This window comes from Zunongwangia profunda SM-A87 (assembly GCF_000023465.1).
Taxonomy (GTDB): Bacteria; Bacteroidota; Bacteroidia; order Flavobacteriales; family Flavobacteriaceae; genus Zunongwangia; species Zunongwangia profunda.
In genome coordinates, this window is record NC_014041.1 from 576,715 (window position 1) to 762,500 (window position 185,786).

Sequence of the window (185,786 nt, forward strand, 5' to 3'; positions counted from 1 at the left end):
TAAACGATTTACATCTGTAATTATGGCTTCATTAAAATATTTATGGCAAAATAGAGCAGTGTTTCCCTTTTTTTCAAAGGATAATGCAAAAGCTTGGGCAAAACGAATCCATAGTTATCCCGTTTTAAGACGTAGAAATAGGGAACGGAAGTCATTGATAAGACAGGGTGGATTGATTGCTGAAACGGCCGAGTTGGGTAACGTTGATATTAATGGAGATAAAAAGAACTTAACTATAGGTGAGTTCTCTTTTTTAGGTCGTGTGGAAATTGCTTTACATGACCGTGTAACCATACAGGATTATGTATGTATTAATGATGGAGTGATTTTGTTATCAGCGTCTCACGACCTTATGGATCCCTTGTGGCAACATAAAAAGGCCCCCATAGTAATAGAGTCCTACGCATGGGTAGCTACCGGAGCCATCATCTTGCCTGGAGTAACCATAGGAAGAGGAGCAGTAGTAGGAGCTGGTGCTGTTGTGAGCAAAGATGTACCTCCTTATGGGATTGCAGCAGGTAATCCGGCTGTTTTACTTCATAAAAAAAGAACAGAAGAACTAAGATACAATCCGTGTGAATTTTTAGCAGCGAATCGTGCATGGTTGTTTGGATAAAATATGAAGTACATGAAAAATAGAAAAGTTATATTATCCCATCCATTAGGAAATCAAAATGTAAGAGCTGTCTTACGTGGTATGGAGCAGGCTGGAGTTTTAGGCGGGTTTGTGACTTCGGTGGCAACTTTTCCAGACTCATCTCTTGATAAAATAAGTCGTCGTATTTCATTTTTAGGAGAATTTCAAAAAAGAAGTTTTGATCCCTCTTTACGAAATTACACAAACACATATTTTTATAGAGAATTAGGACGCATAATTTGTGCTAAATTGAAATTGAAGTTTCTAACTACCCATGAATCAGGACAGTTTAGTATTGATAAAGTGTGTCACTATATTGATCATAAAACGGCACAGTTGCTTTCCAAAGAATCCGGTATCAAAGGAATGTATGCTTATGAAGATATAGCCCTTGAAAGCTTTCAGGTAGCCAAGTCACTTGGTATTTCCTGTCTGTACGATTTACCCATTGGGTATTGGCTTGCTGCCCGACGGTTAATGCAGCAAGAAGTGGAGGCGCGTCCGGAATGGGCGCCAACCATGGTGGGTTTTCGAGATTCAGCAGCGAAACTGGCTCGAAAAGATAAAGAATTGGCATTGGCCGATCATATTTTTGTAGCCAGCAGTTTTACCAAAGAAACCTTACAGGACTATCCGGGTACATTAGCGCCTATTTCCGTAGTGCCTTACGGTTTTCCTCCGGTAGCAATCAATAGAACCTATAACAACCCTCATGGAAAGTTGAAGCTCTTGTTTGTAGGAGGCTTGTCGCAACGCAAAGGACTCGCAAACTTGTTTGAAGCGGTGGATCTGATAGGGAAACAGCATATCGAATTGACTATTGTAGGGAGAAAGTCCGGCGGAGCTTGTGTTCCCTTAGAAAAGGCATTGCAAGAACATACTTATATACCGGGATTACCGCATGCTCAAATATTAGAATTGATGCAAACCCAGGATGTGTTTGTATTTCCATCCTTATTTGAAGGATTTGGTTTGGTGATCACAGAAGCCATGTCACAAGGACTGCCTGTGATCACTACCGAGCGCACCATAGGACCAGACATCATTACACATGCTGAAAATGGATGGTTGACCGAAGCGGGAAATACTGATAGTTTGGTAGCTGCCTTGGAACATATGTTGCAGCAGCGATCACATATACCACAGCTAGGGGAAGCGGCTATGCAAAAGGCGCAATCAAGGCCTTGGAATGTATACAGCCAGGAAACGGCAACTCAAGTTCAAAAATTGATAGATAACTAACTATGGCAGTAAGAAACGAAAGTGTAGCCTTGATGAACCAACAAAATGAGCAGATAGCAAAGCGTATCAAGCAAATGATATGGCTATATTTCTTTTTGTTGATTTTTGAAGGGGCTTTGCGAAAATGGTTTTTACCCTTTTTAGCGACTCCTTTATTAGTGGTACGAGAACCGGTTGCGATCTATGCGGTGTTTTTAGCTATTAAATATCGATTGTTTCCGGTAAGCCCTAGCCTTCTTTTATTTGTGCTTACAGGAATTGTCACTACTTTTTTAGCACTGTTTTTAGGGCATCAAAATTTATTTGTGGCTTTATTTGGAGCGCGGATCTTCTTTTTTCATGTTCCTTTTGTGTATTTAATAGCAAGCTTTTGGACATATAACGATTTTTTACAATTGGGAAAGATTTTTCTATGGTTGACTTTGTTGATGACCATAATCATTTTCTTTCAATTTTATTCCCCTCAATCTGCTTTGATCAACCGTGGAGTGGGTGGGGATACTTCTGGGGCAGGTTTTAGCGGAGCTAAAGGGTTTTTCAGGCCTCCCGGTACTTTTTCTTTCATTAATGGAACTACCTCCTTTTATGCCTTGGCAATCTGTTTTATTACTTACTTTTGGTTAAGTAGAAATAAGGTGAATAAAATATTATTGATAGGTGCTACCCTAGGGGCTATTATTGCTATCCCTTTAAGTATTAGCCGTACCTATTTCTTCAATGTAGTGTTACTCTTGTTGTTTGTAGGAGGTATTCAATTACGAAATCCTAGACAATTACCCAAAACGCTGATTGCAATAGTGGTGTTGGTATTGGTAGGAGTTGTTCTTGTGCAAGTTCCGGAAGTTTCAACCGCTTTAGAAGCATTCACTTCGAGATTCGATGCAGCTAATGAAAATGAAGGTGGTTTAGAAGGTGTATTACTTGTCCGTTTTTTAGGAGGAATGTATGAGTATTTATTTCAAGCTGGAGACATTCCTTTTTGGGGTGCCGGACTTGGGATGGGCTCCAACGTGGGAGCTATGTTATTATCGGGAGAAGCTGTTTTTTTGTTGCCGGAGGTGGAATGGGGGCGTATTCTTGGCGAAATAGGAGTGGTCTTTGGATTGTTAGTGATTATTTTACGTGTTCAAATAGGATTCGGTTCATTATGGAAGGCATTTAAAAAAATCGGTAAAGGAGAGTATTTGTCTTGGTTGTTGTTAAGTACGGGATTTGTAGTAATTATTCAAGGACAGTGGGGACAACCCACCAACTTGGGTTTTTTTGTAATCACGACAGGTTTGGTATTGGCGAGTTTAGAAGTTGAAAATAGTTTAGATGAATAAAAAAATTGTATTTATTGGTAATTATCCTTTAGACCACCAAGAAAGTATGGAACGCTTTGCTCAGATGCTTGTTATGGGATTTCAGGGTGACTGTACTGTTGAGATATTTCGTCCGAAGGTATGGTTTGCCAAACCGTTTAAGAACTCCTTGTCAGGTGTAGGGAAATGGTTAGGGTATATGGATAAATGGTTGTTATTTCCTTTGTTACTGAGATTAAAAGTAAAAAAAGAGACAACATACACATATTTTCATGTATGCGACCATTCCAATGCCTACTATATGCGTAGTTTGCCTGTAAACCGGAGCAGTATTACCTGTCATGATGTTTTGGCAATCCGAGGTGCTTTGGGGTATAAGGATGCTTATTGCCCCGCATCACGTTTTGGAGTGCTTTTGCAAAAATGGATCTTGCGGCATTTAACAATGAGCGATAAAATAGCCTGTGTTTCACAATTTACATTGGGTCAATTGGTCGATTTACATGGGAAGCAGACGAAACCGGGATGGACAGTGATTCATAATGGATTCAATGCCCCGTTTCAGCAACTATCAAATGAAGTAAAACTTCAGCGATTACAATCGGGAGGTTTACAGGGCTTGCTAAAGAATGACTATATATTGCATTTAGGGTCTAATTTGGCGCGTAAAAATAAGAAGCTACTGCTGCATATGTTGTCATATCTTCCGGACTGGGATGGGAAGATATGTTTTGCAGGGAAGCCTCTAACTTCGGAATTCAAAGAAATGATCCAGGAATTAGAGCTGTCAGATCGGGTGGTAGAGGTAATCAAACCGGAATTTACACTTTTAGAAGCGTTGATCAATCAAGCAAAAGTATTTATATTCCCTTCTTTTTCAGAAGGCTTTGGTTGGCCAGTAACCGAGGCACAGGCGTGTGGGACTCCGGTGGTAGCCAGTTTTTTGGCTCCCATGCCCGAAGTAGGTGGTACAGGAGCGCTCTATGCTGATCCGTACCAACCAGAGGCATTTGCCCAGCAAGTAGATCTTATTTTGAAGGATAGAAATCTGGAAACAACACTAAAAGCCGCAGGTTTTGAAAATATTAAACGATTTGAAACCACGTTGATGATACAACGGTATAAAGATTTTTTTCAATATGGGTAAACTTTTAAAACTATTTATCTGTATAGCACCAATGCCATTGAAGCGTTGGTTATTACAAAGATATTATGGGTATTGTATTCATCCTACAGCACGTATTGGATGGTCTTGGGTTTTTCCAGGTTATCTGGAAATGGAAGCGCATTCTAAGATTGGACATTTCAATACCGCAGTACATTTGGATGCCATACATTTGGAGAGCACGTATCTATAGGAAGAGGAAATTGGATTACGGGTTTTAGCTCGAAGGGTTCGTCAAAGCATTTCCAGCATCAAACCGATCGTAAGTCGATGTTTGCCGTAGGAGCACATAGTGCCATTACAAAGAATCATCATATTGATTGTACCAGCCCAATTTTTATTGGGAAGTTTGTGACTATAGCAGGCTATCAATCTCAGCTATTAACTCATTCGATCAATGTATATGACAACAGGCAGGATAGTCAATCTATTTATATTGGGGATTATACCTTTATAGGGACCAATGTGGTGATTTTAGGAGGTTCTAAATTACCGGCTAAATCTGTATTAGGAGCCAAAGCCTTGCTTAATAAATCGTATGAAGAGGAATGGATGTTATACGGAGGAAATCCAGCTAAACCTATTGTTCCTATTCAAAAAGATGCTAAATATTTTTCTAGAACTAAAGGATATGTTATTTAACTAATGAAAGTACTTAGAGTTATAACTTCTATGAATCCAAAGGCAGGAGGGCCATGTCAGGGTATAAGGAATAGTGTTCCAGCTTTGAGAAATTGTGGTATTGAAACAGAAGTAGTTTGTTTTGATGATCCAAGTACAGAGTATAAAGATTCATTTACGATCAATTCAATTGGACCAGCAAAAAAGCCATATTTGTATTGCAAGAGACTTGCTCCATGGCTAAACAAGAATATGTTACGTTTTGATGTGGTGATCATTCATGGATTGTGGATGTACAATAGTTATGGTACTTATAGAGTCTGGGAAAAATTGAAAAGAAAAATTTCCAAGGTGCCTAGACTTTATATAATGCCGCATGGAATGCTCGATCCTTATTTTCAAAAGGCTAAGGAAAGAAAATTGAAGGCTGTTAGAAATTTATTTTTCTGGCATTTAATTGAGTCAAAAGTAGTCAACGGTGTTGATGGGGTTTTATTTACATGTGAGCAAGAATTATTACTTGCTCGGACAACATTTAGTCATTATTTACCGAAAAGAGAAATCAACATAGGTTATGGTGTTATTGAACCACCTATCAAAAAAATGGAAATGAAGGGTGCTTTGATTAGCCATATTCCTGAATGGAATGAAAAACCTTTTTGGCTTTTTATGAGTAGAATTCATTCTAAGAAAGGTGTTGATTTATTAATAAATTCCTATTTGAAATTGGAGAGGGTCAAGGGGGGCTTACCACAATTAATTATTGCTGGTCCAGCACTGGATGCAGATTATGGAAGAGAGATGGAAGAACTAGCAAGCCCATCTAAAAATATAATTTTTCCGGGTATGTTAACTAAAAATGCAAAATGGGCAGCTTTTTATGAAGCTGAAGCCTTTATCTTGCCAAGTCATCAGGAAAATTTTGGGATAGCAGTGGTAGAAGCATTAGCCTGTGGAACACCAGTTCTAATTTCCGACAAGATTAATATTTATCGAGAAGTAATCGATTCAGGAGCGGGGTTACTATTTTCAGATACTCAAGATAGTTGCGATCAAATATTGGATGAATGGAATAATTTTAAAGATATTAAAAAAGAACAGTATGGTTTGAGAGCATTCGAGTGTTATAAGAAATATTATGATATTTACGAGGTCGCCAAGAAGTTTAAAACAAAAATACATGATTAGTATATGTCTGGAATACTTTTTATTATAGGTACCTATCCTAGTTATGGCGGAACTGAGCAGGTAACAACATACTTGGCAAATCAATTTGTTGCAAAGGGCTATAGGGTCGCCATAGCATCGTTTGAGCAGCCAGCTCCCGAATTACAAAAGGATTGTCATGATTCTATAAGATTAGTGGCACTTAATTATCCCGTAATGAGTAAAGATAACGTGCTTAAATTAAGCAATACTGCTACAGAGATGAATCTGAATTTAATCATCAATCAATGGGTATTACCTTTTCAGACTAATCGCCTTTGTAGGAGGGTGCGTAATAATAATTCTAAGTGTAAAATTATTTCGGTTTATCATAATGCGCCAAACAGGAATGCAAGAGTCACAGATGTGGATATCATTCTAAAGAATAATCCTAATATTGGTCTACTTAAAAAGAGTATGTTGCTTAGTAAGCGATTTATTATGGATTCGGTGATTCGTGCAAGCATGCATTATGTATACAAAAAAAGTGATCAATATGTAATATTATCTGAGAGTTTTAGAGATATTTTTAAAGCATATGCTAGGGTAGCTAATGATTATAAGTTATCTATTATTAGTAACCCTCTTACAATTCCAGATGAAGTCTTTGATATCTCAAAGAAAGAGAAGATTTTTCTCTATGTAGGAAGAATAGATTACAATCAAAAAAGGGTTCAAAGGATTATTGACGTGTGGGAGATTGTTTCAAATAAATTACCAGAATGGAGATTGGAAATTGTCGGAGATGGCCCTGATAAGGAGAAGTTAATGTCTAGAGTAAAAGAGAAAGGTATAAAGAGGATTAGTTTTGAAGGATTTCAAAATCCATTGGACTATTATAAAAAATCTTCTCTATTGTTACTTACATCAGAATATGAGGGATTTGGTTTAGTAATTATTGAAGGAATGCGCTATGGTGTTGTGCCAATTGTATATGGAAGTTATGAAGCTGTATATGATATTATTCAGAATGGAGAGACGGGGTTAATTACAAATCCTCCATATCAACAATCTGATATAGAAAAAGCCATGTTAAAATTAGCAAGTGATGACATTCAACGTCAACGTATGCTGCATAATTGCATGCAAAAATCTGAACATTTTACGATTGATGAAGTAGTCAAAAATTGGCAGGAATTATTTAACAAATTAATAAATGAAAATAGGACAACTAACCCTACCTTTTAATTGGAATTATGGAGGGATCTTACAGGGATATGCGCTAAAAACAACTCTTGAACAACTAGGCCATGAACCAGTTATAATTAGTAGAAGAAAAAATAGAGATAGTATAGTTATACGTTCAATTGTTTTGTTAAAATGGAAAACCATGCGCGCTTTGAGCTATCTACCTATATTTAGAGTTTTACCTTTGGTGAGTGTAGAAACCTTTAAAAGAAAATATATAAAAGATTTTACTAAAGATATTTATACAGATCAAGCTCTGAAAAATGTTATTGATCGGGAAAGATTTCGAGGTTATGTGGTGGGAAGTGATCAAATTTGGAATTATACTGCAGCTCCTCAAATCACCGATGCCTTCTTAAGTTTTGTTACAGATAAAAGTGACATTAAAAGAGTGTCTTATGCCGCTTCATTTGGAAGAGAACAATGGAAATACCCAGAAACTGAAACAAAAGAGTGCAAGAATCTAGTTCAGCAATTCGATGGAGTTTCGGTAAGGGAAAAGTCTGGTGTTACCTTATGTAAGGATTTTTTGGGTGTGGATGCAAACCATCATTTAGATCCTACAATGCTATTGTCTAAAGAAGATTACATAGATATTATTGAGTCTTCAAAGGTAGCTCCTTCAAATGGAAAGTTACTCTTATATATTCTTGATGCGACTGAAGAACGACAAAAAATTGTAAATGCAGTACAGAAAGAGCTGAACCTTGAACCTTATGGGATTCGACAATTTAAGAAAATTAAAATATTGAAGAATGCCTTGAAGGGAATTTACCCTTCGGTTCAGCAGTGGTTAAAAAGTTTTTATGATGCAGAATTTGTTGTAACCGATTCATTTCACGGAACTATATTTTCAATTATTTTTAATAAACCATTTATTTCATTAGGAAATAAGGAGCGGGGCATGGCGCGTTTTGAATCATTATTGTCAGATTTGGGGTTGCTTAGTAGATTAGTAACAGTATCAGATCAGGTAACTGTTGAGATGATTCGTCAAGAAATTGATTGGGATTTGGTAGATGCAAAAATAGCCAAAGCTAAAGATGTAGGAATAGATTATTTAAATGAAAAATTGAAATAAAAAGATACTGTTGTTATGAATAAGGTCCCAAAGGTAATCACTCATGTAGTTAATAATGATTTATGTACAGGGTGTGGTCTATGTACTAGCTTTTGTGATTCCAAAGCGCTTAAAATGGATTGGAATGAGTTTGGATTTTTGGTCCCACACGAAATCAATGATTGTACAGATGAATCTGATTGTCTTTCTGTTTGTCCTTTTAACCCTTTTCCGGAAGAAACTGTCAAAACTGAAACCGAAATTGCAAATCTATTTTTTCCAGATGACACTACTACTAAAAAATTAGAGAAGCTAGGAAAATATAAGAATACATATGTAGGGTATAGCAATGAGTTCAGGGCTACTTCTTCCTCTGGAGGAATTGCTAGTTACGTGACAAAACAATTATTTGAACGTAATATTATTGAATATGTTGTAAATGTGCAACAGGTGGGAGAGAAGTTTGAGTATTCAATAAATAAAAAAGGAAATCCTGTTGTAAAATCCTCTAAAACAAGGTATTATCCAGTTACAATGGATAAGGTTTTTCAAAAAATAGAAGAGCTTGATGGCAATGTGGCCATTGTTAGTATTCCATGTTTTTTGAAAGGGGTCAGGTTAGCCCAATATCAGCGCCCAGCACTTAAAGAGAAAATTAATTTTACAATTGGAATTATTTGCGGAGGTGTAAAAAGTAAATTTTTTACAGAATATTTGACGCAGAAAGCTGGTGCGTTCAATGATGATGTTGAAAAAGTAGAATATAGAGTTAAGAATTTAGATAGTACAGCGGGGGATTATTCTTTTGGGGTGAAGGTAGCAGGAAAAGAGGATTTGAAAACTGTAAAAATGAGAAGTCTTGGAGATATGTGGGGTACTGGTCTTTTCAAGTGTAATGCCTGTGATTTTTGTGATGATGTATCAGGTGAATTAGCAGATATCGCTCTCGGAGATGCATGGATTCGTCCTTATGTGAATGATGGAGGAGGAACGAATGTTATGATTACTAGGTCTAACTTAGCAGATACAATAATCAAACAAGGAATGTCTAATGGCGATTTGCATGCAGATGATTTACCGGAAAGTGAATTTATTCGTTCTCAAAAGGGAAGTTTTACCCATCGACAAGATTGTTTACCCTATCGCGCAGATAAATTGAGTAATATAGAGAATATTCCGCCTAAAAGACCCAGAAAGAAGCGATTATCTCCGGAGGTGAAATTAATTCAGAAAAAAAGAAGAGAGACTAGAAAGCAAAGTCTTTTAATATGGAAAGATAATCCCAATGTGGACTTTTTTGATCTGAAAATGAAACCATATTTAAAGTCACTTCGAAGTATTACAAAGTTTAATCACTACAAAAGAGGAATTATTGATAGAATGAAAAGGATGTTTTGATGGAAGAGGTAAAATTGAACGAGTATACAGAAAAGAAGCCCAAATTTTTTTTAAGGATTATTTGGAGTGTCATCAATAGAACTATTTTCAGATTATTGATTGGGAAACGCCTTTTCTTTGCAAGAAATTTTTTACTAAGGCTATTTGGGGCGAAATTGCACTCAAGAGTTTTAATTTATTCAAGTTGTGATATTTTTGAGCCATGGAATTTAGAAGTGGATAAATTTTCTTGTCTGGGTCCTAATACTGAAATTTACAATAAAGCAAAAATCAAAATAGGGGCCAATGCAGTGATATCTCAAGGTTCTTATTTATGTTCTGCATCTCATGATATTTCTGAAAAATTACTACCATTAACCTTCAAGGATATAACTATAGGTGATCAATCTTGGATTGCAGCAGATGTTTTTATAGGCCCAGGAGTAACTATTGGAGAAGGGGCTGTTGTTGGAGCTAGGGCAGCCGTATTTAAAGATGTGGATCCATGGACAGTGGTTGGTGGTAATCCTGCCAAATTTTTAAAAAAGAGAGTGTTATCTCAGAAAGATTAAAGTATGTTTTTAATATGAAAAAGATACCTGTTACAGTTGTCATTCCTGTAAAGAACGAAGCTAAAAATATGGATCGCTGTATGCAGTTGGTAAGCGATTTTGATCAAATATTGGTCATTGATTCCCAAAGTACCGACGCTACTTGTAGTATTGCAGAATCGTATGGAGCCGAAGTGCATCAGTTTCATTGGGATGGTCAGTTTCCTAAAAAGCGAAACTGGGTATTGCGCAATTTGGAGTTACGCAACGAATGGATCTTATTTTTGGATGCCGATGAATACTTGACTCCTGAGTTTAGAACCGAATTACAAGAGGTGATCCAATCCCAAGAGTACAATGGCTATTGGATTCGTTTTATCAATTACTTTATGGGGCAGCAATTAAAGCATGGAGACCCTTTTCAAAAATTACCATTGATCCGAAAAGGAACCGGCGAATACGAGCGGATCAAAGAAGATTCCTGGAGTCACCTAGACATGGAAGTGCACGAGCATCCAGTGCTAGAGGGGAAAGTGGGCGTGATGAAAGCCCCCATCATTCACAATGATTTTAAGGGACTGGAACATTATATAGCCAAACACAATGCCTATTCTTCCTGGGAAGCACAGCGATTTTTAACCCTTAAAAAAGAAGGCTTTGTCGGCTTGAATAAAAGACAGCGCTTCAAGTACCAATTAATGGAACGTGGATGGCTACCCATGGTATATTTTTTAGGAGCTTATATAGGGAAATTAGGATTTTTAGATGGTAAAGTTGGCTACTATTTTTCTAAATACAAGGCACATTATTTTCTGCAGATTCAAACAAAAATAAAAGAACTACAATCATGAAAAAACGCATTTTAATTACCGGTGGAGCCGGGTTTATTGGATCTCATCTCTGTAAAAGAATGCTAGATGAAGGTAACGAAGTTATCTGTCTTGACAACTACTTTACGGGTTCTAAAAAAAATATAGTTACGTTAATGGAGAATCCCTATTTCGAAATGGTTCGTCATGACATAACCGAATCTTACTATGCTGAGGTCGATGAAATATATAATCTTGCCTGTCCCGCAAGTCCCGTTCATTATCAATATAATCCTATTAAAACGATGAAAACTTCGGTAATGGGAACTATAAATACATTGGGCCTAGCTAAACGTGTAAATGCTAAAATTCTCCAAGCAAGTACTAGTGAGGTTTACGGGGATCCAGATGTTCATCCTCAACCAGAAACGTACTGGGGGAATGTAAATACCATTGGTCCGCGTTCGTGCTATGATGAAGGTAAGAGATGCGCAGAAACTTTATGTATGGATTATCATTTACAGAATGGCGTAGATGTTAAGATCATTAGAATATTTAATACCTACGGTCCTAACATGAATCCAGAAGACGGAAGGGTTGTTTCTAATTTCATAGTACAGGCTTTAAAAGGTGAAGACATCACTATTTTCGGAGACGGAACTCAAACTAGATCATTTCAATATGTAGACGATTTGGTAGAAGGTATGGTGCGCCTTATGGGGACGCCAAATGGTTTTTGGAAACCAGTTAATATAGGGAACCAAAATGAATTTACGATGTTAGAACTTGCTGAGAATGTATTGAATATTACTGGTTCTAAAAGTAAATTAGTTTTTAAGGATTTACCGAAGGACGACCCTAAACAACGCCAGCCTGATATTTCTAGAGCAGATAAATATCTGAATGGTTGGAAACCTAAAATTCAATTAGAGGAAGGTTTGAAAAAAACAATTGCCTATTTCGATTCTGTTCTTTAAAAACTTCTATATTTATCTTTTAAAATCTGCACCGTGAAAATTTCTATAATCACTATTGTATTCAATAACGTTAATACTATTGCTTCGTGTATTGAGTCTGTTCAGGCTCAAAATTATAATAATATAGAGCATATAGTAATTGATGGTGAGTCTACAGATGGGACTATCGATGTTATTAAGGGATTTGAAAATAATATTGATGTATTTATTTCAGAAGAGGATAATGGTCTTTATGATGCATTAAATAAAGGGATTAAAAAAGCTACTGGCGATGTGATTGGAATTTTACATTCAGATGATATGTTCTATTCACCTCATACTATTAGCAACGTAGTGAAATGTATGCAAAAAAGCGGTGCAGATTTGCTTTACGGTAATGGTGTGTATGTAGAGCGAAATAATACTTCTAATGTTAAAAGAGTTTATTCTTCGAAATCATTTAAGAGAAGTTACTTGAAGTATGGCTGGATTCCACTCCATACTACTATCTATGTGAGATCTAATATTTTCGATAAATATGGTGATTATGATGAGCGATACTCTATAGCCAGTGATTATGATATTTCTTTAAGGTGGTTTTTAAATGAAAATATAAAAAAAATATTTCTAGATGAATTTCTTGTAAAAATGAGGTTGGGTGGTAAAAGCACAACGCTTAAATTGCAAAAAAGAAAATCATCTCAGGATATTCGAATTATCAAGGAGCATGGTCTTCCTGGATATTTAACTCTGGCGTGTAAAATTGGTAGAAAAATTCCTCAATACTTAAAAAGGGGATAGATAAATGAGAAAATCTTCTTTAATCATACCAATTTCTGTAGTTGCACATTTATTTATAATAAATGCAACGCTCTTTTTTCTAACGGAAGATACGTATTTGTCATTGCCGGCCATCGTATTTTATAATCTATCGTGGTTGTTAATTGCATTTGCGTTAAATTTTTATCCAACTAAAAGGACAGAACGTTTTTTTACGAATTTCGATAAGCTTATATACCTTTATATAATATATACGTTATCCTATTTTTCTAATCTGGCTTTTAGAGATATAGGATTTTCGCCTCTTTATCAATTGCGTATTATTCTGGTCTTGCTTGGAAGCATTACGGTGTATCGCTGGATATTTTATTATTTGCGGAATATTTATAGAACTGAAGGTGGGAATTTGGCAAATGTTATCGTTATAGGAAGGGATCGTAAATTAAAAAAAATAAGACAGGTTTTCGATATGCCTGAGTTAGGATATCGGTATCTGGGTTACTTCGATAATGAAAGTTCAAAAAGTATTACTTATTTAGGGCAAATAGAAGACTGTATTCCGTATTTAAGAAATACGCATGTCGAAGAAATATACTGTATGGCTTCCCGTTTAAGCTCGGAAGAATTGGGGAGTCTAATCAATTATGCTGATAATAATCTAAAGCGTATAAAAATCATACCGGATAATAAAGAAATTTATACCAGAGCGATGAATGTAGAGCTTTTTGGGAGTGTGCCGGTATTGAATTTAAGAAAACTTCCGCTTGAAACTGATATCGCAAAATATACTAAACGGACTTTTGATATTATTTTCTCCTTTTTAGTTTGTATCTTTCTTTTATCCTGGTTAGTTCCGATAATTGCAATACTGATAAAATCTGAAAGTAAGGGGCCTATTTTTTTTAGGCAGAAAAGGCATGGCGTAGGTAAAAAAGAATTTTGGTGCTATAAATTCAGATCGATGGCTGTAAATAAGGATTCCGATACCAGAATGATGACGAAAAATGATACCAGAGTGACTAAAATAGGTGCCTTTATGCGAAAAACCAGTATCGACGAATTACCGCAATTTTTTAATGTATTAAAAGGAGATATGAGTGTGGTCGGGCCACGCCCGCATATGGAGGCACATACCAATCAATACCAGAAATCAGTAGATAAATATCTGGTTCGTCATTTTGCAAAGCCCGGAATAACAGGCTTAGCACAGATAAAAGGATATCGAGGAGAAATTATTGAAGCATCAGATATAATTAATAGAACAAGACTAGATATATTTTATGTGGAAAAATGGTCATTATATTTAGATATTAAAATAATTCTTTCTACAGTGATTAATGCTGTAAGAGGGGAAGAAAAAGCTTATTAGATGAAGATAAAATTTTATAGTTTAATTGTTTTAGTCCTAGCTATTATAAGTTTGTCAGGATGTGTTTCTAGAAAACAGGTGCAATTTTATCAGGGTATTGATAATTTAACAGAATCACAAATATATGATAATGACAAAGTAAGGATTAAACCAGACGATCGATTGAGTATCAAAGTTTTTTCCAACAATCAGGAGGCCGCCTCCCCTTTTAACCCAATGATTGTGTCTCGATCTGGAGCTATGTCAGGTGGCGGAGATCAATCTTCAATAGAATATTTAGTTTCTCGTGAGGGTAAAATAAATTTTCCTGTGTTGGGCGAGATCAAAGTCGTAGATTATACTATTAATGAGTTAGCTGACATCTTACAAACTCAAATTGAGCCTTACTTATCAGAGCCCGTTATAATGGTGCGCATAAAGAATTTTCGAATAAATATTATAGGAGCAATTAATGGAATTATTGAAGTTGATGATGATCAGATTAACCTTGCGCAAGCCTTAAGTCAGGTAGATGGAATTTCTAATCAAGGAGAACTAAATAATATATTGGTTATTCGGGAGAAAGATGGATTAAGGACATCACATCGTTTGGATCTTACAGATTCAGAAGTTCTAAATTCACCATATTATTATTTAGAACAGAATGATATAATCTACATAGAGCCAACTGCTCCAGCTAGACAACAACGAGGATATTTAGGTACGGTTTCAAGCTATATAGGAATAGTGTCGAGCGTACTTTCCTTAATAGTAATTTTTACAAGGTAAAATGATGAATAGTAATAGTAATCTAAATAATGGATCATCGAATCAACCAATCGATTTTAGAGAGGAAGCTGCAAAATATTTAAAATACTGGTATTGGTTTTTGTTGTCTATAATTATTTGTTTAGCGATTGCTTTTATATATTTAAGATACACTCCGAGTATCTATTCCGCAAAGTCTAAAATTTTAATAAAGGATAGCGAAAACCCATCAGCGGAGACAGCTGTACTTTCAGAAATGGGAATTCTCTCAAATTCTAACGAAACGAGTATACAAAATGAGCTCGCTATTCTAAAAAGTCGTAGAATAATGTTACGAGTTGTAGAAAACCTTAATCTAAATGTTAATTATTTTGTGGAGGGTCAAGTTGTTGATGTTGAAATATATAATGAAAGTCCAATTATTGCATCACCGGAACAAAAAAACGCTTCACCTAATGTATATAAAGTCCAGTTTTCGAATGGTAAATTTCATATTACCTGTTTAGAAACTGGTAAAGTATATCGTAGTCTTCCAGGAAAAAAAATCGATTTGGGTTTTGATATTGTTTCCTTTAATTTATCATCTAATAGTATACCCGAAAATGCAATTTTAATAAGATTTCAAGATCCGGTTTTAGTAGCTAATTCTTATGCTAGTAAATTTTCGGCCACTTTGGCTCAAGATAAAGGCTCTATTGTGGATTTATCAATTAATGATAGGGTTCTTAATAGAGCGCGTGATGTCTTGAGCCAAATTGTTATAGAATATAATCAGGATGCTATAAGAGATAATCAAGTCATTGCGATGAATACTTCTGAATTTATAAATGAAAGATTAGACAGTTTAAATGTTGAATTAGATTCGGTAGAAAGGAATATTGAAAATTTCAAAGAAATAAATGGGCTCATTGATATTGAAACGGAATCGGAAAATATGGTCCAAAACATAAATCAATATCAAGAAAAAAGTCAAGAAATTGAAATTGAATTGAATATAGCTAGATCTTTGCAAAGTTTTTTAAAACAAAAAGGGGATCAGTTGTTACCGTCAAATTTGGGGACGCAAGAAAGCGGGGTAAACTCGTTAATAGCGCAATACAATGCTCTCATTGTTAAAAGGAATAATTTGTTATCGGGTTCCTCATCAAAGAATCCGCTAGTCAAAGAATTGAATAATCAAATTTCGAATTTGAGAGAAAATCTTTTTGAGAGTTTGGATAGATTAGTTCGAAATCTTGAAATGTCTTCCAAGAGTGTCGGGAGTCAACTTGCACAACTAAGAGCACAAGTGGCTAGCGTTCCTTCTAAAGAAAGAGAGTTTCGAGGAGTTTCCAGACCTCAAAATATTAAAGAACAATTATATCTTTTTTTATTGCAAAAAAGAGAAGAAAATTCCATATCATATGGAGTTGAAAATATAAAGGCTAAGATTGTAGATGAAGCGAGTTCTAATGGAGTTGTTTCTCCAAAACCAAATATCATATTATTAGCTTCATTTGTTCTAGGATTATTTATTCCTTTCGGAATCATTTTTGGAACAAACTTTTTGGATAACAAGTTAAGGTCTAAGCAAGATTTAGAGACTTTTACTAATGAAATAGCTATTCTGGGTCAAATTCCTAGCGTTAGTAAAGAAGAGTCAGACCTAATCCAAAAACATGACCGATCTATTTTAGCGGAAGCTTTTAGAATTCTAACTACCAGTATGCAATACGTGTTGGCTGGAATTCAAGATCGTGATAAAAATAATACGACTATTTATGTGACTTCCACGGTAAAAGGAGAAGGTAAGACTTTTACTGCTTTTAATTTAGCATTAACACTTTGCGAAGGTAATAATCGAGTACTTATTGTGGGTGCAGATCTTAGAAATCCTCAATTGCAACGTTATGAAGAAGGGGCGAAAGTTCTGAAAGGGGTTAGTGATTTTATCGTAAGTGATGATGAGAGTATTAAAGCTTATATCAATCAATCTAAATTACATCCCAATCTTTCTATAGTCACCTCTGGAAGTATCCCTCCAAATCCTTCCGAGTTATTGAGGAATGTAAAGATAGATAGCATGTTTAAAGAGCTTAAAGGATTGTATGATTATGTTATTGTAGATACAGCACCGGCAATGTTGGTGGCTGATACTTTCTTAATCAATCGGTTTGCTGATTTGACATTGTATGTAGCTAGAGCTGGGTATACCGAGAAAAATTTAATAAATTTTGCGATCGAAGCTAAAGAGAGTGGTAAGCTTTCTAATGTGAGTTTTGTGCTGAACGACGTAAAAATGTCGAACTTCGGGTATTATGGAAATAAATACGGGTATACCTACGCCGCAGAGGATAATGATAAGAGAAAAGGATTGATGAGTAGATTTAAAAAATAATGAATAAGTTATCTGTCATAATATCAACATTATTAATCCATCTTAGTGCTTTTGCTCAAGATGGATTTTTTTTGAATGCAAAGTTGGGTGGCGCTTATTCTAATACAGAAGAGTTGCCATTTTATTTCTATAAGAATACTAAAGGAAGATTATCAGATCAGAGCGAATTCTATGGAACATTGATGTTAGATTATAGCTTCGATATTAGTAGAAATTTTAATATGATTTTAGGAGGTGCTGCTTCTTACGATAACTCTCCAATTGCTGGGAATCATATATGGATGGATGAACTGTATTCTAAGATTGTTTATAAAAATCAAATAAGTCTTACTTTAGGTAGAAAGCACCAAGAAGAAAATTTGAGTGGGCTTAGTGCTTCCAATGCAAATTTTGCATGGTCGCTTAATACTCGAGCCATGCCTGGATTGCAATTAACATTAGATCCATTTTATTTTGATCGGTTTGATACCTTCGGCGTTTCTGCCTCCTTTGAGCAGTATCTTTTAGAAAAAGACCGCAGTGTGTCGAGAGCTCAAATCCATCATAAAAATTTCTATTTATTATATAATAGAAAGTCTTGGGCTATTAAAGCCGGAATTGAACACTACGCTATGTATGGGGGAACTTCAGAATTTTATGGTGAAGCGCCATCTGGTTTACAAAATTATTTAAAAGTTTTTTTTGGTAGAGAAGGTGGATCGGAGGCTATTGGAGGTGAGCGGCAAAATGTCATTGGGAATCATCTAGGCACTTACGTTTTTGATATTTCATACACTACTAATGTGAAATATAATTTTGTTTATAATCATTTTTTTGAAGACGGCTCTAGTTCTAAATTTAGTAATTTCCCAGATGGTAGTTACGCGTTATATATCGAAGATGTAGATAATCGGAATCTCTGGAAGGCTTTCATATTTGAAATATATTATACTAAGAACAGAAGTAAAAATTATAATGGACCAGAGAATGTTGAGCAGTACTTTAATAATTTTCTTTTCTATAAATCTGGTTGGAGTTATCAGCAAAGAATTTTAGGTGTACCATTCTTTGATTTTGATTCAAGCGCACCTAGAGGTAGTATTGTAAATGATGAGTTTATAGCATACCATCTAGGGATGAACGCAGAGTTAGCTAAGTATAGCCGAAGAAATACATTTCCGTTGAGGTTATTACTAACCCATGTGAATTATAGTAATTCAAGACCATCAGTTTTATCTAAGTCGAATGTGTTTTACTCGTATTTAGATATAGGATTAATTCAAAATAATCCTTTTAATTTGAATATTTCTTTTGGGACAGAATTTTCTGAAGGAGATAAACCAATATTTGCAGCCGGTCTTTCAGTTTCAAAATCTTTCTTTTAGAGATCTATAGTGCTAATGGCGTTAATAAGCCTCATTTTATTATCCATCACTGCAGAATTTACAAATAATGTAGGCCCTATGTTTTTCTTCCCGAAGTCATCGTGAACATGGCCAAAAAGATGTAAAGTAGGTTTTATATCCACTATTTGTTTTAATAGTTCTTCGCAACCAATATTTTTATAGGTTTGGCTTTCATCTAAAATCCCATAGGGAGGGGTGTGGGTTACGAGAATATCTATATTTTGCGGAATAAGATTCCATCTTTTTCGAATTGCTCTTCCTCTTTCCAGGTTAAATGCCCAATGGCCATTGCCCGGGGTGTATGGGCTCCCCCAAATCTTTATGTTTTCAAGAGTGATTCCTTTATCGTTTAAATAATGAATATTATTAGGAATATATTCTTCTAAATTGTGCTGATATTTCTCTAAAAAGAAATCATGATTGCCACCAATTAAAATTTTATGTTTATGGGGCTGTTTTGAAAACCATTCTAGAAAATCCAAAGTTTCAGATCTGGATCCGCCTTCAGTAAAGTCGCCACAATGAATAAGAAAGTCTCCTTTAGGGATATCTAAATCTTTATGCTTGTTATGAGTGTCGGAAATTGAAATGAGACGCATAGGCAGTTTTATTCGCCATCTACAACACCGTCTTCCTGCTCCTGGGAAATATAGTCTTTATCTACCGGTAAAAATTTGTTGGTAATTTTGGTAAGTGCAAACGCAATAATTACAGCAGTAAAGGCAAAGAAAATAAACTTTACCAATAAACTATCGCTCATAGCAAAACTGTAAAAAGCCAGAAAGATCTCGGCGATAACAAACAGTATTTTTATGGATAGCTTAAGGATCATTGGTTATTTAGTTATTGGCACCACCAAAGGATTTGATACCCTGGGCTTGCCACAAAATTTTAAAAATCTTTATTGATATCTTCGGCCTTGGCCAAGATTCTTGATTGCAAATATATATTCTAAATCCGTTTTTTGGTAATCAATCATCAGCTTTGACGTAATTTTAACGCGCTTATTTTATGAGAGGTAAAGCTTTTTAGTTAAATATTCTTAATCTTATATTCAGCTGGGCGTAAGTGTCGTAAATTTCAATTAAAAGCCTCTATTTTGAATAAGAAAACTAAAGTATTTATCCCAATATTAGTTGTGTTGACCATACTTCTTGTCGTTGGATTATTTCTGAATTCCTTCGTCGAGAAAAAAGCGATAAGCTTACTCGAGAGGCAGTTGCCAGAACTCAAATTTGATCAACTGAAAGTTCAGGTTTTTAAAAATGCTGCCCAATTATCCAATATTCGCTTAAAGCGAGGTGAAGTAGAAATTAACTCTGAAAAATTGGAAGTTAGTGGACTTAATTATTGGAAATTTCTTTTTGAAAAAAATATCGATCTAAATACGATCAGCATTAGTCATCCTGAAATCATATATCAGACCGCAGCAAATAAGTCGAGTGAGAAAGATTCAGTTGCGACAAAAGGGAATTCAAAGGAAAAAGGGCTGAATAAGCAGATTTTAGTTGAAAAGCTTATTCTTAATCGAGGTAAATTTGTTTTAACAGATAGTGTTTCTGAAAATAAAATCAAGGTAAAAACTTTCGATTTTCAGCTAAATCAACTACAGGTCGATAGTAGCAGCATCCAGAATAAAATTCCTTTTGAATTTAAAAGTTTTAGCCTTGATGCAGATTCCATATTTTTAAAAGTGGATGAAAGACATACTATTAATGTAGCTGATATTCGAGTCGAGGAAAATAAAAGTATGTTGCAAGGACTTTTGCTTACATCGATATATTCCAAGCAGGAATTTCAGAACCATACACCTATAGAGAAAGATCGTTATAATTTAAGTGTAGATAGTATTGCTATCAACCATCATGATTTTGGCTTTAAAAATGACAGTTTAAAGTATGTGGCTTCACGCTTTTCGATTCATAATGCAGATTTTGAAATTTACAGAGACAAAACACAACCTGATGATAATACTGTTAAGCCTATGTATAGCGAAATGCTTAGAAAATTACCATTTTTGCTTAAAATCGATACTTTAAATGTTGACAATGCCAGGATTGTCTATGAAGAACGAATAAAAGCAGGGAGGTCACCAGGTAAAGTGATATTTGCAAAAGTGCAGGGTGAAATATCAAACCTGACTAATTTTAGTGATTCAATCGAGTTTCCTACTACCAGGATTATTGCGGAAGCTGATTTTATGGATCAGGCTGCTTTGCAATTAAACTGGGCTTTTAAAGTGAATAATCGTAGTGATTGGTTTTCAGTTTCTGGTAATATGGGGACTCTTTCCGCGCAAAATATGAATACTTTTTTAACACCCGGAATGAATGTCAAGGCAAAAGGGGATATTACAAGTATGATTTTTAATTTTTCCGGGAATAGGAATGTAGCTACCGGTGGTTTAAATATTGCTTATAAAGATTTTAAAATTGAAGTCTTAAAAAATGACGGTACTGAAAAAAGCGGATTCTTAACCACTATCGCCAATATTTTTGTAAAACATAATGGCGAAAGTGGTGAAAATGTAAATAAAGGATTGGAGATAGAGCGGGATAAAACCAAATCATTTTGGAATTATCTCTGGTCTTGTATAAAAAAAGGGGCACTTAAAACCTTTACTTAGATCTTAAAAGTAATTACCGGTCGCCTGGCATGATTAACCAGATCCTCACTAATGCTGCCGTTAAAGAAATGAGCCAGACCTTTGCGACCATGCGTGCTAATGCCTATAAGGTCTGCTTTAATTTTCTCTGAAAAATTTAAAATTCCCTTTTCTACACTAATGTCATTGTAAATATGTTTTTTGATGCTGTTTAGGTTCATTTCTTGTAAAAACTCCTCTAAATCTGCGTAAGCTTGCTTCGTGGTTGTGAAATTATTTGGGGTATTCACAAATAAAAGATGTAATTCGGCTTCAAAAAGCTTGGAAAATTCGATAGCTTTTAATAGCGTTTTTTTATTGTCAATTTCGGTATCGGTAGCCAAAATGAACTTTTCAATTTTAAAATCTTTCGCTTCCTCTTTGATGACCAAAACAGGGATTTCAGATTGGCGAACCACTTTTTCGGTATTCGATCCTGCAAACATTTCCTGGAAACCACTGCTGCCGTGAGACCCCATAATGATAAGATCGCAATTATTATTTTTAGCGAATTCAGTGATCCCTTTAAAAGCATGATTAAATTGAACAGCTTCTGTAACTGAGAGGTCTTTTAGGTAATCGCTTTCTTTTATTTTGCTGAAATGCATATGTGCGAGCTTCATAAAATATAATGCTTCCGGTACATTCTGACTGTTTCCCTGTACGGGGTCAATAAGGTTTAAAGGCAGGTCTAGCATATGAAGTAAGTAAATTTCTGCATCGAATTTTTTAGCAATTATAGCGGCTGTTTTCAAAGCATTTTCGGCTTCTTTTGAAAAATCTGTTGGGACAAGAATCTTTTGCATTTCGGGAAAAATTAGTATTTTTTGTTTCTATATTAAATTTACGAAGATTTTTGCCTAAATGCCTGGTTTTCTTTCTCGGGAATTATTATTATATTTGCAGCGTTGAAACTAAAAAAGTACAGCGAGGGGACATAAAGTCCCCTCTTTTTATAACCGGTATGAAGTTGAAGGAGAACGTAGAAAAGTTGCTACAGCAAGCATTTGAAGAGAATAATTCCTTATTTTTGATTGATCTTATGATAACATCAGATAATCAGATAAGAGTGATTATCGATGGCGATAAAGGAGTTTCTGTCGAAGATTGTATGTATGTAAGCCGTAAGGTAGAGCATAATTTAGACAGGGAAGAAGAGGATTTTTCTTTAGAAGTGACATCGGCCGGAGTATCTGAGCCGCTACAAATTCCCAGACAGTATAAAAAAAATATTGGAAGAAAGTTGCAGGTTAAAACTGAAAATGAAAAATTTGAAGGAAATTTAATCGATGCTACCGAGTCTGATATTAAACTTCAGTGGAAAGCACGTGAACCTAAACCTGTAGGAAAAGGAAAGGTGACGGTAGAGAAAGAAGCTGTATTAGCATATTCAGCAATTGTTGAAGCAAAAGTTATGATAACATTTTAATTGTTTTAGTATGGAAAATCTCGCCTTAATAGATTCATTTTCAGAGTTTAAGGATGATAAGTTGATAGATCGTGTTACCTTGATGGCGATCTTGGAAGATGTGTTTAGAAATGCTTTAAAAAAGAAGTATGGTGAGGATGATAACTTTGATATCATTGTAAACCCTGATAAGGGAGATTTGGAGATCTGGAGAAACCGTGTGGTAGTGGCCGATGGTGAAGTTGAGGATCCAAATCAGGAAATTTCACTTGCAGAAGCACGTAAAATTGAACCGGATTTTGAAGTTGGTGAAGATGTTTCTGAGGAAGTTAAATTAAAGGATCTTGGGCGTAGAGCGATTTTAGCATTAAGGCAAAATCTTATTTCTAAGATTCATGAACATGATAACACAAATATCTATAAGCAGTTTAAAGATCTTGAAGGAGAGATTTATACAGCAGAAGTTCATCATATAAGACATCGTGCAATAATTCTTTTAGATGATGAGGGGAACGAAATTGTACTGCCAAAAGACCGGCAAATTCCCTCGGATTTCTTTAGAAAAGGAGAAAATGTACGTGGGGTTATAGAAAGTGTTGAATTAAAAGGAAATAAGCCTAGCATCATTTTATCTAGAACAGCGCCAGCATTTCTGGAGAAATTGTTTGAGCAGGAGATTCCTGAAGTTTTTGATGGTTTAATTACGATCAAAAAGGTAGTTCGTGTACCGGGCGAAAAAGCAAAAGTGGCAGTAGATTCGTATGATGATAGAATTGATCCTGTTGGCGCTTGTGTGGGTATGAAAGGATCTAGAATCCATAGTATTGTACGCGAACTTGGTAATGAGAATATCGATGTGATTAATTATACCAATAATGATCAGTTATTTATAACAAGGGCTTTGAGTCCGGCGAAAATTACATCGATAAAAATAGATGAAGAAAACAAAAGGGCTGAGGTAATGCTTAAGCCTGAGGAGGTTTCGAAAGCAATTGGTCGTGGAGGGCATAATATTAGACTTGCCGGCCAGCTAACGGGTTATGAAATAGATGTATTTAGAGAAGGAGTGGAAGAAGATGTGGAACTATCTGAATTCTCTGATGAAATCGAAGATTGGGTAATTAAGGAATTTGCAAAAATTGGTTTGGATACGGCAAAAAGTATTTTAGAGCAGGATGTAAATGACCTTATAAAGCGTACCGACCTGGAGGAAGAAACCGTTCGTGAAGTGCTGAAGGTACTTCGCGAAGAATTCGAAGAATAATTTATTGTAGTAATAAACAAAAGAGGTTAATTTAGAGGGCAATTTATGGCTGAAGCAAAAACAATGCGATTAAACAAAGTATTACGTGAATTCAATATTTCGCTAGATCGGGCTGTAGAGTTTTTAAATTCTAAGGGGCATGATATTGAAGCACGTCCTACTGCTAAAATCTCTCAGGAGACTTATCAGGTTCTTTTTAATGAGTTCCAGACAGATAAAAGCAAAAAAGTAGCTTCTAAAGAAGTAGGGGAAGAGAGAAAGAAGGAGAAGGAAGAGCTGCGTTTAGCCCGCGAACGCGAGCAGGAAGAAAAAAGAAAAGAGCAGGAGAAAAAGGAACAGGAAAAGCTCAGGGAAGAGCAAGAGCGTAAAAAGCAGGAGCAGGAAACCCTAAGTACCCGTACAAAACTCTCTGGTCCTAAGACTGTTGGTAAAATAGACTTGGATAAGCCTCAGGTGGAGAAGAAAAAAGAGGAGCCTAAGAAGGAAGAAAAGCCAGAGCAAGCCAAACAGGAAGAGCCAGCCCCGAAACCTGTGGAAGAAAAGCCTAAGCCAAAACCTGATGTGGTTAAAAATCAGGATGATGCCCCTAAAAAAGAACAACCTAAGCAAGAGCCTAAGAAGGATAAAGAACAAACTGAGGTAAAACCTGAGGCTTCTGAACAAAGTGAGGAATCTAACCGTATAAAAACCAATTATACAAAATTGGACGGTCCTAACTTTACGGGAGAAAAGATCGATCTTTCCAAATTTAAAAAGCCTGTTAAAAAGAAAGACGATAAAAAAACTGCCGCTTCCAACGATGATAAAAAAGGGAATCGCAAGAAACGTCGTAGAAGAATTAGTAAGGATGTAAAAGGCGGTCCTAATCAGGGAGGTGGAAATAACAATAATAACAACCGTAAAGGGCGTAATAATAAACAACGCAGCAGGCCTATCACTAAAGAAGAGCCTAGCGAAGAAGAAGTACAAAAGCAGGTTAGGGAAACTCTGGAAAAACTTCAGGGGAAATCCAGTAAAGGTAAAGGTGCTAAATATCGAAGAGATAAGAGGGATCAACACCGTCAACGATCAGAAGAAGATCTTGCAAAGCAGGAATCGGATTCTAAAGTGCTTAAAGTGACAGAATTTGTTACCGTAAGTGAAGTGGCGACCATGATGGATGTTCCGGTAACCAAAGTGATTTCAGCCTGTATGTCTCTTGGTATGATGGTGACCATGAACCAGAGACTGGATGCCGAAACGCTTTCTATTGTTGCCGATGAGTTTGGTTATGAAGTGGATTTTGTAACGGCAGATGTAGAAGAGACCGTAGAGGTGCAGGAAGATGCTCCAGAAGATTTACAGGAAAGAGCGCCAATTGTTACGGTTATGGGACACGTAGATCATGGTAAAACATCGCTTCTGGATTACATTCGTAAAGAGAATGTAATTGCAGGAGAGAGTGGTGGTATTACCCAGCATATCGGTGCCTATGGGGTGGAATTAGACGGTGGTCAAAAAATTGCCTTCCTGGATACTCCGGGTCACGAAGCCTTTACAGCAATGCGTGCTCGTGGAGCACAGGTAACAGATATCGCTATTATAGTGATTGCTGCTGATGATGATGTGATGCCGCAGACTAAAGAAGCGATTTCACATGCGCAGGCCGCAGGAGTGCCTATAATTTTTGCCATTAATAAATCAGATTTGCCAACGGCTAATCCGGAAAAGATCAAAGAGAAGTTAGCTTCTATGAATTTACTGGTTGAAGATTGGGGGGGTAAAGTACAATCTCATGATATTTCTGCTAAGACCGGAATGGGTGTGAAAGAGTTACTGGAAAAAGTGCTTCTTGAGGCTGAGATTCTTGAATTGAAAGCGAATCCTAATAAAATTGCCAATGGTACGGTAGTAGAAGCATTCCTTGACCGTGGTCGTGGATATGTAGCCACAATACTGGTACAGGCGGGTACGCTTAAAATTGGTGATTATGTACTGGCAGGTCGTCATAGTGGTAAGATTAAAGCTATGCACGATGAACGAGGTCACGAAATTAAGGAAGCCGGGCCATCAACTCCGGTTTCTATCTTAGGTCTTGATGGTGCGCCACAGGCCGGTGATAAGTTTAAAGTGATGCTAGATGAGCGTGAAGCTAAAGATATAGCTGCCAAGCGTACACAGTTACAACGAGAACAAAATGTTAGAACGCAGCGTCATATTACCTTGGATGAGATTGGACGCCGTATCGCATTAGGCGAATTTAAAGAGCTTAATATTATCCTGAAAGGGGACGTTGATGGTTCTGTAGAAGCATTAACAGATAGTTTCCAGAAACTTTCTACTGAGGAAATTCAGGTGAATATCATCCATAAGGGGGTTGGAGCTATTACTGAAAGTGATGTGCTCTTGGCTTCGGCATCAGATGCGATTATAATCGGCTTTAATGTTCGTCCTGCCGGTAATGCAAGACAGGTTGCTGATAAGGAAGAGATCGATATCAGAACCTACTCTATTATTTATGATGCGATAAATGATCTTAAAGATGCCATGGAGGGAATGCTTTCTCCAGAGGTTAAAGAAGAGATTACTGGTACTGCTGAAATCAGGGAAACGTTCAAAATCTCTAAGATCGGTACCATTGCCGGTTGTATGGTAACTTCTGGTAAGATTTACAGGACTGCTGGAGTGCGCTTAATTAGAGATGGTGTTGTGATCTACACAGGTGAATTAGCTTCGTTAAAACGCTTTAAAGATGATGTTAAAGAGGTATCCAAAGGTTATGACTGTGGTATGCAGGTTAAAAACTATAATGATATCAGGGAAGGAGATGTTATCGAAGCATTTAGAGAAGTAGAAGTGAAGAAAACACTTAAATAGATAGTGGTATAGCTATAGAAATGATAATACCAAAAAAGGCTGCAATTTGCAGCCTTTTTTTATGAACTTATTTTAAAAATCCCATCTAAAAATCAGCTGGGCATTGTATGTATTTGTTCCTTTTTTACCTTATCGTCGCAAGTCTTACTATGTAAGGGAACGGATAGTTTAGATTACTTTCTTTCTGGTTTTGGAATAAAGGCAGATGGGTAGGTCTCTTTGATAACCAAAAGCGCTCTGTCGGCTTCTAATCGATTTCTGAAATTGCCTATCCAAACTTTGTAATTTGGCGCTTCGTATTTAATTCGTGCCGGATATTCATATAGTGCCTCATAATCCTTTATTTTATTGCTGGCATCCCCATTAGGCCCGCTAAATAGTTGTATTACATAGCGATCCCCTATATTATGTGACTTTTGTAATTTTGTTTTGGTTAAGGATAATTCATTAATCATATCGCTCTGGGAAATGTTAATTTTTTGGGTCTCCTCTTGACCAAAAGCAACACAGGATAAGCAAAGAGAGGTGCCGAATAATAGGTTTTTAAAGCTTAAAATATTCATAGTTATGATTTTATAGACAAAAGTAAAATTAAATAACTCATATTCTATAGAAATTATTATTTAGAACTAATATAAATTACCCATTAACGCTTCTCTAACATAAACAAAATCCAACTTAAGTATTACTTTTGTGCCTGAATTTAATGGTGCGTTTCTAAAGTTTTTACGTACAGATTTTAATCTTAAAAAACCGTACCAAAGTTTAGACGTTAATTCAACTTATAATATGAAAAAGGTGAAATACCGCCACTCAACTTCGCGACTGCTCTTAATTGTAGCACTTTTTCTTTCGTTTACTGTAACGGGTTTTGCTCAGGATTCTACTGCTGTGGAAGCTGGGACTCCAGAGACCGCAGCTGATAAAGCAGATGCTTCGGCCTCTGCGGAATTAGGTGATCCCGCTGCCGGTAAAAGTTTGTTTAATTCCTTATGTGCGGCTTGTCATAAGCCGTATTCAGCTAGTATTGGTCCGGCTTTAAACGGGGTAACTTTAAGGCATGATAAAGAATGGCTTTATTCATGGATTAAAAACAATGCTGAGCTAAGAGCTTCAGGGGATGCAGATGCAGAAGCAATTTATCAGGAATATAATGGTACTGCGATGCCAGCTTTTCCTCAATTGTCTAATGAAGATATCGATAATATCCTTGCTTATGTAGAGCAACCTAAACCTGAGCCCACTGCCGCTGCAACAGCAGGAGCTGGTACAGATGGTCAAGGTGCATCTGGAGGGGGTGTATCTGTTAATATCATTCTTGGGATTCTTATTTTCGTGTTAGTAATGTTGCTGGTTGTTTTGTTTTTAGTAAACAAAACACTTAAAAACTTTGCAACGGCTAGTGGAGTAAAATTACCTGAGAAGCCTTCAAGAAAACCAATCTGGCAGGCGTTCGTTGAAAACCAGTTTTTAGTATTGGTGTTTTCTATAGTGGTGCTGCTTGGCGTAGGGTATTTTGCATATGGATTTTTGATGCAAGTAGGAGTAGACCAGGGATATCAGCCTATACAGCCAATTCATTACTCTCACAGAATTCATGCTGGGGATAATGGAATTGAGTGTAAGTACTGTCACTCTTCTGCAAGGGTATCTAAGACCTCTGGAATTCCATCTTTGAATGTATGTATGAACTGTCATAAAGCTATTTCAGAAGTAGCTCCGGAGACTGCGACTGCAGACCATTCAAAAGAATTTTACGATGGCGAGATTGCTAAACTATACGATGCGGTTGGTTGGGATCCTTCAACCAGAACCTATTCAGGAGATCAGAAGCCAGTAAAATGGGTTAGAATTCATAATCTTCCAGACTTTGTTTACTTTAATCACTCACAACACGTTTCTGTAGCAGGAGTTCAGTGTCAACATTGTCATGGTCCTATTCAGGAAATGGAAGTTGTGCATCAGGAAGCTCCGCTTACTATGGGATGGTGTATTAACTGTCACCGGGAAACTGGTGTTCAGATGGAAGGTAATGAGTATTACGAAAAGATTCACGAAGAACTTTCTAAGAAATACGGTGTAGAAGAACTTACCATTGCAGAAATGGGAGGTCTTGAATGTGGAAAATGCCACTATTAATATAATAACTGCGATTGCAGATATAAATTAAGAAGTTAATATCTAGATATATATGTCATCAAACAAAAAATACTGGACAAGTGTTGAAGAGCTAAAAGGTAGTTCTATTGTTGAGACGCTAAAACAAAAAGAGTTTGCTGAAGAAATTCCTGTGGATGAATTTCTTGGGGATAAAGAGTCCTTAAGTAATTCAAAAACGTCTAGAAGGGATTTTCTGAAGTATGTTGGATTTAGTACAGCGGCAGCTTCTTTAGCTGCTTGTGAGGGACCGGTTGTAAAATCTATACCTTATGTAGTACAGCCAGATAGAATCATTCCTGGTGTGGCTAACTATTACGCTTCTACTATTGCCAATGGTTTTGATTTTCAAAGTGTATTGGTTAAAACTCGTGAAGGGAGACCTATAAAGATTGAAAATAATGATCTTGCTAAGGTAAAAGCTGGTGGGGGTGCCCGTGTTCATGCTTCAGTGCTTTCTTTGTATGATAAAAAGAGGGTGAAGCGCCCGATGATCGATGGGAAAAATGTTTCCTGGGAAGAATTTGACCGTCAGGTGGGTTCAGCACTTAATGGTGTTTCGGGAGATATTGTGTTGTTAACACAAACATTTGCCAGCCCTAGTACGACTAAATTAATTCAGGATTTTAGCGCTAAATATCCAAATGTAAAGCATGTGGCTTATGATGCGGTTTCTGAAGATGCAGCGCTTTCAGCTTTTGAATCTAGATATGGAAGAAGAGCATTGCCAAATTATGATTTTACCGAAGCTGAAACTATAGTTTCTATAGGGGCAGATTTTCTTGGTGACTGGCAAGGCGGAGGATATGATAATAGTTATGCACAAAGCCGTATCCCAAAAAATGGAAAAATGTCAAGGCACGTGCAATTCGAATCAAACCTGTCTTTGGCAGGTGCGAAGGCCGATAAGCGTGTTCCTGTAAAACCGTCTCAGCAAAAGGCAATTCTTGCTTCTTTGTATGGGTATATTGTAGGAGGAGGTTCTACAAGCGAACTTCCCTCTAAAATTGATGATGCTGTAGTGAAAGCAGCAAGTCAGTTAAGAAAAGCTGGTAGTAAAGGAGTTGTGGTTTCTGGTATTCCAGATGCAGATGCTCAATCACTGGTTCTGGCTATAAATGAAGCATTAGGTAGTTCAATTATGGATACCGATAATGCACGAATGACGCGCCAGGGTAATAGTGCTCAGGTAGTCGAGTTAGTTAAAGACATGAACGCTGGTAGTGTAGGCGCACTTATGGTGGTTGGAGTGAATCCGGCTTATAGTTTGCCTAATGCATCTGAGTTTATTGAAGGATTGAAAAATGTAGAAGTGTCGGTTTCATTTACAATGAAAGAGGATGAAACTGCTAAACTTTGTAAATATATTGCGGCTACTCCTCATTATTTGGAAAGCTGGGGAGATGTTCAGTTTACTGATAACCAGTTTAGCCTAATGCAACCAACAATTAGACCATTATTTGATACCCGTCAATTTCAGGACTGTTTATTAAAGTGGTCAGGAAATAGCCAGTCTTATCATGATTATATCAAAGAAACATGGTCTGGTAATTTAACAGGTGGATGGAATCAGGCACTTCATGATGGAGTATTTGAGGGTACTAGTCCTGTAGGGACAACAGTGCTTGAAGGTTTTGCTTCCTCAGCGAATGAAGCTTCTTCTTTAAGAAAGATGAATGCTTCTGCTCAGGAAGAAAGTGAGTTTGAACTTACACTTTATACCAAAGTTTCAATGGGTGATGGGAATCAGGCTAATAACCCTTGGTTACAAGAACTTCCAGACCCTATTACCAGAACAACTTGGGATAATTATCTAATGATTTCGCAAGCAGATGCTGATAAGCTGGAGCTTGAAAACGAAATTGTTTCCAATGGAGCTTTAAATGGTAGTTATGTGAATATTAGTGTTGGTGATACTACTGTAAAAAATGTTCCTGTTATTGTTCAGCCAGGTCAGGCTAAAGGCTCTGTAGCCTTAGCTTTGGGGTATGGTAAGAAAGAAGGAATGCAGAAGGAAATGCAAGTAGGTGTAAATGCTTACCCTTTGTATAAGAACTTTAGTGCATTTCAAAATGTTAGTATAGAAAAAGCTGCAGGTGTACATGAATTTGCAAGTGTGCAAATGCAAAGTACCTTAGCGGGGCGTGATGATATTCTTAAAGAGACGACTCTTTCTGTTTTAACATCAAATAGCAAGCATGAATGGAACGCTGTTCCTGAGGTAGACTATAATCATCAGGAAATTCCTGTTAGTGATCAAAAAGCTGATATCTGGAGATCTTTTGACCGTAGTATTGGCCATCACTTTAATCTGTCTATCGATCTTAATGCGTGTACAGGTTGTGGAGCATGTGTTATTGCTTGTCATTCTGAAAATAACGTTCCAGTTGTTGGAAAGGATGAAGTTAGAAAGTTCAGGGATATGCACTGGTTACGAATCGACAGATATTATTCTGCCGGGGATACTTTTGTAGAAGAGCAGGAGAAACTGAATAATCTAGGAGCATTCGAGACTTATGATGTCATTGAAAATCCTTCGTATGATAATCCTCAGGTTGCTTTTCAGCCAGTAATGTGCCAACACTGTAACCACGCTCCTTGTGAAACAGTTTGTCCGGTTGCGGCAACGTCTCATGGTCGCCAGGGTCAAAATCAAATGATTTACAACAGATGTGTGGGTACAAGATATTGTGCAAACAACTGTCCTTATAAAGTAAGAAGGTTTAACTGGTTTAATTACGCTCAAAACGAAGAATTTGACTATCACATGAATAACGACTTAGGTCGTATGGTGTTAAACCCTGATGTTGTAGTTCGTTCACGTGGAGTTATGGAAAAATGTTCTATGTGTATTCAAATGACACAAAAAACGATTCTTGATGCCAAGCGTGAAGGTAGACCAGTGAAAGATGGAGAATTCCGTACAGCTTGTTCAGCGGCTTGTGATACCGGAGCAATTGTGTTTGGAGACATTAATGACGAAGAGTCTAAAGTTTCTAAATTACAAGAGGATGATAGAACTTACCGTATGATGGAAAGTTTAGGTACAAGGCCAAACGTAATGTATCAGGCTAAAATTACCAATACTGCTGAAGCATAATAATTAAGTAATAAGAATCAATTTTAAAGAAATATGTCGTCACATTACGAAGCACCTATAAGAGAACCTCTTGTTACCGGAGAGAAAACTTATCATGATATAAGTGTTGAAGTAGGAGCGCCTGTACTTGGGAGAGCAAATAAATCCTGGTACATTGTATTTACTATTGCCTTAATTGCATTTTTGTGGGGATTAGGTTGTATCATTTACACCGTTTCTACAGGAATCGGAGTTTGGGGATTGAACAAAACCATTGGATGGGCATGGGATATTACCAACTTCGTTTGGTGGGTAGGTATTGGTCACGCCGGAACATTGATATCTGCAGTATTATTGTTATTCCGCCAGAAATGGAGAATGGCAGTAAACCGTTCTGCAGAAGCCATGACAATTTTCGCTGTAGTTCAGGCTGGTTTGTTCCCTATTATTCACATGGGACGTCCCTGGTTAGCATATTGGGTTTTACCTATTCCTAACCAGTTTGGTTCTTTATGGGTAAACTTTAACTCACCGTTGTTATGGGACGTTTTTGCAATTTCAACGTATTTATCGGTGTCACTTGTTTTCTGGTGGACTGGTTTACTTCCTGATTTTGCAATGCTTCGTGATAGAACAACAAATGAATTTCAAAAGAAAATATACGGTATACTTAGTTTTGGATGGAGTGGACGTGTAAAAGACTGGCAACGTTTTGAAGAAGTATCTTTAGTACTTGCCGGTTTAGCAACACCTTTGGTACTTTCGGTACACACGATTGTATCTTTTGACTTTGCTACATCAGTAGTTCCTGGTTGGCACAGTACGATTTTCCCTCCGTATTTCGTTGCCGGTGCGATTTTCTCAGGATTTGCAATGGTGCAAACCTTGCTTATTATTATGAGAAAAGTGGTTAATCTTCAGGATTATATTACGTTACTGCACATCGAATATATGAACAAGGTAATATTGTTGACCGGGGGAATCGTATCCGTAGCTTATATTACTGAATTCTTTATAGGATGGTATTCCGGTACCAGTTATGAGAATTATACTTATCTTTCTTTTGGTGCTGCAACAGGACCTTATGCATGGGCATTTTGGGCCTTAATAGTATGTAACTTTGTAGTGCCGTTAACATTGTGGGTTAAGAAATTGAGAAGAAATATTCTTTGGACTTTTATAGTGGCTCTTGTAATAAATATTGGGATGTGGTTTGAGCGTTTTGATATTATTGTGATCGACCTAAGTAAAGGCAGAACTCCTTCTTCTTGGGCAATGTTCTCTCCTACGTTTGTTGATATTGGTGTTTTTATCGGTACGATAGGTTTCTTTTTTGTATTGTTTCTTCTTTATGCAAGAACTTTCCCTGTGATCGCACAGGCCGAAGTAAAGACAATATTGAAATCTTCAGGTGAATATTATAAGAATTTAAGAGCTAAGCATGGTGATGATGTAGCGCACCATGTGGATAACGATCCAACAGCAAAAGAACCTTCTGCCAATATTGATGATAAAAAGGACTTTTTTGGAGATACGTCAACAGAGAAAGAACCTGGTTCAGGTCATGAATCTACTGTTAATGCGGATGCTCTGGGAGTTACTGAAGCTCAGGAAGATCGATTGGATGCTATGCTAGCCAGAATAGGTACATATAATCCTAAAGTAGAAAGTGCAGATGAGCTACAAAAGCTAAACGGTGTAGGTCCGCTTTTAGAGCAGCATTTACATCAGGTAGGTATTTATAAATACGACCAGGTAGCTAATTTAACCAAGGATGATTACAAATTGCTTGATGAAGTTATTGAAAACTTCCCTATTATCGAGAACAGAGGTGATTGGAATGCTCAGGCAACTGAATTAAAAAATAAATAATCAAGATGGCATCAAAAACAATACACGCTATTTATAACGATGATGATCTGCTTTTACATGCGGTAAAGCAGGTTCGTGAAGCGCGCTATCATATTGGTGAGGTTTATACGCCTTTTCCCGTACACGGCCTTGATAAAGCAGTAGGAGAAGCACCAACACGATTAGCTATAACTTCATTTTTGTACGGTATAACTGGATTATCAGTTGCTGTTTTGATGATGAATTTTATGATGGTTCAGGATTGGCCTCAGGATATCGGTGGAAAGCCAAGTTTTTCATTCTTGACGAATATGCCTTCTTTTATTCCGATCATGTTTGAGCTTACCGTGTTTTTTGCAGCTCACTTAATGGTTATTACTTTTTATATGAGAAGTAGACTGGCGCCTTTTAAAAAAGCTGAAAATCCAGATCCTAGAACTACAGATGATATGTTCTTAATGGAGATAGACGCAACGAATCATAATGTAGAAGACCTGACGAAATTTTTATACGATACAGGTGCTGCAGAAATTAAATTAATTGACAATAAATAGACCAGATGAGAAGTTTATTTCATAAATCTTTAGTCTTTGTTATAATCGCAGGTTTCTTAAATTCTTGTGCGGGTGACAGGGATCGTAATTATCAATATTTCCCAGATATGTACCGTCCGGTACCTTACGAACCTTATGGCGCTTATGATATTTTTGCCAATCAACAGGAAGCTAAATTACCTGTTGATGGAACAATACCAAGAGGATGGATGCCTTATGATTATGAAGATACTCCTGAGGGAAGAGCCGATGCTAAAGCAAACCTTAAAAATCCACTTCCTTACACCGAAGAGAACTTAACAAAAGGTAAAGCTTTGTATACCGTTTATTGTGCGGTTTGTCATGGAGATAAAGGTGATGGCCAGGGTACTTTAGTAGAAAGAGAGAAAATTCTTGGTGTGCCTTCTTATGATGATCCAGGACGTAGTATTACAGAGGGTAGTGTTTATCATGCCATGTATTATGGTCTTAATAATATGGGGTCTTATGCGGTACAAACAAGTATTAAAGAGCGTTGGCAGATCGATCATTATGTAATGAGTTTAAAAGATAAACTGGAAGGTAATCCCGAAAGATCTTTTCAAACAAATACTGTAACTCAGGAGAATTCAGATAATCTTAATCCTGCAGAACCTGCTGAAGATCTTAGTGAAAAAGACCAAACGCAATCTGAAGAATAATTAAATAGGAATATAGCTTTTAGATCTAGTAATATGTATACGCTTTCTAGTAAATTAAAATTAACTGCAATTATTCTAGTAATTGTTGGTGCCATAGGTTTGGTTTATGGATTTATTTCTACACCATCGAACGAAGAAGAATTGAAGGAATTATTGGCGGCAGATGCTCACGGAGAACATGGTGCTGAACACGATGAGGCTTCAGTAACAACAGAGGAGCATGGTATGGCCATAGATGAAGGTCATGCAAAAGCCTCTGAAGGACATGGGGAAAGTGCTCATGCAGAAGGAGAGCATGGTGACTCTCATATGGAGCACTTGTTACACCAGTTTCAAACAAAACCTTGGTCGGCAATGTTTGTTTCAGCTTTCTTTTTCTTTATGATTGCATTAGGAGCTCTAGTGTTTTACGCCATTCAGTACGTTGCCCAGGCAGGTTGGTCTCCGGTATTATTTCGAGTGATAGAAGGTGTTACAAATTACTTGTTGCCAGGATCTATTATCGTGGTATTAATCGTTATTTTTGCAGGAACTCATTTTTATCCCTGGCAGAATCACGAATTGGTTGAAGAAGATGTTATTCTTCAAGGAAAATCGGGATATCTTAATTTTCCATTCTTCGTGATAAGAGCGATTATATACTTAATCGGTTGGAATTTATATCGATTTGTAGCCAGAAGAAACTCTTTGGCGCAGGCTACTGCAACTACACTTACTCCTTATAAAAAGAATTTTAAAGCTTCAGTATTTTTCTTGTTGTTCTTTGTAATAACTGAAACTACAATGGCATGGGACTGGTTTATGAGTATGACGCCTCACTGGTACAGTACGCTTTTTGCTTGGTATGTTTTTGCAAGTATGTTTGTATCAGCAATTACTGTTATAGCTTTAGTTACCATGTTCCTTAAGAAAATTGGTCATCTTAAATTTGTAAATGATAGTCATTTACATGATTTGGCTAAATTTATGTTTGCCTTTAGTGTATTCTGGACGTACCTTTGGTTTGGTCAGTTCCTGTTAATATGGTATGCAAATATTCCGGAAGAAGTAACTTATTTTATTATCAGAATCGAAGAATACAATCTGCTTTTCTTTGGAATGTTGGTGCTGAACTTCATATTCCCAATCCTGATGTTAATCAACAGTGATTACAAACGTATTCCTTGGTTTGTGATTATGGCAGGAGTGGTAATTCTTGTGGGGCATTATATCGATATTTTCTTATTGATCATGCCTTCTACTGTTGGTCCCCATTGGTCTTTCGGTATCACTGAAATTGCTGGAATATTATTTTTCCTTGGATTGTTTATATTCTGTGTTGGGACTGGCCTGGCGAAAGAATCCTTATATCCAAAAGGTAATCCTTTCCTTAAGGAAAGTGAAAATTACCATTACTAATTAAAGATTGATTGTTTAAAGAAGACTTTATAAAATGACCGTATTTTTAGTAATCATAGTATTAGCACTTCTTGCTGTAACGGGATGGCAGATTTCAAAAATATTTGAATTGTCAAAATCGCCTGATGCAGATACCTCTCAGGTAGCTAACAACAAGGATAACGAGAACCAGGGTAAATTAATGATGGGGTTTGCCGTTTTCCTATATCTTTTAATGTTTTACTGTTTTTGGACTTTTACGAATGTAACTCTTCCGGATGCAGCTTCAGAGCATGGAGGGAAATATGACAATCTAATGTTGATCTCAATGTTATTGATCATGTTTGTTCAGATTGTTACTCAGGCTTTATTGCATTATTTTGCTTATAAGTATAGAGGCGCTAAAGGTAAAAGAGCATTGTTCTATGCAGATAATGATAAGTTGGAATTTATCTGGACCATTATTCCTGTAATTGTTTTAGCAGGTTTAATTATCTATGGTTTATTTACATGGAATGATATAATGAGTGTTAATGAAGATGAGGACCCATTGGTTATCGAGCTTTATGCACAGCAGTTTAGCTGGACGGCAAGATATGCCGGAGAGGATAATACATTGGGTAAAGCAAATGTTAGATTCATTGAAGGAATAAATGCTTTGGGTGTGGATAAAGAAGATTCTTATGGGCAGGACGATAAGATAGTGAGAGAGTTACACTTACCGGTAAATAGACCAGTGTTGTTTAAATTAAGATCACAGGACGTTTTACACTCCGCGTATTTTCCACATTTTAGAGCGCAAATGAATGTTGTTCCTGGGATGATTACTCAGTTTGGATTTACACCAACGGTAACTACAGAAGAAATGAGGAATAGTGATGATATGGTTGATAAGGTAGAACGTATCAATGATATCAGAAAGGATAACGGAGATGATTCTTACGAGTTTGATTATTTCTTGCTATGTAACAAAATTTGTGGACAGGCGCATTACAATATGCAGATGAAGGTAATAGTAGAGTCTGAAGCCGATTATGAAGCATGGTTAGCCGAACAATCTACTTTTGGGGAATCAATGTCTGAGGAATAAAAATATTAAAGAATTTAAAGTATTATAATAAAGATATGTCAGCAGTAGTAAACGCACCAGCTCACGATCACCACGAGGATCACGGACATCATCATAAGCAAACGTTTATATCAAAGTATATTTTTAGCTTTGATCATAAAATGGTTGCTAAGCAGTTCCTTATTACAGGTTTATTGATGGGAATTGTAGGAATTGGAATGTCTATCTTGTTTAGAATTCAATTAGCTTGGCCAGAGCAGTCTTTCGCTATATTTGAAGCTTTACTGGGTAAATGGGCGCCAGACGGTGTGATGACACCCAATATTTATCTAGCATTGGTAACTATTCACGGTACCATCATGGTATTCTTTGTGCTTACTGCAGGATTAAGTGGTACGTTTAGTAACCTCCTTATTCCACTGCAAATCGGTGCGCGCGATATGGCTTCAGGATTTATGAACATGTTATCCTACTGGTTGTTTTTCATAGCTTGTGTGATAATGCTTTGTTCACTATTTGTAGAAGCAGGACCGGCCTCTTCAGGTTGGACTATTTATCCACCATTAAGTGCCCTTCCACAGGCCATTGGAGGTTCTGGAATGGGGATGACGCTTTGGTTAGTTTCTATGGCACTGTTTATCGCTTCTCAGTTACTGGGTGGTATTAACTATATTGTTACTGTTATTAACCTTAGGACTAAAGGAATGTCTATGACCAGACTGCCGTTAACTATTTGGGCCTTCTTTGTAACTGCTATCTTAGGTTTGGTTTCGTTCCCGGTATTATTATCTGCGGCCTTATTACTTATTATGGATAGAAGTTTTGGTACTTCGTTCTTTTTAAGTGATATTTTCTTAGATGGGGAAGTGCTTAGTCACCACGGTGGTTCACCAGTTCTTTTTGAGCATTTATTCTGGTTCCTGGGTCACCCAGAGGTATACATTGTAATCCTTCCAGCACTTGGTATTACTTCAGAGGTTGTGGCTACCAACTCTCGTAAACCAATCTTTGGATACCGTGCAATGATCGCTTCGATATTGGCGATTGGTTTCCTTTCAACCATAGTATGGGGGCACCATATGTTCGTGTCTGGTATGAACCCATTCTTAGGATCGGTATTTACATTTACTACATTATTGATTGCCATCCCTTCTGCGGTAAAAGCTTTCAACTATATTACAACGTTATGGAAGGGTAACCTCCAAATGAACCCTGGTATGCTATTCTCTATAGGATTAGTATCAACATTTATTACTGGTGGTTTAACAGGTATTATTCTTGGGGATTCAACATTAGATATTAACGTTCATGATACGTACTTTGTGGTGGCTCACTTCCACTTGGTAATGGGTATATCTGCATTGTATGGTCTTTTTGCCGGCGTTTATCACTGGTTCCCAAAGATGTTTGGTCGTATGATGAATAAAAATCTTGGGTATATCCACTTTTGGGTGACAGCGGTAGGAGCTTACGGAGTTTTCTTCCCTATGCATTTCCTTGGTATGGCCGGTCTTCCAAGACGTTATTATACAAATACCTATTTCCCATATTTTGATGATCTTGCAGATATCAACGTGATCGTAACAGTATGTGCTATCGTAACTGCACTGGTGCAAATAGTGTTTATTTATAATTTCTTTAGTTCCATGTTCTACGGTAAGAAAGCTACAATGAACCCTTGGAAATCGAATACACTGGAATGGACAACTCCGGTAGAGCATATCCATGGTAACTGGCCAGGAGAACTTCCTGTGGTTTATCGTTGGGCTTACGATTACAGTAAGACGAATGCGGATGGAGAGTACGTGATAAAAGGGCAGGATTACGTGCCACAAACGGTGCCGATGCAGGAAAATGAAGAAGATTTACATCATTAATAAAAAGAATATTAAAATACACCAAAGCCTTTTCTTAATTGAAGAGGCTTTTTTATTTTATCTTTGTTTTGCCTATACTTAGGCGAAAATTAATTGATCTGTTATGAATGAAAACCTGGATGCCACTGGTGAAAATTTTTCTCCGGAAGAATTTGATATAGAAAGAGCGCTAAGACCCCTTAGTTTTGATGATTTTGCCGGTCAGGAACAGGTTTTGGATAATCTGAAGGTTTTTGTGGCGGCGGCGAATTTAAGAAGTGAGGCTTTAGATCACACCCTTTTGCATGGCCCACCCGGCCTGGGGAAGACAACACTGGCGCATATTCTAGCTAATGAGCTTGGTGTGGGGTTAAAAATTACCTCCGGTCCCGTTTTGGATAAGCCCGGAGATTTAGCAGGGCTGTTAACGAATCTGGATGAACGCGACATTCTTTTTATAGATGAGATCCACAGATTAAGTCCGATTGTAGAGGAGTACCTGTATTCAGCGATGGAAGATTATCGTATCGATATTATGATTGAATCTGGTCCAAATGCACGTAGTGTACAGCTTAATCTGAGTCCGTTTACCCTGATAGGCGCTACCACCAGGTCAGGATTGCTTACAGCACCAATGCGTGCTCGATTTGGTATTTCCAGCCGATTGCAATATTATTCTACTGAATTGCTTTCTGATATTGTACAGCGTAGTGCGCAGATTTTAAAAGTCCCTATCACTATGGAAGCAGCCATAGAGATTGCTGGGCGTAGTCGCGGTACCCCACGTATTGCCAATGCGCTTTTAAGAAGGGTGCGCGATTTTGCACAAATCAAAGGTGATGGAAAAATAGATATCGGTATTGCCAAATATGGTCTTAAGGCGTTAAATGTGGATGCCCATGGTTTGGACGAAATGGATAATAGGATCTTAGAAACAATTATCGATAAATTTAAAGGTGGTCCTGTAGGGATCACTACGCTGGCTACGGCGGTTAGTGAGAGTGCAGAGACTATCGAGGAAGTTTATGAGCCTTTTTTAATACAGCAGGGCTTTATTTATCGTACACCAAGAGGGAGAGAAGTAACCGAGGCTGCTTATAAACATTTAGGGAAATCTCGAGGTCCTAGTCAGGGAGGTTTGTTTTAAGTGAGGAAGAAATGCGGTTTTAATTTTGATGATTTTGATTATGAAGAGAGAAATTCCAGAGGTTTCCACATTAACATTTTTAAAAAACGCAGCCAGGATTGTAAAAAATCCGCTACCCTTTCATCATGAGAATTTCCAAAAACATGGTGATATTTTCAGGTTAAATATCGGCCCTAAAAAATCTGTTATTTTTTGTAGGGATGCCGAATTTGCGCAATATGTGCTCCAGAAAAATCAAAAAAACTACATCAAATCTGAAATTCAAACCAAAGATCTGGTAAAATATGTTGGGAATGGCCTTTTGACCTCTAACGGGGAACACTGGCAGAAACAGCGAAAACTTATTCAACCTGCATTTCATAAAAAGCATATTGCAAATTTACTTGATACGGTTTTAGAGGCTATTCGGGTAGAATATGTAAAGATTCGGGCGGGGAAAACAATTGATATCTTTCCAGTTTTTAATGATCTGGCTTTTCAAACTGTCGTGAAGTCCCTCTTTAGTAGCGCTGCAAGTCAGGAGGAAATCAATCGACTTCAGTATGTGACCGAAGAGAATCAGAAAATGCTGGTGAAAGAATTGCGGCAGCCCTATAAACGTCTATGGTTTAGTTTAAGTGGAAAACTAAAATATCATCTTAAGCTTAGTGAGGAATCCAGACTAATTTTAAGGAATATTGTCCATAAAAGAAAGCAAAATCCTAAGCGTTATGATGATCTTTTGGATATGCTACTGGATGCAAGGTATGAAGATGGGCAGCCTATGCGTGAAGAGCAGTTAATCGACGAAATTCTTATACTTTTTGTAGCAGGGCATGAAACGACTTCAAATTCACTGAGTTTTACCACACAACTTCTGGCTCAAAATCCACAAATTCAGGATAAAATTTACAGTGAAGTAAAGGTCGCTTCAGAAGCTACAACTAGTTTAATGGAGTTTGTTCAAGGCTGCCCCTACACGCAAAATGTGATTTTAGAGAGTATGCGCTTGTACCCGCCAGCTTATTTTATGGATAGGGTGAATTTGGAAGAAGATGAATTTAATGGAATAAAACTTGATAAAGGTTCAGATCTTTTATTTTCATTTTATGAGATTCATCGCAGTGAGAAACACTGGGAGCAGCCCTTAGAATTTAATCCAGATCGTTTTACTTCAGAAAAGAACCCAATGGCCTATTTTCCTTTTGGAGCAGGCCCAAGAAAATGTATTGGTAGCAATTTTGCGATGTACGAGATGATTTTGGCGGTTTCAGAATTAATTTTAAACTTTAAAATTTTATCGGTAAAAGAAGATATCGAAATCTTGCCTCTAATCACCCTGAAACCCAAAAATGCTTACGTAGAATTTGAGAAAAGAGCTTGATGATCGTAGGAAATAAATCAAAATATACAAATCTTATTAAAAAGGAAGCAATACGACTGGGGTTTATGTCCTGTGGAATTAGTAAGGCTGGTTTTTTAGAAGAAGAAGCGCCAAGACTTGAAGAGTGGCTGAATAAAAATCGAAATGGAAAAATGTCCTATATGGAAAACCATTTTGATAAACGACTTGATCCTACAAAGCTGGTAGATGGCTCTAAAAGTGTCATCTCTTTATTGTTGAATTATTATCCAGATAAAGTTCAGAATCCCGAATCCTATAAAATCAGTAAATACGCCTATGGTAAAGATTATCATTTTGTCATTAAAGATAAACTGAAATCTTTGCTTCAATTTATACAAAGTGAAATAGGGGAAGTAGCAGGACGTGCTTTTGTAGATTCGGCACCGGTTTTAGATAAAGCCTGGGCGGCAAAAAGTGGTTTAGGATGGATTGGTAAAAACTCGAATTTATTATCTAAAAAAGCAGGATCCTTTTTCTTTATAGCAGAGTTAATTGTTGATTTAGAATTAGAGGAGGATACTCCGGTTACCGATCATTGCGGTACCTGTACTGCGTGTATAGATGCCTGTCCTACCAATGCGATTGTAGAACCGTATAAAGTAGATGGTAGTAAGTGCATTTCCTATTTTACGATAGAGTTAAAGGACGAGTTGCCCAACAGTTTTAAAAACACTTTCGAAGACTGGATGTTTGGTTGCGATATTTGCCAGGATGTGTGCCCCTGGAATCGATTTTCAAAACCGCATAATGAGCCACTTTTTGATCCTCATCCGGATTTGTTGAAATTCGATAAAAAAGACTGGCAGGAAATTACCAGGGAAACTTTTAATGAAATCTTTCGAAAATCTGCAGTTAAAAGAACTAAATTCGAGGGTTTAAAGCGTAATATTAAGTTTTTGGATTCCTAAGTGATTCGATTTTTAATTTATGCTCTAAAAAATCGTAACCTTAAACGTCATATTTGACTAAAACAGGTTAAAATCTTACCATTATTTTAAAATTTTTAAGTAGTTAATGTCATCTACCTTGCTAACTTTGTAATAGCTAAAACCAAAAGTTATGAGCAACAACTCAAGAAAAAGACGGGAAGCCTTGGTGTACCATGCGAAGCCGAAGCCCGGTAAAATCCAGATCGTTCCAACAAAAAAATATGCTTCACAACGAGATCTTTCTTTAGCGTACTCTCCTGGTGTAGCAGAACCTTGTTTAGAAATCGAAAAAGATAAAGAAAACGCTTATAAATATACAACGAAAGGAAATTTAGTGGCCGTAATTAGTAATGGTACGGCTGTTCTGGGACTTGGTGATATAGGTCCTGAAGCTTCTAAACCGGTAATGGAAGGTAAAGGTCTTCTTTTTAAAATTTTTGCAGATATAGATGTTTTTGATATCGAAGTAGATACCAAAAATGTAGATGCATTTGTGGAAACTGTAAAAAATATCGCTCCTACTTTTGGTGGGATTAATCTGGAAGATATCAAAGCTCCGGAAGCTTTTGAAATTGAACGAAGGTTAAAAGAAGAATTGGATATCCCGGTAATGCACGATGATCAGCACGGGACTGCTATTATTTCTGCTGCAGCACTTTTAAACGCTGTGGAGCTGGCAAAAAAGAAAATGAGTAAGGTTAAGATTGTAGTGAGTGGTGCCGGTGCGGCAGCTGTTTCCTGTACTAAACTTTACAAAGCTTTTGGCGCAAAGGCTGAAAATATTGTGATGCTGGATAGTAAAGGGGTGATACGAAAAGATCGTCCTAATCTTTCAGAGGAAAAACTGGAATTTGCAACCGATAGGGATTTAAATACCCTGGATGATGCTATGAAAGATGCTGATGTTTTTATCGGTCTTTCCATAGCAGATATCGTTTCTCCAGCGATGCTTAAGAGTATGGCAAAGCGACCTATTGTTTTTGCTATGGCCAATCCTAATCCAGAGATCGATTATCAATTGGCGATGGATACCCGTAAAGATGTTATTATGGCTACAGGGCGTAGCGATCATCCTAATCAGGTAAATAATGTACTTGGATTTCCTTTTATCTTTCGTGGGGCCTTAGACGTTAGGGCAACCAAGATTAATGAGGATATGAAAATGGCCGCTGTAAAGGCGCTGGCCGAACTGGCTAAAGAACCTGTGCCAGAACAAGTGAATATTGCTTACGGAGAAACCAGACTTAATTTTGGCTCAGATTATATCATCCCTAAGCCATTCGATCCAAGACTTATTGCTAAAGTTCCACCTGCGGTTGCCAAAGCGGCAATGGAAAGTGGTGTGGCCAGAACCGAAATTACCGACTGGCAGAAGTATGAAGATGAGCTTTTAGAACGAATGGGCAGTGACAATAAAATTACCCGTTTGCTAATGCAACGCGCTAAAAACAATCCAAAGCGTGTGATCTTTGCTGAAGCAGATCATCTGGATGTATTAAAAGCAGCACAGATTGTTTACGATGAAGGTATTGGTACTCCTATTCTTTTGGGACGCAGAGAAGTGATTAAAGAACTGATGGGGGAAATCGATTTTGATGCCGATGTAGAAATTATCGATCCGAAATCTGATGAAGAGCGGGGTAAACTTCAAAAATACGCTGAAGCTTACTTTGATTCTCGTAATAGAAAAGGGGTAACCCTGTACGATGCAGAACGTTTAATGCGTGAGCGTAATTATTTTGCAGCCATGATGGTAAATGAAGGGGACGCCGATGCTTTACTTTCAGGTTATTCCCGTGCCTATCCTACTGTTGTTAAACCAATGCTACAGCTTATAGGTATGGCAAAAGGGATTTCGAGAGTGGCGGCAACTAATGTTATGAATACCAGTCGGGGGCCAATTTTTATTAGTGATACCTCTATAAATATAGATCCTTCTGCAAAAGATTTGGCAAAAATAGCGCAGTTAACTGCTGGTGTGGTGAGGCTTTTTGGTTTAGAACCGGTAATGGCTATGTTGTCGTACGCCAATTTTGGATCTTCTGATCATCCGCAGGCTAGAAAAGTTAAAGATGCCGTTTCTTATTTACATCGTTACCATCCCAATTTATTAGTGGATGGAGAACTTCAGTCTGATTTTGCTTTAAATAAAGAAATGCTTCAGAAGAAGTTCCCTTTTTCAAAATTAGCAGGAAAAAAAGTAAATACTTTAATTTATCCAAATCTGGATTCAGCAAACAGTGCGTATAAACTTATAAAAGAGCTTAATGATACCGATTCTATTGGCCCAATTATGATGGGGATGAACAAGCCTGTTCATATTCTTCAGTTAGGAGCAAGTGTTGAAGAAATGGTAAATATGGCAGCCGTAGCAGTTGTAGATGCGCAAGAAAAGGAAAAAGCTAAAAAGGCTAAAAAATAAATTTAACGCTTACTTGATTTTAAGGGGGAGAACTAGTGTTTTCCCCCTTATTTTATTTTAGTACATTTGAGCCTTAACTTTTGGTTAACGTATGATTCATCACTTAAAGGGCAAACTGGTAGAGAAGAATCCTACCTATGTTGTTGTAGATTGTAATGGCGTGGGTTATTTTGTCCATATTTCGCTTAATACTTTTTCAAAGATAAAGGACGAAGAGCAGATTGCTATATTCACCCATTTGCAGGTGAAGGAAGATTCTCATACCCTTTTTGGATTTCAGGAAAAATCTGAAAGGGAAATCTTTAGGCTTCTTATTTCCGTAAGTGGTATAGGGGCCAGTACCGCCAGAACAATGCTTTCATCTTTAGATCCTACTCAAATTAGGGACGCTATTGCATCTGGAGACGTGGCAACCATACAAAGCATAAAAGGGATAGGAGCAAAAACGGCACAGCGCGTTATTTTAGACTTAAAAGATAAGATTGTTAAAATCTTTGGTATAGACGAGGTTTTTGTAGAACAGAGCAATACAATTAAAGAAGAAGCGTTATCTGCATTAGAGACGTTGGGCTACGCCCGTAAACAGGCAGATAAAGTTCTAAATAAGCTAATAAAAGAGATAGAAGATCCTACTGTAGAGACTCTCATTAAATTGGCGCTAAAAAATTTGTAGTTACATTGAGAAACAATTACCTGAGGTTGTTAACATCGATGCGTTTTCCTTCATCATTAGTGCTGTTGCTGTTAATTTCTTTTAATTTATCTGCACAGGAGGAAGAGGAAGAAGAAACGCAGCAGGAGCAGGATACGACCCAAACCTTTTCGTTTGGTAGGATTTCTATGCCCGATCCTGGTTCCATACAGTCTAAATATGAATATGATCCTGTCTTAGATTTATATTTCTATAAAAAGAGTCTGGGTGAGACCAATATTGGTCTTCCTTTAGTTCTTTCTCCAAAAGAGTATGAAGAGCTGGTTGTTAAAGAAGAAATGCAACGCTATTTCTTATTAAAAAATCAGGCGCTTACCGGTAGATCCGATGATGCAGATGCTTTGCAACAGGATTTACTCCCGGATTTTTATGTGAATTCAGATTTCTTTCAAAGTATTTTTGGCGGAACCAATATCGATATTGCTCCGCAAGGTTCAGTAGCTATGGATCTTGGTATTTTATATACCAAGCAGGATAACCCGGCTTATTCCCCAAGAAACCGTTCTAATTTCACTTTTGATTTTGATCAGAGAATTCAGTTGTCTTTATTGGGGCAGGTAGGAACACGCCTGGGAATTACCGCCAATTATGATACCGAATCTACTTTTGATTTTCAAAATCAGTTAAAATTAGAATATACCCCCAGCGAAGACGACATTATTCAGAAAATAGAAGTGGGTAATGTAAATATGCCGCTGAATAATACTTTAATTCAGGGTGCACAAAGCCTATTTGGATTTAAAACACAGCTTCAGTTTGGTAAAACAAGAATTACAGGAGTTTTCTCAGAACAAAATTCAGAGCGTAGAACGGTAAATGTAGAAGGAGGTGCTGCGGTAGAAGATTATGAAAAATTTGCACTGGATTATGATCAGGATCGTCACTTTTTCTTAGCTCATTATTTTAGGGATAATTATAACGAATTTATAGCCGATTACCCTTTTGTAAGAAGCGGTATACAGATTAAACGTATACAGGTTTGGATTACTAACAGGACCAATAATGTTCAAAATCTAACCGATACCAGAAATATTGTCGCGATTCAGGATATTGGGGAAAGTCCGGTAGAAGGAAATATTGGGTTGGATAATGTGCCACCTGGATTTTTTAATCAGCCTGCAGGAGCCTACCCAGATAACGAAAATAATGATTTTAACCCGGTAGGGATAACAGGAAATGAACAATCTATTTTAACTCCCGCTATTCGAGATATCTCAACTGTAGAAAGTGGATTTGGGAATGTGCGCGTTTCAGAGGGTATTGATTATGTAAAGCTGGAAAATGCACGCCAGCTTAGTCCAAATGAGTACAGACTCAACCAGGATCTGGGATATATTACTCTTAACCAACGGTTGAGCAATGATGAGGTACTGGCTGTAGCATTTCAGTACACGGTAAATGGGCAGGTGTATCAGGTTGGTGAATTTGCAAACGATGGTGTTAATGCTACCGGAGATGAATTTCAGCAGCAACAGGGACAGACTGATGCAAGGGTAAGTCAGAATCTGGTGGTTAAAATGCTTAAAAGTACTGTTACTAATGTAAATGAGCCGGTGTGGGATTTAATGATGAAAAATATCTATAGTTTAGGAGCTTACGATTTAGACCCTAATGATTTTAGATTGAACATTCTTTATACAGATCCCCAACCGCTTAATTATATTCGTCCCGCTGAAAATTCTTCCTTGCCCCTACCCGCAGATGTTGCGGAAACTCCGCTTTTGCGTGTTTTTAACCTGGATAACCTGAATAATAATAATGATCCTATTAATGGAGGCGACGGATTCTTCGATTTTGTACCTGGTTTTACAATCGATGTACAAAACGGACTGGTTATCTTTACTTCAGTTGAGCCTTTTGGAGAATATTTGTTTGAAAAATTAGATAATACACCTAATAACAATCAGGAGATTTATTCTGAACCTTCAACCTGGAACGACAACCAGGAGAAATATGTGTTTCGATCCTTATATCGAACCACTAAAACTCAGGCAGAGCAAGAAGATGCTGATAAAAATAAGTTTCAACTAAAAGGACGCTACAAATCATCCAATTTTGAAGGGATTCCTATCGGTTTTAATGTTCCGCAGGGATCGGTTACAGTAACGGCCGGAGGAAGAACACTTCAGGAAGGGGTAGATTATGTGGTGAATTATGATTTAGGTAGGGTGCAGATCCTGGATGAAGCTCTTTTAGCTTCTGATACCCCTATTCAGGTAAATACGGAAAGCAATGCATTATTTGGGCAGCAATCTAAACGTTTTACAGGGATTAATGTAGAGCATCAGTTTAATGAAGATCTAATTGTAGCCGGTACTTTTCTAAATCTAAGAGAGCGCCCTCTTACCCAAAAAGCAAATTATAGTTATGAACCTATAAATAATACCATTTTAGGTTTTAATTTTAATTATACAAAAGAGGTGCCTTTTTTAACCAGACTGGTTAATAAATTGCCTAATGTGGATACCGATGTAAAATCAAATGTTTCGGTAAGGGGGGAATTTGCGTATTTGATTCCCGGGGCACCCGCAGTAAATGATTTTGATGGAAAGGCAACTTCTTATATCGATGATTTTGAATCTGCGCAAACTTCGATAGATATTAGTACTCCGCTTAGTTGGGAGCTTTCCAGTGTGCCTATTGGCTTTGGAGGAGAACTGGCAAACGGCGATTTAAGCGTTGGGGATAGAAGGGCTAAGCTGGCCTGGTATACTATCGACCCTGTTTTTTACAGTAATAGCCGTCCCGATGGGATAACAGATTCAGATCTTAGCAGTTATGCCGCAAGAAGAGTGACTGTAGACGAAATTTTTCCAAATGTAGATGTGATCCAGGGGCAGGCGCAGGTAATTTACACCATGGATGTAGCTTATTACCCTGGGGAGCGAGGGCCTTATAATTACAATTCTGCCGCAGCGGGCGGTAATACTTTACCTAATCCTGCCGGTAATTTTGGAGGGATGATGCGTGGAATAAATACTACAAATTTTGAACAGTCTAACGTAGAGTATATTCAGTTTTGGGTGATGGATCCGTTTATTTATCAGGATGATCCTAATAATGTGAATAATGATGGAAAGATTGTTTTTAACTTAGGGAATATTAGCGAAGATGTACTCAAAGATGGTAGAAAGCAATATGAAAACGGACTCCCGGAGGATGGATCTGATCTTAATACTACCGAGACTGCTTTTGGTAAAGTACCCACAGACCAATCATTGGTATATGCTTTTAGTTCAGAAGGCCAGGCCAGGCTTAATCAAGATGTGGGTTACGATGGGCTAAACGATGCTGAGGAGGCGCAGAAATTTCCGCAATTTGGGAATTTACCTGATCCTTCTGCAGATAATTATGAGTATTTTCTAAATGCCGAGGGAGGGATTAAAGAGCGTTATAGAAATTATAACGGAGTAGAGGGGAACTCCCCGGATAATTCGGGAAACAATAACCGTGGAAACACAACGCTGCCTACCACAGAGGATGTGAACCGGGATAATACCATGAATACGATTAATAGCTATTTTCAGTATGAAGTTCCGTTTTTTGAAGGGATGAATAGCGAAAATAACGAGTACGTTTCAGATACAAAAGAGTTAAATGTAACCCTTAAAAATGGGCAAACACAGCGGGTACGTTGGGTGCAGTTTAAAGTACCTATTTTTGAACCTACTGATGCTATTGGTGGAATTGCGGATTATCGTTCGATTCGTTTTATGAGGATGTTTTTAACCGACTTCCAGAATCCTACCTTGTTGAGGTTTGGAACGATGGAATTGGTTAGGGGAGATTATCGTCGCTATAATGGTAATTTGGATGAAGAAAGTAATTTGCCGGAAAGCTCTGATGTACTCTTTGAAGTTACTGCGGTAAATATCGAAGAAAACGAAAACAGGGAGCCTATTCCTTACGTACTTCCACCGGGAGTGATTAGGGAAGAATTATATCAAAACAACACCAATATCAGGCAAAACGAGCAATCTCTGGCGATGCGTGTTTGCGGTTTGGAGCCGCAGGATGCGCGAGCAGTGTATAAAAATTTTCAGGTAGATATGCGGCAGTATAAAAATCTAGAAATGTTTCTGCATGCTGAAGGGTTTCAGGGACAGGCCGATCCTGATGATGGCGATATGGTTGCTTTTATAAGAATAGGGACCGATTTCACTGATAACTTTTATCAGATTGAAATTCCGCTTTCTATCACCGCTGCCGGTAGTGTGAATCCCTCGGATATCTGGCCAGAGCTTAACCGTTTAAATTTGCCACTAGAGTTGCTTCAGCGGGTGAAAACAACGGTTTTAGGAGATCCGTCCTATAATACAACTCGTTTAAATTTCTTTGACGAAAATTTGGAGCCGCGTAACCCTCAAGATGCCTATGAGCCTGGAAGATTAAGGATTGGTGTAAAGGGGAATCCAAGTTTTGGAAATGTTAGACTGATTATGCTAGGGGTTAAAAACGGAACGCCCAGAGCTGGTTTGCAGGAAGTTTGTGGGGAAGTTTGGTTTAATGAGCTTCGACTTTCAGATCTTGATAACGAGGGAGGATGGGCAGGCGTCCTAAACATAGATACCAATTTAGCCGATTTTGCAACTTTTTCTGCAACAGGGAGAAAAAGTACTGTAGGATTCGGTACTTTGGATCAGGGACCAAATCAGCGTAGCAGGGAAGATGCAGAACAGTATGATTTTGTAACCAATATTAATATGGGGCAATTGCTTCCACAAAAATGGGGGCTTAAAATTCCTGTGAATTATAGTCGTGGCGAAGAAGTAATTACCCCAAAATACGATCAGGAATTTTTAGATATCGAATTAGATACGCGTTTAGCCGGTATTACCGATCCACAAGAGAGAGACCGGGTTAAAAAGCAATCACAAACCTATACGAAACGAGAAAGTATAAATCTTATAGGGTTAAGGAAAGAAAGAACTGGCGAAGCAAAACCACAGCCTTATGATATTGAAAACTTTGCTTTTTCAGGTTCTTATAATCAGGTGGATTATCGTGATTTTGAAATCGAGGAATCCTTAGATCAAAATGTAAGAACAGGGGCAACGTATGAATTTAATTTCGCGCCTAAAAAATTAGAGCCGTTTAAAAATACAGCTGCTCTGGATAGTAGTCAGTATTTCTCAATTATTAAAGATTTCAACCTTAATTTATTGCCTTCCAATATCAATGCCAGTGCAAATTATTTCAGGCAGTTTACTCAGCAACAATTCAGGTCCTTAGAATTGAGCGATAATGATATAGGAATTCCTACTTTGTATCAAAGAAATTTCCTTTTTGATTGGGAGTATGGAATAAACTATAATCTTACCAGTGCTTTGAATTTTAGTTTTAATGCTTCAAATAATCGAATTGTAAGAAATTATATCGATGAAGATGGAAACGCGAATAATGCTATTGGCGTTTTTGATGACTATTTTAATGTAGGCGAGCCCAATAATCATTATCAAAGTATCCAGGTAAATTATGAATTACCATTAAATAAGTTGCCGGTTTTTGAATTTTTAAAAGCTTCTTATTCATATACCGGGGATTTCCAGTGGCAACGAGGTTCAAGAATTTATCAAAATCTTGAAGGTATCCCAAATATTGGAAATTCTGTTCAGAATTCGAATACCCATCAAATTACAGCCAATATGGATTTGCAAAAGCTGTATACTTATGTAGGAATTAGAAAAAAAGATAATCAGAGAGCAACTTCGATAGCAGAGCGTAGTATGGGAGTGCCAACACTACAGCCCTCAGGAGAAGAAACACAGGCTAAGCCAGTACGTAATAGAAATACCGCTTCCGGCAATAAAGCGGTAAATACACTTATTGATGTGGTGACCGCTGTAAAAAGGCTTCAGGTAAACTATAGAAATACCCAGGGAACCTTTTTACCAGGTTATACTCGTAGTATAGGCTTTATGGGAACCTTAAAACCTTCTGCAGGATTTACTTTTGGAATGCAGGATGAAATTAGATATGAGGCTGCAAGGAGAGGATGGTTAACTTTATATCAAAATTTTAATCAGCAATTTACCACCAATAAAAATGAAGAATTAAATGCTCAGGCTTCTGTAGATTTGCTTCCTGATCTGACGATTGATATTATTGGAAGGAAATTATATTCTGAAACTTATTCTGAAAACTTTAAGGTAGATCCTCAAAACCTGCAATATCAAGCTTTAACACCTTACACTTTTGGGAATTATAATATTTCTACGGTTCTGATTAAAACCGCTTTTAGTCAAAGTAACGAGCAGTCTTCGGCAACCTTTGAACAGTTTCGGGCAAATCGAATAGAAATAGCGAGAAGGTTAGCAGTAGAACGTGGTTTAGATCCGGATAATGTAGATGAAAGCGGATATCCTGTAGGATTGGGCAGAACCAATCAGGCAGTATTATTGCCGGCTTTCCTTGCTGCATACACGGGAACTTCTGTAGATAATGTTAAGTTAGGAGCATTTAGAAGTATTCCTTTGCCAAACTGGAATATAAAATATACCGGATTGATGAGATTGGCGTTTTTTAAACGTAATTTTAGGAGGGTTTCACTGTCTCATGGTTATCAGTCTAATTACACGATTAACCAATTTCAAACCAATTTGGATTATGATGCAGAAAAACCTTTTGAAACCAACCAGGCTGGAGATTACAAAAATCCAACATTATTCTCGAATATCGTGTTGTCTGAATTGTTTACACCTTTGCTGCAGGTAGATTTAGAGACCACAAATAATATTCAGTTTTTAGGAAGATTGGAGAAAGACAGGCAGCTTTCCCTTAGTTTCGATAATAATATCCTTACTGAAATTAGTGGAAATCAGTACACCTTAGGGATGGGCTATCGTTTAAAAGATATGAAGATTATTACCGCTTTAGGTGGGCGTCGCAGGGTATTAAGTAGTGATCTTAACTTTAAAGCTGATGTTTCTTACCGTAAAAATAAAACCATCGTAAGGTATCTGGATTTATCAAATAATCAGGTTATTGCCGGTCAGGATATCTGGTCGATTAATTTTGTGACCGATTATGCCATTACTAAGAACCTAACTGCATTGTTCTATTATGAGCATACCTTCTCTGAATATGCGGTTTCCACAGCGTTTCCGCAAACCACAATAAGGTCGGGAATTACTTTGAGATATAATTTTGGAAATTAATGCCGCCCTATTTGAACAATTAACCGAAAAAATTAACTTTGTTGCTATATAAAACATAACTATGAATATTCCAGAGGATTTAAAGTACACCAGAGACCACGAATGGGTTAAAATCGATGGCGACATTGCAACTGTAGGGATTACAGATTTTGCACAGGGTGAATTAGGAGATATTGTTTACGTAGAGGTAGAGTCTGTAGATGAGTCCCTAAACCGAGAAGATGTTTTTGGTACGGTAGAAGCCGTTAAAACAGTTTCAGACCTTTATTTGCCATTAACTGGCGAGATTGTTGAGTTTAACGATAGTCTAGAGGATGAGCCGGAAAAAGTAAATAATGCACCTTATACTGATGGGTGGATGATTAAGATTAAATATGCTGAAATTGCCGAGTTAGAGGATCTGCTTACCGCGCAAGAATATAAAGAAATCATCGGTGGTTAAACTTGCCTTCTCTCTGGCAGGTCTATATACGGCTACGCTCATTTTTTTCTCCCTATATAAAATAACCCCTGAAATTACAATGGGCGATTTGAGTGTAGGAGATAAACTTTTGCATGCTTCAGCTTATTTTGTTTTATTTTTAGTTTGGAAATTTTCTTTTTTTCTTAAGGCTAAGAATAACTATACATATAAAGCTACAATTTTAAAAATAAGTGTTTTATGTATTGCTTTTGGTATGTTAATTGAGGTTTTACAGGGTACACTTACCAGTTACAGACAGCCCGATTGGTTAGATGTGATTGCGAATTCAACAGGTGTTTTAATAGCATCAATTCTTTTTTTAACTTTGGAGAGGCCACTTAAAAAGGTTAAAAACTGATATTTATTTAATTTTTTGGAAAAAATATTTATTTTAGCAAACCTTATTAATCATTAACCATTATGGAACCTAAGAAAAATCCTAAAGCTGATTTATCGAAAAGAAGCGTATTGTTTCTTCAATTAGGTCTTATATTGGTTCTTTTTGTTACCTGGCAGGCTATTGAATGGAAGACTTATGAGAAGTCTGATATTGATACTGGAATGGTGCAGATGGATCAATTAGAAGACGAAGAAATTCCAATTACAGAAATGCAAAACACGCCACCACCACCTCCACCACCACCACCGGCACCAGAGGTTATCGAAGTTGTGGAGGATGAGGAAGAAGTAGAAGAAGATGAAATCGAATCTACTGAAACCAGTCTTGAAGACATCGTTGAAGTGGAAGAAGTGGTAGAAGCACCAGTAGAAGAAGAGGTAGCTGATGTTCCTTTTGCAGTTATCGAGGACGTGCCAATTTTCCCAGGATGTGAAAATCTTAAAGACAATGAAGAGCGTAAAGCTTGTATGAGTGAAAAAGTGATGAAATTTGTACAAAAAGAATTTGATACAGATTTAGGATCTGAACTTGGATTATCAGGTATTACTCGTGTAATTGTACAGTTTAAGATCGATAAACAAGGAAAGATTACAGATGTTAGAGCTCGTGCTCCACACCCAAGGTTAGAGCAGGAAGCTGCCAGAGTAGTAAATAAATTACCTAAAATGCAACCAGGTAAGCAAAGAGGTAAGCCGGTAGGTGTTGTTTATTCGTTACCGATTACTTTCCAAATTCAAGATTAAGGAAAAATATTACTTATATTATTTATGGAAATCCCGGTTTTTACCGGGATTTCTTTATTTTAGGATATATTTTAAAAGTGTATCTTTTTAGCCGAATATCTATAATTCTAATATGAAGTTTTTTTTACTTCCCGTTATTTTATTAGCTTCTTTTCTAGTACAGGCACAAAATGCAGAGGTTTATCCTGTTTTTCCTGATTGTGAATCTGTAAAATACAATTCTTTAGAAGATTGTTTTAAGAATGCCCTGGTTACGTTTATCACAGATCATTTTGAAACCCCTCCAAAGGTAATTAGTAATAATTATACGGGAGAAATCACCGTTGTTTTTGAAGTGAGTAAAGAAGGTGTTTTTAGACTGATGTATATTAATGCGGCTTATGATGAGTTAAAGGGGGAAATTTCCAGAATATTCAGTTTGCTTCCCGTAATAGAACCAGCAAAATATAATGCGCAGCCTACTTCTATGCAATTTAGGTTACCTATAAAAATTCCTTTAAAAAGAAACGACATTCAGGAGTTGGAGTCTTTACCTGAGGATATAGACGAAGCTCCTAAGGAAAAGAAATCTGATAATTTTCAGACTAACGAGTTGGTTAGGGCGAATAATGAATATGATGCTGTTCGCTCTGATCTTTTTACCAATCCTCGTTATGAAAGCAATATAAATATACCTTTGTCACATGAATATTATTCCAGGTTTGATGCCGCGTTAAATCAAATAGGAACTAATAACCATACAGCTTCAAAACCATTTCTTTTTAAAGATGTTTCGAAATATTACGACCTAAAATCTGATGCTGAAAAGCTTTATCAGGATCGAAAAACTCTGGTTGGACGAAAAATCTGGAATGAGCATATGTTTAGATTCCAAAATGAAGATTATTGGTTTACTTTCGATTTTGCCTTAGATCTTCAACTGGGAAAAGACTTTAATGATAATTCCGCAGATTATACTTATAATAATACCAGAGCAGCAATATTTCAGGGCGGATTAGGTAAACACCTTAATTTTTATACCGTGGTCTATGAGAACCAGGGAAGATTTGCTGGATATTTCAATAATTGGGCAGCATCTATAAGGCCAGATGGTGGAGACCCAGCTATTATTCCAGGACGAGGTATAGCCAAGCCATTTGGAGACGATGCCTACGATTACCCTGTGGCCGAGGGATATCTATCTTATAGTCCTTCAAAATATTTTAATGTTCAGTTTGGACATGGAAAGAACTTTATAGGGGATGGCTATCGTTCCTTATTGGTGAGTGATGTGACCTCACCATATCCCTATTTTAAGCTAAATACTACCTTTTGGAAATTAAAATATACCAATACCTGGATGTCTATGCGTGATGTGAGGCCTGCCGTTACACAAGATGGTAGTTATCGTACAAAGTATATGGCAAATCATTATTTAAGTTTAAATGTGACTAAACGACTTAATATAGGTCTTTTTGAATCTGTAATCTGGGAGAATGATAATAACAGAGGTTTTGATATTAATTATTTAAATCCGGTAATTTTTTACCGGGCCATCGAATTTTCAACGGGTGCACGTGGGGGAAATGCTCTAATTGGACTAAGTGGTAAGTATAAGTTGAGTAATTATTTAAACGCTTATACTCAGGTTATTATTGATGAGTTTTCATCGAGCGATATTTTTGGGGGTGAAAAAAGTTGGAAAAACAAATTAGGTTATCAATTAGGTTTAAAATATTTTGATGCTTTTAAAGTTCCCAATCTTTTCCTTCAGTTAGAATATAATCAGGTGCGTCCCTATACCTATTCTCATAATACAGAAGTGTTGAATTATGGGCATAATAACCAGTCCCTGGCACATTTATGGGGAGCAAATTTTAGAGAACTAATTGCTATTGCCAGATATAAAAAAGATCGCTGGTATGGGATGGCTAAAGTTATTTACGGAAAACGAGGTTTTGATTATGACAATGACTTCTATTCTTATGGAGGAGATATTTATCGTAATTATGAAGACCGACCGTTTGATAACGGCGTGAAAATAGGGCAGGGCAATACTGGAATCTCTTTCTTTGGGCAGTTAGAAACAGGTTATATTATAAATCCGGAAACTAATCTTAAGCTCTATGGTAGTTTTATTTATCGTAACATGAATACCGATATAAATACTAGGAATAATTTTGATATTTCCACCTCCTGGTTAAACTTTGGTATTCGTACAGATATTTTTAATTGGTACTACGATTACTAAGCATATACATAGATTTAAAATTAACAATTGTGCGGCCTTGCCAAAACCTAATTAAGGAGTATCTTTGCGCCAATTATAAAAAATAATTTTGAGTAGCGCGCGCGTACATAGTTCTTCACCTTCGTTATTATCAGATTTTAAGGAAATAACCAAGATGCGATTGGCCATAAGTGTGGTTTTTTCGTCTGTTGCAGGTTACTTTTTGGGAGCAGAAACCGTAGATTTTGTGGTTGTGCTTCTTTTGGCAATTGGAGGATATTTTATGGTAGGAGCGTCTAATGCCTACAATCAAATTATCGAAAAAGACTTGGATGCGCTGATGGATAGAACCAAAAACCGTCCCGTTCCATCAGGTAGAATGTCGGTCACCACAGCTTTTATTATTGCAAGTGTATTTACGATTTTAGGGTTAGTGGTGCTTTATATTATTAATCCCAAAACAGCAATGTTTGGGGCGATTAGTATTTTTCTTTACGTGAGTATCTATACTCCGTTAAAAACAAAAACTCCGTTATCTGTATTTGTAGGGGCTTTTCCAGGAGCTATTCCTTTTATGTTGGGGTGGGTAGCAGCATCAGGAGAATTTAGTATTGAGCCGGGAACCTTGTTTATGATCCAGTTCTTTTGGCAATTCCCTCATTTTTGGGCTATTGGTTGGTGGTTGTATGATGATTATAAGAAAGGAGGCTTTTTTATGTTGCCTACAGGGAAGAGAGATAAAGGAACAGCCATACAAATTGTATTATATGTGGTCTGGACAATATTAGTTTCTTTAATACCTGTATTTGGGGTTACGGGAAGATTGTTTTTAACTCCGGTTTCAGGAATCATTATCCTACTATTGGGCTTGGGAATGCTTTACTATGCGATCCGTCTTTTTAAGCTAAAAACAGCAGATGCAGCGAAAAAATTGATGTTAGCCAGTGTGTCATATATTACTTTATTACAAATAGTTTACGTATTGGATAAATTTATTAGAGAATGGATTTAACAAAAGGAAGCGAGCAGGAAAGAAGAAATCGAGCTAAAAAAATGATGCTCTGGTTTGCGATTATTAGTATGGGGATGATGTTTGCCGGTCTAACCAGTGCTTATGTGGTAAGTAAAACACGGCCCGACTGGCTTACTGAATTTGAATTACCACAATCATTTATGTGGAGTACTATAGTGATTTTTTGTAGTAGTATTACGATGTTCTTTGCAAAAAAGAATATTATATCTGGTAATAGAAAAAATGGTACTGCCTTTTTATTGGGGACTTTAATACTGGCACTTTTGTTTGTGCTTTTTCAATTTCAGGGATTTGCAGCTATTGTAAATGAGGGTTATTATTTTACAGGAAGTGAAAGTACAATTACTACAAGTTTCATTTATGTACTGGTTTTAACTCACTTAGCCCACCTGGCGGCGGGTTTGATAGTACTTTTAGTATTAATTTATAATCATTTTAAACAACGTTACTATAAGGGGCAAACACTTGGATTAGAGCTTGGTGCGACTTTTTGGCACTTCCTTGATGTACTGTGGGTTTACCTGTTTTTCTTTTTATATTTCTTTAGATAATAAAATTGCGTATTTTTGCGCTGCACTTTAAATTAAATGACTTCTTCTATGGACGCTACTGTTGTTAGAACAGGCACCGAAGGTAAAACTTGGGGCGGTGGTAACCAGCCACTTGGAGCCAGCTATGGTAAGTTGATGATGTGGTTTTTCATCCTTTCCGATGCACTTACATTTACAGGATTTTTATCAGCTTATGGATTTTCAAGGTTCAAATTTATGGATTCTTGGCCAATCGCTGATGAAGTTTTTAATCACTTTCCATTTCTTCATGGGGTAGACGCACCAATGTATTATGTAGCATTGATGACGTTTATTCTTATTTTCTCTTCCGTTACAATGGTATTGGCTGTTGATGCCGGTCACCAGATGAAGCAGGGGAAAGTAACTACTTATATGTTTTTAACGATTATTGGTGGTTTGATTTTCTTAGGTTCTCAGGCCTGGGAGTGGAGTAACTTTATCTCTGGGGAGTACGGTGCATTAAAAACAAAAGGAGGAAACATTCTTCAGTTTGTAGATGGTGAGGGTCATCGGGTAGCCCTAAAAGATATCGCTATTACAGAGGGGACTGAACGTACTACGCATACAGAAAACACAGGTATTTGGTTTGAAAGCGGCTCGACAGTCTCAGAATATACCTTAGAAGGTATTAAACAAGGATTTGCGGCAAACGATGATCTTTTTATAAGAACATTAGATTTTGATGAAGTAGGAGCTAAAAAAATACTTTCCAGAGAGGAATCACAAAAATGGTTGGACAATAATGCTATTGGCGTAGTAGAAGGAGCAAACCTTACTGAGAATGAATATGGGCCACCACTATTTGCAGATTTCTTTTTCTTTATTACCGGTTTCCACGGTTTCCACGTTTTTTCGGGAATTCTAATTAATATTATTATTTTCTTCAACGTTATTTTAGGAACCTATGAGAGAAGAGGAAGCTATGAAATGGTTGAAAAAGTTGGTTTATACTGGCACTTTGTAGATTTAGTTTGGGTATTTGTATTTACCTTCTTTTACCTTGTTTAAATTTTGAATCGAAGAAATTATGGCACACGATAGTACAGCACATCACCACGAATCAAATACAAAAAGAATCTGGCAGGTTTTTGCAATTCTTTCTGTAGTTACCATTGTAGAAGTAGTTTTAGGAATTATAAGACCTACTTTTCTTACAAATACTTCTTTGGTAGGAATGCATCTGTTAAACTGGATATTTATAATTCTTACCTTATATAAAGCATATTATATTGCATGGGCATTTATGCACATGGAGCAGGAAACAAAAGGACTTCGAAGAGCAGTCGTATGGTCTGGAGTTTTTCTTGCAATTTATCTAATCTTCATCTTACTAACAGAAGGAGATTATATTTATGAGGTTTATAAAAATGGCTATATCGCCTGGGATTTTTAAATCTTACAAAAGTTAAAACATTAAGAAAAGGCGGTTTTGTTAAACCGTCTTTTTATTTTTGTACTCCTTTTCTGAAACGGTGTTATGAAGAAATTTTTTGTGCTCACAGTACTATTTGCATTGCCGATCGTTGCTTACCTTTTTTTTGCATCGGGGAAAAATAATTTCGCCAGGCTACCAATTTTAACAGAAGATGTTTCTGAAATTTCTGGTCTTACCACTTATAAAGACGAACCTGTATTTCTTGAGGATCATATTAGTGTAGTCGCTTTTTTTGGAGAAAAAATAGAAGATTTAAAGGGAAATACTTTTAATCTCGATAAAAAAATTCTTGAAAAATATTATGCATTTGATGATTTTCAGTTTGTGATTATTCTTCCTGAAAATGCCAAAGCGAGCGCTGCTGATTTTATAAAAGAGTTTGAAGGGATTACCAATGCTCAAGAATGGAAATTCGTATTTGGCTCTCCAGAACAAATTCAAGAGGTATTTAATAGTTTTAGTAGTCCCTATCAGCTTTCAGAAGATAGTTACTCTCCGTATGTTTTTATAGTGGATAAGTCCCGAAACCTTCGAGGTAGGGATGATGACGATGAAGGTAGTCTTTATGGGTATGATTCCAGAGATATAGCAGAATTGACCAATAAGATGAACGATGACGTAAAAGTTATATTGGCTGAATATCGCCTGGCTTTGAAAAAGAATAATGCTGAAAGAAAAAATAATTGATTAGAAATTCACATAATAATGAAGAAGAAATATTCATATATAGGTCTAGCTATTATCATCCTTATTTTTGGAATTATTGTAATTCCGAAAATTGTAGATAAAATGAATAATGGAGAAATAGTAGAAGGAGATCGTCTAAATAAAGAAGGCACAAAGCGTCCTACTAAGGAATCTCCGGAAGTTGGTTATCTTGAATTTAATGGTGAAAAAAGAAAAGCACCAAGTTTCGAATTTATAGATCAACATGGGGATACTATTAGTAATGAAGATTATCTGGGTAAGGTGTATGTGGTAGAATTCTTTTTCACTACTTGTCCGACAATTTGCCCTGTAATGAGTGAAAACTTGGTTGAAGTTCAGGACGAATTAAAGGATTACGAAAATGAATTTGGCGTGGCTTCTTTTTCTATTGATCCAGAGCACGATACTCCACAGGTGCTTTCAGAATATGCCGACCAATACGGCATAACAAATCCTAACTGGCATTTGCTAACCGGAGAAAAGGAAAAAATTTATCAATTGGCAAATGCAGGATTTCAAACGTACGCAGGAGAAGACCCTGATGTGAAGGGCGGTTTTGTTCATTCTGGTATGTTTGCTTTAATTGATAAGGAGGGATATATTCGTTCACGAAAGGATAATTTCGGAAATCCATTGATTTACTATAGAGGCTTTGTAAAAAGAAATGCATCGATAGCTGAGGGAGAAGAGGAGCCGCAAATTGATATGTTGATTGAGGATATTAAAACATTGTTGTGAAAAAAACATTGACAAAAACAGACAAAATCGCCATTCCGGTGATTATAGCGCTTTCGGTATTAGTACCGATTGTAGTTTTAATTTTAATGAATTTACCAGAACGCTACAATCTATTAGGAGCAGAAGCGGGTACTTTTCCTTTATTCCATGCTGTGCTTAATGGTTCTACAGCGGTGTTGCTTTTAATGGGATTTTTCTTTATGAGAATAAAGGAATATAAATTACATAGAAATGTAATGATTACGGCTTTTGTGCTTTCTTCAATATTTTTAGTAAGCTATGTAATTTCAAAAATAAGTAATGAGCCAGTACATTATGAAGGTATAGGATTGCTTAAATATGTTTACTTTTTTATTTTAATCTCACATATCGCCCTTTCAGCAATCATCATTCCATTAGTCTTATTTACGATGTATCGTGGGTTAACTGGTGAGTATGCGAAACATGCTAAAGTGGCCAGATGGACTTTTCCAATATGGTTGTACGTGGCGATAACTGGGGTTTTGGTGTATATTTTTATGTATCCTTATTATTAAAATTGAATAAAATGAAGAGGATTTTTAATGCAAAAACCATATTGGTTATTTTGGTATTTTTTTTTATACCCTTGTTTGCAGACGCTCAATGTGCCATGTGTAGAGCCGTTTTAGAAAGTGAATCTTCGCAAAACGCTGCTGAAGGTATTAATGATGGAATTCTTTATTTAATGATTTTTCCCTACCTGCTTGTAGGAGGTCTTGGATATTATATTTACCGTTCTTACCGTAAAAAGAAATACGAGGCTTAGAATTTTTTAAGTATTTTTTAATTTTTTTGTAACATTTTAAGTTTTTGGAAGTCTTATGGATATGAGCACATTGTTTGCTTTTAACCATCAGTCAAAATGTTATGATTACAATTAAAGATTTACACAAATCTTACAAAACAGGGAATAATTCACTTCATGTTTTAAAAGGAATAAACTTTAATGTTGCTGAAGGTGAACTTGTCTCCATAATGGGATCTTCAGGTTCAGGTAAATCTACGCTTCTTAACATTTTAGGGATGTTGGACGAAGCTGATACGGGCTCTTATACCCTGGATGGCGTAGCAATAAAGAATCTTAATGAAAAAATAGCTGCCCGTTACCGCAACAAATTTCTTGGCTTCATATTTCAATCTTTTAATCTTATTAATTATAAAACGGCACTCGATAATGTAGCCCTGCCTTTATATTATCAGGGGATGAAACGCAGCGAACGTATGGATAGGGCTCAGGCTTATCTAGAAAAAGTAGGTCTTGCGCAGTGGATGGATCATTTACCAAACCAGCTTTCAGGAGGGCAAAAACAGCGGGTAGCCATAGCCAGGGCTTTAGCTTCCGACCCAAAAGTATTACTTGCCGATGAACCCACCGGGGCATTAGATACTAAAACCTCATACGAAGTAATGGATTTAATTCAACAAATTAACGATGAGGGTAGGACCATACTCATTGTTACGCATGAGCATGATATTGCACAAATGACCAAGCGAATAGTAAACCTTAAAGACGGTTTAATTATCGACGATACTCAAGTTAATCAGGTAAGAGCACTACAACATGTTTGATCTTGAACGTTGGCAGGAAATTTTTGAGACCATTAGCAAAAATAAACTGCGTACTTTTTTAACAGGACTTTCAGTGGCATCCGGCATCTTTATCCTCGTCATTCTTCTTGGAATAGGTGAAGGTATGAAACATGGGATTGAAAGAGAATTTCAGGGAGATGCAGCAAATATCATTTATGTTTTTCCCGGAGTAACTTCGAAAGAATACAAAGGTTTAAATCCAGGCCGAATGATTCAGATGAAAAATGAAGATTATCAATTTACCACTTTAGAAAATAAAGAGGATCTAGAATATAAATCTTCGGTATATAGAATTTGGGGCGGTATGGTAAGCTTCGGGAAGGAATCTGGCTCCTATAGGGTAGAAGGTGTGTATCCAGATTATCAATTTCTTGAAAATAGCAGCATGCTTTTAGGTCGTTTTATAAATTATAATGATGTAGAAGCGTCTGGAAAAGTCGTAATTATAGGAAATCGCGTAAAAAATGATCTATTTAAAGACCAAGAAAACATTTTAGGAGAGTACGTAGAAATTTCGGGAATTAAATTTAAGGTAGTTGGAGTATATACAGATCCCGGAGGAGAACGTGAGGAAACTAGGGTTTTTGTCCCTATTACTACGGCTCAAAAAGTTTTTGGTGGAGGTAATGATATTAACTACATGTCTTACACATTACAACCCGAAGATACTTATGAAGAAGCTTTGGCATCAGCTAACGCTTTTACTAATAAAGTAGAAACCTATTTAAAAGGGAAGCACACTATTGCTCCAGATGATAATAGCGCAATTAGGGTGAACAATATGCTGGAGAACACCAAGCGATTTTACGATCTAATGGCCATGATAAAGATGTTTTTTTGGGGAGTTGGGATTTGTACTATTATAGCAGGTGTTGTTGGGGTTAGTAATATTATGCTAATTATAGTAAAAGAACGAACCAGAGAAATTGGAGTACGTAAAGCCCTTGGTGCAGAGCCGCTTTCCATTATTGGGATGGTGCTTCACGAGTCAATTTTTGTGACTTCGTTTGCTGGATTTACAGGTTTGATTTCTGGGTTGATTTTGCTGGATGTAGTTGCCCCTATGATACAGACTGATTTTATATATAACCCTACAGTAAATTTTAATGTGGCTTTGTCTACTGTATTTATACTGATAATAGCAGGAGCGGTCGCTGGATTTTTTCCGGCTTACCGGGCGGCAAAGATAAAACCAATCGTAGCATTAAGGGACGAGTAAAAATTTTAAATCATGTTTAGTAGAGATCGCTGGGACGAAATTATAGAAGCGCTAACCGCAAACTGGTTTAGAACGCTCTTAACTGCTTTTGGAGTGTTGTGGGGAATATTTATACTGGTTATCCTTTTGGCTGCCGGTAAAGGATTAGAGAACGGTGTTAAGCAAGGATTTAGTGGGATGGCTACAAATTCTATGTTTATGTGGTCCCAAACGGTGTCTAAACCCTATAAAGGTTTGCCCAAAGGTCGAAATTATAATTTTAAATTAGGTGATGTTCAAGCTATAAAACAAACGGTAACCGGTTTAGAGATTGTCTCTCCCCGTAATCAATTAGGAGGCTTTGGTGGAGCTAACAATGTTGTGCGTGGTTTAAATAGTGGGGCTTATAACGTATATGGCGATTATCCTGAAATTATAAGACAGCAGCCTATGGATATTACTTCCGGCCGATTTATAAATTATTCGGATATTAAAGATAACCGAAAAGTTGCGGTAATTGGTGAAGGGGTAAGGGCTGGTTTGTATGATATTAACGAAGAAGCTTTGGGAACCTATATTAAAATTAACGGTGTTAGTTTTATGGTGATAGGAACTTATAAGAAAAAAGGTAGCGGTGGTGGAAATGTAGAAGAAATGCAAAAAGAGATTTTTGTGCCTTTTACAGCATTTTCGCAAGCTTTTAATATGGGAAATGTGGTAGGCTGGATGGCGATCACGGCAGATGATGATCATTCGATAACCAATCTTAAAAATAGTGTGTTTGATGTTATCAAGTCCCGTCACAGTATAGCTCCAGATGATGATCGGGCCGTAGGAAATTTTGACTTGTATGAAGAATACAGTCGTATTAACGGTTTATTTATTGCACTGCGCCTGGTGGCTTATTTTGTAGGGACACTTGTTTTGTTATCAGGAATTATAGGGATAAGTAATATTATGCTTATCGTGGTGAAAGAGCGTACGAACGAAATAGGAATTAGGCGTGCTTTGGGAGCAAGTCCCTGGAACATTAGAGGGCAAATACTTTTAGAGTCGATATTTCTTACCATCATTTCAGGCATGGCAGGAATCATTCTCTCTACCTTCGTCATCTTTATAATTAATATGATTTTAGATGGAATGGATACCTCAGAAATGATGTTTATTAATCCATCTGTTAATATTGGGGTTGTTTTAATCGCACTGGCGATCCTGGTGATATCAGGACTACTGGCAGGGTTAATTCCTGCACAAAATGCGATAAAGATCAAGCCTGTAGATGCGTTAAGAACAGAATAACAATTTTAGAAAATAGAATAAACACAATCAAAAATGAAAAGAACAGTTACCATCGTTATTTTAGCCGTAATCTTTATTGGCTTTTTGGGTTCGCTGTATTATTACTTTCAAAAGGGACAGCAAGATCCGGTGGTTTATCAAACTGAACAGGCTTCTGTGCAAACCATCACTAAAAATACAGTAGCAACCGGGAATATTGTTCCATTAGAAGAGATTCTAATTAAACCTAATATTAGTGGAATTATAGATGAAATTTATGTGGAAGCCGGTGAGTCTGTAGCGGCAGGAGATCTAATCGCAAGGATTCGGGTGATTCCCAATGTTAACTCGCTTCAGAGTGCGAAAGATGCTGTGGCTACGGCTAAAATTAATCTTGATAATCAAAAGAAAATATTTGAGCGTCAAAAATCTTTATTCGATAAGGGAGTTATTTCTGCTAATGATTATGATAATGCTGAAGTAGCTTATCAAAGAGCAGAACAGAATTATAAATCGGCCGAGCAAAATTTTGAGATCGTAAAAACCGGAACAACCAGAGGAATTGGTAGCGCAGCAAATACATTAATTAGAAGTACCGTTACCGGAATGGTGCTAGATGTACCTGTAAAAACCGGTAATCAGGTGATCGAATCCAATAACTTTAACGACGGAACTACCCTGGCTACGCTTGCCGATGTGAATAAGATGATTTTTGAAGGTAAAGTAGACGAAAGCGAAGTAGGCAAGATTAAAGAAGGTTTGCCACTAGAAGTCACTGTGGGTGCTATAGAAAATAAAACTTTCGATGCGGTTTTGGATTATATCGCACCAAAGGGAGTGGAAGAAAACGGAGCGATTCAATTTGAAATTAAAGGAACTTTAGATAAAGCAGATACCACTTTTATTAGAGCTGGGTTAAGTGCGAATGCTTCTATAATCTTAGCAAAAGCTGAGGATGTCCTGGCCATTAAAGAAGCATTGGTTCAATTTGATAATGATACGCAACAGCCTTTTGTAGAAATTGAAACCGGAAATCAACAATTTGAGCGTAAAGACGTGGAGCTTGGGGTGAGTGATGGTATTAATGTGGAAATTAAAAGCGGAGTCGGTAAAGACGATAAAATTAAAGTGTGGAACCAACTAAAACCAGCTCAAAATTTTGCTGCAAATTAATTTTATGCATTTTTTGTAACAACTCAACTTTTTGTTAGACCTATCTTTTACAATATACATTATGAAGAAATTTAGACTTTTTACCATTTTACTTTTCATTGGGTTCATCGCCAATGCGCAGGAGAAAAAATGGACCTTGCAGGAATGTGTGGAGTATGCTTTAGAGCATAACATCTCTGTAAAACAATCTGAACTTGATGTAGAAGCAGCTGAAATCGATAAACTTGATGCCATAGGTAATTTATTGCCTGGTTTAAATGGTAATGCCAGCAATTCCTGGAATACAGGTTTAACCCAAAATGTAACTACCGGGGTGCTACAAAATCAAACTACCAGAAACTTTTCTGCAGGAGTAACGGCTAGTATTACGTTATTCGACGGTCTGAGGAATTACAAGCAGCTACAAAGAGCCAAGATGTCTAAACTTGCTGCACAGTATTCTCTAGATAAGATGGAAGATGATATTACATTATCGGTAGCGAACTCTTATTTGCAAGTATTGTTTGCTAAGCAGGATCTTGAAGTTTTAAAATCTCAAAACGAAGTAACTCTAGAGCAGTTAGATCGTACCAAACAACTGGTAGATGCCGGTTCTTTGCCAAGGGGAGATCTCTTGGAAATACAGGCTACAAATGCCGATGAAAAACAACGAATTATAATCGCTCAAAACAATATCAGGATTTCATTGATTAGTCTGGCCCAGACTTTACTGATCAAGGATTATGAAAATTTTGATATCGTAGAGGATGACTATGATATCTTTGGTACCGAAATTTTAGATAATTCAGTATATGATATTATCGAGCGAGCTAAAGAAGAACGTTCAGAAATTAGAATTGCGGAAGCCAACAAGGAAATCGCTGAGCAAAATGTTGAAATAGCCCGTGGGGCCTATTTACCTACATTAGGTGCTTTTGTTAACTATAATACCAGGGAGACCGGTGCAAACAGGATAGATTATATTAATCCACCGGGCACTACAATTACTGAAATTGGTTATGTAGAGTCCACAGGGGAAACAGTAGTGACCGAATCTCAGAACCCTGCCGTTCCCATTTCGTTACCTCCTAGGCCATTTATAGACCAGTTATGGTTAAATGATGGTATTTCTTATGGGTTTCAACTAAGCGTTCCGATTTTTAACGGTTTTGCGACCAGGAATCAAGTTAAAAGAAGCAAAGTAAACGTACGTAGGGCTGAATATCAGTTAGAACAGGCAGAATTGGATCTTGAGGCAAATGTTTATCAGGCTTATGTAGATGCAACCGGGGCTTTTGAAGCTTATGAGGCCGCTTTGGTGGCAGAAGAATCTCAGCAACAGGCTTACGAATACGCGACAGAGCGTTTTGATGTTGGGTTAACTAATGCTTTTGATTTTAGTCAGTCTAAAGTGCGTTACGAAAATGCGCAGCGAGAAGTGATTCGTACCAAGTACGATTACATCTTTAAACTAAAAGTGCTGGAATTATATTTTGGGGTTCCGGTGGCTAATTTAAGATTCTAAATTTCTTGTAAATGCTGATTAATGTTCTGGTTTTTATCAAAACAGGATATTTAAAATATAGCTTTTAAAAATTTTATAAATGAAGAAGAAAACTCTTTTTATCATTCTGGGAATTGTTGTGGTTTTAGCCATATTACTCGTTGTGGGTAAAAAGTCTGGAATGTTTGGTAAAAGCGGTAATTTTAAACAAGTAGAAATTACTGAAATTAAACCATTGGATATCGTTGAAACCGTATCGGCAACCGGAAAAATTCAACCTGAAGTAGAAGTGAAGTTATCTTCCGAGGTTTCTGGAGAGATTATCGAACTTCCGATCATTGAAGGGCAGCAGGTAGAAAAAGGAGACTTATTAGTGAGGATTAACCCCGATATTTATCAGTCTAGTGTACAACGTTCAAAGGCCAGTATGGAGAATGCCCGTGCCAATTATACGCAATCTCAGGCTAGTTTAAAACAAGCGAAGGCAAATTATGAACGTAATAAAACACTTTTTGAGAAAGGAGTGATTTCTAAAGCAGAATGGGATGGTATCGTTTCTAATTACGAAGTTGCTGAAGCTAATAAAGAATCGGCTTATTATAGCATGCAAAGTGCGGCTGCAACGGTAACTGAAGCTCAGGATAATCTTGGAAGAACAAATATTTATGCTCCTATGAGCGGTACCATTTCTAAACTGGATGCTGAATTAGGGGAGCGAGTAGTGGGAACGCAACAAATGGCGGGGACCGAAATTTTACGGGTCGCTAATCTCTCTAATATGGAAGTAGAAGTAGATGTAAATGAAAATGATATTGTAAAAGTTGAGGTTGGAGATTCTACTGTTGTTGAGGTCGATGCTTATCTAAGAAAAGAATTTAAAGGTGTTGTGACTGAAATATCTAACTCTGCCGACAGTGAATTAACTACAGATCAGGTTACCAATTTTAAAGTGAAAGTTCGCATTTTAGAGGATTCTTATAAAGATCTTTTAGAAGGGAAACCAGAAAATTACTCACCGTTTAGACCGGGAATGACGGCTACCGTAGATATCATTACTAATAAAAAGACGGCAGTTATTGGTGTGCCTATTAGTGCGATCGTTGTAAAATCTGATACTACTACGGTAGCGATGGGAACTGCACCTGCCGTGAATGTAGAGACCGATCCTTCTAAACTTTTTGAATGTGTCTTTGTTAAGAACGGGGAAGAAGCTAAATTGCGCGTTGTAAAAACTGGAATACAGGATGATTCTAATATTCAGATTACAGAAGGTCTGAAGGAAGGGGAGACTGTAATTATCGGTCCTTATAATGTAGTAACAAAAACTCTAAAATCCGGAGATAAAGTTGAGGTAGCCGGGAGTACCAACAGCGAAGGATAGAGTCTAAAATTATATAAATTGGCAGTAATTCTTTGTTTGGAAACAGCAACCACCAATTGCTCGGTTGCTTTGAGTAAAGATGGTGATGTAATCGCATTGAAAGAAGATAATAGTAAAGGTTATTCTCATGCTGAAAAGTTGCATGTTTTTATCGATGAAATTTTAAAAGAAAACAATTTTGAAATCGATGACCTTGATGCTATTGCGATTAGCAAGGGACCGGGTTCTTATACCGGTCTTAGGATAGGTGTTTCTGCCGCAAAAGGATTATGTTTTGCTAAGGATATTCCGCTTATTTCAGTACCAACATTAACCGCTTTAGCAAAGCAAGTAACTCCTAATAAAGGAGATCAAATTATCCCTATGCTCGATGCCAGAAGGATGGAAGTTTATTCCGCAGTATTTGATTCAGCATTTAATCAAATAAGAGAAACTAAAGCTCAAGTACTTTCCGAAGATTCTTTTCAGGAGGAATTGGCAAAAGGAAAGGTTTATTTTATTGGGAATGGAGTAGCAAAGTTTAGAGAAATTTGCTCGCAGCAAAATGCCGAGTTTATAGAAGAACGATTGCCATCAGCAAAAGAAATGGGACAAATCGCTTATGATAAATACAAAATAAGCGACATAGAGGATGTCGCTTATTTTGAACCTTATTATTTAAAGGATTTTGTAGCAGGTTAATCTATCTGCTATTTTATTCAGTTTTATCTGTACTGTCTTTCTCTTTTTTAGACTCCTTTAAAACCGTACCACTCATTTTAGTTTGATCATAAAGATAAACATCACGTTGAGGGTAAGGAATCGTCATTCCAGCTTCTTCTAGTCTTATTTTTCCTTCTTCCAGCATAAACCAGTGGATATCCCAAAAAACTGGATTTTTTGCAAAGTATCTTACGTAAAAGTTAACCGAGTTGTCACCTAATTCACCAACTAGTACTTGTGGCGCTGGTTCAGCTTCAATACCTTCCTGCTCTTTTATAAGATTCATAAGCACCTCTTTTGCTTTCTTAATATCATCATCATAAGAAATTCCAAAGGTCATATTTTCACGACGTACCCCGTTTACAGTATAGTTTATAATATTATCGTTAGCTAAACTTCCGTTAGGAATAACGGCTTCCTGATTTCCAAAGGTATCTAGTTTAGTATAAAATAAGCTTACACTTTTCACACTACCAGAAACACCCTGTGCTTCAATCCAGTCACCAACTTTAAATGGTTTTAAAACAATAATTAAAACGCCACCGGCAAAATTGGCCAGAGATCCCTGTAATGCCAAACCTATGGCTAAACCTGCCGCACCTAGAATAGCAACTAAAGATGTGGTTTCTATCCCCACCTGGGAGATGGCAACAATAATTACTAATATTTTTAAGGCCCAACTTACCAGTGTGGTTAAAAAGCCTTTTAATGCAACATCGTAATCTCTTTTGTCTAGAGCCTTTTGCATAAATTTTACCGCGCGTTTTGCGATCCAAAAGCCTATGATTAGAATTAAAATTGCCGCAATTAAGTCCGGTAAAAAGTCAATAAGTTTTTTAGCATATTCCTGTGCTAACTCAGAAAAGTCGTTGAATTTATCCATAGTTTCAAGTAGTTTTTCACAAAGAGAATAATTTTTTGTACTAAATGCGAGAAATTCTCGTTTAAGTTTTGTTAAACAAGAGCGATATTGTTTAAAACATGCGTTAATTCTTCTTTAGGAAGTTGGCATTTTCCCTGTTCACACAAATAGTAGCGTGTTTTTCCTTTTACAAAACGACCTTTAAGAATGGATAATTCACTTTCGGTATTACTACCGGAAATAATAAGATTTGGGAGGTATTTTTTCTGAATTTCTTTTTGTTCTCTATCTATCTGTTCTCCAAGGATTGCCAATTCGTAAAAAGGATTACTGATGTTGAGGTACAAATGAAGCCAATTGGAATGTCCCATGGGATAAGAACCTATTTTTCCTGAAATTACCTGAAGCATTTTCTCTGACACTTCTAAATATCTAGATGTTCCCGTTAAACGACCTAACCTGAATAAATTATTGGCCATTACCGAGTTGGAGGCGGGGATCACATTATCGGTAAGCTCAATGGGAGTACTAATTAAAGCATCGTCTTTTTTAGAGGTAAAATTAAAAAGTGTATTTTCCTGGTTATAAAAATTCTCAAAACAATACTTCGTAAGATGAGAGGAAATATCAATCCATTTTTTATCAAAGGTCACCTCGTATAATTTTAGAAAAGCTTCGATCGTGAAGGCGTAATCTTCAAGATAAGCATTGATTTTACTTTGTTTGTTTTTATAAGAATGGAAAAGGCTGTAATCGGGGTTTAGCTGATTTTGAATAATAAATTCTGCATTTTTAAGGGCAATATTCAGGTAATGATTTTTTCCTGTGGCCGTATAAGCTTCAGCAAAACCGTTAAGGCTAAGGGCGTTCCATGAAGTAAGTGTTTTATCATCCAAACCTGGTTTTTTTCTTTTTTTTCTCGCTTCACTAAGAATTTTAGTCCAATTTGATTTTTTTTGATAAAGTTCTTCTAAAGAGATATTATGCTTTTTAGTAAAATCATCGTCTTTTTCAGTTTTATAAAGGATATAGTTTCCATTTTCCCAATACCCCCTGGCGTTGATATTAAAATAGGCTGAAAAAAGATCAAATTCTGATGCCAATAGTTCCTCAAGTTCTTCTTTTTTCCAGGTATAAAAAGCACCTTCTTCCTGATTGCCTTTTGCATTCTCAGAATCTGCATCCAATGCAGAATAAAAAGCACCAGTGCTATCGGTAAGTTCAGTTTCGATAAAACGGGCTGTTTTTTTAATAACTTCTTTATACCAGTGGTCCTGAGTGAGTTTATAAGCTTTACTATATAAACTTAAAAGTTGGGCGTTGTCATAAAGCATTTTCTCAAAGTGTGGTACGTGCCAACGATCATCTACAGAGTATCTTGCAAATCCGCCACCAATATGGTCAAAAGTTCCGCCAAAAGATATTTTATCTAAACTATGGAGTACGTATTCCTGTAACTTTTTGTCTTTAAACTGATAAGCGTAACGTAATAAGAAATCCAGATTGGTTGGCATCATAAATTTAGGAGCATTTTTAGTTCCTCCCAGCTTCATATCTAAATAGGGTTTCCAGATTTCTATAAACTCACCAAGTCTTTTTTGTGAAAATTCGTATGAATTATTGCCAATGTCGATTAGATTAAGTTGTTGTAAGCCTTCTTTTAGCTTATTAGCATAGTTGGTAAGTTGTGTAGATTCTTTTTTATAAATCTGCTGGATTTGTAATAAAGCGCTTTTCCATTGTTCCTTTCTAAAATAAGTCCCTCCCCAGACCGGGCGGCCATCAGGTAAAGCTACGATATTCATAGGCCAGCCGCCACTACCGGTCATTAGTTGTACAGCCTGCATATACACCTGGTCAATATCGGGGCGTTCTTCACGATCTACTTTTATAGAAATATAATGGGCATTCATTATATCGGCCACTTCCGGATCTTCAAAACTCTCATGTTCCATTACATGGCACCAGTGACAAGCCGAATATCCTACACTAATCAATAATAATTTATTAGTTTTTTTTGCGTCTTCTAAAACAGTTTTATGCCATGCTTTCCAATCTACCGGGTTGTGAGCATGCTGTAAAAGGTAAGGGCTGGTTTCATAAATAAGATCGTTGGTAGCGCTTTTCATAAAAATCTATGGTTTGGGATAAGTTGATCATACTTTTTTACTCGACAATCGATATTAAATGCCTTGAAATAAAAATAATTTTCTAACTACTACCTCATGGTTTTGTTGAGGTAATTTAATCAAAAGTAATTATAGGGTTTAATAACCTAATTATAATAGAAGGTAGGAAAATTTAAAACTTTTACAACAATGATATGTAGATTACTTTATCTTCTGATAGATGGTGCAAACTTAAGATTAGTATATTTGTGTCTCAAAATCAGCATGAAGACAGTGATTTAAAAGCTAAATAACTTAAAGTTTTCATAACCTTAGACCGCTTTAATTTTCAAAAAAAAGAAAGACTTTTGCTGGTTGAAAATATTGGATTTATGGAAGATGTTTACATTGTAATGCTTGTCGCCCTTTTGGCACTTGCGATTACAGATTTGGTGGTAGGAGTAAGTAATGATGCCATCAATTTTTTAAATTCGGCTATAGGGTCTAAGGCGGTCTCGATGCGAACCATCTTAATTGTAGCGAGTATTGGTGTGGCTATTGGTGCGATTTTTTCCAGTGGTTTGATGGAAGTGGCCCGAAAAGGAATTTTTCTTCCGCAGCAATTCTATTTTGAAGAGATCATGATCATTTTTATGGCTGTCATGATTACAGATGTTTTACTTCTGGATTTCTTCAATTCTATTGGTTTGCCCACCTCTACTACGGTATCTATAGTTTTTGAATTACTGGGAGCTGCAGTAAGTATTGCAGTTATTAAAATTTATAAAGACGGAAATGATTTAAGTCTTTTGGCCAGTTATATTAATACCAGTAAAGCTACAGAGATTATTATAGGTATTCTTATGGCAGTGGTCATTGCTTTTATTGTAGGATTAGTGGTGCAATATATCTCCAGATTAATTTTTTCCTTTCAGTTTGAAAGGAAAATGAAATATGTTGGAAGTATTTTTGGAGGAGCTTCACTAACCGCAATCCTTTATTTTATTTTGATAAAAGGTCTTAAAAGTGTTCCTTATCTTTCTGAAGATACCCTAACGTATATTAACGAAAATACCCTTATTATTATTCTTATTGGCTTTGTTTTCTTTTCTATCATAAGCCAGTTACTAATGAGTATGTTTAAATTAAACATTTTAAGAGTAATTATCGTTATAGGAACCTTTGCCCTGGCATTAGCCTTTGCCGGGAATGATCTGGTAAACTTTATAGGTGTGCCTATTGCTGCCTGGCAATCATATAATTTATGGGAAACTGCTTATCAATCATCTGGGACTTTACCTTCTGAAATGTTAATGAGTGGATTAAGCGGAAGTGTACCTACGCCAGAATTCTTATTGATTATTGCCGGTGGTGTAATGGTAGTAACACTTTGGTTTAGTAGTAAAGCTAAGGCTGTGGTAGAAACCGGGGTGAATCTGGCCAGGCAGGGTGATGGTGTAGAACGTTTTGAACCCAATTGGCTTTCCAGAAGCATTGTGCGTTATTCTGTAATGTTTAGTGGTGCAGTTTCTACAGTTATGCCAAAAGCTATAAAAAATAAGATTGATAAGAAGTTTGAAAAACCAGAGCATCATACTCGTAGTAAACGCCTGGACGCTCCTGCCTTCGATATGGTTAGGGCTTCTGTAAATCTTGTTGTGGCCAGTATTTTAATATCTATTGGTACGAACTTAAAATTACCATTATCAACCACGTATGTTACTTTTATGGTAGCTATGGGTTCTTCGTTAGCAGATAGGGCTTGGGACCGTGAAAGTGCGGTATATCGTGTGGCTGGCGTATTAAATGTAATTGGTGGTTGGTTTGTAACTGCTTTGGTTGCTTTTACGGCCGCTGCAATTTTTGCCTGTATCATTTATTACGGCGGGACTATTGCTTTGGCAATACTTATTATTCTGGCTGTAGTTTTAGTGGTGCGTAGCGGTATTATACATAGTAGAAAGTCCAAAGAAGAAAAGAAAAATAAGCGTTATAATCGTACAGATATCATTACGATTAATGAGATAACGACGGAAACTTCAGAAAATATTTCAAGTGTAATTCATGGAATTAATCGAATGTATACCAAGACTGTCGATAATCTTGGTTACCATGATCTTGGTAAATTGAAGAAGAATAATAAAGCGATAGGGAAACTTGAAGAAGAGGTTGATGAACTTAAGGGGAACATCTTCTATTTTATTAAATCCCTGGATGATGATTCGGTTGAAGCGAGTAAATTTTATATTTTGATTCTTGATTACCTTCAGGATATGACGCAGTCTATCGCATTTATTACACGTAATAGCTATAATCACGTACACAATAACCATAAGAATCTTAAGTTTAATCAGATTCGTGATTTAAAAAAGGTAGATGAAAGAATGCAGGTGCTTTTTGATGATATTGAATATGCTTTTAATAACCATGAATTTGCAAAAATAGACCAGATATTAAAAGACAAGCAGGAATTACTAGATTACGTTTCAGATTTAATTCAGAAACAAATTAACCGTATTCGAACTTCAGAAACGAGTCCGCGTAACACCAAGCTTTACTTTGGATTGCTTTTGGAAACAAGGGATTTGATCACCTCTACCATGAGTTTACTGCAGTTATTCCAGGAATTTTACAGAGAAGCAAAAAGTACTTTTTAAGCTGAGTGAAATAAAAATTAGATAGGAAATAAAAAGCCGCTTTAAATAAGCGGCTTTTTAATTTTGTAATTTATCCGTTAACGGCTTCTACGTAATCTACTTTTCCTTTTAGCATATCACGAAGCATGGTTTCGATACCGCTTTTTAAAGTCATGGTAGAAGAGGGACAGCCACTGCAAGCGCCCTGTAAGATCACTTTTACCGTCCTGCTTTCTTCATTGTAAGAATCGAATAAAATATTACCTCCATCACTGGCTACGGCAGGCTTAATATATTCTTCTAAAATGGCTACCACCTGTTGTGAAGTATCATCTAGTTCATCAATATTAATTTGTGGTTTAGGTGCAGTTTTAGAAGTTTCAGATCCATTTTTCCCTTCTGGTGCTCCGGTAATGGCATCATTATTTAATACTGAATTTCCTTCCTGAATAAAATTACGGATAAATTCACGTAATTCCATAGTGATCTCATCCCAGGAAGCAACGTCGTATTTATTGATGCTTACATAATTCTCGTCAATAAAGACTTCCTTTACAAAAGGAAAATGAAATAACTTTTGAGCTAGCGGTGATTCTGCCGCGTCATCAATATTTTTAAATTCCGCAGCATGAAGTACCAGTTTTCGGTTTGCCACAAACTTCATAACCTTTGGGTTAGGCGTACTTTCGGCATAAACGGTAACAGGAATATTTTTTTGCTGCTCATCGGTTTTGATAACAATCCCACCCTTATTCAAATAATTTTGAATTTGCTCAGCAACTTCATTTTCCACTTCTGGCCAGGCTACGATATCATATTTTTCGATAGCTATAAAATTCTGGGAAATGTAAACTGTTTTTACAAATGGAAGGTAGAATAGTTGTTGTGCGATGGGAGATTTCGCAGCCTCATCGATATTTTTGAATTCAAAATTCTCGTGTTTGGTCAAGAATTTATTCGCTTCAAATTTAACAATCTCAGGCTGTGTAGTGTGTTGTATATTAATGGTATAATTTTCCATTTCTTAAAATTTTGAGCAAAAATACTAAACAAAAGTTAGCTTATGTATATATTTACCCCACTTATATTAATTAGTATTCTGTAATTTGATAAAATTTTACTTCGATTTTATGTGCCCTGACCGTTTTCAACAAATCCTGGTTTTGATAATTTTTTGCCCCCTTCTTTTATTTTCAACTAGTAGGGTAGCGGCACAGGAGGTGATCCCAACATACTCTGATTATTTAATGGATAACTTATATTTACTATATCCATCAATGGCAGGGGCCTCAAACTATAATCAAATTCGGCTTACGGCCAGGCAGCAATGGTTTGACGTAGACGATGCTCCTAACTTACAAACTTTAAGTGTGAATGGTAGATTAGGTGACAAAATTGGTGTAGGAACGATATTTTTTAGAGATGAAAATGGTTATTTCTCTAAGTTAGGCGCTTATGGAACCTTTGCCTACCATCTTATGTTTTCCAGGGATAATGTGAATCTTAATCAATTATCATTTGGACTTAGTGGTGGTATTATCCAACATCGGCTGGATCAATCTGAATTTAATGTTTATGATCCTATTATTGGAAATAATGATACTACTGCAGATTTCTTTGCCAATATGGATGTTGGGATGTCGTATTATTATATGGATTTTTATGCGCATGTTGCTGTAAAGAATATTATTTCTATAGAACGTGACTTATTTTATTCCGACGCAGTTCCTAATAATCAGCGTAAATATCTGGCTTCGGCAGGATATGTTTTTGATTTTGTTCCTAATGATTGGGGATTGGAGCCTTCATTTTTATTTCAGTTAAGAGAACTGAATTCTCAGGCTAGCATAGATGTTAATATAAAAGCCTATAAAGATTTTGATTTTGGCCAGGGCTGGATAGGGGTGTCCTATCGGCAGGCTTTTGACGGAGTAGAATATAACAGGACCGGTGAAGAAATACAGCGACAAAACTTACGATATATCACTCCATTTTTAGGTTTGGAGTATAAGCGATTTATGTTTGGTTATACCTTCAGTTATCAGATGAATACGATAGTTTTAAGTAATAATGGTTTTCATCAACTTACTTTAGGATATAATTTTGGAGAAAGCAGGAAGCGTTACGATTGCCGGTGCCCTGCCATTAATTAAAAGTCCAGGCGTTTCACTTGAAAATCTTCATTGTCGCGTTTGATGATATTTTTAAGTATGTAGGGGTCGTAGTTTGTGTAAAAGGTGCATGTCCCTTTTTGCTGAAAATCGGTATTTAATAAGTTTTCTTTTTCAAGAATGGCTTTAGTTTGTCTTGCTACGGCTTCTCCCGAGTCGATAATGCTTAATGCCGGATGGAATTTTTCTTTTAATCTAGGGATTAAATAGGGATAATGGCTGCAGCCTAAAACCAAATAATCAATAGGTTGGGATATTAAGGGAGCGAGAAGTTGATCCAATAACAGATCCATTTCTGTAGAATAGATTTTTCCGGCTTCAATAAGTTCTACAAGACCATTTCCTTCAACTTCAATCACTTTTAATCCCTGAGTATATAAATCTGAAGTTTTTGTAAATAAACTGCTGCTAAGCGTTCCTTTCGTTGCGAGGATCCCAATGTTTTTAGTTCGGGACTGCAATGCGGCTGGCTTAATGGCCGGCTCAATGCCGATAAAAGAAACATCGAATTCGTTCCTTAATTCGTTTATTGCATTGGTGGTGGCTGTATTGCAGGCTACGACTATTATTTTAGCACCAAGTTCTAAAAGTTTAATAGTGTTCTTTCTACTAAGTTCAATGATTTCCTCTCTGGTCTTAATACCATAAGGTGCATTAAAGCTATCGGCTAGATAAACGGTATCTTCAAAAGGTAAAAGTTCATGAATTTCTCTCCATATGGAAGTTCCGCCAATACCAGAATCGAATATGCCGATACTATTTTTGTTCATAGGTTCAAAAATAAAAACTGCGCAGATATCTGCGCAGTTTTTATCATAAATTATAGGATAGAATCTTTATTAGATTCCTAATTTAGTTTTTACGTCTGGCATTAAATCATATCCATCTGCCATGATTACACCAGCTCCAGTTGTAGAATCTAAAACGTAATCAAATCCTTTAGCTCTTGCTACTTCCTGGATGGCATTACGTGCTTTTTCTAAAATTGGTCGTACAAGATCTTGTTGTTTCTTTTGAAGATCCTGAGAAGCTTTTTGGCTACGCTCACGGATTCGTTGCTCAGCACTTTGTAATTCCATAGAACGTTTTTGGTTTTCTTCCTCAGTTACTGTTTCTGCTTCAGCTTCATAGCGTTGTAGGGTCTTTTGTGCTTCACTCATCATATCCTTAATTTCTGCATCATAAGTGTTTCTCAACTTATCAAGCTGAGTCATGGCATCCTTATAAGCAGGCATAGACTCTATAAGCTCTTGGGTTGCGATGTGTGCAACTTTAGAGTTCTGAGCATTTACAAATGTCGTAGCTCCCAGGGTTAATGCTAAGGCTATAAAAAATGTTCTAAATTGTTTCATTTTAATTATTATTAAGTGTTAAAGTAATTATTTGTTAATTGATTGTATCCTTTGTTTGTTTTGCAGCTTCCCGCGCAGCTTGTATACTGTCTTGAGCTGCTTTACGCTCTTTTAATATTCTTTCTCTTCTTGCTTCAAATTCAGCTTTTTTTGCTGCCCTAAGCGAATCACGTTCTCTTCGGCGCTGTTCAATATAAAGCTCTCTTTCGGTTTTAGCATTTTCAGAAGCCTGAGCTCTGGCCTGAACAACAGAATCCTGTGCTACAGTTCTGTTTTCTGCCTGTCGTAATTCTCTACGATCCTGACGCGTTTCGATTTGTTCGCGATTAGCCGCTCTGGTAATAATTCTTAAAACCTGATCACTCATATCATAATTGGACTTGGCATAAATCATACCAATTTCTGAAGTGCGGTCAAAAATAAAATCAAAATTTCTTCGATCTGCAATCTCCTGTACAGCGGTAAATACCTGATCTTGTATAGGTTTGATTAGTTGTTTCTTCTGAAGAATAAAATCACCGCCAGGGCCAAATCTTTTTTGTTGATACTCTGTTAACTGATCTTGTAAATATTTGATATCTTCTTCTCGTTCTTCTAATAGCTCTTTAGTTAGTAGTGCTCTTTCATTTTCAAGCTGGGTCTGGATTTCAGAAATTTCACGTCTCTTGGCATCAATTTCATTTTTCCATTCTTGTACCCGATTGTCAAGTTGGGATGAGGCCTCCTGGTATTCGGGGATATTTTGTAAAATATAGTCCATGTCAATATACCCAATATTAAGACCGCGCTGAGCAAATGTTGCCAGAGGTACAAGTATCGTAATGATGAGTAGACTTAATTTTTTCATACGCCCGAAGATAGAAAATATCATGCCATTTTAAAATTGTTGACCTATGATAAAGTGTGTTTCCCATCCATTGGCTCCAGATTGTCCTGGTATTGGATCGAACCCGTAACCAAAATCAATTCCTAGTAATCCAAATGCAGGCATAAAGATTCTAAGACCGGCACCGGCAGATCTGTTTAACTGGAAGGGATTAAAATCCCTAAAGTTATCGTAAGAGGCACCACCTTCCAGGAAGGTTAATGCATATATCGAAGCCGATGGTTTTAACGTAATAGGGAAGCGAAGCTCTAATGAGTATTTATTGTATATCGTGGCGCCATCTTCATTGGAAGCCTGGCTTAAAGAAGTTCTATCTAATGGAATTAAAGATTGGTTAGGATACCCTCTTAAACGAATGGTTTCACGACCATCAAGGCTGTAGGATCCTAAACCGTCACCTCCAAGGTAAAAACGTTCGAAAGGAGGAATACCACGATCCTGGTTATAAGCTCCTAAGAAACCATATTCAACATTAGTTCTTAACACTAAATTTTTGTTCTCACCAAAGTTGGCTAAAGTAGTGTACCAGTCTCCCTTAAACTTCACTTTGTAAAATTCTAACCATTTGTATTTTTCCTGGTCGATTTTAGATTGATCTCCTACAGCGTTTTCAGGCAATACGCGATTCCCGCTGTTATCAATAAAGTTACCATCATCATCTTTTAGCTGAAATTCACTTTGGTTCTGAAGGTCATTGTAATCTACGCCATTCCAAAGTGAATAAGGAGGGGTAAATTTAGCGGTTATGCTAAAAACAGATCCCCCAATAGGAAAGATAGGATTGTATCTTGTATTGTCCCTGGTAATTCCCAAAGTATAGGTTAAGTTGTTAGAGAAACCATCCCCATAGGTGAATAATCCGGTATTATAGTTATTAAGATCATAACGCTGGAAACCTACAGCATGCGAGATCTGTAAATATGGGTCGGGCTCAGTAAGACGTTTACCAAATCCTACGCTAACACCCAGGATGTCAAAACTTTTTGTTCTATCTGGTTTTCTTGAACGATAGTCATATAAAAACTGTCTTGTGTAAGAAAAGGAAGTAGAAAGCTGTACCGGTTTTCTGCCTCCTAGCCATGGCTCTATAAAAGATAGGCTATAGGTTTGGTAGAAGGTACTTGCCTGTGCTCTTAAAGAAAGGCTTTGCCCATCTCCCATTGGTACCGGCTTGTAAGCATCTTTATCAAATATCCCTGCAATAGAGAAGTTATTGAAGGAAAGGCCTAAAGTACCTATAAAACCGCCACCGCCGTAACCACCTTGTAGTTCGATTTGGCTGGCCCCGGCTTCAACAACATTGTATTCCAGTGATAATGTTCCTGTTTGTGGATCGGGATCTATAAATTCAGGGCTAAGTTGCTCTGCATCAAAAAATCCTAAAGAACCTAATTCCCTTACGGTAGATACCACATCCTGTTGATTATATTTTTGGCCTGGTTTTGTTAATAGGTTTCTGTAAATAACGTGATCTTTGGTTCTGTTGTTACCCACCACCCGGATTTCGTCAAAATAAGCTTCTTTTCCTTCAGTGATTCGTAATTCGAAATCTATAGTATCATTATATACGTTTGTTTCTACTAAGTTAAAACTGGAGAATAGATAACCATTATTTCTGTAGATAGTAGAGATATTGGTGGCATTGGGATCTTCAGGATCTTCAATCCTTTCGTTCATAAGAACACCATTGTAAGTATCTCCTTTTTTAATTCCTAGAGCACGGTGCAAGAAATCATCAGTATAAACCGTATTACCCACAAAATCAATATTCCCAATATAATATTTATTACCTTCTTCAACTTTTATGTCTAAAGCAATATTATTTTCATCAACAGTGATAAGACTATCTGAGATAATTCGGGCATCTCTAAAGCCATTTTCTTTCAGTTTGTTTACAAGATTTTGCTTATCTTTTTGGTAATCTTCCCTGTTAAATTTTGAGCGCTTCCAAAAACGATAAAATCGTTTTTGTTTCGTGTTTTTCATGGCTCTTTTTAATTTAGCATCAGAGATTTGCTTATTCCCGATAATATCGATATTGGAAATTTTTACCTTATCTCCTGTATCGATATTAACAACCATGTTCACCATGTTATTATTGGTAGTATCTTTAACTTCAACAGTGTTGATGGCTACTTTAGCGTTAAAATATCCATCTTTTTTATACTTGTTTTCGATGTAATTTTTAGTATTAGTAATGAGGTTTTCAGTAACATTTACACCGGTTCTTAGTTTATTTTCCTCAATAAGTTCTTCTTTATCTTTCTTCTTTTTAATCCCCTGTATTCTAACTTCAGAAAGTTTTGGAATATCGGTGATAACCAACTCAAGATCTGCAACCCCATCCTTTACATTAGTAATGTAAAATTCAATGTCGCTAAACATATCAAGGTCCCATAATTTCTTGATTACATTACTTAGGCGTTGACCAGGGATATAGATTTCTTCGCCTTTTTTAAGTCGTGTAAACGAGACTACTGTGCTTTCGTTATATCTTGTAGAGCCGGTAACTTTTATTTCGCCTAAAGTGTATTTTTTACCGTTCCCTATAGGGAGATCCTGCGCATTTGCAGCGATGCTAAAAGTAAAACAAACTAATACGAATGCTAATATTCTTTTCGTCATAAATACACTAACTAAGTTGCTCACTTGTTTTTCCAAATCTTCGTTCTCTGTTTTGATAATTGTAAATGGCTTCATAAAGATTATCTTTTCTAAAGTCTGGCCATAAAATACTTGTAAAATACAACTCGGCATAAGCCATTTGCCAAAGCAAAAAGTTGCTGATCCTTTGCTCGCCACTTGTTCTAATCATCAAGTCGACGTCGGGAATATCTTTGGTATATAGACTTTCAGATATTAAAGAATCATTTATTTTATCTGGTTCTAACGTTCCTTCTTTTACTTTATTGGCTAAAGCTTTGACTGCAGAGGTTATTTCTTCTCTGGAACCATAGCTTAAAGCCAAAATTAAAGTCATTTTAGCGTTATGTTTTGTCTTTTCAATAACGTCTAAAAGTTCCCTTTTTGCTTTTTTAGGCAGATTATCAATATTGCCTATTGCGGTTAGTTTAATGTTGTTGTCCTGAAGCGTCTTGATTTCCTTCTTCAAGGAAGACACCAAAATCTTCATTAATGTATCAACTTCCAGTTTGGGGCGATTCCAATTTTCAGTAGAAAAAGCATATAAGGTTAAAAATTTTATTCCAATCTGGGCGCCACCTTCTACAATATCTCTTACAGATTTTACTCCTTCATTATGGCCAACAGCTCTTAAAAAGCCTTGTTTTTTTGCCCAACGGCCGTTGCCGTCCATTATAACGGCAATATGCGAGGGTAATTTTGTTAAGTTGAGATTTTCTTTAAAATTCATTTCCTAAAAGCTCGAATAACATGGTTTTCTACCAAATGTTACGGTGAATGTAATTCCGGTAAAAACATACCAGTCGTTAGTATTTTGATTACCAAAAGTAAGTATAGGATCCGGTTCCCCAAGTAATTCTTCAGGATTACTTCCATCCAAATTATCAGTGAAGGTATACCGCGCACCAATTTCTATGGCACCAACCAAATGCTGGCTAAGTGTTGTTTTGTAACCAACAACCATAGGAATGGCAAATTCCCAGTTAGTACTTTCATTAACTAAAGGAGCTCCGCGAGAGCCATCCAATATTACATGGTCTGCACTAAAATAGGTGAGCCCGGTGTAAAGATAAGGTGCGCTTTGCGATGTTCCTTTATGTAAATCAAAATCCCAAAAATTAAATTCTAAACCCAAAGAAGCTTCAGTTATGGTATTACTAAACGAATATCCTCTTTGCTGTCTGCGAGTATCATTGCTTTCTGCATCATCTGCTTCTATATTTCCCATGATTAGGGAAAATCTAAACGAATGACGCGGGCTTCTATTCCATTTTAGGATGCCGCCAGCTGCAAGACCACTAGGATTAACGTAAAATGTGTTTCCTACATCTCCAATATAATTTGCGCCTCCCAAAAAGGCACCCACCTCATAGGTTTGAGATTGCAAATTAACTGAAGTGATCAACATAAAAACAAAAGCTATTAGATACCGCATAGGTTCTTAAAAGTTTGCAAATATAACAATTATGTTTGCTCTGCAATAATTTGAGCTCATTAGTATTACATTAACAGTTTTTGAAAAAAAATATTGTTTAGTTGCGTTTATCTTCTCCCCATAATAGCTTTTTTCGTAAAGTTTGAAGAAAGCTATCATCATTTAGCTCTACCAAATTAATGGCATATGGAGCTTTTTGAATAATGATTTCGGTATCATTTTCAAGACTCGCCAATCGGGAATCCATAGATAGTAAGTGAGAATCTTCCCTGCCACTAACTTTTAAAGTGATTTTGGTGTCATCTTTAATAATTAGTGGTCTGGCGTTTAAATTATGCGGAGCAATTGGAGTAATGACTATAGAATCTGCATCTGGAGTGATTACCGGGCCACCACAACTAAGCGAATATCCGGTAGAACCCGTTGGTGTGGCAATAATTAAACCATCAGCCCAGTAAGAGGTAAGGTACTGGTTGTTTAACCAGGTGTCTACCGTAATCATAGAAGTGGTGTTTTTTCGGCTAACCGCTATTTCATTTAGTGCTACATTATTAAACACTTCATCATCAGATTTGGGATTGGTTTCAATTTGTAATACGGCTCTTGGGGAAATGCTAAAATCTTTTTTTAAAATGGTGTGAATCGTTTCTCCTATCTGTTCTTTCTGGATCGTGGATAAAAATCCAAGTCGGCCCGTATTGATGCCAACAATAGGAATATCCAGATTTTTGATATAGTTAATAGATTTAAGGATGGTACCGTCACCGCCAATGGTAAAGAAAAGGTCGTAGCTGGCATCCAGAATATCGAAGGTTTTATAATCGCTATATTCGCCGGTAACGCTTTTGTTCTTATTGATAAGATCCAAAAAGTTACGTTCAATAATCACTTCAACTTTTTCTTCCTGAAGAAGTTCTAAAAGCTGATTAATATAAGTGCCGGCGTTTTCATGGTAAAACTGGCCGTAAATGCCTATTTTCATTTATGTAAAATTTTTTCGATAATCAGGATTTTTGTAATCAAGCTTAGAAACATCCTAATTAAATTTTAAAACTACCTGCTCTGTTATTTTGAATATTTTTTCAAGCATTTTTTACGCTGCTAAGAAATATTGCTCATTGTTTTTTAATGACCCAGCCAAAGGGTATAACATTTTAAGACCTGTCTCTAAATTTAAAAATGGTTTTTGTCATGCCTTATGGCTTTGCTCAAGAGGTTCTTTAAATGAACAAAAATTGTTCTTCTTTACTTATATGTTTAGGTATTTATCCAGGTATTTAGATCGATCGCGCAAATTTTTATCAAACGCATCTTCCTGATGTTGTGAAATAATATTATAACCATAACGTCGTAAAGATTGTATCACTTCATTAATTCCGCTAGGATTAATTTTTATGGTGATTTGCGCCAGGTCATTCTCGATCTTAGAAACAAATAAGCCCAGTAAGTGAACATTACTGGATTCTATAATCTGGCTAATTTCACTTAACGAATAATCTTTAAAACCTTTTTCAACTACAATAATATTTCCGGCTTCATTTAAAAAGGGCGTTTCGTTAAAAATACCCATAATTTCATTTAACTCTACATATCCTAAATATTCATTATCACTATCCAGTACTGGTAAAATATTGGAATTGTTTTGTGCAAAAGATTCTAAAATGTCGAGCCAGTAATCGGTACTTCGAACAAAAAATCCTTCCAGGGCATACTGGTAATCTTCGATCGATTTTTCAGCTTCAAAACATCGAATGTCATTTTCAGAAATACACCCCATATAAATACCATTATTCTCAACAGGTAAATGAGAGTAGGTAAGTTGGTTAAAATCATTCTGTAAATCACCAATCTTATCTGAAAAATGACGAATGGCAACATCATTTAATATATATTCTTCAATATCCATAATCCTAGCGTCGTTTAACGCAAATTAATTAAAATAATATTCATTAAGCCATCCTCAACTTTGTATTTTTGTTAAAACAGAAAGTTTTAGGATAAGCTTTAGAAGTTCTCAGGACGATCTGCTTTATTATTGTGGCAGGTCGTTTTAATTTATATCAAATTTGAAACCAGATTCAAAAGGCAAAGCCAGAAATATGACAAAATTAAGCGTAAATATCAATAAGATTGCCACCTTAAGAAATGCGAGAGGGGGGAATATCCCTAATGTGGTACAATGTGCATTAGATATCGAAAAATTTGGAGCGGAAGGTATTACCGTCCATCCAAGACCAGATGAAAGACATATCAGATATCAGGATACACGAGATTTAAAACCTGTTTTAAAAACCGAATTTAATATTGAAGGAAATCCGGTAACTAAATTCATTAATCTGGTTTTAGAAGTAAAACCGGCACAGGTAACTTTGGTGCCAGATGCAGAAGATGCTATTACCAGTAATGCTGGTTGGAATACTGTAAAAAATAAAGAATATCTTATCGAGGTTATTTCTGAATTTAAAAAACATGGCATCAGGACGTCTATTTTTGTGGATGCAGATGAAAAAATGATTGAAGGTGCTGCTGCTACGGGGACAGATCGTATCGAATTATATACAGAAAGTTTTGCCGAAAAATTTGCCGATGGAGATAAAAAAGAAGCTGTAAAACCTTATGCTAAATGTGCAGAACTGGCCCATCAATTGGGATTGGGAGTTAATGCGGGGCACGATTTATCGTTAGATAATATAGAATTTTTTAAAAATGAGGTGCCTTTTGTAGATGAGGTATCCATAGGCCATGCTTTAATCGCTGAAGCGCTTTATCTTGGTTTGGAAGAAACGATCTCACGATATTTAAAAAAATTACAGTAAACTTAAAATGATCATTTTTGGTTATTTTTTTAAAAAATTGCAATGAAGTTACACACTAACATTATAGGAGAAGGGAAGCCTTTTATTATTTTACATGGATTTCTAGGAATGGGTGATAATTGGAAGACATTAGGGAAGATGTTTTCTGAAAAAGGATATGAAGTTCACCTGGTGGATCAGCGAAATCATGGTAAAAGTCCACATAGCGATGATTTTTCCTATGAAATATTAGCAGAGGATTTAAAGGAGTATATTGAAGAGCATCATTTGGAGGAAATAGTGCTGATGGGGCATTCTATGGGTGGTAAAACGGCTATGTTCTTTGCAGCAACTTATCCAGATTTGCTAGAAAAACTTATTATAGTGGATATTGCCCCTAAATATTATAAGCCACATCATCAGGATATTTTAGCTGGATTAACCCTGTTGGACAAGTCTGATGTATCCTCCCGTCAGGAAGCAGCTAAAATAATTTCTGAATACGTTCCTGATAAACCTACCCAACTTTTTCTTTTAAAAAATTTAGACCGTGAAGGTAAAGATAAGTATGTTTTAAAAGTTAACCTGAAAACTCTAAAGGCTAAAATTGAAAATATCGGGGCTGCCTTAGAAGAAGGAAAGATTTATGAAGGGAAAACCTTGTTTATAAAAGGAGAAAAATCTCGTTATATCAAATTGCCTGAAGATGAAGATTTGCTTCATAATCATTTTCCAAATGCTGAAATTGAAGTAATTAGCGATGCAGGTCATTGGGTGCATGCTGAAAATCAAGAAGATTTTTATAGTACTGTAATTAGATTTCTTTAAAAAACCCCTCTAAATATTATGCATACATAATATTTTTGCCTATTTTGTTGTGGTATTTGTATTTTGTGCTAAATTCATTACACGATTTACAAATGGAGACAAACTTAATTCTACTAATATTATGAAGAAACTTTTATTCCTGACCCTTTTTGGGTTGGCGACTGCAATGACTTATGCCGGGGGATACAGGGTAGGGCTTCAGGGACAGCGCAGGCTGGCCATGGGGCATACTGGTGTGGCTGTAGTTGATAATGCAGAATTGGCTTTTTTTAACCCGGCAGGGTTAGTGTATTTAGAGGACCGCATAAATGTAGCCGTTGGGGCCAGTGCGGTATTCTCTGACGTGGTATGGCAAAATGATGAATATGGGCAAATGGCAAGAACAGATAGTCCTGTGGGGACGCCTTTTTATGCCTATGTTTCTTATAGAGCTTCAGATTGGTTAACCTTAGGGCTTGCAGCTTATACGCCTTACGGTAGTTCTGTAGAATGGCCCACAGATTGGTCTGGGTCTCATTTGGTAAATAATATAGATCTTCAGGCTATATATATTCAGGCTTTAGCTTCTGTGAAAATTTCAGATAGACTTAGTGTTGGTGGAGGGCCTATATATGTAAACGGATCGGTAAACTTCAATAGAAATTTAAACAGGACCCTTAGCGATATCGATGGAAACAGAGCAAATGTAACTGTAGATGCTTCTGGAGTACATGCCTGGGGTTGGTCTTTAGGAGCTATGTATAACCCTACTGATAAACTTAGGATAGGGGCTAATTATCGTTCAGAAATTATTGTTGAAGCAGAAAATGGTGATGCAGATTTTAATAATATTCCTAATTCGCCTCTTACGCCGTTTAAAGATACCAGGTTTGATGCCTCGTTACCGTTGCCGGCAGAGCTTTCGATTGGAGCTTCTTATGAGATTTCAGAAAAATGGTTGATTGCTTTTGATTATAACCGGGCTTTTTGGGACGTATATAAATCTTTAGATATCGATTTTCAGGATCCGGCAATTCCAGATTCCAAAAATCCTAGAAATTATAAGGATGCTAATACCTACAGATTTGGGGCACAATACATCGCAAACGAAATGTTTACCCTAAGAGCCGGATACTATTTTGATGAATCTCCTGTACAATCAGGCTACTTCGCACCAGAAACCCCAAGAAATGATGCGCATGGTTTCACGGCCGGATTGTCTGTAAATATTACAGATAATCTATCGATAGATGCCTCTTTCCTTTATAACCGATTTAAAGAAGTAGAGGAATCCTATGATTATTATATGGAAAATGGCCAAAATGTACCTTTTGAAGGTTCGTACAAAACAGTGGCATTTGTGCCTGGGCTTGGGGTGACATTCAAAATTTAAACTTACAGGAAAAGATGAAAAACTATAGATTTTTAGCAGTAGGCTTATTGGCTTTGGGAATAGTTTCTTGTGAGCCAGATTTAGACAATCCAATAGATGAAGAAGGAAATGTATATAGCAATGGGGATGCGAATTTTACGCATTATGTTGCTTTAGGAAATTCATTAACGGCAGGTTATGCAGATAATGCACTTTATATTACCGGGCAAACCAATTCGTATCCTAATATTTTGGCAGGACAGTTTGCTTTAACGCAGGAAACAGATGAGTTTACTATTCCTTATATGAATGATAATGCGGGTGGACTTTTATTATCTGGACAACAATTGCCAGGTTTTAATAACCGTTTAGTGTTAGCTTCAGACGGGGAAGGAAATAATAGTCCTTCAGTTTATACCGGGATGGCTGCAACTACAGATATCACCAATGTCTTAGAGGGGCCTTTTAGTAATATGGGAGTGCCGGGAGCTAAATCTTATCATTTAGGAGTAGAAGGTTATGGTAATGTAGCAGGAGTACAGGCTGGTCTTTCAAATCCTTATTTTGTAAGATTTGCGTCTTCCCCTCAGACGAGTGTGATAGCTGATGCATTGGCTCAAAATCCTACATTCTTTTCTTTATGGATAGGTAATAATGATGTATTAGGTTATGCTACTTCAGGAGGTACGGGGGTTAATCAAACAGGGAATTTAAATCCAGCTACCTATGGATCTAATGATATTACAGATCCACAGGTATTTGCTCAGGTGTATTCAGGTTTGGTTGAAAGTTTAACTGCCAGTGGCGCCGGCGGAGTGTTAATTAATATTCCAGATGTGACTTCAATAGCATTTTTCAATACGGTGCCTAATAATGCTTTGCAACTAGATGCCCAGACAGCCGCAAGTTTAACCTCTTATTTTGGAGCGGTTTCTCAGGTTTTTGCAGGAGGTTTAATGGCGCAGGGAGTTCCGCAGGAACAGGCAATGGCTTTAGCTGCTCAATATGCAATAACTTTTAATGAAGGGCCAAATAGATTTATAATCGATGTGCCAGTTACTCAAGCTAATCCCCTTGGGTTTAGACAGATGACGGCAGATGAGTTAATTCAATTGCAGGTAGATCAATCGGCTTTGGCTAGTGGGTACGGTTCTGTTAATTTAACGGCAGAAGTGCAACAGGTTCTAGGGCTACTAATGTCTGGGGGTACACCAACTGCAGCACAAGCGAATATCCTATTTGGTGGTGTGAATGGCTTGGATGATGCTGATGTTTTAGATAGCACAGAAATTTCAGAAATCCAGACGGCTACGACGGCATTTAATCAAACCATAGCCGCAGTGGCAAATGCAAAAGGGCTGGCCATGGTAGATGCTAATGCATTATTAAACGATGTGGCTAATGGCGGCGTGGCTTATGATGCTGGTACTGTAACCGCAACCTATGCAACAGGTGGAGCTTTTTCTTTAGACGGGGTGCATTTAACACCACGAGGATACGCTATTGTGGCTAACGAGATTATCGAGCAGATTAACGCCACTTATGGGGCTACGGTTCCAAAAGTAAATATTGGACAATACGGTACCATTACCCTTAGTAATGATGTGCAGTAATGATAAACTTATATTAAAATATGAGGAAGTCGGCAGATAGCCGACTTTTTTTTTCGCAATTTTGAACTATCAATCAAACCCTTATAATAAAATGAGACTTTTATTAAAACTCCTTTTGTCTGCGCTAGTAGTGGTAGGTCTAGCCAAGGTTTTACCTGGTGTTACCGTAAATAGCTATTTTACGGCATTTATTGTAGCCATAGTTTTAGCATTGCTCAATATTATTGTTAAACCTGTTTTGGTAATATTAACTTTACCGGTAACCATATTAACACTGGGCTTGTTTTTACTGATCATTAATGCCATAATCATCTTTTTAGCAGACGGTTTTGTGCCTGGTTTTAGTGTAGATGGCTGGTTTATGGCGATAATATTTAGTTTGCTTTTCTCGTTATTTCAGTCCATATTATATTCTCTTCTTGATAAGGATTAGAAGCTTGCTGAAATTCAATAATTTGAAACTTTGCAGGCTAGTGAAAAAAGCTTAATTTTGCACACCAATTTTTTATAATAAGTCAAGATGAATATTACCAGAGAGAATATTGATGAATTGAATGCGGTAGTAAAAGTAGATATCGCAAAAGACGACTATGCTCCTAAAGTAGAGAAAATCCTTAAGGATTACCGTAAAAATGCCAATGTTCCTGGCTTTAGAAAAGGTCACGTTCCTATGGGGATGGTAAAAAAGCAATACGGGCAGGCTGTATTGGTAGATGAAGTAAATAAATTACTACAGGAAAACCTTAATAAATATCTTACTGAAGAAAAATTAGACGTTCTTGGAAATCCAATTCCTAAAGAGCAGGAAAATTTTGACTGGAATAAAGATAACTACACTTTTGAGTTTGAGGTTGGTCTTGCTCCAGAATTTGAAGTAAGTCTTGATTTAGAAAAACCTGTAACAAAATATAATATCGTTGCTGATGATACGATGATCGATAAACAAATCGAAAACATCCAAAAACAGTACGGTAAATTAGTTTCTAAAGATGAGGTTGAAGAAGGAGATATCGTTGCCGGAACTTTCAAAAATGAAGAAGAAGGTATCGAAAATGAAACTTCAATCGAACTGGAGAAAATCAAAGGAAAAAGAAACCTTAATAAGTTTGTAGGAGCTAAAGTTGGTGATACGATTGCTTTAAAGACGAAAAGTCTTTTTGAGGACGATCACGATTTAATCCAACATTTAAAGATTGAGCATGATAAAGCTCACGATCTTGATATCGAAGTAGAATTCACTATTTCGGAAATCAATAAAAGAGAACTTGCTGATTTAGACCAGGAATTATTTGATAAGCTTTTTGGTGAAGGTAAAGTGACTACTGTTACTGAGCTTAAAGAGAAAATCAAAGAGGATGCTGAAAAGCAATTTGTTCAGCAAAGCGATCAGCAGTTAATGAATGATGTTACTGAAGCGTTGATCGAAAAGACTGAATTTGATCTTCCTAAAGAGTTTCTTCAAAAATGGATCAGAACAGTAGGTGAAAAGCCATTAACTGAAGAAGAAGCAAAAGAAGAATATCAGAACAGCGAAAAAGGGCTTCGTTACCAGTTAATCGAAGGGAAAATCGTTAAAGAGAACGATATTCAGGTAGATTTTGAAGCTTTAAAAGCCTTTGCTAAAGATAAAATTAAAGAGCAAATGGCTCAGTTTGGCCAGATGGATCCTTCAGATAAAGAATTAGATGATATCGCAGCAAGAATCTTATCTAATCAGGACGAAGTTAAGCGTTTATCTGAGCAATTAGTTAACGAAAAATTGTTAAATTTCTATAAAGACAATATGAAATTTGACGAAAAGGAAGTTACTTACGATGAGTTTGTAAAAGAAATTTATGAGTAAAAAAACTGTTGGTAATTCGGCAGATAAATTTTACTTCAGGGTAAAACCCTAAAAATCAAATCTCGATTATCGGGTAAGCCTTTTTTATAATTTATACCTATCTTTAAGGCGTTAACCATAACGGTATAACGCCTTTTTTGGCTTTATAGATTACTTGTGTAATTAAATAAAAAAATTGATGGACTACGGAAAAGAATTCGAGAAGTACGCAACTAAACACCACGGGATAAACAGCAATTATTATGATAAAATAGTAAGTAGTATGACTCCGGTGGGCATGACTCCTAATATTATCGAAGAGCGCCAGATGAATGCTGTTGCTATGGATGTATTTTCACGATTAATGATGGACAGGATTATCTTTATGGGTACTGGTATTAATGATCAGGTAGCTAATATTATCCAGGCACAATTATTGTTTTTAGAAAGTACAGATTCTTCTAAAGATATTCAGATTTATATCAACTCTCCTGGCGGTAGCGTTTATGCCGGTTTAGGAATCTACGATACCATGCAGTTTATTAAACCAGATGTTGCAACAATTTGTACAGGGATGGCAGCTTCTATGGGGGCGGTATTGCTTTGTGCAGGAGCAGAAGGAAAGCGAAGCGGTTTACCACATTCCAGGGTAATGATTCATCAGCCACTTGGTGGAGCACAGGGACAGGCTAGTGATATCGAGATCACGGCCAGAGAAATCATTACATTGAAAGAAGAATTGTATAAAATCATTTCTAAACATTCAGGGCAGAGTTACGAGAAAGTGTATGAAGATAGTGACCGTGATTACTGGATGAAAGCCGATAGAGCTAAGGAATATGGAATGATAGACGAAATCCTGACCAGAGATTAGGATCAACATTAGATAAATTATAAGAGATTTTCAGGATACTTTATTCTGAAATTGAACAGGAAATATAACAAGATGGCGAAAGAGGAATTAGAATGCTCCTTCTGCGGAAGAAAAAAACCTGAAACAAATTTATTGATTGCAGGTTTAGATGCCCATATTTGTGACCGATGTATCGAGCAGGCGCATGGGATTGTTCTCGAAGAATCTAAGCAAGGAGAAGCAAACGAGTTATCTTCAGAATTAATGCTGAGTAAGCCCAAATCGATAAAGGCATTCTTAGATGAGTATATTATTGGGCAGGAAGCCACAAAAAAAGTGATGTCTGTTGCCGTTTATAATCATTATAAACGATTATTACAACCTGATAGCGATGATGATATCGAGATTCAAAAAAGTAATATCGTAATGGTTGGAGAAACCGGTACCGGTAAAACTTTAATGGCCAAAACGATTGCTAAGATGCTCAATGTGCCTTTAGCAATTGTGGATGCTACGGTATTAACTGAAGCTGGTTATGTGGGTGAAGATGTAGAAGGAATCCTAACACGATTGCTTCAGGCGGCAGATTATAATGTAGATAAAGCACAGCGAGGTATTGTTTTTATTGATGAGATCGATAAAATTGCGCGTAAAAGCGATAATCCTTCAATTACCAGGGATGTTTCCGGGGAAGGCGTTCAGCAGGCACTATTAAAACTTCTGGAAGGAACTACAGTAAATGTTCCGCCAAAAGGAGGAAGAAAGCACCCCGATCAAAAATTTATCGAGGTAGATACAGAGAATATTCTTTTTATTGCCGGCGGGGCTTTTGATGGGATCGAGAAAAATATCAGCAAGCGTTTAAACATGCAGGCCGTTGGATTTAGCGCTTCCAAAAGTGATGATAATATTGAAAGAACCAATCTTTTAAAATATATCATCCCGAAGGATTTAAAAGATTTTGGACTGATACCTGAGATTATCGGGCGTTTGCCTGCTTTAACATACATGAATCCGCTAGATCAAGAAACCCTTCGGTCTATTTTAACCGAGCCTAAAAACGCCATAATAAAGCAGTACACAAAACTGTTTGAGATGGACGAGATCGAATTTACTGCTACAGATGAGGCTTTAGATTTTATTGTAGAAAAGGCGGTAGAATATAAATTGGGGGCTCGTGGATTACGTTCGCTATGTGAAGCGATTTTAACCGATGCGATGTTTGATCTTCCTGAAAGCGATGTAACTGAATTTACGCTTACTCGTGAATATGCCGAAGAGAAATTAAATAAATCGACCATGAATGCGCTAAAAGCAGCTTCATAGTTTAAAAATTGATATTAGATAAAAAGCCTCATTAATTATTGAAATTATTGAGGCTTTTTTAGTTTCCGAAATTCGATGCTTTTCTAATATGATTTTTTCGTCTTAAAATTTAGTAAATTTTGCTTTCCGATTTTTGAAAGATTTAGCATAGGACTATAATCTTGTGTTAATCATTTGAAGTCGGTTTTATTAATTGGTAATTTCAAGGAGAGAGACCACTCTATTACCAACTAATAAATCTCAAAAGATGGCAGAGGAAAAAGAAGCAGCAGCCGAAATTGAAAACCAGGAATGGCTGGATTCCCTTAGGTGGGTTTTGCAAAACGAGTCTAAAGAACGAGTAGAAGAAATTCTGAAATTATTACGAGCAGAAGCTCAAAAGCACGGTGTAAAATCAGACTTACCTTTAACGACACCTTACATTAATACCATTAGTCCCGAGGATGAAGAACAATATCCCGGAGATATTGAAATCGAAGAAAAAATACTGGCTTACATTCGCTGGAATGCCATGGCAATGGTGGTAAGAGCCAATAATAAAAGTAAAGGAATTGGTGGGCACATTTCTACGTATTCTTCAATCGCTCACTTATGGGAAGTTGGTTTTAACCACTTTTTTAAAATGGATCGAAGTGCGGGGTCAGACTTAGTATATTTTCAGGGGCACGCTTCCCCGGGAGTTTATTCCAGGGGATTTCTAGAAGGTCGGTTTACAGAAGAGCATTTAGAAAACTTCCGTAGAGAAGTAAAGTCAGATAAAGGATTAACCTCGTATCCGCATCCGCACCTAATGCCCGATTTTTGGAATTTCCCAACAGTTTCTATGGGATTAGGTCCTATAAGTGCAATCTATCAGGCACGTTTTAATAAGTATCTTGAAAAACGAGGAATTATAGAAAAGAACGATCAGCAAATTTGGGCGTATTTAGGAGATGGAGAGATGGATGAACCTGAAGCCCGTGGAGCCATTAGTGTTGCTGCCAGAGATAAACTGGATAACTTAACCTTTGTTGTCGATTGTAACTTGCAACGATTAGATGGTCCTGTTCGTGGTAGTGGTAAGATCATCCAGGAGTTGGAGGGATTATTTCAGGGGGCAGGATGGAATGTTATCAAACTGATCTGGGGAAAAGATTGGGATCCTATTTTTGAAAAAGATACCGATGGTAAATTAGTAAACCTGTTGAACGAAATCCCCGATGGGCAACTTCAGAAATATGCATTTTCTGAAGGAGCGTTTATTCGTGAAGATCTCTTTGGGAAAGATAAGAACCTTGCCAAAATCGTAAAAAATCTATCTGATGATGAATTAAAACGTCTAAAACGAGGCGGGCATGATTATCAAAAGATATACAACGCTTACAAGCAGGCCACCGAGCATAAAGGTCAGCCTACAATTATTCTTGCACAAACCATCAAAGGTTATGGACAGGGAAAAGCTGGTGAAGCCAGTAATGTATCGCATAAAACCAAAAGCTTTAAAGAAGAAGAGTTGAAGGCATTTAGAGATTTTTTCAGTCTTCCGATTTCAGATAAAGAGCTAAAAGATATTCCGTTTTTAAAGCCTGAAGAAGATAGTGAAGAGCTTAAATATCTACACGAAAAGCGGGAAAAATTAGGTGGTTTTCTTCCGCAGCGAAAAGACAATAGCGAAGCGCTAAAAGAGCCCGATAAAAAAGTTTTTAAAAGTTTTCTGGAAGGCTCTGGAGATGATGAGGCTGCGACGACCATGGTGATGATCCAAACCTTGAGCAGGTTGTTTAAAGATAAAGAACTGGGGAAATATATTGTGCCCATAATTCCTGACGAAAGCAGGACTTTTGGGATGGAGTCCTTATTTAGACAAGTTGGGATTTATGCCCCTGGGGGACAGTTATACGAGCCGGTAGATAAAGAAAGTCTGTTGTTCTATAAAGAATCTGAAAATGGGGCCATCATGGAAGAAGGAATAACTGAATCGGGTTGTATGGCCGAGTTTATAGCTGCAGGTACTGCTTATCTTAATCAGGCAAAACCAATGATCCCATTTTATTTTTTCTACTCGATGTTTGGTTTTCAACGAACGGGTGATTTAATGTGGGCCGCAGCCGATGCCGGCGCCAAAGGCTTTTTGATTGGAGGTATTTCAGGGAGAACAAGTTTGCCAGGTGAAGGATTGCAGCATCAGGACGGGAACAGTCATTTATATGCTTTGGCTTTTCCTACTTTAAAAGCTTACGATCCTGCTTTTGCCTATGAACTGGCAACGATAGTAGAAGCTGGGATTAAAGAAATGTATATCGATAAAAAGCATTATTTCTACTATATCACTTTAGGGAATGCAACTTATAAAATGCCTAAAATGCCAAAAGATAGTGAAGAGGGTATTTTAAAAGGATTGTATAAATTTCAGAAAAGCAGAAAACGCAAAACTGATAAAAAAGCACATCTTTTTGGTAGCGGTTCTATTATGGCCGAAGTATTGGAGGCTGCCAATATTTTAGAAAAAGAATATGATGTCGCCGTAGATATTTGGAGTATTACCAGTTATAAAGCGCTTTATGACGATGCCATAGATACCGAGCGTAACAATCGTTTAAAAACGCAATTAAATAAAGATAAAAATTATATCCAGGAATGTCTGGAAGACGAAAAAGGGATTTTTGTAGCAGCTTCAGATTATGTGAAAGCATTGCCTGAGTCGATTGCAAAATGGTTTCCGACTAATCTTGCTGTTTTGGGTACCGATGGTTTTGGGCGTAGTGACGCGAGACCAGAATTACGCGAATTTTTTGAAGTAAACGCAGCGCATATTGTTTTTGCTGCGCTTTATGAATTAGCAAATGAAGGGAAGATTAAAGCAAAGCAGCTTAAAGAAGCGGCGAAGAAATTTGATATCGACGCTAAAAAACCAAATCCAAGAACGTCTTAACCAATAAAAGAAAAGAAAATGGCTAAAGAAATTAAAGTTCCGCAAATAGGTGACGGAGTAGAATCTGCAACAGTTTCTGAGGTATTAGTTGCTGAAGGTGATAAAATCGAAAAAGATCAGAGTGTTATTGCTGTAGAAAGTGATAAAGCTTCAGTAGAAGTTCCAAGTTCGGCCGCGGGGACTATAAAAGAAATAAAGATCAGTGAAGGTGATGAGGTTGAAGTTGGTCAAGTCATTATTCTTTTGGAAGAATCTGATGATGATGATGATGATGAAACTGAGGAAGATAACGGGGAAGCTTCAGAAGAAGAGAAGGAAAAAGAAAATACTTCCGAAGAAGAAAATGAAAATGAAGATGAAGATTCTGGAGAAAAACAGTCTGGAAAGAAAAAGAAAAAAATAAAAGAGGAAAATCCGGAAGATAACGACGAAGAGCCTGAGGAAGATGATGCGGATGAAAATAAGGATGAGAAAAAATCATCTAAAAAGGATGAATCTGAGGCTGACAAAACTTCTGAAGAAAAAGAAAATAAGAAGTCTGGAGAATCTTCAGGAGAGTCATCTACCGGAGCCGGAATTCAGGCTTCGCCAGGTACTCGTCGCTTAGCAAGAGAACTCGGTGTAGATCTTACTGAACTGGCAGAAGAGATTTCGGGGAGAGTTTCAGAAAAAGACGTCAAAGAATTTGCTAAAAAAGATAGTCAGAAATCAACAAGATCAGCCAGTATTTCTTTACCTGATTTTGAAAAATGGGGCAGTGTGGAGCGTAAGCCATTAAATAATATTCGAAAAGCGACGGCGAAAAATGTGACTGCTTCCTGGCAATCGGTTCCGCATGTTTTCCAGTTTGATGAAGCCGATATTACTGATATTCAGCAATATTTAGAGGTGAATCAGGATAAAGCCGAAAAAGCCGGTGGGAAATTAACGATTACCGCATTATTGACTAAAATCGTTGCGAGTGCATTAGTTCGATTTCCAAAGTTTAACGCCAGTATAGATATGGAAAACGAAGAGATGATTCTGAAGAATTATGTAAATATCGGGATTGCAGTAGCTACAGAAAAAGGACTTTTAGTGCCAGTTATTAAAGATGCCGATAAGAAAAGTATTATAGAAATTGCTACGGAATTAACTAATATCGCTGAAAAAGCCAGGGATGGAAAATTAAGCAAGGAAGATATGGAAGGGGCTAATTTCTCTATTTCTAATCTTGGCGGAATTGGAGGTACTAATTTTACACCGATCGTTCCTGCATTCCAAGTGGCTATTTTGGGAATTTCACGTTCGGCTAAAAAACCGGTGTATATCGACGATGAATTTAAGCCAAGAGAAATCTTACCATTAAGCTTATCCTACGATCATCGTTTAATCGATGGCGCCGATGGCGCCGCGTTTATAAATTGGATCACACAGGCGCTGGAAGATCCTTACAAAGCTTTGCTTGGGGCGTAATTAGCGCTCCTATGAGCTAAGCTTAACAGTTTAGAAGAGTAATTTTATTTTCTAAATAACCTTTGCAATATTTAAATCTCGATTATCGAGTAAAAAGAAATTATGGCAAATAGCAAGAAAGAGAAAAAAGAACTGGTTATAATCGGTGCAGGTCCGGGCGGTTATGCAGCGGCTTTTAGAGCAGCCGATTTGGGAATCAAAACCACTTTAATCGATCCGGAAGCTAATCCTGGTGGTGTTTGTTTATATCGCGGTTGTATTCCTTCTAAAGCCTTGTTACATGTGGCGAAGGTGAAAAAGGAAGCATTAGAATTAGCGAATTTTGGAGTACGTTTTGGCGAACCTGAAATCGATGTCAAGAAAATTGGTGAATGGAAAGATGAGGTTGTAAAAAAACTAACCAGCGGTTTAGGGCAGCTTAGTAAAGCCAGAAAAGTGGAGTTTATCCAGGGGAAAGCTTTTTTTAAAGATGAACAAACGTTGGAGATTAAAGAGAATTCAGGAGATTCATACGAACTGGAGTTCGAAAATGTGATTATTGCTACCGGATCCACGCCAACCGAGTTGCCAAATATCGAGGTAGATCATCAATTGATCTGGAATTCTAAAGATGCACTGGATATTAAAGAAATCCCTAAAAAGTTACTGGTGATTGGTGGTGGCTATATTGGTTTGGAACTTGGTAGTGTGTATGCTAATTTAGGGAGTGAAGTTTCTGTTGCTGAAATGACCTCTGGATTTTTGCCAGGTGCTGATCGTGATCTGGTAAAGGTTTTTGAAAAAGAACACCCGTTTAAAAACCTGTATTTTGATACTAAAGTCGAAAAAGTAAACGCTAAAAAGAAGAAAGTAGAAGTAGTATTGAAGTCGGGCGACAAAGAGCAGAAAAAGAAATTCGATAAAGTATTGGTGGCTATCGGGCGAAAACCAAATGTTAAAGCTAGTAAACCACAAAATGCCGGAGTAGAAATCGGGCAAGACGGTTTTATAAAAGTCTTTAGCAATCGTAAAACTTCAGCAAATAATATCTACGCTATTGGTGATATAACGGGACAGCCCATGCTTGCGCATAAAGCCTCGCATGAAGGTCGAGTTGCAGCAGAAGTGATTAAAGGAGAGAAAGGATCTGCTTACGACGCAAAAGTAATTCCTGCCATTGTATTTACCGATCCAGAAATTGCCTGGTGTGGCCTTACAGAAGAAGAACTAAAGTCATCTAATATCGATGCGAAAGTGGTAAAATTTCCATGGTCGGCGTCAGGAAGAGCTAAGGCGTTGGGTACCGATAATGGGCTTACAAAATTAATTGTAGATAAAGAATCTGAAATTATTCTGGGAGGTGGTGTTGCCGGTAAAAATGCCGGAAGTTTGATTCCTGAAATTGCCTTAGCAATAGAAATGGGGACCACGGCAAGGGATTTGTCGCTTACCATACATCCACATCCAACGCTTTCTGAAACTATTATGGAAAGTGCCGAATTATTTTACGGTAGTCCAACCCATATTGTTGATAAATAAATTTAATCGAAAAGGTCGCTATTCATCGACACTTATAGAAAATGAATGATCTAAAGCGGGATTTTAACGTTCTCGCTTTATTTATTTTTATAGTTTTGGAATAAATCCATTAAATAGGATTAAATCCAAAAATATATGATTTTGAAGTCAGTGTTACATCTTGATTTGGATTCTTTTTTTGTTTCGGTAGAACGAAAGCATCATTCAGAATTAAAGAATAAACCGGTGATTGTTGGGGGGATGGGGGATCGTGGCGTGGTAGCTTCGTGTAGTTATGAAACCCGAAAATTTGGTGTTCGATCGGGAATGCCAATGAAAATTGCCAGAAGGCTTTGTCCGCATGCAGTTTATATAAAAGGGAATGCCAGTATTTATACCAAAGAATCACACCTGGTAACCGAGATTATTAAAAATCAGGTGCCGTTATTTGAGAAAGCTAGCGTGGACGAGTTTTATGCTGATCTTACCGGAATGGATCGTTTTTTTGGGATCGAGCGATTTGCTAAAGAGCTTAGGGAAGGTATCATCAAAGAGAGTGGTTTACCAATTTCTGTAGGGTTATCGCAAAATAAAGTAGTTTCTAAAATCGCCACGGGCGAAGTGAAACCCGATGCGATGAGTGTTATTAGGCTTGGAGAAGAAAAACAATTTTTGGCGCCACTTGATGTGAATAAAATCCCTATGATCGGGGATAAAACCTTTCAATTACTTATGGGGCTTGGGGTGTATAAGGTGAAAACACTACAGGAAATGCCGGTAGAAGTTTTAGAAGGAGTATTGGGTAAAAACGGACGTACCATTTGGAAACGGGCTCAGGGTATTGATCATACTCCTATTATTCCGTTTCATGATCGTAAATCGATTTCAAATGAACGCACTTTTCATCGGGATACTACAGATGTTACCCGCTTGCATGCCACTTTGGTGGCAATGACCGAGAGTTTAGCGTTTCAGTTACGAAGAGGGAATAAGCTCACCTCGAATATCAGTGTGAAAATAAGATACTCAGATTTTCAAACCAGTACCCTTCAGGTAAAAATTCCTTATACCAGTGCCGATCATATTTTAATACCAAAGGCAGAAGAACTTTTTAAAAAGCTATATAATCGACGGGTTTTGATTCGGCTTATCGGAGTGAAGCTAAGCGGACTTGTAGGTGGGCATTACCAAATTAATTTGTTTGATGATAGTGAAAAGATGCTGAGCTTATATCATTCTTTAGACCGAATTAAAGACAAATATGGCGAGCGTAGTGTAGTAAGGGCAGTAAGTATGGGTGCAAAAACTATTGGAAGAATGCGTAATCCTTTTGATGGAGAGCCTCCAATCGTCCTGGCACATCGAAATCAATAAATAGCTCCCAGCGGTGGAGTTTATATCGAAAATTGAAAATAACTGCAATAAGCTTTGATATAGATATCAATAATGAATTCGAGAAGTATTCCTTCAACTAGAGAATAGAGTTTAGTTGAAGAGGGAGTTATTCGAAAAACTAAAAAGGTATTATTAGCTCAATCTTTAATCAAAGCAAGTTGAAAGTGGTTAGCTAAAAGCTAAAAAAATAAACTGGAATATAGAAAGGAAGATTATGTATTTAAATTGTCATTCTTATTTTTCGCTGAGGTATGGCACTTTTTCTGAAAACGAGTTGCTGAAATTAGCAGAGTCGAATAAAGCTACCTATGTCGCTCTTACCGATATTAATAATACTTCGGCTTGTTTAAGTTTTTTAAAACAGGCAAAGAATTTCTCCATAAAACCGTTGGTGGGCATAGATTTTCGTAATGGTGTAGAGCAGCAGTATGTGGTGATTGCTAAAAACAGAAACGGATTTAGGGAGATGAATCAGCATCTCTCTAGTCATTTACATGCTAAAATGAATTTTGATAAAAATGCACCAATATTAGAAGGTTGCTATATAATTTATCCTTTTATAAAAGTGCTGGAAACTAACAAAACTGAATTCATGGAAAATGAATTTATAGGAGTTTCAGTGCGAGATTTAAATAAACTGAAATTTTCAGGCTACAAAAATTATACTTCAAAATTAGTGGTTCTACAATCGGTTTCTTTCCGAAGTAAAAGAGACTTTAACGCACATAGATTATTGCGGGCCATTGATAATAATACATTGCTGAGTAAACTTGCGGTAGAAGAACAAGGGAATCCTGAAGATAAAATGCTTTCTAAAGAAGAGGTAAACGAAGTTTTTAAAGAATTTCCTGAAATTTTATCGAACACTAAAGCGCTTGCTGAAGGTTGTGAAGTAGAATTCACTTTTAGTAAAAAACAAAACAACAATTTATCGAGCATCGATGAGGCGAAAGCAGATGAGCTTAAGTTGCGAAAAATGTGTTATGATAATATTGAAAATCGATATCCGGAAGCCGATGAAGAAGTGTATGCCAGATTAAATAAAGAGCTTACAGCTATTATAAAACTGGGCTTTGTTTCTTACTTTCTGATTAATCATGAAATTGTACAATATGCCCGTAGTAAAGATTATCCTGTTATTGGGCGTGGTAGTGGTGCGAATTCTATTGTAGCTTATATCATTGGGATTACTAATGTGGATCCTATAGAGTTGGATCTTTATTTTGAACGTTTTATTAATGAAAATAGAAGTTCTCCGCCAGATTTTGATATCGATTTTTCCTGGAGAGATCGTGAAGATGTAACTCGTTTTATTTTTAATCGCTTTGATCATGTAGCCTTAATGGGGACCTATGTGACTTTTAAACGTCGTGCCGTAATTAGGGAATTAGGGAAGGTTTTTGGACTTCCTAAGGCTGAAATTGATAAACTTTCATTAGGGCGATTCGAACGCTCGAGCTTAGATAAAATGGAACTTTTAGTACTAAATTATGGGAATTTAATTGCGGGATTTCCTAACTATTTAAGTGTACACTCAGGGGGTATTTTGATCCTTAATGATGATATTTTTAATTACGGTGCTACTTTTTTACCACCTAAAAACTTTCAGACGATCCAAATCGACATGAATATTGCAGAAGAAGTTGGGATTCATAAATTCGATATTCTGGCGCAGCGGGGACTATCTAAAATAACAGATACTTTAGAGTTGATTCGGCAAAATCAACCTGATGCTTTTATTGAAGATATCGATAACATTTCAAAATTTAAAAAAGATCCGGCAATCAACAATCTGCTTAAAATGGGTGATTGTATGGGGGTTTTTTATGTAGAGTCGCCGGCAATGCGTGGTTTACTTACCAAGTTGCAGACAGATAATTATATGAATCTTGTAGCTGCGAGCTCCATTATAAGGCCCGGGATTTCCAGCGGTGGGATGAAAGAGGAATATATTAAGCGACATCGGGATCCTAAACGACGAGATCAGGGACACCCGGTAATGTTGGAAATTATGGGCGATACCTATGGGATTATGGTATATCAGGAAGATGTGATGAAGGTAGCACATCATTTTGCCGGACTTAGTTTTGATGATGCCGATGTATTGCGAAGGGGGATGAGTGGAAAGAAAACTTCAAAAGGGCAGATGGAAAAAATTGAAGCACAATTTCGTAGTAATTGTAAAGAAAGACGGTATACTCAACAAATCACCGATGAGGTTTGGGAACAAATCTCATCGTTTGCCGGCTATGCATTTCCAAAAGGGCATTCGGCCTCTTATGCCGTAGAAAGTTACCAGAGTTTATATCTTAAAAAATACTTTCCTTTAGAGTTTATGGTAGCAGTGCTTAATAACGGGGGCGGATTTTATTCGGTTGAAACTTATATTCAGGAAATAAAAAAATGTGGTGGTAATGTGCTGGCACCCTGTATTAATCATAGCGATCATCCTAATACGATACTAGGGAAAAATATCTACCTGGGTTTTGGATACATCAAAGAGCTAGAAGCAAAAACCATACAGCAGATTTTAGAAAATCGCCAGTTTTTTGGATACTATAAAAGCCTGGACGATTTTATTGATAGGGTGGAAATTTCTATAGAGCAACTTCGAATATTACTAAAGGTGGGGGCGTTTCGATTTACTGGAAAAGATAAACATCAGTTATTATGGGAAGCTTATTTCAGAAAAATAAAATCAAAGAAAAACAGCAATCAGCCGGGACTGTTTAAGATTCAGCACAAAGAATATGTATTGCCAGAATTTCAATATTCAGCTTTGATAGACGCTTACGATCAGATAGAGCTTTTAGGCTTTCCTCTTTGCAATTATTTTGAGTTGTTGCAGGATCCTGTATATGATTATACAAGAGTAGATGAGCTTAAGAATTTCGTAGGGAAAAAAGTAAGCATCTACGGGAAGTTAATTTGTACAAAAAAAACAACAACTTCTGGAGGTAAAGAAATGTGTTTTGCTACATTTTATGATATAGACTACAATATTTTTGATACGGTTCAATTCCCAGACAAGGTAGCTAAATATCCATTGTATAATAAGGGGATTTATCGATGTGTAGGGAAAGTTATTAATGAATTCAATTATATTTCTATTGAAGCTGAAGCAATAGAGTTTCAAAAAATTAAGGTGGATCCCAGGTTTATAACAACCCCATTTAAGGTATAAAAGGGATCAATCTCAAAAGTTGTATGTGAATTGAAAAATTAGTTTGATTTTTTAAAAAGAAAAAGCCCACTAAAATTAGCGGGCTTTTTAAAGGTGGTGCCTCCAGGAATCGAACCAGGGACACAAGGATTTTCAGTCCTTTGCTCTACCAACTGAGCTAAGGCACCAGTTGCTTTTCGAAAGCGGTTGCAAATATAAATTCAATTTTAGGAACTCACAAGCCTTTTTTTAAAAAAATGCTTTTGTAACTTCGCATTTTATAAAATCAGGCTATGAATCTTGTTATTGATCTTGGGAATACTTTTGCGAAAATTGCTGTTTTTCAAAATCATAGGGTTTTGGAAAGCTTTAAGTTTCTGAAGTCGGAAAAAAATAAAAAAATTGAAAAAATTTTTCAAAAATATCCCCAGATTGAATTTTCGATACTTTCCAGTGTGTTGAAAGATGATGATTCATTAAAAAAAATACTTCAAAAGCATTCTGTTTTATATTATTTAGATCATCAAATAAAACTGCCTTTTGAAAATAAATACAGTTCTCCCGAGACATTGGGTAAAGATCGTATAGCCCTTGCAGCGGCAGCAGTATATGCCTATCCAAAGCAAAATTGCCTAGTGATCGACGCAGGAACCTGTGTGACTTATGATGTTGTTAATAGTGAATCTGAATATTTAGGAGGAGGGATTTCTCCTGGTTTGCAAATGAGATTTCAGGCCGTACATAAGTTTACCGAAAAATTACCGTTAATACAATCAGATAGTAACCATCTAAAATTGATAGGGAACTCTACAAAAGAAAGTTTAAGAAGTGGTATTTATTTTGGTTTTGCCGCAGAAATTGATGGAATGATTAGCCGTTATTATTCAGAATTTAAAGATTTAACAGTTATTTTGACGGGTGGTGATCTTCTATTTTTGTCAAAGCGACTAAAAAATAGCATATTTGCGAACTCAAATTTTCTTTTAGAGGGTTTAAACTACATTTTAGAATATAATAAAACTCAATGATTAAACGATTTATAGTAATCGTAGCTTTATTTTCTGCGTTTTGGGCGAAAGCTCAGGAAAACACTTCTTCGCCGTATTCTTATTACGGCGTAGGGATCACCAATTTTAAAGGAACTGTGGAAAACAGGGCCATGGGAGGTCTTAGTACATTTTCGGATAGTATTCATATGAACCTTACAAATCCTGCAGGATATGGTAAGCTGGCCAGGACCACTTATGTCGTAGGGGCAAGTGTAGAGTCTACAAAGCAAGAAACTCAGGGAGCAGAAGATCGAACCAAAAATGTTTCTTTAGATTATTTAGGATTAGGTGTTCCTGTTGGGCGTTTTGGTTTTGGTGTGGGATTAATCCCATATTCTTCAGTTGGATATCGAATTTATGATATTGAAGAAAATGGAGCCAGCAGGTTAAGAGGCCGTGGAGGAATGAATAAAGTATTTCTTTCTGCCGCATACGCCATAAGCAGGGATTTAAGTATTGGAGTAAATGCAGATTACAATTTTGGAAATATTCAGCATAGAAGAACGGTTGTAAGAGAAGGTATACAATATGGTACCCGGGATATAGATCGCTCTGATATATCAGGTTTCAATTTTAATTTTGGATTAGACTATCAAACAAAATTGAAAAATGGATTAAAATTACATGCTTCTGCTGTTTATACACCTGAGGCTGATATAACATCAGAGAGTTATAGAGAGATTGGGAATGTACTATTTACCGCAAATGGGGAAAACATATTTAATGTGAAGACTTTTGATATGGAGTCTCAAGATATAACATTACCATCAAAAGCAACATTTGGTTTAGGGATTGGTAGACCAAATAAATGGTTTTTAGGAGGAGAATATTCCGCATTTGGAAGTATACCGGAAATCTCGGTTTTTAATACTCCGGTGAATGACGTAGAATATAATGATGGTAACGCATATCGATTGGGAGGTTATATTGTACCAGAATATAGCTCACTTACAAGTTATTTTAAACGTGTTGTTTATCGCTTTGGAGGACGTTTCGAAGAAACTGGGTTGCAGCTTAATGGAGAGTCTATTGATGAGTTTGGCATATCTTTTGGATTAGGATTACCGATTGGAGGAGATTTCTCTAATCTTAATCTGGGTCTGGAGTATGGACAGCGCGGTACAACTAACTCAGGTTTAATACAAGAGAATTTTTTTAAATTATCAATTGGTTTATCTTTGAATGACCAATGGTTTGTAAAGAGAAAGTTTAATTAACCATAATAAACAACAAGATGAAAGCGAGATTTATAGTTTTATTATCGGCGGTAATGCTAGGTTCTGGAGCATTTGCACAGGATTGTACGACTACTGCTGCTTTAGCTTATGACGATGCTAAGGCGAAGAATTATGATGCGGCATACGAGCCGTTAATGAAAGTAAAAGAAGAATGCCCAGATTATAGTTTGGCTACCTTCCAGTATTTAGCTATGGTGCTTAATTATAAAATAGACAAAGCTACTGGAGATGAAAAAGCAAAATATATCGATGAGTTAATCGATGTGTATATGGGAAGATTAGAGCACTACCCAGAAAAAACTAAGAAGGGTGACATTTATAGTGATATAGCATTATTAAAGTTTGACAATAAAGTTGGAACTACAGAAGATAGATTCAACGCATTTGATAAGGCTTACACTGAAGATAAAGATAATTTTACCAGCCCTAAAGGTCTTTATGCATACTTCGACTTAATGGTGAATATGCAGGATGCCGGGGATCGTGAGTTACAGGATGTTTTCGATATCTATGATCGAGTAATGGCGAAAATAGAAGAAGAAGAAATTAACGAAGCAGATCGTCTTCAGCCACTTATTGAAAAACAGGATGCTGGTGAAGATTTAACTTCTAAAGAAGCAAAAACTGCAAAAATTGCTGAGCAAAGATTAACCAATTTTAATGCGGTGAAAAATGCATTAAATGCGAAATTAGGTGCCCGTGCAGATTGTGATAATCTTGTGCCACTTTATGAAAAAGACTTTGAAGCTAAAAAAGGAGATGTTTCATGGTTAAGAAATGCGAATGCGCGTCTATCTGCTAAAGATTGTGAAGATCCATTATTCTTTAAAATTTCTGAAGCGCTTCACCAATTAGAGCCTTCAGCAGCTTCTGCCTATTCTTTGGGACAGTTAGCTGAAGCTGATGGGGATAGATCTAAAGCTTTAGAGTATTATAATGAGGCTGCAGAACTTGAAGAAGATCCTGCAGATAAAGCTAAGATCTATTATAGAATTGCTCAGAACTATAAATCTTCAGGAAGTTTTTCTCAGGCAAGAAGTTTCTACAAAAAAGCAATTCAGGCTAAGCCATCTTACGGTAGAGCGTATTTGAATATTGCAGATATGTATGCTGATAGTGCTAATAACTGTGGAGAAACTGCTTTCGATAAAAGAGCGGTGTACTGGTTAGCTGCAGAGTATGTAGCAAAAGCGGGTAGAGTTGACCCATCTCTTTCTAATCATGCTAATGCAACAGTTGCGGCTTATAATGGTCGTGCCCCACAAAAAGCTGATGTATTCCAGGAAGGGAAAAAAGCAGGAGATGCTATCCAAATTGGTTGTTGGATAGGCGAAACTGTGCGTATCCCTCAATTATAATATGAAAATCACATATCGTGAAATAATACAAGGCATTGTCACGCTTATTGGCGTGACAATGCTTTTTTCATGTGAGGGTAATTTAAATGAAGTAAGGGCCCTTCAAAATCCTGCAGATGCACCGGCAGGAATTGCTAACGGTATCCTTTTAAAATATACAGATTCTGGTCGTGTAGTGGCGACCCTGCAAAGTGAGAAAATGTTTGATTTTACAAATAAAGATTTTCCTTTTCGAGAATTTCCAGAAGGGGTATATATCGAGTTCTTTGATGAAGATGATCAAAAGAGTACGGTCACAGCAGATTACGGGATTGTATATGATGGTACCGGTTTAGTAGATCTGCGTGGTAACGTAGTGATCTTTACTGCAGATAGTACCCGGTTAGAAGGCGATCAGCTTTATTGGGATCAAAATCAAAGTTGGGTGTTTACCGATCGTGAAAATCAAATTAAGTTTCCCGATGGTTCTTTTAATGAAGGAATGGGTTTTGATTCCAATCAAAATTTCGATAAATTCAACTTTAGAACCAATAGTGGGATTCAAAACATAGAAGAGTCCGAAAAATGACAAAATATTTCAGGTATTTCGAGTATGCATATTTAATCATGGGAGGTTTCTTTATTTTTGAAACTTTTGCCATTTGGGATACCGAGCGCAATAGAGCGTATATTTTTATATTCCTGGCCGCAATGGCCATTTTTATGTTTTTCTTCAAAAGAAATTTTAGGAGAAAGCTTGAAAAGAGACAAAAAAATAAGAAATAATGAGTGCAGAGGCCATCATCATTATTTTTTCATTACTACTTTCCGCATTTTTTTCGGGTATGGAGATTGCCTATGTCTCTTCGAATAAAATCTATATTGAAATAGAGAAGCTTCAGAATGATTTTTTGGCTAAAGTTTTAAAGCGCCTTACCAAAAAGCCTTCTAAGTTTATCGCTGCCATGCTTGTAGGAAATAATATCGCCCTTGTGGTGTATGGTTTTTATATGGGCGATTTAATTATGGCCTGGCTTAATGAAATTCAGCCTTTACATAACGCCATTTTAAATTATCTGGTAACCGATTTAAGTTTGTTTACCCAAACCGTCTTGTCGACACTGCTTATTTTAGTTACGGCAGAATTTCTACCGAAGGTCTTTTTTCAGATTTATGCCAATACCATGTTGAAGTTTTTTGCAGTACCGGCATATCTTTTTTATCTGTTGTTCAGCTTTATTTCTTCATTTGTGATCTGGATATCAGATATGATCTTAAAACGTTTCTTTAAAACCGATGGAGATGAAGTCCAACTTGCATTTAGCAAAATAGAACTGGGGAATTTTATTAGTGAACAGATGGAAACGGTAGAAGAGGAGGATGAAGTGGATTCTGAAATTCAGATTTTTCAAAATGCATTGCAGTTTTCGGATATTAAGGCCCGTGAGGTTATGATTCCCCGAACCGAAATCATTGCGGTAAATCAGGATCAGGAACCGGGAGATTTGGTAAAAACCTTTACGGAAACCGGTCTTTCAAAAATTTTAATCTATAACGATACCATTGATGATATTATAGGTTATGTGCATTCTTTTGAGCTGTTTAAAAAACCGGCATCTGTAAATTCAATCCTGTTACCTGTAATTTTTGTTCCAGAAACGATGTGGGTAAAGGATGTGCTTAATGTTTTAATTAAAAAACGTAAAAGTATTGCAGTGGTTATTGATGAATATGGAGGTACCAGTGGTATGATGACCATTGAAGATATCGTGGAAGAACTTTTTGGCGAAATAGAAGATGAGCACGATTCACCCATTTTGGTGGATGAGAAGATAAGTGACGAACATTTTAAATTTTCGGCACGTGTTGAAGTAGATTATATCAATGAAACCTATCGTTTAAATATTCCTACCGGCGAAAACTATGAAACTTTGGGAGGTTTTATCGTGAATCATACCGAGGAAATTCCCCATCAAAACGAAGTGGTTCGTATAGATCAATTCGAGTTTACTATCCTGGATGTTTCTAATACAAAAATCGATCTTGTAGAGCTTAAAATCAAGTCTGAAGATTAAAGCGTTAAAAAGTTAATATTTTGCTAATCATAAGTTTTATTATTAGCCTAAAAACACTATTTTCGCCCACTATATTTTGATAAATTATATCCAAAAATGGCAGTATTAAATAAAATCAGACAACGTTCTGTTTTCTTAATTTTAATTATTGCATTGGCATTATTTTCATTTGTTCTTGCCGATGTGATTAGAAGTGGTGGTTTTAGTGGTAAAGATAACTCTATAGCTACCGTGAATGGAGAGGAAATTAGTAGGGAAGAATTTGCCCGTCAGGTAGAAGCATATCAACAAAATATGCGTGGCAACATATCTACCACACAGGCTGTAAATCGTGTTTGGGATCAGGAATTAAACCAAATTATTGTTGAAGAGCAGGTAGAAAAGCTTGGGATAAGAGCCGAGCAGGCTCAGGTTAGACAAATGATGAGAGCCCAAATGTCTCAAAATCCCCAATTTACTAATGAAGCCGGGATGTTCGATGAAAATCGAGTAAAAGAATATGTGGCGAGTTTAAAACAAACTTCACCGCAGATGTATCAGCAATGGTTAAGCTACGAAGAAGGACTTGCAGAATCTGCTGCCCAGAATATTTATGCCAATATGATTCGTACTGGTGTTGGGGCAACGTTAACCGAAGGTAAACAAGCATACCAATTGCAAAATAATACCATGGATCTTCGTTATGTACAGATTCCTTTTTCTTCAATTCCAGATGACGAAGTTGAAGTTTCTAAGTCTGAAATTAAAGAGTACGTAGATAATCATAAAGCTAAATTCGAAACTGAGGCAGCTCGTAATATTCAATATGTTATTTTTAATGAAGAGCCTTCAGTAGAAGATAAAGAAGAATCTAAAAATTCTTTGAGTGCTCTTTTGGAAGATAGAGTAGAGTATAACTCGGTTTCTAAAACGAATGATACTATTGCAGGATTTAATACGACTTCAGACGATCAGGAGTTTGTAAACTCTAATTCAGATTTACAACAACCGGTAACCTTCAAATTTAAAAATCAACTGCCAAAAGAATTTGCCGATGATTTATTTAATCTTGAAAAAGGTGAAGTTTATGGCCCATACGAAGAAAACGGATACTGGAAGTTAAGTAAGTTGGTAGAGACGAAAGAGATTCCAGATTCTATAAAGGCAAGCCATATTTTGTTAGGATTTCAGGGAGCTCAGGCTGGTGGTACCCGAACAGAATCTGCGGCGAAGCAATTAGCAGATAGTTTAGCCGGAGTGATAAAAGCAGACAAATCGAAAATGGCCGCATTGGCAACAGAATTTTCTGATGATCCTTCTGCTGCGCAAAATTCTGGCGATCTTGGTTATTTTAGACCGGGAATGATGGTGCCTACTTTTGATGATTTTGTTTTAAATAACAATGAAGGAACGGTAGGGGTCGTAGAAACCGATTTTGGTTACCACGTAATTTATATCGAAGAACAAACCGATAGAGAGAAAGCAGTTAAAATCGCTACGGTAGCCAGAGAGATTGACGCTACTGAAGGAACAAGAAATAAACTTTTTAACGAGGTTACTAAATTTGAAATAGCTGCAGGTGAAGGTGATTTTACCGAAGAGGCTAAAGCTGCAGATTATAGAATCCGTACCGTACGTGATGTGAAAGCTCTAGACGAAAATATTCCCGGGGTAGGTCAGCAACGTAGAGTGGTACAGTGGGCTTTTGAGGATGATGCGAAAGTAGGAGATGTAAAACGTTTTGAAACTCCAACAGGATATATTGTAGCGCAAATAACTGCTAAGAAGAATAAAGGGCTGATGAGTCCTGAAGATGCTTCAGCTGAAGTTATTCCAATTCTTACAAAGCAGAAAAAAGCTGAAATTATTAAAGAAAAGATATCTGGAACTACCGTAGATCAGGTTGCAGAAAATCAAAATAAGATTGTTCAAACTGCAAACGCAGTAAACTTAAGTTCTCCAACACTTGCCGGAGCCGGTAGCGAACCAGAAGTTGTAGGAGCTGTTTACGCATTGGGAGTTGGTGAAACAAGTAAACCAATCGTAGGTGATAAAGGGGTTTATGTGGTGGAATTAGTAAGTAAGAGTGAAGCTCCAGAGTTGGATTCTTATAAGCCATTTGCACAGCAGGAAACTAGCAGTCGTCGCCAAATGGCAAATAGCAGAGCTTTTGAGGCTTTAAAAGCTAAAGCCGAAATTGAAGATAAAAGAGCTAAATTCTACTAGGATTTAGTATAGTCATAAAAAAAGCCACTCAAACGAGTGGCTTTTTTTATGACTATACTTTCTAGATAATCGCGATTAAATTTTCTGGTGGCTATAGTGATTGTGATACTTCGAAATGAAAAATTATTTTTAAAAAAAATGAAGTAAGCTAACCTGATTACAAAATCATTTCCCGGTAAGGGATCACCACTTCAAATCCTTTTTCTTTAAAATAAGGAGTGGGGTCTTTTTTACCGGTTACCATTATAAAATCACCGCCCCATGCACCAAGACTTTTAATGCTTCCATTATAATCAGGAAAAGTTTTGGTTTTTACTTTAGGTAGGTTTAATGCTTTCGAGATTACGTTTTCGTGGATGTTTATCAATAATTCAAATTCAGCTAATTGATCACATTTAATGAGCTGTTGAGTTATATTGGATACTTTTTCAATTAAAATTTGTCGGTCATCCACGGCATTCGTTCTGTAGTGCGCTATACCTTCTCTACTGTTTTGTTTCTGGTTTAGATAAACAAAGTAAATATGATCTGAAAAAACCGGATCAAAACCTGCTTTTAAAGATACTTGAGTATCGTTTTTACGTTCGTAGGTTATAGGACTATGGGCTTGGGCACAAGCAATATCGTAACCACTTCCTCCAAAAGTTTTATTCAATAAAATATAAGGATTAATTTTTAGCCACTGTGAGATGTTATTGATTAAAGTGGAAGAAGTGCCTAATCCCCATTTCCGCTTAAATTCTAAGGCTGTTTGGATATTAAAACCCTTAGCAAAGAGGTCCTGTCCTGATAATTGTTCAGCAGCATTTAAAATTTGAATACAGCGTTTTGATATTGCAGCATCGTCAGCTGAATTTTTATGATGGAAAGTCGACTTTATTCCTGTAGAATCTTTCTTAAATTGATCCTGAAACCAGACTTCACCATGTTCATCTTTACTGATCCAGTTGATGATTCCCAGATTATTTTCTTCAACATTCAAACACTGCCCTTTTTTTGTGGGAAGACATAAGGCCTGTGCGCCATCTAAAACAGCATATTCTGCTGTAATTAAAAGTTTGCCGGGACTGTAAAATCTCATTGTCTAAGTTTTTCAAGTTGCACAGCAACATCGCTATGCGACACAATATTGGTTTTATAATATTCGATTAATTTTTCTTTTTCATCCAAAGTTGCATGATGCTGATTAAGAATATTCATTAAATGCATTTTCATATGCCCTTTTTGGATACCGGTGGTGATCAGTGATTTTATGGCTGCGAAATTTTGAGCTAATCCGGCAACGGCCACAATTTCCATTAATTTTCTGGCATTAGGATGGCCAAGCACTTCTATGGCCAGTTTTACTAATGGATGAAGGCTGGTTAGGCCGCCAACAGTACCCAGAGCTAAAGGAACTTCTATCCAAAATTTAAAAATTCCGTTCTCAACTCTGGCGTGCGTTAAGCTGGAGTATTGTCCATCTTTCGCCGCATAGGCATGCACGCCCGCCTCTATGGCTCTAAAATCATTTCCTGTAGCAAGCACGACAGCGTCTATTCCATTCATGATTCCCTTATTATGGGTAACAGCTCTAAAAGGTTCGGTTTCGGCAATTTTAACCGCTCTTAAAAATTTTTGAGCGAATTGTTCGCCGCTTAAATTGGGTTCATCAGAGAGATCATCAAGCGGGCAGCAAACTTCAGCTCTAACCACACACTCAGGAACATAATTAGATAGAATACTCATAACAACTTCTATATGACGCTCTTTCTCATTAAAGCCTTCCCAAACCGCAACTTCCTTTTCAAGAACTTCGGCAAACTTTTCAAGGCAACTATTTATAAAATTAGCACCCATGCTATCTACGGTCTCGAAACTACAATGTAATTGATAGTAATTGTCTATTTCAGTAGTACGGTCCCTCAGTTCGATACTTTTAATTCCGCCGCCACGCTTTTCCATATTTTTGGTAATAGGTATAGCCGCGGCTCTAAGTTTAGGTTCTAAATGATTAAAAAACAGTTCTAATTTTTCTTCGCTTCCCTCGTAAATAAAATGTACCTGTCCAACTTTTACGGTGTCGATAACCTCAGTCTTAAATCCACCTCGGCTTCTCCAAAATTTAGCCGCTTTGCTGGCTGCGGCGATAACAGAGCTTTCTTCAATAGCCATTGGAATCGCAAAAAGCTCGTCGTTGATTAAAAAATTAGGTGCTATACCAAAAGGTAAATAGTAATTAGATATCGTATTTTCGGTAAATTCCTCGTGTAATTGTTGTAGCTTTTCGTTTTTGTTCCAATACTGTTTTAAAATATCTACAGCTTTAGGATCGTCATTCAGATAGGTTTTTGTTAACCAGTTAATCTTTTCTTCCTTTGTTAGCTTTGAAAAGCCAGAAATTGGTTCCTTCATGAAATTTTATAAATAGTTTCAATGCAAAGATACGATTGTTATTGAGTTGCGCTAAGACATTAAATTTAAAGACAAGTTTGGTTTGTTTGAAAACATCATTAACAAATTGTTAGTATTTAACACGGCTTGGGCCTGCTTTTTCATCAAAATTTAGTAAACTTGGCCTGCAATAAAATTTTTAAAAATTTAATGAGGTTCTCAAAAATTTTAGTTCTGCTTATGATGATGGCAGCTTCTGTTGCGACTTCCCAGAAAAAGAATATCACGCTTGAAGAAATATGGAGCGGAAAATTTAGTCAGCAACACTTACAATCCCTACAATCCCTTAATAATGGTGTTGAATATGTGGTGTTAGATCACGATCCGGATTCCGGTAATTCCAGTGTCGATGTTTATAGTTATAAAACAGGTAAGAAAACCAGAACCTTGGTAGATACTAAAAACCTGGAAGGATTAAAGAGTTTCCAGAATTTTAGTTTAAGCCAGGATGAGAGCAAAATGCTATTGGCTACGGATCCACAACCTATTTATCGAAGATCTTCGAAGTCGATCTTCTACATTTTCGATATAAATTCTAAAAAACTTACAAAACTTAGTGATAAGAAAATTCAGGAGCCCACATTTTCTCCGGATAATTCTAAGATTGCTTACGTTTTTAATAACAATATCTATGTTTATGATGTTGTAGAGAATAGTGAGAAGCAAATTACCAAAGATGGTAAAATCAATAGTATTATTAATGGCGTAACCGATTGGGTTTATGAAGAAGAACTTGGTTTTGTAAAAGCATTTGAGTGGAATAATAAAGGAGATAGAATCGCTTTTTTAAGGTTTGATGAATCTAAAGTTCCAGAGTTTTCTATGGATATCTTTGGAAGTGACTTATATCCAGACCAACAGGTTTTTAAATATCCAAAGGCCGGTGAAGCAAACTCTGATGTTTCCCTGCATATGTATGATGTAGCAACTGAAGCCACGCAGGAAATTGATCTTGGTGATTATTCCGATTTTTATATTCCAAGAATTAAATGGACCAATAAAGATTACATCTTGAGTGCCCAGGTGCTAAACAGGCACCAGGATCAATTAGATTTGATTTTTGTAAATGCGGAGGATCATAGTACTAAAGTTGTGCTTACTGAAAAAGACGAGGCTTATGTAGATGTGACTGATAATCTAACCTTTTTGGAGGACAACAGTTTTATCTGGACAAGCGAACGTGACGGTTATAATCATATCTATTTATATGCTGAAAACGGAAAACTTAAAAATCAGGTAACCAAGGGAAATTGGGAAGTCACTAATTACTATGGTTATGATAAAGAAAGCAATCGCTTATTCTACCAGAGCACAGAAAACGGAAGTGTAAACCGTGATGTTTATTCGATAAAAACAAATGGAAAAGGCAAGAAACGACTGACCGAAAAAACGGGAACAAATAATGCCGATTTCAGTACGGATTTTACTTATTTTATAAATGCGTTTACCAATGTAGAAACTCCTATGGAGTATACGCTTCATCTTGCCAAAAACGGAAAACTGGTACGGGAGATTAAAAACAATGATGAGCTATTGGAAGTTGAAAAACCTTATCATTTCTCGCCTAAAGAATTATCTACACTTCCGGTAAATGGCAACGAGTTGAATATGTGGATCATCAAGCCTTCAGATTTTGATGAATCTAAAAAATATCCGCTATTGATGTTTCAATATTCCGGCCCGGGATCACAATCGGTTTCTAATTCTTATTTCAATACAAATGATTATTGGTATCAATTACTAGCCAATCAGGGATACATTATTGCTTGCGTCGACGGTAGAGGAACTGGTTTTAAAGGAGCCGAATTTAAAAAAGTAACTCAAAATGAACTTGGTAAATATGAGTTAGAAGATCAAATAGCGGCAGCAAAAAAACTTGGCGAACTTGATTATATAGACGCTGACCGAATCGGGATTTGGGGGTGGAGCTTTGGAGGTTTTATGGCCTCTAATGCAATTTTAAAAGGTAATGACATTTTTACTATGGCCATTGCCGTAGCCCCGGTAACAAGTTGGAGGTTCTATGATACGATATATACCGAGCGTTTTATGACCACACCACAGGAGAATGCTTCTGGTTATGATGAAAACTCGCCAATTAATCATGTAGATAAATTAAAAGGTGATTTTTTAATTGTACATGGCGGAGGGGATGATAATGTGCACCTGCAAAATACCATGCGAATGGTAGAGGCCCTTATCCAGGCTAATAAACAATTTGATTGGGCAATTTATCCCGATAAAAATCATGGTATCTTTGGCGGAAATACTAGATTACACCTGTATACCAAAATGACAAACTTTATTAAAGAACATCTTTAAAAATCTATCAACAAACTTAAAATTATGGCAAATACCGCACCTCCAGTTAATCAAAAAGAGATTTTTGGACATCCTGCAGGATTATACATTCTTTTTTTTACAGAATTATGGGAGCGCTTCTCTTACTACGGCATGCGTGCCTTGTTTACGCTATACCTTGTTGCTGAAACAACCTCAGATAATCCCGGTTTTGGGTGGACCAACACAGAGGCTTTAGAGCTTTACGGATGGTATACCATGCTTGTTTACGTTTCTTCTATTCCAGGTGGATGGGTGGCTGATAAACTTTTAGGGCAAAAGAAAACTGTTTTGATTGGCGGTATACTCCTATGTATTGGTCACGGAATATTATCATTTGAATCTGAAACTTCTTTCTATATTGGTTGTTTATTTATCATCCTTGGAGTAGGCGGTTTAAAACCAAATATCTCTTCTATGGTAGGTGGATTGTATAAGCAAGGTGATGAACGTAGAGATCTTGGATTCTATATTTTTTATATGGGAATTAATATTGGTGGATTTTTAGCGCCAATTGCCTGTGGGTTTTTAGCTGAATACTATGGATGGCACTGGGGATTTGGCCTTGCAGCGATAGGGATGTTATTAGGACAAGTTGTGTATATGTTAGGGCAAAAGCACCTATCACATGTTGGAAACCTGATTTCCAGAAAAAATGAGACTGATCGTGCAATTTTGGATAAACCTTTAACCTCTATAGAAAAAGACAGGGTAAAGGTATTATTAATTTCGTTTTTATTAATCATTCTATTTTGGGCCGCTTTTGAACAAGCCGGAGGATTAATGAACCTTTATGCATCAGAGAAAGTAGATAGAAATCTTCTGGGGATTGAAATTCCGGCTTCGGTATTTCAATCGGTAAATTCATTTTTCATTATCACATTAGCGACTTTAGTTGGAAGTTTTTGGTATAAATGGAAGAAAAAGGGAAAAGAATCTTCGTCTATATTTAAAATGGCTATAGGTTTAATCATTATGGCATTAGGTTTTGGTTTTATGAGTGCTGCTTCTATACAGTATCAAGAAACAGGGTCTTCAGGAATGTACTGGCTTATTTTAGCTTATTTGTTTCATACTATTGGAGAACTTTGTGCCTCACCGGTATCTCTTTCTTTTATTACCAAATTAGCACCGCTAAAATATGCTTCAATTATTATGGGGATGTACTGGGCAGCAACAGGTTTAGGAAATAAAGTAGCCGGACTTATTGGTCAGTTTGCGCAAGACCTTGGAGAATTTGAAATATTTACCGGGATACTGGTTATTTGGACGATAATTGGCCTACTCGTTATTGCAATGCTGAAACCTTTAAAACGCCTAACTCACGGGGCAGAAGATGCTAAAATGGAAGAAGGCATCCCACAGGAAACAACAATAGAATAATAACGATTTTAATATTAGCGTAAAAACGTTCTGTAAAAGGAACGTTTTTTGTTATTTACAGTAAATAAAGAATACTATGAGAACATTACTTTTTATAGCGTTGATGATAGTTGGTGCTGGCGTACAGGCGCAGGAAGCCGAAAGTAAGATCAACTGGATGACGATGAACGAGGCCCTGGAAGCACAAAAAGAAACGCCAAAGAATATTATAATGGATGCCTATACCGATTGGTGCGGGCCTTGCAAAATGCTTGATAAAAACACTTTTGGTCATCCAAAGGTGGCCGAATTTATTAATGAAAATTATTATCCGGTAAAATTTAATGCAGAAGGGCAGGAAGAAATTAAATACAAAGATGAAGTTTTTGCTAATCCGCAATATAAAGCTGAACTAAAAGGAAAAAGAAACAGTCCGCATGAATTTGCCCGGGCTTTACAAATTTCAGGATATCCAAGTATTGTATTTTTCGATGAAAAAGGCGAATTGATTGCACCATTAACCGGTTATAGAACTCCGGCGCAGATCGAAATTTTCCTGAAAATATTCGCAAAAGATGAGTATAAAAAATTAACTACTGAAAAAGCATGGAATGAATACAATGAAAACTTCGAACCTACGTTTAGTAAGTAAGTGTTAGTTGTATCATAAACAATAGTTTGTGGTTAGTAGTTAAAAGCTCCCTTTTTACCCGTTTGGTAGAAAGGGACTTTTTTATGTATACAGGTTTGTTTCCATAATTTAATAAAATTATGGTAGTTACTGGCGTCAGCGATAATAATACCTGGCTTTAAAATCTTAATTGCGCGCTCTAAATTTATTTTTGGAGAATTAGAAAGTAATACTATATCAGGCTTGAATTCAGGAAAATTAAAAAGCCCGGCACTGTCGATTACCAAAATTCTTTTGTGCTTTAACTCATAGAAATTATCAAGTTCTTTAAACCTGATATTCGATATTTTTTCGGCAATTTTAAAATCATCGATGTAACTCCAGCTGCTATCTTTTAGATGATTGCTATAAAGATTTAATCTTTTGCCTTTCTTTTCAGCAATGATACTGTTTCTCGATTTATTCAGAATAAAAATTTCATGGGAAGTATGTTGATATTGGTCAGTTAACAGACTTATCTGGAATACGATTATTGCCGTTAACACTAAAAACACATGTTTTTTCTGTTTTTGTCGAAGTAAAAAGAACAAGCTAATAATGACCCCGAATAAAAATAAGACTGAAAAAGCACTAAGATGGATGTCATTAATAATAAAGTTTTCCTGGCTGGCTACCCACTTAATGAATTCATTAAGCTTTTCAACCAAAAAAGAGTAGAAGTCGATCAGGATTTCAGGGCGTATACCCAAAATACCTAAAATTAGAATTGAAATGCCTGAAACAAGCAAAACCCCGAGTACCGGAAGTATCACGATGTTGGTTAGTAAAAATAGGCCCGGGAATTGATGAAAATAGAATAAACTTAAGGGTAAAACCCCTATCTGCGCACAGAGACTTACCGTAATTATTTGATAAAAAAATCGTACAATCCTTTGTTTAGGATACCAAAGTTTATGGAATCTGGGGAGAAATAATGCAATACTAAATACGGCTGCAAAACTTAGTTGAAATCCTACCTGAAATATGTATAACGGATTAATTATTATGAGAATAAAAAAGGCAGAAAACACAGTATTGAGTAAATTGATTTTACGGTTGATCTGAAGCCCAAAAGCTACAAAGCTAAACATTAATGATGCGCGAACTACCGAAGCCGAAAAACCAGTTAGCACGGCGAAACTCCAAATTCCGATTACAGTAATTGTGAGTTTTAACCATTTAGATTGTTGCAGTGGTTTTAGAAGAAAATTAATGAGTAATAAAATGATACCAACATGTAATCCTGAAACGGCCAAAATATGAATGGCCCCAGCGGCAGCATAGCTTTGATATAATTCATCTGAAATATCATTGCGCTCTCCTAAAATTAAAGCTTTAATTACGGCAAGTTCATCTTTTTTGAAACCGGTATCCTGCAAAGCTTGGAGCAGTGATACTCTTAATTTAGTACGTAGAGGTGGGGCAGGGTTTTGATGGATTAAAATTTGGTGCTCTGAAAGCTGAATTTGATAGAATACCCCTTGAAATTTCATGTATTCTGCATAGTTGAATTGATGCGGATTTAATGCTGGACTGATGTTTGTTATTTGTGCCGGAACCGTAATTTTCTGCCCAACTTCTAAATTGGATTTTAAAGGAATGCCCACTAAAATTTTGCCAGAAGTAGGCATTGATTTTGTCGAATCTTGCGAAAGGGTAACTCGATGTACTTCGGCAATAAAACGTTTTTGAAAATTAGGTTTTAGTACTTCCGTTAGTTTCAGTTGTAAAAAATCTTCATTAGACTGAACCAGATTTGAAAAATATTGAGAGCGATTTTCAGGTGATTTAAGCTCGTAGGAAATGCTTCCTAACAAAAATAGAATGAGATAACAGGAAATACCAAAATAAGCTTGTTGATAGAGCTGAATATGGGCTCTAAAGAAGAAGAATATGAAAATGGGAAAGATGATTCCGCTAGAAATAAAGATAAGCACTAACGGAATTTCAAAAAAATGCACCGCTAAGATTCCGCATAAAAATGCAATAGAAAATTTAAGAATTTTAGTATTTATAAACCCCATATTCTTGTTGCCAGTTATAAAGTAGGGTCAGTTTAAAATTAATAATTTTCACTCAATATTTCAGGGCTCAAATGGCATTAAGAACTTTACGATTTTCTAACTAAAGACTAATAAATTTTAAAAGGAGTAATGATCGTTGGATAATACTACTGAAATCGTAGGCTTTCATTTTCCGATTTCAATACTATATGAATTTTATGGACAATCAATTTGAAGGATGCCATCTATCGTCTATTGAAGAATGATTTTTTATGGCTTCTATATTCCGGAACTGTATTAGATTATCCTCCTTGCCATCACGAAGGTGTTGTTCCAGTAATTTTCAGAAAGTTTGCTAATTATTACGCCCTGTGAGGTGGTAGAGTGTATAAAAAGAATATCACCCTGCGAAATATCGACCACGAGCCCAACGTGATTAATTACTTTTCGGTTTTTATCAGTTTCAAAAAACAAAAGGTCACCAACCGTGACGTCTTTTAAATAAAGGCGTTCGCCCTGTAAAGACATCGCACGGGACGTCCTGGGTAAGGCAATATCGTTCTCCTGAAATGAAATATACATTAGGCCAGAACAGTCCATGCCACGTTTTGTAGTGCCGCCGTATTTGTATTTAGTGCCCTCAAAACTTATCGCATAATTTACAATATCGTAAACACGATCATCTTTAGGTTTTATGATCTCCTTATTTTTGGTGATTTTAGGATCATAATGTTTTGTTTTTTGGTAGTTTTTTCGGTTTTGGTGGTAATTATCTTAGGTTTAGAAGCGCCGCAAGAACTTAAAAATATAGCGGTTAAAATCATTATGCCCAGTCTTAGGCTCTGCTTCATTATCATACTTCTTTCTATATTCTTCATCTCGCTTAAGATCGATATTGTACTATTTTTGGGTATTTATTTTATAGAATTATAAATAAGTTTAGCCGTTTCCAAACTGGCGCCGGTTCCTCCCAGCTTTTGTTCTAACTCATAATAATCTTTAAAAATTCGCTCTCTATTTTTCGGTTCCAGGATCTTATTTAATTCGATTTTAAGGGAATCTGAATTAAATTCTCCCTGAATCAATTCTTTTACCACTTCACGATCCATGATTAGGTTGACCAGCGAGATATAGTCTAAATTAATAATTCTTTTTGCAATATGGTATGAAATATAGCTGCCTTTGTAGCAAACAACCTCTGGAACCTTAAAAAGAGCTGTTTCTAAAGTTGCAGTGCCAGAGGTGACCAGAGCGGCATGCGCACAACTTAAAATATCGTAAGTTTTATTCATTACCAGGTTAATATTGTTTTTTTTAAGGTAAGGTGAATAAAACTCCTTTTCCTGGCTTGGTGCCCCGGCGATAACAAACTGATAATCCTTATAGTCCTGTGTGATGCTTAGCATTACTTCCAGCATTTTAGAGATTTCTTGTTTACGGCTGCCGGGCAATAAAGCAATTATTGGTCGTTCGTCCAGGTTGTTTTCAGCTTTAAATTTTGCTATATCCGTATTTTTGCGGTTAGAAATAGCATCAATCAAAGGGTGGCCAACAAAATTTACCGGATAATGATGCTTGTTTTCATAAAAATCCTTTTCGAAGGGGAGGATCACATACATATGATCGATATCGCGTTTTATGGCTTTAATCCTGTTTTCTTTCCATGCCCAGATCTGTGGTGAAATATAAAAGTGGGTGTCGTAGCCTTCTGCTTTTGCCCATTTGGCGATACGTAAATTAAAACCTGGATAGTCTATAAAGATTAATGCATCTGGTTTGTAAGCAGTGATATCTTTTTTACAAAATGAAATATTCCCTAAGATGGTTCGCAGATTCATAAGCACTTCAGCAAACCCCATAAAAGCAAGTTCCCGGTAATTTTTCACCATAGTTCCACCCTGCGCCTGCATAAGATCACCGCCCCAAAACCGAAATTCGGCAGTTGGATCTATTTTCTTTAGAGACCTCATAAGATTGGAAGCATGTAGATCGCCCGAGGCTTCTCCTGCAATGATATAATATTTCACACGGATATTTTTAGGTTAAACATAGTATTTTAAAATTTCAAAACCTTAAAAAGAAACTGCCTGTTTTTAGAACTTCGAGTATATCCTTTACTTATCGATATAAACATCTAGTTTGCTGCTTTAACGTTCTTAGTAAGACATGGATGCAATATGTTTTAATTTTGAATAACTAAAAGTTTCGAATTTTTACCACAGCAATGGCAATCGCAACCACCAGGCATGCCAGCAAAATTCCGCGAGCATGATAAATTTGTTTCTTTCGCATAAAAACGAAAAAGGGTAAAAAATTGAGTATAGCGCCAATGGCTATTAATTTTCCGAAGTAATCGTTGTGGATAGAATCACGAAGGCTTACTTCAAAACTATAGTCAGAGAAAAATATAGTAAACAAAAAAACTCCGCCTATAGTGGTAGAAATACCAATTAAAAAACCTATAGCAATATTGCTTTTACTCATCCAGTTTCCAATCGTTTAATTGGTTGATAAAATGGTGGGCTGTAAGATCAAACTGTACAGGAACTAAAGAAACATATCCGTTTTGCAGGGCCCATTCATCGGTATCCTGGCCTTCATCGTTATTTACAAACTTTCCGCTTAGCCAGTAATAATCGCGGCCTTGAGGATTGGTTCTTTTATCAAATTCTTCCTCCCAATGCGCATTGGCCTGGCGACAAACTTTAATGCCTTTAATTTTCTCTGCAGGTAATTTGGGGAAATTCACGTTTAACACAACCCCTTTGGGGAGTCCGTTTTTAAGAACGTTTTTAGTAATGGCTTTTACATATTTTTTACAAGGTTCAAAATCGGCATTAAGGGAATAATCCAGTAGCGAGAACCCAATAGCAGGAATTCCTTCTACGCCAGCCTCTACAGCAGCACTCATGGTTCCGGAATAAATAACATTTATCGAAGAATTAGAGCCGTGGTTAATCCCACTTACACAAAGATCTGGCTTACGATGTAGGATTTCCTGCGTAGCAATTTTCACACAATCGGCAGGTGTGCCAGAGCAACTATATTCTTTATGATTATAATTTTCCTTTAGTGTAACCGAATCACAAAATAGGGTATCACTAATAGTTATGGCGTGTCCCATACCACTTTGCGGGCTATCGGGAGCCACAACTACTACATCGCCAATCTCTTTCATTACCTGTAAAAGGCTCCTGATTCCGGGAGCTGTAATCCCATCATCATTAGTGACCAGAATTAGCGGTTTTTCTTTACTCATAGCTTAAATTTTATAGTTGCTAAATTAGTAATTTCCTACGGAAAGACTATTTTAGTAGTTTAACAAATTATTAGACGCTGTTCTTATGAATGGCACAGTTTTTAATGTATTTTGTACAGAATTTAATGACGAAATCTATGCGATATATGAAAAGGAATTTAAAAATCCTGATTTTAGCTGTTTTGATGGCAGCTACTTCATGCAGCTTCACCACAAAAAAGTTTGATGACCCTAACAAAGACAAGCTTTTAATCGACCTTATTACTTATGTTCTTAGCCAGGGACATTATGATGCTAAAGAGATAAATGATGATTTTTCTGAAAAAGTTTACAAGCATTATATAGCGAGTTTAGATCCTTCCAAGCGCTTTTTTTATAAAGAAGATATTGAGGAATTTGAAAAATATAAGCTGCTAATTGATGACGAAATCAACAATAAGGAACTTAATTTTTTCGATTTAACCTATTCTAAGTTAGAAAAGCGTAACGAAGAGGCAAAACGCTTGTATACTGAAATCCTGGCTGAACCTTTTGATTTTTCTAAAGAAGAAGATTTTGTAGCTGATGGGGATGACCTGGATTATGTAACTTCTAAATCCGAATTGAAGGAACGTTGGAGAAAGCAACTTAAATTTTCTACCCTTATTAACTATTATGATCTTAAGGAAGACGAGAAAAATAAAAAAGAAAACGATCCTGATTACACTATGAAATCTGATGAGGAGCTGGAGAAAAAAGCTCGCGAAACTACCAGGAATAGTTTATCTGAATATTTTGATTTAACCGATGATCTGGAAAGAAAGGATTATTTCTCTGTTTTTATCAATGCAGTAGTAGAGGAGTTTGATCCTCATACTTATTATTTTGCACCACGTGATAAAGATCGCTTTGATATCCAAATGTCTGGTAAAATAGAAGGGATAGGCGCAAGATTGCAAAAAAAGAATGATGATATTACCATTATGGATGTAATATCTGGCGGGCCTGCCTGGAAAAGCGAAGAGTTGGATGCAGGCGATGTAATTCTTAAAGTGAAGCAAGAAAATGAAAATGAGCCTGTAAATATCTCAGGTATGCGTCTGGATGATGCGGTAGATTTAATTAAAGGACCAAAAGGATCTAAAGTTACCTTAACCGTTCGTAAAAAGTTGCTTGGTAATATAGAGCAGGTTACTCTAACCAGAGATCTTGTTGAGTTGGAAGAGACCTATGCAAAGACGGCTATGGTAGATAAAGATGGAAAACATTACGGGATAATTAACCTTCCAAAATTCTATTTTGATATGGAGGATTATAATAGTCGTAATGCAGCTTCAGATATGCGTAAGGATATTATAGAACTCAAGGAGCAAGGCATGGATGGGCTTGTTGTAGATCTTAGAAATAATGGTGGTGGTTCTTTAAAAACTGTAGTGGATATCGCAGGACTGTTTATTGAAAAAGGACCTATTGTACAGGTGAAATCTAACGGAGAACGTAAAGAAGTGCTAAATGATGAAGATTCTGAGATTGTTTGGGATGGTCCTCTTGTAATTCTGGTAAATGAACTTTCAGCTTCTGCATCAGAGATTTTGGCAGCAGCTATGCAAGATTATAAAAGAGCCGTTATTATTGGAAGCAAGCAAACCTATGGAAAAGGAACCGTACAAAATGTGGTAGACCTTAATCGTTGGTTAAGAAATAATGATTATGGTGATATGGGAGCATTAAAAATTACGACCCAGAAATTTTATAGAGTAAACGGGGGCTCTACCCAGTTAGAAGGAGTGAAGAGTGATGTGGTTGTTCCAGATCGCTACAGTTACGTAGATATAGGAGAGAAAGATCAGGAAAATCCATTGCCATGGGATAAAATAGATCCGGCAGACTATAACATTTGGGATGGTTATGTGGGTTATGAAGAAGCTATTGAGAAAAGTAAGCAACGTATGGCAAAAAGTGAGCAAATTAAGCTTATCGAGCAAAATGCACAGTGGATTAAAGAACAAAGTGAGGATGATACCTATTCTTTAAATTTTGATCGTTATGCCGCAGATGCTGAAAAAAATAGAGAAGTGGCGAAGCAGTATGATGCTCTAAAAGATTATAAAACCAATCTTTCTTTTACTTCTTTACCTTACGAAAAACAGCTATTTAAAGCAGATTCTACCTTACAGGAAAAAAGAGAAAGATGGCACAAGGATTTAAGTCGTGATGTTTATGTTGAAGAGGCTATTAATGTGCTTTCTGATATTAAAAGAAATAACATAAAACATAAAGTAGCAGATTCAGATAAGTTAAAAGACTAATTTCTTTGCTGAACTAATAATTTTAAAACGCCCAAAGTTTTTAACTTTGGGCGTTTTAAATTGGTAAATAAATGTAATGAAACGAAAAATCGTTTATCCTTTGTTAATTCTAATCGTTGCGGCCGCTCTTTTAATAGTGGATCGTTGTTCGATGTAATTATTCTTTTGCTGAATGAGTAATATGTCTTACCACTTTCAGCATATCGCATTAAAATTTGCTTCTTTTCTTCTTTGTTGAAAGGGAATTTTTAGATCTCTTAAGAGATAAAATTAACATTCAACCTAAAATCCTAATTTAGATTTGTAAATAGCATATCGGTAATACTTGTTTCTTAGGTAATAACCTTAAAATGCAGTTAGTGTTTGAAGTGTTTTAAAATAAATTTGTATTTGATAGACAGGCTAAATTCAAGGATTTTATAGATGGATTTTTGAGTAACCCAGTAATGTAGGGTTGAAATGTAAAGACTGATAATTTTCCCTGAAATAGATTTTTTAGTTAGTTTTTTCTTTGTAAATAATATATGTATACTTCTGGAAAGCTAAAAAGACTAACCTAGATTCAGTATTAACTTCTGTAGTGATTTTAGGGTTTGCACAAATAGCTATAATAGCACAAGACTACTGTACTATAGTAAATATGTTTTTAGGTTTAAATTATACTTGGGGGATTGCCCAGAGTTATGGAATTTTGATATTAGAAAGAAAGCCTGTCAGAATCTAGTCTTATAAAGATGAACAATAAAATGGTAAATCCCCATAAACCAGAACCGCCATAACTAAAAAACGGTAAGGGGATACCCACTGTTGGGAAAATTCCTATTACCATTCCGATATTTACCATAAAGTGAAGAAAGATAATTCCAACTACACTATAGCCATAAATACGGTTAAATTGTGATTTCTGCCGTTCTGCCAGAAATATAAGCCTTAGTAATAAACCTATAAATAACAATACGACTAAACCGCTCCCTACAAAGCCCCATTCTTCGCCAACGGTACTAAAAATATAATCGGTGTGTTGCTCTGGTACAAAGTGACCTTTGGTTTGTGTACCTTCTGTCCAGCCTTTACCTGTCCATCCGCCACTACCAATAGCAATTTCACTTTGGTTAGTGTTATAACCTATTCCACGGCTATCTACCTCTTTACCAAGAACGATATTAAAGCGATCCCGATGCCGTTGTTCAAAAATATTATTGAAAATATAGTTTACCGAGAAGGATAAGCCTATACAGGTGGCTACAATAAATAGTAATAAGGGTATCCCCGGTCGCTTTTTCTTCTTTAGTAAGAAGCTTAGTGATGCCAAGGTAATTACAGCCGCTGTAACCCAAATAGGGCCTATTAACAAAGTTCCTACGAATATAAGGACTCCAGATAAGGCAAGTACCAGATAAAGAGCGGAAATGCCTTCTCTGTACAATGGAAAAAAGAATGCGGCATATACCATAGCACTCCCTGGATCTGGTTGAGGTACGATTAGTAACGCGGGTAAAGCAATAATGATAAAAGCTTTAAACTGGTGCGAAAAAAGCTTGATATTGGTTTGAATATCGCTTACGTATTTAGCCAGTGCAAGTGCGGTAGCAATTTTAGCAAATTCTGAAGGTTGTAATCTAAAAGAACCTATGGCATACCAGGATGTAGCACCTGAAATTGTTTTACCAAAAACAAAAAGACCTGCCAGCAGGACGAGAGCGGTAATATAAATCACACTGGAAAAACGCTGATAGAATTTAACCTCGATAGCCAGGATTATAACGATCAGAAAAATACTAAGACCAATCCATAGGGCTTGTTTTCCGTATACCTCATCAAGATCGAAGTAGCTTCCAGCAGGGCCAGAGCCCAGTGAGGCTGAATAAATATTAGCCCAACCAAAACATACCAGTAAAAAATAAATTAAAATCGTTAGCCAATCAAAGCCAGCCGTTTTTCTTGCCATCATTGATTAAGAAAGGTTCTCCACTATAGGGTTTTTCGTATTCGTCTTCTAAACTATTCTTAGGATCCATTATAAAATCTTCCAGATCTGTACGGGTGATTTTTCCTTTTAAATATTTTTCGATCATTAAGCTAGCAATTTTACCGCCGTAACGTCCGCCCCAGTATCCGTTTTCTACAAAAACTGCAATGGCAATTTTAGGGTTATCGACTGGCGCAAAGGCTACGAAAATGGAGTGATCGGTAAGTTGCATTCTTTTACCGTTAACTCGAACAAAATTCTCTGCCGTTCCAGTTTTTCCGGCAATTTCAATGCCTTCAATCTGTAAAGAGCTCGCAGTACCGTTTTTATAAACCTGATGCATGCCTTCTACCACTGGTTCAAAATTTTCAGGATCAATAGTGGTATGATGTTTTTTAATAAATCTTTTGTCTTTTATGGGCTTGCCATCGATTTCTTTAATCATATGCGGAGTATAGTACCAGCCTCTATTCGCAATTGTAGCCGTCATGTTAGCAAGCTGAATAGGGGTTAATAATACTTCACCCTGGCCTATAGCATTAGATAATGTAGCGGTGGCATACCATCGGTAGGTTGGATAATCGTAAATTTTATTATAATATTCTGCAGTTGGAATTTTACCAGGTCGGCCTGTACTCAAATCGTTACCTAAATAATCGCCTAATCCAAAACTGCTTACATGTTTATTCCAGGCGTCCATGCCTTCTTGTGGAGTTGGATATTTCTCAATAATCTTTCGATATACCTGGGCAAAATAGGAATTGCAAGATTGGGCAATTCCCTGAGTCATGGCAAGCGGACTTGCATGAGAGTGGCAACCCATTTTGCGACCACGACCATAGCTATATCCATTATGACAGGAAAAAGTATCATCGGTATCCACAACGCCTTCCTGCAAGGCAATTAATGCATTCATGGTTTTAAATGGTGATCCTGGTGGATATTGGGCAAGGATACTACGATCGTAAAGAGGTCTGGCCGTAGAATCTAACCACATTTTACTAAAATTTGGCGATCTCTTTCTACCTACTAAATCCGCAGGATCGTAAGTAGGAGCGGTAACCATCGATAGGATTTCGCCTGATGAAGGTTCTATGGCGATAATACCGCCACGCTTGTTGGTCATCAGATATTCACCGTATGCCTGTAAATCTGAATCAACTGAAATAGTGATATCCTTACCGCGTTCTGGAAGGGTATCATAAATTCCGTCTTTGTAAGGTCCAATATCACGATTCAGTTTATCTTTCTGGATATATTTTACTCCTTTTATTCCACGTAGGGTATCTTCATAAACGCTTTCCACTCCTTTTCTGCCAATAAGGTCACCACTGGTATAGTAAGGATTGTTTTTAATTGTGGCAGGGCTAACTTCAGCAATAAAACCTAAAACATTGGCGCTATGATCTACATGATAATCTCTTAAAGATCGTTTTTGAATATAAAAACCTTCGTAATTACGCATTTTTTCCTGTAAAAACGCATATTCACTTTTGGTAAGCTGGGGAACAATTACTGAAGGTAAAAATGGAGAGTAAATTTTTGCCTTATCCAATCTGCGCTCTAATTCTTTACGCTCTATACTTACAATTTCACAAAGTTCTGTAGTGTCGAATGGTTTGAGATTACGGGGAATAACCATAACATCATAAGAGGGTTGGTTAGAAACCATAAGTTCACCATCACGATCGTAAATATATCCCCGCTGTGGATAATCATAAATAACCTTTACCGCATTATCATTTGATCTAACGGCAAAACTATCGTCTACAATTTGTAGGTAAAAAAGCCTGCCCAAAAAAATGAACCCGGTGGTAAGGATAATAATGTATAACAGAATTCTTCTCATCTATATTTTTTGCTGAAAAGTGCGATGCTTAATAAAATAACAATTACCGTAAATATACCTGAAAATAACGTCTTCTTAAGCACTAGTATTATATGACTAAAGCTAAACATTTCCAAAGAAAATAACACCAAATGATGAATGGCCACCATCAGCACTACATAACTAATCCTCGCACCCAGAGGTGTAGCGGCTAAACGTAAGGTTTGATGGTCGTAACTTATTCCAAAAGAGAATCGAAGCAAATTGGGGCGTACAAAGGCGGCAACTAAGCAGGCAGCAGCATGAATTCCCCCGCTATCTTCAAAAATATCTACAGATAAGCCTAACAGAAAAGCCAATAATAAAAATAAGCTCTGGTTAGTGTTAAAGGGATAGAGCAGTAAAAATAAAATATAAAGATAGGGGTTTACATACCCCATAAAGTTGATGTTATTGAGTACCAGTACCTGAATCAATATCAGGCCTATAAAACGCAGAATATTAGATATAAGATTGCTATTCATCTTCCTCCTCTTTTTCTAAAGAAAGAATTTCTTCCTTATTTTTATTTTCAATAACATATACATAACCAATATTGGTCATGTCATTGAATAGCTTTACGTTAATTGTGAAATAACTCTCTGTATTATCCAGTTTAAAATCCTGTATTGTACCTATTAGTAATCCTTTTGGGAAAATTAAACTCTTACCACCGGTAATGATAGTGTCGCCTTTCGCAACGGGTGCCTGCTTAGGAACATCGGTAAGTTGCATAAGATTAGGATCTTTGCCATTCCAGGTTAAACTACCAAAATGATTCGACTTTTTAAGCTGCGCATTGATTTTGGACTGTGAATTTAAAATTGATATTGCCCGCGAGTAATTTGTATTCGTCCTGTCGATAATCCCAATAATACCTTTACTGGTAACAACGCCATTTTCAGCCGCGATACCTTCGTTCTCCCCTTTATCCAAAGTGATGTAGTTATCTCTTTTAGAGAAATTATTATTAATGACATCAGCACTTCTAAATGTATAATCAGAAGTGAATGTAGTATCGGTATAATTCGGGATCGTATCTTTTCCGCTTAATTGCCTTATGATATTGCGAAGATTTTTATTTTCTTCTACCAAACGCTGGTTGTATTCATCTAAATAAAAGTAATCCTGAATGTTATTATTCCAGGAATAAATCCCCCCGGTTACCCAATTGGCCGAGCTTATAAATTTACTTTTATGAAATGAATGAGTTTGTATCGTAAGGAAAATAGAAAACGCAAGCAATGCCAAGAACAGAATATTATTCTTGTTCCGAATCAGAAAATTGAATATTTGCTGCATAAGCTATTGCGTCTCCTACTTTATCAATATTCCTTTGTATCTATTTAGCGTTTTTAAAGTAATCCCCGTTCCTCTTACTACCGCTCTTAAAGGATCTTCAGCAATATAAACAGGAAGGTCTGTTTTAGTGGATAATCGTTTATCTAAACCTCTTAACATCGATCCTCCACCGGCTAGATAAATACCGGTATTATAAATATCGGCTGCCAGTTCTGGAGGGGTTTGTGATAAAGTTTCCATTACCGCATCTTCAATTCGAAGAATAGATTTATCTAGAGCTTTTGCAATTTCACGATAGGAAATATTTACCTGCTTTGGCTTCCCTGTTAAAAGGTCACGCCCCTGTACGCTCATTTCGTCTGGTGGGACTTCTAAATCTTCAGTAGCCGCACCAATCTGAATTTTGATTTTTTCTGCTGTACGTTCTCCAACATACAGGTTATGTTGTGTACGCATATAATACACGATGTCGTTGGTAAACACATCTCCAGCGATTTTAATCGATTTGTCACAAACAATTCCGCCAAGAGCGATTACCGCAATCTCGGTAGTACCACCACCTATATCTACAATCATGTTCCCTTTAGGCTGCATGATGTCTACACCAATACCAATAGCAGCAGCCATAGGCTCGTGAATAAGGTATACTTCTTTACCGTTAACACGCTCGGCACTTTCTTTTACCGCTCGCATTTCTACTTCTGTAATTCCAGAAGGGATGCAAATTACCATTCTTAAGGCCGGCGTAAACATTTTACGTTTAAGCGCGGGAATTTCTTTAATAAACATGGTAAGCATCTTTTCACTGGCATCAAAATCGGCAATTACACCGTCTTTTAAAGGCCGAATGGTTTTGATATTCTCATGTGTCTTTCCCTGCATCATTGCCGCTTCTTTTCCTACAGCCGTAATCTTACCAGAGGTACGATCGCGGGCTACAATCGAAGGGCTATCTACCACCACCTTATCATTATGAATAATAAGGGTGTTGGCAGTTCCTAAATCTATCGCTATTTCTTCAATGAGAAAATCAAAAAATCCCATAGGTTATTTTATGTATTGGTATATTGGTAAAGTATTCTATTAATGTTTAAAATGGCGGGTTCCTGTCATTACCATTGCAATATCATGATCATTACAATAATCGATACTTAACTGATCTTTTATAGAACCACCTGGCTGGATTACTGCCGTTATTCCTGCATTTCCTGCAATCTCTACGCAATCTGGAAATGGAAAAAAGGCATCACTTGCCATTACTGCTCCTTTAAGATCGAATTTAAAAGAACCTGCTTTTTCAATGCTCTGTCTTAAAGCGTCTACACGGGAGGTTTGTCCCGTTCCGCTAGAACAAAGTTGTTTGTTTTTTGCCAGAACAATAGTATTGGATTTTGTATGCTTACAAATTTTTGAAGCAAATAAAAGATCTTCAATTTCCTGTTCTGTAGGTTTATTAGTTGTTGCGTAAGATAAATCGTCTAAAACATCTGTTTTATTGTCTTTACCCTGAACTAAAACTCCATTTAGGCAGGTGCGAACCTGATTTTCCGGAAGTTCCGTTTCCTTTTGGATTAAAATGATCCGGTTTTTCTTTCCCTTTAGAATTTCTAAAGCTTCATCAGAAAAAGAAGGAGCGATTACTACTTCACAAAATAAAGAATGAATTTCCTCCGCAGTAGCTTTATCAATCTCTGTGTTGGCAATTAAAATTCCGCCGAAAGCTGAAACAGGATCTCCTGCCAAAGCATCTACATATGCCTGTTTTATGGTCTCACGCTGTGCAAGTCCGCAGGCATTATTATGCTTTAAAATCGCAAAAGTAGGAGCTTCTCCTTTAAATTCATTCATTAGGTTAACCGCGGCATCAACATCTAAAAGGTTGTTGTAAGATAACTCTTTTCCGTGGAGCTTATCAAACATGGCGTCAAAATCTCCAAAAAATGTTCCTTTTTGATGCGGATTCTCACCATATCGTAAAGTTTTGCCTTCCTGAATGCTTTGTTTGAATGCAGGAATCTCCTCTGAAGTATTAAAATAATTGAAAATCGCAGTATCGTAGTGCGAAGAGATATTAAATGATTTTGCTGCGAAATTTTTACGTTGCGCTAAGCTTGTTTCTCCATTTCCTTCGTTTAGGATATTTAAGAACTCGGCATAATCGTTTACAGAAGATACACAAAGTACATCTTTAAAATTTTTTGCGGCGGCCCTTATTAGAGAAATGCCGCCAATATCGATCTTTTCAATAATATCCTGCTCTGATGCGCCAGAGGCGACTGTTTTTTCAAAAGGATATAAATCTACGATAACAATGTCAATTTGCGGGATTTCATATTGAGCAATTTCTTGAACGTCACTATCGTTATCCTGGCGATTTAAAATTCCGCCAAAAACTTTTGGATGTAATGTTTTTACACGACCACCTAAAATAGAAGGATAAGAAGTTACGTCTTCTACAGGAACAACATCGATTCCCAGATCTTTAATAAATTGTTCTGTTCCTCCGGTAGAATAAATTGTGATTCCCAGTTCGTTAAGCTTTTTAACGATGGGCGCCAAACCATCTTTACTGAATACTGAAATTAAGGCAGATTTGGCTTGTTTTAAATTGCTCATTATGTTGTGTTTGTTAAGGAAGCAAAAGTAAGTATTTAAGGGAAAAACTTAAAAGTGTTTTTGCTTATTTATAAATAAAATTTGTAACGAAATTTTAAGCTGTGCGTCATATAAACAATTCTGTGTAAAAAAGCAGCTGTTTTATTATGCTTATATTTCTAAGAGTCCTTGGTGAGAGCTTTAATTTTGCGATTAATGCACTAAAAAATAATCTTTTACGTACTTTTTTATCCCTGCTAGGGGTAACTATAGGTATTTTCTCTATAATAGGGGTACTGGCGGCTGTAGATTCATTAAAGAATGAAATCTCTGGTTCTTTAAGTAGTCTGGATAATAGTACCACTATCGTAATGCGCTTTAATTTTGGGCCAACAGATATTCCACGGTGGAAATGGCAACAGTTTCCAGATGTTACTTACGACGAATATCAATTTTTAAAACGTAATCTACCAGATGCCAAAGCAGTTACTTTTACTCAAAATGTACCTGCGGAAACTATAAAATATCAAGATGCCAGTAGTCTTGGTGTTAGTGTGCAAGCTGTTGGAAGCGAATATTATGATATCGAAGCTATCAATATTGAAGAGGGACGTTTTTTTAACGAATCTGAAGCTGCCAGCGGTTCACCTGTGATCGTAATGGGAAGCGAGATCGCCGAAAATCTTTTTGGAAGCATAGATCCGTTGGGCAAACAAGTGCGAATGTACGGTAGCAAATTTACCGTTATAGGATTACTTAAAAAAGAAGGTTCTTCTATGTTTGGCCCCAGTAAAGACGGTCAGGTTTTTATTCCGGTGAATGTCACCAGACGTATTTATGGTGAAAATAACAGAAATATTTTTCCTCAAATCTTATTAAAACCAGAAGCTGACGTTGATAATGCCGAATTTCTAGCGGTGTTAGAGCAGCGGTTAAGAAGTTTTCGCGGAATAAAACCGGGCGAAGTAAGCACCTTTTTTGTCAATCAGCTTAAAGGATTCACAGATATGATCGATAATATTACAGGCACCCTAAATATGATCGGACTTGTAATTAGTGGGTTTTCTTTGCTAGTGGGTGGATTTGGGATTGCTAACATTATGTTTGTGAGTGTAAAAGAACGGACAAATCTTATCGGAATTCAAAAATCATTGGGTGCCAAGAATAAATTTATTCTCTTTCAATTTCTATTCGAAGCCATTATTCTGGCCATAATTGGTGGAGCCGCAGGTTTATTTTTTGTATGGATAGCTACCATTATTGCGTCAAACTTTACCGGTGATTTTGATTTTATTCTTTCTTTCGGAAATATCATTTTAGGTACAACGGTCTCTGCATTGATCGGATTGATCTCTGGGATAATTCCAGCAATTTCAGCTTCACGCCTGGATCCTGTTGAAGCGATAAGAACAGGGATGTAAAAACTGTAGAAATTTAAAAGTTTTTAAAGTTTAGAAAGTAAAGTTTCGGTAGGATGCTTTGTTTTTAGAGACAAGAGACAAGAGACAAGAGACAAGAGACAAGAGAAATAAGACTGTTCTAGTTTGTTATTTTATTTTGTTGCAATTATAAAAAAAACTCATAATCCAGATAATGATATCGGATTATGAGGTTTTTTTATTCATGTATTTTACTGCCTACTGCCTACTGCGACTGCCAACTGCGCACTGCCAACTGGACTTACTCCAGTATTTCAGCAACTTTTTCATTTACAAATTCAAGAAAACGCTCGTCTTCTTTAGAGAAAGGATCTGGTGTATGAGAGTCAATATCAATCTGACCAATATTTTCACCATTTACAAATAGTGGGACTACAATTTCAGCTTTTACATGGATGCTACAGGCAATATAATTGTTCTGTGCTTTCACATCGGGAACTACAAAATTCTCATTAGAAATGGCTACCTGTCCGCAAATTCCTTTTCCAAAAGGAATAATGTCATGATCGGTAGGTTCACCGGCAAAAGAACGAAGTTTTAATTCCTCTTTATCGCCATTTTTAAAATAAAATCCAACCCAATCGTAGTAAGGGATTGTTTCCATTAATAATTCGCAAACCTGTGTTAATCGATGATCTACCGATAATTCTTTGGTATTTAGAATGTCTTCAACCTGTGGTCTTAATTTATCAAATGGCATAACATATAATTTTTGGGCAAAAGTATTTAAAATCTAAGTGCTGTTACAGGCTTTTGTCTAAATTTGTTGAAACTCTTTACAATTGTTTCAGCTTTTTAAAAAATATAGCGTTGTTATTCGGTTTGTTGCCGTATTTCTGGGGAGCTATTTTTTGCTTTCTGTGCTTTATAATGCCTATTTAATTTTTTCTGAGACACGAACTAAATTTTATCCCGATTTTTTTACCAATATCGTGAGTAGGCAAAGTGCTGCAATAATGGAATTTTTAGGATATTCTATAAAATTGCAAGCTCATCAAACCCAAAATGCCGTACAGGTTTTTATTGAAGACACCTTATTGGTTCGAGTGGTTGAAGGCTGTAACAGTATTAGTGTGATTATTCTTTTTACTTCTTTTATACTGTCTTTTTTCGCAAAGAAGCGAACCACTTTTTTTTATATTTTGGCAGGAAGCGTATTTATTTATGCGATGAACTTAATTCGTATAGCCTTGCTTACCATTGCGATATATAAATATCCTGAATATACCTCTTTAATGCATGATATTGTTTTTCCACTAATAATTTATGGGACGGTAATAATATTATGGGTTTTTTGGGTTCGAGTGTATGCAAATTTAGAAAAGAATGAAAGCCAGGTATAGAATTGTATTCATTGGGATGCTCGTGATCGTGCTAGCAGTTATTCGGTTTTATGAAAGCAGTCTTTTTTACGATCCTCTCATCAATTTTTTTAAATCTTCAGATTATCTAAATGATAAAATCCCAGCCTTTAAAGCTGGATTATTGATCCTGAATACCATTTTTAGATATATATTAAATAGTATAATTTCAATTGGCATCATAGCCATAGCTTTTATAGATCGTAATATTGTAAAGTTTTCAGCAGTATTATTTTTTATCCTATTAATTCTTGCTGGCAGCGTTTTTACTTATCTTATTTTTACTATAGAAAATGAACATTTTCTTGCCCTGTTTTATGTAAGACGCTTTTTAATTCATCCTATATTTATTTTGGTGCTTTTACCGGCCTTTTATTATTACCGAATAAACAATCAAAATATAAAAAATAGAAATTGAAAGATTTTCCCTGAATTTTGAAATTCTATTTCTCTATTTCCTGTTATTTTTGATCGATAATCGAGTCTAAATATTCTAGTGCGGTCCTGATAGCGGTTAGAATATCTGTATGTTCGAATTAAAACAAGTGGTTATTGCGCTTGTGCTAAGGTAGTTTACTTATTATATTGTTGTTAATTATATATTATCAACTATTTTTGTAATTCATGAAAAAGGTTTTTTGTAAAATAGTTGCTTCCATTTTAGCCGTTTTGGTGCTTTTTTCTACCTTATCTTTTACGGTAGATCAGCATTTCTGCGGAAGTTTTCTTGTAGATAGCGCTGTTTTTACAAAAGCAAAAACCTGCGGAATGGAGATGAGCTCTGCGGATTCTACTGAAGCTTCCATTACCAAAGAATCTTGTTGTACCAATAAAAAACTGGAAGTAAAAGGTCAGGATGAACTGAAGCAGAACTTCAATACTCTCGATTTTCAGCAGCAAGTATTTATTACTGGTTTGGTATATGCTTACCTAAAGTTATTTGAGGTTTCAGAACCAGATTTTATTCCTTTTAAAGATTACTCTCCGCCAAAGCTTGTCTGTAATATTCAGTTACAGGATCAGGTTTTCCTTATTTGATCAAAACATATTTTCAATTTAGAAGCATTCGCCCGTTATGGTGGTTTTGCTATGCCTTTTTTAGGCTAAGATGATGTGTTTTTTTAAGATCAAATAAATCTTTTTATGCTGAACAAGAGCATTAAATTTTTAATAGAAAATAAGCTGGTTGCCGTTATCCTACTTTTGGTTTTAGTGGGATGGGGTGTGGTTAATGCACCATTTAACTGGGAGAAGGCTCGAATAGCTAGAGGAATACCAAGAAATCCGGTAGCGGTAGATGCTATTCCCGATATTGGTGAAAATCAACAGATTGTTTTTACAAAATGGGAAGGTCGTTCCCCACAGGATATTGAGGATCAGATCACCTATCCTTTAACGACTTCTTTGTTGGGTATTCCCGGAGTAAAAACGATTCGAAGTGCTTCGATGTTTGGCTTTTCAAGCATCTATATCATTTTTGAAGAAGAGGTAGAATTCTACTGGAGCCGAAGCCGGATACTGGAAAAATTGAACTCTCTTCCGGCTGGACTATTACCCGAAGGAGTAAACCCTTCTTTAGGACCCGATGCGACCGCTTTAGGGCAAATTTACTGGTATACTTTAGAAGGTCGTGATAAAGAAGGTAATGTTACGGGTGGCTGGGATCTTCAGGAATTACGAAGTATTCAGGATTTTTATGTGAAATATGCACTGTCTAGTGCTGGAGGTGTTTCAGAAGTGGCTTCTATTGGCGGTTATGTTCAGGAGTATCAAATTGATGTAAACCCTGAAAAAATGCGTCAATATAAGGTGAGCCTTCAGGATGTGGTTAAAGGGGTTAAAGAAAGTAATCGTGAGATTGGTGCACAGACTTTAGAAATCAATCAGGCTGAATATTTAGTTCGTGGCCTGGGTTATGTGAAGTCTATTGATGATATCGAAAATGCAGTGGTTGCTTCTAAGGATTTTTCAGCATTAAAAGTCAGTGATGTCGCTAATGTTTCAATAGGTCCTGCAGCACGACGCGGAATTTTAGATAAAGAGGGCGCAGAGGTTGTTGGAGGAGTTGTGGTGGCTCGTAATGGAGCCAATCCTATGGAGGTTATTCAAAATGTAAAAGATAAAATCGCTTCAATTAGTGGAGGTTTGCCTTCTAAGGAACTGACCGATGGCACCACTTCGCAACTTACGATTGTACCTTTCTACGATCGATCTGAACTAATCCAGGAAACTTTAGGGACTTTAAACGAAGCACTGAGTTTGGAGATTTTAATCACCATTTTTGTGATCGTGATTATGGTGTTTAACCTTCGAGCTTCTATTCTTATTTCAGGTTTACTTCCGGTAGCGGTATTGATGGTATTCATCGCGATGAAAATTTTTAATGTTGATGCCAATATCGTAGCGCTCTCAGGAATTGCAATTGCCATAGGGACGATGGTCGATGTTGGTGTAATCCTTTCAGAAAATATTATTCGGCATTTAGAAGAAAACGAAGCAGAACTACCAACAAACACCGTGGTTTATAATGCCACTACTGAAGTTTCTGGCGCGATCATCACTGCGGTTTTAACCACCATTATTAGTTTTATTCCGGTATTTACGATGGTAGGGGCTGAAGGAAAATTATTCCGCCCACTTGCCTTTACCAAAACTATGGCACTTACCGCTTCGATTATAGTAGCACTATTCTTAATTCCGCCGTTTGCAGCCAGTATATTCAAAAAAAGAGAAACACGAAAAAACTTCAATTTAGCCATTCAGGCACTATTGATATTGGCCGGAATTGTAATGATTTTTTATGGATTTTGGATAGGCCTAATTCTAATTGGTTTAGGGATAGCCGGGATTCTAAAAGCGCAAAACATCACCTCAGAAAAGCAACATAACTGGTTGGTTGTAGGTGTTATCGCGACCGCTATTGTATTTATGCTGGCTGTATTTTGGCGCCCACTTGGATTAGATACTTCGATATTTTGGAATGTGATCATGGTGGCGATCATTTGTTTTGGTTTATTGTTTGTCTTCAATCTTTTTAAAAACAGTTACACCCGCATCTTACACTGGGCATTAGCCAATAAAATATTATTTCTTGTTTTTCCATTGGCGATCATCATTGCCGGATTTACAATAATGCGAAACACGGGAGAAGAATTTATGCCTTCACTTAATGAAGGTTCGTTTTTACTGATGCCAACCTCGATGCCACATGCCGGAGTTGCCGAAAATAAACGGATTTTACAACAATTAGATATGGCCGTAGCCAGCATTCCTGAAGTGAAAACCGTGGTTGGAAAAGCAGGTAGGACCGAGTCGGCATTAGATCCCGCACCACTGAACATGTATGAAAATATTATTCAGTATAAACCGGAATACGCATTAAATGCGAACGGAGAGAAACAACGTTTTAAAGTTAACGAAGATGGATATTTTGTATTAAAGGATGGAAGTGTATGTGCAAATTCAAACCTAAAAACCGAACAGACTTCAAAGGTCTCCAAAACCTGTAAGGTTTCCCAGTTAATCCCAGATGAAAATGGGGAATACTATAGAAATTGGCGACCGCATATAAAATCCCCTAATGACATCTGGAACGAAATTTCAGCAGCGACAAAATTACCGGGAATTACCTCAGCACCTAAATTACAACCTATCGAAACCCGACTGGTAATGTTGCAAACCGGGATGCGCGCACCTATGGGAATTAAAGTGCGGGGTCAGGATTTAAGGCAAATTGAAGCTTTCGGGATGAAGCTCGAAGAAATCCTAAAAGAAGCTGAAGGCGTTAAAGATGAGGCTGTTTTTGCAGATCGTATTGTTGGGAAGCCATATTTATTGATGGATATTAAGCGCGATAGATTAGCGCGTTATGGAATTTCAGTTAGTGACGTTCAGGATGTTTTGGAAGTGGCTGTTGGTGGAAAAATGTTAAGTCAGACGGTTGAAGGTCGCGAGCGTTATTCAGTGAGAGTACGCTATCCAAGAGAACTTCGGGATTCGCCAGAAGATTTAAAAGATATTTATGTTCCGGTAGAGAACGGGCAGCCGGTTCCATTAAATGAACTCGTAGAAATTCGCTATGAAAAAGGGCCGCAGGTGATAAAAAGTGAAGATACATTTTTAATAGGCTATGTGCTTTTTGATAAAATGGAGGGCTTTGCTGAGGTGGATGTCGTGGAGAATGCGCAAAAAACCATTCAGCAGAAAATAGAGGCTGGGGAGTTAAAAGTGCCGAAGGGAATTAATTATGAATTTACAGGGAATTATGAGAATCAGCTTCGCGCCTCCAAAACATTGTCGATCGTAGTGCCGCTTGCATTGTTGATCATTTTTATGATCCTGTATTTTCAATTTAAATCGGTAACCACTTCATTTATTGTGTTTACCGGAATTGCTGTTGCCTTTGGAGGCGGATTTATCATGATCTGGTTGTATGGGCAGGACTGGTTTTTAAATTTCAGCTTGTTTGGTGAAAATCTTCGGAACCTATTCCAAATGCATACCATCAATTTAAGTGTCGCGGTTTGGGTTGGCTTTATTGCGCTGTTTGGTATTGCAACTGACGACGGTGTGGTTATGGCCACTTATCTCACACAAACTTTTAGTAAAAATGAACCGGATACTATCAAATCAATTCGTGCTTCAGTTGTGGAAGCCGGAGAAAAAAGAATTCGTCCTTGTTTAATGACTACCGCCACAACAATTTTAGCGCTATTGCCGGTTTTAACAAGTACTGGACGTGGTAGTGATATTATGATTCCCATGGCAATACCAAGTTTTGGCGGGATGGTATTCGCTTTAATCACGCTATTTGTCGTACCGGTATTGTTTTGCTGGAAAAAAGAATTGAAGTTGAAAAGAGAAGTGAGTAGTTAGAATTGAGACCGCTTCGCTGTTAGAAAATAGAGAATAGACAATTTGAAGATGTGTTAATTTGAAAATGTGATGAAATAATCAAGACTAGAATATTTTGAATGCAAAATGTTGAATTTTGAATCAATTTTTTTGTCATTTCGACTGAAGCGGAGCGTAATGGAGAAATCTTTAGTTTCAGTTCTTATTGAAAATAGATTTCTCGACTCGTGCCTCGCTCGAAATGACGACAGGTTTTAGATAAGTAATTTTGATTGGAACATGAAACAAAACTTTAAATGAAAAAGGAAAATAAACTGATGGCTAAAAGCTGGCAGCTAAAAGCTGAAAAAGCATATAAAACTTTCCTTTTTTGGTTATGTTGCTGCTTTGTTTGGCAACCCAAGCACAACAACTAGAATCTTATGTTTTGGAAGCGCAGGATAATAGTCCGGCAATTGATGCTTTACGGGCAAAATACGATATCTCCAGGGAACAAATCAATGCGGTAAATACTTTGCCAAATACCGAATTTGCAGCAGGTTATTTTGTAAGTGAGCCGGAAACCAGAACCGGGCCACAGCAGGCTAAATTTTCAGTAAAGCAAATGTTTCCTTGGTTTGGAACAATTTCGGCAAGACAGGATTATGCGAGTGCGCTGGCCCAACAAGATAATATTGAAGTAGGTATCGCTTTAGGGAAGCTAAGATTATCGGTTTCTAAGACCTATTTTCAGTTGTATGAACTTCAAGAAAAAATTAAAGTAGTTAAAGAGAATATTGAGTTGCTGAAAGTTTATGAGGAGTTGGTGCTAAAAGGAGTTGAAGTGGATAAAGCCAGTGCTGTAGATGTGCTGCAGTTAAAAATGCGACAAAATAAGCTAGAAGATCAGCAATTGAGTCTTCAAAATCAACTAACGTCGGGAAAAGTGGCGTTTAATCGATTGCTGAATAAAGAAAATAATGCTTTGGTAGAAATAGCGGATACCTTGGAATTACCTTCAGAAGATATTCAGGTTTCGGCAATAAAAGTTCATCCTGAATTATCAAAATTTGATGAAAATCTGGAAAGTATTGATTTTGCTGAAGCGATCAATAAAAAAGAATCGGCTCCGCAGTTCGGTTTAGGTATTGATTATATCAATGTAGGAACACGCACTGATATGGCAATTCCCAATTCTGATAGCTATCGGAATGGGAAAGATATTGTGATGCCCATGCTTTCGTTTTCGATCCCGATTTTCAACAATAAATATTCATCGGTTACGGCACAAAATGAATTGCGTAAAAAGCAAATTTCAGCAAATAAAACTCAGCGATTAAATGAACTGGAAAGTAGCTTGTCAAATGCAGTATCAATGCGTAATTCAGCTCGAAATTCCGTTGAAATTCAACTTCGGAATATTGCCTTGACAAAAGATGCGGAGGATATTTTGATGCGCAGTTACGAAAGTGAAAGTTTGGATTTTAGGGATGTGTTGGATATTCAGGAAATGCAGTTGGATTACCAGATGAAATTAATAGAATCCTTAAGCAATTATTTTCAGCAAGCGGCGATGATTCAGTATTTAGTGATTAGTAATGAGTAGTTAGAGAAGAGAAGCAAGAATCAGGAGTTAAGAATTATGAATGCTAAATGTTGAATTTTGATTGAATTTTTTGTCATGCTGAACTCGTCCACGATAGCTATTGAGACAACATCTCATCAAGATTCTCGGAAGAGGAGTTTAAGATTCCGGATCAGGTCCGTAATGGCTTAAGTTTCAAATTTTAAAAGAAAAAGCTAACGGCTAAAATACGATTATGAAAAAAACAATTATATACACAGGTTTGGCTTTGATCACTGGCCTTTTTGTTGGCTATTTGGTTTTTAGCGAAGTTGAAAATAAAACCGAAGAGGCGCATACTGAACATAATGCTTCAGAAGATACCATGTGGACCTGTTCTATGCATCCGCAGATTATGCAGCCAGAGCCTGGAGATTGCCCGATTTGTGGTATGGAACTCATCCCGGCAGATCAAAGTGATGCAACTATTGCAGGTTTTACGATGACTGAAAATGCGATGAAACTGGCAAATATCCAAACGACGATTGTTGGAACTTCTAACACAGACAAATCGGTTACTCTATCTGGAACCTTAGAGACTAATGAAGAATTAAATGCAGTGCAATCCTCGTATTTTGCCGGGAGAATTGAACATCTTTTTATTAATACCACTGGTGAGCAGGTGAAGATTGGTCAAATTCTGGCAACAATTTATTCGCCCGATCTTGTTGCTGCTCAGCAGGAGTTGTTAACTGCGGTAAAGTTAAAAGGATCGCAACCCAAATTATACCAGGCGGTAAGAAATAAGTTAAAGAACTGGAAACTGAGCGATTCGCAAATCAATGCGATCGAAGAAGGCGGAAGAGTAAAAGAGAATTTTCCTGTTTTTGCCTCAAATTCTGGTACGGTGACAGAAAAAATGGTAAACGAAGGGGATTACATAGATCGTGGGCAACCACTATATAAAGTAGCGAATCTTTCTGAGGTATGGGCGGAGTTTGATGCTTACGAGCAGCAATTATCGAACCTAAAAGAGGGCCAAAAACTTTATATTTCGGTAAATGCCTTTGCAGATAAAACTTTTAGCGGAACCATCGATTTTATAGATCCTATTTTGGACAATTCTTCCAGGACGACAAAGGTTCGGGTAGTTTTAGATAATCGCGATGGAAAACTAAAACCGGGAATGTTCGCAGAAGCGGCAATAAATATGGAAACTACTGAAAGTGAGCAGATCAGTATTCCAAAATCGGCAGTAATGTGGACGGGAGAACGATCTATTGTGTATATAAAGACCAATCCAAATTTACCACAATTTGAAATGAAAGAAGTAACATTAGGGAGTGAAGTTGGCGATTTTTATCAAATTTTAGACGGGTTACAAAAAGGTGATGAAGTAGTAACTAACGGGACATTTACCGTGGATGCTGCGGCACAACTTCAAGGTAAAAAATCAATGATGAACCAGAATTCGGCAGATGAAGATGTAGCAATACAAATGAACTTACCTAAAAAATTTCAGTTGACGTTCAAACCGATGCTTCAGGATTATTTAAATCTAAAAGATGCATTAGTGGCTAGTGATACCACTTTGGCAAAACAGACGGCGAAAAAAGCGTCAACCAAAATCAACAATACTGATACAGCAGAACTGAATCAAATGTTGGTATCTCATTTTAAAGTTATTCAGAATAAATTTAAAGCGATAAGTGCTTCCAACGACATTGCCGCGCAACGAGAAGAGTTTATTATACTTTCGCAAAATATGATCGCGCTGGTATCGAATTTCGATGAGATAGAAGAGATGTATATTCAGCGCTGTCCAATGGCAAATAACAACAAAGGCGCAACATGGTTAAGTAAAAATAAAGATATTAAGAATCCATATTTTGGAGAGCAGATGCTAGGTTGCGGCGAAACAATAGATCGCTTACCATATAAGAATTAAAATAAACTTTAAAGAAAAGAAAACTAAAAGCAGCTGTATTTTGCAAAAAAAAAGAGCTCTAAAAAAATATAAATACAACCTTGAAAAATACCAAACTTTATAAACTTTAAACTAAATTCTATGAAACGTATACACAGAAATCTATTTTTTATCGCCTTTTCGGCAGGGATTATAAGCTTTACTAGCTGTAAGGAAAACAAGGAAACCTCTACAGAAACTTCGGATAAGGAAATGAAAGTGTCTCATGATGAAATAATGGATAACGAGACGCCAATGGAAATGAGCGGAGCTGAATTTAATGATGAAAAAGTTGCGACAAATTACCAGTCTTATTTAGACTTGAAAAATGCTTTGGTCGCTAGCGATGCTGAGGCAGCCCAAGTGGCAGCTAAAAAACTATCTGAAAATGGAGAAGATGATATTATAGAAGCAGCGACTAAAATTTCACATACATTGGATATAGAAACACAGCGTAAAGCTTTTTCAGAATTAACGCATAATATGGAGCCTGTGTTAGAAAATGCAATTGCTTCTGCTGCGATTTACAAGCAATTTTGTCCAATGGCTTTTGAAGGAAAAGGAGATTACTGGTTTGCAAGTTCTAAAGACATTAATAATCCGTATTTTGGGGATAAAATGTTGCATTGCGGAAGGGTAGAAAAAATCATTCAATAAAAGGTATATGATTCTCTCTTCCATAATTTGGGTGAGAGAATCATTTAAAATTAAAGTTTTGACAGAGAATATTGTTCATATAAAAAATGTGGTTTGTGGCCGATGTATCGCGACGGTAGAAGGTATTCTGTCTAAACTGAATATTCCGTATAAAAATGTGAGTTTAGGAGAGGCAACGCTACTAAAAGATCTTTCTACAGAGGAATATACCGCCTTTAAGTTGGAATTGGAGAAGGTAGGTTTCGCGCTTATAGAAGCTAAAAATAAACGTATCGTAAATCATATAAAATCGATATTAATTGATGAGGTTTCTAATAGCACCGATCAGAAAAAACTCTCTGAAATTTTAAGTGCTGAATTGCATTACGAATATAGCCACATCACTAACCTGTTTACTGCGGAAGAGGGACAGAGCATTCAGTCGTATTTTAATAAACTGAAGATCGAAAAAGCCAAAGAGCTTTTAGAGTATGATGAACTTAGTATTGCTGAAATAGCTTATCAACTTGGTTTTTCAACAGCGGCTTATTTATCGACATCCTTTAAAAAACAAACTGGGATCACACCTTCAGAATATAAAAAAATGCAAATAAAAGATCGTAAAGGTTTGGATCATGTTTAAGCTTTTATAAAACTGAAATAACTTACCATAATTTTAAAAGTACTTCTGCTGTTTCTCGGTTAATTTTGATTATGAACCAAAAAAATCAAAAATGATGAGAAGTGAGAAATTAGTGAATGCCCTGGCAAATTGCGTAAATCATTGTAATTATTGTGCAGATGCCTGCTTATCGACAGATAATATCGTTATGATGCAGAACTGTATAAGGACTGATAGAGTGTGTGCCGAAGTTTGTAATGCTTTAGCTAATGTAGCAGTTATTGAGGGCGCCAATATTACCGATTTTGTAAAATATTGTATTACGATTTGCCAGGAATGTGCAGATGAATGTAAAAAGCATGAGCATAAGCATTGCCAGGATTGTGCAACCGCATGTGAAACCTGTGTAGAAGCATGTAATTCTTATCTAGCTTAAAAACTGAATTAAATACTACGCCTAAAACCTGACTCTATAGGTTTTAGGTATCTTTCTTATGATGAAGCATAAATACAATATTAGTGGAATGAGTTGCCAGGGCTGCAAATCCCATGTTACTAAAGCGCTTGAAAATATCCCTGGAGTAGAACAAGTAGAGGTAGACCTTGAAAGAGGAAGTGCTGAAGTAGCTATGCAAAAGCATATCGAAATTGAAGAATTTCAGCAAGCTTTAAAAAATGCCGGTGGAAATTATCAAATATCGATGCCTTCAGAAAATACTTCAGCTGCTGAAGAAAAATTGATGACTCACAAGTATCATATAAGCGGTATGAGTTGCAATGGTTGTAGATCTCATGTCGAAAAAACTTTAAATGAAATTGGTGGGGTCGCCAAAGCTGAGGTAAATCTTGAAAAAGCCGAAGCAACCATCAGTATGCATCAGCATATCGAGATTGCAGAATTTCAGCAAGCCTTAAAAAATAATGGAGGAGGTTATGAAATTCATCCGGCCGGTCATCAGTATCATCATACAGAGAAAAGTAAAAATAAAAAAAAGTCCAAGACAAAAGGCAATGGTAAATGGTATTGCCCAATGCATTGCGAAGGGGATAAAATATATGACGCGCCGGGAGATTGCCCGGTATGCGGAATGGATTTGGTGCAGGAGCAAAGTTTAAGTGCTTCGAGTATCACCTACACCTGCCCAATGCATCCTGAGATCGAAGAAGATAAGCCCGGGGACTGTCCAATTTGCGGGATGGATCTGGTGTCTAAAAATCCTGAGCCAGATGCACAAAACTCTACTTATCTGAAATTGCGTAAAAAGTTATGGCTCTCTCTGGTCTTTACCTTGCCGGTATTTTTGATTGCGATGTCTGATATGCTAAACAATAATCCACTTTACAAAATAATGGATTTGGAATATTGGAATTGGGGGCAGTTTGTATTGTCTATTCCGGTTGTTTTCTATACCGCCTGGATGTTTTTTGAACGTGCCTGGAAATCTGTAGTGAACTGGAATTTAAACATGTTTACCTTAATAGGTATTGGAGCCGGAGTAGCGTGGGTTTTCAGTGTTCTGGGGTTGCTTTTTCCAGGGGTATTCCCCGATCAATTTAAAACCGAAGCAGGAACAGTACATGTTTATTTTGAAGCTGCTACAGTAATATTAACCCTAGTGTTGCTTGGACAAATGTTAGAGGCCAGAGCCCACGATCGCACCAATTCGGCTATAAAAGAATTACTGAAACTGGCACCTAATAAAGCTACTCGAATTAAAGATGGAAAAGAAGAAGTAGTTAAAATCGATGAGATCGAAGAAGGCGATATTTTAAAAGTAAAACCCGGAGAAAAAATTCCGGTGGATGGAATTATAAAAGAAGGAAAGTCATCAATCGATGAAAGTATGATTACGGGAGAACCTGTTCCTGTAGAGAAATCGACTGATGATAAAGTAACTTCAGGAACCATAAACGGAAATTCTTCTTTTACCATGGTTGCCCAGCAAGTTGGAGATGAAACTTTGCTCTCGCAAATTATCCAGATGGTAAATGATGCCAGTAGATCTCAGGCCCCAATTCAGCGTTTAGCCGATAAAATTTCTGGCTATTTTGTGCCGATTGTGGTGCTTATTTCTGTCATCACTTTTGTGGTTTGGGCTATTTTTGGTCCGTCACCATCTTATGTTTATGCTTTTGTGAATGCTATCGCAGTACTGATTATAGCTTGTCCCTGTGCACTTGGCTTGGCTACCCCAATGTCGGTAATGGTTGGTGTCGGGAAAGGTGCTCAAAATGGAGTTCTGATTAAAAATGCGCAGGCTTTGGAGTTAATGAATCAGATAGACACCTTAATCATCGATAAAACGGGAACCATTACTGAAGGAAAACCTTCTGTGGAAAAGATAGTAAGTGTTGGAGGATACAGTGAAAGTGATATTGCAGGATTTGTAGCTGCTTTAAATACGCATAGTGAACATCCACTAGCTACTGCCACGATCAAATATGCGAAGATGCGCGAAATTGAAATTGAACAAGCTTCAAATTTCGATTCGGTTACCGGAAAAGGTGTTGTTGGTGAACTTCAGCAGAAAAAATTAGCGCTGGGAAATAAGGCGCTTTTAGATGAAAAAGGGATTAATTCTTCAGGAAAGATTGATCGCGAAATTGAACAATTTCAGCAACAAGGAAAAACCGTTTCTTATTTAAGTGTAGCTGGTAAGGTTGAGGGTTTTGTTGTGATTTCAGATCCTGTGAAGAAAACCAGCAAAGAGGCGCTTACCAAGTTGATAGAAGATGGTGTTGAGGTAATTATGCTTACCGGTGATAACGAGCGAACTGCTAAAGCTGTTGCAGATGAAATGGGAATTGCTTTTAAAGCAGGAATGTTACCGCAGGATAAAATGCGTGAGGTAGAAAAGCTTCAGCAACAAGGTAGAAAAGTAGCTGCAGCCGGAGACGGAATTAACGATGCGCCGGCATTGGCTAAAGCTGATATTGGGATCGCTATGGGGACAGGAACCGATGTTGCCATAGAAAGTGCTGAAATTACACTGGTAAAAGGTGATTTAAAAGCGGTACTAAAAGCAAGAAAACTAAGTGATAAAGTGATGGCTAATATTAAACAAAATCTGTTTTTTGCTTTGATCTATAATAGTATTGGGGTGCCAATTGCAGCGGGTGTTTTATATCCTTTTTTCGGAATTTTATTATCACCAATGATTGCGGCTTTGGCAATGAGTTTCAGTTCGGTTTCTGTGATTGCCAATGCATTAAGGTTGCGGGCAGCAAGACTTTCTTAAACCTCTTTTTGATGCTAAATATATTGACTAAAACCAAGATTCATGGATGACTTTTTAAATAAATGGGGGGAAGCCGCAAATACCAGTCTGGGGTTTTTCTGGATGGCTTTGTGGGCCTTTGCTTTGGGATATGTGATAAGTAGTTGCATTCAGGTTTTTGTGACAGAAAAGCGAATGCAAAAAACAATGGGTAAAAACGAATCTAAAGGGGTGTTACTTGGAACATTCTTTGGCTTCATTAGTAGCTCTTGTAGTTTTGCGGCATTGGCTTCTACCAAAAGTTTATTTAAAAAAGGGGCAAGCTTTGTTGCCAGTATTGCGTTTTTACTGGCTTCAACCAATTTGGTAATTGAACTTGGGATAATCATTTCTATATTTTTAGGCTGGCAATTTGTAGTAGGAGAATATTTAGGCGGAATTTTACTGATCTTGATTAGTTGGTTGCTTATTAGGTTATTTCATCCAAAAGGACTTATTAAAAAAGCCAGGGAACGTCTTCAGGATAATGAAGATGATGATGTGAACAACCAGAAATCCTGGAAGGAAAGAATTAAAACCGAAAAGAGCTGGGCAAAAGTTTCCCAGCAATACGGGATGGAATGGAAAATGGTTTGGAAAGACGTTACACTTGGTTTTACCATCGCAGGAATTGTAGCTGCTTTTATTCCAGATTCCTTTTTCCAGACGTTGTTCATTAATAGCGGGCAAGGTAATACTGATTTTTCATTTTTTACGATTTTTGAACATATTACCGTTGGACCGCTAGTGGCATTTATCACATTTATTGGATCGATGGGAAATATACCGTTGGCAGCTTTATTATTTGGTAAAGGCGTAAGTTTCGCCGGAGTGATCGCTTTTATCTTTAGCGATCTGGTGGTTTTTCCTGTGCTTCGAATTAACGCCAAATATTATGGTTGGAAAATGTCGTTTTTCATTTTGATGCTTTTATTCATTTCTTTGGTAGGGGCCTCTTTATTATTGCATTATGGATTTTTGAGTTTGGATTTGATACCAGATCCATCTAGTGTTAAGGTTCAGGATCAAAGCTTCTTTAAAATAGATTATACCTTTTTTTTAAATATTGCTTTTCTGTTAGGTTCAGGATATTTGATTTATTTAGGGTTTTTTAAAAGAACCGATGTGATGCAGATGAAAGAAATGGCTCCAAAAAGTAAATTGATGGAAAAAGGCCTGAAGTATATTGCCTTTGTATGCTATGTTTGGCTTGCTGGGGGGATGATCGTTAAATATTTTATGCAGTGATAAAAATAAAAAGAGAAGCTTTTGGCTTCTCTTTTCTTGCAATTGAACAATTATTAATTGAAATTTATTTGGGGTTTTTATTTTTGCTTCTAAAATCTTTGCGGTGACCTTTAAAGGCCATCATTCGATTTCTTTTTTCAGCTCTTTGTGAGTCTTTCCAAAGCATGTATTGCTCTTTGTTTAGAATTTTCTGAATAGATTGCTGAAAGGCGATTTCTTTATCTAATCGGGTATTCATTTTTTCGAAAGCTTCTGCTTTTAACTTGCTATCTTCAACAGCTTCTTTCATTTCCTTACGCCTTTTGACTTTATCCTCAGCGCGATCAACGTATAATTTCTGAAATTCTTCCTGTTGTCTTTCAGTAAGATCTAAAGCTAAAGTTAATTGCTTAGACTTCAGTATCGCTTTTTCTTCAGCAGTCATATTCATTCCTGCACGTTCCTTCATTAGCTTTTTATGATTTTCTTTTTGCTGAGCAAAAGAAGATACTCCAATAAGCACCATTATAATAATACATAAATTTTTCATAAGGACGAAATTTAAAGTGAATTCTATAATAGGACTGTTAAAAACAAGAAAGGTTTAAAGTTTTATTTATAATAATTAATTAAAAATAAAAAACCTGCCTCGTGGGGGGAGGCAGGTTCTCAAATTAATAAATCAAATTAGGTCTATTGGGATAGACTTAGTCGTTAGGATTAAGAATTTGATCTATTCTTTCTAATGCATCCTGAAGGTGGTATCTTGTTAAAGTGTCTCCTGACCGATACATAGAATTTCTTATTTGTCGTTGTAAGGTTTGCAATTCTCCTCTTACGATTGGGCGAATATCACTTTGTGCGACATTTACATTGGTTCTACTAATCCAACGGCGGTAAGCACTAGGAATTGCAGTTTGATCTTCTGTCATTAAATATGCCATACGATCGATATAGGCTCTTTGAAGGTTTCTGCGGTATCTGTCAATTTTTTGACCTGAATTTAGTTCGCTCCATATGCCTTTACGTAACTCGTCCATCATATCCAGAAGCGTATAGGCCTCTTTTCCATTAATTTCTTCATTCTCAAGTAAACGTTGCATCCTTCCAAAATCAAGAATATTCGAAAGCGCACTGCTTTGCATGCTTCGAATTCTTTCGATATTTCCGTCGAATTCGATTTTATTAAAGATATCCTGGTTAATTAACCAATCAGGAGTTTCAAACAATTGTTCCTGTAAAAAGTCCATGGCTCTTTCCTGTTTTTCTTTATCAACATGAGTATAAACGGCGCCTTCCTGATCATAGGTTTTAGAGTTTTCATATACTCCACCAATATTAGCAGTAACATGCCCCATATAGCGGTTAAGCTGTGCAAGCACCTGGCCGTAAAGATCGTCAAGATCTTCGTAGTTTTTACCGTCTTCAGCGGTCCATTCGATTAATTTAGGAACAATACGCTTCAGGTTTTTGATTCCGTATTCACTGGCGAGCATAGCATCGTCACCAAGATCTTCCGTTTGTGAGGAAGGGTCGATTACACCGCCACTTTGCTGACTTCCGAAGCGATATAAAGGATCACCGGCGTGTTCTAAAATCCATTCGTCTAAAACGGGTTTTTCTTCTTTTCCTTCTTTTCCAGGAATTGGTTTATAGCCCCACATGATGGCATATTTATCATATGGCCCTATGTTTGGCATTAAAGCTACATCCCCATCGCCCGGTTGCGCTACATAATTAAAACGAGCGTAATCCATAATTGATGGAGCGGTACCGTATTTAGCAGTAAATTCGGGATCGCGCAAGTCTTCTACTGCGTAAGCCGGGCTACTACCCATATTGTGAGGAAGACCCAAGGTATGACCAACTTCGTGAGAAGAAACAAAACGTATTAAACGTCCCATGATCTCATCTTTAAATGCTACACCACGTGCGTCTTCATTAATTGCAGCTGTTTGCACAAAATACCAGTTTCTAAGTAAAGTCATCACATTATGATACCAGTTAATATCTGACTCTAAGATTTCTCCTGAACGAGGATCACTTACGTGAGGCCCGTTTGCATTGGGGATTGGGGAAGCCAGGTAACGAACAGTAGAATAGCGTACATCTTCTGGACTCCAATCTGGATCTTCTTCTGGAGTTGGCGCTTCCTTAGCGATAATGGCATTTTTGAAACCTGCAGCTTCAAAAGCTACCTGCCAATCTTCTATTCCTTGCTTGATGTAAGGCACCCATTTTTTAGGGGTAGCACGGTCTATATAATAAACGATTTGTTTTTTTGGTTCTACCAATTCACCGTTTTTAAATTTTTCCATGTCTTCATCCTTCACTTCTAATCTCCAACGGTCAAGATACTCGACAGTTTTACTTTTCTGAGCGTCCAAGCCATAATCGGTTTGGCTAGTTGTAAACCATCCTACTCGCTCATCAAAATAGCGACGCTCCATGGGTTCTTTAGGTAAAAGAATCATAGAGTTACTAAATTCTAAAGAGATAGACCCGGTAGTTGAATTAGAAGGTGGGTCGCCGGCGTTATAGGTCTTTATGTGTCTAACTTCAATATTTTCAGGGTAACTTCTAATAGTATCAATAAAAGAACGGCTATCGTCTAATCTGGATACTTTGTATTGTTTGCGATAACGATCGCCTAATCCCAGCGCCTGAACATCTTTTTTATAAAGATCTGTCACCTCTATAATCGTTGATTTGTTGATAGAATCTTTACCAACCGTTTCTATATCAAAAGAACTTAAAATAGGCTCGAAGTTAGAATTTACCACTGCCTCGTGAACAGGAAGCGAATCGGCAGCATAAATATCGTAAGATACTACCCGTAGTAATACCTGATCGCCTTTCTTTTGCCAGCGATGAACCTGAGTGTTTTGTTTACCGCCCCCAAAGCCAATACCTGAAGCTGTTTTGGCAATTCTGGTTACGGTAAGCATTTCACGATTAAAAAGGCTATCCGGAATTTCGTAATAATACTTGTTTTTTACTTTGTGAACGGTAAAAAGACCTTCATCTGATTTTGCATCTTTGGTGATGACTTTAGCATAAGGTTTTAAACCGTCTTTTGATTCTTCTTTTTGAGCATTGGTGGGTTGAGCTTTTTTGTTTTTCTGAAAAACGGCACAAGAAGCCATTAAAAAAGAAAGCCCTACTGCACAAATTCTAATTGGTAGTTTGTTTGTCATAAGGTTTATTTAATTTTTTAGCTGAATTTGGATTGTATTTTTTAAGAACTGCGTTATCCAAAATCATTTATTTGACTATAAAATCTTAAAAAGGTTTAAGTGAAGTTAATAAAAATCTAAATTTTAAGAGGCTTACCAAGCTTATACAATCAAAAAAGGTCACTTTTGATAGTGACCTTTTAAAAATATTAACTTTAAATGATTGTTTATGCAACGCTTATCTTCATATCATTCCCTTCTTTAAAAACATCTATCATTTTATGCTTTCTTAATGATTTTAGAGCTTTATCCCATTTTTTATTACTTAAACCAGATTTCTCCTTAATAAGGTTCATATCATGGTTTTGATCATCTTTAAGTAATTGGTACACCGCTTTTTCTTCTTCGGTAAGCTCTACCTGTTTTTTCTCTGGTTTCATTTGCGGGAAGAATAATACTTCCTGAATAGATTGATTATTTGTTAGGAACATAACTAGACGATCCATTCCAATTCCTAATCCAGATGTAGGAGGCATACCATACTCCAAAGCTCGCAGAAAATCCTGATCGATAAACTCGGTCGCTTCATCATCTCCTTTTTCAGCCAATCGTAATTGTTCTTCAAATCTTTCGCGCTGATCGATAGGATCGTTAAGCTCTGAGTATGCGTTGGCAATTTCTTTACCACAAACCATCAGCTCGAAACGCTCGGTTAATTCCGGGTTTTCACGATGTGTTTTACAAAGCGGACTCATCTCTTTTGGATAATCGGTAATAAAGGTGGGTTGGATATAATTACCTTCACATTTTTCACCAAAGATCTCGTCGATAAGTTTTCCTTTACCCATGGTTTTATCAACTTCAATACCCATGCTTTTTGCAGCCTCAAATAATTCTGCTTCAGATTTACCGGTAATATCGAATCCCGTAAATTCGATAATCGCATCTGTCATGGTTACCCGCTTATACGGTGCTTTAAAATCTACTTGATGCTTTCCGAAGGTGGCTTCTGTAGTGCCATTAACCGCCATGGCGCAATGTTCCAACAGTTTTTCAGTAAAATCCATCATCCAGTTGTAGTCTTTGTAGGCTACATAAATTTCCATAGCGGTAAATTCTGGATTGTGAGTTCTATCCATTCCTTCATTTCTGAAGTTTTTAGAGAATTCGTAGACTCCGTCGAAACCACCAACAATCAATCGCTTTAGGTAAAGTTCGTTAGCAATTCTTAAGTATAATGGAATGTCAAGGGCATTGTGATGTGTTATGAAAGGGCGTGCAGCTGCTCCCCCGGGTATAGATTGAAGAATTGGGGTTTCAACTTCAAAATATCCCGCTTCGTTAAAGAAATTACGCATAGCACTAAAGAGTTTAGTGCGCTTTACAAAAATTTCTTTCACTTTTGGATTAACGGCAAGATCGGCATAACGTTGGCGGTAACGATGCTCGGGATCGGTAAAACCGTCGTAAGTATTTCCTTCTTTATCGGTTTTTGGTAATGGTAATGGGCGGATAGATTTACTTAGAAGTTCAAAATCCTTGACCATCACGGTCATTTCACCTACCTGTGTTTTAAATAATTCTCCCTGGATACCAATAAAGTCTCCAATATCCAGCAGCTTTTTATATACATCATTGTACTTGCTTTTATCTTCGTCGGTACAAATTTCGTCACGGTTAAAGTAAACCTGAATTTTACCTTTAGAATCCTGTAATTCGGCAAAAGAAGCTTTACCCTGAATTCTTCGGGACATAAGGCGTCCCGCGATAACTACTTTTTTACCTTCTTCGAAATTTGTCTTAATATCGGCAGAAGTGTGATCTAATGGAAATAAGTCGGCTGGATAAGGATTAATACCTTTTTCTCTTAATGTAGCCAGTTTTTCTCTCCGTATAACTTCCTGTTCAGATAGCTGCATGATGTAATTTTAAATTTTAGCCTCTTCTTTTTTAGAAGAACTGCAAATATAATGACAATCAGAGTACCAACCAATGTTCTATTATAAGTTTAGCTATGAATCTGAAACAGAAATTCTATCTTTGTTTTTTGTTTTAGATAATATTAAAATTATGAGTATATGGCGAGTTATTTTATCAATTTTTTTTCCGCCTTTAGCCGTATTCGATAAAGGATGTGGATCTATATTAATCGTGTTTCTTTTAACTCTACTCGGCTGGATCCCGGGCGTAATTGCCGCACTTATAATTTTAAATAATCCTAATAAATGATGCTAAAGGTGCAAAATAAGAAAATAGAAGTAAGAGATTTAGGACTAAAAGACTATAAAGAAACCTGGGACGAGCAGGAACGGCTTTTCAAAGAGATTCTTGATTTGAAAGTAAAGAACAGGAGAGAAAATACTAAAAGAGAAACTCCCAATTATCTACTTTCAGTAGAGCATCCACATGTATATACTTTGGGTAAAAGTGGTGATATATCTAACCTTTTGATTAATGAAAAGCAGCTAGAGGAAAAGGGTGCTTCTTTTTACAAAATCAATAGAGGGGGGGATATAACCTATCACGGGCCTGGTCAAATGGTAATTTATCCAATTTTAGACTTGGATAATTTTTTTACCGATATTCATAAATATTTAAGGCTTTTAGAAGAGGCTGTCATCCTGGTATTGCAAGACTTTGGAATCAAGGCTGGACGTAGTGAAGGGGAGACTGGAGTTTGGTTGGATGTAGGAACTCCGTTTGCCAGAAAAATCTGTGCCATGGGTGTTCGCGCTAGCCGGTGGGTAACTATGCATGGTTTGGCTTTAAATGTAAATGCAGATTTAGGGTACTTTGATAATATTGTTCCCTGCGGAATTAAAGAAAAAGCGGTTACTTCTTTAAATGTGGAGTTGGGTAAGACCACAGTTGATATAGAAGAGGTGAAGAAGAGGTTTTTAGAGCATTTTAAAATTTTGTTTAATATTGATTATTAGGTGTTTAAGTGTATCAGGGAAGTTGTTATTAAAAAATATTGAAAAAGAGTAGTTTTAAATTTTATATTTTTAAAATAATTGCTCTTTTTTTTGTATATCATGAATTCTGATCTCAATTTCAGTAATTTAAGATTTCAAGTTTTTTTATTGAGTTTTCAATGTTGATTTTTGGAAACTTAACTCAATAATTATAACATGAAGAAAAATTTACAGGTTGTCTTGATGTTCTTTTTTGCTTTAGCAACTCAATTTGCTTTTGCACAGGAAAGAATGATAAATGGGACTATTGTTGATGATCAAGGAATGCCTCTTCCAGGGGTAAATGTTATTGTACAAAACACAAATCGTGGTGTACAAACAGATTTTGATGGTCATTTTAGTATTGCTGCCAGTACTGGTGAGGTATTAGAGTTTAGTTATGTGGGATTTACTTCACAAACTGTAACAATTGGTCCAGATATGCAAGATCTATCAATCATTTTAGGTGAAGATGCCGCTCAGTTAGATGAGGTGGTTGTGGTTGGTTATGGTACGCAAAGTAAGCGTCAATTGACTGATAATGTTGCAAAGTTAACTTCAGAAGACATTGCGGAGGTTCCAACTCCAAGTCTTCAAAGCTCCTTATCTGGTAAAGCTGCCGGGGTACAGGTTACTCAAACCAACGGTAAAGTAGAAGGTGGAATTAATATTCGTATTCGTGGTATTGCAAGTGTGGGAGCAGGATCAGAGCCATTATATGTTTTGGATGGTGTGCCACTGATTAATAACAACGAGTCCAATAACGGAGCTCCTACAAACCCATTACTTACGTTAAGTTCTAACGAGATCGAGTCTATAGATATTCTTAAAGATGCCTCAGCTGCTGCAGTATACGGATCTCGAGGGGCGAATGGTGTTGTTATAATTACCACTAAAAAAGGAGGTAATAACAAAGGTACTTTTGCTGTTAATTATTCTTATGGAATTAGTGAAACTGCAAATAGAAGAGATTGGTTAAATGCAGATCAATATATCGAGTTATTTACTGAAGCTGCCATTAATAGCTATGGAGAGGCTGATGGTTTAGCTGAAGCTGAAGGAACTTTTGATTATTTAGCTCAGGGTACAGATTGGAGAAATCGTGAGATAGATACTGATTGGCAGGACGAAATATTTAGAACAGGTTATACTCAAAACGCTGATTTTTCTGCGTCTGGAGGAGATGAAAGAACCTCTTATTTCTTTTCTGGAGCTTATAATGATACAGAAGGTATTATTAGAGGAAATAACTTAGACAGGATTACTGCACGTGCAAATGTTTCACACCAGTTTTCAGATAAGTTTAATGCAGGTATGAATGTTAGTTTTTCTAGAACTAATATCGATCGTATAGCAAATGATAATGCATTTGTAAACCCTGTACAAGGTGTTGCACAAAGTCCGCTTTCACCAGCATATTTAGAAAACGGAGAGCCAAACCCAAATACTTTATACGCTAACTTTCTTTTACAGGATAAACACGCATTTTACAATACGGTAATTAGACGTGTTACCGGTAGAGCTTTTGCTGAATATAAGTTCTTACCTTCTTTAAAATTTAATACCGATTTTGGTTACGATTTATTCTACCAGACTGAGGATAGTTTTACAGGAAGTTTAGCTCCGTTTCAATCAACAAATGGGGAGGCTTATGCTTCTAGTGTAGGAACCGAGTCCTATGTTAGTAGTAACTATTTTACATACTCTCAGGTTTTTGACGAAATTCATGACGTTGAAGTTGTAGCTGGTATGGAATACAACAATACGCATAGAAGATTCCAGAGTGTAACTGGTATTCAGTTTCCAACAGATGATTTCCAAACCATAAACAGTGCTGCTGAAATCTCAGCAGGTAATGGAATTACTAATGGTAACCGATTTCTTTCATATTTTGCAAGAGGTACTTATGCATTAGATGGTAAATATTTGTTTAAAGCGAGTGTTCGTAGGGATGGATCGTCTAGATTTGGTAGGGATACCCAATTTGGTACTTTTTCTGCGATATCAGGTGGATGGATTCTAAGTGAAGAGAATTTTTTAAGCGAGGCAGACTGGTTATCATTCCTTAAATTAAGAGCGAGCTGGGGACAAACGGGTAATGCGCAAATCGGTGATTACGCTGCTTTAGGACTTTACGGAGGAACTTCGTATAATCAAAGACCAGGAATTTATCCAGATCAACCCGCAAACTTTCTATTGTCATGGGAAAGTGTAAATCAAACAGATATTGGTGTAGAGTATGGGTTTTTAAATAATAGAATCTCAGGAGAAATTGATTATTATTCAAAGGTTTCTAAAGATCTTTTATTTGATAATCCTTTACCTGGGACTTCCGGATTTTCTAGTATTCAAAGAAATATTGGTGAAATGGAAAATAGTGGGGTAGAGTTTGTATTGAATACAAAAATAATTCAGAAAGCAGATTTTACTCTTTCTACTAGCTTCAATATAGCTAAGAATAAAAATGAAGTAAAGCGACTACCGAACGATGGGGCTGATATAATTTCGGGACAGAATATCCAGAGGGAAGGCGAGTCTTTAAATTCATTTTACCTTGTTGAATATGCTGGAGTAGATCCAGAAAATGGAGATGCGTTATATTATTTAAATGGAAAAGGGTCTGAAACTACGACCAATTTCAATGAGGCTAATCGAGTAGTTGCTGGTGCACCTTATGCGGAATGGATTGGTGGTCTAACTAGTAATTTATATTTTCATGGAATAGATTTTAGTTTTACTTTTCAAGGGGAATGGGGAGCCAGCCTTTATAACGGTGGAGGTGTTTATCAGTCAGCGAATGGAGATTATTTTGATAACCAAACCGCAGACCAAATGAATAGATGGCAACAACCAGGAGATATCACAGATGTTCCACAGGCTAGACTATATGCAGGAAATGGTGTTGCTAATTCTACAAGATATTTAGAAGATGCTGATTTTATAAGATTACGTAATTTAACTTTAGGATATACTTTCCCTGAAAGTATTGCCGATAAGTTATCGATGAACAATCTTCGTGTTTACTTTTCTGGTTTAAACCTTCTTACTGTTACTGATTATGAAGGATATGACCCTGAGTCTAGAAGCGATGCAGGTCAAGGGCCTGGTACAACTTTTTATTCTGCGCCAGCGGCAAGAACATTTTCTCTAGGTGTAAATCTTAAATTCTAAAAAATTATGAAACGATATAAATTAATCTTATCAATGCTAGGTTTAGGAATATCTTTAACTAGTTGTGAGGATAAACTGGACTTAGAGCCTACTCAGTTTATTTCAACGGATGTGGCTTTGTCTACTGGCGAAAATGTTGAAAATCTACTAATCGGGGCTTATGCCGAAGCGGGTCAATCTGCTTCTTATGGAGGAAATATTCAAATGTTGTCAGATCTCTACGGCGCAACAAATCAGGTTTCATGGAATGGTACATTTCAACCAATCCGTCAGGTTTATACTAAGAATATTTTAGTCGATAATTCTTATGTTAGGGATACGTGGTTAAATGGTTATGATGTAATAAATCAAACAAATTTAGTTTTAGATAATATCGACTTGGTAGATGAAGAAAATCAGTCGAATATTGAGGGACAGGCGAGATTTTTAAGAGGTTTAACTTATTTTGATTTAACAAGATTGTTTGGGCAACAGTACATGTCTGGTCAGTCAAATAATCAATTAGGTGTGCCTTTAGAGTTAGAAGGCATTGAGGATTATTCTGGTAATTTAGAAATTGCTAGATCTACAGTAGAAGAGAATTATACTCAGGTAATTACAGATTTGCAGGCTGCTTATGATTTGCTTCCTGAGGATAATGAGGAATTTGCTGAGAGATATGCAGCTCAGGCACTATTAGCCAGAGTTTATTTGCAGCAAGGTGATTATTCCTCTGCTTTAGCATCTGCAAATGATGTGATTGAAAATAGCAGCTATAGTTTGGCAGGTACATATGCAGATATTTTTAATAATGATACAGATGGTTCTGAAACTATTTTTGCTTTTCAGGTAACAACTCAAGATGGTTCTAATAACCTGATTACACATTACGCAGATCAGGCAAATGGAGGACGTGGAAATGATATTAGTATTAATGATGGATATGTTGCGATGTTTGATTCTGAAGATGACGTTCGTAGTGAGTTTTTCTATGCTAGTGCTCAAAGTGAAGATCGCTTAACTGCTAAGTATACAAACCAATTTGGAAATGTAATGCTTCTTAGGTTAGCAGAAATGTATTTGATAAGAGCTGAGGCAAACTTGCGTTTAGGAAGTGCTGTTGGAGCGACTCCGGTGGAGGATATTAATAGGATTAGAGAACGTTCTAATGCAGATGTTTTAACTTCTGTTAGTTTGGATGATATTATGTTAGAGAGACAACTGGAATTAGCATTTGAAGGATTTCTAATTCACGATCTAAAACGAACTATGGAAGATGTTGGAGATATTCCATATGATGACAATTCATTATTATTTCCTATTCCACAAAGAGAAATGGATGTAAATTCATTGTTAACTCAAAACCCTGGTTATGGGTCTTAGGTTATAGATAATTATAAAAAAGGAGATGTTTTTTACTATCTCCTTTTTATTAATTCTAATTCCAACTGCTCTGGTAAAAGTTTAAAACTTTTCCGGTGGTATTTTGTAATTCCGTATTTTCTGATGGCTTCCCGATGTTCTTTTGTAGGGTAGCCCTTATTCTTTTTCCAATTATATATGGGATACTCCTCATGAATAATCTCCATATATTCATCTCGATAGGTTTTGGCTAAAATCGAAGCAGTAGCTATACTCAAATATTTATCATCACCTTTTACAATACATTCATAAGGTATTTTTTTAAATGGTTTTGGATCTATCGCTATCCTGATATAATATCCTCTTCATTGTCCAATTTTTGAAAAAAATGCTAAAAATAAAAGAATTCATATTTTGATAAATTTCTACTTTATGTAGAATCAATAATAACACATCAATAAAATATCAGGTATATTTTGAGTAGTTTCTTTTTTTCTCTTTGCATTAGTAACTATTAAGCTTAAGGATTATCCAGAGTGCAAGTTTTAAGATTTTGTTAAGAGTAGATTAATTGACATTTTTGCGGTCAAGGCTAATTTAATTATTAAACAATGAAAAAAAAATTACGTTTATTATTTACACTCTTTATGGTGTTGGTTGTGCAAATAATTTATGCACAAAAAAAAACAGTAGCTGGTAAAATTCTGGATGAAAATGGTCTTCCTTTACCAGGTGTTAATGTTATTGAAGAAGGAACTTCTAATGGTACACAAACAGATTTTGACGGTGATTACACTATTACCGTAGAGCCGGGAGCTACTCTAGTTTTTAGTTATGTAGGTTTTGTAACTCAAAAGACCGTAGTGGGAGCAGAGGATGTATACAATTTAACCCTTAAAACAGATTCAGCTGCGTTAGACGAAGTACTTGTAGTAGCATACGGTACGACAACAAAAGAATCTTTTACAGGATCAGCAAGTACAATTCAAGCTGAGCAATTAGAACAAAGGTCTCTAACTTCTCCTTTATCTGCTATTGAAGGTAATTCCACCGGGGTACAATTTTTATCTGCTTCCGGTCAACCTGGATCTTCACCAAGCATTGTCATTCGGGGGGTAGGAACCTTGAATGGTGATACAGATCCATTAATTATTGTAGATGGTGTTCAATTTGAAGGAGCATTAAATGCTATTAATCAGAATGATATAAAGTCAATGACTGTTTTGAAAGATGCAGCTTCAACTTCTCTATATGGTTCTAGGGCTGCTAACGGTGTTGTTTTGATTACTACTAAAAGTGGAAAAGGTAAACAGGATCTAAGGGTTAATATAGATTCTCAAGTTGGTGTTATAAATAGAGCAATACCTCTTTATGACAATGTTAATCCACAAGAATATTATGAACTTATGTGGCAAAGTTATAAGAACTCTTTGGATGTCGATAACGCTGCAGCCGAAGCGTCTGCAACTATTTTTAATCGCTTAGGTTATAATCCATTTAACGTGCCTAATGATCAAATTGTTCAGGAAAATGGACAGATAAACCCGAATGCTGAAGTTATATTTAAAGGTCTGGATTGGTATGGAGCCCTAGAGAGAACTGGTCAAAGGCTTTTTAATTCAGCAGATGTTTCAGTTGGAGGAGCAAATCATAATGTCTTTTTTTCTGTTTCTAATCTAAAGGAAGAAGGCTATGTTGTTACCAGTGATTTTGAAAGAACCACGGCAAGATTGAAAGGGGATTTTGTTCCTACAGATTGGTTAACTCTAGGCGGTAATATTAATATGGCACTTTCAAGTTCTAATGGTCCTTCCTCTAGAGGTAGTTCAATAGCAAACCCTTTCGGATTTGCTAAAAACATGGGCTCTATATATCCTGTTTATATAGTAGATCCTGAAACAGGAGATTACATAAGGGACGCTGCTGGTAATTTACAGTATGATAGAGGAGAAGGGTATCCAGACTTTGGAATTCAATCTAGACCTACAAATGTTGGTAGGCATGCCATCGAAGAAGTTTTACTTAACAATGATAAAACTGAGACTAATAATTACGGAATTCGTTTGAATGCTGGTTTTCAGATTGTTGATGGGTTGAAGTTGAATTTATTATATGGTCAAGATGTTAATGATTATATTAATAAAAGATATGAAAATAATTTAGTTGGTGACGGTCAACCTGCTGGTAGGTATAGAGAAACAAGATTTAGAAGAATTGTAGAAAATTTTAATCAAATTTTGAATTATAATAAATCTGTAGGGGATCATAGTTTTGACTTAACCTTAGGGCACGAAAGTTTTGATCGTACTTTTTCACAGGTTTTTGGTTTTAAAAATACACAAACTGCTGAGGGGATATATGAGTTTGATAATTTTTCTACTATTGCATCATTAGACGGATATACTTCAGATAAAACTTTAGAAGGATACTTTTCAAGACTAAATTATAATTTTAAAGAAAAATATTATTTAAGTGGATCAGTGCGAAGAGATGGCTCTTCTGTTTTTGATAAAGATGTGAGATGGGGTAATTTCTACTCTATCGGTGGGGCATGGAGAGTTAATCAAGAAAACTTTATGTCTAATGTTCACTTCGTGAATAACTTAAAGCTTAGAGCATCTTACGGAGAAGTGGGTAATGATGATTTAAACGATTATTATATTTCCCAACCAAGGTATTCATTATTGCCAAATGCAGGTAATCCTGGAATCTTCTGGTCTGATTTAGGAAACAGTGCATTAACTTGGGAAACCGTAGAAAGTTGGGATATAGCAATAGAGTTTGATTTATTTGATTATAGGTTAAGTGGTTCTTTGGAATATTATAAACGAAATTCTTCAGATCTATTATATAATGTTCCTTTGCCTATATCTATGGGATTGAATGAAGGTCCTGCCAATATTGGTGATATGTATAACGAAGGATTAGAATTAGGTTTGAATGGAATTATTGTTGATGGAAATAATTTTAAATGGAATTTAGGATTACAATTTTCTACTAACAATAATAAAATTACCTTTTTGCCAGACCCCTTTGTTACAGGATCTAAAAGATGGATTGAAGGAAGATCTATATACGATTACTTTTTATACGATTATGCAGGTGTAGATTCTGAAAATGGAGATGCGCTTTATTATGCTTATGAAGAAGATACTGAAACAGGAGAAAATGTTCCTGTGATTAATGAAGAGGGTGAGCATGTTACCTTAACAGATCCTACTGAAGCTAATAGAACGTATGTTGGTGCTACGGCTGTTCCTGATTTAGTTGGGTCTATAAGGAATCAATTTAGTTACAAAGTTTTCAGTTTAAGTTTCTTGTTTACCTACCAATTAGGAGGTGAAATTTTAGATTATGGATATGCTGCTATGATGCATGAAGGTTCTTATGGAGAATCATTACACCCAGATGCTTTAAACGCATGGAAAAAACCTGGTGACCAGACTAATGTTCCTAGACTAGAAAATGGTAATCCTAATTTAGCCCCCTCTTTGTCTTCAAGATGGCTAACAGATGCTTCATTTTTCTCATTAAGGAATGTGAATTTATCTTATAACTTTAATAATGATATGATAAATGATATGGGTATGTCAAGTTTACGCTTATTTGTTTCAGCAGAAAATCTATTTCTGATATCAGAGAGAAAAGGACTAAACCCTCAGTACAACTTACAGGGGACACCTGGAGGAAATGATTATAATCCAAGTAGAATAGTTTCAGCTGGTGTGAACATTTCGTTTTAAATAAAAAAACTATTACAATGAAAATATTTAATAAATTCCGTTTTCCTTTAAGTTTAATTCTAGTCGCGTTGATTAGTTTTAGCTGTTCAGAAGATTTTCTAGATAACGTTCCAACAGATGCGATTTCAGCAGAAGCTGCTTTATCTAGTCCAGAAAATATGATGCTGATCTTAAACGGTTTGCATAGACAAGTTTATTCACAAGCTCAGTTACCTGGATCTTCATCAAGTAGAAGTGGTGAAAGTCATTTTATACCTGCTTTGGATGCTATGGGAGGGAGTATAATTCACTCTTCACCAGGAAATGGTTGGATGACATCAGATTTACAGTGGTTAACCCATACAAACCCTACTTATACTACAGTTTACAATTTTTGGTATCAGCGTTATCACTTTATAGCCAGTTCAAATTCTATAATTAACGCAATTTCTGATGGGGACTTTGCTGTAAGTCCACAATTAAATAATATTCTAGGTCAGGCGCATGCTTATAGGGCATGGGCTTATCATAAACTTGTTACAACTTTTGCTAAAGGATATACTATTGGAAATCCTTCCACAGATTTAGGAGTGCCTATTGTTTTTTCTACTGAAGCACCCTATGAAAGTGCGCCGCGATCAACAGTAGAAGAAGTTTATGATCAGATGGAAAATGATATCGATGAAGCTATTAGTTATCTTGAAAATGCTGGTAGTCCAGTCAATAAATCTCATATCTCGCTAAATGCTGCGTATGGTATCAAAGCAAGAATAGCATTGTCTAAGGGGGATTGGCAAACTGCTGCAGAGTCTGCCGCACTAGCTAGAGAGGGTTTTCCTTTGTTGAATGAATCACAATGGCTATCTGGATTTAATACATATGATTTACCTGAAGTTATATGGGGAGGAAGAGTGATAGATAGTGAAACAAATTATTATCAATCTTACTTTTATTATATATCTCCAACTTTTAACGGAAGTCAAAATAGAAGTAATCCAAAGATTATTAGTAGTGAACTTTATGATATGATCCCAGAAACAGATTTTAGAAATGAAGCGTGGCTGCCTTTGGCACCCAATACCAATCCATCTGCTTCTAATGGAGAGGGAGGAAGTTATGAATCTGATCCTAACTACGACTCTGAGGACGAGTTTTGGGATGCTTGGTCTGAAGTGATTTCTAAATATGGTATGACTTCTGGTCATAATACTCATCCATATATGACTGTTAAGTTTTTGCAGAAAAATCCTGGGACAATCGACCCTGATGACGTTATATATATGAGGTCTTCAGAAATGTATCTCATAGAAATTGAGTCGCTTGCCATGATGAATGCAATTAGTGAAGCTCAAGAGTTGTTACAAGAATTTGGTGAATCAAGAGACTCAGCTTTTGATGCATCTCAATTTGCGACACAAGAAGAATTAATAGAGCAAATAAAATTTCAGAGAAGAGTCGAGTTATGGGGAGAAGGCTTTAGTTTTCATGATCATATTAGATGGGATGAGCCTTTAGATCAAAGTAATTCTGGAGCGGCTAAAGTATTGTATCAGAATGGATTTTTTCAGGAGCGACCTTCTCAAAATGATGCTTGGATCTGGAAAATACCGCAAGCAGAAATTGATGCAAATCCTTATATTACTTCTTCAGACCAAAATTAATTTAAAAAATCATTTAAGTATTGCAAAAATTATTACAAATCCAGCGAACATCACTTCGCTGGATTTTTTTATTCTAGTAGAAGTACTTTGTTTGCGCAAAAGAATATTCATTTTCAAGCGGGAGTCCATCTAAAAGAAGCAAAAATGATAATAATTTATAATGTACTATATTCGATATAATATCGGAGATCTAAAAAATATAGAGTTGATGAAATATTAAAAAGAAATTGTGTTGAAAAAAATGAATTAAAAATTAATTTACAGAGATCTATTCCAGCCAGAAATAAATATATTTTTTTAAAGTTAATCTACTTAAGATGCACCAAAATTGCTAGCTAGTATATTACGGAATAACTGCTAGGGAGATTTTCCTTTATAACCAGCGATATAAGTAAAATTTATCAGGTTTTTGTGAAGAAATAGAGTTCTATTTAATCTATTGTGATTTCAACTAATCGCCTTAGTGCTTGCGCCAAATTAGTATTAAAAAAACAGAATAGTAAAGAAGTAAAAGGCTTTTTTATAATTCTAATTCCAGCTGCTCTGGTAAAAGTTTAAAACTTTTCCGGTGGTATTTTGTAATTCCGTATTTTCTGATGGCTTCCCGGTGTTCTTTTGTAGGGTAACCCTTATTCTTTTTCCAATTATACATGGGGTACTCCTCATGAATACTCTCCATATATTCATCCCGATAGGTTTTGGCTAAAATCGAAGCAGCAGCTATACTCAAATATTTATCATCACCTTTTACAATACATTCATAAGCTATATTTTTAAATGGTTTGAACCTGTTACCATCTACTATAATATGTTCGGGTTCTGGAGAAAGCTTCTCTATAGATTTATGCATCGCCAGGATAGATGAGTTTAAGATATTAATTTCATCGATAGTTTCCATGAATATGTGTGTTATGCCATAAGAAGCGCAGTCATTCTCAATAATTTTCTTTAGTAGTAACCGTTTTTGATGCGTAAGTTTCTTTGAATCCCTTAAGAACTCATTTTCAAAATGTTTAGGTAAAATTACTGCAGCGGCTGTTACAGGGCCAGCAATGCATCCACGTCCTGCTTCATCTGTTCCGCATTCATGATCACAATCTTTTAGGTTTCTTAACAGCATAAATTAATAGATTATGGAAAAAAGTGTTCTTTTTTTTATAATTAACTTTCCTTAAGTAAATTTACTTATAAAATGTGATATTGGTAATTAAGTCTTTTGTTTTTAGTATTAGATCAATATCAACTTACAATTAATAACAATATCTGTGTATTTTGTAAAAAAAAATAATATCTCGGCAATAGGTAAAACGTTTTATCAATTAAAAGTGTTAATTCTCTAAGAAAAATTAATTAGAAAAATTTTGTTTATTAAGTTATTATTATGATTTTTGGCTCAGGCTAATTCAAATTAACGAAATAATGAAAAAAACATTACATGGATTGCTGACACTTTTTATGGTGTTAGTAGTGCAATTAAGTTTTGCACAAGAAAAAACAATTACCGGTACTGTGGTTGATGAAGATGGACTTCCTTTACCTGGAGTAAATGTAATTGAGAAAGGTACTCGAAATGGAGTACAAACAGATTTTGATGGGGAATATTCTATATCTGTTCCGCAGAGTGCGACATTAGTTTTTAGTTATGTAGGTTTTGCTACTCAAGAAATTAAAGTTGGATCTTCTAGTACCCTTAATGCAACTATGGTTGTAGATGCTGCAGCTCTAGATGAAGTAGTTGTAGTTGGATATGGGACGAGGGATAAGACTGATGTAGTTGGTTCTGTGGCTCAGGTTTCAGGAGAAGTTTTACAAGATAGACCGGCGGCAAATGTTATTGATGCATTGCAGGGGCAGATTCCGGGTATTCAAATATTTACGTCTTCAGGAGAGCCTAACGCTATACCATCTATTCGTCTTCGTGGTGTGGGCTCTTTAGGAGCTGGATCTACTCCTTTAATTTTATTAGACGGTTTTCAGGTGGATAGTGGGATTTTTACTCGATTAAGCCCCAATGATATTGAGGATATAACCGTTCTTAAGGATGCATCGGAGACTGCTATATATGGTGCCCGAGCTGCAAATGGAGTTGTTGTAATTACTACAAAAACAGGGCGTAATGAGCAAGATCCTTCAATTAATGTTGGTGTGCAACATGGCTTTTCAGAGCTTGCGAATACTGACTTTTTTGAAAGTTTCATGAATACAGAGCAGTTTTCAAATTTTCGAGTAGATATTGGTCAAATATCTAGAGAAAATATGGATGCTATTTTAGCTCAAAATAATGCTGATACTGAGTGGTATAAATGGTACTATAAAGATAATGCTCCTACAACACAATTTAATGTTAGTGCTACAGGTGGAAGTAAGAAAACTAAATATTTTATTTCTGCTGGCTATTTTGAGCAAGAGGGTCTCGCCTTTAGATCTGATTTTAATAGATATACTTTAAGGAGTAATATTACAACTGATATTAACGATTGGATGAAAGCTGGTCTGAATATCGGATTTGCATATACTACAGATCAAGACAACCCTTATGGATCTAATAGTACAAACAGAGGTCTTAGTCTTTTAGCGGCGCCTTATTTTTCTCCTATCAATCCTGAAACTGGACAAAGATACGAGGGAGTGATTCCGGGCTGGAACAGATATGACCCTGTTTATTTAGCTGAAAATAATCCTTATGATAGAAATAGATTTCAAGTGAATCCTTCGGGATATATAGAGTTAAATCCGATAAAAGGACTAACTTTAAGGACTGCTGTAGGCTTGAATGCCTTTGATCAAAGAGAAACTTTTATTAGGTTGCCTTCTTATTTAGCTTCTTTAAATAATGGTAGGAGACAAGAGAGATTTAGAAGAGATAAGCAAATAACTGTTTCAAATACTGTTTCTTATAGTGTCACCTTGGATGATGTACATAACTTTAGCTTGTTAGGTGGACATGAATTTCAGGATTATGATTATGGACTTTTTGGAGCAACTTCTACTGGGCAAACTGATGATCGTTTAGTTATGCTTGGGCAAGGTCCAAGTAACAGAGATGTAGAGCAGGAAATGGAGGAATGGAGTTTAGAGTCTTATTTTGGTCGTTTGGAGTATAATTTTGATAGTAAATACTACGCGAACTTTACCGTAAGGCGAGATGGTTCCTCTCGTTTTGGTAGAGATAATAGAGAGGCAACTTTTTGGGCTGTTGGGGCTAGATGGACTGCAAAAAAAGAAGCTTTTCTTACGGATGTTGAATGGTTAGACGACTTAGTAGTGAGAGCAAATGTTGGTACTTCTGGTAACTCTGATATTGGAAACTATAATAGCTATGCCTTAGTAGGAACTAATCAGTATCAGGGGCAAACAGGTTGGTACTTAGATACCCCTGGGAATCCGGCATTGCAATGGGAGAGTCAAAGATCTGCTTCGGTTGGTGTGGAAGTATCGTTAATAGATAGGTTGAGGCTAACAGTTGAGTACTATGATCGTTTAACAGAGGATATGCTTATTGATGTACCGTATCCATTCACAAGTGGATTCTCTGAAGTTACAGAAAATACTGGTTCACTTAAGAATTATGGTTTTGATGTAGGTTTATCTTATGACGTTATCAAAGGTAATTCTGACTTGAATATTACTCCTTATGTTAATTTTAACTATAATCAAAACAAAGTTACAGAGCTTTTTCAAGGTAGGGACTATTGGATAATTCCTAATACTGGAGTTTCTTGGGTAGTTGGTCAGCCTGTTTCCTTTTTTTACCCTGTGTTCGCTGGGGTGAATTCAGAGAATGGTGATGCTGAGTGGTATTTACCTAATGAAGATCCAGATCAAGTTGTTTATAATAGAGAGGATCCAAATGCGGTAACAAATCAATTTAATACTGCAAGGTTACAACAAAATACAGGAATAGATAGATATCCACCTTTAAACGGAGGTTTTGGTTTAAATGCAGATTATAAAGGTTTTTATTTACAAACACATTTTGCTTTTAGTGTAGGTAAGTATTTGATAAATAATGATAGATACTTCTACGAGAATCCAACTCAATTTTCCGGTTTTAATCAATCTGAAAGAGTTTTGGACTACTGGCAGGAACCTGGCGACCAGACTTTATTCCCAAGGTCGAACGTGCAGTTTACACAGTTTGATTCAAGACTTATTGAGGATGCATCCTTTTTACGTATGAAAACCTTAACGGTAGGTTATAATATTCCTTCCTCAATATTAGATTCTACGGGCTTTATGAAAGGAGCTAAGGTTTATGTAACCGGTAGGAATTTATTGACATGGACTGATTATTTAGGGCCGGATCCAGAGGTTGATCAGAATTTAACTTTAGGAGTTAATCCTAATACAAAGCAATTTACATTTGGGATAGATCTTCAATTTTAAAAAAAAAATAGAAAAATGAAAAAACGAAATATAAAAAAAGTAATTTTAGGATTATTTTTATCTATATCATTTATAGGTTGTGATGATCTTAAGAGGTTTCCGTATGACGCAATAGAACAATCACAATCATTTCAAACAGTAAATGATGCGGCTACATGGAATAATGGTTTGTATGCCAGTTTTAGGGGAGTTTTATACGGGCAATATATGTTTTCTACAGATGTACAGGCAGATCAATTAAATGCTACATTGGATTATGGAAACAGAAACGGGAATCCACACAGATGGGAAGGCTTTCTTGCAGATGATTATACTGTAAGAGATGTATGGTTTGGCTATTATGCTCGTATTAGCGATTTAAATGCTGCTATAGAAGGGATGTCTACAATTGTAACGGACTCTCCTGAAGAAGAGGCGGAGCTTGAAAGATATATTGCTGATGCTTATTTTGCGAGAGCTTTTTATTATCACAATTTGGTAGTTAGATATGCATCTGATTATGATCCTGCTAGCGCTTCGTCAGATTTAGGTGTTCCGCTAATGCTTCAGTATGATATTTCTGCGAGACCATCTAGGAGTACTGTAGAGCAAGTTTATCAACAAATTTTGGCTGATATTGATGCTGCAAGACCTGCATTATCACAGGTTAGTGGTGAGCAAGGTGCACAAAGATTTAATGCTGATGTATTGACTGCTTTTGAAGCTAGAGTTAAATTTTATATGGAAGATTGGGCTGGTGCTAAAGCCGCCGCAGATGAGCTGATAAATTCTGGAGATTATCCATTAATCAATAATCAAGCTGATTTTAGAGATATGTGGGTTAATGACTATGACCAGGAGGTTATTATGCAAGTATATGTAGAGGCTCCCAATGAATTAGCTAATACAAATAGTATTTATTTAGGTTTTAGTGGCGGTACAGGTCTTTTTACTCCAGATTTTTTACCCACTCAGTGGATGGTTGATTTATATGAAGATGACGATATTCGTAAAGATGTTTATTTTCTGAATGATACTATAGTGATGAGTAGTATTACTTATACAGATTTATTTATGGTAAATAAATATCCAGGTAATCCAGATTTATGGACAGGTGCAAATACTAACTACCAGCAAGCTCCAAAAGTTTTTAGGATTGCTGAAATGTATTTAATATCTGCGGAAGCTGCATTGAGCATTTCAGAGTCTCAGGCTTTAGCTCCTTTGAATGAACTACGTCAAGCTAGAGGTTTAAGTGCTGTAGATGCGTCAGGAAGCGCTTTAGTTGATGCGGTAAGAGAAGAACGTACTCGTGAACTGGCGTTTGAAGGTTTTAGGTTAGATGATTTACGTAGATGGGATTTAGGTTTTACTAGAAGAGATCCACAGAATACAGATCCTCTTCAACCTGGAGCGAACTATTATACTAAATCAGTTGAAGCTAGTAATCCTAAGTTTATATGGGGTGTTCCTACTAATGATATACTTATTAATCCTGGTTTAGCCGGCGAGCAAAATCCTGGATGGTAATATTATTCAAGAAAGTTTAAAGCTTCAAAAAACCACCCAATCTTGGGTGGTTTTTCTTTTTAGTAAGATATTTGCCTTAAGACTTATCCACTTCTTAAATTTTTTAGAGAAAAAAATTGTTCTTTAATTGATTACGTATTTCTTTAAAGAAAATAAATAACTACTCTGTTATGTAATATTTTATTGGTAAAGTGTAATATTATTAAATAAGTCAGGTTTAGATTTTAAGCAGACTACTATAAGACTTTTTCTAAGTAAATTGTAGAAAAATGTTTTGAGACCGAAGCGATCTTATTTAAAGGAATAGTTTTTTTAAGTTATACCTTGGTTATTTTCATATTTATCTCGAAACGTTTTTTTGAGCAAGTTTTTCATGCAAGTAGTTTTCAGAAATCTTCCGATAATATGACAAGACTGCTCTAATAAATAGAATATTCTTTTCTTCTCAATACTAAATCTCTTAAATATTTTAAGTCAAAATTAGAGGATTTTAATAGTCATGGTATAACTGATTATTGCAATTTGATTGTTTTCTATTTAGTAATAAACTTTATAAAAGACAGAATTATCAATATCCTTCTAATTAAAATAGATTAAAACCATGTATTTTCATCATCTTCCTGATATCAAATCTTAAATTTTGGATTCCTTTTTAAAATAAATAATCTTTGATCTTTTGATAATTTAAGATATAGACTTTTAAATTATAGTTAAAATAGGATTTTTGTAATTGCATTTAAATGTGAATTCATTACAATAAACATGAATAATTAGTTAAAAAAGATAAGATTAAATTTTAATTATGTTAATTGAATATTAAAAATTCAATTAAATTGTTTTGTTAATTAAGTTATTATTATGATTTTTGATCAAGGCTAATTAAAATTAACAAAATATGAAAAGAACATTACATGGATTAATAACACTATTTATGGTGTTGTTAGTGCAATTTAGTTTTGCACAAGAAAAAACAATTACTGGTACTGTTGTCGACGAGGACGGACTTCCTCTTCCTGGGGTGAATGTAATCGAAAAAGGCACTAGAAATGGAGTCCAGACAAACTTTGATGGGAAGTACTCAATAAAGGTCGACGAAGGGAAGGTTTTAGTATTTAGTTATGTAGGATTTACTTCTAAGGAGCAAATGGTAGGTACTTCTAATATTCTGAATGTAACGTTGGTAGTGGATGCTGCGGCTTTGGATGAGGTTGTAGTGACTGGATATTCTACTCAAAAGAAATCTGATATTACAGGTTCCGTCGTGAAAGTGGACGACGAAGTTTTAAAATCTTTCGCTTCTCCTACAGTAGATCAGGCACTTCAGGGGAATGTTGCTGGTCTAACTGTTTCTTCAAGCTCAGGTACTCCTGGATCTGTTGCCAATATAAGGATACGTGGAATAAGTTCTATTACTGCCGGTAATGAGCCTTTGTATGTTATTGATGGGGTTCCTATTAATAATGGTAACGTTAGCGCTAGTGGTGCAACCTCAAGTATCAGTGCTTTGGCTGCAATAGATAATAATAATATTGCTTCTATTACTGTTTTAAAAGATGCTTCTGCTACCGCACAATATGGTGCGAGAGGTGCCAATGGAGTAATCCTTATTACAACTAAGTCAGGAAAATACGGAGAGACCGTTTTTACCATTAATACACAGATCGGTTTTATGAATGATGCTGTTGATGGTCCCACGCCTTTAACTTCAGCACAAAGATTGGAGCTAGCCGCTGAGGCTTACTATAATGATGGTTATTATGATACTACACAGCAGGCCACAGATTATCTACTAGAGAATAATGCACTTTTTAAAGCGTGGGATCAAAATGGTAGAAAAGAGTCGGATTGGGGTTCTGCTGTTGCGAATAAAGATGCAATATATAGAGAATACAGTATTTCTGCTTCAGGTGGAGGAAATGGGCATAATTTCTTTGCTTCTTTAGGGTATTTAGAGCAAGAAGCAACTGTTATAGGATCCAGTTTTGAAAGGATTTCTGGATCAATAAATTTTTCTAAAGATCTTACACCAAGTCTTAAGTTATCTTCTAATAACTCGGCAGCTTATACTTTTCAAAAAGCTTTCTTGGAAAGAAGTGCTTATTTTGCCAGTCCTAGAACGGCTAAATATTTTATGAACTCTCTTAGGTATCCCTACAATGATGATGGCACATTTGCCGAAATAGGAGGGGCACTTCCTAATCCTCTTATTGGTGCAAGGGATGATTTTAATGATAATCGATTTACACGTATCATCTCTGGAAATGCTTTAACCTGGGACATAGGAAGTGGTTTTACTTTGGGGGCGAAATTTAGTGTAGATTTACAATTATATAACTATAGAACATACTCTAATAGAAACTATGGTTATGGTGTGCCTACTTCTGGAGATGCGTCGCAATATGATAGAACCAATGCATTTTACGTATTTCAAAACTATTTAGACTATAATTTAGCGCTTAACCAGCATAATTTAAAATTTAAATTGTTGCAAGAATATCAGTCTAACAGACAATACTTTTTAGGTGGAGCAGCCGAAAATTTCGCAGATGATGGGTTATATTTTCTGGATAGTGCAGGTACGCCAAGTTCAGTTTCTTCAAGTTTCTCAGATTGGTACATGGGAGCTTACTTGGGACTGCTCGAATATTCAGTTTTTGATAGTAGGTATGTATTAAATCTTTCATATCGAATTGAAGGTAATTCAAGATTTCAGGAGGATAACAGATGGGGTAATTTTTATTCTGTAGGTGCGGCATGGAATATTCATAAGGAAGACTTTTTGACTTCAATCGATAATATAGAATATTTAAAACTTCGTTTTTCTTATGGTAAAACAGGAAATGCTAGTATTGGATTAAATCGTTATCAGTCCTTGTTTACTTATGGTGTGGATTATAATGGTGATGGTGCTCAAGCAGTAAGTACTTTTGGGAATAATGATCTTTCATGGGAAATCAATAAAACTATTGATATTGGTTTGGAGTTTGGTCTCTTTAATGATGTTTTATCAGGTAGTATTGGGTATTTTAATAGAAAGTCAGAGGATTTATTGCTAAATGTTCCATTATCTCAAACTACAGGTTTTTCCAGTCAGACACAAAATATAGGAGCCTTGAAAAATACTGGAGTAGAAATTCAGTTAAATGCCAGCCTTATAGATACTCAGGATGTAAGTTTAAGTATAGGTGGTAATATTGCTACGGTTAATAATGAAATTACTGAACTTCCTTTAGATCCAAATGGTATAGAAAGGACAATTACTACAACGACTACAAGAATTGAAACAGGGCACCCGGTTAGAGAATGGTATATGCCAACATGGGCAGGAGTGAATCCAGAAACTGGTATGGAGGAATTTTATTTAAATGGCGTTGGTGGCGAAACAACAACGACCTTTAATGATGCCGAAGCTGTTTTTCAGGGAGCAAATGCGGTACCAACACTCACTGCCGGTGTAAATTTAAATTTTGAGGTTAAAGGCTTCTTTTTGAATGCCCAAGCTTATTATGCGGGGGGGCATAAAATTTATGAAGGATGGCATTTATATCTTAATCAACCAAATGGATTTCCTATCTTTTCCTATAATGGATATCAAAGCTTGTTGGATAGATGGCAAGAAACTGGGGATATTACAAGAAATGGTAAATTTACGAGTGATGGACAATCTTGGCAGAGACATTCTAAGTATCTATATGATGGTGATTTTATTAGGTTGAGAAACTTAACATTTGGTTATAATATTCCAAGTTCTGTTATGAATTCTATTGGAATGAAAACCGCTAGAGTATTTGTGAGAGGCAATAATTTAGCTACATGGGTTAAGGATGATAATTTACTTTTTGACCCAGAGCAAGATTTGGGAGGTGAAACAGGATTGGAAACACCTCCAACTAAATCTTTCTTATTTGGTGTTAACTTAACTTTTTAATTAAAAACGATGAAAAACTTATTATATATATTGATGTTCGTAACTATGATTTCTGTTACAGTATCATGTTCGACAGAGGATTTAGAGCCAACCTTAGCCCAGGAGAAAAGTGTTGAAGACAGTGTAAATAAAGTAGAAAATTTAAGCAGTATTTTAAAAGGTATACATAGTTCAATGACCTCTTCAGGATATTATGGTCGTGATATTATAATCACCAATGAGGTTCGTACAGATAACACTTTTTCAAATGGGAATTCAGGTAGATTTACTACTCAAAGTCAGTATCTTTACAATGAGAATTCTGGTTTTATCTGGAATACCGCATATTATGTAATTGCAAATGCTAATATTATAATCAATACAGATCTTGAATCTCTTGAAGGCGATTTAGATTTAGGTATGCATATTCAGGGACAGGCAACTGTTTTAAGAGCTTTAGCTCATTTTGATCTTCTTCGGGTATATGGGCAGCAATTTGCAGGAGCGGGAAACTTAGGGGTTCCAATTGTAACGACCTTCAAGGGAGATGATCTTTTTCCTGCGAGAAATACTATAGAAGAAGTTAAAGCGGCTATTTATAATGATTTAGAAACAGGTTTTGCGATGATGAATTCAGATTACGATAATTCTAAAGTTTTGGTATCTAAATTCGTAGCGAAAGCACTTGAAGCCAGAGTTGCGGTTTATTTTGGAGATTGGAACCGCGCTGTATCAGCTTCAGAGGCAGTTATTCAATCTGGCCTTTATTCGATTATTCCTGCAGAGTCCTACGTGAGCAGTTGGGCAGGAGATGGAGGGGCAAATGTCATTTTTGAACTTGCAGCTAACTTAGCTGATAATCCTGGTATTAATGGTTTAGCCTATATTTATAGAGCTAATGATGATGGTAGTGGGTACGGAGATATTCAAGTGAAAAATGAAGTTTTAGATATTTATGAAGATTCCGACGTTCGTAAGGGTATTTTAGGTTATCAAGGTGATATACTTAGAAACTTAGGTAAATATCCCGATAATGTTAATAATGCTGATAATATTGTTTTATTTAGATACGAGGAATTAATTCTGAATTATGCAGAAGCTCTATTGGAAACAGGTGGAGATGCTTTAACGCAGTTAAATAAAATTCCTGCGAATAGAGGTGCTCAACCATATAATAATGCAACAAAAGAAAATATTCTTTTAGAAAGACGGAAAGAACTTATCTTTGAAGGATTTCGGTTTGATGATATGTTGCGTAGTGGCATGAATATGGAAGCTATGAACACTCAAGGTAATGTTATGAAGACTTTTTCCGTTCCCAATTACCTGTTCGCTTGGCCTATTCCTGTTTCCGAATTGAATTCAAACTCAAATATGGTTCAAAACGAAGGTTATTAAGATTTTAAATAGATTTGAAATTTCAAAACCACCCAACTTGGGTGGTTTTTTTGTTTTATACCAATTCTCTCCTACTTGCGTTATTTTTATACTTTTGTTACATAATTTTTAAAATGAAGAAAGCACTATTTCTAATCTCGTTTGTAATTATTGGTTATCATTGTAATGCTCAAGAACAAAGGTCGCCTGGAAGAGTGGGCGAGGAGAAATCTAAAGATTCTGTGGCAGAGCCTACAATAGATCTTTTTAAGATAATATCTATAGAGAATGATACGACTCATGTTGATACTTCTCTAACGATTCAAAAAGATTATAAATTTAATTATTTGCGCAAAGATCTATTCGGACTTTTGCCGTTTGCAAATACGGGGCAAACCTATAATAAGCTTACCGAATTTCGAGATTTTAGTACTATAATGCCCAAATTTGGGGCTAGAGCTCGTCATTATAATTTTATGGAGGCAGAGGATATTAACTATTATTACGTTCCTACACCACTTACAGAATTGTATTTTAAAACCGTACCGGAACAAGGACAACAATTAGACGCATTTTTCACGGTTAATACTTCAGAACGTTTAAATTTTAGCATTGCTTATAAAGGAGTGCGTGCCCTTGGGCGCTATCGCCATATTCTTACCAGTACAGGAAATTTTAGAACAACGTTAAATTATCAGACTAAAAATAGAAAATATAGAGCGAAAGCTCATTTTGTAAGTCAGGATTTGCTGAATGAAGAAAATGGCGGATTAACAGATGAGGCGCTAGCTTCATATATCAGCAAGGAGCCCGAATTTGATGATCGTTCAGTTTTAGATGTTAATTTCGAAAATGCGGAGAGTACATTATATGGTAAAGGTTTCTTTTTAGATCATCAATACTATTTGTCGGGGGCGCAGGATACAATTCAAAATAAGTTTTATTTAAGTCACAGACTAGATTATTCGTATAAAAAATTTCAATATCTTCAATCGGCTGCTGCTACTGCCATTTTAGGGGAAGCTTTTCAGAGCACTAATCTTAATGATGAAACTAGATATCGTAATTTGGATAATACGGTTGCAGTAAATTTTGATAATCCTGTTCTAGGAAAGATATCGGCAAAAGCCGGCTATTCCTTTTTCGATTATTGGTATGATTCTGTATTTATAGGAGAAAATGGAGTTGTGGGAGATAGGTTAGATGGGAGGCTTATAAATGTTGGTGGGAGTTATGATAATTATTTAGCAGGGTTCAATCTTCATGCTGACGTGTCGTTTAATTTTGGAGATGATTTTTCAGGAAATCATATTCTAGCATCAGCAGGTTACAGTCTAGATGATAATAATTTTTTAAACTTTGGGATAAAACAAACCAGTAGGGCTCCAAATTTAAATTTTTTACTGTATCAAAGTGATTACATAAACTATAACTGGCAAAATAATTTTGACAATGAAAATGCACAAAGCCTTTTCTTTGAATTATCAGCTAAGATGATTGCTAACTTTAGTGGAGAGATAACTCAAATTCAGAATTACACCTATTTTTCACTTAATAACGATGGCGTCGTTAAACCATTTCAATTTGGCGGTGATGTACGATATTATAAATTGAAAGCCCAAAGGGAATTTACTTTTGGAAAGTTTGCTTTAGATAATACCATACTTTATCAAAATATTTCTGATGGCAAAGATGTTCTCAATTTACCAGAATTAGTAACTCGGAATACCTTTTATTATAAGGACTTTTGGTTTGATAAGGCTTTGTATTTACAAACGGGTTTAAGTCTTCGCTATTTTTCTTCTTATCAAATGGACGCTTACGATCCAGTTTTGGCTGAATTTTATGTGCAAAACGAAACTGAATTTGGTAATTATCCAGTGGTAGATTTCTTTTTTAATGGAAAAGTAGATCAGGCAAGAATATTTTTTAAGCTTGAAAATTTAAATTTCTTAATTGATGGAAATAATAATTTCTCTGCACCAAGATATCCACACAACGATTTTATGGTGCGATTTGGTTTAGTTTGGAACTTTTTTCTTTAATTTTTACTGGTGTCGTGGTACGATATTAGGAATGATTTATCATTTCTTTAGTGTTAATCTAATGTTAAGTCGTTTTTTAGATGTTTAATTGATAGTGTTGGATTGAATTCCGTGTAGTTTTCGTAAAAATCAAACAATTTTTTAAAAGTCTTGTGTAATTAAAAAACGGCTGTATATTTGCACCCGCTTAGCCGCTGAGGTGGTATTTTGTAAGTGGATGTTCATTGAGAGGTATACTGGAAAAAGGTTCTAAAAAAAACTTAAAAAAGTTTTGCAGGAAAGAAATAAAAGGCTGTATATTTGCAGCCGCTTAACGCCAGAGTAGATAAGGTGTTATGGCGGATGTTCATTGGGATAGCGTGATATTTTAGACTGAAAAAAAACTTAAAAAAAGTTTTGGTGGTTAAAGAAAAAGGGTTGTATATTTGCAGCCGCTTTAACGGCGAGGTTCTTTGGAAGGGTTGAGGGTTTAAAATTAAGAAAAAATAAATTTTAATTTTTTCTTGTGAGTTTAAAAATTAGTTGTACATTTGCAACCGCTTTTAGAACAAGTAAAAATGCTCTTAATATACTGAGTGACTAGGAGATACCGGATGGGGTGTTGGTAAGGTTCGATTCCTTAATTTCTACCGAAAGGGTTTTTAGGAACCCGGACTTTGAATAAGTTCATTGACATATTGAATTGACTAGACGATATCAATCTTAATTTATTAAGATTGGTATAGCGTAAAGATTAAGAATTAAGACTATAAAGAGTCAAACTTTTGAGCTTTAGACTTCTTGAGAAGGAAAACATTTATTTAGTTGTCACATATTAATGAAACAACGATGAAGAGTTTGATCCTGGCTCAGGATGAACGCTAGCGGCAGGCCTAACACATGCAAGTCGAGGGGTAACAGGGAGTGCTTGCACTCTGCTGACGACCGGCGCACGGGTGCGTAACGCGTATGCAATCTACCTCTTACTGAGGGATAGCCCATGGAAACGTGGATTAATACCTCATAGTATTATAGACTGGCCTCAGTTTATGATTAAAGGTTACGGTAAGAGATGAGCATGCGTCCTATTAGCTAGATGGTAAGGTAACGGCTTACCATGGCTACGATAGGTAGGGGTCCTGAGAGGGAGATCCCCCACACTGGTACTGAGACACGGACCAGACTCCTACGGGAGGCAGCAGTGAGGAATATTGGACAATGGGCGAGAGCCTGATCCAGCCATGCCGCGTGCAGGAAGACGGCCCTATGGGTTGTAAACTGCTTTTACAGAGGAAGAACCCTCCTTACGTGTAAGGAGCTGACGGTACTCTATGAATAAGGATCGGCTAACTCCGTGCCAGCAGCCGCGGTAATACGGAGGATCCAAGCGTTATCCGGAATCATTGGGTTTAAAGGGTCCGTAGGCGGGTCTATAAGTCAGTGGTGAAAGTCTGCAGCTTAACTGTAGAACTGCCATTGATACTGTAGACCTTGAATTAGTATGAAGTGGTTAGAATGTGTAGTGTAGCGGTGAAATGCATAGATATTACACAGAATACCGATTGCGAAGGCAGATCACTAATACTATATTGACGCTGATGGACGAAAGCGTAGGTAGCGAACAGGATTAGATACCCTGGTAGTCTACGCCGTAAACGATGGTTACTAGCTGTCCGGCCTAATTGAGGGCTGGGTGGTTAAGCGAAAGTGATAAGTAACCCACCTGGGGAGTACGTTCGCAAGAATGAAACTCAAAGGAATTGACGGGGGCCCGCACAAGCGGTGGAGCATGTGGTTTAATTCGATGATACGCGAGGAACCTTACCAGGGCTTAAATGCAGTCTGACGTATTTGGAAACAGATATTTCTTCGGACAGATTGCAAGGTGCTGCATGGTTGTCGTCAGCTCGTGCCGTGAGGTGTCAGGTTAAGTCCTATAACGAGCGCAACCCCTGTGGTTAGTTGCCAGCACGTAATGGTGGGAACTCTAGCCAGACTGCCGGTGCAAACCGTGAGGAAGGTGGGGATGACGTCAAATCATCACGGCCCTTACGTCCTGGGCCACACACGTGCTACAATGGTAGGGACAGAGAGCAGCCACTTCGCGAGAAGGAGCGAATCTATAAACCCTATCACAGTTCGGATCGTAGTCTGCAACTCGACTACGTGAAGCTGGAATCGCTAGTAATCGCATATCAGCCATGATGCGGTGAATACGTTCCCGGGCCTTGTACACACCGCCCGTCAAGCCATGGAAGCCGGGGGTACCTGAAGTCCGTTACCGCAAGGAGCGGCCTAGGGTAAAACTGGTAACTGGGGCTAAGTCGTAACAAGGTAGCCGTACCGGAAGGTGCGGCTGGAACACCTCCTTTCTAGAGCATTCTCTTTCAAAAGAGAATCGCAATTAAATAAAGGGAAGTTCAAAAGCAAGCCTTTAAGGTCTTGATTCTTAATGTCAATTCGATAAACTACAGTATTAAAGTAAAAAGTTGAAAAGTAGAAAGTAGTATTGCTTTGTGACTTTTAACTGGTAAACTTTAAAACTGTTATGGACAGTCTCATAGCTCAGCTGGTTAGAGCGCTACACTGATAATGTAGAGGTCGGCAGTTCGAGTCTGCCTGAGACTACGACCGCGCAAAGCGCGAGTTTAAAGTTGAAGGTTTAAAAGTTTAAAGTTAAACTTGAGACACGGAAGTTCATTTGAAATAACAAAAAGGAAATTTTAGAGGTTGAGTAGCCGTTATAAGTACTGTTAACTGATAACTGTTAACTGATCACTGAAAATGGGGGATTAGCTCAGCTGGCTAGAGCGCCTGCCTTGCACGCAGGAGGTCATCGGTTCGACTCCGATATTCTCCACCAGGCAATGCCTGGAGATTTGAAAGATAATCTTCAGAGTTTGCAGTGGGAAGCATAGATTGTTTATACGTCTATCGCGACTCGCGATCGTTCATTGACATATTGAGAAATAAAGAATACGAGAAACTAACGCTTATTATGAGATAGGGTTTGTAAGAATTCTATTGTAATAATAGCAAAACAAAAAAGTTAACGACCATCGTTAAGGTGGTTGTGCGAGCATATTAGGTAAAAAGCATACAAGCTTATTAAGGGCGTATGGGGAATGCCTAGGCTCTCAGAGGCGAAGAAGGACGTGATAAGCTGCGAAAAGCTGCGGGGATTGGCACATACAAATTGATCCGCAGATATCCGAATGGGGCAACCCACTATATTGAAGATATAGTATCCGAAAGGAGGCGAACCCGGAGAACTGAAACATCTAAGTACCCGGAGGAAGAGAAAACAAAAGTGATTACGCTAGTAGCGGCGAGCGAACGCGTATTAGCCCAAACCATATCGTTTACGGACGGTATGGGGTTGTAGGACCACGACATTTTATGCATAATGAATTAGAACCCTTTGGAAAGAGGGGCCAAAGACGGTGATAGCCCGGTATAGGTAAAGCATGTTATAGATAGTGGTATCCTGAGTAGTGCGGGGCACGTGAAACCCTGTATGAATCCGGCGGGACCATCCGCCAAGGCTAAATACTCCTGAGAGACCGATAGTGAACCAGTACCGTGAGGGAAAGGTGAAAAGAACCCTGAACAAGGGAGTGAAATAGATCCTGAAACCATACGCTTACAAGCGGTCGGAGCCTTTAGGGGTGACGGCGTGCCTTTTGCATAATGAGCCTACGAGTTACCGTTACCAGCAAGGTTAAGCACTTCAGGTGTGGAGCCGTAGCGAAAGCGAGTCTGAATAGGGCGAATTAGTTGGTCATGGTAGACGCGAAACCGTGTGATCTACCCTTGGGCAGGTTGAAGCTGTGGTAACACACAGTGGAGGACCGAACCCGTTGACGTTGAAAAGTCTTGGGATGACCTGAGGGTAGGGGTGAAAGGCCAATCAAACTCGGAAATAGCTCGTACTCCCCGAAATGCATTTAGGTGCAGCGGTATATTAGTTTTATAGAGGTAGAGCTACTGATTGGATGCGGGGGCTTCACCGCCTACCAATTCCTGACAAACTCCGAATGCTATAAAATGATTTATATCAGTGAGGGCATGGGTGCTAAGGTCCGTGTCCGAGAGGGAAAGAACCCAGACCA

138 protein-coding genes, 3 tRNA genes, 2 rRNA genes and 1 pseudogene (2 of these 144 only partly in view) are annotated in these 185,786 nt (G+C 36.6%); 109 read left to right on the plus strand and 35 right to left on the minus strand.

What is annotated here, in order from left to right:
• The 19 genes from ZPR_RS02635 to ZPR_RS02720 form a co-directional block, all read left to right on the plus strand.
• On the plus strand, window positions 1-20 hold the 3' portion of the coding sequence (locus ZPR_RS02635; RefSeq protein ID WP_013070059.1) for a glycosyltransferase family protein. The gene continues 1,096 nt to the left of window position 1, outside the view; the window shows 20 of its 1,116 coding nt (coding positions 1,097-1,116); its start codon lies beyond the left edge, outside the window; it ends in the stop codon at window positions 18-20.
• 2 nt (window positions 21-22) lie between these two features.
• Entirely contained in the window at window positions 23-616 is a 594-nt protein-coding gene (locus ZPR_RS23915) for an acyltransferase (protein ID WP_013070060.1), read from the plus strand.
• A 3-nt stretch (window positions 617-619) separates the two neighbouring features.
• Window positions 620-1,879, plus strand: a complete 1,260-nt coding sequence (locus ZPR_RS02645; RefSeq protein WP_233421340.1) for a glycosyltransferase family 4 protein — start codon at window positions 620-622, stop codon at window positions 1,877-1,879.
• 2 nt (window positions 1,880-1,881) lie between these two features.
• A complete protein-coding gene (locus ZPR_RS02650; RefSeq protein WP_013070062.1) occupies window positions 1,882-3,204 on the plus strand; it encodes a hypothetical protein in 1,323 nt (440 codons plus the stop codon).
• Window positions 3,197-4,330 (plus strand): glycosyltransferase family 4 protein, encoded by a 1,134-nt coding sequence (locus ZPR_RS02655; RefSeq protein ID WP_013070063.1) that lies wholly within the window; start codon window positions 3,197-3,199, stop codon window positions 4,328-4,330. Before ZPR_RS02650 ends, ZPR_RS02655 begins: the two co-directional genes overlap by 8 nt.
• On the plus strand, window positions 4,323-4,541 hold the full coding sequence (locus ZPR_RS23635; protein WP_233421342.1) for a hypothetical protein: 219 nt from the start codon (window positions 4,323-4,325) through the stop codon (window positions 4,539-4,541). The genes ZPR_RS02655 and ZPR_RS23635 overlap by 8 nt, the downstream gene beginning before the upstream one ends.
• A 77-nt stretch (window positions 4,542-4,618) precedes the next feature.
• A complete protein-coding gene (locus ZPR_RS23640; RefSeq protein WP_013070065.1) occupies window positions 4,619-4,990 on the plus strand; it encodes an acyltransferase in 372 nt (123 codons plus the stop codon).
• 3 nt (window positions 4,991-4,993) lie between these two features.
• Window positions 4,994-6,157, plus strand: a complete 1,164-nt coding sequence (locus ZPR_RS02665) for a glycosyltransferase (protein WP_041578601.1) — start codon at window positions 4,994-4,996, stop codon at window positions 6,155-6,157.
• A 3-nt stretch (window positions 6,158-6,160) separates the two neighbouring features.
• A complete protein-coding gene (locus ZPR_RS02670; protein ID WP_013070067.1) occupies window positions 6,161-7,363 on the plus strand; it encodes a glycosyltransferase in 1,203 nt (400 codons plus the stop codon).
• Window positions 7,332-8,444 (plus strand): polysaccharide pyruvyl transferase family protein, encoded by a 1,113-nt coding sequence (locus ZPR_RS02675; RefSeq protein WP_041578603.1) that lies wholly within the window; start codon window positions 7,332-7,334, stop codon window positions 8,442-8,444. The genes ZPR_RS02670 and ZPR_RS02675 overlap by 32 nt, the downstream gene beginning before the upstream one ends.
• A 15-nt stretch (window positions 8,445-8,459) precedes the next feature.
• Window positions 8,460-9,821 carry a Coenzyme F420 hydrogenase/dehydrogenase, beta subunit C-terminal domain gene (locus tag ZPR_RS02680; RefSeq protein ID WP_041578605.1) on the plus strand — a complete coding sequence of 454 codons (1,362 nt, stop codon included), beginning with the start codon at window positions 8,460-8,462 and terminating at the stop codon, window positions 9,819-9,821.
• Complete coding sequence (locus ZPR_RS02685) at window positions 9,821-10,372, plus strand: LbetaH domain-containing protein (protein ID WP_013070070.1); 552 nt, start codon at window positions 9,821-9,823, stop codon at window positions 10,370-10,372. The genes ZPR_RS02680 and ZPR_RS02685 overlap by 1 nt, the downstream gene beginning before the upstream one ends.
• A 14-nt stretch (window positions 10,373-10,386) precedes the next feature.
• Window positions 10,387-11,202: a glycosyltransferase family 2 protein gene (locus tag ZPR_RS02690; RefSeq protein ID WP_013070071.1), complete on the plus strand. Its 816-nt coding sequence runs from the start codon at window positions 10,387-10,389 to the stop codon at window positions 11,200-11,202.
• Entirely contained in the window at window positions 11,199-12,137 is a 939-nt protein-coding gene (locus ZPR_RS02695) for a UDP-glucuronic acid decarboxylase family protein (protein ID WP_013070072.1), read from the plus strand. Before ZPR_RS02690 ends, ZPR_RS02695 begins: the two co-directional genes overlap by 4 nt.
• A gap of 33 nt (window positions 12,138-12,170) precedes the next feature.
• Window positions 12,171-12,917 carry a glycosyltransferase family 2 protein gene (locus tag ZPR_RS02700; protein ID WP_013070073.1) on the plus strand — a complete coding sequence of 249 codons (747 nt, stop codon included), beginning with the start codon at window positions 12,171-12,173 and terminating at the stop codon, window positions 12,915-12,917.
• 4 nt (window positions 12,918-12,921) lie between these two features.
• Window positions 12,922-14,265, plus strand: coding sequence for an undecaprenyl-phosphate glucose phosphotransferase (locus ZPR_RS02705; RefSeq protein ID WP_041578609.1), 1,344 nt, complete (start codon window positions 12,922-12,924; stop codon window positions 14,263-14,265).
• Complete coding sequence (locus ZPR_RS02710) at window positions 14,266-15,033, plus strand: polysaccharide biosynthesis/export family protein (RefSeq protein ID WP_013070076.1); 768 nt, start codon at window positions 14,266-14,268, stop codon at window positions 15,031-15,033.
• Window position 15,034: 1 nt separating this feature from the next.
• A complete protein-coding gene (locus ZPR_RS02715; RefSeq protein ID WP_013070077.1) occupies window positions 15,035-17,389 on the plus strand; it encodes a GumC family protein in 2,355 nt (784 codons plus the stop codon).
• Window positions 17,389-18,753 carry a hypothetical protein gene (locus tag ZPR_RS02720; RefSeq protein ID WP_041578611.1) on the plus strand — a complete coding sequence of 455 codons (1,365 nt, stop codon included), beginning with the start codon at window positions 17,389-17,391 and terminating at the stop codon, window positions 18,751-18,753. Before ZPR_RS02715 ends, ZPR_RS02720 begins: the two co-directional genes overlap by 1 nt.
• On the opposite strand, the gene ZPR_RS02725 is transcribed toward ZPR_RS02720, so the two are convergent.
• Together ZPR_RS02725 and ZPR_RS02730 are read right to left on the minus strand one after the other, a co-directional pair.
• Window positions 18,750-19,373, minus strand: a complete 624-nt coding sequence (locus ZPR_RS02725; protein WP_013070079.1) for a metallophosphatase domain-containing protein — start codon at window positions 19,371-19,373, stop codon at window positions 18,750-18,752. The two genes, ZPR_RS02720 and ZPR_RS02725, sit on opposite strands and share 4 nt — an antisense overlap.
• A gap of 8 nt (window positions 19,374-19,381) precedes the next feature.
• Window positions 19,382-19,606, minus strand: a complete 225-nt coding sequence (locus ZPR_RS02730; RefSeq protein ID WP_041578613.1) for a hypothetical protein — start codon at window positions 19,604-19,606, stop codon at window positions 19,382-19,384.
• A gap of 267 nt (window positions 19,607-19,873) precedes the next feature.
• On the opposite strand from ZPR_RS02730, the gene ZPR_RS02735 reads away from it, so the two are divergent.
• Window positions 19,874-21,400, plus strand: coding sequence for a hypothetical protein (locus tag ZPR_RS02735; RefSeq protein WP_041578615.1), 1,527 nt, complete (start codon window positions 19,874-19,876; stop codon window positions 21,398-21,400).
• Here ZPR_RS02735 and ZPR_RS02740 read toward each other — a convergent pair.
• Entirely contained in the window at window positions 21,397-22,224 is an 828-nt protein-coding gene (locus ZPR_RS02740) for a universal stress protein (RefSeq protein ID WP_013070082.1), read from the minus strand. The two genes, ZPR_RS02735 and ZPR_RS02740, sit on opposite strands and share 4 nt — an antisense overlap.
• A 158-nt stretch (window positions 22,225-22,382) precedes the next feature.
• Here ZPR_RS02740 and rimP point away from each other — a divergent pair, with 158 nt between their 5' ends.
• From rimP to infB, 3 genes are read left to right on the plus strand one after another with little or no spacing between them, the layout of a single operon-like run.
• Window positions 22,383-22,847, plus strand: coding sequence for a ribosome assembly cofactor RimP (gene rimP / locus ZPR_RS02745; protein ID WP_013070083.1), 465 nt, complete (start codon window positions 22,383-22,385; stop codon window positions 22,845-22,847).
• Between the two features lie 10 nt (window positions 22,848-22,857).
• Entirely contained in the window at window positions 22,858-24,090 is a 1,233-nt protein-coding gene (nusA, locus tag ZPR_RS02750) for a transcription termination factor NusA (RefSeq protein ID WP_013070084.1), read from the plus strand.
• 45 nt (window positions 24,091-24,135) lie between these two features.
• Complete coding sequence (infB, locus tag ZPR_RS02755; protein ID WP_013070085.1) at window positions 24,136-26,946, plus strand: translation initiation factor IF-2; 2,811 nt, start codon at window positions 24,136-24,138, stop codon at window positions 26,944-26,946.
• A 173-nt stretch (window positions 26,947-27,119) separates the two neighbouring features.
• Here infB and ZPR_RS02760 read toward each other — a convergent pair whose 3' ends face one another.
• Window positions 27,120-27,509 (minus strand): SPOR domain-containing protein, encoded by a 390-nt coding sequence (locus ZPR_RS02760; RefSeq protein ID WP_013070086.1) that lies wholly within the window; start codon window positions 27,507-27,509, stop codon window positions 27,120-27,122.
• Between the two features lie 226 nt (window positions 27,510-27,735).
• Between ZPR_RS02760 and ZPR_RS02765 the strand changes: the two genes are divergently transcribed.
• From ZPR_RS02765 to tsaB, 33 genes are all read left to right on the plus strand, one after another.
• Entirely contained in the window at window positions 27,736-29,085 is a 1,350-nt protein-coding gene (locus tag ZPR_RS02765; protein WP_041578619.1) for a c-type cytochrome, read from the plus strand.
• Window positions 29,086-29,137: 52 nt separating this feature from the next.
• Window positions 29,138-32,203 carry a TAT-variant-translocated molybdopterin oxidoreductase gene (locus ZPR_RS02770; protein WP_013070088.1) on the plus strand — a complete coding sequence of 1,022 codons (3,066 nt, stop codon included), beginning with the start codon at window positions 29,138-29,140 and terminating at the stop codon, window positions 32,201-32,203.
• 33 nt (window positions 32,204-32,236) lie between these two features.
• Window positions 32,237-34,054 carry an NrfD/PsrC family molybdoenzyme membrane anchor subunit gene (nrfD, locus tag ZPR_RS02775; protein ID WP_013070089.1) on the plus strand — a complete coding sequence of 606 codons (1,818 nt, stop codon included), beginning with the start codon at window positions 32,237-32,239 and terminating at the stop codon, window positions 34,052-34,054.
• A gap of 5 nt (window positions 34,055-34,059) precedes the next feature.
• Window positions 34,060-34,587, plus strand: a complete 528-nt coding sequence (locus tag ZPR_RS02780) for a DUF3341 domain-containing protein (protein WP_013070090.1) — start codon at window positions 34,060-34,062, stop codon at window positions 34,585-34,587.
• A gap of 5 nt (window positions 34,588-34,592) precedes the next feature.
• Window positions 34,593-35,267, plus strand: a complete 675-nt coding sequence (locus tag ZPR_RS02785; protein WP_013070091.1) for a c-type cytochrome — start codon at window positions 34,593-34,595, stop codon at window positions 35,265-35,267.
• Between the two features lie 33 nt (window positions 35,268-35,300).
• Window positions 35,301-36,665, plus strand: coding sequence for a hypothetical protein (locus tag ZPR_RS02790; protein ID WP_013070092.1), 1,365 nt, complete (start codon window positions 35,301-35,303; stop codon window positions 36,663-36,665).
• A 34-nt stretch (window positions 36,666-36,699) separates the two neighbouring features.
• Window positions 36,700-37,734 (plus strand): cytochrome c oxidase subunit II, encoded by a 1,035-nt coding sequence (locus tag ZPR_RS02795; protein WP_013070093.1) that lies wholly within the window; start codon window positions 36,700-36,702, stop codon window positions 37,732-37,734.
• 35 nt (window positions 37,735-37,769) lie between these two features.
• Entirely contained in the window at window positions 37,770-39,590 is a 1,821-nt protein-coding gene (locus ZPR_RS02800) for a cytochrome c oxidase subunit I (RefSeq protein ID WP_013070094.1), read from the plus strand.
• Window positions 39,591-39,693: 103 nt separating this feature from the next.
• Entirely contained in the window at window positions 39,694-40,716 is a 1,023-nt protein-coding gene (gene ruvB, locus ZPR_RS02805; RefSeq protein WP_013070095.1) for a Holliday junction branch migration DNA helicase RuvB, read from the plus strand.
• Window positions 40,717-40,756: 40 nt separating this feature from the next.
• On the plus strand, window positions 40,757-42,079 hold the full coding sequence (locus tag ZPR_RS02810) for a cytochrome P450 (protein WP_148211645.1): 1,323 nt from the start codon (window positions 40,757-40,759) through the stop codon (window positions 42,077-42,079).
• Window positions 42,079-43,008, plus strand: coding sequence for a tRNA epoxyqueuosine(34) reductase QueG (queG, locus tag ZPR_RS02815; RefSeq protein ID WP_013070097.1), 930 nt, complete (start codon window positions 42,079-42,081; stop codon window positions 43,006-43,008). Before ZPR_RS02810 ends, queG begins: the two co-directional genes overlap by 1 nt.
• 151 nt (window positions 43,009-43,159) lie before the next feature.
• Window positions 43,160-45,451 (plus strand): NADP-dependent malic enzyme, encoded by a 2,292-nt coding sequence (locus tag ZPR_RS02820; protein ID WP_013070098.1) that lies wholly within the window; start codon window positions 43,160-43,162, stop codon window positions 45,449-45,451.
• 91 nt (window positions 45,452-45,542) lie between these two features.
• Complete coding sequence (ruvA, locus tag ZPR_RS02825) at window positions 45,543-46,124, plus strand: Holliday junction branch migration protein RuvA (RefSeq protein ID WP_013070099.1); 582 nt, start codon at window positions 45,543-45,545, stop codon at window positions 46,122-46,124.
• A 38-nt stretch (window positions 46,125-46,162) separates the two neighbouring features.
• Window positions 46,163-53,320, plus strand: a complete 7,158-nt coding sequence (sov, locus tag ZPR_RS02830) for a T9SS outer membrane translocon Sov/SprA (protein ID WP_013070100.1) — start codon at window positions 46,163-46,165, stop codon at window positions 53,318-53,320.
• Window positions 53,321-53,381: 61 nt separating this feature from the next.
• A complete protein-coding gene (gcvH, locus tag ZPR_RS02835; protein WP_013070101.1) occupies window positions 53,382-53,762 on the plus strand; it encodes a glycine cleavage system protein GcvH in 381 nt (126 codons plus the stop codon).
• Window positions 53,763-53,841: 79 nt separating this feature from the next.
• Window positions 53,842-54,141: a VanZ family protein gene (locus ZPR_RS02840; protein WP_013070102.1), complete on the plus strand. Its 300-nt coding sequence runs from the start codon at window positions 53,842-53,844 to the stop codon at window positions 54,139-54,141.
• Between the two features lie 62 nt (window positions 54,142-54,203).
• Window positions 54,204-54,926, plus strand: coding sequence for an energy transducer TonB (locus ZPR_RS02845; RefSeq protein ID WP_013070103.1), 723 nt, complete (start codon window positions 54,204-54,206; stop codon window positions 54,924-54,926).
• A 112-nt stretch (window positions 54,927-55,038) separates the two neighbouring features.
• Entirely contained in the window at window positions 55,039-57,156 is a 2,118-nt protein-coding gene (locus ZPR_RS02850) for a hypothetical protein (RefSeq protein ID WP_013070104.1), read from the plus strand.
• Window positions 57,157-57,244: 88 nt separating this feature from the next.
• Window positions 57,245-58,147: a heme o synthase gene (gene cyoE, locus ZPR_RS02855; protein ID WP_041578620.1), complete on the plus strand. Its 903-nt coding sequence runs from the start codon at window positions 57,245-57,247 to the stop codon at window positions 58,145-58,147.
• Window positions 58,138-58,719 carry a cytochrome c oxidase subunit 3 gene (locus ZPR_RS02860; protein ID WP_013070106.1) on the plus strand — a complete coding sequence of 194 codons (582 nt, stop codon included), beginning with the start codon at window positions 58,138-58,140 and terminating at the stop codon, window positions 58,717-58,719. Before cyoE ends, ZPR_RS02860 begins: the two co-directional genes overlap by 10 nt.
• A 48-nt stretch (window positions 58,720-58,767) precedes the next feature.
• A complete protein-coding gene (locus ZPR_RS02865; protein ID WP_041579537.1) occupies window positions 58,768-59,748 on the plus strand; it encodes a cytochrome c oxidase subunit 3 in 981 nt (326 codons plus the stop codon).
• Window positions 59,749-59,767: 19 nt separating this feature from the next.
• On the plus strand, window positions 59,768-60,133 hold the full coding sequence (locus ZPR_RS02870; RefSeq protein WP_013070108.1) for a cytochrome C oxidase subunit IV family protein: 366 nt from the start codon (window positions 59,768-59,770) through the stop codon (window positions 60,131-60,133).
• 84 nt (window positions 60,134-60,217) lie between these two features.
• The gene (locus tag ZPR_RS02875) at window positions 60,218-60,862 is read left to right on the plus strand and encodes a hypothetical protein (RefSeq protein WP_013070109.1); all 645 of its coding nucleotides are present in this window, start codon (window positions 60,218-60,220) and stop codon (window positions 60,860-60,862) included.
• Between the two features lie 18 nt (window positions 60,863-60,880).
• Complete coding sequence (locus ZPR_RS02880) at window positions 60,881-61,621, plus strand: SCO family protein (RefSeq protein ID WP_013070110.1); 741 nt, start codon at window positions 60,881-60,883, stop codon at window positions 61,619-61,621.
• Complete coding sequence (locus tag ZPR_RS02885; protein WP_041578621.1) at window positions 61,618-62,157, plus strand: DUF420 domain-containing protein; 540 nt, start codon at window positions 61,618-61,620, stop codon at window positions 62,155-62,157. The genes ZPR_RS02880 and ZPR_RS02885 overlap by 4 nt, the downstream gene beginning before the upstream one ends.
• Before the next feature lie 11 nt (window positions 62,158-62,168).
• Window positions 62,169-62,408, plus strand: a complete 240-nt coding sequence (locus tag ZPR_RS02890; RefSeq protein ID WP_041578622.1) for a membrane protein — start codon at window positions 62,169-62,171, stop codon at window positions 62,406-62,408.
• Between the two features lie 101 nt (window positions 62,409-62,509).
• Window positions 62,510-63,211, plus strand: a complete 702-nt coding sequence (locus ZPR_RS02895) for an ABC transporter ATP-binding protein (RefSeq protein WP_013070113.1) — start codon at window positions 62,510-62,512, stop codon at window positions 63,209-63,211.
• Window positions 63,204-64,451 (plus strand): ABC transporter permease, encoded by a 1,248-nt coding sequence (locus ZPR_RS02900; protein ID WP_013070114.1) that lies wholly within the window; start codon window positions 63,204-63,206, stop codon window positions 64,449-64,451. Before ZPR_RS02895 ends, ZPR_RS02900 begins: the two co-directional genes overlap by 8 nt.
• A 12-nt stretch (window positions 64,452-64,463) precedes the next feature.
• Window positions 64,464-65,729, plus strand: coding sequence for an ABC transporter permease (locus ZPR_RS02905; protein ID WP_013070115.1), 1,266 nt, complete (start codon window positions 64,464-64,466; stop codon window positions 65,727-65,729).
• A 33-nt stretch (window positions 65,730-65,762) separates the two neighbouring features.
• Window positions 65,763-66,881, plus strand: coding sequence for an efflux RND transporter periplasmic adaptor subunit (locus ZPR_RS02910; RefSeq protein WP_013070116.1), 1,119 nt, complete (start codon window positions 65,763-65,765; stop codon window positions 66,879-66,881).
• A gap of 61 nt (window positions 66,882-66,942) precedes the next feature.
• The gene (locus tag ZPR_RS02915) at window positions 66,943-68,385 is read left to right on the plus strand and encodes a TolC family protein (RefSeq protein ID WP_013070117.1); all 1,443 of its coding nucleotides are present in this window, start codon (window positions 66,943-66,945) and stop codon (window positions 68,383-68,385) included.
• Between the two features lie 79 nt (window positions 68,386-68,464).
• Entirely contained in the window at window positions 68,465-69,745 is a 1,281-nt protein-coding gene (locus tag ZPR_RS02920; protein WP_013070118.1) for an efflux RND transporter periplasmic adaptor subunit, read from the plus strand.
• 18 nt (window positions 69,746-69,763) lie between these two features.
• Complete coding sequence (gene tsaB, locus ZPR_RS02925) at window positions 69,764-70,426, plus strand: tRNA (adenosine(37)-N6)-threonylcarbamoyltransferase complex dimerization subunit type 1 TsaB (protein WP_041578623.1); 663 nt, start codon at window positions 69,764-69,766, stop codon at window positions 70,424-70,426.
• A 13-nt stretch (window positions 70,427-70,439) separates the two neighbouring features.
• On the opposite strand, the gene ZPR_RS02930 is transcribed toward tsaB, so the two are convergent.
• Entirely contained in the window at window positions 70,440-71,330 is an 891-nt protein-coding gene (locus ZPR_RS02930; protein WP_013070120.1) for a mechanosensitive ion channel family protein, read from the minus strand.
• Window positions 71,331-71,401: 71 nt separating this feature from the next.
• Window positions 71,402-73,438, minus strand: a complete 2,037-nt coding sequence (locus tag ZPR_RS02935) for a thioredoxin domain-containing protein (protein WP_013070121.1) — start codon at window positions 73,436-73,438, stop codon at window positions 71,402-71,404.
• A 371-nt stretch (window positions 73,439-73,809) separates the two neighbouring features.
• On the opposite strand from ZPR_RS02935, the gene ZPR_RS02940 reads away from it, so the two are divergent.
• On the plus strand, window positions 73,810-76,074 hold the full coding sequence (locus tag ZPR_RS02940; RefSeq protein WP_041579538.1) for an inorganic phosphate transporter: 2,265 nt from the start codon (window positions 73,810-73,812) through the stop codon (window positions 76,072-76,074).
• Window positions 76,075-76,144: 70 nt separating this feature from the next.
• On the opposite strand, the gene ZPR_RS02945 is transcribed toward ZPR_RS02940, so the two are convergent.
• Complete coding sequence (locus tag ZPR_RS02945; RefSeq protein WP_013070123.1) at window positions 76,145-77,074, minus strand: NifU family protein; 930 nt, start codon at window positions 77,072-77,074, stop codon at window positions 76,145-76,147.
• 109 nt (window positions 77,075-77,183) lie between these two features.
• On the opposite strand from ZPR_RS02945, the gene ZPR_RS02950 reads away from it, so the two are divergent.
• Window positions 77,184-78,206, plus strand: coding sequence for a PorP/SprF family type IX secretion system membrane protein (locus tag ZPR_RS02950; protein ID WP_083759721.1), 1,023 nt, complete (start codon window positions 77,184-77,186; stop codon window positions 78,204-78,206).
• Here ZPR_RS02950 and murI read toward each other — a convergent pair.
• The 8 genes from murI to ZPR_RS02990 all read right to left on the minus strand — a co-directional run bounded on the left by murI (window position 78,203) and on the right by ZPR_RS02990 (window position 86,446).
• Window positions 78,203-78,994: a glutamate racemase gene (murI, locus tag ZPR_RS02955; protein ID WP_013070125.1), complete on the minus strand. Its 792-nt coding sequence runs from the start codon at window positions 78,992-78,994 to the stop codon at window positions 78,203-78,205. The genes ZPR_RS02950 and murI overlap by 4 nt on opposite strands.
• 69 nt (window positions 78,995-79,063) lie before the next feature.
• Window positions 79,064-79,576, minus strand: coding sequence for an OmpH/Skp family outer membrane protein (locus tag ZPR_RS02960; RefSeq protein ID WP_013070126.1), 513 nt, complete (start codon window positions 79,574-79,576; stop codon window positions 79,064-79,066).
• Between the two features lie 34 nt (window positions 79,577-79,610).
• Window positions 79,611-80,423, minus strand: coding sequence for an OmpH/Skp family outer membrane protein (locus tag ZPR_RS02965; RefSeq protein ID WP_041578624.1), 813 nt, complete (start codon window positions 80,421-80,423; stop codon window positions 79,611-79,613).
• 30 nt (window positions 80,424-80,453) lie between these two features.
• Entirely contained in the window at window positions 80,454-83,162 is a 2,709-nt protein-coding gene (gene bamA, locus ZPR_RS02970; protein WP_041578625.1) for an outer membrane protein assembly factor BamA, read from the minus strand.
• Window positions 83,095-83,835 (minus strand): isoprenyl transferase, encoded by a 741-nt coding sequence (locus tag ZPR_RS02975; RefSeq protein WP_013070129.1) that lies wholly within the window; start codon window positions 83,833-83,835, stop codon window positions 83,095-83,097. The genes bamA and ZPR_RS02975 overlap by 68 nt, the downstream gene beginning before the upstream one ends.
• A gap of 3 nt (window positions 83,836-83,838) precedes the next feature.
• A complete protein-coding gene (gene porG, locus ZPR_RS02980; protein WP_041578626.1) occupies window positions 83,839-84,540 on the minus strand; it encodes a type IX secretion system protein PorG in 702 nt (233 codons plus the stop codon).
• Window positions 84,541-84,637: 97 nt separating this feature from the next.
• Complete coding sequence (locus ZPR_RS02985; RefSeq protein WP_013070131.1) at window positions 84,638-85,522, minus strand: NAD kinase; 885 nt, start codon at window positions 85,520-85,522, stop codon at window positions 84,638-84,640.
• A gap of 267 nt (window positions 85,523-85,789) precedes the next feature.
• Window positions 85,790-86,446, minus strand: coding sequence for a CBS domain-containing protein (locus tag ZPR_RS02990; RefSeq protein ID WP_013070132.1), 657 nt, complete (start codon window positions 86,444-86,446; stop codon window positions 85,790-85,792).
• Window positions 86,447-86,639: 193 nt separating this feature from the next.
• Here ZPR_RS02990 and ZPR_RS02995 point away from each other — a divergent pair, with 193 nt between their 5' ends.
• The 13 genes from ZPR_RS02995 to ZPR_RS03055 all read left to right on the plus strand — a co-directional run bounded on the left by ZPR_RS02995 (window position 86,640) and on the right by ZPR_RS03055 (window position 105,570).
• Window positions 86,640-87,356 (plus strand): pyridoxine 5'-phosphate synthase, encoded by a 717-nt coding sequence (locus ZPR_RS02995; protein WP_041579540.1) that lies wholly within the window; start codon window positions 86,640-86,642, stop codon window positions 87,354-87,356.
• Between the two features lie 42 nt (window positions 87,357-87,398).
• Window positions 87,399-88,163 (plus strand): alpha/beta fold hydrolase, encoded by a 765-nt coding sequence (locus ZPR_RS03000; RefSeq protein WP_013070134.1) that lies wholly within the window; start codon window positions 87,399-87,401, stop codon window positions 88,161-88,163.
• Between the two features lie 121 nt (window positions 88,164-88,284).
• Window positions 88,285-89,535 (plus strand): OmpP1/FadL family transporter, encoded by a 1,251-nt coding sequence (locus tag ZPR_RS03005; protein ID WP_013070135.1) that lies wholly within the window; start codon window positions 88,285-88,287, stop codon window positions 89,533-89,535.
• Window positions 89,536-89,549: 14 nt separating this feature from the next.
• The gene (locus tag ZPR_RS03010; protein ID WP_013070136.1) at window positions 89,550-91,127 is read left to right on the plus strand and encodes an SGNH/GDSL hydrolase family protein; all 1,578 of its coding nucleotides are present in this window, start codon (window positions 89,550-89,552) and stop codon (window positions 91,125-91,127) included.
• Window positions 91,128-91,218: 91 nt separating this feature from the next.
• Window positions 91,219-91,560, plus strand: coding sequence for a phage holin family protein (locus ZPR_RS03015; RefSeq protein ID WP_041578627.1), 342 nt, complete (start codon window positions 91,219-91,221; stop codon window positions 91,558-91,560).
• 87 nt (window positions 91,561-91,647) lie between these two features.
• Entirely contained in the window at window positions 91,648-92,970 is a 1,323-nt protein-coding gene (gene tig / locus ZPR_RS03020) for a trigger factor (RefSeq protein WP_013070138.1), read from the plus strand.
• A gap of 178 nt (window positions 92,971-93,148) precedes the next feature.
• Entirely contained in the window at window positions 93,149-93,823 is a 675-nt protein-coding gene (gene clpP / locus ZPR_RS03025; protein WP_013070139.1) for an ATP-dependent Clp endopeptidase proteolytic subunit ClpP, read from the plus strand.
• A gap of 72 nt (window positions 93,824-93,895) precedes the next feature.
• Window positions 93,896-95,128 (plus strand): ATP-dependent Clp protease ATP-binding subunit ClpX, encoded by a 1,233-nt coding sequence (gene clpX, locus ZPR_RS03030; protein WP_013070140.1) that lies wholly within the window; start codon window positions 93,896-93,898, stop codon window positions 95,126-95,128.
• Between the two features lie 247 nt (window positions 95,129-95,375).
• Entirely contained in the window at window positions 95,376-98,039 is a 2,664-nt protein-coding gene (gene aceE / locus ZPR_RS03035) for a pyruvate dehydrogenase (acetyl-transferring), homodimeric type (protein ID WP_013070141.1), read from the plus strand.
• Between the two features lie 18 nt (window positions 98,040-98,057).
• A complete protein-coding gene (locus ZPR_RS03040) occupies window positions 98,058-99,494 on the plus strand; it encodes a 2-oxo acid dehydrogenase subunit E2 (protein ID WP_013070142.1) in 1,437 nt (478 codons plus the stop codon).
• A gap of 102 nt (window positions 99,495-99,596) precedes the next feature.
• Window positions 99,597-101,012: a dihydrolipoyl dehydrogenase gene (gene lpdA / locus ZPR_RS03045; protein WP_013070143.1), complete on the plus strand. Its 1,416-nt coding sequence runs from the start codon at window positions 99,597-99,599 to the stop codon at window positions 101,010-101,012.
• 138 nt (window positions 101,013-101,150) lie between these two features.
• Window positions 101,151-102,365, plus strand: coding sequence for a DNA polymerase IV (dinB, locus tag ZPR_RS03050; protein WP_041579542.1), 1,215 nt, complete (start codon window positions 101,151-101,153; stop codon window positions 102,363-102,365).
• A 235-nt stretch (window positions 102,366-102,600) separates the two neighbouring features.
• Window positions 102,601-105,570, plus strand: a complete 2,970-nt coding sequence (locus ZPR_RS03055) for a DNA polymerase III subunit alpha (RefSeq protein WP_013070145.1) — start codon at window positions 102,601-102,603, stop codon at window positions 105,568-105,570.
• Between the two features lie 94 nt (window positions 105,571-105,664).
• On the opposite strand, the gene ZPR_RS03060 is transcribed toward ZPR_RS03055, so the two are convergent.
• Window positions 105,665-105,737, minus strand: a tRNA-Phe gene (locus ZPR_RS03060).
• A gap of 105 nt (window positions 105,738-105,842) precedes the next feature.
• On the opposite strand from ZPR_RS03060, the gene ZPR_RS03065 reads away from it, so the two are divergent.
• The 7 genes from ZPR_RS03065 to ZPR_RS03095 all read left to right on the plus strand — a co-directional run bounded on the left by ZPR_RS03065 (window position 105,843) and on the right by ZPR_RS03095 (window position 113,453).
• The gene (locus tag ZPR_RS03065) at window positions 105,843-106,577 is read left to right on the plus strand and encodes a type III pantothenate kinase (RefSeq protein WP_013070146.1); all 735 of its coding nucleotides are present in this window, start codon (window positions 105,843-105,845) and stop codon (window positions 106,575-106,577) included.
• Window positions 106,574-107,815, plus strand: coding sequence for a BamG family beta-barrel-assembly machinery protein (locus tag ZPR_RS03070; protein WP_013070147.1), 1,242 nt, complete (start codon window positions 106,574-106,576; stop codon window positions 107,813-107,815). The genes ZPR_RS03065 and ZPR_RS03070 overlap by 4 nt, the downstream gene beginning before the upstream one ends.
• A 17-nt stretch (window positions 107,816-107,832) precedes the next feature.
• Window positions 107,833-109,194, plus strand: a complete 1,362-nt coding sequence (locus ZPR_RS03075) for a hypothetical protein (protein WP_013070148.1) — start codon at window positions 107,833-107,835, stop codon at window positions 109,192-109,194.
• A 1-nt stretch (window position 109,195) separates the two neighbouring features.
• On the plus strand, window positions 109,196-109,762 hold the full coding sequence (gene lptC, locus ZPR_RS03080; protein ID WP_041578628.1) for an LPS export ABC transporter periplasmic protein LptC: 567 nt from the start codon (window positions 109,196-109,198) through the stop codon (window positions 109,760-109,762).
• Entirely contained in the window at window positions 109,759-109,959 is a 201-nt protein-coding gene (locus ZPR_RS03085) for a hypothetical protein (RefSeq protein WP_041578629.1), read from the plus strand. The genes lptC and ZPR_RS03085 overlap by 4 nt, the downstream gene beginning before the upstream one ends.
• Window positions 109,959-111,248 (plus strand): hemolysin family protein, encoded by a 1,290-nt coding sequence (locus ZPR_RS03090; RefSeq protein WP_013070151.1) that lies wholly within the window; start codon window positions 109,959-109,961, stop codon window positions 111,246-111,248. The genes ZPR_RS03085 and ZPR_RS03090 overlap by 1 nt, the downstream gene beginning before the upstream one ends.
• Window positions 111,249-111,344: 96 nt before the next feature.
• Window positions 111,345-113,453, plus strand: a complete 2,109-nt coding sequence (locus ZPR_RS03095) for a peptidylprolyl isomerase (RefSeq protein ID WP_013070152.1) — start codon at window positions 111,345-111,347, stop codon at window positions 113,451-113,453.
• A 157-nt stretch (window positions 113,454-113,610) separates the two neighbouring features.
• Here the strand turns inward: ZPR_RS03095 and ZPR_RS03100 are convergent, their stop codons facing one another.
• Window positions 113,611-114,534: a GYDIA family GHMP kinase gene (locus ZPR_RS03100; RefSeq protein ID WP_013070153.1), complete on the minus strand. Its 924-nt coding sequence runs from the start codon at window positions 114,532-114,534 to the stop codon at window positions 113,611-113,613.
• On the minus strand, window positions 114,531-115,847 hold the full coding sequence (locus ZPR_RS03105) for a hydroxymethylglutaryl-CoA reductase, degradative (RefSeq protein ID WP_013070154.1): 1,317 nt from the start codon (window positions 115,845-115,847) through the stop codon (window positions 114,531-114,533). Before ZPR_RS03105 ends, ZPR_RS03100 begins: the two co-directional genes overlap by 4 nt.
• Before the next feature lie 189 nt (window positions 115,848-116,036).
• Between ZPR_RS03105 and ZPR_RS03110 the strand changes: the two genes are divergently transcribed.
• From ZPR_RS03110 to ZPR_RS03120, 3 genes are all read left to right on the plus strand, one after another.
• Complete coding sequence (locus ZPR_RS03110; protein WP_041579544.1) at window positions 116,037-118,208, plus strand: S9 family peptidase; 2,172 nt, start codon at window positions 116,037-116,039, stop codon at window positions 118,206-118,208.
• 24 nt (window positions 118,209-118,232) lie between these two features.
• Entirely contained in the window at window positions 118,233-119,609 is a 1,377-nt protein-coding gene (locus tag ZPR_RS03115; protein WP_013070156.1) for a peptide MFS transporter, read from the plus strand.
• Window positions 119,610-119,685: 76 nt separating this feature from the next.
• The gene (locus ZPR_RS03120) at window positions 119,686-120,240 is read left to right on the plus strand and encodes a thioredoxin family protein (RefSeq protein WP_041578630.1); all 555 of its coding nucleotides are present in this window, start codon (window positions 119,686-119,688) and stop codon (window positions 120,238-120,240) included.
• A gap of 32 nt (window positions 120,241-120,272) precedes the next feature.
• Here the strand turns inward: ZPR_RS03120 and ZPR_RS03125 are convergent, their stop codons facing one another.
• The 5 genes from ZPR_RS03125 to surE all read right to left on the minus strand — a co-directional run bounded on the left by ZPR_RS03125 (window position 120,273) and on the right by surE (window position 125,520).
• Window positions 120,273-122,282 (minus strand): ComEC/Rec2 family competence protein, encoded by a 2,010-nt coding sequence (locus ZPR_RS03125; RefSeq protein ID WP_013070158.1) that lies wholly within the window; start codon window positions 122,280-122,282, stop codon window positions 120,273-120,275.
• Window positions 122,283-122,558: 276 nt separating this feature from the next.
• On the minus strand, window positions 122,559-122,861 hold the full coding sequence (locus ZPR_RS03130; RefSeq protein WP_233421350.1) for a C40 family peptidase: 303 nt from the start codon (window positions 122,859-122,861) through the stop codon (window positions 122,559-122,561).
• A gap of 314 nt (window positions 122,862-123,175) precedes the next feature.
• On the minus strand, window positions 123,176-124,288 hold the full coding sequence (gene lpxB, locus ZPR_RS03140) for a lipid-A-disaccharide synthase (protein ID WP_013070161.1): 1,113 nt from the start codon (window positions 124,286-124,288) through the stop codon (window positions 123,176-123,178).
• A 169-nt stretch (window positions 124,289-124,457) separates the two neighbouring features.
• A complete protein-coding gene (locus ZPR_RS03145) occupies window positions 124,458-124,745 on the minus strand; it encodes a hypothetical protein (RefSeq protein WP_013070162.1) in 288 nt (95 codons plus the stop codon).
• Window positions 124,738-125,520, minus strand: a complete 783-nt coding sequence (gene surE, locus ZPR_RS03150) for a 5'/3'-nucleotidase SurE (protein ID WP_013070163.1) — start codon at window positions 125,518-125,520, stop codon at window positions 124,738-124,740. The genes ZPR_RS03145 and surE overlap by 8 nt, the downstream gene beginning before the upstream one ends.
• 146 nt (window positions 125,521-125,666) lie before the next feature.
• Between surE and ZPR_RS03155 the strand changes: the two genes are divergently transcribed.
• Window positions 125,667-127,808 carry a carboxy terminal-processing peptidase gene (locus ZPR_RS03155; protein ID WP_041579550.1) on the plus strand — a complete coding sequence of 714 codons (2,142 nt, stop codon included), beginning with the start codon at window positions 125,667-125,669 and terminating at the stop codon, window positions 127,806-127,808.
• Window positions 127,809-128,505: 697 nt separating this feature from the next.
• On the opposite strand, the gene rodA is transcribed toward ZPR_RS03155, so the two are convergent.
• Genes rodA through purH form a run of 6 tightly spaced genes read right to left on the minus strand, consistent with a single transcriptional unit; the run spans window position 128,506 to window position 135,562 of the window.
• On the minus strand, window positions 128,506-129,756 hold the full coding sequence (rodA, locus tag ZPR_RS03165; protein WP_013070165.1) for a rod shape-determining protein RodA: 1,251 nt from the start codon (window positions 129,754-129,756) through the stop codon (window positions 128,506-128,508).
• Window positions 129,731-131,626 (minus strand): penicillin-binding protein 2, encoded by a 1,896-nt coding sequence (gene mrdA / locus ZPR_RS03170; RefSeq protein WP_013070166.1) that lies wholly within the window; start codon window positions 131,624-131,626, stop codon window positions 129,731-129,733. Before mrdA ends, rodA begins: the two co-directional genes overlap by 26 nt.
• Entirely contained in the window at window positions 131,623-132,129 is a 507-nt protein-coding gene (locus tag ZPR_RS03175) for a hypothetical protein (protein ID WP_013070167.1), read from the minus strand. The genes mrdA and ZPR_RS03175 overlap by 4 nt, the downstream gene beginning before the upstream one ends.
• On the minus strand, window positions 132,122-132,946 hold the full coding sequence (mreC, locus tag ZPR_RS03180; RefSeq protein ID WP_013070168.1) for a rod shape-determining protein MreC: 825 nt from the start codon (window positions 132,944-132,946) through the stop codon (window positions 132,122-132,124). Before mreC ends, ZPR_RS03175 begins: the two co-directional genes overlap by 8 nt.
• A 15-nt stretch (window positions 132,947-132,961) precedes the next feature.
• Window positions 132,962-133,990: a rod shape-determining protein gene (locus tag ZPR_RS03185; protein ID WP_013070169.1), complete on the minus strand. Its 1,029-nt coding sequence runs from the start codon at window positions 133,988-133,990 to the stop codon at window positions 132,962-132,964.
• Window positions 133,991-134,029: 39 nt separating this feature from the next.
• Window positions 134,030-135,562, minus strand: a complete 1,533-nt coding sequence (gene purH / locus ZPR_RS03190) for a bifunctional phosphoribosylaminoimidazolecarboxamide formyltransferase/IMP cyclohydrolase (RefSeq protein ID WP_013070170.1) — start codon at window positions 135,560-135,562, stop codon at window positions 134,030-134,032.
• A gap of 146 nt (window positions 135,563-135,708) precedes the next feature.
• Here purH and ZPR_RS03195 point away from each other — a divergent pair, with 146 nt between their 5' ends.
• Window positions 135,709-136,962 (plus strand): ABC transporter permease, encoded by a 1,254-nt coding sequence (locus ZPR_RS03195; RefSeq protein WP_013070171.1) that lies wholly within the window; start codon window positions 135,709-135,711, stop codon window positions 136,960-136,962.
• A 259-nt stretch (window positions 136,963-137,221) separates the two neighbouring features.
• Here ZPR_RS03195 and ZPR_RS03200 read toward each other — a convergent pair whose 3' ends face one another.
• Entirely contained in the window at window positions 137,222-137,680 is a 459-nt protein-coding gene (locus ZPR_RS03200; RefSeq protein WP_013070172.1) for a GAF domain-containing protein, read from the minus strand.
• Window positions 137,681-137,762: 82 nt separating this feature from the next.
• Here ZPR_RS03200 and xrtF point away from each other — a divergent pair, with 82 nt between their 5' ends.
• The 11 genes from xrtF (at window position 137,763) to ZPR_RS03255 (ending at window position 152,467) form a co-directional block, all read left to right on the plus strand.
• Window positions 137,763-138,323: an exosortase family protein XrtF gene (gene xrtF / locus ZPR_RS03205; RefSeq protein WP_013070173.1), complete on the plus strand. Its 561-nt coding sequence runs from the start codon at window positions 137,763-137,765 to the stop codon at window positions 138,321-138,323.
• The gene (locus tag ZPR_RS03210; protein ID WP_013070174.1) at window positions 138,307-138,759 is read left to right on the plus strand and encodes an exosortase F system-associated membrane protein; all 453 of its coding nucleotides are present in this window, start codon (window positions 138,307-138,309) and stop codon (window positions 138,757-138,759) included. Before xrtF ends, ZPR_RS03210 begins: the two co-directional genes overlap by 17 nt.
• A 206-nt stretch (window positions 138,760-138,965) precedes the next feature.
• Window positions 138,966-139,379: an HYC_CC_PP family protein gene (locus ZPR_RS03215; protein WP_013070175.1), complete on the plus strand. Its 414-nt coding sequence runs from the start codon at window positions 138,966-138,968 to the stop codon at window positions 139,377-139,379.
• 105 nt (window positions 139,380-139,484) lie between these two features.
• A complete protein-coding gene (locus ZPR_RS03220) occupies window positions 139,485-143,216 on the plus strand; it encodes an efflux RND transporter permease subunit (protein ID WP_013070176.1) in 3,732 nt (1,243 codons plus the stop codon).
• A 355-nt stretch (window positions 143,217-143,571) separates the two neighbouring features.
• On the plus strand, window positions 143,572-144,780 hold the full coding sequence (locus ZPR_RS03225; RefSeq protein ID WP_041578632.1) for a TolC family protein: 1,209 nt from the start codon (window positions 143,572-143,574) through the stop codon (window positions 144,778-144,780).
• Window positions 144,781-144,994: 214 nt separating this feature from the next.
• The gene (locus tag ZPR_RS03230) at window positions 144,995-146,686 is read left to right on the plus strand and encodes an efflux RND transporter periplasmic adaptor subunit (protein WP_013070179.1); all 1,692 of its coding nucleotides are present in this window, start codon (window positions 144,995-144,997) and stop codon (window positions 146,684-146,686) included.
• A 120-nt stretch (window positions 146,687-146,806) separates the two neighbouring features.
• On the plus strand, window positions 146,807-147,361 hold the full coding sequence (locus ZPR_RS22400) for a DUF3347 domain-containing protein (RefSeq protein WP_013070180.1): 555 nt from the start codon (window positions 146,807-146,809) through the stop codon (window positions 147,359-147,361).
• Between the two features lie 58 nt (window positions 147,362-147,419).
• A complete protein-coding gene (locus ZPR_RS03240; protein ID WP_041579554.1) occupies window positions 147,420-147,983 on the plus strand; it encodes a helix-turn-helix domain-containing protein in 564 nt (187 codons plus the stop codon).
• 91 nt (window positions 147,984-148,074) lie between these two features.
• Complete coding sequence (locus ZPR_RS03245; RefSeq protein ID WP_316928304.1) at window positions 148,075-148,398, plus strand: four-helix bundle copper-binding protein; 324 nt, start codon at window positions 148,075-148,077, stop codon at window positions 148,396-148,398.
• Between the two features lie 61 nt (window positions 148,399-148,459).
• A complete protein-coding gene (locus tag ZPR_RS03250; protein WP_041578633.1) occupies window positions 148,460-151,201 on the plus strand; it encodes a heavy metal translocating P-type ATPase in 2,742 nt (913 codons plus the stop codon).
• A gap of 42 nt (window positions 151,202-151,243) precedes the next feature.
• On the plus strand, window positions 151,244-152,467 hold the full coding sequence (locus tag ZPR_RS03255) for a permease (protein ID WP_013070184.1): 1,224 nt from the start codon (window positions 151,244-151,246) through the stop codon (window positions 152,465-152,467).
• A 64-nt stretch (window positions 152,468-152,531) separates the two neighbouring features.
• Here ZPR_RS03255 and ZPR_RS03260 read toward each other — a convergent pair whose 3' ends face one another.
• The 3 genes from ZPR_RS03260 to lysS all read right to left on the minus strand — a co-directional run bounded on the left by ZPR_RS03260 (window position 152,532) and on the right by lysS (window position 157,541).
• Complete coding sequence (locus ZPR_RS03260; protein WP_148211647.1) at window positions 152,532-152,996, minus strand: hypothetical protein; 465 nt, start codon at window positions 152,994-152,996, stop codon at window positions 152,532-152,534.
• Window positions 152,997-153,153: 157 nt separating this feature from the next.
• A complete protein-coding gene (locus ZPR_RS03265; RefSeq protein WP_013070186.1) occupies window positions 153,154-155,592 on the minus strand; it encodes a zinc-dependent metalloprotease in 2,439 nt (812 codons plus the stop codon).
• 257 nt (window positions 155,593-155,849) lie between these two features.
• The gene (gene lysS, locus ZPR_RS03270; RefSeq protein WP_013070187.1) at window positions 155,850-157,541 is read right to left on the minus strand and encodes a lysine--tRNA ligase; all 1,692 of its coding nucleotides are present in this window, start codon (window positions 157,539-157,541) and stop codon (window positions 155,850-155,852) included.
• Window positions 157,542-157,692: 151 nt separating this feature from the next.
• Between lysS and ZPR_RS03275 the strand changes: the two genes are divergently transcribed.
• The 4 genes from ZPR_RS03275 (at window position 157,693) to ZPR_RS03290 (ending at window position 163,109) form a co-directional block, all read left to right on the plus strand.
• Complete coding sequence (locus ZPR_RS03275; protein ID WP_083759806.1) at window positions 157,693-157,851, plus strand: YqaE/Pmp3 family membrane protein; 159 nt, start codon at window positions 157,693-157,695, stop codon at window positions 157,849-157,851.
• Window positions 157,848-158,558 carry a lipoyl(octanoyl) transferase LipB gene (gene lipB / locus ZPR_RS03280; RefSeq protein WP_013070188.1) on the plus strand — a complete coding sequence of 237 codons (711 nt, stop codon included), beginning with the start codon at window positions 157,848-157,850 and terminating at the stop codon, window positions 158,556-158,558. The genes ZPR_RS03275 and lipB overlap by 4 nt, the downstream gene beginning before the upstream one ends.
• 195 nt (window positions 158,559-158,753) lie before the next feature.
• A complete protein-coding gene (locus ZPR_RS03285; RefSeq protein ID WP_013070189.1) occupies window positions 158,754-161,747 on the plus strand; it encodes a SusC/RagA family TonB-linked outer membrane protein in 2,994 nt (997 codons plus the stop codon).
• Window positions 161,748-161,753: 6 nt separating this feature from the next.
• The gene (locus tag ZPR_RS03290; RefSeq protein ID WP_041578636.1) at window positions 161,754-163,109 is read left to right on the plus strand and encodes a RagB/SusD family nutrient uptake outer membrane protein; all 1,356 of its coding nucleotides are present in this window, start codon (window positions 161,754-161,756) and stop codon (window positions 163,107-163,109) included.
• A 35-nt stretch (window positions 163,110-163,144) separates the two neighbouring features.
• On the opposite strand, the pseudogene ZPR_RS03295 reads toward ZPR_RS03290, so the two are convergent.
• Window positions 163,145-163,420, minus strand: a pseudogene (locus tag ZPR_RS03295) (ribonuclease HII); the annotation flags it as partial.
• A 279-nt stretch (window positions 163,421-163,699) separates the two neighbouring features.
• On the opposite strand from ZPR_RS03295, the gene ZPR_RS03300 reads away from it, so the two are divergent.
• Both ZPR_RS03300 and ZPR_RS03305 read left to right on the plus strand, forming a co-directional pair.
• Window positions 163,700-166,831: a SusC/RagA family TonB-linked outer membrane protein gene (locus ZPR_RS03300; protein ID WP_041578637.1), complete on the plus strand. Its 3,132-nt coding sequence runs from the start codon at window positions 163,700-163,702 to the stop codon at window positions 166,829-166,831.
• Between the two features lie 17 nt (window positions 166,832-166,848).
• A complete protein-coding gene (locus ZPR_RS03305) occupies window positions 166,849-168,471 on the plus strand; it encodes a RagB/SusD family nutrient uptake outer membrane protein (RefSeq protein ID WP_041578638.1) in 1,623 nt (540 codons plus the stop codon).
• Window positions 168,472-168,991: 520 nt separating this feature from the next.
• On the opposite strand, the gene ZPR_RS03310 is transcribed toward ZPR_RS03305, so the two are convergent.
• Window positions 168,992-169,591 (minus strand): ribonuclease HII, encoded by a 600-nt coding sequence (locus tag ZPR_RS03310; RefSeq protein ID WP_013070195.1) that lies wholly within the window; start codon window positions 169,589-169,591, stop codon window positions 168,992-168,994.
• 299 nt (window positions 169,592-169,890) lie between these two features.
• On the opposite strand from ZPR_RS03310, the gene ZPR_RS03315 reads away from it, so the two are divergent.
• The 9 genes from ZPR_RS03315 to ZPR_RS03355 all read left to right on the plus strand — a co-directional run.
• A complete protein-coding gene (locus ZPR_RS03315; RefSeq protein WP_013070196.1) occupies window positions 169,891-172,857 on the plus strand; it encodes a SusC/RagA family TonB-linked outer membrane protein in 2,967 nt (988 codons plus the stop codon).
• Window positions 172,858-172,872: 15 nt separating this feature from the next.
• The gene (locus tag ZPR_RS03320; protein ID WP_013070197.1) at window positions 172,873-174,366 is read left to right on the plus strand and encodes a RagB/SusD family nutrient uptake outer membrane protein; all 1,494 of its coding nucleotides are present in this window, start codon (window positions 172,873-172,875) and stop codon (window positions 174,364-174,366) included.
• 895 nt (window positions 174,367-175,261) lie between these two features.
• Window positions 175,262-178,294: a SusC/RagA family TonB-linked outer membrane protein gene (locus tag ZPR_RS03325; RefSeq protein WP_041578639.1), complete on the plus strand. Its 3,033-nt coding sequence runs from the start codon at window positions 175,262-175,264 to the stop codon at window positions 178,292-178,294.
• A 9-nt stretch (window positions 178,295-178,303) separates the two neighbouring features.
• Window positions 178,304-179,671 carry a RagB/SusD family nutrient uptake outer membrane protein gene (locus tag ZPR_RS03330; RefSeq protein WP_041578640.1) on the plus strand — a complete coding sequence of 456 codons (1,368 nt, stop codon included), beginning with the start codon at window positions 178,304-178,306 and terminating at the stop codon, window positions 179,669-179,671.
• Between the two features lie 113 nt (window positions 179,672-179,784).
• Window positions 179,785-181,695 carry a putative porin gene (locus ZPR_RS03335; RefSeq protein WP_013070200.1) on the plus strand — a complete coding sequence of 637 codons (1,911 nt, stop codon included), beginning with the start codon at window positions 179,785-179,787 and terminating at the stop codon, window positions 181,693-181,695.
• An 825-nt stretch (window positions 181,696-182,520) separates the two neighbouring features.
• Window positions 182,521-184,046, plus strand: a 16S ribosomal RNA gene (locus ZPR_RS03340).
• A 182-nt stretch (window positions 184,047-184,228) separates the two neighbouring features.
• Window positions 184,229-184,302: transfer RNA gene (locus tag ZPR_RS03345), tRNA-Ile, on the plus strand.
• A gap of 158 nt (window positions 184,303-184,460) precedes the next feature.
• Window positions 184,461-184,537 (plus strand) — tRNA-Ala (locus tag ZPR_RS03350).
• 233 nt (window positions 184,538-184,770) lie between these two features.
• Window positions 184,771-185,786: ribosomal RNA gene (locus tag ZPR_RS03355) — 23S ribosomal RNA — on the plus strand; it runs 1,818 nt beyond the window's last position.
• The 16S and 23S rRNA genes sit together here with 2 tRNA genes alongside, the layout of an rRNA operon.

Coding starts and splice junctions, on each gene's coding strand:
- ZPR_RS03285 (WP_013070189.1), top strand. CDS start 158,754: ATGAAGAAAAATTTACAGGTTGTCTTGATGTTCTTTTTTGCTTTAGCA.
- gcvH (WP_013070101.1), top strand. CDS start 53,382: ATGAATATTCCAGAGGATTTAAAGTACACCAGAGACCACGAATGGGTT.
- rimP (WP_013070083.1), top strand. CDS start 22,383: ATGAAGTTGAAGGAGAACGTAGAAAAGTTGCTACAGCAAGCATTTGAA.
- ZPR_RS03255 (WP_013070184.1), top strand. CDS start 151,244: ATGGATGACTTTTTAAATAAATGGGGGGAAGCCGCAAATACCAGTCTG.
- ZPR_RS03125 (WP_013070158.1), bottom strand. CDS start 122,282: ATGGGGTTTATAAATACTAAAATTCTTAAATTTTCTATTGCATTTTTA.
- bamA (WP_041578625.1), bottom strand. CDS start 83,162: ATGAAGCCATTTACAATTATCAAAACAGAGAACGAAGATTTGGAAAAA.
- ZPR_RS02870 (WP_013070108.1), top strand. CDS start 59,768: ATGGCACACGATAGTACAGCACATCACCACGAATCAAATACAAAAAGA.
- ZPR_RS02665 (WP_041578601.1), top strand. CDS start 4,994: ATGAAAGTACTTAGAGTTATAACTTCTATGAATCCAAAGGCAGGAGGG.
- ZPR_RS03085 (WP_041578629.1), top strand. CDS start 109,759: ATGACAAAATATTTCAGGTATTTCGAGTATGCATATTTAATCATGGGA.
- ZPR_RS02965 (WP_041578624.1), bottom strand. CDS start 80,423: ATGAAAAAATTAAGTCTACTCATCATTACGATACTTGTACCTCTGGCA.
- ZPR_RS03245 (WP_316928304.1), top strand. CDS start 148,075: ATGATGAGAAGTGAGAAATTAGTGAATGCCCTGGCAAATTGCGTAAAT.
- ZPR_RS02650 (WP_013070062.1), top strand. CDS start 1,882: ATGGCAGTAAGAAACGAAAGTGTAGCCTTGATGAACCAACAAAATGAG.
- ZPR_RS02725 (WP_013070079.1), bottom strand. CDS start 19,373: ATGCGTCTCATTTCAATTTCCGACACTCATAACAAGCATAAAGATTTA.
- lipB (WP_013070188.1), top strand. CDS start 157,848: ATGATGCTAAAGGTGCAAAATAAGAAAATAGAAGTAAGAGATTTAGGA.
- ZPR_RS02940 (WP_041579538.1), top strand. CDS start 73,810: ATGGAAGATGTTTACATTGTAATGCTTGTCGCCCTTTTGGCACTTGCG.
- ZPR_RS02840 (WP_013070102.1), top strand. CDS start 53,842: ATGGGCGATTTGAGTGTAGGAGATAAACTTTTGCATGCTTCAGCTTAT.
- ZPR_RS02670 (WP_013070067.1), top strand. CDS start 6,161: ATGTCTGGAATACTTTTTATTATAGGTACCTATCCTAGTTATGGCGGA.
- ZPR_RS02770 (WP_013070088.1), top strand. CDS start 29,138: ATGTCATCAAACAAAAAATACTGGACAAGTGTTGAAGAGCTAAAAGGT.
- ZPR_RS03315 (WP_013070196.1), top strand. CDS start 169,891: ATGAAAAAAACATTACATGGATTGCTGACACTTTTTATGGTGTTAGTA.
- ZPR_RS02930 (WP_013070120.1), bottom strand. CDS start 71,330: ATGGATAAATTCAACGACTTTTCTGAGTTAGCACAGGAATATGCTAAA.
- tig (WP_013070138.1), top strand. CDS start 91,648: ATGAATATTACCAGAGAGAATATTGATGAATTGAATGCGGTAGTAAAA.
- ZPR_RS02800 (WP_013070094.1), top strand. CDS start 37,770: ATGTCAGCAGTAGTAAACGCACCAGCTCACGATCACCACGAGGATCAC.
- ZPR_RS02780 (WP_013070090.1), top strand. CDS start 34,060: ATGGCATCAAAAACAATACACGCTATTTATAACGATGATGATCTGCTT.
- ZPR_RS02645 (WP_233421340.1), top strand. CDS start 620: ATGAAGTACATGAAAAATAGAAAAGTTATATTATCCCATCCATTAGGA.
- ZPR_RS02715 (WP_013070077.1), top strand. CDS start 15,035: ATGATGAATAGTAATAGTAATCTAAATAATGGATCATCGAATCAACCA.
- clpP (WP_013070139.1), top strand. CDS start 93,149: ATGGACTACGGAAAAGAATTCGAGAAGTACGCAACTAAACACCACGGG.
- clpX (WP_013070140.1), top strand. CDS start 93,896: ATGGCGAAAGAGGAATTAGAATGCTCCTTCTGCGGAAGAAAAAAACCT.
- ZPR_RS03115 (WP_013070156.1), top strand. CDS start 118,233: ATGGCAAATACCGCACCTCCAGTTAATCAAAAAGAGATTTTTGGACAT.
- ZPR_RS03155 (WP_041579550.1), top strand. CDS start 125,667: ATGAAAAGGAATTTAAAAATCCTGATTTTAGCTGTTTTGATGGCAGCT.
- ZPR_RS03120 (WP_041578630.1), top strand. CDS start 119,686: ATGAGAACATTACTTTTTATAGCGTTGATGATAGTTGGTGCTGGCGTA.
- ruvA (WP_013070099.1), top strand. CDS start 45,543: ATGATTCATCACTTAAAGGGCAAACTGGTAGAGAAGAATCCTACCTAT.
- ZPR_RS02995 (WP_041579540.1), top strand. CDS start 86,640: ATGACAAAATTAAGCGTAAATATCAATAAGATTGCCACCTTAAGAAAT.
- ZPR_RS03055 (WP_013070145.1), top strand. CDS start 102,601: ATGTATTTAAATTGTCATTCTTATTTTTCGCTGAGGTATGGCACTTTT.
- ZPR_RS02675 (WP_041578603.1), top strand. CDS start 7,332: ATGAAAATAGGACAACTAACCCTACCTTTTAATTGGAATTATGGAGGG.
- ZPR_RS02960 (WP_013070126.1), bottom strand. CDS start 79,576: ATGAAACAATTTAGAACATTTTTTATAGCCTTAGCATTAACCCTGGGA.
- ZPR_RS03130 (WP_233421350.1), bottom strand. CDS start 122,861: ATGGACTGTTCTGGCCTAATGTATATTTCATTTCAGGAGAACGATATT.
- lpdA (WP_013070143.1), top strand. CDS start 99,597: ATGGCAAATAGCAAGAAAGAGAAAAAAGAACTGGTTATAATCGGTGCA.
- ZPR_RS03000 (WP_013070134.1), top strand. CDS start 87,399: ATGAAGTTACACACTAACATTATAGGAGAAGGGAAGCCTTTTATTATT.
- ruvB (WP_013070095.1), top strand. CDS start 39,694: ATGAATGAAAACCTGGATGCCACTGGTGAAAATTTTTCTCCGGAAGAA.
- ZPR_RS02905 (WP_013070115.1), top strand. CDS start 64,464: ATGTTTAGTAGAGATCGCTGGGACGAAATTATAGAAGCGCTAACCGCA.
- nusA (WP_013070084.1), top strand. CDS start 22,858: ATGGAAAATCTCGCCTTAATAGATTCATTTTCAGAGTTTAAGGATGAT.
- ZPR_RS03005 (WP_013070135.1), top strand. CDS start 88,285: ATGAAGAAACTTTTATTCCTGACCCTTTTTGGGTTGGCGACTGCAATG.
- sov (WP_013070100.1), top strand. CDS start 46,163: ATGCGTTTTCCTTCATCATTAGTGCTGTTGCTGTTAATTTCTTTTAAT.
- ZPR_RS03335 (WP_013070200.1), top strand. CDS start 179,785: ATGAAGAAAGCACTATTTCTAATCTCGTTTGTAATTATTGGTTATCAT.
- ZPR_RS03290 (WP_041578636.1), top strand. CDS start 161,754: ATGAAACGATATAAATTAATCTTATCAATGCTAGGTTTAGGAATATCT.
- purH (WP_013070170.1), bottom strand. CDS start 135,562: ATGAGCAATTTAAAACAAGCCAAATCTGCCTTAATTTCAGTATTCAGT.
- rodA (WP_013070165.1), bottom strand. CDS start 129,756: ATGGCAAGAAAAACGGCTGGCTTTGATTGGCTAACGATTTTAATTTAT.
- ZPR_RS02655 (WP_013070063.1), top strand. CDS start 3,197: ATGAATAAAAAAATTGTATTTATTGGTAATTATCCTTTAGACCACCAA.
- ZPR_RS02990 (WP_013070132.1), bottom strand. CDS start 86,446: ATGGATATTGAAGAATATATATTAAATGATGTTGCCATTCGTCATTTT.
- mreC (WP_013070168.1), bottom strand. CDS start 132,946: ATGCAGCAAATATTCAATTTTCTGATTCGGAACAAGAATAATATTCTG.
- ZPR_RS02710 (WP_013070076.1), top strand. CDS start 14,266: ATGAAGATAAAATTTTATAGTTTAATTGTTTTAGTCCTAGCTATTATA.
- ZPR_RS03210 (WP_013070174.1), top strand. CDS start 138,307: ATGAAAGCCAGGTATAGAATTGTATTCATTGGGATGCTCGTGATCGTG.
- ZPR_RS03220 (WP_013070176.1), top strand. CDS start 139,485: ATGCTGAACAAGAGCATTAAATTTTTAATAGAAAATAAGCTGGTTGCC.
- ZPR_RS02810 (WP_148211645.1), top strand. CDS start 40,757: ATGAAGAGAGAAATTCCAGAGGTTTCCACATTAACATTTTTAAAAAAC.
- mrdA (WP_013070166.1), bottom strand. CDS start 131,626: ATGAGAAGAATTCTGTTATACATTATTATCCTTACCACCGGGTTCATT.
- ZPR_RS02895 (WP_013070113.1), top strand. CDS start 62,510: ATGATTACAATTAAAGATTTACACAAATCTTACAAAACAGGGAATAAT.
- ZPR_RS02850 (WP_013070104.1), top strand. CDS start 55,039: ATGAAGTTTTTTTTACTTCCCGTTATTTTATTAGCTTCTTTTCTAGTA.
- aceE (WP_013070141.1), top strand. CDS start 95,376: ATGGCAGAGGAAAAAGAAGCAGCAGCCGAAATTGAAAACCAGGAATGG.
- ZPR_RS02915 (WP_013070117.1), top strand. CDS start 66,943: ATGAAGAAATTTAGACTTTTTACCATTTTACTTTTCATTGGGTTCATC.
- ZPR_RS03065 (WP_013070146.1), top strand. CDS start 105,843: ATGAATCTTGTTATTGATCTTGGGAATACTTTTGCGAAAATTGCTGTT.
- ZPR_RS03070 (WP_013070147.1), top strand. CDS start 106,574: ATGATTAAACGATTTATAGTAATCGTAGCTTTATTTTCTGCGTTTTGG.
- ZPR_RS02975 (WP_013070129.1), bottom strand. CDS start 83,835: ATGAATTTTAAAGAAAATCTCAACTTAACAAAATTACCCTCGCATATT.
- ZPR_RS03225 (WP_041578632.1), top strand. CDS start 143,572: ATGTTGCTGCTTTGTTTGGCAACCCAAGCACAACAACTAGAATCTTAT.
- ZPR_RS03185 (WP_013070169.1), bottom strand. CDS start 133,990: ATGGGATTTTTTGATTTTCTCATTGAAGAAATAGCGATAGATTTAGGA.
- ZPR_RS02695 (WP_013070072.1), top strand. CDS start 11,199: ATGAAAAAACGCATTTTAATTACCGGTGGAGCCGGGTTTATTGGATCT.
- ZPR_RS02950 (WP_083759721.1), top strand. CDS start 77,184: ATGTGCCCTGACCGTTTTCAACAAATCCTGGTTTTGATAATTTTTTGC.
- ZPR_RS23635 (WP_233421342.1), top strand. CDS start 4,323: ATGGGTAAACTTTTAAAACTATTTATCTGTATAGCACCAATGCCATTG.
- ZPR_RS03250 (WP_041578633.1), top strand. CDS start 148,460: ATGAAGCATAAATACAATATTAGTGGAATGAGTTGCCAGGGCTGCAAA.
- surE (WP_013070163.1), bottom strand. CDS start 125,520: ATGAGTAAAGAAAAACCGCTAATTCTGGTCACTAATGATGATGGGATT.
- ZPR_RS02690 (WP_013070071.1), top strand. CDS start 10,387: ATGAAAAAGATACCTGTTACAGTTGTCATTCCTGTAAAGAACGAAGCT.
- ZPR_RS03310 (WP_013070195.1), bottom strand. CDS start 169,591: ATGCTGTTAAGAAACCTAAAAGATTGTGATCATGAATGCGGAACAGAT.
- ZPR_RS03095 (WP_013070152.1), top strand. CDS start 111,345: ATGGCAGTATTAAATAAAATCAGACAACGTTCTGTTTTCTTAATTTTA.
- ZPR_RS03265 (WP_013070186.1), bottom strand. CDS start 155,592: ATGGCTTCTTGTGCCGTTTTTCAGAAAAACAAAAAAGCTCAACCCACC.
- ZPR_RS02760 (WP_013070086.1), bottom strand. CDS start 27,509: ATGAATATTTTAAGCTTTAAAAACCTATTATTCGGCACCTCTCTTTGC.
- ZPR_RS03200 (WP_013070172.1), bottom strand. CDS start 137,680: ATGCCATTTGATAAATTAAGACCACAGGTTGAAGACATTCTAAATACC.
- ZPR_RS03015 (WP_041578627.1), top strand. CDS start 91,219: ATGAGACTTTTATTAAAACTCCTTTTGTCTGCGCTAGTAGTGGTAGGT.
- ZPR_RS02765 (WP_041578619.1), top strand. CDS start 27,736: ATGAAAAAGGTGAAATACCGCCACTCAACTTCGCGACTGCTCTTAATT.
- lptC (WP_041578628.1), top strand. CDS start 109,196: ATGAAAATCACATATCGTGAAATAATACAAGGCATTGTCACGCTTATT.
- ZPR_RS03330 (WP_041578640.1), top strand. CDS start 178,304: ATGAAAAACTTATTATATATATTGATGTTCGTAACTATGATTTCTGTT.
- ZPR_RS03175 (WP_013070167.1), bottom strand. CDS start 132,129: ATGAATAGCAATCTTATATCTAATATTCTGCGTTTTATAGGCCTGATA.
- ZPR_RS03195 (WP_013070171.1), top strand. CDS start 135,709: ATGCTTATATTTCTAAGAGTCCTTGGTGAGAGCTTTAATTTTGCGATT.
- ZPR_RS03010 (WP_013070136.1), top strand. CDS start 89,550: ATGAAAAACTATAGATTTTTAGCAGTAGGCTTATTGGCTTTGGGAATA.
- ZPR_RS02730 (WP_041578613.1), bottom strand. CDS start 19,606: ATGATCCTTAAGCTATCCATAAAAATACTGTTTGTTATCGCCGAGATC.
- ZPR_RS02865 (WP_041579537.1), top strand. CDS start 58,768: ATGGACGCTACTGTTGTTAGAACAGGCACCGAAGGTAAAACTTGGGGC.
- ZPR_RS03260 (WP_148211647.1), bottom strand. CDS start 152,996: ATGAAAAATTTATGTATTATTATAATGGTGCTTATTGGAGTATCTTCT.
- ZPR_RS03275 (WP_083759806.1), top strand. CDS start 157,693: ATGAGTATATGGCGAGTTATTTTATCAATTTTTTTTCCGCCTTTAGCC.
- ZPR_RS02785 (WP_013070091.1), top strand. CDS start 34,593: ATGAGAAGTTTATTTCATAAATCTTTAGTCTTTGTTATAATCGCAGGT.
- nrfD (WP_013070089.1), top strand. CDS start 32,237: ATGTCGTCACATTACGAAGCACCTATAAGAGAACCTCTTGTTACCGGA.
- ZPR_RS02880 (WP_013070110.1), top strand. CDS start 60,881: ATGAAGAAGAAATATTCATATATAGGTCTAGCTATTATCATCCTTATT.
- ZPR_RS03305 (WP_041578638.1), top strand. CDS start 166,849: ATGAAAATATTTAATAAATTCCGTTTTCCTTTAAGTTTAATTCTAGTC.
- infB (WP_013070085.1), top strand. CDS start 24,136: ATGGCTGAAGCAAAAACAATGCGATTAAACAAAGTATTACGTGAATTC.
- murI (WP_013070125.1), bottom strand. CDS start 78,994: ATGAACAAAAATAGTATCGGCATATTCGATTCTGGTATTGGCGGAACT.
- ZPR_RS02860 (WP_013070106.1), top strand. CDS start 58,138: ATGGATTTAACAAAAGGAAGCGAGCAGGAAAGAAGAAATCGAGCTAAA.
- ZPR_RS02790 (WP_013070092.1), top strand. CDS start 35,301: ATGTATACGCTTTCTAGTAAATTAAAATTAACTGCAATTATTCTAGTA.
- ZPR_RS03075 (WP_013070148.1), top strand. CDS start 107,833: ATGAAAGCGAGATTTATAGTTTTATTATCGGCGGTAATGCTAGGTTCT.
- ZPR_RS02900 (WP_013070114.1), top strand. CDS start 63,204: ATGTTTGATCTTGAACGTTGGCAGGAAATTTTTGAGACCATTAGCAAA.
- ZPR_RS02795 (WP_013070093.1), top strand. CDS start 36,700: ATGACCGTATTTTTAGTAATCATAGTATTAGCACTTCTTGCTGTAACG.
- ZPR_RS23915 (WP_013070060.1), top strand. CDS start 23: ATGGCTTCATTAAAATATTTATGGCAAAATAGAGCAGTGTTTCCCTTT.
- ZPR_RS03300 (WP_041578637.1), top strand. CDS start 163,700: ATGAAAAAAAAATTACGTTTATTATTTACACTCTTTATGGTGTTGGTT.
- ZPR_RS02945 (WP_013070123.1), bottom strand. CDS start 77,074: ATGGAAAATTATACCATTAATATACAACACACTACACAGCCTGAGATT.
- ZPR_RS02890 (WP_041578622.1), top strand. CDS start 62,169: ATGAAGAGGATTTTTAATGCAAAAACCATATTGGTTATTTTGGTATTT.
- ZPR_RS02685 (WP_013070070.1), top strand. CDS start 9,821: ATGGAAGAGGTAAAATTGAACGAGTATACAGAAAAGAAGCCCAAATTT.
- ZPR_RS03090 (WP_013070151.1), top strand. CDS start 109,959: ATGAGTGCAGAGGCCATCATCATTATTTTTTCATTACTACTTTCCGCA.
- ZPR_RS22400 (WP_013070180.1), top strand. CDS start 146,807: ATGAAACGTATACACAGAAATCTATTTTTTATCGCCTTTTCGGCAGGG.
- ZPR_RS03320 (WP_013070197.1), top strand. CDS start 172,873: ATGAAAAAACGAAATATAAAAAAAGTAATTTTAGGATTATTTTTATCT.
- ZPR_RS23640 (WP_013070065.1), top strand. CDS start 4,619: ATGTTTGCCGTAGGAGCACATAGTGCCATTACAAAGAATCATCATATT.
- ZPR_RS02985 (WP_013070131.1), bottom strand. CDS start 85,522: ATGAAAATAGGCATTTACGGCCAGTTTTACCATGAAAACGCCGGCACT.
- ZPR_RS03325 (WP_041578639.1), top strand. CDS start 175,262: ATGAAAAGAACATTACATGGATTAATAACACTATTTATGGTGTTGTTA.
- porG (WP_041578626.1), bottom strand. CDS start 84,540: ATGCGGTATCTAATAGCTTTTGTTTTTATGTTGATCACTTCAGTTAAT.
- ZPR_RS03110 (WP_041579544.1), top strand. CDS start 116,037: ATGAGGTTCTCAAAAATTTTAGTTCTGCTTATGATGATGGCAGCTTCT.
- ZPR_RS02705 (WP_041578609.1), top strand. CDS start 12,922: ATGAGAAAATCTTCTTTAATCATACCAATTTCTGTAGTTGCACATTTA.
- ZPR_RS03230 (WP_013070179.1), top strand. CDS start 144,995: ATGAAAAAAACAATTATATACACAGGTTTGGCTTTGATCACTGGCCTT.
- lysS (WP_013070187.1), bottom strand. CDS start 157,541: ATGCAGCTATCTGAACAGGAAGTTATACGGAGAGAAAAACTGGCTACA.
- ZPR_RS03145 (WP_013070162.1), bottom strand. CDS start 124,745: ATGAGTAAAAGCAATATTGCTATAGGTTTTTTAATTGGTATTTCTACC.
- ZPR_RS02820 (WP_013070098.1), top strand. CDS start 43,160: ATGAGCAACAACTCAAGAAAAAGACGGGAAGCCTTGGTGTACCATGCG.
- ZPR_RS02875 (WP_013070109.1), top strand. CDS start 60,218: ATGAAGAAATTTTTTGTGCTCACAGTACTATTTGCATTGCCGATCGTT.
- ZPR_RS02680 (WP_041578605.1), top strand. CDS start 8,460: ATGAATAAGGTCCCAAAGGTAATCACTCATGTAGTTAATAATGATTTA.
- ZPR_RS02720 (WP_041578611.1), top strand. CDS start 17,389: ATGAATAAGTTATCTGTCATAATATCAACATTATTAATCCATCTTAGT.
- ZPR_RS02920 (WP_013070118.1), top strand. CDS start 68,465: ATGAAGAAGAAAACTCTTTTTATCATTCTGGGAATTGTTGTGGTTTTA.
- ZPR_RS02740 (WP_013070082.1), bottom strand. CDS start 22,224: ATGCAAAAGATTCTTGTCCCAACAGATTTTTCAAAAGAAGCCGAAAAT.
- ZPR_RS02845 (WP_013070103.1), top strand. CDS start 54,204: ATGGAACCTAAGAAAAATCCTAAAGCTGATTTATCGAAAAGAAGCGTA.
- queG (WP_013070097.1), top strand. CDS start 42,079: ATGATCGTAGGAAATAAATCAAAATATACAAATCTTATTAAAAAGGAA.
- ZPR_RS03105 (WP_013070154.1), bottom strand. CDS start 115,847: ATGAAGGAACCAATTTCTGGCTTTTCAAAGCTAACAAAGGAAGAAAAG.
- ZPR_RS03100 (WP_013070153.1), bottom strand. CDS start 114,534: ATGAGATTTTACAGTCCCGGCAAACTTTTAATTACAGCAGAATATGCT.
- ZPR_RS03215 (WP_013070175.1), top strand. CDS start 138,966: ATGAAAAAGGTTTTTTGTAAAATAGTTGCTTCCATTTTAGCCGTTTTG.
- ZPR_RS02910 (WP_013070116.1), top strand. CDS start 65,763: ATGAAAAGAACAGTTACCATCGTTATTTTAGCCGTAATCTTTATTGGC.
- ZPR_RS02935 (WP_013070121.1), bottom strand. CDS start 73,438: ATGAAAAGCGCTACCAACGATCTTATTTATGAAACCAGCCCTTACCTT.
- ZPR_RS03040 (WP_013070142.1), top strand. CDS start 98,058: ATGGCTAAAGAAATTAAAGTTCCGCAAATAGGTGACGGAGTAGAATCT.